The 229,489-nt window shown below is 68.1% G+C and carries 208 protein-coding genes, 7 tRNA genes, 1 other RNA gene and 1 pseudogene (1 of these 217 cut by a window edge); 108 read left to right on the forward strand and 109 right to left on the reverse strand.

Annotation, left to right across the window (positions count from 1 at the left end; translation table 11 throughout):
• Positions 1-170: 170 nt before the first annotated feature.
• Both topA and AC5W7N_RS03000 read right to left on the reverse strand, forming a co-directional pair.
• Positions 171-3,053, reverse strand: a complete 2,883-nt coding sequence (topA, locus tag AC5W7N_RS02995) for a type I DNA topoisomerase (protein WP_195020490.1) — start codon at positions 3,051-3,053, stop codon at positions 171-173.
• Between the two features lie 295 nt (positions 3,054-3,348).
• Entirely contained in the window at positions 3,349-3,555 is a 207-nt protein-coding gene (locus AC5W7N_RS03000) for a cold-shock protein (protein WP_011206895.1), read from the reverse strand.
• A gap of 500 nt (positions 3,556-4,055) precedes the next feature.
• Between AC5W7N_RS03000 and AC5W7N_RS03005 the strand changes: the two genes are divergently transcribed.
• Positions 4,056-6,365, forward strand: a complete 2,310-nt coding sequence (locus tag AC5W7N_RS03005; RefSeq protein WP_195020489.1) for a DEAD/DEAH box helicase — start codon at positions 4,056-4,058, stop codon at positions 6,363-6,365.
• Positions 6,366-6,664: 299 nt separating this feature from the next.
• Here the strand turns inward: AC5W7N_RS03005 and AC5W7N_RS03010 are convergent, their stop codons facing one another.
• The 7 genes from AC5W7N_RS03010 to ssd form a co-directional block, all read right to left on the reverse strand.
• A complete protein-coding gene (locus tag AC5W7N_RS03010; RefSeq protein WP_163813675.1) occupies positions 6,665-7,018 on the reverse strand; it encodes an Rv3654c family TadE-like protein in 354 nt (117 codons plus the stop codon).
• A 293-nt stretch (positions 7,019-7,311) separates the two neighbouring features.
• The gene (locus AC5W7N_RS03015; RefSeq protein WP_163813676.1) at positions 7,312-7,644 is read right to left on the reverse strand and encodes a TadE family type IV pilus minor pilin; all 333 of its coding nucleotides are present in this window, start codon (positions 7,642-7,644) and stop codon (positions 7,312-7,314) included.
• Between the two features lie 35 nt (positions 7,645-7,679).
• Entirely contained in the window at positions 7,680-7,880 is a 201-nt protein-coding gene (locus tag AC5W7N_RS03020; protein WP_195020914.1) for a DUF4244 domain-containing protein, read from the reverse strand.
• Between the two features lie 138 nt (positions 7,881-8,018).
• Positions 8,019-8,630, reverse strand: a complete 612-nt coding sequence (locus tag AC5W7N_RS03025) for a type II secretion system F family protein (protein WP_195020488.1) — start codon at positions 8,628-8,630, stop codon at positions 8,019-8,021.
• 36 nt (positions 8,631-8,666) lie between these two features.
• Entirely contained in the window at positions 8,667-9,458 is a 792-nt protein-coding gene (locus AC5W7N_RS03030; protein ID WP_195020487.1) for a hypothetical protein, read from the reverse strand.
• Positions 9,455-10,642, reverse strand: coding sequence for a TadA family conjugal transfer-associated ATPase (locus AC5W7N_RS03035; RefSeq protein WP_194990792.1), 1,188 nt, complete (start codon positions 10,640-10,642; stop codon positions 9,455-9,457). Before AC5W7N_RS03035 ends, AC5W7N_RS03030 begins: the two co-directional genes overlap by 4 nt.
• Before the next feature lie 85 nt (positions 10,643-10,727).
• Positions 10,728-11,828: a septum site-determining protein Ssd gene (gene ssd, locus AC5W7N_RS03040; protein ID WP_195020486.1), complete on the reverse strand. Its 1,101-nt coding sequence runs from the start codon at positions 11,826-11,828 to the stop codon at positions 10,728-10,730.
• 357 nt (positions 11,829-12,185) lie between these two features.
• Here ssd and AC5W7N_RS03045 point away from each other — a divergent pair, with 357 nt between their 5' ends.
• Complete coding sequence (locus tag AC5W7N_RS03045; RefSeq protein ID WP_138447688.1) at positions 12,186-13,025, forward strand: HAD-IB family hydrolase; 840 nt, start codon at positions 12,186-12,188, stop codon at positions 13,023-13,025.
• Between the two features lie 528 nt (positions 13,026-13,553).
• Here AC5W7N_RS03045 and AC5W7N_RS03050 read toward each other — a convergent pair.
• From AC5W7N_RS03050 to AC5W7N_RS03070, 5 genes are read right to left on the reverse strand one after another with little or no spacing between them, the layout of a single operon-like run.
• Positions 13,554-14,300 (reverse strand): Fic family protein, encoded by a 747-nt coding sequence (locus tag AC5W7N_RS03050; protein ID WP_163813680.1) that lies wholly within the window; start codon positions 14,298-14,300, stop codon positions 13,554-13,556.
• 29 nt (positions 14,301-14,329) lie between these two features.
• On the reverse strand, positions 14,330-16,039 hold the full coding sequence (locus tag AC5W7N_RS03055) for an ABC transporter ATP-binding protein (protein ID WP_194992232.1): 1,710 nt from the start codon (positions 16,037-16,039) through the stop codon (positions 14,330-14,332).
• The gene (locus tag AC5W7N_RS03060) at positions 16,036-16,995 is read right to left on the reverse strand and encodes an ABC transporter permease (protein ID WP_195020485.1); all 960 of its coding nucleotides are present in this window, start codon (positions 16,993-16,995) and stop codon (positions 16,036-16,038) included. The genes AC5W7N_RS03055 and AC5W7N_RS03060 overlap by 4 nt, the downstream gene beginning before the upstream one ends.
• Before the next feature lie 15 nt (positions 16,996-17,010).
• A complete protein-coding gene (locus AC5W7N_RS03065; protein ID WP_163813683.1) occupies positions 17,011-17,937 on the reverse strand; it encodes an ABC transporter permease in 927 nt (308 codons plus the stop codon).
• 24 nt (positions 17,938-17,961) lie between these two features.
• Positions 17,962-19,566 carry a peptide ABC transporter substrate-binding protein gene (locus AC5W7N_RS03070; protein ID WP_195020913.1) on the reverse strand — a complete coding sequence of 535 codons (1,605 nt, stop codon included), beginning with the start codon at positions 19,564-19,566 and terminating at the stop codon, positions 17,962-17,964.
• A gap of 262 nt (positions 19,567-19,828) precedes the next feature.
• On the opposite strand from AC5W7N_RS03070, the gene acs reads away from it, so the two are divergent.
• The 4 genes from acs to AC5W7N_RS03090 all read left to right on the forward strand — a co-directional run bounded on the left by acs (position 19,829) and on the right by AC5W7N_RS03090 (position 24,726).
• Positions 19,829-21,787, forward strand: a complete 1,959-nt coding sequence (gene acs, locus AC5W7N_RS03075; RefSeq protein WP_163813684.1) for an acetate--CoA ligase — start codon at positions 19,829-19,831, stop codon at positions 21,785-21,787.
• A 187-nt stretch (positions 21,788-21,974) separates the two neighbouring features.
• Positions 21,975-23,186 (forward strand): Na+/H+ antiporter NhaA, encoded by a 1,212-nt coding sequence (gene nhaA / locus AC5W7N_RS03080; protein ID WP_163813685.1) that lies wholly within the window; start codon positions 21,975-21,977, stop codon positions 23,184-23,186.
• A 28-nt stretch (positions 23,187-23,214) separates the two neighbouring features.
• Positions 23,215-23,754 carry a phage holin family protein gene (locus AC5W7N_RS03085; RefSeq protein WP_036532255.1) on the forward strand — a complete coding sequence of 180 codons (540 nt, stop codon included), beginning with the start codon at positions 23,215-23,217 and terminating at the stop codon, positions 23,752-23,754.
• A 36-nt stretch (positions 23,755-23,790) separates the two neighbouring features.
• On the forward strand, positions 23,791-24,726 hold the full coding sequence (locus AC5W7N_RS03090; protein WP_195020484.1) for an alpha/beta fold hydrolase: 936 nt from the start codon (positions 23,791-23,793) through the stop codon (positions 24,724-24,726).
• Between the two features lie 46 nt (positions 24,727-24,772).
• Here the strand turns inward: AC5W7N_RS03090 and AC5W7N_RS03095 are convergent, their stop codons facing one another.
• From AC5W7N_RS03095 to nth, 4 genes are read right to left on the reverse strand one after another with little or no spacing between them, the layout of a single operon-like run.
• Positions 24,773-25,966 (reverse strand): MarP family serine protease, encoded by a 1,194-nt coding sequence (locus AC5W7N_RS03095; RefSeq protein ID WP_163813687.1) that lies wholly within the window; start codon positions 25,964-25,966, stop codon positions 24,773-24,775.
• Positions 25,963-26,664: an NUDIX hydrolase gene (locus AC5W7N_RS03100; RefSeq protein ID WP_195020483.1), complete on the reverse strand. Its 702-nt coding sequence runs from the start codon at positions 26,662-26,664 to the stop codon at positions 25,963-25,965. The genes AC5W7N_RS03095 and AC5W7N_RS03100 overlap by 4 nt, the downstream gene beginning before the upstream one ends.
• The gene (locus tag AC5W7N_RS03105; RefSeq protein WP_324197379.1) at positions 26,661-27,323 is read right to left on the reverse strand and encodes a TlpA family protein disulfide reductase; all 663 of its coding nucleotides are present in this window, start codon (positions 27,321-27,323) and stop codon (positions 26,661-26,663) included. The genes AC5W7N_RS03100 and AC5W7N_RS03105 overlap by 4 nt, the downstream gene beginning before the upstream one ends.
• Entirely contained in the window at positions 27,320-28,153 is an 834-nt protein-coding gene (gene nth, locus AC5W7N_RS03110; protein ID WP_194990099.1) for an endonuclease III, read from the reverse strand. The genes AC5W7N_RS03105 and nth overlap by 4 nt, the downstream gene beginning before the upstream one ends.
• 106 nt (positions 28,154-28,259) lie before the next feature.
• Between nth and AC5W7N_RS03115 the strand changes: the two genes are divergently transcribed.
• Positions 28,260-28,487, forward strand: coding sequence for a hypothetical protein (locus AC5W7N_RS03115; protein WP_081597118.1), 228 nt, complete (start codon positions 28,260-28,262; stop codon positions 28,485-28,487).
• Between the two features lie 144 nt (positions 28,488-28,631).
• The gene (locus tag AC5W7N_RS03120) at positions 28,632-29,306 is read left to right on the forward strand and encodes a Crp/Fnr family transcriptional regulator (protein WP_014348619.1); all 675 of its coding nucleotides are present in this window, start codon (positions 28,632-28,634) and stop codon (positions 29,304-29,306) included.
• 82 nt (positions 29,307-29,388) lie between these two features.
• Here the strand turns inward: AC5W7N_RS03120 and AC5W7N_RS03125 are convergent, their stop codons facing one another.
• Genes AC5W7N_RS03125 through sp36 form a run of 3 tightly spaced genes read right to left on the reverse strand, consistent with a single transcriptional unit; the run spans position 29,389 to position 30,859 of the window.
• A complete protein-coding gene (locus AC5W7N_RS03125; protein ID WP_195020482.1) occupies positions 29,389-30,180 on the reverse strand; it encodes an MBL fold metallo-hydrolase in 792 nt (263 codons plus the stop codon).
• 14 nt (positions 30,181-30,194) lie between these two features.
• Positions 30,195-30,683, reverse strand: coding sequence for a RidA family protein (locus AC5W7N_RS03130; RefSeq protein ID WP_138447699.1), 489 nt, complete (start codon positions 30,681-30,683; stop codon positions 30,195-30,197).
• An 11-nt stretch (positions 30,684-30,694) separates the two neighbouring features.
• Positions 30,695-30,859 carry a Sp36 family protein gene (gene sp36 / locus AC5W7N_RS03135; protein ID WP_014348616.1) on the reverse strand — a complete coding sequence of 55 codons (165 nt, stop codon included), beginning with the start codon at positions 30,857-30,859 and terminating at the stop codon, positions 30,695-30,697.
• 170 nt (positions 30,860-31,029) lie between these two features.
• On the opposite strand from sp36, the gene bagA reads away from it, so the two are divergent.
• Entirely contained in the window at positions 31,030-32,049 is a 1,020-nt protein-coding gene (bagA, locus tag AC5W7N_RS03140; protein ID WP_195020911.1) for an ATPase BagA, read from the forward strand.
• A complete protein-coding gene (gene bagB, locus AC5W7N_RS03145; protein WP_163813690.1) occupies positions 32,046-33,194 on the forward strand; it encodes an ATPase BagB in 1,149 nt (382 codons plus the stop codon). Before bagA ends, bagB begins: the two co-directional genes overlap by 4 nt.
• Here the strand turns inward: bagB and AC5W7N_RS03150 are convergent.
• Positions 33,187-33,510: a WhiB family transcriptional regulator gene (locus AC5W7N_RS03150; RefSeq protein ID WP_011206869.1), complete on the reverse strand. Its 324-nt coding sequence runs from the start codon at positions 33,508-33,510 to the stop codon at positions 33,187-33,189. The two genes, bagB and AC5W7N_RS03150, sit on opposite strands and share 8 nt — an antisense overlap.
• Before the next feature lie 439 nt (positions 33,511-33,949).
• On the opposite strand from AC5W7N_RS03150, the gene AC5W7N_RS03155 reads away from it, so the two are divergent.
• Positions 33,950-36,298 carry a penicillin-binding protein gene (locus AC5W7N_RS03155; RefSeq protein ID WP_163813725.1) on the forward strand — a complete coding sequence of 783 codons (2,349 nt, stop codon included), beginning with the start codon at positions 33,950-33,952 and terminating at the stop codon, positions 36,296-36,298.
• Between the two features lie 58 nt (positions 36,299-36,356).
• On the opposite strand, the gene AC5W7N_RS03160 is transcribed toward AC5W7N_RS03155, so the two are convergent.
• Positions 36,357-36,821: a GatB/YqeY domain-containing protein gene (locus AC5W7N_RS03160; protein ID WP_163813691.1), complete on the reverse strand. Its 465-nt coding sequence runs from the start codon at positions 36,819-36,821 to the stop codon at positions 36,357-36,359.
• Positions 36,822-36,936: 115 nt separating this feature from the next.
• On the opposite strand from AC5W7N_RS03160, the gene AC5W7N_RS03165 reads away from it, so the two are divergent.
• The 3 genes from AC5W7N_RS03165 (at position 36,937) to AC5W7N_RS03175 (ending at position 39,595) form a co-directional block, all read left to right on the forward strand.
• The gene (locus AC5W7N_RS03165) at positions 36,937-37,899 is read left to right on the forward strand and encodes a metallophosphoesterase (protein WP_163813692.1); all 963 of its coding nucleotides are present in this window, start codon (positions 36,937-36,939) and stop codon (positions 37,897-37,899) included.
• A gap of 38 nt (positions 37,900-37,937) precedes the next feature.
• Positions 37,938-39,461 carry a DUF8017 domain-containing protein gene (locus AC5W7N_RS03170; protein WP_195020481.1) on the forward strand — a complete coding sequence of 508 codons (1,524 nt, stop codon included), beginning with the start codon at positions 37,938-37,940 and terminating at the stop codon, positions 39,459-39,461.
• 60 nt (positions 39,462-39,521) lie between these two features.
• Positions 39,522-39,595: transfer RNA gene (locus AC5W7N_RS03175), tRNA-Pro, on the forward strand.
• 134 nt (positions 39,596-39,729) lie between these two features.
• Here the strand turns inward: AC5W7N_RS03175 and AC5W7N_RS03180 are convergent.
• The 3 genes from AC5W7N_RS03180 to AC5W7N_RS03190 are packed head-to-tail and all read right to left on the reverse strand — an operon-like array spanning position 39,730 to position 42,826.
• Positions 39,730-40,926 carry a tyrosine-type recombinase/integrase gene (locus AC5W7N_RS03180; protein ID WP_495923207.1) on the reverse strand — a complete coding sequence of 399 codons (1,197 nt, stop codon included), beginning with the start codon at positions 40,924-40,926 and terminating at the stop codon, positions 39,730-39,732.
• 4 nt (positions 40,927-40,930) lie between these two features.
• A complete protein-coding gene (locus tag AC5W7N_RS03185; protein WP_495923209.1) occupies positions 40,931-41,143 on the reverse strand; it encodes a helix-turn-helix domain-containing protein in 213 nt (70 codons plus the stop codon).
• A gap of 15 nt (positions 41,144-41,158) precedes the next feature.
• A complete protein-coding gene (locus AC5W7N_RS03190) occupies positions 41,159-42,826 on the reverse strand; it encodes a replication initiator (RefSeq protein WP_495923210.1) in 1,668 nt (555 codons plus the stop codon).
• 677 nt (positions 42,827-43,503) lie between these two features.
• Between AC5W7N_RS03190 and AC5W7N_RS03195 the strand changes: the two genes are divergently transcribed.
• From AC5W7N_RS03195 to AC5W7N_RS03215, 5 genes are all read left to right on the forward strand, one after another.
• Positions 43,504-44,337, forward strand: coding sequence for a sigma-70 RNA polymerase sigma factor region 4 domain-containing protein (locus tag AC5W7N_RS03195; RefSeq protein WP_495923212.1), 834 nt, complete (start codon positions 43,504-43,506; stop codon positions 44,335-44,337).
• A gap of 57 nt (positions 44,338-44,394) precedes the next feature.
• Entirely contained in the window at positions 44,395-45,132 is a 738-nt protein-coding gene (locus AC5W7N_RS03200; RefSeq protein ID WP_495923214.1) for a hypothetical protein, read from the forward strand.
• A 721-nt stretch (positions 45,133-45,853) separates the two neighbouring features.
• Complete coding sequence (locus AC5W7N_RS03205; RefSeq protein ID WP_495923215.1) at positions 45,854-46,015, forward strand: hypothetical protein; 162 nt, start codon at positions 45,854-45,856, stop codon at positions 46,013-46,015.
• A 345-nt stretch (positions 46,016-46,360) separates the two neighbouring features.
• Positions 46,361-46,528 (forward strand): hypothetical protein, encoded by a 168-nt coding sequence (locus AC5W7N_RS03210; RefSeq protein ID WP_495923217.1) that lies wholly within the window; start codon positions 46,361-46,363, stop codon positions 46,526-46,528.
• Positions 46,529-46,636: 108 nt separating this feature from the next.
• Positions 46,637-46,711: transfer RNA gene (locus AC5W7N_RS03215), tRNA-Leu, on the forward strand.
• A 72-nt stretch (positions 46,712-46,783) separates the two neighbouring features.
• Here AC5W7N_RS03215 and AC5W7N_RS03220 read toward each other — a convergent pair.
• Positions 46,784-47,371 (reverse strand): TetR/AcrR family transcriptional regulator, encoded by a 588-nt coding sequence (locus AC5W7N_RS03220; RefSeq protein WP_495923219.1) that lies wholly within the window; start codon positions 47,369-47,371, stop codon positions 46,784-46,786.
• A gap of 12 nt (positions 47,372-47,383) precedes the next feature.
• Complete coding sequence (locus AC5W7N_RS03225; protein WP_195020479.1) at positions 47,384-48,607, reverse strand: cytochrome P450; 1,224 nt, start codon at positions 48,605-48,607, stop codon at positions 47,384-47,386.
• Between the two features lie 171 nt (positions 48,608-48,778).
• Here AC5W7N_RS03225 and AC5W7N_RS03230 point away from each other — a divergent pair, with 171 nt between their 5' ends.
• The 3 genes from AC5W7N_RS03230 (at position 48,779) to AC5W7N_RS03240 (ending at position 54,573) form a co-directional block, all read left to right on the forward strand.
• Entirely contained in the window at positions 48,779-49,486 is a 708-nt protein-coding gene (locus AC5W7N_RS03230) for a GntR family transcriptional regulator (RefSeq protein WP_194991149.1), read from the forward strand.
• Positions 49,487-49,572: 86 nt separating this feature from the next.
• Positions 49,573-53,115, forward strand: coding sequence for an urea carboxylase (uca, locus tag AC5W7N_RS03235; RefSeq protein ID WP_495924028.1), 3,543 nt, complete (start codon positions 49,573-49,575; stop codon positions 53,113-53,115).
• A complete protein-coding gene (locus AC5W7N_RS03240) occupies positions 53,116-54,573 on the forward strand; it encodes an amidase family protein (protein ID WP_495923221.1) in 1,458 nt (485 codons plus the stop codon). It abuts the gene before it with no gap.
• 79 nt (positions 54,574-54,652) lie between these two features.
• Here the strand turns inward: AC5W7N_RS03240 and AC5W7N_RS03245 are convergent, their stop codons facing one another.
• Positions 54,653-55,231: a TetR/AcrR family transcriptional regulator gene (locus tag AC5W7N_RS03245; RefSeq protein ID WP_495923222.1), complete on the reverse strand. Its 579-nt coding sequence runs from the start codon at positions 55,229-55,231 to the stop codon at positions 54,653-54,655.
• A 101-nt stretch (positions 55,232-55,332) separates the two neighbouring features.
• Here AC5W7N_RS03245 and AC5W7N_RS03250 point away from each other — a divergent pair, with 101 nt between their 5' ends.
• Together AC5W7N_RS03250 and AC5W7N_RS03255 are read left to right on the forward strand one after the other, a co-directional pair.
• Positions 55,333-56,589 (forward strand): FAD-dependent monooxygenase, encoded by a 1,257-nt coding sequence (locus tag AC5W7N_RS03250; protein WP_495923224.1) that lies wholly within the window; start codon positions 55,333-55,335, stop codon positions 56,587-56,589.
• A gap of 102 nt (positions 56,590-56,691) precedes the next feature.
• On the forward strand, positions 56,692-57,711 hold the full coding sequence (locus AC5W7N_RS03255) for a tellurite resistance/C4-dicarboxylate transporter family protein (RefSeq protein ID WP_495924030.1): 1,020 nt from the start codon (positions 56,692-56,694) through the stop codon (positions 57,709-57,711).
• Positions 57,712-58,318: 607 nt separating this feature from the next.
• Here the strand turns inward: AC5W7N_RS03255 and AC5W7N_RS03260 are convergent.
• The 3 genes from AC5W7N_RS03260 to AC5W7N_RS03270 form a co-directional block, all read right to left on the reverse strand.
• A complete protein-coding gene (locus tag AC5W7N_RS03260) occupies positions 58,319-58,813 on the reverse strand; it encodes a hypothetical protein (RefSeq protein WP_495923226.1) in 495 nt (164 codons plus the stop codon).
• Between the two features lie 364 nt (positions 58,814-59,177).
• Positions 59,178-60,647 carry a catalase gene (locus AC5W7N_RS03265; protein WP_104362224.1) on the reverse strand — a complete coding sequence of 490 codons (1,470 nt, stop codon included), beginning with the start codon at positions 60,645-60,647 and terminating at the stop codon, positions 59,178-59,180.
• A 50-nt stretch (positions 60,648-60,697) separates the two neighbouring features.
• A complete protein-coding gene (locus AC5W7N_RS03270) occupies positions 60,698-61,138 on the reverse strand; it encodes a Fur family transcriptional regulator (protein ID WP_036532176.1) in 441 nt (146 codons plus the stop codon).
• 339 nt (positions 61,139-61,477) lie between these two features.
• Here AC5W7N_RS03270 and AC5W7N_RS03275 point away from each other — a divergent pair, with 339 nt between their 5' ends.
• Positions 61,478-62,830: a serine hydrolase domain-containing protein gene (locus tag AC5W7N_RS03275; protein ID WP_163816857.1), complete on the forward strand. Its 1,353-nt coding sequence runs from the start codon at positions 61,478-61,480 to the stop codon at positions 62,828-62,830.
• 61 nt (positions 62,831-62,891) lie between these two features.
• Here AC5W7N_RS03275 and AC5W7N_RS03280 read toward each other — a convergent pair whose 3' ends face one another.
• The 4 genes from AC5W7N_RS03280 to AC5W7N_RS03295 all read right to left on the reverse strand — a co-directional run bounded on the left by AC5W7N_RS03280 (position 62,892) and on the right by AC5W7N_RS03295 (position 66,546).
• Entirely contained in the window at positions 62,892-63,926 is a 1,035-nt protein-coding gene (locus tag AC5W7N_RS03280) for an aspartate-semialdehyde dehydrogenase (RefSeq protein ID WP_495923228.1), read from the reverse strand.
• Positions 63,927-63,929: 3 nt separating this feature from the next.
• The gene (locus tag AC5W7N_RS03285) at positions 63,930-65,195 is read right to left on the reverse strand and encodes an aspartate kinase (RefSeq protein ID WP_163816853.1); all 1,266 of its coding nucleotides are present in this window, start codon (positions 65,193-65,195) and stop codon (positions 63,930-63,932) included.
• Between the two features lie 180 nt (positions 65,196-65,375).
• Positions 65,376-65,951: a dihydrofolate reductase family protein gene (locus AC5W7N_RS03290; RefSeq protein WP_495923230.1), complete on the reverse strand. Its 576-nt coding sequence runs from the start codon at positions 65,949-65,951 to the stop codon at positions 65,376-65,378.
• 31 nt (positions 65,952-65,982) lie between these two features.
• Positions 65,983-66,546, reverse strand: a complete 564-nt coding sequence (locus AC5W7N_RS03295) for a dihydrofolate reductase family protein (RefSeq protein ID WP_495923231.1) — start codon at positions 66,544-66,546, stop codon at positions 65,983-65,985.
• Positions 66,547-66,618: 72 nt separating this feature from the next.
• Between AC5W7N_RS03295 and AC5W7N_RS03300 the strand changes: the two genes are divergently transcribed.
• The 4 genes from AC5W7N_RS03300 (at position 66,619) to AC5W7N_RS03315 (ending at position 69,295) form a co-directional block, all read left to right on the forward strand.
• Positions 66,619-67,200, forward strand: coding sequence for a TetR/AcrR family transcriptional regulator (locus AC5W7N_RS03300; RefSeq protein WP_495923232.1), 582 nt, complete (start codon positions 66,619-66,621; stop codon positions 67,198-67,200).
• A 30-nt stretch (positions 67,201-67,230) separates the two neighbouring features.
• Positions 67,231-67,422 carry a DUF1918 domain-containing protein gene (locus AC5W7N_RS03305; protein ID WP_175586006.1) on the forward strand — a complete coding sequence of 64 codons (192 nt, stop codon included), beginning with the start codon at positions 67,231-67,233 and terminating at the stop codon, positions 67,420-67,422.
• Positions 67,423-67,569: 147 nt separating this feature from the next.
• Positions 67,570-68,028, forward strand: a complete 459-nt coding sequence (locus AC5W7N_RS03310) for an SRPBCC family protein (RefSeq protein WP_163816845.1) — start codon at positions 67,570-67,572, stop codon at positions 68,026-68,028.
• Between the two features lie 58 nt (positions 68,029-68,086).
• Positions 68,087-69,295 carry a low temperature requirement protein A gene (locus AC5W7N_RS03315; protein WP_163816843.1) on the forward strand — a complete coding sequence of 403 codons (1,209 nt, stop codon included), beginning with the start codon at positions 68,087-68,089 and terminating at the stop codon, positions 69,293-69,295.
• 21 nt (positions 69,296-69,316) lie between these two features.
• Here the strand turns inward: AC5W7N_RS03315 and AC5W7N_RS03320 are convergent, their stop codons facing one another.
• The 3 genes from AC5W7N_RS03320 to AC5W7N_RS03330 form a co-directional block, all read right to left on the reverse strand.
• Positions 69,317-70,153 (reverse strand): ion transporter, encoded by an 837-nt coding sequence (locus AC5W7N_RS03320; RefSeq protein WP_163816841.1) that lies wholly within the window; start codon positions 70,151-70,153, stop codon positions 69,317-69,319.
• 88 nt (positions 70,154-70,241) lie between these two features.
• Positions 70,242-71,861, reverse strand: coding sequence for a GMC oxidoreductase (locus AC5W7N_RS03325; RefSeq protein ID WP_195020471.1), 1,620 nt, complete (start codon positions 71,859-71,861; stop codon positions 70,242-70,244).
• 151 nt (positions 71,862-72,012) lie between these two features.
• Positions 72,013-72,774 (reverse strand): sulfite exporter TauE/SafE family protein, encoded by a 762-nt coding sequence (locus AC5W7N_RS03330; RefSeq protein ID WP_163816837.1) that lies wholly within the window; start codon positions 72,772-72,774, stop codon positions 72,013-72,015.
• 241 nt (positions 72,775-73,015) lie between these two features.
• On the opposite strand from AC5W7N_RS03330, the gene leuA reads away from it, so the two are divergent.
• Both leuA and AC5W7N_RS03340 read left to right on the forward strand, forming a co-directional pair.
• Positions 73,016-74,809: a 2-isopropylmalate synthase gene (leuA, locus tag AC5W7N_RS03335; RefSeq protein WP_495923234.1), complete on the forward strand. Its 1,794-nt coding sequence runs from the start codon at positions 73,016-73,018 to the stop codon at positions 74,807-74,809.
• Between the two features lie 167 nt (positions 74,810-74,976).
• Positions 74,977-77,193 carry a nucleotide-binding protein gene (locus AC5W7N_RS03340; RefSeq protein ID WP_495923235.1) on the forward strand — a complete coding sequence of 739 codons (2,217 nt, stop codon included), beginning with the start codon at positions 74,977-74,979 and terminating at the stop codon, positions 77,191-77,193.
• A gap of 226 nt (positions 77,194-77,419) precedes the next feature.
• On the opposite strand, the gene AC5W7N_RS03345 is transcribed toward AC5W7N_RS03340, so the two are convergent.
• Both AC5W7N_RS03345 and AC5W7N_RS03350 read right to left on the reverse strand, forming a co-directional pair.
• Positions 77,420-77,992: an LppA family lipoprotein gene (locus AC5W7N_RS03345; protein WP_194990686.1), complete on the reverse strand. Its 573-nt coding sequence runs from the start codon at positions 77,990-77,992 to the stop codon at positions 77,420-77,422.
• Position 77,993: 1 nt separating this feature from the next.
• On the reverse strand, positions 77,994-79,472 hold the full coding sequence (locus tag AC5W7N_RS03350) for an alpha/beta hydrolase (RefSeq protein ID WP_280498888.1): 1,479 nt from the start codon (positions 79,470-79,472) through the stop codon (positions 77,994-77,996).
• Here AC5W7N_RS03350 and AC5W7N_RS03355 point away from each other — a divergent pair.
• The 6 genes from AC5W7N_RS03355 (at position 79,440) to AC5W7N_RS03380 (ending at position 84,827) form a co-directional block, all read left to right on the forward strand.
• Positions 79,440-79,691 carry a hypothetical protein gene (locus tag AC5W7N_RS03355; protein ID WP_280498886.1) on the forward strand — a complete coding sequence of 84 codons (252 nt, stop codon included), beginning with the start codon at positions 79,440-79,442 and terminating at the stop codon, positions 79,689-79,691. The genes AC5W7N_RS03350 and AC5W7N_RS03355 overlap by 33 nt on opposite strands.
• A gap of 97 nt (positions 79,692-79,788) precedes the next feature.
• The gene (locus AC5W7N_RS03360) at positions 79,789-80,133 is read left to right on the forward strand and encodes a WXG100 family type VII secretion target (protein WP_194990684.1); all 345 of its coding nucleotides are present in this window, start codon (positions 79,789-79,791) and stop codon (positions 80,131-80,133) included.
• 218 nt (positions 80,134-80,351) lie between these two features.
• Positions 80,352-82,115, forward strand: a complete 1,764-nt coding sequence (locus AC5W7N_RS03365; RefSeq protein ID WP_228806466.1) for a hydroxysqualene dehydroxylase — start codon at positions 80,352-80,354, stop codon at positions 82,113-82,115.
• Positions 82,116-82,190: 75 nt separating this feature from the next.
• Positions 82,191-82,835: a pyridoxamine 5'-phosphate oxidase family protein gene (locus AC5W7N_RS03370; protein ID WP_194990683.1), complete on the forward strand. Its 645-nt coding sequence runs from the start codon at positions 82,191-82,193 to the stop codon at positions 82,833-82,835.
• 37 nt (positions 82,836-82,872) lie between these two features.
• Positions 82,873-84,105: a MurT ligase domain-containing protein gene (locus AC5W7N_RS03375; RefSeq protein ID WP_163816826.1), complete on the forward strand. Its 1,233-nt coding sequence runs from the start codon at positions 82,873-82,875 to the stop codon at positions 84,103-84,105.
• Positions 84,106-84,116: 11 nt separating this feature from the next.
• Positions 84,117-84,827, forward strand: coding sequence for a type 1 glutamine amidotransferase (locus tag AC5W7N_RS03380; RefSeq protein ID WP_194990682.1), 711 nt, complete (start codon positions 84,117-84,119; stop codon positions 84,825-84,827).
• A 1-nt stretch (position 84,828) separates the two neighbouring features.
• Here AC5W7N_RS03380 and AC5W7N_RS03385 read toward each other — a convergent pair whose 3' ends face one another.
• The 3 genes from AC5W7N_RS03385 to AC5W7N_RS03395 form a co-directional block, all read right to left on the reverse strand.
• On the reverse strand, positions 84,829-85,203 hold the full coding sequence (locus AC5W7N_RS03385) for a type II toxin-antitoxin system VapC family toxin (RefSeq protein ID WP_194990681.1): 375 nt from the start codon (positions 85,201-85,203) through the stop codon (positions 84,829-84,831).
• Positions 85,200-85,457, reverse strand: a complete 258-nt coding sequence (locus AC5W7N_RS03390) for a type II toxin-antitoxin system Phd/YefM family antitoxin (RefSeq protein ID WP_163816819.1) — start codon at positions 85,455-85,457, stop codon at positions 85,200-85,202. The genes AC5W7N_RS03385 and AC5W7N_RS03390 overlap by 4 nt, the downstream gene beginning before the upstream one ends.
• Before the next feature lie 64 nt (positions 85,458-85,521).
• Positions 85,522-86,466, reverse strand: a complete 945-nt coding sequence (locus AC5W7N_RS03395; RefSeq protein WP_194990680.1) for an EamA family transporter — start codon at positions 86,464-86,466, stop codon at positions 85,522-85,524.
• A gap of 94 nt (positions 86,467-86,560) precedes the next feature.
• On the opposite strand from AC5W7N_RS03395, the gene AC5W7N_RS03400 reads away from it, so the two are divergent.
• The 3 genes from AC5W7N_RS03400 to AC5W7N_RS03410 all read left to right on the forward strand — a co-directional run bounded on the left by AC5W7N_RS03400 (position 86,561) and on the right by AC5W7N_RS03410 (position 88,436).
• Complete coding sequence (locus AC5W7N_RS03400; RefSeq protein WP_280498893.1) at positions 86,561-87,454, forward strand: LysR family transcriptional regulator; 894 nt, start codon at positions 86,561-86,563, stop codon at positions 87,452-87,454.
• 128 nt (positions 87,455-87,582) lie between these two features.
• On the forward strand, positions 87,583-87,798 hold the full coding sequence (locus tag AC5W7N_RS03405) for a hypothetical protein (RefSeq protein WP_194990679.1): 216 nt from the start codon (positions 87,583-87,585) through the stop codon (positions 87,796-87,798).
• Positions 87,795-88,436, forward strand: coding sequence for a hypothetical protein (locus AC5W7N_RS03410; protein WP_194990678.1), 642 nt, complete (start codon positions 87,795-87,797; stop codon positions 88,434-88,436). Before AC5W7N_RS03405 ends, AC5W7N_RS03410 begins: the two co-directional genes overlap by 4 nt.
• Positions 88,437-88,457: 21 nt before the next feature.
• On the opposite strand, the gene recR is transcribed toward AC5W7N_RS03410, so the two are convergent.
• Entirely contained in the window at positions 88,458-89,066 is a 609-nt protein-coding gene (recR, locus tag AC5W7N_RS03415) for a recombination mediator RecR (protein ID WP_014348574.1), read from the reverse strand.
• A gap of 19 nt (positions 89,067-89,085) precedes the next feature.
• A complete protein-coding gene (locus AC5W7N_RS03420; RefSeq protein WP_036532087.1) occupies positions 89,086-89,421 on the reverse strand; it encodes a YbaB/EbfC family nucleoid-associated protein in 336 nt (111 codons plus the stop codon).
• 332 nt (positions 89,422-89,753) lie between these two features.
• Between AC5W7N_RS03420 and AC5W7N_RS03425 the strand changes: the two genes are divergently transcribed.
• From AC5W7N_RS03425 to AC5W7N_RS03435, 3 genes are all read left to right on the forward strand, one after another.
• Positions 89,754-90,353, forward strand: a complete 600-nt coding sequence (locus AC5W7N_RS03425; RefSeq protein ID WP_163816811.1) for a hypothetical protein — start codon at positions 89,754-89,756, stop codon at positions 90,351-90,353.
• A gap of 33 nt (positions 90,354-90,386) precedes the next feature.
• Positions 90,387-91,199, forward strand: a complete 813-nt coding sequence (locus AC5W7N_RS03430) for a MerR family transcriptional regulator (RefSeq protein WP_195006903.1) — start codon at positions 90,387-90,389, stop codon at positions 91,197-91,199.
• A gap of 61 nt (positions 91,200-91,260) precedes the next feature.
• Positions 91,261-91,614, forward strand: a complete 354-nt coding sequence (locus AC5W7N_RS03435) for a VOC family protein (protein WP_163816806.1) — start codon at positions 91,261-91,263, stop codon at positions 91,612-91,614.
• Positions 91,615-91,656: 42 nt separating this feature from the next.
• Here the strand turns inward: AC5W7N_RS03435 and AC5W7N_RS03440 are convergent, their stop codons facing one another.
• The gene (locus AC5W7N_RS03440) at positions 91,657-92,091 is read right to left on the reverse strand and encodes an SRPBCC family protein (RefSeq protein WP_163816804.1); all 435 of its coding nucleotides are present in this window, start codon (positions 92,089-92,091) and stop codon (positions 91,657-91,659) included.
• 216 nt (positions 92,092-92,307) lie between these two features.
• Between AC5W7N_RS03440 and AC5W7N_RS03445 the strand changes: the two genes are divergently transcribed.
• Entirely contained in the window at positions 92,308-93,738 is a 1,431-nt protein-coding gene (locus AC5W7N_RS03445; RefSeq protein ID WP_375139426.1) for an FAD-binding oxidoreductase, read from the forward strand.
• Positions 93,735-95,051, forward strand: coding sequence for a class I SAM-dependent methyltransferase (locus tag AC5W7N_RS03450; RefSeq protein ID WP_194991192.1), 1,317 nt, complete (start codon positions 93,735-93,737; stop codon positions 95,049-95,051). Before AC5W7N_RS03445 ends, AC5W7N_RS03450 begins: the two co-directional genes overlap by 4 nt.
• Before the next feature lie 12 nt (positions 95,052-95,063).
• Here AC5W7N_RS03450 and AC5W7N_RS03455 read toward each other — a convergent pair whose 3' ends face one another.
• The 5 genes from AC5W7N_RS03455 to AC5W7N_RS03475 all read right to left on the reverse strand — a co-directional run bounded on the left by AC5W7N_RS03455 (position 95,064) and on the right by AC5W7N_RS03475 (position 106,187).
• Positions 95,064-98,786: a serine/threonine-protein kinase gene (locus AC5W7N_RS03455; protein ID WP_194991191.1), complete on the reverse strand. Its 3,723-nt coding sequence runs from the start codon at positions 98,784-98,786 to the stop codon at positions 95,064-95,066.
• Positions 98,787-98,990: 204 nt separating this feature from the next.
• Positions 98,991-99,743, reverse strand: coding sequence for a maleylpyruvate isomerase family mycothiol-dependent enzyme (locus tag AC5W7N_RS03460; RefSeq protein ID WP_194991190.1), 753 nt, complete (start codon positions 99,741-99,743; stop codon positions 98,991-98,993).
• Positions 99,744-99,906: 163 nt separating this feature from the next.
• Positions 99,907-102,057 carry a 3-hydroxyacyl-CoA dehydrogenase NAD-binding domain-containing protein gene (locus tag AC5W7N_RS03465; RefSeq protein ID WP_163817893.1) on the reverse strand — a complete coding sequence of 717 codons (2,151 nt, stop codon included), beginning with the start codon at positions 102,055-102,057 and terminating at the stop codon, positions 99,907-99,909.
• Positions 102,058-102,091: 34 nt separating this feature from the next.
• The gene (locus AC5W7N_RS03470) at positions 102,092-103,303 is read right to left on the reverse strand and encodes an acetyl-CoA C-acetyltransferase (protein ID WP_138447751.1); all 1,212 of its coding nucleotides are present in this window, start codon (positions 103,301-103,303) and stop codon (positions 102,092-102,094) included.
• Positions 103,304-103,718: 415 nt separating this feature from the next.
• Complete coding sequence (locus AC5W7N_RS03475) at positions 103,719-106,187, reverse strand: DNA polymerase III subunit gamma and tau (RefSeq protein WP_495923240.1); 2,469 nt, start codon at positions 106,185-106,187, stop codon at positions 103,719-103,721.
• A 276-nt stretch (positions 106,188-106,463) separates the two neighbouring features.
• On the opposite strand from AC5W7N_RS03475, the gene AC5W7N_RS03480 reads away from it, so the two are divergent.
• From AC5W7N_RS03480 to AC5W7N_RS03490, 3 genes are all read left to right on the forward strand, one after another.
• On the forward strand, positions 106,464-107,270 hold the full coding sequence (locus AC5W7N_RS03480; protein ID WP_194990176.1) for a hypothetical protein: 807 nt from the start codon (positions 106,464-106,466) through the stop codon (positions 107,268-107,270).
• A gap of 92 nt (positions 107,271-107,362) precedes the next feature.
• Complete coding sequence (locus tag AC5W7N_RS03485) at positions 107,363-109,615, forward strand: MMPL family transporter (RefSeq protein ID WP_228806294.1); 2,253 nt, start codon at positions 107,363-107,365, stop codon at positions 109,613-109,615.
• Positions 109,612-110,304 (forward strand): TetR/AcrR family transcriptional regulator, encoded by a 693-nt coding sequence (locus AC5W7N_RS03490; protein ID WP_495923241.1) that lies wholly within the window; start codon positions 109,612-109,614, stop codon positions 110,302-110,304. Before AC5W7N_RS03485 ends, AC5W7N_RS03490 begins: the two co-directional genes overlap by 4 nt.
• Positions 110,305-110,334: 30 nt before the next feature.
• Here the strand turns inward: AC5W7N_RS03490 and AC5W7N_RS03495 are convergent, their stop codons facing one another.
• Positions 110,335-111,324 (reverse strand): neutral zinc metallopeptidase, encoded by a 990-nt coding sequence (locus AC5W7N_RS03495; protein WP_228806295.1) that lies wholly within the window; start codon positions 111,322-111,324, stop codon positions 110,335-110,337.
• 508 nt (positions 111,325-111,832) lie between these two features.
• Positions 111,833-112,747 carry a neutral zinc metallopeptidase gene (locus tag AC5W7N_RS03500; RefSeq protein ID WP_163817825.1) on the reverse strand — a complete coding sequence of 305 codons (915 nt, stop codon included), beginning with the start codon at positions 112,745-112,747 and terminating at the stop codon, positions 111,833-111,835.
• Positions 112,748-113,101: 354 nt separating this feature from the next.
• Between AC5W7N_RS03500 and AC5W7N_RS03505 the strand changes: the two genes are divergently transcribed.
• Positions 113,102-114,730: a DUF2207 family protein gene (locus AC5W7N_RS03505; RefSeq protein WP_194990179.1), complete on the forward strand. Its 1,629-nt coding sequence runs from the start codon at positions 113,102-113,104 to the stop codon at positions 114,728-114,730.
• Positions 114,731-114,809: 79 nt separating this feature from the next.
• On the opposite strand, the gene AC5W7N_RS03510 is transcribed toward AC5W7N_RS03505, so the two are convergent.
• The 4 genes from AC5W7N_RS03510 to AC5W7N_RS03525 all read right to left on the reverse strand — a co-directional run bounded on the left by AC5W7N_RS03510 (position 114,810) and on the right by AC5W7N_RS03525 (position 118,238).
• Complete coding sequence (locus AC5W7N_RS03510; RefSeq protein ID WP_163813465.1) at positions 114,810-116,078, reverse strand: ROK family transcriptional regulator; 1,269 nt, start codon at positions 116,076-116,078, stop codon at positions 114,810-114,812.
• Between the two features lie 447 nt (positions 116,079-116,525).
• Positions 116,526-117,239 carry a DUF8020 domain-containing protein gene (locus tag AC5W7N_RS03515; protein ID WP_195006901.1) on the reverse strand — a complete coding sequence of 238 codons (714 nt, stop codon included), beginning with the start codon at positions 117,237-117,239 and terminating at the stop codon, positions 116,526-116,528.
• 171 nt (positions 117,240-117,410) lie between these two features.
• Positions 117,411-117,551, reverse strand: coding sequence for a hypothetical protein (locus AC5W7N_RS03520; RefSeq protein ID WP_194992073.1), 141 nt, complete (start codon positions 117,549-117,551; stop codon positions 117,411-117,413).
• A 114-nt stretch (positions 117,552-117,665) separates the two neighbouring features.
• Positions 117,666-118,238 carry an HhH-GPD-type base excision DNA repair protein gene (locus tag AC5W7N_RS03525; RefSeq protein ID WP_194992072.1) on the reverse strand — a complete coding sequence of 191 codons (573 nt, stop codon included), beginning with the start codon at positions 118,236-118,238 and terminating at the stop codon, positions 117,666-117,668.
• Positions 118,239-118,514: 276 nt separating this feature from the next.
• On the opposite strand from AC5W7N_RS03525, the gene AC5W7N_RS03530 reads away from it, so the two are divergent.
• Complete coding sequence (locus tag AC5W7N_RS03530; protein ID WP_194992071.1) at positions 118,515-119,321, forward strand: methyltransferase domain-containing protein; 807 nt, start codon at positions 118,515-118,517, stop codon at positions 119,319-119,321.
• An 83-nt stretch (positions 119,322-119,404) separates the two neighbouring features.
• Here the strand turns inward: AC5W7N_RS03530 and AC5W7N_RS03535 are convergent, their stop codons facing one another.
• On the reverse strand, positions 119,405-120,694 hold the full coding sequence (locus AC5W7N_RS03535; RefSeq protein WP_163813471.1) for an aspartate aminotransferase type Ic: 1,290 nt from the start codon (positions 120,692-120,694) through the stop codon (positions 119,405-119,407).
• A gap of 106 nt (positions 120,695-120,800) precedes the next feature.
• An RNA gene (ffs, locus tag AC5W7N_RS03540) (signal recognition particle sRNA small type) lies at positions 120,801-120,895 on the reverse strand.
• A 120-nt stretch (positions 120,896-121,015) separates the two neighbouring features.
• On the opposite strand from ffs, the gene AC5W7N_RS03545 reads away from it, so the two are divergent.
• On the forward strand, positions 121,016-121,987 hold the full coding sequence (locus AC5W7N_RS03545) for a hypothetical protein (RefSeq protein WP_163813462.1): 972 nt from the start codon (positions 121,016-121,018) through the stop codon (positions 121,985-121,987).
• A gap of 87 nt (positions 121,988-122,074) precedes the next feature.
• A tRNA-Ser gene (locus tag AC5W7N_RS03550) sits at positions 122,075-122,159 on the forward strand.
• Positions 122,160-122,208: 49 nt separating this feature from the next.
• Here the strand turns inward: AC5W7N_RS03550 and AC5W7N_RS03555 are convergent.
• Positions 122,209-122,616 (reverse strand): winged helix-turn-helix transcriptional regulator, encoded by a 408-nt coding sequence (locus tag AC5W7N_RS03555; protein WP_228815222.1) that lies wholly within the window; start codon positions 122,614-122,616, stop codon positions 122,209-122,211.
• A gap of 22 nt (positions 122,617-122,638) precedes the next feature.
• Positions 122,639-123,073, reverse strand: coding sequence for a carboxymuconolactone decarboxylase family protein (locus AC5W7N_RS03560; RefSeq protein ID WP_280498802.1), 435 nt, complete (start codon positions 123,071-123,073; stop codon positions 122,639-122,641).
• 58 nt (positions 123,074-123,131) lie between these two features.
• Here AC5W7N_RS03560 and AC5W7N_RS03565 point away from each other — a divergent pair.
• Positions 123,132-123,846 (forward strand): annotated as a pseudogene (locus AC5W7N_RS03565) (LysR family transcriptional regulator).
• A gap of 57 nt (positions 123,847-123,903) precedes the next feature.
• Positions 123,904-124,812: a SecDF P1 head subdomain-containing protein gene (locus tag AC5W7N_RS03570; RefSeq protein WP_195020454.1), complete on the forward strand. Its 909-nt coding sequence runs from the start codon at positions 123,904-123,906 to the stop codon at positions 124,810-124,812.
• Here AC5W7N_RS03570 and AC5W7N_RS03575 read toward each other — a convergent pair.
• Positions 124,809-125,591 (reverse strand): Mut7-C RNAse domain-containing protein, encoded by a 783-nt coding sequence (locus AC5W7N_RS03575; RefSeq protein WP_195020453.1) that lies wholly within the window; start codon positions 125,589-125,591, stop codon positions 124,809-124,811. The two genes, AC5W7N_RS03570 and AC5W7N_RS03575, sit on opposite strands and share 4 nt — an antisense overlap.
• 54 nt (positions 125,592-125,645) lie before the next feature.
• Positions 125,646-126,362 (reverse strand): oxygen-binding di-iron domain-containing protein, encoded by a 717-nt coding sequence (locus tag AC5W7N_RS03580; RefSeq protein WP_195020452.1) that lies wholly within the window; start codon positions 126,360-126,362, stop codon positions 125,646-125,648.
• 246 nt (positions 126,363-126,608) lie between these two features.
• On the opposite strand from AC5W7N_RS03580, the gene AC5W7N_RS03585 reads away from it, so the two are divergent.
• On the forward strand, positions 126,609-127,313 hold the full coding sequence (locus tag AC5W7N_RS03585; protein ID WP_195020451.1) for a DUF8020 domain-containing protein: 705 nt from the start codon (positions 126,609-126,611) through the stop codon (positions 127,311-127,313).
• Between the two features lie 9 nt (positions 127,314-127,322).
• Here the strand turns inward: AC5W7N_RS03585 and AC5W7N_RS03590 are convergent, their stop codons facing one another.
• Positions 127,323-128,315 (reverse strand): phosphatase PAP2 family protein, encoded by a 993-nt coding sequence (locus AC5W7N_RS03590; protein WP_195020450.1) that lies wholly within the window; start codon positions 128,313-128,315, stop codon positions 127,323-127,325.
• Between the two features lie 13 nt (positions 128,316-128,328).
• Here AC5W7N_RS03590 and AC5W7N_RS03595 point away from each other — a divergent pair, with 13 nt between their 5' ends.
• Complete coding sequence (locus AC5W7N_RS03595) at positions 128,329-128,850, forward strand: DUF6968 family protein (protein WP_228815219.1); 522 nt, start codon at positions 128,329-128,331, stop codon at positions 128,848-128,850.
• Between the two features lie 7 nt (positions 128,851-128,857).
• Here AC5W7N_RS03595 and AC5W7N_RS03600 read toward each other — a convergent pair whose 3' ends face one another.
• Positions 128,858-129,616, reverse strand: coding sequence for an SDR family oxidoreductase (locus AC5W7N_RS03600; protein WP_490724503.1), 759 nt, complete (start codon positions 129,614-129,616; stop codon positions 128,858-128,860).
• Between the two features lie 185 nt (positions 129,617-129,801).
• On the opposite strand from AC5W7N_RS03600, the gene AC5W7N_RS03605 reads away from it, so the two are divergent.
• A complete protein-coding gene (locus tag AC5W7N_RS03605; RefSeq protein ID WP_195020448.1) occupies positions 129,802-130,095 on the forward strand; it encodes a hypothetical protein in 294 nt (97 codons plus the stop codon).
• Here AC5W7N_RS03605 and AC5W7N_RS03610 read toward each other — a convergent pair whose 3' ends face one another.
• Positions 130,096-132,021 carry a WS/DGAT domain-containing protein gene (locus AC5W7N_RS03610; RefSeq protein ID WP_195020447.1) on the reverse strand — a complete coding sequence of 642 codons (1,926 nt, stop codon included), beginning with the start codon at positions 132,019-132,021 and terminating at the stop codon, positions 130,096-130,098.
• A 127-nt stretch (positions 132,022-132,148) separates the two neighbouring features.
• Here AC5W7N_RS03610 and qcrB point away from each other — a divergent pair, with 127 nt between their 5' ends.
• Positions 132,149-133,765 carry a cytochrome bc1 complex cytochrome b subunit gene (qcrB, locus tag AC5W7N_RS03615; protein WP_163813482.1) on the forward strand — a complete coding sequence of 539 codons (1,617 nt, stop codon included), beginning with the start codon at positions 132,149-132,151 and terminating at the stop codon, positions 133,763-133,765.
• Between the two features lie 69 nt (positions 133,766-133,834).
• Here the strand turns inward: qcrB and AC5W7N_RS03620 are convergent, their stop codons facing one another.
• Positions 133,835-133,981 (reverse strand): DUF397 domain-containing protein, encoded by a 147-nt coding sequence (locus AC5W7N_RS03620; RefSeq protein ID WP_495923247.1) that lies wholly within the window; start codon positions 133,979-133,981, stop codon positions 133,835-133,837.
• A 505-nt stretch (positions 133,982-134,486) separates the two neighbouring features.
• Between AC5W7N_RS03620 and AC5W7N_RS03625 the strand changes: the two genes are divergently transcribed.
• From AC5W7N_RS03625 to AC5W7N_RS03635, 3 genes are read left to right on the forward strand one after another with little or no spacing between them, the layout of a single operon-like run.
• Positions 134,487-135,029 (forward strand): DUF309 domain-containing protein, encoded by a 543-nt coding sequence (locus AC5W7N_RS03625; RefSeq protein WP_163813484.1) that lies wholly within the window; start codon positions 134,487-134,489, stop codon positions 135,027-135,029.
• A 25-nt stretch (positions 135,030-135,054) separates the two neighbouring features.
• Positions 135,055-135,978 (forward strand): tRNA glutamyl-Q(34) synthetase GluQRS, encoded by a 924-nt coding sequence (gluQRS, locus tag AC5W7N_RS03630; RefSeq protein ID WP_195020446.1) that lies wholly within the window; start codon positions 135,055-135,057, stop codon positions 135,976-135,978.
• A gap of 40 nt (positions 135,979-136,018) precedes the next feature.
• Positions 136,019-136,768, forward strand: a complete 750-nt coding sequence (locus AC5W7N_RS03635) for an RDD family protein (protein WP_194990496.1) — start codon at positions 136,019-136,021, stop codon at positions 136,766-136,768.
• A 123-nt stretch (positions 136,769-136,891) separates the two neighbouring features.
• On the opposite strand, the gene AC5W7N_RS03640 is transcribed toward AC5W7N_RS03635, so the two are convergent.
• Positions 136,892-137,482 carry a DUF4190 domain-containing protein gene (locus tag AC5W7N_RS03640; protein WP_163813487.1) on the reverse strand — a complete coding sequence of 197 codons (591 nt, stop codon included), beginning with the start codon at positions 137,480-137,482 and terminating at the stop codon, positions 136,892-136,894.
• 28 nt (positions 137,483-137,510) lie between these two features.
• On the opposite strand from AC5W7N_RS03640, the gene AC5W7N_RS03645 reads away from it, so the two are divergent.
• Positions 137,511-138,293 (forward strand): queuosine precursor transporter, encoded by a 783-nt coding sequence (locus tag AC5W7N_RS03645; protein ID WP_163813488.1) that lies wholly within the window; start codon positions 137,511-137,513, stop codon positions 138,291-138,293.
• A 63-nt stretch (positions 138,294-138,356) separates the two neighbouring features.
• On the forward strand, positions 138,357-138,662 hold the full coding sequence (locus AC5W7N_RS03650) for a chorismate mutase (RefSeq protein ID WP_195020445.1): 306 nt from the start codon (positions 138,357-138,359) through the stop codon (positions 138,660-138,662).
• Here AC5W7N_RS03650 and tgt read toward each other — a convergent pair.
• From tgt to AC5W7N_RS03675, 5 genes are all read right to left on the reverse strand, one after another.
• A complete protein-coding gene (tgt, locus tag AC5W7N_RS03655; protein WP_195020444.1) occupies positions 138,649-139,902 on the reverse strand; it encodes a tRNA guanosine(34) transglycosylase Tgt in 1,254 nt (417 codons plus the stop codon). The genes AC5W7N_RS03650 and tgt overlap by 14 nt on opposite strands.
• Before the next feature lie 67 nt (positions 139,903-139,969).
• On the reverse strand, positions 139,970-141,880 hold the full coding sequence (locus AC5W7N_RS03660) for an ABC transporter ATP-binding protein (protein ID WP_195020443.1): 1,911 nt from the start codon (positions 141,878-141,880) through the stop codon (positions 139,970-139,972).
• On the reverse strand, positions 141,877-143,610 hold the full coding sequence (locus AC5W7N_RS03665; RefSeq protein ID WP_163813492.1) for an ABC transporter ATP-binding protein: 1,734 nt from the start codon (positions 143,608-143,610) through the stop codon (positions 141,877-141,879). The genes AC5W7N_RS03660 and AC5W7N_RS03665 overlap by 4 nt, the downstream gene beginning before the upstream one ends.
• 93 nt (positions 143,611-143,703) lie before the next feature.
• Positions 143,704-144,201 (reverse strand): RrF2 family transcriptional regulator, encoded by a 498-nt coding sequence (locus AC5W7N_RS03670; RefSeq protein WP_195020442.1) that lies wholly within the window; start codon positions 144,199-144,201, stop codon positions 143,704-143,706.
• Between the two features lie 36 nt (positions 144,202-144,237).
• On the reverse strand, positions 144,238-144,831 hold the full coding sequence (locus tag AC5W7N_RS03675; protein WP_163813494.1) for a TetR/AcrR family transcriptional regulator: 594 nt from the start codon (positions 144,829-144,831) through the stop codon (positions 144,238-144,240).
• Between the two features lie 219 nt (positions 144,832-145,050).
• Between AC5W7N_RS03675 and AC5W7N_RS03680 the strand changes: the two genes are divergently transcribed.
• Entirely contained in the window at positions 145,051-147,453 is a 2,403-nt protein-coding gene (locus tag AC5W7N_RS03680; protein ID WP_194990502.1) for an MMPL family transporter, read from the forward strand.
• A 187-nt stretch (positions 147,454-147,640) separates the two neighbouring features.
• Here the strand turns inward: AC5W7N_RS03680 and AC5W7N_RS03685 are convergent, their stop codons facing one another.
• Positions 147,641-147,805: a hypothetical protein gene (locus tag AC5W7N_RS03685; protein WP_306306367.1), complete on the reverse strand. Its 165-nt coding sequence runs from the start codon at positions 147,803-147,805 to the stop codon at positions 147,641-147,643.
• A gap of 401 nt (positions 147,806-148,206) precedes the next feature.
• Between AC5W7N_RS03685 and AC5W7N_RS03690 the strand changes: the two genes are divergently transcribed.
• Entirely contained in the window at positions 148,207-148,581 is a 375-nt protein-coding gene (locus AC5W7N_RS03690) for a VOC family protein (protein WP_195020441.1), read from the forward strand.
• Between the two features lie 58 nt (positions 148,582-148,639).
• On the opposite strand, the gene AC5W7N_RS03695 is transcribed toward AC5W7N_RS03690, so the two are convergent.
• The gene (locus AC5W7N_RS03695; protein WP_195006899.1) at positions 148,640-149,479 is read right to left on the reverse strand and encodes an oxidoreductase; all 840 of its coding nucleotides are present in this window, start codon (positions 149,477-149,479) and stop codon (positions 148,640-148,642) included.
• A 61-nt stretch (positions 149,480-149,540) separates the two neighbouring features.
• On the opposite strand from AC5W7N_RS03695, the gene AC5W7N_RS03700 reads away from it, so the two are divergent.
• Positions 149,541-150,440, forward strand: coding sequence for a LysR family transcriptional regulator (locus AC5W7N_RS03700; protein ID WP_195006898.1), 900 nt, complete (start codon positions 149,541-149,543; stop codon positions 150,438-150,440).
• Between the two features lie 7 nt (positions 150,441-150,447).
• Here AC5W7N_RS03700 and AC5W7N_RS03705 read toward each other — a convergent pair whose 3' ends face one another.
• Entirely contained in the window at positions 150,448-151,038 is a 591-nt protein-coding gene (locus AC5W7N_RS03705; RefSeq protein ID WP_163813499.1) for a TetR/AcrR family transcriptional regulator, read from the reverse strand.
• Between the two features lie 92 nt (positions 151,039-151,130).
• On the opposite strand from AC5W7N_RS03705, the gene AC5W7N_RS03710 reads away from it, so the two are divergent.
• From AC5W7N_RS03710 to AC5W7N_RS03725, 4 genes are all read left to right on the forward strand, one after another.
• On the forward strand, positions 151,131-152,276 hold the full coding sequence (locus AC5W7N_RS03710) for an FAD-dependent monooxygenase (RefSeq protein WP_495923251.1): 1,146 nt from the start codon (positions 151,131-151,133) through the stop codon (positions 152,274-152,276).
• Positions 152,277-152,500: 224 nt separating this feature from the next.
• Positions 152,501-153,031 (forward strand): CAP family protein, encoded by a 531-nt coding sequence (locus AC5W7N_RS03715; protein ID WP_163813501.1) that lies wholly within the window; start codon positions 152,501-152,503, stop codon positions 153,029-153,031.
• Positions 153,032-153,204: 173 nt separating this feature from the next.
• The gene (locus AC5W7N_RS03720; RefSeq protein ID WP_163813502.1) at positions 153,205-154,410 is read left to right on the forward strand and encodes a cytochrome P450 family protein; all 1,206 of its coding nucleotides are present in this window, start codon (positions 153,205-153,207) and stop codon (positions 154,408-154,410) included.
• Between the two features lie 98 nt (positions 154,411-154,508).
• Positions 154,509-155,567 (forward strand): helix-turn-helix transcriptional regulator, encoded by a 1,059-nt coding sequence (locus AC5W7N_RS03725; RefSeq protein ID WP_495923253.1) that lies wholly within the window; start codon positions 154,509-154,511, stop codon positions 155,565-155,567.
• A gap of 52 nt (positions 155,568-155,619) precedes the next feature.
• Here the strand turns inward: AC5W7N_RS03725 and AC5W7N_RS03730 are convergent.
• The 3 genes from AC5W7N_RS03730 to AC5W7N_RS03740 all read right to left on the reverse strand — a co-directional run bounded on the left by AC5W7N_RS03730 (position 155,620) and on the right by AC5W7N_RS03740 (position 156,770).
• Positions 155,620-155,710: transfer RNA gene (locus AC5W7N_RS03730), tRNA-Ser, on the reverse strand.
• Positions 155,711-155,764: 54 nt separating this feature from the next.
• Positions 155,765-156,223 (reverse strand): nucleoside deaminase, encoded by a 459-nt coding sequence (locus tag AC5W7N_RS03735; RefSeq protein WP_228806951.1) that lies wholly within the window; start codon positions 156,221-156,223, stop codon positions 155,765-155,767.
• A gap of 7 nt (positions 156,224-156,230) precedes the next feature.
• Positions 156,231-156,770 carry a tRNA adenosine deaminase-associated protein gene (locus AC5W7N_RS03740; RefSeq protein WP_163813505.1) on the reverse strand — a complete coding sequence of 180 codons (540 nt, stop codon included), beginning with the start codon at positions 156,768-156,770 and terminating at the stop codon, positions 156,231-156,233.
• Between the two features lie 58 nt (positions 156,771-156,828).
• Here AC5W7N_RS03740 and AC5W7N_RS03745 point away from each other — a divergent pair, with 58 nt between their 5' ends.
• The gene (locus tag AC5W7N_RS03745; RefSeq protein WP_280498847.1) at positions 156,829-157,779 is read left to right on the forward strand and encodes a prephenate dehydrogenase; all 951 of its coding nucleotides are present in this window, start codon (positions 156,829-156,831) and stop codon (positions 157,777-157,779) included.
• Positions 157,780-157,824: 45 nt separating this feature from the next.
• On the opposite strand, the gene AC5W7N_RS03750 is transcribed toward AC5W7N_RS03745, so the two are convergent.
• From AC5W7N_RS03750 to AC5W7N_RS03760, 3 genes are all read right to left on the reverse strand, one after another.
• Positions 157,825-158,340, reverse strand: coding sequence for a putative glycolipid-binding domain-containing protein (locus AC5W7N_RS03750; protein ID WP_036531927.1), 516 nt, complete (start codon positions 158,338-158,340; stop codon positions 157,825-157,827).
• Positions 158,341-158,472: 132 nt separating this feature from the next.
• Positions 158,473-160,443, reverse strand: a complete 1,971-nt coding sequence (locus AC5W7N_RS03755) for an ABC transporter ATP-binding protein (protein WP_490724495.1) — start codon at positions 160,441-160,443, stop codon at positions 158,473-158,475.
• A complete protein-coding gene (locus tag AC5W7N_RS03760; protein WP_228815896.1) occupies positions 160,440-162,095 on the reverse strand; it encodes an ABC transporter ATP-binding protein in 1,656 nt (551 codons plus the stop codon). The genes AC5W7N_RS03755 and AC5W7N_RS03760 overlap by 4 nt, the downstream gene beginning before the upstream one ends.
• 342 nt (positions 162,096-162,437) lie before the next feature.
• Between AC5W7N_RS03760 and AC5W7N_RS03765 the strand changes: the two genes are divergently transcribed.
• The 3 genes from AC5W7N_RS03765 (at position 162,438) to AC5W7N_RS03775 (ending at position 164,713) form a co-directional block, all read left to right on the forward strand.
• Positions 162,438-162,716, forward strand: a complete 279-nt coding sequence (locus AC5W7N_RS03765) for a putative quinol monooxygenase (protein WP_163813509.1) — start codon at positions 162,438-162,440, stop codon at positions 162,714-162,716.
• Between the two features lie 289 nt (positions 162,717-163,005).
• On the forward strand, positions 163,006-164,139 hold the full coding sequence (locus AC5W7N_RS03770; protein WP_495923255.1) for a DNA cytosine methyltransferase: 1,134 nt from the start codon (positions 163,006-163,008) through the stop codon (positions 164,137-164,139).
• Between the two features lie 202 nt (positions 164,140-164,341).
• Positions 164,342-164,713, forward strand: coding sequence for a very short patch repair endonuclease (locus tag AC5W7N_RS03775; RefSeq protein ID WP_163813571.1), 372 nt, complete (start codon positions 164,342-164,344; stop codon positions 164,711-164,713).
• 128 nt (positions 164,714-164,841) lie between these two features.
• Here the strand turns inward: AC5W7N_RS03775 and hutC are convergent, their stop codons facing one another.
• Positions 164,842-165,612: a histidine utilization transcriptional repressor HutC gene (hutC, locus tag AC5W7N_RS03780; RefSeq protein ID WP_163813572.1), complete on the reverse strand. Its 771-nt coding sequence runs from the start codon at positions 165,610-165,612 to the stop codon at positions 164,842-164,844.
• A gap of 41 nt (positions 165,613-165,653) precedes the next feature.
• Complete coding sequence (locus AC5W7N_RS03785; RefSeq protein WP_495923257.1) at positions 165,654-169,016, reverse strand: NAD-glutamate dehydrogenase domain-containing protein; 3,363 nt, start codon at positions 169,014-169,016, stop codon at positions 165,654-165,656.
• Positions 169,017-169,187: 171 nt separating this feature from the next.
• Between AC5W7N_RS03785 and hutU the strand changes: the two genes are divergently transcribed.
• The 4 genes from hutU (at position 169,188) to AC5W7N_RS03805 (ending at position 172,277) form a co-directional block, all read left to right on the forward strand.
• Entirely contained in the window at positions 169,188-170,867 is a 1,680-nt protein-coding gene (gene hutU / locus AC5W7N_RS03790; RefSeq protein ID WP_495923258.1) for a urocanate hydratase, read from the forward strand.
• A 195-nt stretch (positions 170,868-171,062) separates the two neighbouring features.
• The gene (locus AC5W7N_RS03795) at positions 171,063-171,305 is read left to right on the forward strand and encodes a type II toxin-antitoxin system Phd/YefM family antitoxin (RefSeq protein ID WP_175585872.1); all 243 of its coding nucleotides are present in this window, start codon (positions 171,063-171,065) and stop codon (positions 171,303-171,305) included.
• Positions 171,306-171,472: 167 nt separating this feature from the next.
• Complete coding sequence (locus AC5W7N_RS03800) at positions 171,473-171,640, forward strand: hypothetical protein (RefSeq protein ID WP_228828634.1); 168 nt, start codon at positions 171,473-171,475, stop codon at positions 171,638-171,640.
• Between the two features lie 109 nt (positions 171,641-171,749).
• Positions 171,750-172,277, forward strand: coding sequence for an NUDIX hydrolase (locus tag AC5W7N_RS03805; RefSeq protein WP_218586406.1), 528 nt, complete (start codon positions 171,750-171,752; stop codon positions 172,275-172,277).
• Here AC5W7N_RS03805 and AC5W7N_RS03810 read toward each other — a convergent pair.
• Positions 172,270-173,622, reverse strand: coding sequence for an NsdA family TPR-like regulatory protein (locus tag AC5W7N_RS03810; RefSeq protein ID WP_495923260.1), 1,353 nt, complete (start codon positions 173,620-173,622; stop codon positions 172,270-172,272). The genes AC5W7N_RS03805 and AC5W7N_RS03810 overlap by 8 nt on opposite strands.
• 204 nt (positions 173,623-173,826) lie before the next feature.
• Between AC5W7N_RS03810 and AC5W7N_RS03815 the strand changes: the two genes are divergently transcribed.
• Positions 173,827-174,099 (forward strand): hypothetical protein, encoded by a 273-nt coding sequence (locus AC5W7N_RS03815; protein WP_163813513.1) that lies wholly within the window; start codon positions 173,827-173,829, stop codon positions 174,097-174,099.
• A gap of 265 nt (positions 174,100-174,364) precedes the next feature.
• On the opposite strand, the gene hutH is transcribed toward AC5W7N_RS03815, so the two are convergent.
• Positions 174,365-175,945, reverse strand: a complete 1,581-nt coding sequence (hutH, locus tag AC5W7N_RS03820; protein WP_195020906.1) for a histidine ammonia-lyase — start codon at positions 175,943-175,945, stop codon at positions 174,365-174,367.
• Between the two features lie 78 nt (positions 175,946-176,023).
• Positions 176,024-177,622 (reverse strand): amino acid permease, encoded by a 1,599-nt coding sequence (locus AC5W7N_RS03825; RefSeq protein ID WP_416383078.1) that lies wholly within the window; start codon positions 177,620-177,622, stop codon positions 176,024-176,026.
• Positions 177,623-177,871: 249 nt separating this feature from the next.
• On the opposite strand from AC5W7N_RS03825, the gene AC5W7N_RS03830 reads away from it, so the two are divergent.
• The 7 genes from AC5W7N_RS03830 to AC5W7N_RS03860 all read left to right on the forward strand — a co-directional run bounded on the left by AC5W7N_RS03830 (position 177,872) and on the right by AC5W7N_RS03860 (position 185,760).
• The gene (locus tag AC5W7N_RS03830; RefSeq protein ID WP_194991317.1) at positions 177,872-179,035 is read left to right on the forward strand and encodes an acyl-CoA dehydrogenase family protein; all 1,164 of its coding nucleotides are present in this window, start codon (positions 177,872-177,874) and stop codon (positions 179,033-179,035) included.
• A 9-nt stretch (positions 179,036-179,044) separates the two neighbouring features.
• Positions 179,045-180,190: a CaiB/BaiF CoA transferase family protein gene (locus AC5W7N_RS03835; RefSeq protein WP_495923263.1), complete on the forward strand. Its 1,146-nt coding sequence runs from the start codon at positions 179,045-179,047 to the stop codon at positions 180,188-180,190.
• A gap of 30 nt (positions 180,191-180,220) precedes the next feature.
• Positions 180,221-180,889 carry an IclR family transcriptional regulator gene (locus AC5W7N_RS03840; RefSeq protein WP_163813516.1) on the forward strand — a complete coding sequence of 223 codons (669 nt, stop codon included), beginning with the start codon at positions 180,221-180,223 and terminating at the stop codon, positions 180,887-180,889.
• Between the two features lie 171 nt (positions 180,890-181,060).
• Positions 181,061-182,497, forward strand: a complete 1,437-nt coding sequence (locus AC5W7N_RS03845; protein ID WP_163813517.1) for a purine-cytosine permease family protein — start codon at positions 181,061-181,063, stop codon at positions 182,495-182,497.
• Between the two features lie 9 nt (positions 182,498-182,506).
• Entirely contained in the window at positions 182,507-183,682 is a 1,176-nt protein-coding gene (gene hutI, locus AC5W7N_RS03850; RefSeq protein WP_495923266.1) for an imidazolonepropionase, read from the forward strand.
• Between the two features lie 9 nt (positions 183,683-183,691).
• A complete protein-coding gene (gene hutG / locus AC5W7N_RS03855; RefSeq protein ID WP_495923267.1) occupies positions 183,692-184,621 on the forward strand; it encodes a formimidoylglutamase in 930 nt (309 codons plus the stop codon).
• Between the two features lie 428 nt (positions 184,622-185,049).
• Positions 185,050-185,760 carry a maleylpyruvate isomerase family mycothiol-dependent enzyme gene (locus AC5W7N_RS03860; protein ID WP_194990209.1) on the forward strand — a complete coding sequence of 237 codons (711 nt, stop codon included), beginning with the start codon at positions 185,050-185,052 and terminating at the stop codon, positions 185,758-185,760.
• Between the two features lie 61 nt (positions 185,761-185,821).
• Here the strand turns inward: AC5W7N_RS03860 and AC5W7N_RS03865 are convergent, their stop codons facing one another.
• From AC5W7N_RS03865 to AC5W7N_RS03880, 4 genes are all read right to left on the reverse strand, one after another.
• Positions 185,822-186,145 carry a hypothetical protein gene (locus tag AC5W7N_RS03865; RefSeq protein WP_495923268.1) on the reverse strand — a complete coding sequence of 108 codons (324 nt, stop codon included), beginning with the start codon at positions 186,143-186,145 and terminating at the stop codon, positions 185,822-185,824.
• Positions 186,146-186,368: 223 nt separating this feature from the next.
• Positions 186,369-186,441: transfer RNA gene (locus tag AC5W7N_RS03870), tRNA-Arg, on the reverse strand.
• 36 nt (positions 186,442-186,477) lie between these two features.
• Positions 186,478-186,567: transfer RNA gene (locus AC5W7N_RS03875), tRNA-Ser, on the reverse strand.
• Between the two features lie 91 nt (positions 186,568-186,658).
• On the reverse strand, positions 186,659-187,396 hold the full coding sequence (locus tag AC5W7N_RS03880; RefSeq protein ID WP_163813522.1) for a dienelactone hydrolase family protein: 738 nt from the start codon (positions 187,394-187,396) through the stop codon (positions 186,659-186,661).
• 96 nt (positions 187,397-187,492) lie between these two features.
• Between AC5W7N_RS03880 and hisC the strand changes: the two genes are divergently transcribed.
• Positions 187,493-188,572, forward strand: coding sequence for a histidinol-phosphate transaminase (gene hisC, locus AC5W7N_RS03885; RefSeq protein WP_194990211.1), 1,080 nt, complete (start codon positions 187,493-187,495; stop codon positions 188,570-188,572).
• A 75-nt stretch (positions 188,573-188,647) separates the two neighbouring features.
• On the opposite strand, the gene AC5W7N_RS03890 is transcribed toward hisC, so the two are convergent.
• The 5 genes from AC5W7N_RS03890 to AC5W7N_RS03910 form a co-directional block, all read right to left on the reverse strand.
• Positions 188,648-189,709 carry an alpha/beta hydrolase gene (locus AC5W7N_RS03890; protein WP_495923269.1) on the reverse strand — a complete coding sequence of 354 codons (1,062 nt, stop codon included), beginning with the start codon at positions 189,707-189,709 and terminating at the stop codon, positions 188,648-188,650.
• Positions 189,710-189,801: 92 nt separating this feature from the next.
• Entirely contained in the window at positions 189,802-190,185 is a 384-nt protein-coding gene (locus tag AC5W7N_RS03895; RefSeq protein WP_228815215.1) for a hypothetical protein, read from the reverse strand.
• A 130-nt stretch (positions 190,186-190,315) separates the two neighbouring features.
• Positions 190,316-190,403: transfer RNA gene (locus tag AC5W7N_RS03900), tRNA-Ser, on the reverse strand.
• Positions 190,404-190,436: 33 nt separating this feature from the next.
• On the reverse strand, positions 190,437-190,847 hold the full coding sequence (locus AC5W7N_RS03905) for a MarR family winged helix-turn-helix transcriptional regulator (protein ID WP_163813576.1): 411 nt from the start codon (positions 190,845-190,847) through the stop codon (positions 190,437-190,439).
• A gap of 138 nt (positions 190,848-190,985) precedes the next feature.
• Complete coding sequence (locus AC5W7N_RS03910) at positions 190,986-192,161, reverse strand: lactate 2-monooxygenase (RefSeq protein WP_495923271.1); 1,176 nt, start codon at positions 192,159-192,161, stop codon at positions 190,986-190,988.
• Positions 192,162-192,572: 411 nt separating this feature from the next.
• Here AC5W7N_RS03910 and AC5W7N_RS03915 point away from each other — a divergent pair, with 411 nt between their 5' ends.
• On the forward strand, positions 192,573-193,574 hold the full coding sequence (locus tag AC5W7N_RS03915) for an NAD(P)H-quinone oxidoreductase (RefSeq protein ID WP_495923273.1): 1,002 nt from the start codon (positions 192,573-192,575) through the stop codon (positions 193,572-193,574).
• 167 nt (positions 193,575-193,741) lie between these two features.
• On the opposite strand, the gene AC5W7N_RS03920 is transcribed toward AC5W7N_RS03915, so the two are convergent.
• Positions 193,742-194,944, reverse strand: a complete 1,203-nt coding sequence (locus AC5W7N_RS03920) for a cysteine desulfurase-like protein (protein ID WP_163813527.1) — start codon at positions 194,942-194,944, stop codon at positions 193,742-193,744.
• Between the two features lie 95 nt (positions 194,945-195,039).
• Here AC5W7N_RS03920 and AC5W7N_RS03925 point away from each other — a divergent pair, with 95 nt between their 5' ends.
• From AC5W7N_RS03925 to AC5W7N_RS03950, 6 genes are all read left to right on the forward strand, one after another.
• Positions 195,040-195,648 carry a bacterial proteasome activator family protein gene (locus AC5W7N_RS03925; protein ID WP_163813528.1) on the forward strand — a complete coding sequence of 203 codons (609 nt, stop codon included), beginning with the start codon at positions 195,040-195,042 and terminating at the stop codon, positions 195,646-195,648.
• A 107-nt stretch (positions 195,649-195,755) separates the two neighbouring features.
• Entirely contained in the window at positions 195,756-196,643 is an 888-nt protein-coding gene (gene wzm, locus AC5W7N_RS03930) for a galactan export ABC transporter permease subunit Wzm/RfbD (RefSeq protein ID WP_375139387.1), read from the forward strand.
• A 14-nt stretch (positions 196,644-196,657) separates the two neighbouring features.
• Positions 196,658-197,500 (forward strand): galactan export ABC transporter ATP-binding subunit Wzt/RfbE, encoded by an 843-nt coding sequence (gene wzt / locus AC5W7N_RS03935; RefSeq protein WP_163813529.1) that lies wholly within the window; start codon positions 196,658-196,660, stop codon positions 197,498-197,500.
• A complete protein-coding gene (gene glfT1 / locus AC5W7N_RS03940; protein ID WP_178127823.1) occupies positions 197,497-198,483 on the forward strand; it encodes a galactofuranosyltransferase GlfT1 in 987 nt (328 codons plus the stop codon). The genes wzt and glfT1 overlap by 4 nt, the downstream gene beginning before the upstream one ends.
• A 452-nt stretch (positions 198,484-198,935) precedes the next feature.
• Positions 198,936-199,982: a ribosome small subunit-dependent GTPase A gene (rsgA, locus tag AC5W7N_RS03945; protein ID WP_495923275.1), complete on the forward strand. Its 1,047-nt coding sequence runs from the start codon at positions 198,936-198,938 to the stop codon at positions 199,980-199,982.
• A gap of 454 nt (positions 199,983-200,436) precedes the next feature.
• Entirely contained in the window at positions 200,437-201,282 is an 846-nt protein-coding gene (locus tag AC5W7N_RS03950; protein WP_163813531.1) for an SDR family oxidoreductase, read from the forward strand.
• A gap of 56 nt (positions 201,283-201,338) precedes the next feature.
• On the opposite strand, the gene AC5W7N_RS03955 is transcribed toward AC5W7N_RS03950, so the two are convergent.
• Entirely contained in the window at positions 201,339-201,482 is a 144-nt protein-coding gene (locus AC5W7N_RS03955; protein WP_490724271.1) for a hypothetical protein, read from the reverse strand.
• A 92-nt stretch (positions 201,483-201,574) separates the two neighbouring features.
• Here AC5W7N_RS03955 and AC5W7N_RS03960 point away from each other — a divergent pair, with 92 nt between their 5' ends.
• Positions 201,575-202,510, forward strand: a complete 936-nt coding sequence (locus tag AC5W7N_RS03960) for a hypothetical protein (RefSeq protein ID WP_495923276.1) — start codon at positions 201,575-201,577, stop codon at positions 202,508-202,510.
• Between the two features lie 309 nt (positions 202,511-202,819).
• Here AC5W7N_RS03960 and AC5W7N_RS03965 read toward each other — a convergent pair whose 3' ends face one another.
• The 3 genes from AC5W7N_RS03965 to AC5W7N_RS03975 all read right to left on the reverse strand — a co-directional run bounded on the left by AC5W7N_RS03965 (position 202,820) and on the right by AC5W7N_RS03975 (position 206,611).
• On the reverse strand, positions 202,820-203,587 hold the full coding sequence (locus AC5W7N_RS03965) for a hypothetical protein (protein WP_495923278.1): 768 nt from the start codon (positions 203,585-203,587) through the stop codon (positions 202,820-202,822).
• Between the two features lie 450 nt (positions 203,588-204,037).
• A complete protein-coding gene (locus AC5W7N_RS03970) occupies positions 204,038-205,948 on the reverse strand; it encodes a glycosyltransferase (RefSeq protein WP_495924032.1) in 1,911 nt (636 codons plus the stop codon).
• A gap of 138 nt (positions 205,949-206,086) precedes the next feature.
• The gene (locus AC5W7N_RS03975; RefSeq protein ID WP_175585873.1) at positions 206,087-206,611 is read right to left on the reverse strand and encodes a GtrA family protein; all 525 of its coding nucleotides are present in this window, start codon (positions 206,609-206,611) and stop codon (positions 206,087-206,089) included.
• 101 nt (positions 206,612-206,712) lie between these two features.
• Here AC5W7N_RS03975 and AC5W7N_RS03980 point away from each other — a divergent pair, with 101 nt between their 5' ends.
• Positions 206,713-207,675: a glycosyltransferase gene (locus AC5W7N_RS03980; protein WP_163813532.1), complete on the forward strand. Its 963-nt coding sequence runs from the start codon at positions 206,713-206,715 to the stop codon at positions 207,673-207,675.
• The gene (locus tag AC5W7N_RS03985) at positions 207,672-209,276 is read left to right on the forward strand and encodes a DUF2142 domain-containing protein (RefSeq protein WP_194990182.1); all 1,605 of its coding nucleotides are present in this window, start codon (positions 207,672-207,674) and stop codon (positions 209,274-209,276) included. Before AC5W7N_RS03980 ends, AC5W7N_RS03985 begins: the two co-directional genes overlap by 4 nt.
• 10 nt (positions 209,277-209,286) lie before the next feature.
• Here the strand turns inward: AC5W7N_RS03985 and rfbB are convergent, their stop codons facing one another.
• Positions 209,287-210,297 (reverse strand): dTDP-glucose 4,6-dehydratase, encoded by a 1,011-nt coding sequence (gene rfbB / locus AC5W7N_RS03990; RefSeq protein WP_195020413.1) that lies wholly within the window; start codon positions 210,295-210,297, stop codon positions 209,287-209,289.
• A 303-nt stretch (positions 210,298-210,600) separates the two neighbouring features.
• Between rfbB and AC5W7N_RS03995 the strand changes: the two genes are divergently transcribed.
• On the forward strand, positions 210,601-211,305 hold the full coding sequence (locus tag AC5W7N_RS03995) for a DUF8020 domain-containing protein (protein ID WP_036531823.1): 705 nt from the start codon (positions 210,601-210,603) through the stop codon (positions 211,303-211,305).
• Between the two features lie 172 nt (positions 211,306-211,477).
• Here the strand turns inward: AC5W7N_RS03995 and AC5W7N_RS04000 are convergent, their stop codons facing one another.
• On the reverse strand, positions 211,478-212,464 hold the full coding sequence (locus AC5W7N_RS04000; RefSeq protein WP_178127826.1) for an alpha/beta hydrolase: 987 nt from the start codon (positions 212,462-212,464) through the stop codon (positions 211,478-211,480).
• Positions 212,465-212,800: 336 nt separating this feature from the next.
• On the opposite strand from AC5W7N_RS04000, the gene rfbA reads away from it, so the two are divergent.
• A complete protein-coding gene (gene rfbA, locus AC5W7N_RS04005) occupies positions 212,801-213,673 on the forward strand; it encodes a glucose-1-phosphate thymidylyltransferase RfbA (RefSeq protein ID WP_194992900.1) in 873 nt (290 codons plus the stop codon).
• A gap of 1 nt (position 213,674) precedes the next feature.
• The gene (locus tag AC5W7N_RS04010) at positions 213,675-214,229 is read left to right on the forward strand and encodes a dTDP-4-dehydrorhamnose 3,5-epimerase family protein (RefSeq protein ID WP_163813536.1); all 555 of its coding nucleotides are present in this window, start codon (positions 213,675-213,677) and stop codon (positions 214,227-214,229) included.
• Positions 214,230-214,250: 21 nt separating this feature from the next.
• Here AC5W7N_RS04010 and AC5W7N_RS04015 read toward each other — a convergent pair whose 3' ends face one another.
• A complete protein-coding gene (locus AC5W7N_RS04015) occupies positions 214,251-215,129 on the reverse strand; it encodes a helix-turn-helix domain-containing protein (RefSeq protein ID WP_280213280.1) in 879 nt (292 codons plus the stop codon).
• A gap of 97 nt (positions 215,130-215,226) precedes the next feature.
• Positions 215,227-215,787: a DUF4282 domain-containing protein gene (locus AC5W7N_RS04020; protein ID WP_163813537.1), complete on the reverse strand. Its 561-nt coding sequence runs from the start codon at positions 215,785-215,787 to the stop codon at positions 215,227-215,229.
• 240 nt (positions 215,788-216,027) lie between these two features.
• Here AC5W7N_RS04020 and AC5W7N_RS04025 point away from each other — a divergent pair, with 240 nt between their 5' ends.
• Positions 216,028-216,510: a hypothetical protein gene (locus AC5W7N_RS04025; protein ID WP_163813538.1), complete on the forward strand. Its 483-nt coding sequence runs from the start codon at positions 216,028-216,030 to the stop codon at positions 216,508-216,510.
• Positions 216,511-216,848: 338 nt separating this feature from the next.
• The gene (locus AC5W7N_RS04030) at positions 216,849-217,454 is read left to right on the forward strand and encodes a pyridoxamine 5'-phosphate oxidase family protein (protein WP_163813539.1); all 606 of its coding nucleotides are present in this window, start codon (positions 216,849-216,851) and stop codon (positions 217,452-217,454) included.
• Between the two features lie 89 nt (positions 217,455-217,543).
• Here AC5W7N_RS04030 and AC5W7N_RS04035 read toward each other — a convergent pair whose 3' ends face one another.
• Positions 217,544-217,978 carry a GtrA family protein gene (locus AC5W7N_RS04035; RefSeq protein WP_416382072.1) on the reverse strand — a complete coding sequence of 145 codons (435 nt, stop codon included), beginning with the start codon at positions 217,976-217,978 and terminating at the stop codon, positions 217,544-217,546.
• Positions 217,979-218,216: 238 nt separating this feature from the next.
• Here AC5W7N_RS04035 and dprE1 point away from each other — a divergent pair, with 238 nt between their 5' ends.
• The 6 genes from dprE1 to AC5W7N_RS04065 all read left to right on the forward strand — a co-directional run bounded on the left by dprE1 (position 218,217) and on the right by AC5W7N_RS04065 (position 228,586).
• A complete protein-coding gene (dprE1, locus tag AC5W7N_RS04040) occupies positions 218,217-219,695 on the forward strand; it encodes a decaprenylphosphoryl-beta-D-ribose oxidase (RefSeq protein ID WP_163813540.1) in 1,479 nt (492 codons plus the stop codon).
• On the forward strand, positions 219,692-220,471 hold the full coding sequence (gene dprE2, locus AC5W7N_RS04045; RefSeq protein WP_163813541.1) for a decaprenylphospho-beta-D-erythro-pentofuranosid-2-ulose 2-reductase: 780 nt from the start codon (positions 219,692-219,694) through the stop codon (positions 220,469-220,471). Before dprE1 ends, dprE2 begins: the two co-directional genes overlap by 4 nt.
• Positions 220,472-220,721: 250 nt before the next feature.
• Positions 220,722-222,770 (forward strand): galactan 5-O-arabinofuranosyltransferase, encoded by a 2,049-nt coding sequence (locus tag AC5W7N_RS04050; protein WP_495923282.1) that lies wholly within the window; start codon positions 220,722-220,724, stop codon positions 222,768-222,770.
• Positions 222,771-222,908: 138 nt separating this feature from the next.
• Entirely contained in the window at positions 222,909-224,723 is a 1,815-nt protein-coding gene (locus AC5W7N_RS04055) for a glycosyl transferase (RefSeq protein ID WP_495923284.1), read from the forward strand.
• A gap of 61 nt (positions 224,724-224,784) precedes the next feature.
• Positions 224,785-228,177, forward strand: coding sequence for an arabinosyltransferase domain-containing protein (locus AC5W7N_RS04060; RefSeq protein WP_495923286.1), 3,393 nt, complete (start codon positions 224,785-224,787; stop codon positions 228,175-228,177).
• Between the two features lie 247 nt (positions 228,178-228,424).
• On the forward strand, positions 228,425-228,586 hold the full coding sequence (locus AC5W7N_RS04065; protein WP_014348450.1) for a hypothetical protein: 162 nt from the start codon (positions 228,425-228,427) through the stop codon (positions 228,584-228,586).
• A gap of 95 nt (positions 228,587-228,681) precedes the next feature.
• Here AC5W7N_RS04065 and AC5W7N_RS04070 read toward each other — a convergent pair whose 3' ends face one another.
• Together AC5W7N_RS04070 and AC5W7N_RS04075 are read right to left on the reverse strand one after the other, a co-directional pair.
• Positions 228,682-229,407 carry a Uma2 family endonuclease gene (locus tag AC5W7N_RS04070; protein WP_495923288.1) on the reverse strand — a complete coding sequence of 242 codons (726 nt, stop codon included), beginning with the start codon at positions 229,405-229,407 and terminating at the stop codon, positions 228,682-228,684.
• A gap of 14 nt (positions 229,408-229,421) precedes the next feature.
• Positions 229,422-229,489, reverse strand: the end of a protein-coding gene (locus AC5W7N_RS04075) for an arabinosyltransferase domain-containing protein (protein ID WP_495923290.1). Its footprint extends 3,220 nt past the window's final position; only the last 68 of its 3,288 coding nucleotides appear in the window; its start codon lies off the right edge, out of view; its stop codon occupies positions 229,422-229,424.

Below are 229,489 nucleotides of genomic sequence, written 5' to 3' on the forward strand. Positions count from 1 at the left end.
ATCACCTGCGACGGTGCGCGATCGGTTTCCGGCTCTGCTCGCCGCGCGAACAGTGTCGTCACGCCGTGCCCACTGGAGCGCCGCAGTGCGAACACTGCCGACGCGCCGCACCGACACCTGGTGCCGGTGCGGGCGCGGCCAGGAGCCCGCGCATCGGCCCGCGCCGACCGCTAGTCCGAGCTCGCCTTGGCCGAGGCCTTCTTCGCCGGTGCCTTCTTGGCGGCCGTCTTCTTGGCGGCGGTAGTCTTCTTCGCGGCCGTGGTCTTCGCCGTCGTCTTCTTGGCCGCGGTCTTCTTGGCGGTCTTCTTCGCCGCCTTCTTCACCGGTCCCCGCGCCCGGCGATCGGCCAGCAGCTCCGCCGCCCGCTCGTCGGTGATCGACTCGACCTCGTCACCCTTGCGCAGGCTGGCATTGGTTTCGCCATCGGTGACGTACGGACCGAAGCGACCGTCCTTGATCACCATCGGCTTACCGCTGGCCGGATCGTTGCCGAGTTCGCGCAGCGGGGCGGCGCTGGCGGCCTGCCTGCCACGACGCTTCGGCTCGGCGTAGATCTTCAACGCCTCATCGAGCGTGATGCTGAAGATCTGATCCTCATCGGCCAGCGAACGGGAGTCGGTGCCCTTCTTCAGGTACGGCCCGTAACGCCCGTTCTGCGCGGTGATCTCCTCGCCGGAGGCCGGATCGGTGCCGACCACACGCGGCAGCGACAGCAGTTTCAGCGCGTCGTCGAGGGTGATCGTGGCCAGATCCATGGATTTGAACAGCGATCCGGTCCGCGGTTTCGGCGCAGCGGCCTTCTTCGCGGTCTTCTTCGCCGGAGCCGCCTCTTCCTCCGGTTCGGGCAGGATCTCGGTGACGTAGGGGCCGAATCGTCCTTCCTTGGCGACGATTTCGTGCCCGGAAGCCGGATCCACGCCCAGCGAACGACCCTCCTGCGGCGTCGCGAACAGCTTCTCGGCGACCTCGGGAGTCAGCTCGTCGGGCGGCAGATCGTCGGGCAGATTCGCCCGCTGCGAGATCGAATCACCTTCCGGATCATCCGGATTGGTGACCATCCGCTCCAGGTACGGCCCGTAGCGGCCGACGCGCACCACCACGTCACGGTTTTCGGCGTCGGTGAAGAGCTTGATCGAGTTGACCTCGCGGGCGTCGATATCGTCGAGCCGCTCGCCGACCATCTTCTTCAGCCCGCCCGACCGCGCGACCGAGCCGTCGGCACCGTGATCGCCGCCGAAATAGAAGCTGGACAACCAGTTTCCGCGCTGCTCACGCCCACCGGCGATGGCGTCGAGATCGTCCTCCATGGCCGCGGTGAAGTCGAAATCGACCAGGCGGCCGAAGTGTTCTTCGAGCAGCCCGACCACCGCGAACGCCACCCACGACGGCACCAGCGCGCTACCGCGCTTGTAGACGTAGCCGCGATCCAGGATCGTTTTGATGATCGACGAATACGTGGAGGGGCGGCCGATGCCGAGCTCTTCGAGCGCCTTGATCAGCGAGGCTTCGGTGTAGCGGGCCGGCGGATTGGTGCTGTGCCCGTCCGGGTTCAGCTCCACCGCGGTGACGCCCTGGCCCTCTTCGAGTGCGGGCAGGCGCGATTCTGCGTCGTCGGATTGGCCGCCGGCCTCCTCGTCGACGCTCTCGACGTAGGCCTTGAGGAAGCCGGGGAAGGTGATGGTGCGCCCGGAGGCGGAGAACACGCATTCCTCACCGGTGCCCGCGACGCCGGTGATCCGCAGGGTGAGCGTGGTGCCCCTGGCGTCGGCCATCTGGGAAGCGACCGTGCGCTGCCAGATCAGCTCGTAGAGCCGGAACTCGTCGTTGTCGAGCCGGGCGTGCAGCTCACCGGGGGTGGCGAAGGTATCGCCCGCCGGGCGGATCGCCTCGTGTGCTTCCTGCGCGTTCTTGACCTTGCGGGTGTACTGCCGGGCCGTCGGATGCACATATTCCGAGCCGTAGAGCTGGGTGGCCTGCGACCGGGCGGCATTGATCGCCGACTGCGACAGCGTGGTCGAGTCGGTACGCATGTAGGTGATGTAGCCGTTTTCGTACAGCCGCTGCGCCACCCGCATGGTGCGCTCGGAGGTGAAGCGCAGCTTGCGGCCCGCCTCCTGCTGCAACGTGGAAGTCATGAACGGCGCGTACGGCTTGCGTGAGTAGGGCTTGGCTTCCGCGGAGGAAACGACCAGGTCGGCGCCGTCGAGCGCCTCGGCGAGGCGGCGCGCGTACGCCTCGTCCAGCACGACGACGCCGGAGTCGGCCTTCAACTGACCGTCGGAACCGAAGTCGCGGCCGGAGGCCACGCGCGCACCGTCGACGTTGACCAGACGCGCACCGAACGTGCGCGGATTGCCACCGGCCTCGCCGGTATCTCCCGCGTCGAGCTTGGCGGCGATATCCCAGAACTCGGCCGAACGGAACGCCATCCGCTCGCGTTCACGGCGAACGATCACCCTGGTCGCGACGGACTGCACGCGGCCGGCCGACAACCGCGGCATGACCTTCTTCCACAGCACCGGGCTGACCTCGTAGCCGTACAGGCGGTCCAGGATGCGGCGGGTCTCCTGCGCGTCTACCAGGTCGCTGTCCAGATCACGGGTATCGGCGGCCGCGGCCTGGATGGCGGGCTCGGTGATCTCGTGGAACACCATTCGCCGGACCGGGATCTTCGGCTTGAGGGTTTCCAGCAGGTGCCAGGCGATGGCCTCGCCCTCGCGGTCGGGGTCGGTGGCCAGGTAGAGCTCGTCGGCGTCCTTGAGCAGGCTCTTGAGCTCGGTGACCTTGCCCTTCTTATCCGGGCTCACCACATAGATCGGCTCGAAATCGTGGTCGACGTCGACACCGAGGCGCGCCCAGGGCTGGCCCTTGTATTTGGCGGGTACATCCGCCGCGCCGCGCGGCAGGTCCCGGATATGACCGACGGAGGCCTCCACCGTGTAATTACGGCCCAGATAGGGCGCGATTTTGCGGGCCTTGGTCGGGGACTCGACGATCACGAGACGACGCAGGGGACGGCCCTGGTCGGCTGCACCGCGGTCTCGTGTTGCCACCGGCGAATACACCTTTCCTTCTCGACCCGCGCGCCGCTGTTCGCGTCCGCACGGCTAGGGCAATAGTGGCGATGTCGTATATCGCTACCAGACACGTTTATACCTTGACGCTGCGCGTGGTCGAGTGGTTGCGATCGGAACCACCGAGCGTACGCGCTATCGCGGATCAGTATGCAGTGCCCCGGTCCGGCCGTCCCGCGCGGCGGGGGTGGAGACGGAGGAACCTACCCCAGATATAGCTCGTCCCTCACCGCCGTTACCGGTGGTGAGGGACGAGCTGTGGATGAATGCGAGCTCAGCTGAGCGCGCGAACTCCGGTGGCCTGCGGGCCCTTGGTGCCCTGGCCGACCTCGAACTCGACCTTCTGGTTCTCCTCGAGGGTACGGAAGCCGGACCCCTGAATCTCGGAGTAGTGGACGAAGACGTCAGCGGAGCCGTCCTCGGGCGCGATGAAGCCGAACCCCTTCTCCGCGTTGAACCACTTCACAGTTCCCTGTGCCATTCTGTTCCTCTTCTTTTCTTACCGGAACGGCGGACAACTGGGTTCGTCCACCGGGCCCGTTCCGACCGCTGTACTGTTGGTTCCCCCTGCAAGGAAAGCACCAAGTACATCGTTCGCAACATCGATCCTGCCGACGGTTTGGACTTTGGATCCGTCCCTCGAACACAGAAGCTTGCGACCAGGAACCAGTGAACCATGTCTTTGCGTAATTCAACAGCGGAGTTACCGACAATTTGCAAAAAACTTGATCTTGCGAATGCGCAGGTGAGGGACACATTGGGGGAATCCAGACTTCCGGTACGTTTGCCCCCCGATAACCGAGCGAGCATCTGGCTACCGGGCTGTGACCCAGGTCGCTATTGGGTATCGAATTGGCAGGTGACGCTCCCTGGACGCACACGTTTCACACTTTCCCGACACGCCGGAGGTCCGAACGAGTGAATCCGGCAGACCGGACCAGCCGGACCGCGACCGCGAACGGCGAAAGCTACGGGCGATCGTTGCTGAATCGTGTCCGAACGCCGGGCTCGGACGGGGACTCCCGGCTCACCCACGTGGCCGAACTTCCGGCTCGGGCGGGACGGGTCGGCGAATGGCCGGTATGGGTGCGTCAGGAAGTCATCACCGCATTCGCCGCAATCGGCATCGACGCACCGTGGTCGCACCAGGTCAGCACCGCCGAGACCGCGGCCAGCGGGCAGCACGTGGTGGTCGCGACCGGCACCGCGTCCGGGAAATCGCTGGGATACCAGCTGCCCGTACTCAGCGGTCTACTCGACGATCCCACCGCCACCGCCCTCTATATCGCCCCGACCAAGGCGCTCGGCGCCGATCAGCTACGCATGATCGGCGAACTCACCCATGAGGGCCCGCTGCGCGATATCCACGCCGCGACCTACGACGGCGATACTCCCGGCGAGATCCGGCAGTGGGTGCGGGCGAACGCGCGATGGATCTTCACCAACCCGGACATGCTGCACATTGGCATGCTGCGCTCGCACAAGCGCTGGGCCAGGGTGCTGCGCAGGCTGCGCTATGTGGTGGTGGACGAATGCCACGCCTACCGCGGCGTCTTCGGCTCGCACGTCGCGCTGGTGCTGCGCCGCCTACGCAGGCTGGCCGCCCACTACGGCGCCGACCCGGTGTTCGTGCTGTGTTCGGCCACCACCGCCGACCCCGCCGAGGCAGCATCGCGGCTGGTGGGAGCGCCGTGTGTGGCCGTCACCGAGGACGGCTCACCGCGTGGGGCGCGCACCGTCGCCTTGTGGGAGCCGCCGCTGTCGACCGCCGTGACCGGCGAAAACGGCGCGCCGGTGCGCCGGTCGGCCAACTCGGAGGCCGCTCGGATCATGGCCGACCTGGTGGTCGAGGGCGCGCGCACCTTGACCTTCGTACGATCGCGGCGCGGCGCGGAAACAGCGGCGATGGAGGCCCGCAGGCTGCTGGCCGAGGTGGATCCGCAGCTGGTCGAACGGGTCGCGGCCTACCGCGGCGGCTACCTGCCCGAGGATCGGCGCGAGCTGGAAGCGGCCATCTCCGACGGGCGGCTACTGGCCGCGGCCACCACCAATGCGCTCGAGCTCGGCGTCGATATCGCCGGCCTGGATGCCGTGGTGATGTCCGGTTTCCCGGGCACCGTCGCCTCGTTCTGGCAGCAGGCCGGACGGGCGGGCAGGCGCACCCAGGGCTCGCTCGTCCTGCTCGTGGCCAGGGACGATCCGCTGGACACTTACCTGGTCCACCACCCGGATGCACTGCTCGGCAGGCCGGTCGAGGCCACCATCACCGACCCGGGCAATCCCTATGTGCTCGGACCGCAGTTGCTGTGCGCGGCGCTGGAACTGCCACTGACCGACCGCGAAGCCGAGGCACTGGGTGCGCGCCCGGTGCTGGCCGATCTCGCTGGTCGAGGACTGATCCGCCGCCGGGAGAACGGCAGTCCGGACACCGCGCGCTGGTACGTCACCGCCGATGCGCAGCCGCATGATGCCGTCGATGTCCGTGGCGGCATCGGGGCGCCGGTCGCGATCGTCGACGGCGAGTCCGGCCGGCTGCTCGGCACCGCCGACGCCGGTCGCGCCCTGTCGACCCTGCACACCGGAGCCGTCCACCTGCACCAGGGCGAGACCTATGTGGTGGATGAACTCGACCTCGACGGTGGGGTCGCGTTCGTCCACGAAGGCGATCCGGGCTGGACCACCAGCTCGCGCCAGACCACCTCCCTCACCGTCGACGCATTCCTCGACCGACGCGTCCACGGCGCGGTCACTGCGGCATCGGCGCAGGTCACCGTCACCAGCCAGGTGGTCGGATACCTGCGCACGCTGCCCACCGGCGAGGTGCTCGACCTGGTGGAACTCGATCTGCCGCCGCAGACCCTGCCCACCAAGGCCGTGCTGTACACCGTGACGCCGGACCTGCTGGCACACGCAGGCATCACGGCAGCCCAGATCCCCGGCGCCCTGCATGCCGCCGAGCACGCCGTCATCGGGCTGCTCCCGCTGGTGGCGACCTGCGACCGCTGGGACATCGGTGGCGTCTCCATTGCCGAGCATCCCGACACCGGGCTGCCGACGGTGTTCGTCTACGACGGTCAGCCCGGTGGCGCGGGTTTCGCCGAACGCGGCTACGCCCAGCTCGAGCGCTGGTTGTCGGCGACGTCGGCGGCCATCGACTCGTGCACGTGCACGGCGGGCTGCCCGTCTTGCGTGCAGTCACCCAAGTGCGGCAACGGCAACAGTCCGCTGGACAAGGCCGGTGCGGCCCGGCTGCTGACCGCGGTGCTGGCTGCGCTGCGAGCCGGCAGGTGACAGCCGTCCGCCCAAACGGTGATCTTGCCGCCGCCGTGGCGTGACCGTCCGGTCATCTGCGGCGGCGATGGCCGGGGTGAAGCCCGGTATGTGCGCCGAGTAACCGGGTTCGCCAGCGCTGTCCGAATAAAGAGGACGGTTCTCATGTTAACTGGTGCATAGCCATGACCTCTCACGTATCCATATGCGGATCTGTTCATCCCTTTTCCTCGAGTGCCCGGAGAATTAACAGCAGCGCCGTATTAATTCATCGATAAGAAATGGGAATACTCGCCGTTAACAAAATGCCGGACGTGCCATCACTGCTGTTCTTCGACCGGTCCGGCGCGTGCCATGGCACGTACTGTTCGGTCGCCTAATAGACCCATTGGTACTTTTCCTTCCACGGTCACTACGACATCCCACTCGGCGACCTCGCATCCGCGAATCGTCATCCGCATCCGACGCGCGATCTCACCTCCCTCGGTGCACGCCTGCGCCGCTCCGTGGGCCAGGGCGCCGGCCGCCGCCAAGGCCGCGAGATCAGCGGCTGCCTGCGCCCGATGGCGCGCCACCACCCCGGCGCCCACCTGACCCACCAGCATCGTCAGCACCAGCAGACCGGCCAGTGCCAGCGCGGCGAATACGGTCGCGACGCCCGCCTCACCCCGCATCCGAGTGGACCTGTTCGTATCGTCACCGGCCGCGCCGAGACACCCAGGCCGAGGCATGAGCGCAATGCCACGCCCCGCGGTCCGGGCCGAGCTCCGTTCCGCACCGCGCGGGCCACGACCAGTGCGCGCTCGGCACCGCGCCGGACCAAGCAGCGGGCGTCGTGATACCGACGCGGGCGGCGAGCGATCAAGCCCGACCGGCCGGTCACCCCGTGGCCGCGGGCCGGGCCGCGAGGTCCGCTGCCGGCACGGGCCGCGGCGTAGCATTCGCCCGGCCCGGGGTTGACGATCGCTCACAGTTCCGCACCCGGTTCGGGCGTTGCGACGGCTTCCGCACGCAGTTCCAGGAGCGGCAGTAGTGGCGTCCCGGCGGTGACTGTGGCCAGAATCCGCGTTCCCTCCCGGCGCACCGAGATCTCTGCGCCGGGTGGGGCAATGGCGCGAGCGGCGGGAACGGCGTTGGCGGCGTCACCGCGGGCGGTGAGGCGGGCGGCCTCGCGGGCGGCGTCGACGCAGCGGACCTGGGTCGAGGCTGCCAGTAGCGCACCGATGCACGCGACGACCGCCACGACTATCGCCGCCACAGCGATCGCCGCCTCGACGGTGACGGCGCCGGTGTCGTCCACGAGAAGCGGTGCGCCCCAACGCCGCCCGCCCCGCGCTAGACGTTCGTGTCGAGCGCGCGGTCGATGATCTTGGTCAGCGCGTCCACGATGCTGTCGCCCGTCACCACCGCGTACAGCACGGCTCCGAAGGCCGCGGCGGCGATCGTGCCGATGGCGTATTCCGCGGTACTCATCCCGCTGTCGTCGGCCATCAGGTGCCACAGCCGGGTCCGCACCGACGCGCTCCATGAGCGCATCCGGTGCGTCCCGGTCGAGCACGCGCCGTGCATACCGTGCCGCGCCGCCCTCTCGATGGGCATCTTGTTCCCCTCTCCTGCGAGCCCACGCGGCGAGTCCGCGTGGGAACGTCTCCGTTGCCGAGCCCGCCGGCGCTGTCACAGCAGGCCGCCACCGAGCACCCGGCCGGCGAGCCCGATGATCACCGGGACGATGCCGAGGCAGATGAATGCGGGCAGGAAGCACAGCCCGAGCGGCCCGCCGATCAGCACACCGGCGCGTTCGGCCCGCGCGGCGGCCGCATCCTGGACCGCGCCGCGGCGCTGCTCGGCCAGTTCCCCCACCGCCACCGCGAGCGAGGAACCGGAACGGGCCGACCGCCGCGCGAGTCGCGCCAGAGCTTCGATCTCCCCTGACCCATCGGTCGCCTCCCGCGCCGCTCGCTCCCAGGCAGCGGCCGCATCGGCTCCGAGTGCCAGCAGATCGGCGGCCCGGCGCAGCGGCCCGGCCAGCGCCGGTGGTGCACCCGGAACCACGGCGTAGACCGCCGAGTCGATGGGCATGCCCGCGCGCAGGCAGGCGGCCAAGAGGTCGAAGACCGAGGCGGCCGCCAAAGGGTCGATTCCTCGCCGTCGCCGCGCGCGCGTGAACCCGCGGCCGGCCGAGGGCTTCTCGGCCGAGTTCAGCCGACGCGTCACTACCAACCGCCCCGGTAAGAGCAGCATCGCGACAGCCAGCAGCATCGCGGCGACCGCGGCCGGCGATCCCATCGGTTTCCTCCTGGTACACAGCATGATCCGGATGGTTCACAGCAGCACCCTTCGTGTGATCTCGTCCGACCACAGCAAGCCGGCGCAGGCCAGGGCGGTGCCGAGCGGGAGCAGAATCGCGCCGGCGGGAGCGCTGAACAGCACCTCCAGTGGCGCGGCGCCCATGAGCTGGCCGAGTCCGATGCCGAGCAGCGGCAGCCCGGCCAGGACCGTCGCCGTCGCCCTGGCACCGGCCAGTGCGGCGGTCGTGCGGCCTCGGAAGCGGATACGGCCGATCAGGTCGATGCGTGCGGCGCCGAGCAGCTCTGCCAGGGCGAGACCGTGGTGTTCGGCGACGCGCCAGGCCTCCGCGACGCGGTCGAGCTCGGCCGCGATCACCGATTCCGGTCGGCACAGCCCGTCCGCGCCGGATCCGCCGAGCCTGCTGCGGGCGGCGCCGACCGCGAACACTTGCGCGGCAATGCCTTTCGCATCACCGGCGGCCGTCTCCGCGGCGACGCTCGGATGCGCACCCACTCGCAGCTCGCCGATCACCGACTCCAGTGCGTCGAGCAGATAGCCGCATTCAGCGGCGTGGCGGCGATCTCGCGCGGTCCGCCGCCCACGGAAGATCAGCGTCGCGGCGAGTAGCACCGCCGCTGTCAGCGGACCGATCCCGAGCAGGAAAGCGCACGCGCAAGCCAACGGTGCCGCGAGCCGGACGACGGCGCCGCGATGCCTTTTCGGGCGCTTCCGTCCCGCGCCGAACAGGTCACGGAACCGCCGCTGCGACATCGCTGGCGGCGCCAGCAGCAGCGCGAACACCAGGCACACCAGCGCACCGATCATCGCCCGAGCCGTTCGTTCAGCAGCTGCCGTAGCTGGCCGGCCGCCGGCGTCGGGGCAGTGTCCGCGCGCCAGGACGCACTGATGCGGACATGGCCGGTGTCGTCGCGGTGGACCAGTCCGATTTCCTGGAGGCCGCGGCTGCCGTCTGCTCTGCGGTGCACGTGCAGGATCACCTGGACCGCGGCGGCGAGCTGACTGTGCAGGGCGGCTCGGTCCATACCGCCGAGCGCCGCCAGCGCTTCCAGCCGCGCGGGCACTTCGCCCGGTGCGTTGGCGTGCACAGTGCCGGCTCCACCGTCGTGTCCGGTATTCAGGGCAGTGAGCAGGTCGACGACCTCGGCGCCGCGCACCTCGCCCACCACGATCCGGTCGGGCCGCATGCGCAGGGCTTGGCGCACGAGTTCGCGCACCGTCACCTGGCCGACGCCCTCGACATTGGCGGTGCGGGCCACCAGCCGCACCACATGCGGATGTGGCGGGGCGAGCTCGGCGGCGTCCTCGACGCAGATGATGCGTTCGGCCCTGTCGACCGTGGCCAGCAGTCCGGACAGCAGCGTGGTCTTACCCGCGCCCGTGCCACCGACCACGAGGAACGCCAGCCGGGCCGCGACGATCCGCTCCAACAGCGTCTTCGCCTCACCGGGGACGGCCCCCATCGCGACCAGCGCGTCCAAGCCCTGTGTCGCCGGGCGCAGGACCCGAAGCGACAGGCAGGTGCCACCGTGCGCCACCGGAGCCAGTACCGCATGCAACCGCACCCCGAACGATTCGCCCAGTACCGCGTCTCGGCCGGGCAGGGTGGCATCCACCCACGGTTGGGCATCATCGAGGCGCCGGCCCGCGGCCGAGGCCAGTCGTTGCGCCAGTCTGCGTACCGCGGCCTCGTCGACGAAGCCGATCGACGTCTTCTCGATCCCGCGGCCCCGGTCGATCCAGACCTCGTCGGGCGCGGTGACCAGCACATCGGCGACGTCGCTGTCGTGCAGCAGCGGCTCGAGCACGCCCGCACCGGTCAGTTCGGTCTGTAGCAGTCGCAGCGCACGCAGCAGATCGGTATCGCCGAGCACCCCACCGGCTTCGACCCGGATCGCGGCAGCGACCTCGGCCGGGTCTGGATCTCCGGCCGCTCCCGCCAAACGCTCGCGCACCCGGTCCAGCAGCTCCGCTGTCACCAGCGCTCCCATCGCTCCCCCTTCGACCATTCGAATCGACACCGCAGCGGCGATCGCCGCACGACCCGCCGAGACAGGGAATCGGCGGCCCCACAATTCATGTCGCCGGCTCCCCTGGTACGCCGAGCACCATGAGCACGGCGTCGGCGGCCTCCCGCAGCGGCCCCCGTCCGACCGAGAGCCCGCCCCGCTCGAGTCGCGCGGGCAGCCCGGGCTGAGCGCGTACCGCCGCCAGCAGCGGCAGGTCGAGCACCTCGGCGATCTCCGGTCCACGCAGGCCGCCGGGCGCGGGCCCGCGAACGATGAGGCCACGGTTCGGATTTCGCCGGCCGATGTGCGCCGATACCGCTTCCGCGGCGGCGACCCCGCGCACACCGGCCGTGACGACGAGGACCACCAGATCGGCCGCGTCGAGGACCTGTTCGGCATGTGAGGATCGCTCGGCGGAGAGATCGCAGACGACGAGATCGCCTGCGGCCCGGCCCGCTTCGATGACGGCGTGCATCGCGGCGCTGCCGATCACCGAGCGGGCGCTGCCGCCGCGGCCACAGGACAGCACCGCCAGGCCGGGGGCCGCCGACGGTAGTGCGCCGTGCAGGGCGGCGGCCGATATCCGGCCGTCTTCGACGATGAGGTCGGGCCAGCGCAGTCCAGGAGCTTTCTCGATGCCGAGCAACATGTCGAGTCCGCCGCCGAGCGGTGCGCCGTCGACCAGCAGGGTGTTGCGGCGAAAGCCGGTGCGCGCCGAGCGCAGCGCCAGCGCCGCCGACAGCACCGAGGCACCCGCTCCGCCGCATGCGCCGGTGACGGCGACCACTACCCCGCCGCCGGCGCGGTGTTCTCCGCGTTCGGCGAACGTCTCGATGAGCCCGACCGCGGCGCCAGGTAGCGCGATGACGCGTTCGGCGCCGATGGCTGCCGCCGCTTGCCAGTCGAGGAGCTGCGGCTCACCGTCGGTGACGGTGACGACGCCGCCACGCCGTAGATAGCCGGCTTCCGCGCATGCCACCGCGGCCGGGGTGTCGAGGATCACCAGCGGTGCGCCGGCCCACGCGTGCCTGCCGACCGGCATAGTGCGTTCTTCGACCTGGCGTTCCGCGGCGGCCGCGACGCGCCTGACCTCTTCGCGTAGTCCTGGGGTGCCGATGATCGCCAGCGCCGGTGCCGCCGGCAGCTGATCGGTCGCTTCGAAGTCCATGCAGGTCAGCGTCGCGGACCGGGACGGCGCAGAACAGGGCCGTTTCCCGGAATGTGGATAACTCGCCTGCTGTGGACAACTTCGGAAATCAACTGGTCAGCGCCGTACCGGGCACCATGAGAAATCGACCTGTCCGGAAATAGAGGACGGCCCCAGCCGGGGGGGGAGGAGGCTGGGGCCGTCGGGTTCAGCCCCGGGGGGTCGGGCTGAACGCGCCTGGAACATGTCCAGGTGCCAGCAATACTACACCCAAGGTCCGGCGCAAGCGCAAGTCCAATGTTGAAGAAGTTTCGCCGGGACCCATCGCCCTCCGGCGGGCGCACCGGACCACCCACGGCAGCGCCTATCCTTGACCCCGTGACGGCCAACGGCGAGCAGACCGGACATCCGCACCACGGCAGCGAGCGGGCCGGTCGGGTGGCGGCATTCTTCGACCTCGACAAGACCGTGATCGCGAAGTCGAGCACCTACGTGTTCAGCAAACCGTTCTTCGCGCAGGGCCTGTTGAATCGGCGGGCGGTACTGGAGAGCAGCTACGCGCATTTCATGTTCCTGCTCTCCGGCGCCGACCACGATCAGATGGAGCGGATGCGCGCCCACCTGACCAGCATGTGCGCCGGGTGGGATGTCGAGCAGGTGAAATCCATTGTGGCCGAGACGTTGCACGAGCTGGTCGACCCGCTGGTCTACGCCGAGGCAGCCGATCTGATCGCCGATCACAAGATCCGCGGCCACGATGTGGTGATCGTGTCCGCCTCCGGCGAGGAGATCGTCGCGCCGATCGCCGAAGCACTCGGCGCCGATCACACGGCCGCCACCAGAATGGTCGTGCAGGACGGTAAGTACACCGGCGAGGTGGAGTTCTACTGCTACGGCGAAGGCAAGGTCACCGCGATCGAAAAGCTCGCCGCCGCCGAGGGTTACGACCTGTCGCGGTGTTATGCGTATTCGGATTCGATCACCGATCTGCCGCTGCTCTCGGCGGTCGGCCACCCGACGGCGGTGAACCCCGATCGCGCCCTGCGGCGCGAGGCGGTGGCGAGGAGCTGGCCGATCCTGACCTTCTCCAACCCGGTGTCGCTGTGGTCGCGGTTCCAGGCACCGTCCTCCACCACGGTGGCGGCAACGGCGGCGGTGGGAGTGAGCGCGGTGCTCGCGGGTGCGATCAGTTACCGGCTGCTGCGCCGGCGCCGCTGACGAACCCCTCCCAACCGGGTACACCCGAGCCCCACGGCCGGCGCCGGGCAGGCCGGTCGGTACGCCCGTACAAGATCGCGAACTGTGCCGCGACCAGGGATTCAACCACGAAACACCGGGAGACACGCCGATAATTCGATGTTTTCCGACCCCTTGCTGTGAGTGCGCTCACAGTGTAAAAATGAAGGCACGGAAGGACGGAAGGCCAGGACGGAGTCGGAAGAGAAGGCTCAGCCCCCCATCCCACCCTTCCCAGCACGGACGCCAGGCACCCACGCGGAGCGCGCCGCGACAAGGGCAAAAGCGTTGTGGGCCTGCGACATTCGAGCTGCCGACGGCGAGCGCCTCGCATAATTGCGGGGATGAGCCGCGGTGGATTCGGATCACTCGCCGAGGCCGAAGAACACAACCCACTCAGCACGCTTGGTAACCGGGTTGTCCGTGCTAGCGGGCGGTGAGGTCGGTGACGACAACGCCGCCCGCTTCGATATGTCCGGACCTATCCCTACAGACCCGATATAGCTCCCCCTAACCAGAGGCGGCGTCGGCGATCGACGTCGCCTCTCGTGCGCCATCCTCCAGCGCACCGCAGCACAGGATCACCCAGCTGCCGACTCCCTCGGGAGTGCCCGTCCCGAACGCCGCGGCCGCATCCAGATAGGCCTGCCGCCTGCGCAGCCAGAACACCTCGGGCACCCCGAGGCTGTGCGGGTCCAGGCCGCTCGATACCGCGACGAGCCGAGACGCCGCCCGCGCGACGATCCCGTCGGCGGTGCCGAACGGCTTCAGGGTCAGCAGCTCGCCGTGCACCACGGCCGCGATCACCGGGGCGGGCGCCGACGATCCGAGCACGGTCTGGGCGAGCAGGTCCAGTCGCTGCGCTACCCCGCCGTCACCGCGCGGCCTGCCGAGTTCGGCCTCATCGGCGACCAGATCGGCGGCGGCGAGCAGATGGAGCCGGGCCAGGGCTTGGAGCGGAGCGCGCTGCCAGGTGCCGACGAGATTGCGCAGCGCGTCCCCGTCCAGGGCCTGCCCGACCCGCAGCGAGCCGGCCAGAATCGGATCGCTGACGTTGCCGTCGGCGGGCAGTTCGACGCTTCCACCGTCGATGGCGGCCGACGAACGCGCGGCACGCACCGCCGCCTCGGCCGCCGTCGTCGGCCAGCCGCGACGGTTGCTCTTGTGCCGGTGGACCTCGGCGAGCGCATCGCGGGCCTTGTCGGCGGCGGCGCGCACACCGGGCAGATCGACGAGGGGCTGCAGCGGATCGGTCACGATTGATGAGGCTACTGGCGTGTACTCGGTCAGCTCACCAGTAGGTCCCGCCCCGGAATGGCGTCGAGCAAGCGGCGGGTGTAGTCCTCGCGCGGGTTGTCGAACACCTCGTCGGTCGGCGCGGCCTCGACCACTCGGCCCGCACGCATCACCAGGACCTCGTCGGCGATCTGCCGGACGACGGCCAGATCATGGGTGATGAACAGATACGACAAGCCGAGTTCGGCTTGCAGGTCGCTGAGCAGCTCCAGGATTTGGGCCTGGACCAGCACGTCGAGCGCGGAGACCGCCTCATCGCAGACCAGGAGTTCGGGCGAGAGGGCAAGGGCGCGGGCGATGGCGACGCGCTGGCGTTGACCGCCGGACAGCTCGTTCGGGTATCGCGACAGCACATCCGCCGGTAGCGCCACTTTGTCGAGCAGGTCGCGCACAGTGGCGTCTCGTTCGGCGCGACGACCGATGCCGTGGGTGCGCAGCGGCTCGGTCAGGGTGCGATGGATCGAGTACATGGGGTCGAGCGAGCCATAGGGATTCTGGAAGATCGGCTGCACCCTGCGCCGGAACGCCAAGGGTGATTTCCGGCTCAGCTCGGCCACGTCGGCACCGTCGAAGGTCACCGTTCCCGACGTCGGCTCCAGCAACCCGAGCACCATCTGGGCGACCGTGGACTTGCCCGACCCGGATTCGCCGACGATGGCCGTAGTGGTTCCGCGCCGCATCCGGAAGCCGACGTCGTCGACGGCGAGCAGTTCGGTCGACTTCCACGGCACCGATCCTCTGATCCGGTACCGCTTCGTGAGTCCGTCGACGACCAGGATGTCCTCGGCGGCAACGGTATCCACGTCGCGGGCACCTTCCTCGGCCACCTCGATCGCCTGACGCCGCACCTGTGCGCGTGCTACCCGCACCGAGCGCCGCCGGGCGGCCAGCGACGGCGCCGAGTCGACCAGGCGACGGGTGTACTCGTGCTGTGGATCGCGCAGGATCTCCAGCGCCGGACCGGATTCCACCACCCGGCCGCGATACATCACCACCAGATGTTCGGCCCGTTCGGCGGCAAGGCCGAGGTCGTGGGTGATCAACAGCATCGCAGTGCCCAACTGCGCGGTGAGTTCGCCGATGTGATCGAGGATCTGCCGCTGCACGGTGACGTCCAGGGCGGAGGTCGGTTCGTCGGCGATCAGCAGATCCGGGCGCCCGGACAGCCCGATCGCGATCAAGGCCCGCTGGCGCAGGCCGCCGGACAGCTCGTGCGGGTACTGGTTCATTCGGTGTTCCGGGTCGGGGATGCCCGCCTCACGCAGTAACTCGGCGGCCTGCACACGCGCCTGTTTGCCACGCGCGATCCCATTGGCGGCCAGGGTTTCACCGATCTGGAAGCCGATCTTCCACACCGGGTTCAGATTCGACATCGGGTCCTGCGGAACGAACCCGATACCGTTGCCGCGCACCCCGATCAACTCCGATTCCGGTGCCGCCGCCAGGTCACGGCCGGCGAAGCGGATCTCACCGGACACCACTCGACCGCCGCTGGGCAGCAGCCCGATCACCGCATGGGCGGTGGTCGACTTGCCGGAGCCGGATTCCCCGACGATCGCCACGGTCTGGCCGGGGTAAACCGTCAGATCGACACCACGGACGGCATCGACCCGATCGTCTCCCGAGCCGAAAGCGACGTGCAGATCGCGGATCTCGAGCAGCGGCGCGGCCGGTTCGCCGGTTGCCTGCGCGGCGTTCATGCTCGCCTCCTGCGGGATTTCGGATCGAGGGCATCGCTGAGCGCGTCGCCGAGCATGATGAAGCTGAGCACGGTCAGCGCGAGTGCCGTCGCGGGATAGAACAGGATCAGCGAACCACCGCGCAACTGCTGCTGCCCGGTCGCGATATCGGCGCCCCAGGACACCTCGGTCGGCGGCAGGCCGACCCCGAGGAACGACAGCGTGGCCTCGGTGACGATGAATACGCCCAGCCAGATGGTGGTCACCACGATGACCGGCCCGAGTGAATTCGGCACCACATGCCGCAGCAGGATCCGGAACCGCGACACCCCCAAGGCCCGCGCCGCCAGCACGTATTCGCTGTTCTTGGCCGCGATCACCGCCCCGCGCGCGATCCGCGCCACCTGCGGCCAGGTGAATCCGGCCAGGATGACGACCACCAGCGCGATCGTCCGGCGCTCCGACAGCTGCATGACGACGATGGCGGCGAGCATCAGTGGAACCGCGTACACGATCTCGGCGACCCTGGAGATGATCGAGTCGAGCAGCCCGCCGTAGAAGCCGGCCAGCGCACCGAGCGTCGCCCCGATCGCGACGAACAGCAGCGCCGCGCCGACCCCGGTCAGCACCGATGCGCGCGCCCCGTAGACGGTGCGGGCGTAGATGTCGCAGCCTTGCAGATCGAACCCGAACCAATGCTGTGAACTGGGCGGGAGCAGACTGTTGTCGACTACGCAGTAGCGCGGGTCCTGGTCGGTGAACAGGCCGGGGAACAGGGCAAGCAGCAGCACCAGCACGATCATCGCGACCGATACCAGGAACAGCGGATTGCGGCGCAGCCCGCGCCAGGCTTCACCCCAGAATCCGCGCGGTGTTCCTGCCACCCGCACCCGGTCGACGGCATCGACCTCGATCTCGTCGGCCGGCGCGACCCAGCGCTGCTGTCCGGGGCGGGCCCGAGCACGCTCGTCGGACATGCTCACACTCCCTTCTCACGCATAGCGGATCCGTGGGTCGAGCGCCGCGTACAGCAGGTCGACGATCAGGTTGGCCAGCAGGAACACCACGATCAGCACGGTCACGAAGGAGACCACCGTCGGCGCCTCGCCGCGCACCACCGCCTGGTAGAGGGTGCCGCCGACGCCGGGGATATTGAAGATGCCCTCGGTGACGATGGCCCCGCCCATCAGCGCACCCAGATCGGCACCGATGAAGGTGACCACCGGGATCAGCGAATTGCGCAGGATGTGCACCACCACGACCCGGCGCCGCGGCAGTCCCTTCGCGGTGGCGGTTCGCACGTAGTCGGCGTCCCGGTTCTCCACCACCGAGCTGCGGGTCAGGCGCAGCACGTAGGCGAACGACAGTGCGCCGAGCACCATCGCGGGCACGATCAGCCGCGCGAAACTCGCGTCGGCGCCGACGGTCACCGGCGCGATACCCCATTCGATGCCGAACAGATATTGGGCGAGGAACGCGAGCACGAACACCGGCACCGCGATCACGATCAGGCTGGCGACCAGCATCGTCGAATCGAACAGCCTGCCCTTGCGCAGTCCGGCGATGACGCCGAAGAACACGCCGAACACCGTCTCGAACAGCACCGCGAGCAGCGCCAGCCGGAAGGTGATCGGGAAGGCGCGCGCGAGTTCTTCGCGCACCGGGCGGCCGGAGAAGGAGGTGCCGAGGTCGAAGGTGAAGATGCCCTTCAGGTAGTACAGATACTGCACGATGAACGGCCGGTCCAGGTGGTAGCGGGCCTGCAGCTGGGCTTCCAGGGCCGGGGTCAGCGTGCGGTCACCGGCAAGGGCGGCCACAGATCCGCCGGAGACCTTGAAGATCAGGAAGTAGATGAGCAGCGTGGCGCCGAAGAACACCGGAATCATCTGCACCAGCCGCCGCACGATGTACCAAGCCATACGCTCTCCTCACTCTCCGGCGGCTCAGCGCAGCTCGATGTTCTCGAAGTCGGCCAGGCCGTTCCAGGCGAAGGCGACATTGCGGACCCGCTCGGAATAGCCCGCGGAGTTGACGTAGTCGAAGACCGGGATGGTCGGCAGGTCACGCAGCAGCACCGTCTGCGCCTCGGCGACCAGTTCCCAGGACCGTTCCTCGGTCGGCGCGGCCTCCGCGGAGGCGATCAACGCGTCGAATTCCGGGTTGTGGTAATCGAAATCGTTGGTGGCCGAGTTGCTCAGGAACCCGGGTTCCAGGAACTGCAACATGGTCGGGTAATCGCCCTGCCAGCCGGACCGGAACGCCTTGCCGACGGTCCGGCTGGTGACCTGATCGCGCAGCTGTTTGAAGGTCGGCAGGGCGGCGCCGACCGCTTCGATGCCGAGGGTGTTCTTGATGCTGTTGGCGACCGCGTCGACCCAGGCCTGATGGCCGCCGTCGGCGTTGTAGGCGATCTCGAAACGTCCACTCCACGGCGAGATCTCGTTCGCTTGCGCCCACAGCTCGCGCGCCCGTTCCGGGTTGTAGTCGAGGACCTCGGAGCCGGGCAGATCCGGGTCGTAGCCCGGCAGCACTCGTGAGGTGTAGTCGCGTGCCGGCGTGCGGGTGCCGCGAAAGATCTTGTCGCCGATGCGTTCCCGCTGGATCGCCATGGAGATGGCGTGCCTGCGCAATCTGCCCTCCTCGCCGTCGAAATGCGGCAGGCCGGGCTGTGTGCCGATCCACTGGTTCTGCGCGGTGGGCGCGGACACGGCGCGCTCGCCCAGATCGTCGTCGGCGACGGTGAGCGCGCTGGGCGGGACGGTGTCGAGCACGTCGAGATTGCCGGCAAGCAGATCCGAATAGGCGGCGTCGAAATTGGAGTAGAACACGAAGGTCAGGCCCTTGTTCTTGGCCGGACGCCCGCCCCGGTAGGTCTCGTTGGGCACCAGGTCCAGCTTCACATCGTGCTGCCAGGCGTCACCGTCGGCGAAGCGATACGGGCCGTTGCCGATCGGGCGCTGACCGAACGCCTCGATATCCTCGAACGCCACCTCGGGCAGCGGATAGAACGGCGCGTACGCCAGGCGGGTACGGAAGTCGATGGTCGGCGCCTTCAGATCGACGGTGAAGGTGAGCTCGTCGAGCACCCGCAACCCCGACATCGTCTGCGCGCGAGGCGGATCGGCCTGCACATCGTCGAAGCCGACGATCGGCTCGTAGGTGTAGCTCTGCAACTGCGCATTGGTGATCAGCGCGCCGAAATTCCACGCGTCGACAAACGAGTGCGCGGTCACCGGCGAGCCGTCGCTGAAGGTCCAGCCTGGTGTCAACCGGATCAGATAGTGCTGCTGGTCGGCGGTCTCGATGGACTGGGCGACCTCGTCGTGCAGGCGGCCGTTCGCGTCGATGCGGCGCAGCCCGGCGAAGAGCCGGTCCACGATCCGGCCGCCGCCGTTCTCGTTGGTATTCGACGGAACCAGCGGATTCTGCGGTTCGCTGCCGTTGACCGCGATGGAATCACCCAGCGCCGGCGTGATGGTGCAGGCGGGCACCGTCGCTGCGCACAGCAGGGCGAGCACCAACGTCGCGAACCAGGCCGGAATCCGCATCTGCACCCCCGGAATCATCGTCGTCTGCCGGCTCGGTCGCGGCCGTTTCGGGCCGACGCGCTCGAACCGGCCCTGCGCGGACCCCGCCCGCCGATCAGAAGCCGACGATAACCACCGCGGCACCGATTTGTCAGGCGACCGGGCCGCACTCGTGCCTGCCGAATCGGTGCCCACCCGATGGACAGGGTGGCAGCGGCGTGGGTCACAGTTGACTACTGTCGAAACCGGCCGCATGCGCAGGTGATGTGAAGGAAGTGACGAGATGACCGAAACCACCGCCGATCACCAGGACTCGTACCCGCCCAGCGCGGCATTCGCCGCCGCCGCGAACGCCGACGCCGAGATCTACCGCCGCGCCGAAGCCGATCGCGAGGGTTTCTGGGCCGAGCAGGCGCAGCGCCTGCACTGGCATGAGCCGTGGAGCCAGGTACTGGACTGGTCGGACGCTCCGGTCGCGAAATGGTTCGCCGACGGCAAGCTCAATGTCGCCTACAACTGCGTCGACCGGCACGTGCGCGACGGCCACGGCGACCAGATCGCCATCCACTGGGAAGGCGAGCCGGGCGATTCCCGCGCCATCACCTACAACGACCTGCTCGCCGAGGTCAGCCGGGCGGCGAACTACCTGACCGAACTGGGTCTGGAGACCGGCGATCGGGTCGCCATCTATATGCCGATGATCCCCGAGGCCATCGTGTCGATGCTGGCCTGCGCGCGGCTCGGGCTCACCCATTCGGTGGTCTTCGCCGGGTTCTCCCCCTCGGCGCTGCGCCAGCGCGTCGACGACGCGCGCGCCCGGCTGATCATCACCACCGACGGCCAGTGGCGGCGCGGCAAGCCCGCGCCGCTGAAGGAGGCGGTGGACGAGGCGCTCTACGCCAAGGGCGATGTCCCGCACAGCGTCGAACATGTGCTCGTGGTGCGGCGCACCAATGTCGAGGTGCCGTGGACCGAGGGCCGCGATCTGTGGTGGCACGAAACCGTCGCGAACGCCTCCCCCGAACACGAAGCCGAGGCCTTCGACGCCGAACACCCGCTGTTCATCCTCTACACCTCCGGCACCACCGGAAAACCCAAGGGCATCCTGCACACCTCCGGCGGCTACCTCACCCAGACCGCCTACACCCACCACTACGTCTTCGACCACAAACCCGGCGCCGACGTCTACTGGTGCACCGCCGACATCGGCTGGGTCACCGGCCACAGCTACATCGTCTACGGCCCCCTCGCCAACCGCGCCACCCAGGTCGTCTACGAAGGCACACCGAACTTCCCCGATGAGCACAGGCACTGGCAGATCATCGAAAAGTACGGCGTCACCATCTATTACACGGCGCCCACGCTCATCCGCACGTTCATGAAGTGGGGTCGCGAGATCCCCGACGCCCACGATCTGTCCTCGATCCGGGTCCTCGGCTCGGTCGGCGAACCGATCAACCCGGAAGCGTGGCGGTGGTACCGCGACGTCATCGGCTCCGGCAGCGCACCCATCGTGGACACCTGGTGGCAGACCGAGACCGGGTCGATCATGATCTCCCCGCTGCCCGGCGTCACCGCCGCCAAACCCGGTGCGGCCATGACCCCGCTGCCCGGCATCTCGGCGAAAGTCGTCGACGAAGAGGGCAATATCGTCCGCCCGGCCGGCGATTCGGCCGTCGTCGGCTACCTCGTGCTCGACCAGCCGTGGCCGTCCATGCTGCGCGGCATCTGGGGCGATATGGAGCGCTACCAGGCCACCTATTGGCAGCGCTACGCCGAGCAGGGCTGGTATTTCGCCGGTGACGGGGCCAAACTCGACGCCGACGGCGACCTGTGGGTGCTCGGCCGCGTCGACGACGTCATGAACGTCTCCGGCCATCGCATCTCCACCGCCGAGGTGGAATCGGCTCTGGTCGGTCACGCCGGCGTGGCCGAAGCCGCCGTGGTCGGCGCCAGCGACGAGACCACCGGGCAGGGCATCGTGGCGTTCGTCATCCTCACCGCCGAAGCCACCGACACCGGCGCCGAACTGGTGAACGAACTCAAGGCAGAGGTGGCACGGGAGATCAGCCCGATCGCACGGCCACGCGAGATCCATGTGGTGCCGGAGCTGCCCAAGACCCGCAGCGGCAAGATCATGCGCCGACTGCTGCGCGACGTCGCCGAGGGCCGCGAACTCGGCGATACCTCGACGCTCGTCGACCCGAACGTCTTCGAAGCGATCCGGGCCTCGCGCGCCTGAGCCGAACCGGCGGATTTCCGGCAGGGGCGGCAGGTTACGCCCGGTGGATTCGATTGTCACCGGGCGTAACCGTTAGAATTGCGTAAGGTGTGCCGGGAAGTCTGGTCGGCGCGTGGTCGTGTACGTCGAATCCCTCGCGGTTCGCCGCGCGTCTGCGGTCCCTGACCGACCCGACGAGAGGTTTCCCGTGATCACAGCGGCGCGCTCGGAGCTGTCCAGGTATCTGCGCACCGAAACCGTCGGCGGCTCATTGCTTCTCATCGCGGCCGCGGTGGCGTTGCTGTGGGTGAACTCGCCGTGGGGCGCCGGCTACGAAACGATGACCGATGCGGTGCTGCCGATTCCACCGCTGCATCTGGAACTCACGCTGGCCGACTGGACCAAGGACGGGCTGCTCGCGGTCTTCTTCTTCGTCGCGGGGCTCGAGCTCAAACGCGAACTCGTGGTCGGCGAGCTGGCCGACCGCAAGCGGGCCGCACTGCCGATCATCGCCGCCGTCGGCGGCGTGATCACACCGGCGATCATCGCCTACGTCATCGGATACGGCGTACCCGGCATGGACCGCGGCTGGGCCATCCCGGTCGCCACCGATATCGCGTTCGCGCTGGCGGTATTGGCCATGACCGGTTCCCGGATCCCCGCCAGCGCGCGGGTCTTCCTGCTGAGCCTGGCCGTGGTCGACGACCTGCTGGCCATCATCCTGATCGCGGTGCTGTTCACCGCGGGTCTTTCGCTGCTGTGGCTGCTCGCCGCGCTCGCCTGCTTCGCGGGCTGGTGGCTGGCCCAGCACCGGCGCATCCGCACTCCGCTGGTGTATCTGCCGCTTGCTCTCGTGGCCTGGTATGCGCTCCACGAGGCGGGCGTGCATCCGACGCTGGCCGGCGTCGGGATGGGACTATTGACGCGAGTCCGCAAAGATCCCGGCGAATCCGAAGCGCCTGCCACCCGATGGGAACACCAGGTCCAGCCGATCTCGGCGGGGCTGTGCGTGCCGCTGTTCGCGCTGTTCGCCTCCGGAGTCCCGTTGAATTCCAGCGTGTTCGGGCAATTGTTCACCGACCGCCTACCGCTGGCCATCATCGCCGGTCTGCTGCTGGGTAAGACCATCGGCATCATGGGCTGGAGCTGGGCGGCCATCCGGCTCGGCGTCGCCAAACGCCCCGCGCACCTCGGTTATCGCGATATGTTCGCCCTGTCGGTGCTCGGCGCGATCGGCTTCACCGTTAGCCTGCTCGTGGCGGAACTCGCGCTGGAGGACGAAACCGCCGTGGAATTGGCCAAGGCAGCGATCTTGGTGACCTCTATGGCAGCCTCACTGGCCGGTTCGGCGCTACTGTTGCGGCGTGGGCGTGTCCACCAGGCGCGGCGGGACGCGCGTGCGCTAGAACGAGAACAATGAAGCCTGGACAGGGAGAAGGGTCGACCAAGTGAGTGTCACACAGGGCGGTAACGGACGCGACGCGCATCGAGACGGCTCTCCGCACGACCCAGGACGCACCGTGACCGCGATCCCCCTGTCCGAGGTCGACCCGACCGCCTCGGCCAGTTTCGGCACCCTGGTGCGCGATGCCACCGAGCAGGTCTCCACGCTGGTGCGCGCCGAGGTCGAACTGGCCAAGGCCGAGGTCACCGGCGAGATCAAGAAGGGCCTGCAGGGCAGCGTCTTCTTCATCGTCGCGCTGACCATCCTGCTGTTCAGCAGCTTCTTCTTCTTTTTCGCGGTCGCGGAAACCCTCGACATCTGGCTGTACCGCTGGGCGGCGTTCTGGATCGTGTTCGCGCTGATGGTGATCGCGACGGCCACCTTCGCCTTCCTCGGCTACCGCAAGGTCAAGAAGCTGCGCGCGCCCGAGAAGACCATCGACTCGCTCAAGCAGACCCGTTCGGTGCTGCCCAGCGGGCTCGGCGCGCACGGCAAGCACGAGCTGACCGCCGACAAGATCGCGATGGACAAGCCCGCCCGCTGAGACACGCCCGGCCCTGGCCTACTACGCTCGGTCGGCGTGGCGTCGAACTTCCTGCCGGACCCGTCCAGCGTCCGTTATGAGGGTCCGTGGACCCATCGCGACGTTCACGCCAATGGCATCCGCTTCCACATCGTGGAGGCCGCGCCGGAACGCACGGACGCGCCGCTGGTGGTGCTGCTGCACGGATTCGCCGACTTCTGGTGGTCGTGGCGGCATCAGCTGACCGGGCTGTCGGAGCTCGGCTACCGCGCCGTCGCGGTGGATCTGCGCGGTTACGGCGACAGCGACAAGCCGCCACGCGGCTACGACGGCTGGACCCTGGCCGGCGACATCGCCGGACTCATCCGCGCGCTCGGCCACACCGAGGCCACCCTGGTCGGACACGCCGACGGTGGCCTGGTGTGCTGGGCGACGGCGGTCATGCATCCGCGCCTGGTGCGGGCGATCGCGGTGATCGGATCCCCGCATCCGGCTGCGCTCAAGAGCGCGATTCTGCGGGATCGGGCCCAGCGCTCGACCTGGCTGCCGAACTTTCTGCGCTATCAGCTACCCAGATACCCCGAACACCTGCTGACCAGGGGTGACGGCGCCGAGATCGAGCGCCTGATGCGCGAGCGGGTGGGTGCGTCCTGGTCCGGGAGCAGCGAATTCACCGACACCGCGCGCCGGATGCGCTCGGCCATCCAGATTCACGGAGCGGCCCACTGCTCGCTGGAGTATCAGCGCTGGGCCTTCCGTAGCCAATGGCGGCCGGATGGCCGCCGGTTCATGGCGATCATGCGCAAACCCATCGACATTCCGGTGTTGTCGATGCGTGGCGAGCAGGACCGCTACGTGCTCACCACGACGATCCATCGCGGCCATCGGCTCTCCCCCCGACGCACCGTCGTCACCATCCCCGGCGCGGGGCATTTCGCGCATCAGGAGAACCCGGAAGCGGTGACCACCGAGTTGGCGAAACTGCTGGGCTGAGGGCGGACGTGCCCGGCAGCACCGTCGCCGCCGGGCACTACGTCGATCAACTCAGCACGCAGGGACCCGTCGCGACCGCCGATTGCGATGCGTCCGCCGCGTCGAGCTGGCGGCGGACCTCCTGCAGGGTGAGCACATAGCCGGTGTCGTCATCGGTGACGGCCGCGCCGAACACCACGCCGAGCACATTGCCCTCGGTATCCACCAGCGGCCCACCGGAATTGCCCGCCCGCACCTGACCGCGCACGGTGTAGACCTCGCGCTCGATGGTGCCGTCGCGGTAGATGGTCGGGCCGGTCAGATCCAGCGTCTCGCGGACGCGGGCCGCGCTCGCGGTGTAGCGCCCGCCGCCCGGATAGCCGAGCACGATCGCGCTGTCGCCCGAGCGGGCCGGAGCCGCGGCCTCCGGGATCTCCGGAGCGGTGAGACCGGGGACCGACAGCACCGCCACGTCGGTGGACGGATCGAACAGCACCACTTCCGCTTCCAGCGGGCCGGTGGCGGTATCCACGGTGACGCTGGTGGTGCCCGCGACGACGTGCGCGTTGGTCATCACCCGCTCCGGCGAGATGACGAAGCCCGAACCCTCCAGCGCCCGCTGGCAACTCGGCGCGACACCGCGGATGCGCAGCACGCTCTGCTGCAGCCTGGCGGCCACCGGGCTGCTCAGCACGCTCGGGTCCGGCGGTTCGACGGCGGCGATCGGCGCGCGGCCGAACGGCCCGATGACGTCCGGCAGGCCCGAGGTGTTCAGCAACTTGGAGAACTCGTTGGGCAGCTTGCGCAGCCAGTTCGGCGCCACATCGTTGACGTCGGCCAGCACCCGCGAGCCATTGATCGCGGTCGCGATGGCCGGCTGCGAGGAGGTGGCCAACGGCAAGGCCAGCAGCCACGCCGTCACCAGCACGGCCACCGCCTGCAGCACCGCCCCCACAACGCTGTCGACGGTGCGGGTGAAGGTATGGCGCATCCCGCCCCGCGCGGCGCGCCCGAGCACCATGCCCGCGACCTCGCCGACGATCACCAGCACCACGATCAGCAGCACGCCGGCCAGCACCCGGCTGCGGCCCTCACCGATGTGGATCAGGATGTGCGGGGCGATCAGGATGCCCGCGACGGCGCCGAGCACCACGCCGAGGAAGGCCAGCGCCGAGGCGACCGCACCCTGACGCCAGCCCGACGAGGCGGCCAGCAGCGCCAGGATGACGACCGCGATATCGAGCCAGGTCGATGCGCTCACAGCGTCATCCCCACCGCGGCCAGTGAGCTCTCCAGATCACGCACGTCGGTGCGGTCCCATTCCCGTTCCCAGCCGAGCGTGCTGAACAGTCCGGCGAGGATTCCTCCGGTGAAGCCCCACACCAGCATCCCGTCCACCTGGAAGGCCGGGCTCTGGTAGCCGAGGCTGCCACGGACCAGGAACCGGTTCGCCGGATCGAGCAGATCGGACAACGACACGCGCACCACCCGTTCGGTTTCACTCTGGTCGACCACGCGCACCTCGCTCGGCGTGCGCCAATACGCCACCACCGGTGTCACATCGAACCGGGACGGCGGCACGAACAATTTCGGCAGCACCGCGACCGGCTCGACGCCTTCGCGGTCCAGTCCGGTTTCCTCCCAGGCCTCACGCAGCGCGGTATCGATCGGACCGGTGTCACCGGGATCGACAGCGCCGCCGGGGAAGGCGACCTGCCCTCGATGCTGGCGCATGGTAGAGGCCCGCTGGGTCAGCAGCACCTCGGCGTCGGCCGGTAGGCCACCGGGTGCGTCCGGGTCAGGCGCCGGGGAACCGCCGAACAGCACCAGCACCGCGGCCTGGCGCGGTTCGGACGTCAGCGTCATCACCCGGCGCAGCGCACGCGCCTTGGACAGGGTGTCGGAGAAGTCGGCGTGGGCCTGGGTGGCGCCGGCGAGCCAGGGCGGAATGTCGGTCATGAGGTAACTCCCAGCGCCCCGGAAACGGTGTCGGCGATGTCGTCGACATCGTGGAACGGGCGGGCGACGTACTCGGCGATCGATCCGTCCGGCCGGATCAGCACGGTGATGGGCAGCGCGTTCGGCGCGCCCGCGGCGGCGCGCACGGCGGCGTCCGGGTCCTCGACGCCCGGCATGGTCAGCGGCGCCCGGCCCGCGCCGCGCTGCTCGTCGTTCAATGCGGCGAGCATGGCAAGGGCCTTGTTCTCGGCGGGATCGCTGTGCACGGTCAGCACCGTCACCGCCGGGCCCACCCGGTTCGCGTACTCCTGCAGGACGGGCAGCTCGGTGCGGCACGGCTCGCACCAGTAGGCCCACAGATTCAGTACCGCGGGCTTGCCGGCGAGGGCGGCGGCGAGGTCGACGGGCTTACCGTCGGCCAGGCAGGTCAGCGAGAGCCCGGCGAGTGGGCCCGAACCCACCGCACCGTCGACCGGACGAGGGCATTCGGTGAGCCCGGCGGCCGCGCGCTGCTGCGGATCGACACGTGCTGCCGCGGTGACCCGCTCCCCGCCGGGGGTGGAATCGTCGTCACCGCGCGGCCACAGCGCGACGGCCAACGCGACCGCGACGATCAGGGCCGACAGCACCCAGCGCCAGACGACGGGAACTCGGCTCACCGGCCCACCAGCTCGAGCAGATGCTCCGCTTCCGGCCCCTTCACCAGCTCGGCGGCGGCATCCGGATCGGTGGGCCCGATCCCGAACGAAGGACAATCCTTGGCCAGCAGGCACACTCCGCACGCGGGTTTGCGCGAATGGCAGACCCGGCGTCCGTGGAAGATCACCCGATGGGACAGCAGTGTCCACTCCTTGCGCTCGATCAGCTCGCCGACGGCCTGTTCGACCTTGACCGGATCCTCTTCGGCCGTCCATCCCCAGCGGCGCACCAGCCGGCCGAAGTGGGTGTCGACGGTGATACCCGGCACCCCGAACGCGTTGCCGAGGATGACGTTGGCAGTCTTGCGCCCGATGCCCGGCAACTTGACGAGTTCGTCCATGGTGTGAGGCAACTCACCATCGAAATTTTCCAGCAGGGCTTGCCCGAGGCCGATGAGCGCGTTCGCCTTGTTCCGGTAGAAGCCGGTGGGGCGGATGTATTCCTCGAGTTCGGCGCGATTGGCCTCGGCGTAGGCGCGCGCGTCAGGGTACTTGGCAAAAAGCGCGGGGGTGGTGAGGTTCACTCGCACGTCGGTGCACTGGGCGGACAAGATCGTCGCGACGGCCAATTCCAGCGGCGTGGTGAAATCCAATTCGCAATGCGCGTCCGGAAAAGCCAGCGCCAGTTTCCGGTTCATCCGGCGCGCGCGGCGGACGAGACCCAGCCGGGTTTCCGCCGGTCGAGTGCGGGTTTTCGACTTCGGCGCGCCGTCTGCCGCCGGGACAGGATCAGCCGCCGCGGCGGTGGCCGAAGGCCCGATCCCGGCCGCGGATGAGGGGGAGACACGCACCCGTCCACCATACGGAACCCACCGACATCGTTGCCGTCCCAGATCCGGTGCCGTGTTCCATCTGAGACCTGGACAGTGTTTACTGCTCGGCATGCAAGGACTCGCTGTGGTGCTCTTCCCAGTGGCGTTGATGCTGTTCGCCCTGGGCATGGAGCGGGTCGAGAACCGGCTCCGCAAACTTCTCGAACCCGACGAAGAAGTTCAGCTGTACTTGGACAAGGCGAGCAACGCCGAGGTGAAAGAGCTGACGAAGCTCGGTCTGCCGGCGGCGGTGGCTCGTATGCGCAGGCGCCGCTCCCGCGCCGAGGAAATGGACATCGCCCGGGCCAGCTGAGCCCGCGCGATGCGGAATTCACGCCACGCAATCCGGCCGTAACGTGGTGTCTGTCACTACGCGCCGTGAATGCCGCGTAGACTGCACTGTCGGCCGACCCACTTCGGTCCAGGACTACAGCCATTTCCCATAAGGAGCACATTCGTGGACGAGGCCCTCGCCAGAGCAGGCATCTTCCAAGGCGTAGAGCCCACCGCGGTGGCGGCGCTCGCCAAACAACTGCAGCCCGTGGATTTCCCGCGCGGCCATGTCATCTTCAACGAGGGTGAGCCCGGCGATCGGCTGTACATCATCACGTCCGGCAAGGTGAAGATCGGTCGCCGTTCCCCGGACGGCCGGGAGAACCTGCTGACCATCATGGGCCCGTCGGACATGTTCGGCGAGCTGTCGATCTTCGACCCCGGTCCGCGCACCTCGACCGCGACCACGGTCACCGAGGTCCGCGCGGTCACCATGGATCGCGAGGCGCTCAAGTCCTGGATCGACCAGCGACCCGAGATCGCCGAGCAGTTGCTGCGCGTGCTGGCCCGCCGCCTGCGCCGCACCAACAACAACCTCGCCGATCTCATCTTCACCGACGTCCCGGGTCGAGTCGCGAAGGCGCTGCTGCAGCTCGCCCAGCGTTTCGGCACCCAGGAGGCCGGTGCGCTCCGGGTCACCCACGACCTCACCCAGGAAGAGATCGCCCAGCTGGTCGGCGCCTCGCGCGAGACCGTGAACAAGGCGCTCGCCGACTTCGCGCATCGCGGCTGGCTGCGGCTAGAGGGCAAGAGCGTGCTGATCTCCGACTCCGAGCGCCTGGCCCGGCGCGCGCGCTGATCTCGCGCACAGCTAGCTGATCGTTCGAGGCCCGGCCGCCACTCGCGGACCGGGCCTCGAACGTTGTGCGCCGCAGCTGTCGTCAGGGCTGCGACCGCAGATACTCCAACTGCGCCTGCACCGAACTCCGCGCCGCGAGCCACAGCTTCTTGTCGACGTCGGCGTACACCTTGCGCACCACCGCCATAGGCCCGGCATCGGGCCCGAGCTCGGCCAGCGCCGCCCGCACCTGCTCCAAGCGTTCCTTCCGATGCGCGATGTAGTACCGCGCGACGGGCTCGAGGTCCGGATGATCCGGGCCGTGCGCGGGCAGCAGTGCCTTACCCGCACCCACCTCGACCAGCCGGTCCAGCGAACGCAGGTAATCGCCGAGCGTGCCGTCGGTCGAATCGAGGACGGTGGTGCCGCGACCGAGGATGGTGTCACCGGTCAGCACGGCGTCATCGAGCACGAAGCTCATCGAATCCCCGGTGTGGCCGGGTGTGTGCAGCACGGTGATCCGCAATCCGGCGGCGACGATCACCTCGCCGTCGGTGAGCGGGGCATCGCTGCCGCGCAGATATTCGCGGTCCATCGCCCGCACCGGCGTGCCGGTCAACTTCACCAGCCGGTCGATGCCGCCGGTGTGATCGGCATGCCGGTGTGTGATCAGGGTGAGCGCGATGTCTCCGCCGGTCGCCGCGACGATCGCCTCGATGTGTGCGCGCTGCTTCGGGCCCGGATCCACCACGACACAGCCGCCGCCGTCCGGGCCCCGCAGGATCCAGGTATTGGTCCCGTCCAGCGTCATCTGGCCCGGATTGTCCGCGAGCAGCACGGCCGCGGTCGGCGTGACCTGCCGCAGCTGCCCGTAGGCGGGATGGGTCAGGGTCATGGCCTACCTCCTGATCAACGCACCTCGGCGATGAGTTCCACCTCGACCGGGGTGTTCTTCGGCAGTTCGGAGACCCCGACCGCCGAGCGTGCGTGCGTGCCCGCGGCGCCGAAGACCTCGCCGAGGAATTCCGATGCGCCGTTGACAACCAGCGGCTGGTCGGTGAAGCCCGGCGCCGACGCGACGAAACCGACCACCTTCACGATCCGCACGACCTCGTCGAGCCCGACCAGATCGTGCACCGCGGCCAGCGCGTTCAGCGCGCACAGCCGTGCCGCCTCGGCGGCCTGCTCCAGCGTCACCTCGGCGCCGACCTTGCCCGTCGCCGACAGCTCGCCGGAGACGAACGGCAACTGCCCCGAGGTGTAGACCAGCGAACCGGTGCGCACCGCGGGCAGATAGGCCGCGACCGGCGCGGCGACCTCGGGCAGGCTCAGGCCGAGCCGGGCGAGATTGCGTTGCCAGGGGGTCGCGGGCTCGGCAGCGGGCGATTCGAGTGCCATGGCCGCCCGCCCTACTGCTTCGGCCGCTTCAGGTAGGCCACGTGCTGCTCACCGGTCGGGCCGGGCAGCACGGTCACCAGCTCCCAGCCGTCGGCGCCCCACTGGTCGAGGATCTGCTTGGTCGCATGGGTGAGCAGCGGAACGGTCGCGTACTCCCACAGGGTCACATCGCTCATGGCTGGAGCCTAATGGGTGGGCTCCGGCACGTTCCGACCGCAGCCGGGCCGGTCACCGGTGATACGAGCCGGACGTCACTGTCTGATACACCACACCGCCGGTATCCGGATCCCTAGGGCGCGATCTCAGAACGGGTTATAGGCTCGCGAACGTGGGAGCACCAACAACAGTGCCGGTTTCGGCCGATCCGGGGCTGACGACCGGCTGGCCGGAACGCGCGGCCAAAGCCCGGCTGCACTACGTGTCGGGTAAGGGCGGCACCGGAAAGTCGACGGTCGCCGCGGCCCTGGCACTGGCGCTGGCCGCGGGCGGGCGCCGGGTTCTGCTGGTCGAGGTGGAAAGCCGACAGTCCATCGCCCAGCTGTTCGACCTGCCGCCACTGCCACCCACCGAGACCAGGATCGCCACCGCGGACGGCGGCGGCGAGGTGGTCGCGCTCGCCCTCGATATCGAGCACGCCTTCCTCGAATACCTGGACATGTTCTACAACCTCGGCTTCGCCGGCCGCGCCATGCGCCGGATGGGGGCCATCGAGTTCGTCACCACCATTGCGCCCGGCCTGCGCGATGTGATCCTGACCGGCAAGATCAAGGAGTGCGCGGTCCGCGTCGACAAGGCCGGCAAGCAGGTCTACGACGAGATCGTGGTGGACTCGCCGCCGACCGGCCGGATCGCCAGTTTCCTCGACGTCACCCAGGCGATGGCCGAGGTGGCCAAGGGCGGACCGATCGCCTCGCAGGCCGAGGGCGTGTCGAAGCTGCTGCATTCGGACCAGACCCTGATCCACCTGGTCACCCTGCTCGAGGCGCTTCCGGTACAGGAAACCGCCGACGCCATCGCCGAACTGACCGAGGCCGACCTGCGGATCGGGACGGTGATCGTCAACCGGGCCAGCCAGGACGAGCTGCCCGCCGAACAACGCAATCGCGCCGCCACGGGTGATCTCGACGTCGAGGCGATCCGGGCCGGGCTCGACAGCGCGGGAATCTCGCTACCCGAGGACGACGTCCAGGGCCTGATCACCGAGACCGTCGAGCATTCGGCCACCCTGCGGGCCCAGGACGAAAGCGCCACCGAACTCGCCAAGATCGATATCTCCCGGATCTCCCTGCCCGCTCTCACCGATGGCATGGATCTGGGCGGGCTCTATGAGCTGGCCGAACACCTCACCGCACAGGGAGTCCGATGAGTACGCCGCAGGCAGGCGCCCCCCAGCTGGACATCTCGACGATCATCGGCGATCCGAACGCGCACATCGTGGTGTGCTGCGGTTCCGGCGGAGTCGGTAAGACCACCACCGCCGCCGCCATCGCGCTACGTGCGGCCGAGGCCGGGCGCAAGGTCGTGGTGCTGACCATCGATCCGGCGCGCAGGCTGGCCCAATCGCTCGGCGTCGCCGATCTCGGCAACTCCCCCCAGCGGGTCGAGCTCGGCCCCGAGGTCAAGGGCGAATTGCACGCGATGATGCTCAATATGCGCCGGACTTTCGACGAGATGGTGCTCGAGCACACCAGTCCGGACAAGGCCGAGCAGATCTTCGCCAACCCCTTCTATCAGACCGTGGCCTCGTCCTTCGGTGGGACGCAGGAGTACATGGCGATGGAAAAGCTCGGGCAGCTGGCGAATCGACGCGAGTGGGATCTGATCGTGGTCGACACTCCCCCGTCCCGTAACGCGCTGGACTTCCTGGACGCGCCCAAACGGCTCGGCAATTTCCTCAACGGCCGGATGATCCGGGTGATCATGGCGCCGGGGCGCGGCGTCGGCCGGTTCGTCACCGGCGCCATGAGCCTGGCGGTGCGCGGGGTGTCGACGATCGTCGGCGGCCAGATGCTCAAGGACGCTTCGCTGTTCCTGCAATCGCTGGAATCGCTGTTCGGCGGATTCCAGGACCGGGCCAACCGCACCTACGCGATGCTGTCCAAGCCGGGAACGCACTTCCTGGTGGTCGCGGCCCCCGAACCCGATGCCCTGCGTGAGGCCTCGTTCTTCGTCGACCGGCTCTCCACCGAGAAGATGCCGCTGGCCGGGCTGGTGCTGAACCGCACCCACCCCGTCCGCAGCGCGCTGTCCGCCGATCACGCGTTGACCGCCGCCGACCAGTTGGCCGAATCGAATCCGCTGACGGCGGCGGTGCTGCGAATCCACGCCCACCGGGTGGCCACCGCGAAACGGGAACGGCATCTGCTGCTGCGCTTCACCGGAGCCCACCCTCGGGTGCCGATCGTGCCGGTGACCGCGCTGCCCTTCGAGGTCTCCGATCTCGAAGCGCTACGCGCGGTCGGCGATCAACTCACCCGGACCCCGGCCGGCTCGGCCGTGCCGGTTACATAGCCACCTGATGCTGGCGCTGGGCCTGGAAGAAATCGGCCCATGACGTCACTTCGGGGTGCTGCTTGAGCAGCGCACGCCGCTGCCGTTCGGTCATACCGCCCCACACACCGAATTCGACCCGGTTGTCGAGTGCGTCCGCTCCGCACTGCATCAAGACCGGGCAATGCCTGCAGATCGTTGCCGCTTTGCGCTGCGCCGCGCCACGTACGAACAGCTGATCGGGGTCTACTTCCTTGCATCGGGCCTGGGATACCCAGGCGATCCTCGCTTCGGCCTGCTCTACGTCCAATCGAGCGATGGGGGTTGTCATGTGCATTTGGTGTGCCCCTTTGCAGTCCGAACACCGGTCAACGGCGCTCCGGAATCGCGTGTCAGCCCCGCAGCTACCCGAACCCCGCTGCGAAGTGCACCACATTCCACTTTGAGTGTTAGCTCTATCACACTGGGTTCTCAATCTAGGTAAAGGTATGCCGGGAGCGCAAGACCGAGCTGTGATTTTTTGGTACGTCCGTGCCGCGACCACGCGACACGCCAGTGACCCAATCGCGACACGCCACAGAATCGACCGTTACCGGGCGTTCGAACGAACGCACCGCTCACCTGGCCGCCGTCAAGGCCGGATTTCGGCCGTCGAACCCACCCCGACCTGCAATCGAGCAATTCGGATCAAACACACCCGCGAGAGCCCGCGAGCCACCCCTTAGTCTGGTCCCGTGCCGATCAGACATACGCTCGCGAAGCTGGCCGTTAGCTGCATGCTGGCCGCCGTGCTCGTCGCCGGGCTGTTGTTCCCGCTCGCAGGCGGTTTCGGATTCGTGTCCAACCGCGCCGCCGATGCCGTCGACAACGTCTCCGCCGAGTTGGTCGAGGGCACGGTGCCCGCGGTGTCGACAATGGTCGACGCGGCCGGCAATCCGATCGCCTGGCTCTACGAACAACGCCGTTTCGAGGTGCCGAGCGAGAAGATCTCCAACGACATGAAGCTGGCGATCGTCTCCATCGAGGACCGCCGCTTCGCCGACCACGACGGCGTCGACTGGCAGGGCACGCTGCGCGCGTTCCTCACCAACACCACCAGCGGCGAGGTACAGCAGGGCGCCTCCACCATCGACCAGCAGTACGTGAAGAACTTCCAGCTGCTGGTGGTGGCCAAGACCGACGCCGAACGCCGCGCCGCGATCGAGACCACCCCGGCCCGCAAGATCCGCGAGATCCGGATGGCGCTGACGCTGGACAAGGAACTCACCAAGGACGAGATCCTCACCCGCTACCTGAACCTGGTGCCGTTCGGTAACTCCTCCTACGGCATCCAGGACGCCGCGCAGACCTACTTCGGCATCGACGCCGCCGAACTGAACGTGCCGCAGTCGGCGATGCTGGCGGGCATGGTGCAGAGCAGCTCGAAGCTCAACCCCTACACCAACCCCGAGGGCGTGCTGGCCCGCCGCAACACCGTGCTGGACACCATGATCCAGAACATCCCGAGCCGCGCCGACGAATTCCGCAAGGCCAAGACCGAGCCGCTCGGCGTGCTGCCCGAGCCCAAGGGCCTGCCCCGCGGCTGCATCGCGGCCGGCGACCGCGGCTTCTTCTGCGATTACGCGCTGCAGTACCTGGCCAACGCCGGTATCAGCCGCGAGCAGATCGAGAAGGGCGGCTACCTGATCCGCACCACCCTCGACCCGGCCGTGCAGGATTCGGTCAAACGCGCGGTCTCCGAGGCGGCGCCGCCGAACCTGGAGAACATCGCCGAGGTCATGTCGGTGGTCGCCCCCGGTCAGGAATCGCACCCCGTGCTCGCCATGGCCAGCAGCCGCACCTACGGCCTCAACCGGGAGGCACACGAGACGCTGCTCGCCCAGCCGTACTCGATGGTCGGCGACGGCGCGGGCTCGGTGTTCAAGCTGTTCACCACGGCCGCGGCGATGGAGAAGGGCATGGGCATCAATGCCCAGCTCGATGTGCCCGGCCGGTTCAATGCCCAGGGCATGGGTAACGGCGGCGCCCCGGGCTGCCCGCCTGCGACCTACTGCGTCGAGAACGCCGGCCGCTACAAGTCGCCGATGTCGGTGACCGAGGCGCTGGCGACCTCGCCCAACACCGCGTTCGTCAAACTCATCCAGGCCGTCGGCGTCACCCCGACCGTCGATATGGCGGTACGCCTCGGCATGCGCTCCTACACCGAGCCGGGCAGCTCGGGGCTGGAGAACAATCAGAGCCTCGCCGACATGATCAAGAGCCAGAACCTCGGCTCCTTCACCCTCGGCCCGGTCCCGATCAACCCGCTCGAGCTGTCCAACGTCGCGGCCACGCTGGCCTCCGGCGGCAAGTGGTGCCCGCCCTCGCCGATCAAGGAGGTGATCGACCGCAACGGCAAGCAGGTCCCGCTGACCCAGCAGGCCTGCGAGCAGGTGGTCGAGCCCGGCCTGGCCAACACCCTGGCCAACGCGATGAGCAAGGACGATCAGCCCGGCGGTACCGCCTTCGCCGCGGCGGCGAACGCGGGCTGGACGCTGCCGATGTCGGGTAAGACCGGAACCACCGAAAGCCACCGCTCGTCGGCGTTCGTCGGCTTCACCAACTCGCTGGCCGCGTCGGTCTACGTCTACGGCGACAGCCCCACGCCCGGCGAGATCTGCTCGTTCCCGCTGCGCAACTGCGGCGCCAGCGACGCCAACGGCCTGTTCGGCGGTAACGAACCCGCGCGCACCTGGTACAACGCGATCAAACCCGTGGTCGGGAACTTCCCGCCGCCGGTGCTGCCACCGCTCGACGATAAATACGTGCGCGGCGCCAACAACGCCCAGGTGCCCGACGTGGTCGGGATGAAGCAGGGTGAGGCGACGGCCGCGCTGATCGCGGCCGGATTCAAGGTCACCCCGGTGGAATCGTCCGGGTCGGCGCCGAAGGGCACCGTGACCGGGTCCTCACCGAACGGGTCGGCCATTCCCGGGTCACTGGTGACGATCTACGTCAGCGACGGCACGGTGCGCACACCGCCACCGCCCGGACCGCAGGGACCGCCGCCGGGCGTGCCGGGTCTCCCGCCACCGCCGCGGCTGCCGCCCATTCCGATCCCGATTCCGCTGCCGTTCCCCCGGTAACGACAACGCCGACCCGGTCTGACCGGGTCGGCGTTTCGTTTATCAACTGGGAGAACGGTTACAGCCGGGCCTTCACCGCCGCGGAGATCCGCGCACCGTCGGCCTTGCCCTCGGCCAGCGCGGTCGCGATCTTCATGACCTGACCCATCTGGCGCATACCCGGCCGCTGTCCGGTCTGCTCGGCGATCTGCGCGATGGCGGTATCGGCGACGTCGGCGACCTCGGCGTCGGTCAGCTGGGTGGGCAGGTATTCGTCGATGATCCTGGCCTCCGCGTGCTCGTTGGCCGCCAGCTCGCCGCGCCCGGCCTGGGCATACACCTCGGCGGCCTCGTTGCGCTTCTTGGATTCCTTGGCCAGCACCGCGACGACCTCGGCGTCGGAGAGCTCACGTGCCTCTGGGCCCGCCACCTCGGCGGACTGGATGGCGGCGAGCAGCATCCGCAACGTGGCAAGACGCAGCGTGTCCTTGGATTTCATCGCGGCGGTCATATCCGCGCGCAGCTGCGATTTGAGTTCCGACATGAGCCTCACGGTAGCCGCTGCACCGCACGTGGCCCACCACATTTACCCGGCCGGTCCGCCGATCTGTGCCTGAACACACGCCGCGTTCGAGACCACCGTCACCTATGCTGGGCAAATGCCCGTGATCTCGACCTCCGCTGTCCGTCGAACCGCGCTGGGCGCCGCCGGAGCCGCGGTGGCCGGAGTCGGCTATGCCTCCCTCATCGAACGCAATGCGTTCGTGCTGCGTGAGGCGACGATGCCGGTGCTGCGGCCGGGTTCGGCGACGCTTCGGGTGCTGCACATCAGCGATCTGCACATGATGCCGGGCCAGAAACTCAAGCAGCAGTGGCTGCGCGAGCTGGACCGGCTGGAACCGGACCTGGTGGTCAACACCGGGGACAACCTGTCGCATCAGAAATCGGTGCCCGCCGTGGTTCAGGCACTGGGCGGTTTGCTTTCGCGCCCAGGGCTTTTCATCTTCGGCAGCAACGACTATTTCGCGCCGGTGCCGAAGAACCCGCTCAAGTACTTCAAGTCCGATCACCGCCGCGTGCACGGCGCGCCGCTGCCGTGGAAGGATCTGCGCGCCGCCTTCACCGAACGCGGCTGGCTGGATCTGACCCATGTGCGCCGGGACCTGGAAGTGGCGGGTATCCGCATCGCCAGCGCTGGCGTCGACGATCCGCACTTGCAGCGCGACCGCTACGACACCATCGCGGGCGCACCCAATCCGCTCGCCGATCTGCGCATCGGTCTCACCCACTCGCCCGAACCGCGGGTGCTGGATCGGTTCGCCGAAGACGGCTATGACCTGGTGCTGGCCGGCCACACCCACGGCGGCCAGCTGTGCCTGCCCGGCTACGGGGCGCTGGTCACCAATTGCGATATCGACCGTTCGCGGGTCAAGGGCCCGTCGAAGTGGGGTGCGCACACCCGGCTGCACGTGTCGGCAGGCCTCGGCACGTCGCCGTGGGCGCCCTACCGCTTCTGCTGCCGCCCGGAAGCGACGCTGCTCACCCTGGTCGCCGCGCCCCCGAAGCGTCCGAACTCCGATACCGCGCAGGGCGTTTCGACCTCGGAGACCGTCGCCCGCTAGGGTCGCTTGCCGAGACTTTTGCCGGCAAGAGGACGAACGTGAATACATTCGACCCCAGCAATGGGGCGTACCCGGCGGGGCAGCCGGTGCCCGGCGCGTTTCCCGATCCCGGCGTGCCGCACGGTCCGCTCGGGGGCCAGGAAGCCGCACCGATTCACAGCGTGCCATGGGCACCCACCCAGACCGGGCAATGGACGCCGGGCTCCGGGCACCTGGTCCCCGGCCCCGGGCCGATGCCCGGCCGGCCAGCCGTCGCACCTGAAGCCGCGTCAACACAAACCGAGCAACCCGCCCCTGGTTACGCACCGGTCGCCCCGCAGCTCGGCCCGCCCATCCTCCCCCATGCCGCACCGACGCCGGGCGGGCCGGGGGCGCCGACGCAGACCGGACAACGGGCGCCGGGCTCCGGACACGCGAGCGCCGGCCCCGGACCGATGTCGAGCCAGCCGGTCACCCCGGAGGCAGCGCTGACCCAGACCGGACGGCCGACCTCCTCGGTGCCGCCCACTCCGGAAACCGGTCTGTCCATGGCTCCCGAAGCAGCGGCCACGCAGTCCGGCCAGTGGGCGGGCAGCCCGCAGAACTGGACGAATCCCGCTGCGCCCTGGCAGAACCAGATGAATACGAACGCGCCGTTCGCCGGCCAACTGCCCTTCGACATGGCCGCGCAGGGCAACCCGGCGACAACTGGCGGCGGATACACCGAGTTCGGTCCGGTCGGGCAGCATCCAGGCACTCAGCCCGTCGGGCCGAGCGCTCAGCCCTTCGGGTCCCCTTCACCCGGCCCCAACGTGCCCGGCGGCCCCGGGAAACTCTTCGCCTTCGGCGCCGCCGCGATGGCGGTGGTCGCCGTCGGTGTCGGCGTGGTCGCGGTCACCGTCAGTGGATCCGATGAAGCCTCGGCGTCCGACGGATCCACGCCATCCATGGTCAGCGCGCTCACCACCGGCGAATCAGCGTCGAAGGCACCGCGTTCCACGACGTCACGCTCGCGTCCGGCCGATCCCACCCCTGATGCCGAACTCGGCCCCATCGTGCCGGGGTTCCAGCCGGTCGCCGTGCCCAACCGCAGCGCCGCCTACGACGTACCCGCCGGATGGCGGGTCGCCCCCGAAGGCAGTGTCGGCGGGTTCGGCGAACCGCCGGACGCGGTGGTCGGCACCGGTCTGGCCACCGACGGCGTCGACTACTGCCCGGGCTCCACCCGCACCGTCGCGTTCCTCACCGGCTCCGACACCGCCGACCCCGCGAAGGCCGCCACCGAGCTCGGCACCAGGTCCGCGACCATCGCCTACGCAGGCAGCCGCGACGTCAGGCCCGGCGCCGCACAGCCGCTCGCCTCGGCGGATGGATCACAGCAGGGCATGCTCGTCGAAACGACGGGCAAGCTCGACGCCGCGAAACCCGGCTGCGCCGAGCAGTTCTCCGTCTTCACCTACGCCGTCCCCGCCCGCACCGGAACCATCGTGCTGGTCCTGGCCGCCGACACCGGCGTCCCCGATGCCGTCGACCCCGAGACCGCCAAGCGCGTCCTCACCAGCATTCGCCCCCTGAAAACCTGATTGACCTGCCGGTTTAACGTCCAGCCCCGACCTGTTGTAAGCTACCTCAGGTCCGCTTCACGGGGTGTGGCGCAGCTTGGTAGCGCGCTTCGTTCGGGACGAAGAGGTCGTGGGTTCAAATCCCGCCACCCCGACTCGTGTGGTTGAGACACGATAAGGGCCCCTGACCAGCTCCTATGGTCAGGGGCCCTTTTTCATGTCCGGGCCCGGATCGGTCGCTGGATGCCCGAGTAGGCAGCGAAAAGGCAGCACCAGCGGTGAGCCGGACTCAATCGTCGTCCCCCAGCGAACGGCGCACGGCATCGTGATCCTCCGACCGGCGCACGTAGTACTGCATGGTTGTGGTCGCGTTCTCGTGCCCGATGACGACCGCGAGCTTGTGCGGCGGGAGCCCGTCGTCGGCCAGCCAGGTCCCGAACATGTCGCGCAGATCGTGGAATCGGACCCCGCCCGATTCGTTGCGGGCGACCATCTTCACCGCCTGCTCGTACTTGCCGAACACCTCCGATTCGACCTCGCCCGCATCGTTCATCCAGACCGCCTCGTACTTGCCGTCCACTTCCGACACCTCACCGAGAAGGCCGGCGCGGACCAGAGCCGGACGCCAGACCCGAGTTCGGAACAGGGTTCGCCGCAGCGGGCCGCCAACCTCGTTGGTGAAGATGAGCCCTTGAGTTCCCTGCGGGTACTCCCGCATGTACTCCCCCAGCTCGTCTACGAGCCAGCGCGGGATAGGCACCGTGCGCCGACCCGCCCGCGATTTAGGGAAGGGCTTGAACTCGACGTTTCCGGCGACCTCCGTCACCGTGCGAATCACCCGGATAACGCCCTGGTCCAGGTCCACGGCATCGGCGCACAGCCCAGCGACCTCGCCCCAACGCAGCCCGGCGAACGCGGCTGTTGCCACGAAGGTCCGATACCGCTCCGGCCGGACGGCAGGTAGCAACTGTTGCCGAACTTCTTCCCGTGTCAGGAGCCGCTCGTCGGTATCGCGCACCCGCCGCCTCGGGAGACGAACGCCGGTCGTGGGGTCGGACCCGATGAGCCGGTTCCGCACGGCCGACAGCATCACACCCGACAGCATCCGCTTGCACTCGGCCACCGTGGCCCGCGACCGGGATTCCGACAGCTCAGCCAACCACGTCTGCACCGACAGGTGATCGATCTTGCCGAGCTGCCATCCCTGCCACTTGGGCAGGACGTGAGTCCGCATGATCGACTCGTCTCGCGCCTTAGTGGTTCGCTCGATATTCCACGACTTCATCCACTCGCGAGCATGGTCGCCGAACAGCGCCCGGCCAGCATGCGGAGAGACATAGACGCCGTTCGACTTGGACAGCTCGACCTGGGCAAGGAACGTCGTCGCCTCCTTCTTCGTCCGGAAAGTCTTCGACCGTTGCGCCCCGGACGGCTCCCGCCAGAACGCCTTCCACTTCCCGCCCGGCGTCTGGTCAATGAACCCCATTGCCTCACACCGCCTTCGGAAGGTTGTCCGAGTCGTTCAGCCACGCGTGAAAGGCCGCGCGGGCAATCACCCACCGCCGACCGATCCGCTTCGCCGGGATCACCCCGTCGTTGACGAAGGTGTACGCCATGCCGCGCGATATACCGAGCAGCGCCGCAACCTGATCGACGGTGTACGTCGCCGGTTCAGCCCGGCGCGATCCCCTCACCATGTCCATTTGTCCTGTCCTTTCCTATGCCGCCGATTGGATTGCGGAACTCTCTTGTGGCCCTGGTGGACCGGCTGCGAGCAGGGCACTGGTGTACTCGGCTCGCCACGTGATGCGCTGGGAGACCGCCGACATGATCAGGTGGTCACGCGGTGGCACGTTCTTGTCGCCGGGCTCGACCGGGGTGATGATCAGCCGGGATCGATCCGGCTTGCTGATCCCGACAGCCGCGAGGGTTTGCCGAACGAAGTCGGCGCGGTCCTGCTTGTGGTCCGGCAGTGTCTTGTTCGACCAGCGCCGCGAGACCAGCACTCGACGACCCGGCAGCCCTAGTGTGTCGCGGCGATGGGCCTTGCCCTTGCACCTGCCGGGCTGGGTCTTGGCGGTGGCGCCCTTGGGGACAATGCCGTAGCGCAGCCAGACCCCGCAGCGCGGCGAGCACGGGGTGTGCTGAAGCTCGGCGTGAAGCCGGTCGTAATGCTCAGCAGCGCGCCGAGTCTGGGGTTCGAGGATTTCTGCGATGCTCTTGGTCAGGTACTTCGTCAGGTACCGGACCTTCTCGTCAGCCTTCGGCGTGCCACCCAGCACCCCGATGGGCTTGACCTGGGCACCGAAGCGCACAACGTGGGCGGGCTCGAGGTCGTCCACGGTGTCCATGACGTCGAGGGCCTCATCCCACCCGGTCAACGGCTGATCGGTATCGGGGTCGGTGAAAGTGCCGGCCGTTTCGTCCCAGACCGGCATCCGGTCGCCGGTGTAGACCTCTCGGTCCTGGTGCGGCCACCAGACTTGGTGGTAGGTCGCCGCGGTGACCTCCCGCAATACCCGGTGCGGGATCGATCCCCGGATCGCGATATGCAGATGCGGTGCACCCCGACGCTGCGGTTCCACCGTGGCGAAGTACTGCACATCCCAGCCGACCGCCCGACGAAGGTTCTGCACCCACCGGTCGAACAACGCCGCGAAATGCACGATATCCCGCGCCGACCGCTGGTAGTCGTAGGTGTCCGGGTCACGCGGTGAGCCGTCCCCGCAGACCTGGCCCCTGGAGTTGACCGCGCCGTCGTTGTGAACATGCCCGTAGGACGGCATCGTGATCGTCAGGAACGTCGAGGGCCGATACTTGCCCGCGTACTCTCGGCCGATGGTGGTCTTGGCGACCTTGAGCCGAGGCAGATCGGGCACGTCTTGACGCCGCGAGGTCGACCGCTTGCGCCGGTCCGCAGACAGCTTGTCGAAGTCCGGCAGCCGACCCCGAAAGCCGGAGTCCCGGAGCTCGGCGTCGAGACTGGCGACGACCTCCCGAATTCCGGCCATCGCCTCTGTGTCGCCATCCGCGCGAGCCTCGCAGTACTGCGCGAACAGATCGGACCGCGCCGCCACCAAGCCCTTCTGCTGCTCGGTCGGGGCGCGCTTCTCGATCACCGGCTCGGCGTCCATGTGCCAGCCCTCGTGGCACTGCGTCATCCGCAGATAGCGCGCCTTCGCCGCACACGCCGGGCACACCGACTCGATAGTCGCCTTGCACGGTGAGCCGACGTAGGTAACTTCCAGCGTCGCCGGGTCCTCAGTCCTCATCGGCACCGGACGACGGCAGACGTGGTTGTCGTCGGCCAACTCCCCCGCCACATGCCGGAAGTCCGGCAAGCTACGACGCTCAGCCGCAGTCTGCCGGACCACCGGTGCCGTCATTAGTCGCACCTCCGCCCCGACGCCGCGCGACGACGTGCCGCCGCGTAGTAGTCGAACGGCGGGAAATCACTCGCCGGACGCGGCACCAGCCCCGCAGCCTCACGCAGCCCCGGCTCCGAGTCCGCCCCCAGCAACCGAGCCCGACGAGCCGCCACCAGCTCCGGCGAATACGTCACCCGATATACCGAATTCACCGCTGTCACCGGCCCATCCACCGCGCCGGAGCACCGCCACCAGCAGGCCAGGATTCATACACCACCGCAGCGGGCGGCAACGGCAGTTCCACCACCTGCGCCAGGCCCGACCTAGCCGCCTCGACCAGCCCGCCGATGCAGTCACAGCGCCCCATAGCCGTCGCCGGGTCCACATGGCCGTTCACATACTCAGTGCCCCCGCACCGCTCACAGATCTCCCACACCGCACGAGCATGGTTATCGATGCACCGAGCCGACGTGCACTCAAGGCCGAGGCAGTGAACACACCGACCCGCTGCATTCAACCGAGCCGGACGAAGATTTGCACTTGCCAGGTTCTGAATCGCCACGATTGCCTCCCACATCTCCGGTTTATAGCCCCTAAACTCTGACCGCCGTGCCATTCCGTGTCTGTTGAGGGGGTCTAAACAGGGAGAGTACGCGCGGGTTCTACAAGTCGTCAAGGGGATCTAAACTCGGGGGGTGTCTATCGCCGACGAGTTCGAGCAGGTCCGGAATGATCCGGACCCTATTCGCCGTGGTCAGCGAGCTACGGACCTCATCACCACCTACCAGCAGCGCGCTACGGAGCTAGCTCGCCTACGTAAGGAAGCTATCGAAGACGCGCACCGAAATGGCTTGAGCTACACCGAGATTGCAGAACTCCTCGGTGTCACCAAAGGTCGAATCAGCCAGATCCGAACCACGGCCCCCAAGCCGCAGCGGGCGTTCTTCGGCGTCGGCCCCGTAGCTATCGGCATACCGCGCAGGTTCGGACTCGAGGAAGGCCGAGAGCGCCCGTTCTTCGACGCTAACGACCAGGCGACACAGGAGGCGTTGGAACGGACGTTGGCCGAGTTTTCCCTGGCAACCTCCCATTTCGCCATCGATCCCGACCGCGAAGAGGTGCCGACGGGCGATTGCATCATCGTGTGCGGCCCCAAGTCGGCACCTATTGCGCGGCGGCTTCTTGCCGACGATGCTGCGCTGTCCTTCGACCGAACCGACGAAGGTTGGTCGATCGTGGACACTCGGACCGGGTGCCGGCACTTCTCGCCCTTCCGGTCCCCCGCTGCCAGCCACACGGATATCGGGTACTTCTCCCGTCGGATCCTGGATGGCAGGGTGATCGTGCATATCGCGGGAATCACCAGCATCGGGTCACTCGGCGTGGCTCACTGGCTGAATGCGAACCTGGCGACCGTGTACGACCCTGCCGCCCAGTTCACCAGCGGCGTGGTCGAATGCGATTTCGACGCCGATTTCAAGGTGACCGACAGCCGGTTGCTGGCTGGCCCCTACACGATTCGCGAGTGACCGGTGATAGTCCATTCGGCCCAGCTCCCGGCGCGATCGGACGAGGATCGCGTTACCATGTCGGACCACGCCGTTATCGTCCTGGACGGCGCCAGTGCCCATGACCCGGCTATGCCGCGAGCGGGTGCCTATGTGGACACGTTGGCCGCACAGCTGCGAGCCCGGGTCACCCCAACTAACGACCTGCGCGTTGCTCTTGCCGAGGCCATCGAATCCACCGCAGCGCTGCTAGAACTCGCTCCAGGCGCATCGCCGTCCAGCACTGTCGCTGTTGTTCGAGTCGGACCGACCGCAGTTGATCTGCTCGTACTCGGTGACGCAGCTGTCGTCGTCCGCACTGTCGATGATGCCGAGCATTTGTACGTCGATGACCGTCTAGAGCATCTCGACCTGCCCGCCGCAGACCGGTACCGCGAGCGGCTCGCTACAGGTGCGGGGTACGACCCGGAGCATCGTCGACTACTCCAGGACCTCCAGCGGGCCGAGGGACAGCACCGAAACCAGCCGGGCGGATTCTGGGTTGCCGAAGCCGAACCAGCCGCAGCCGACCACGCATTGACCGCGAGCTACCCACGGGATCGCGTGATTTGGGTGGTGGCCGCGACAGATGGTGCCTTCGACGTGCTTCCGGCCGTGGGCGTCGACTGGCAGGTCGTTGCCCGCCAGAGCAGTTCGGGACTCCGCGAGCTTCTTCACCGCTGCCGCACTTGGGAAGCCACCGCCGACCCGAACGGGCAGGCCCTCCCCCGCGCGAAATGCCACGACGACAAGACGATTGCCGTCATTCAGCCGTGAGTCGTGCCCTCACGTAGTGCGGTTGTTGCCGAATTTCGCCATATAGAGTCAAGGCGCGGCCAGGCGGCGCTAGCGCGCCGCCGCCGCGCTACGACGCGCAGCGGGTCTCGCTCGTACCTCACAGCCCCGGCGCGTCGGCACGTCGGCGACGTGCTAGCGCTGACAAGGTCAGCTCCATGACATATCTGGCCACCTTGGCATAACCGGGGAAGTGTGGGAACCCTGGCAGCCGTCCCCGACTTGCTCTCCCGCAACTCGAGCACGAAATCGGCCGGCGCCGTTCGTGGGGCCTGGCTGTGGTCCGGTCTTCGGCCGGGCTTGTCGAAGACGCCGCGGTGAGGTGCCGTGGGGCTCGCCCGTTGGTTGCGTTGCGGTACAGACGTGGCCGTGTTCGTCGCCGGGCACATAGCCGGTTGGTCACCAGCGGGGTTGGTGCCACCGGGGGTGGTGCAGACGGCGGCTGGTGGCGTTCACCGTGTTCCTCTCTGTCCGTGCCGGAGGAATCTGCCGATGGCGTACCAGACCGGCCCCACCCTCGCAACGGCCAAGCGGTGTCGACGGCCGGGGGCCACGCGGCACAGTCCCAGCCTCTCGCTGCGGTGACCTTCAAGAGAGACGGGAGCCGCGCGACCCCCGGCCGCCGAGCCATTGCGAGGGCGGGTCCGGCCTGGTCCGGGCGGAGCCCAGATTCCACCGACCCGGACAGAGAGGAACCCTCACCATGAACGCCACCATCCACCCCACCGCCTGCACCACCCCCGGCTGCACCAACCCCGCCACCGGCACCCTCCCCTACTACGTGCCCGGCGACGAACACGACCACGCCTGCACCGCCTGCCACGCCGCCTACCACGAAGCCCTCACCGCCCGCGACACCGACTGACCCGAAAGGGGGCTTCGGCCCCCTCCTCACCCCTGCTCTGGGGTTGCGGAACTACTGCGCGACCTCCGGCCGCGTGGCCCAGGCGGTTGGTGGCCTGCATTGTGTTCCCGCGCCCCTCCAGCCTCAAAGGCGCTCCGCGTCACTACGTGATGGGCAAGCCCACCCTTGACCCCGGAGCCTCTACGCCCGAAAGGCAGGCCCCTAAGGGGCAGGCGGTGAAGCCAGCCCCCGATGTGCGCAGCCCACCACCCACCAGGGCCACGGTGACCTTGGCTCGCAATCTGTCACCGACCCGGCCGATCGAAATGCGGTGCTTCCGTCCGTCGCCGTCCGATCATTGTGGCCATGGCAGCTTTCGAGGGAACCACAGCAGAACTGGCAGAGCAGGTCGGACTGGCACTCGAACATATCGCCGGGATCCTGGCCCAGTTCGAAGCCGATGGATTCGATGCGAAGAACAACGCGCATCGGGTGGGGCAGATCCGAGAAATCGCGGACAGGCTCAAATCCTGATCTGGTGCTGTCCGCGCCCTATCGCGAGGCAGCGGAAAGGCAGCGGGACTCCCGATACGGACCGGAACGGAACGGCATTCAATAGCACGTCTTGCCAGTTCAACGAGACTGGGTGTGGTGCGCTGATACGCGGTTTCAACGTTCGGGACGAAGAGGTCGTGGGTTCAAATCCCGCCACCCCGACTCGTGTGGTTGAGACACGATGGAAACCCTGATCAGCACAGCTGGTCAGGGTTTCCTTCTTTTCCGGGTTGTTCAGGTGATCTCGAGGCGGTTGTCGAGCAGGAACGGCAGCAGGAAGTTGCGGAGCAGGGCGCGTTCCTCGTCCTCGCCTGCGCCGGGCAGCGTCAGCAGCGACACCATGGTGCGTACCGTCCACTTGCCGAGGCGCACCGCGGCCTCCTGGGCGAGATCGGCCCGGAAGTTGTGCACGAACGCGGCGGTGAGGGTGTCGATGACGCCCGGAGACTCCGACAGCTGCGCGACGATGCCCGCGTTCTCCGGCTCGAACCACACCGCCAGATGCGGCGTCTTCCGAACCTCGGCCAGCAGCGCGGTGAGCACATCGAGCAGCTGACCCTCGTGATCGGGTCCGTCGAAGCGGTGGGCCCGCGACACCCGCTCCACCAGCAGCCGCGCCTCGCGTGCCGCGAATGCCACGTACAGCGACTGCCGGTTGGCGAAATAGCGGTACAGCGTCGCCCGTGAGCAACCGGCCGCCTCGGCGACCTCGGCCATACCGAGCCCCGTGACACCCTTGTCCATCGACAGGGCGCGTACCGCATCGAGGATCCGCTCGGCCGCCAGTTCGGCCCGGCCACCCGCCAGCCAGTCAGCACTCATCGGCTGATCTTCTCAGCCCGCGCACCGGAACGGCACGGTGGTCGGCCGACGGACATACGGCCCGGGCGCATACTGCACCGCGTCGATGTCGACGCGGTAATTCGGGAACCGCTCCAGCAGCTCCTCCAACGCCACCCGCGCCTGCATCCGGGCGGCCGCCGCGCCGAGACAGTGGTGCGGCCCGTGCCCGAAGGTCATGATGCGCTGAGGATTCCGGTCGATGTCGAGTTCGGCGGCATCGGCACCGAAGGCCTGCTCGTCCCGGTTCGCGGACCCGTACACCAGCAGCACCTTGCGACCAGCCGGAATCGTGGAGCCGGCCAGCTCCACGTCCCGGGTGGTGGTGCGGGCCAGCCCCTGCACGGGCGAGGTCAGCCGCGCGAACTCCTCGACGGCGAGGGTGATGCGATCGGGATCCGCCGCCAGTGCCGCGCGCTGCTCGGGATGCTGCTGCAACAGCTGCACCGCGCCACCGAGCAGACCGGTGGTGGTGTCGTTGCCGCCGGCGACCATGGTCCAGGTGTAGGCGAGGATCTGCACCAGACCGTTGACGTCGGTGTCGTCGGCGGCCATCCCGGCCTGCACCAGCAGCGAGACGGTGTCGTCGCCGGGATCGGTACGCCTGCGTTTGATCAGTTCGGCGAAGTAGCCGAGCATCTCCATCGAGGCCTGCTGCGCGTCTGCGGTGCGCTCGGTGCTGGCCGCGACCACGGCGTCGGTCCAGCCGTCGAACCGGTCCCGGTCCTGCTCTGGCACCCCCAGGTAGTGGGCCACCACCATGCTCGGCAGCGGTTTGAACAGGTCTTTGACGATATCGCCGCCGCCCTGCTCGCCCAGCCGGTCCACCCGTTCGCGCACGAAGCCGCGCACCACCGGCTCGACGTCGGCGACCTGGCGCGGGGTGAATCCGCGCGCGACGAGCTTGCGGAACTCGGTGTGCTGGGGCGGGTCCTGCATGACCATCGGCGGGTTGGCGGTCAACCCGATCTGCTCGAGCTCGCCGTATTCGACGGTGAGCCCGTCACGGGAGGAGAAGGTGTTGGTGTCGCGGGCCGCGGCGTAGACGTGCTCGTGCCGGGTCAGCACCCAGTAGTCGTGTTCGGGTTGCTCCGCGGGCACCACCCGGTGCACCGGATCGTGCTCGCGCAGCGCCGCATACATCGCCCAGGGTGCGCGCCACGTCGGGCCCGAACGCAGTTCGAACTTCGGATCGACACGAGACTCATTAGCCAACATGTTCCGAAGGTAAGACAGAATCGCCAGTTTGTCTACAGCAGATTCCAACAGCGGACGACCTGGGCAATTCTGGAAACGCGCAACGGCGCGCGCGGTGCCGTGAGCACACGCTTACCTACCGGTTACGCACGGTGATTCCTCGGAAACGCGAGGTCCATAGCGTATACAGGCATGTCGACACGGGTGGCCACACCGGCCGATACCTCGGGAAAACCGTTGCGGGACGTGGTGTACGAAACGCTGCGCGCGGAACTGATGAACGGCGACATCAAGTTCGGCGAACGTCTCACCGAGCCCAAGGTCTCCGCGCGCTTCGGGATATCGCGCACGCCGGTCCGCGAGGCACTCACGGTGCTCTGCTCGGACGGCTTGCTGCAACGCGAGGAGTACGGGTTCTCGCCGGTACGCCCGAGCATTCCGCTGGTTCGTGACCTGTACGAGCTGCGGATCACCCTGGAACTGGGCGGTTTACAGCGCGCGATGCAGAACCCGGACGTCACGCACGACAAGGCACTGCTGACCGCCGAACGCAAGGCCTGGCTGGATTTGCAGGCCGACCCGCCCGAACAGGAGCCGGGTTTCGTGGTCCGCGACGAGGAATTCCACGTCACCTTGCTGACCGCCTCCGGCAACACCGAGATGGTGCGGGCGCTGCGCTCGGTGAACTCCCGCATCCGCCACGTGCGGATGTACGACTTCATGGTCAACAACCGCATCGAGACCACCATCTCCGAGCACCTGGCCATTCTCGATGCCGTTCTCGCCGACGATCTTTCGCTGGCCTACCGGCTGCTGCACACCCATATCGGCGAATCGCTGGACGTCGTGCTCGATCGGGTCACCCGGGCGATCGCGGCCATGTCCTTGGCCACCGACTAGTCCCCAACTGAACACAGGAGCCCGACGTGAGCCTGGATTTCGATACCGTCCTCGTCGCCAATCGGGGCGAGATCGCCTGCCGCATCATGCGCACCGCGCGCATTCTCGGCCTCAAGACCGTCGCGGTCTATTCCGACGCCGACGCCGGCGCGGCCCACGTCGAAATGGCCGATGCGGCAGCCTATCTCGGTCCGAGCGCGGCCGCGGAATCCTACTTGCGCGCCGATCGGGTGATCGAGGCGGCGCTGGCCACCGGCGCCGGCGCGATCCATCCCGGTTACGGGTTCCTTTCTGAGAACGCGGAATTCGCGACCGAAGTGGCAAAGGCCGGCATCGCGTTCGTCGGCCCGACTCCGGAGCAGCTGCGGATCTTCGGCGACAAGCACACCGCCCGTGCCGCCGCCCGCGCGGTCGGCGTGCCGCTGGTCGACGGCTCCGGCCTGCTCGAATCGGCCGATCACGCCGTCGCCGAGGCCGAACGGATCGGCTTCCCGGTCATGCTCAAGGCCGTCGGTGGTGGCGGCGGGATCGGCATGCAGGCCTGCCATGACGCCGATCAGTTGCGCGCCGCCTACCAGCGGGTGCAGCGGCTGGCCGCGACGAATTTCGCTACATCGGGGGTGTTCCTGGAACGTTTCGTGGCGCGGGCCCGCCATGTCGAGGTGCAGGTGTTCGGCGACGGGCGCGGCCGGGTGGTCAGCCTCGGCACCCGTGACTGTTCGCTGCAGCGGCGCAATCAGAAGGTGATCGAGGAAGCGCCGGCCCCGGGGCTCACGGCGGAGTTGTCGCAGCAGCTGCTGGTGGTCTCGCGTGAGCTGGCGCGCTCGGTCGGGTATCGCTCGGCGGGCACTGTGGAGTTCGTCTATGACGCCGATCGCGATGCCGCCTCGTTCCTGGAGATGAATACCCGCCTGCAGGTGGAGCATCCGGTGACCGAGGCGGTGACCGGAGTCGATCTGGTGGAGTGGATGTTGCGGCTGGCGGGCGGCGATACCACCATGCTGGACGAGCTGCCCGAGACGGGTCCGCCGATCGACGGCTGGGCGGTGGAGGCCCGCGTCTACGCCGAGGATCCGGGCCAGGACTACCGCCCAAGCGCGGGCTTGATCACCGAGACCACCCTCCCCGAGCAGGCCAGGGTCGACACCTGGATAAGCACCGGCACCGAGGTCAGCCCGTACTACGATCCGTTGCTGGCCAAGGTGATCACCCGAGGCGGCGACCGCGGCGAAGCGTTCACCGTCCTCACCGAGGCCCTGGCAGGCACCCGTATCCACGGCGTACAGACCAACCTGCCGCAGCTGCTCGCCGCCGCGTCCGACCCGACCGTGCGCCGGGCAGGCCACCTCACCGCCACCCTCGCCGATATCCGGCCCATCGCCGCGCGCATCGACGTGGAACGCCCCGGCACCATGACCACGATCCAGGACCATCCGGGCCGGATCGGCCTGTGGGAGGTGGGCATTCCACCCTCCGGCCCGATGGACGACCTCTCGTTCACTCTCGCCAACACCGCCGTCGGCAACCCGCCGGGCACCCCCGCACTGGAGTGCACGCTGCACGGCCCGCGGCTGCGCTTCTCGGATGCCGCGGTGGTGTGTGTCAGCGGCGCCGACGCGCCGGTCGAGGTGGACGGCGAACCGGTACCGATGTGGGAGCCGATCACGGTGCCCGCGGGCGGTGTGCTCGATGTCGGCGCCCCCGCCGACACCGGCCTGCGCACCTACCTCGCCGTGCGCGGCGGCATCGACGCACCGCTCTATCACGGCAGCGCCGCCACCTTCACCCTCGGCGGCTTCGGCGGTGTCACGGGTAAGGCGCTGGTCAGCGGCGATGTTCTGCATCTGGCCGATGCGGCCGAGGCCGAACCGCGCCCGATCCAGCCGGCGCTTCGGCCGGATTTCGGCCATCACTGGGAGCTCGCCGTCGGCGAGGGCCCGCAGACCGCGCCCGCCTACTTCACCGACGCCGATATGGCGCAGTTCTACACCCACGAGTGGCGCGTCGGCAGCCACGCCAACCGCACCGGCATCCGGCTGGAAGGCCCCAAACCCACCTGGTCGCGCACCGACGGCGGCGAAGCGGGCCTGCACCCGTCGAACCTGCACGACAACCCCTACAGTGTCGGCGCGCTCAATGTCTCCGGCGACACCCCGATCCTGCTCGGCCCGGACGGCCCGAGCCTCGGCGGCTTCGCCTGCCCGCTGACGGTGGTGTCGGCGCACCGCTGGAAACTGGGTCAGCTGCGGCCGGGCGATACGGTCCGCTTCATTCCCGTGGACGACGCCACGGCGAGCGAACTGCGCGCCTCGAACAGCTCGCGGGCTCGCGCGACCGTGCCGAAACCACTCGCCGGACTGAGCGATCGCGGCATCCTTGGCGGCGTCGACGGGTCCAGCGACCGCCCCCCGGTCCGCTATCTGCGCGGCGGCGATGACAATGTGCTGGTCGAATACGGCGAGATGGTGCTCGACCTCGGCCTGCGCATGCGGGTGCACGCACTGTCCACCGCGCTCGCCGGCGCCGGGCTTCCCGGCATCATCGACGTGACACCCGGCGTGCGCTCGCTGCACATCCATTTCGATCCCGACATCCTGGCCCAGCATCGTCTACTCGGGGTACTGGCCGAATTGGAGACCGAACTCCCCGCGACCCAGGACCTGGTGGTCCCCAGCCGCACCATCCGGTTGCCGCTGTCGTTCGACGACCCGTCGATCGCCGAGGCCATCGACCGCTATCGCAGCGGCGTGCGCGACAGCGCCCCGTGGCTGCCGTCCAATACCGAATTCATCCGCCGTATCAACGGTCTGGACAGCGTCGACGACGTCCGCGCCACCGTGTTCGCCGCCGAGTACCTCGTGCTCGGCCTCGGCGATGTGTATCTCGGTGCGCCGCTGGCGGTTCCGCTCGACCCACGGCACCGGCTGGTGACCACCAAGTACAACCCGGCGCGCACCTGGACGCCGTCCGATGCCGTCGGTATCGGCGGCAAGTACCTGTGCGTCTACGGCATGGCTTCCCCCGGCGGCTATCAGCTCATCGGCCGGACCGTGCCGATCTGGTCGAGCTACCGCCAGCGCGCCCCGTTCGAATCCGGAACTCCCTGGCTGTTCCGGTTCTTCGACCGCATCGTCTGGGAGCCGGTGAGCGCCGAACAGCTGCTCGACTACCGCGCCGCCGCCACCGCCGGACGGTTCGACGCCGAGGTCAGCGAGGGCAGCTTCGCCCTGGCCGACCATCTACGGCTGCTGCGCGAGGAGGCCGATGCCATCGCGGAATTCGAGACCAGGCAGGCGGCCGCGTTCGAGGCGGAGAAGCAGGCGTGGCAGGCCGCGGGCGAATTCGATCGCGACACCGCCGAGATCGTCAGCGAAACCGTCGACGATCCACTCGCGGGCATGCCCGGCAATGCCACGGTGGTGACCGCACCGATGATCGGCAATGTCTGGCGGGTGGAAGTCGAAGCAGGACAACGGCTCACCGCGGGCTCGACGGTCGCCGTGCTGGAAGCGATGAAGCTGGAATTGCCGGTGCAGTGCCCCGATGCGGGCACGGTGCTGAAGGTCCTGGCCACCCCGGGTGCCAAGGTGGAACCCGGAACCCCTCTCGCAGTGATCGGAGTCGACTAGATGAGTGCCGGCCTCCTCGGCAACGCCCTACCCGGTTCGCCCACCTCGCGCGTTGCCGCCGCTTACCGCCGGATCGCGGAGGTCGACCGGCCGGAGGTGTGGATCACGCTTCGGCCCGAACCCGACGTCGCGGCCGACGCCGCGGCGGTCGAGCAGCGGCTGTCGGCCGGTGCCGCACTACCGCTCGCGGGTCTGCTGGTCGCGGTGAAGGACAACGTCGACGTCGCGGGGCTGCCGACCACGGCCGCCTGCCCGGCCTTCGCCTACATCCCGGACGTCACCGCCGCCGCCGTCGAGCGGCTGATCGCGGCCGGTGCGATCGTGCTCGGCAAGACGAATCTCGATCAGTTCGCCACCGGCCTGGTCGGTACCCGCAGCCCGTACGGGCCGGTGCGCAATGCCTTCGACCCCGAGCTGGTCTCCGGCGGATCCAGTTCGGGTTCGGCCGTTGCGGTCGCGCTCGGCATCGCCGATATCGGTATCGGCACCGATACCGCCGGATCCGGCCGGGTGCCCGCGGCCTTGCAGGGGATCGTCGGGATCAAGGCGACGCTCGGTGTGGTGCCCGCGCACGGCGTGGTGCCTGCCTGTGCGGACTTCGACGCCGTCACCGTTTTCGCCGCCGATCTCGAGCGGGCCGTGGCCGCCGCCGCGATCATGGCGGGCCCGGACGCGCGTGATCCGCGCAGCCGGAAACGGCCCGCCGACGTCCTGCTGAGCGCACCGCGGCAGCCGAGACTCGCGGTCCCGCGCACCGAAGACCTGACCGCCCTGAGCGCGCCCTATGCCGCGGCGTTCAGCAGAACCGTTGCCGGACTTGCGGATTCCGGGATGTCCGTCACCGAGATCGACATCTCGGCCCTGCTCGACGCGGCCCTGCTGCTCTACGACGGCGCGATCGTCGCCGAGCGGTACGCCGCGGTCGGCGAGTTCCTCTCCGCCGCACCGCCGGACACGCTCGACCCCACGGTCGCGGCCATCATCCGCGCCGCCGAGCACACCACCCAGGTCGCCATCGATATCGCTGCCCGACTGGTCGGCACCGACTCCACCCCCGCGCTGTTCGGGCACGACGCTGAACTCGCCGTCTTCGGCGCACATCTGCGTGGGCAGCCACTGCATTGGCAGCTGGAACAGATCGGCGCCCGCTTCCTCGGCGAGATCCGCACCACCGACGCCTACCGCCTGACCGCGCTGGACACCACGCCACCCAAGCCCGGCCTGGTGCGGCACGGCCAGGGGCAGGGTGCACCGATCGTCGGTGAACTGTTCGGCCTCTCGGCCGCCGGACTCGGCTCCTTCCTCGCCGCGCTGCCTGCTCCGATGGCGCTGGCGAATATCGAGCTCGAAGACGGCCGCACGGTCGTCGGTTTCGCCTGCACCTACGACGCGGCCGTCGCGGCGACCGACATCACCGAATTCGGCGGGTGGAAGAAGTACCTGGAGCAGCTGAGCTGAGCGGTTCCGCCCGCAGAAGCCGGGAGCCGGGAATCCGTTGCCCCGAGCGAACGGCATGCCGGACAAGAGCGTCGCCTGGTCAACTCCGCGGTGCGAGCGCCGCTATCGCCACAGCCAGCTCATCCCCGCTCGGCAGCTCGCCGTCGGGTTCGGTAATCCATTGCAGCGCCATGCCGTTCAGCAAGGCGAAGTACAGCCGTGCGACCGCCCGCGCCTGCTCCTCGGTCAATTCCGGATGCGACTGCGCGACCAGATCCGCCATCTCCGCGACGGCCTCGGCCAGCAGCCCGGACATATGCGCCGCCTCGCTCGGCGTGCGATGAATCCGGATCACGTTCTCCACACTCGCTACCAGCATCTGCCGATTGCGCGCGAAGACCTCGGCGATGTCGTTCCACACCAGCGGAAAGGCCTGCGCCGGTGAGCGGCCGTCCTTGCTCGCGGCCTTGATCCGCTCGTCGAGCGCGTCACCGATCTCGCGCCCGGATTCCGCGGTGAGCGCCTCGGTGAGCAGCCGCTCTTTCGACCCGAAGTGGTAGCCGATCGCGGCCAGGCTCACCCCCGCCGCATTGGCGATGTCGCGTGCCGTCGTTGCGGCGAATCCACGCTCGTACACGCAGGCCCGGGCGGCCGCGAGCAGGTCCTCCTTGTTTCCCATACCCCCACTGTACGTGCGTCTTGAACATTTGTACTAGACAGACGTGCAAGTCATCTGTTAGACATTTGTCTAAGACGTTCGATCAAACGAAGGACGAGACGATGAGCACCCAGCCCGCCACCCACACCCCGAAGTCCACCGACCGCCCGCGCGTTCTCGTATCCGGCGGCGGCATCGGCGGCAATGCCGTTGCGCTGCAACTACTCCGGTACGGGATCCCGGTCACCGTGATCGAGCGCGCCGCCGCTCCCCGCCCCGGTGGCCAGGCGGTGGACCTGCGCGGACCCAGCCGCCAGGTGGCCGAGCGGATGGGCCTGATGCCCGGAATCCGCGCACACCAACTCGATGAGCGCGGCATGCTGCACGTCGACGCCGACGGCAAGGAACTGCTGCGCATGCCCGCCGAGCTGTTCGACGGCAAGGGCGGCGTCGCCGAGATCGAGATCTCCCGCGGCGACCTGAATCAGGTGCTGCTCGACGCCATCGACGCGGCGGGCGGTGTCGACTACCGCTACGGCGAATGGCTCGAAGCGCTCACCCAGGACGACGACGGCGTGCAGGTCACCTTCGCCTCGGGCGGCACCGAACGTTTCGACCTCGTCATCGGCGCCGACGGCCTGCATTCGGCCACCCGGCGCCTGGTCTTCGGCCCGGAGGAACACTTCAGCACCTACCTCGGCGGCTACATGTCCTTCTTCACCATGCCGACCCCCGCGGGCATCGAACCGCACTGGTTCACCATGCATTCGCTGCCGGGCGCGACCGGCCTCGGCATGCGGCCCGACGCCGATCCGGCCACCTCCAAGGCGCTGGTCGTCATCCGCGCCGAGGCCGACCCGGCGCTGCGGCGCAACGTGGCGGCCCAGCAGCGGCTGATCAACGAGCGCCTGGCCGGCGGTGGCTGGACCGCCCCCGCGATCACCGCCGCGATGCCAGAGGCCGACGACTTCTACTTCGACGAGCTGGCCCGCATCGACATGCCGAGCTGGATCCAGGGTCGGGTGGCACTGGTCGGCGATGCCGGCTACTGCGGCTCCCCGCTCACCGGCCAGGGCACCGCGATGGCGCTGGTCGGCGCGTACGTGCTGGCCGGCGAAATCGCCGCGCACCGTGACGACCCGCGCCGCGCGCTGGAGAACTATCAGCGAGTGCTGCGTCCGTTCGTCGCACTCGCGCAGGAATTGCAGCCCGGCGGTCTGCGCGCGATGACCCCGAAGACCCGGTTCGGGATCCGGGCCGGATTGCTGGTCAGCAAATTGATGACGGCGCGGATCATGAAGCCGCTCATGATGAAGATGCTGTCCAAGACCGAAACCTACGACCTGCCCGAATACCCGGCCACCACGCCCGCGCGATAACCGGGAGACGCCGGCCGCCGAGGTGGCCGGCGTCGGCATGTCGCCGCTCGCAGTTGCCGCCGGATGGTTTGCCGCCGTGCCACACTGACGCAGGTGACGGCCATGGTCGAAGTGCGCACGAGCCCGGTCGAGAACCTGAAGCCCGCCTGGTTCGCGTCGGTGATGGCGACCGGCATCGTCTCCCGCGCCATCGGCTCGGCCGGCCTGGACACCCTGTCGGCGATCATGCTCTACCTGGCACTCGCGGCCTTCGCGATCCTGATCGTGGCGACGCTCGTACGGCTGGTGAGATTCCGGGCCGCGGCCGTCGCCGATGCCATGAATCCCGCTACCGGGTTCACCTACCTGACCTTCGTCGCCGCGGCCGCGGTCATGTCGACCGGGCTTTCGCGCCGAGACCACCTGGTCGCGGCGCTGACCTTGCTCGCGGTGGCCGCGCTGGCCTGGCTGGTCCTCGGCTACGGCATCCCGGCAGTGCTGATGGTGCACCACCGCGGACCCGCGGGCCTGAGTGCCGACGGCACCTGGTTCATCTGGGTGGTCGCGACCCAATCGCTCGCGGTCGCGGCCACCGCGCTCCCGCAACCTTGGGCGGGGCGCTTCGCGGTACCGGCACTGCTGTGCTGGTCGGTGGGCACCATGCTGTATCTGCTGGTCGCGACGCTGGTGCTGGCCACATTGTTCACCGACACGCTCACCGCCGCGCGCCTGGTGCCCGCCTACTGGGTGTTCATGGGCGCCACCGCGATCAGCGTGCTGGCCGCGGCGCAGCTGCTACACCTCGACGACATACCTTTGCTGACGTCGATGCGGCCGGTGCTGATCGGGGTGGCGGTCCTACTGTGGGCCTTCGGCAGCTGGCTGATCCCGTTGCTGCTGCTCGCGGGCGTGTGGCGACATTTCGTCCAGCACATCCGCCTGGCCTACGAACCGGGCCTGTGGAGCATCGTGTTCCCGGTCGGCATGTACGGCGTCGGCACCAGGGAACTGGGATCGGCCATCGGCGAGCAGTGGATGGTTACCTTCGGCGGCGGCGAAGCCTGGGTCGCGCTCACCGTATGGATCGTGACCGCAGTAGCTCTGCTGCTCAGCTTCCGGAAGAGCCGTGACGTCTCGCGTTGACCTGCCCGGCCGGACCGATCACCCCGCGAGACCGGTCCGGCCGATACAAAGGCACCCCCTCGGCCCCTCCTGACCGCCCACCCCGAGGCAGTCAGGAGGCACCGACCCCCGCCGGGCTCATCCATCGAGTCCCCGCACTCGATGTCACCCCTCCCGGCGTCCCCCGATCCCCCCATCGAGGCCCCACCCCGGCATCCGTCCCCGTCAGGTCCTCCCCGGCCTGCTCCGCTCGGATACCCTCGGGCCCTCCCCGGCCCGGCCCCGTCCGGCACCGGATCTCCCCGGTCCGGTGCCACTGCGGTGGAGATTCCTCCCCCAGCGACGTCCACCGCGATGATCGGACCCTCCCCGGCCCAACCACGCCCCGGGTGACGGCCCCTCCCGGCCCGGCCCCCGGGTGGTCGCCCCTCCCCAGCGACGCCCACCGCGGATAATCGAGCCCTCCCCAGCCCAACCACGCCCCGGGTGACGGCCCCTCCCGGCCCCGCCCCCGCGGCGGCCGCCCCTCCCCAGCGACGCCCACCGCGATGATCAGGCCCTCCCCGGCCCGACCCCCAGGTGACGGTCCCTCCCCGGCCCGTCACCTCCCCCGTTTCGGACCTCGCGACTACTGGCAGTAGTCGAAGGTGCCGAGCTCGGTGCGACCGTCCTTGATCAGGTAGCTGGTCGCGTACAGGTCGGTCTTGGCCACCGGGTTCTCACCGTCGGGCGCGAGCCATTCGACCTCCTGGACGACCAGGTAGGCGTTGGGGTCGTTGCGCAGGACGTCGACCTTGGTGTCGTCCATATCGGCGGCCTTGGTGTCGGTGGCCTTGCCGGTCTCCCACTCGCCTGCCACGGCGAGGGTGCCCTGGGCGGCGTCGACGATGACCGTGCGGTAGCGGATCTGCTGGTTTTCACCGGGCAGGTAGCCCGGCTGGGCGTAGACGACCGGCGAATCGATCTCGATCCGGATCTTGTCGTTCTTGTGGGTGCAGGTGGCCTGCCCGGTGACGGCAGCGCCGGGGACGCCTTCGGTGGCGGCCGAGGCCGTGCCCGCACCGAGAACGAGGGCGGTGGTCGTGGTGGCGAGAGCGAGGGCGGTGGTCAGCTTGCCGATCATCGTCGTTACGTCCTGTTCGGGGTTTCGGTCTGTGCTTTCCGGTGTGTTCCGGTGTTGATACGAACAATGCCGCCCCCGGCTTGGCACGCCCTTAAGAAGAACTTGCAGCCCGGCAATCCCCGCTCGAGCGGCCCCGATCGGCGAAACTGGACCAGTTTGCGGCGCGGCTGCTCGATTCGCGCCATGATGGAAGTACGGCAAGAAGATTGGGAGAGCGTCGATGGAAACCGTGGTCGTCTGGATGCTGGCCTGCGTGATCTACTGGTTCGGTCTGCTGTAGGACCCTGCGGTACCCGCTGGACAGAAAAATCCGCCCCTGACCGGAATGGTCAGGGGCGGAAAGTTTTTTCGAGACGCCGAGGGGTCAGCCGTTGCCATTGAGGCCGGCCCGCACGCCCTCCTCGACGCGCTTGCCGAGCTCGCTGTCGACGTTCTTCCAGTACTCGAAGACCCGGCTCAGCACCGGCTCCTGCACACCGCCGAGCACATGGCCGACGATATTGCTCACCAGGCGGTCGCGCTGTTCATCGTTGAGCACCTCGCGCACCAGGATGCCGGGCTGGACGAAATCGCCGTCCTCGGCGTGCTGGATGTAGCCGGCGCGCACGGCCTTGCCGTCGAACTCCCAGGCACCGCCGTCACCGGCCAGTTCCGGATCGGCGTGCGGGCCGCCGTAGGAGTTCGGCGCGTACACCGGCACCTCCGGCTCGTTGAAGTGATACCGCATCGCGCCTTCCTTGGAGTAGGTGTTGACCTCCGCGGCGCGCGGCGCGTTCGGCGGCAGCTGCGCGTAGTTGGTGCCGATGCGGTAACGGTGCGCGTCGGCGTAGGCGAAGACGCGGCCGAGCAGCATCTTGTCCGGCGAGAACCCGATGCCGGGCACGATGTTGGACGGCTCGAACGCGGCCTGCTCGATCTCGACGAAGAAGTTGCGCGGGTTACGGTTCAGCGTCCACTTGCCGACCTCGATCAGCGGGTAGTCCTTCTTGGACCAGACCTTGGTGAGGTCGAACGGGTTGAACCGGTAGGTCTCCGCCTCGGCGACCGGCATGATCTGCACGTAGACCGTCCAGCTCGGGAAATCCCCGCGCTCGATGGCGTCCCACAGATCCTTGCGATGCAGGTCGGGGTCGGTGCCCGCGAGCCGGTCGGCCTCGGCCTGGGTGAGGAAGTCCTGGCCCTGATCGGTGCGGAAGTGGTACTTCACCCATACCCGCTCACCTTCGGCGTTGATCCACTGATAGGTGTGCGAGCCGTAGCCGTTCATGTGCCGGTAGCTCTTCGGGATGCCGCGATCGCCCATCAGCCAGGTGACCTGATGCGCCGATTCCGGGCGCAGCGTCCAGAAATCCCACTGCATGTTGTGATCGCGCAGACCCGAACCCGGCAGCCGCTTCTGCGAGCGGATGAAGTCGGGGAACTTGATCGAGTCCTTGATGAAGAAGACCGGGGTGTTGTTGCCGACGAGGTCGTAGTTGCCGTCCTCGGTGTAGAACTTGATCGCGAAACCGCGCGGGTCACGCCAGGTGTCCGGGCTGCCCTGCTCACCGGCGACGGTGGAGAAACGCACTAGCGATTCGGTGCGCGCGCCGGGCTGGAACAGCTTGGCCTTGGTGTACTTCGCGATCTCCGGGTTGGTCACCACCAGTTCGCCGTACGCGCCGGAGCCCTTGGCGTGCACGATGCGTTCCGGCACCCGCTCCCGGTTGAACTGCGCGAGCTTCTCGATCAGGTAGTGGTCGTGCAGCAGAACGGGGCCTTGGGTTCCCGCGGTCAGCGATTCGTTGTCGCTTTCGACGGGAATGCCGGTGTTGGTGGTTGTCGGCTTGGTCATAAAAGCCTCCTCGGCTGTCAACGGACCCGGGATGGGCTGACCCGGGACTGTCAGAGTGTCGGCCGTCGGTCCGGACGGCAGTTCGGGCACAGGCCCCAGAACACGACCTCCGCCTCATCGATGGCGAAACCGTGTTCGTCATCGGGTTGCAGGCAGGGGGCGCTGCCCACGACACAGTCCACGTCCACGACCGTGCCGCAGTTTCTGCACACCAGGTGGTGATGGTTGTCGCCGGTTCTGGCCTCGTAGAGCGCCGCCGACCCGGCCGGCTCGATGCGCCGCAGGATGCCGGCGCGGACGCAGGCATGCAGCACGTCATAGACGGCCTGGGTGGAGACCGAGCCCAGCTGTTGCCGGACGGTGACAGCGACGGTGTCGGCGTCGGAATGCGGACGAGCCGCGACCGCGTCGAGCACCGCTACCCGCGGGGCGGTGACCCGCAGACCGGCCGCGCGCAACTGCTCGCGGGGATCGGTGCTGTCGGTGTGCATACTTCGAGTCTCCACCTTTTCTGGAATTAGTCAAGAAAATAACTGGTGAGTTGCCGAACTGCGGCGTGTGGCCAAAGTGTAGTGCCGCACGTCACATCTTCGGCCCGGAATAGTCCGCCCGTGCGGCTCGTTGAACCCCGCTGTCGGCATCCGAGCAGCCCCGGGCCTCACCCCATCTGTCGCTTCGAGCGACCACTCGCCGAGAGGCGCTTGCCGGGTGTCGATACCAGTGGTGACGTCGGCGTGGGCGTCCCGCGACTCGGCGCCGCCAGGTCCCCCGACCTGGCGGCGTTTCGCATATACCGGCCCCGCCCGGCCTCCGGCGCTAACCTGATCCGCATGGGGCGTTTCGGTGGACTCCTCGTAGGGGTCACAGCGGTTGCGTTGGTTGCGGGGCACGTCTTCGCCGCGTCCGCGGCAGCGGCGCCACCGCCTGCCCCGGCGGAGTGCTCAGTGCACTCGGGACGCCAACTCGAGCGAGCCGAACCCGAAGCGGTAGGGCTGGATTCGCAGCGCCTCGCCGAGGCGCTCCAGTTCGCGAGCACCCGGAATCGATTGAACGTCCAGGTCTTTCGGCACAACTGCCTGATCGGCGAGGGCCCGACGAACGCGCAGACCGGCAACGTGGCCTGGAATGTCTGGAGCGTGACCAAGTCCATCGTGTCCCTGCTCGCCGGAATCGCCTCGGACCAGGGCAAGCTCGATATCTCCTCGCCGATCGGACGGTATCTGCCCGCGGGTCTCGGCGACGAGCAGCGGCGCTCCATCACGGTCGAGGATCTACTGACGGAATCGTCGGGGATGCGCGTCGGCGTGGTCACCGAAGGCATCACCGGAGTGATTCCGCTCGATCCGAACAGCGCGGTGCAGGCCCTCGGAGTGCCGCTGGATCACGAACCGGGCACCGTATTCAGTTACAGCCAGCGCAATGTCGACCTGCTGGCCTATGTGATGGAACTGGCCGTCGGCGAACCGCTGCAGCAGTTCGCCCAGCGCGAGTTGTTCGACCCGCTCGGCATCGCGCGCGGCGACTACTACTGGGCCCGCGACCGAGCAGGCCACACCTACGGCTACGCGCACCTGATGATCCCGCCGAACGATCTGGCCAAGCTCGGGCTGCTCGTCGCCAACGACGGACGCTGGGGCACAACGCAACTGGTCTCACGCGCTTATCTGGACAAGGCCCGCTCCCCGTCGGCGACCAATCACTGCTACGGGTACCTGTTCTGGCTCGGACCCTCCTGCGCGGAGAACGCGAGCTTCCTGCCACCGGACATGTACTCCATGGCGGGTATGGGCATGCAGAACGTCTTCGTCTTCCCCAGCCAGGATCTGACCGTGGTGTGGACCGGGATGTTCGGCAATGTCAGCGCGCACGGCCCATCCGGCGTCATCCAGAACCAGGCCGAACTGCCGCACGAATTCTTCCGCAGGCTGTTCGCCGCCTTCCATGAGCCGCCGGTCGCCGACCCGGGCCCGTACGTCGAACCACCGCTGACCTTGGACCCGAATGCCTTCATCGACAGCGATATCCTGCTGGCCATCGTCGGGGTGGGGCCGTCGGCCTATCCGGGCTGCAACGTCTTCGCCTGCCTGAACCAGCCGCTGCGCCCGCCCTTCAGCGACGCCCCACCCGGCTGCGCCATCCTGGCCTGCCTCGGCCCCGATCCGCGCACACCGGGCATCCGCTGACCAGACGAGCCCGGCCGCCGCTGTGCAGCGACGGCCGGGCTCGGTCGTGAGAGGTAACCGCTCAGAGGTCGGCGAGCAGGACTTCCGCGATCTGAATGGTGTTGAGCGCGGCGCCCTTACGCAGATTGTCACCGGAGATGAACAGCGCGAGGCCGCGGCCGTCGGGCACACCCGGATCCTGCCGGATCCGGCCGACCAGCGACTCGTCGTGCCCGGCCGCCTGCAACGGCGTCGGCACGTCGACCAGCTTCACGCCCGGCGCCTTGGCCAGGATCTCCTTCGCCTGCGCCACCGACAGCGGCTGATCGAACTCGGCGTTCACCGACAGCGAGTGCCCGGTGAACACCGGAACACGCACGCAGGTGCCGCTGACCAGCAGGTCGGGCAGGCCGAGGATCTTGCGGCTCTCGTTGCGCAGCTTCTGATCTTCGTCGGTCTCGCCGGAGCCGTCGTCGACCAGCGAACCGGCCAACGGCAGCACATTGAACGCGATCGGCGCGACGTACTTGTTCGGCGCGGGGAAATCGACCGCGCCACCGTCGTGGGTGAGCTTCTCGGCGTCGTCGATGACCGCGCGCGCCTGCGAGGCCAGCTCTTCCACGCCGGCCAGGCCGCTACCGGACACCGCCTGGTAGCTGGAGACGATGAGCCTGCGTAGCCCGGCGATCTCGTGCAGCGGCTTGAGCACCGGCATCGCGGCCATCGTGGTGCAGTTGGGGTTGGCGATGATGCCCTTGACCAGGTTGCGGGTCTGCTCCGGGTTCACCTCGCTGACCACCAGCGGCACCTCGGGGTCCTTGCGCCATGCCGAGGAGTTGTCGATAACGGTGACGCCGGCAGCGGCGAAACGCGGCGCCTGCACCCGCGACATCGTGGCGCCCGCGGAGAACAGCGCGATATCGAGGCCGGACGGATCGGCGGTCTCGGTGTCTTCCACCACGATCTCACCGCCGCGCCACGGCAGCTTCTTACCCGCGGACCTGGCCGAGGCGAAGAAACGCACCTCGTCGGCCGGGAAGTTGCGCTCCTCGAGCAGCTTGCGCATGACGGCGCCGACCTGACCGGTCGCGCCGACGACTCCAACCCGTACACCCATGATTTATCGCCCCGTTCCGGCGTGGACGACGGCGACCTCGTCACCGCCGAGATCGAAAGCCCGGTGCAGCACCTTGACCGCCTCGTCGAGCTGGGATTCGGCGACCAGCACCGAGATGCGGATCTCCGAGGTCGAGATCAGATCGATGTTGACGCCTGCCTCGGCCAGCGACTCACAGAACGTCGCGGTGACGCCGGGATGGGACTTCATGCCCGCGCCGACGAGAGAGACCTTGCCGATGTTCTCGTCGGAGCGGACCTCCGAGAAACCGATCTCGGCCTTGCGCTCGGTGAGGATCTGCACCGCGCGCACCAGTTCGGTCTTGGGCAGGGTGAAGGTGATGTCGGTCTTGCCGGTCTCCACCTCGGAGACGTTCTGCAACACCATGTCGATATTGATTTCCGCGTCGGCGACCGCCCGGAACACCTTGGCGGCGTAGCCCGGTTCGTCCGGCAGGCCGACGACAGTCACCTTGGCCTCGCTGCGATCGTGCGCAACGCCGGTCAGGATTGCCTGCTCCATCGGGATGTCCTCCATCGATCCGTAAACGGTGGTGCCCACCTTGTCGGTGTACGACGAGCGCACATGCACGGGCACGTTGTAGCGCCGCGCGTATTCGACACAACGCAGCATCAAGACTTTCGAGCCACACGCGGCCATCTCCAGCATCTCCTCATAGGAGACCTGCTCGAGCTTCTGCGCGTCGGACACGATGCGCGGGTCGGCGGTGAAGATGCCGTCGACGTCGGTGTAGATCTCGCAGACATCGGCCTTCAGCGCCGCGGCCAGCGCGACCGCGGTGGTGTCGGAGCCGCCACGTCCGAGGGTGGTGACGTCCTTGCTGTCCTGGCTCACCCCCTGGAAACCGGCGACCAGCACGATCAGGCCGTCGTCGAGGGCTTCGCGGAGCCGGCTCGGGGTGACGTCGATGATCTTGGCCTTGCCGTGCGCGCCCGTGGTGATGACGCCGGCCTGCGAGCCGGTGAACGAGCGCGCCTCCTCGCCGAGGGCGTGGATGGCCATCGCGACCAGGGCGTTGGAGATGCGCTCACCCGAGGTGAGCAGCATGTCCATTTCCCGCGCCGGGGGTTCCGGGGAGACCTGCTGGGCGAGATCGAGCAGCTCGTCGGTGGTATCGCCCATGGCGGAGCAGACCACGACCACCTCGTGCCCCTGCTTCTTCGTTTCGACGATCCGTTCAGCGACGCGCCGGATACGCTCGGCCGACGAGACCGAGGATCCTCCGTACTTCTGAACAACGAGAGCCACGACAGGGTCCTCCCAGATCGACGAAAAGCTTATTCCGGTGATTCAGCGTACCGGCCCGCATCCAGCGATTTCGGGCCTACCTCCGAGCCTGTGGAAAAGGACACAACCGTGCCGGATCTCGTTTGAGATCGATGCCGACGGGCTATTGCCGCCGGTGATCGCCCTCGTCGACGGCGAGCGTCAGGCGCGGGTGAGCCAGGTGACCTGGGTGCCGTTGCCGAACTCGCGCCGCCTGGTCGGGGTGAACCGAGTGGGCCGGAACGGGCCGTCGAACGCGCGGACACCCGCGCCTGCCGATACCGGATAGCTCTTGATGACGAGTTCGTCGATCTCGTCGATCAGCGCACCGGCGAGTGTGCCGCCGCCGGCCAGCCAGATATCAAGGCCGTCCTCCTGCTTCAACCGCCGCACCAGCCCGACCGGATCCGATTCCACCAGCTGCACACCCGGGTCATCGATCGTGCCGAGCGTGCTGGACACGACGTATTGACGTAGCTGCGGATACGGGCTGGTGATGCCGACGGCCAGCCCTGGTTCGTAGGTGCCGCGCCCCATCACCATGGTGTCGAAATTCTTGCTCGGCGTGCCCTCGGCGATACCGAAATGCGGCCAGACATGGGCAGGCAGGGTTTCGGGATAGTCGGCCGCGATCCATTCGGTGAAGTCGGAGGGGAGCGGGAAGAAATCGATGCCGCCGTCGGGTCCGGCGATATAGCCGTCGATGGACATGCCGACGTAGTAGACGAGCTTTCGCATGGGGTCCTGCTTTCTGTGGTGAGTGAGTCGATCAGGCACGCGCATACCAGGTGACCTGGTTGCCGCTGTCGAATTCCTTGCGCCGGACCGGAGTGAACAGCGTCGGATCGAAGGCGTCGGCGAAGGCGGGAATGCCCGCACCAGCGACGACCGGGTAGCTCTTGACGATCAGCTCGTCGATCTCGCCGACCAGCGCGCCCGCGAGCTTGCCGCCGCCGCAGAGCCAGATATCGAGGCCCTCGCCACGCTTCAACCGCTGGACCAGGGCGAGCGGATCGCCGGGCACCACCTCGATGGCCGGATCGGCTTCCGGCGCGAGAGTCGACGAGAAGACGTATTGCTTCAGATGCGCGAAGGGGTTTGCCGGACCGACGGCGTAGGTACCGCGGCCCATCAGCACCGTGTCCCACTCCCGGTTCGGCGAATCCACCGCCATGCCGATATGCGGCCGGGCCGCGGTCGGGATCGAATCCGGGAACTGCGCGCACATCCATTCGGTGTAGGCGTCGCTGCCCGGATAGAAGTCGAACTGGTTGTCGGGGCCCGCGATGTACCCGTCCAGCGAGACGGCGACGTAGTAGACGAGCTTTCGCATTTGAACCACCTGAGATGTTGTACTCTGTTTGTAGTGGTTTCAACGTAGTACTACAACTGGAGTGGTGTCAAGGTGAGAACGAATCCGGAGCGCAGGGCCGCGTTGCTCGACGCGGCCATCGAGGTCCTGGCCCGCGAGGGCGCGCGTGGACTGACATTCCGCGCGGTGGACAAGGAAGCCGGCGTGCCCGCGGGCACGGCCTCGAACTATTTCGCCAACCGCGACGACCTGATGACCCAGACCGGCAGCCGCTTCTACGAACGCCTCGAGCCGAGCGCGGCGATGATGGCCAAGCTCGGCGGACCGAAGACGAAAGAGACGATCACCGAGCTGATGACCGACGTGGTGGACCGGCTGGAAACCTTCCGCACCGGTTACCTCGCCCTACTGGAACTGCGCTTGGAGGCGACCCGACGGCCCGAACTGCGCGAAGTACTCACCGAACGAGTCCGCGCCGATATCGAATTCAACGTCCGCAACCACATCGACTCCGGCATGCCGGGCGACGAGGACACAGTGCTGCTGCTGTATCTGGCGCTGAATTGGCTGATCGTCGACCGGCTCACGCTGCCGGGCATCTTCACCGAAGAACAGAGCAGGCATCTGATCGAAACGGCGGTCGCTCGGGCCATAGCAGAACAGGGCGGGTTGTGATGTGCACCACGCTCCCCGATAATGGGAGCCATGATGGCGAACGTCGGAGATCGGCTCCATGTGCACGGTCACATCGTGGGCGACCATGATCATCTCGGCGAGATCGTCGAGGTGCGCGGACCGAACGGGTCGCCCCCGTATATCGTGCGTTTCGAGGACGGACACGAGTCGCTGATCTACCCGGGCCCCGATGCGACAGTGGAGCCGTCGGGGTCGAACTGAAACATCACATTTCGGTCACTTCGCACGCCCGCAGCAACCGTCGACCAACCGTATAGCTACCTACGGAACCGTAGGCTCAGTGTTGACGATCACTGTGCCGCTGGGCACAATCGGCGCGTTGGTAATGCGGGGGTGCGGAGGTAAGACATGCGTACGAAGACCGATATCCGATTCGTCGTCGACACTGACCCCGCACAGGTCATGGACGCGTTGGCAGCGGTGGAAATGCTCCCGGATTGGTCGTCGGCCTATACCGATGCCCGCGTCGCCACCCGCGACGAAGAAGGCAGGCCGCGCCGGGTTTTCGTCAAAGCGGAAATGCTCGGCAGCTCCGACCTCCAGGTCCTGGAATACGACTGGGAGGGCAACCGCTCGGCCTGGGAGGTCGTCGACAGCACGCGTGGCGTGAAGGGCGGAGGCTTCTTCGAGCTGAGCGAGTCCGATGAGGGCACCCACGTCTGGTACCACAACGAGTTGTACCTGCCCATTCCCGTTCCCGGCTTCCTGCTCAAGCGCTCCGTGCGCCGCGCGAACGAGGCGATGGTGGAGACGTTCATCGAATTCGCCGAACGATTTCCCGAAACGGAGACGTTTCAAACCGCTTGATGACTGAGCCCGCCCGTCGGGCGGGCATCGCAGGCTCCGACCTGCCACGATGTCATCCATGATCGGATCCAAACGAGCCCGGCTGCAGCCGATGGCCGAGGGCTCCTCGGTGACCCAGCTCGAACTCTTCTTCGACCTGGTCCTGGTCTTCGCGTTCACGATGGTCACCGACCTCGCCTCCGAAGAGACCACCGCGAAGAACCTGCTGCGTGCGCTGTTGTGCCTGGCCCTGATGTGGTGGCTGTGGATCTCCTACTCCTGGCTCGGCAATCTCGTCCGCGCCGACGAGGGTATCGCCCGGGTGGGCATGTTCGTGGCCATGGGCGGCGCGTTCATCGCCGCACTCACCATTCCCGAAGCCTTCGACGACCTCGACGGCGGATGGTTCGGGCCGCTGGTGTTCGCCATCGCCTACCTGGTGGTGCGGCTGGTGCATCTGGCCCTGATGTGGCTGGCCGGCGAAGGCGATCCGAAGCTGCGAGCGCAGATCCTGCGCTGGGCACTCGGCTCCATCACCCTCGGCACCACGCTCCTCGTCGTCGCGGCCCTCGTCGACGGCAGACTGCAGATCGCGCTGTGGATCGCCGCGATCGCGGGTGACTGGGTGTGGACCCGGTTCGCTGGCACCGAATGGCGGCTCGCCTCCGCCAGTCATTACGCCGAGCGGTACGGCCTGATCATCATCGTGGCACTCGGCGAATCGATCGTCTCCATCGGCATCGGCGTCGCAGGCCTGCCCATCTCCTGGCCGATCACGCTCGCATCGATGCTCGGCCTGGCCATCTCGGGCCTGCTGTGGTGGGCCTACTTCGACGTCGCCGCGCTGACCGTGGAGCACGCCCTGACCGAGGCCACCGGCGCACGCCAGATCAAGATCGCCCAAATGTGCTACATGTACTGGCATTTCCCGATGATCGCCGGCGTCATCGGGCTGTCGCTGGGGTTGAAGAAGGTCCTGTACTACGTCGGCGACGAATCGGACCACAGCCTCAGCGACGCCCTGTACGGTATCCCGCTCGGCGCGCTCTTCGGCGGCGTCGCCCTGTACCTGGTGGGTCTGGTCGGGTTCAAGCATTACGCCACCGGCAATCTGTCCGTGGCCCGGATCGTCACGGCGATCGTGTTGGTCGCCCTGATCCCGGTGGCCGCCATGCTGCCCGCACTGGTCACCTTGACGATGCTGTTCGTCGCGCTCGGGGCGTTGATCGGCTGGGAAACCATTCGGCACGCCGGAGCGCGCGACCGGATCCGCCACGCCACCGCATGAGCCCGCCCGAAGGGGCGGCGCTCAGCGCGGAAAGTGATGGCGCACGGTGCGTTCCAGCGGAGTGGGACCATAGGCGGACGGTGGCACCTTCACCCCGTTGCTCAGCGCGTCGCGGATCTGGTCGATGTTCTCCCGCAACAGATCCGAGACGAGTTCGTCGGTGCGCGGATCGTCGAGGAACTGGAACAGGATCCGGAAGACGGTATCGGCGACCAGCCGGATGATGTCGTCGTGGAACGGCAGGTAGCGGACCCGGCCGGCCTGCGGATCGTTCTTGATCAACTCGACGATCATCTCGTCGAGTTCCTTGCGGTTCTCCTCCAGCGCCGCGGCGATGTTCTGGGTGTAGTGGCCCGCGCGCAGGGCGTGGGCGACCTCGTCCAGCACGGCCATGGTGACCGGCTTCTTGATCGTCTCGACAATCGTGCCGACCGAGCGGTTGACCACCGCGGCGGTCACCCGGTCGCCGAAGACCCGGTCCGCCACCCTGGCCAGCCGCACCAGGATCACCACGATCCGCAGCAACCGGAATCCACGCAGCCACGGGCTGGTCACCGGGATCATGCCGAGCACTTCGTACCAGTAGACGAACGGGAACGTCCACGGCCAGCCCGCGCGATGCCACCGCCAGAGGAACTCGACGGCGAAGATCGCGCAGATGGTGTAGTCGGCGATCACGATGGTGCGGTAGGTCTGCTCGGAGACCTCGAAGAAGGTGATCCAGCCGACCAGCACCACCGAGGCGATGGCCAGCCCGAGCATCAGGAAATCGGTCCACAGGGTGGGCGGTTTGCGCGGGTATTCGCCGGGTTCGGGCACCTCGTCCAGTTCATAGCCGGTGGGCGACGTTACTGCCACGTGAGGATCCCTTCGCTGCCGAACAACCCAGCCGACGGTAATACCGCGCCGCGGCGGGCACGCTGATTTCGCGCTTCGTCGCGGCGCGTCACCGTCCGGCGCGGATGATGGCCTCGATATTGCGTTCGGCCAGCGCGGTAATGGTCAGCGACGGATTGACCGTCGCGGTGCTGCCGGGGATCGCCGCGCCGTCCATGACGTAGAGCCCGGGATGACCGTGTACCCGGCCGTACCCGTCGGTGGCCCGGCCGAGCACAGCACCGCCCAGTGGATGCGCGGTGAACAGGGCATTCGCGTCGTAGCCGAGAGCGCTGTATTCGACCAGCGCGCCCGCCCGCTCGGCGATCCCGCGGTCGACGGCGCGGGCGGCGGCCACCGTCTCGTCGCGGTTGCGGGTCGACCAGCTCAGCCCGACCGAATCCGTGCCTCTGTCATATCCCATCCGGGTGCGGGTCGGATCGAGCACCATGCCCAGGGAGGCCAGGGCTCCGGTTTCGAACGGGATGCCGGGGATGTACCAGTTCTCCAGGGTGAGTGGTACCGCGGAATCGTCGTAGATCCGGCTGGCGCTCGGTACACCCTGGCCGAAGCCGGCCACCGAGCTGGCGCCACGCGCCAGCACCACATCGCCATTGGTGCCCCAGCCGTCGCCGATGTGCTCGTTGAGGTTGGGCAGCGCGCCGGTGGCCTGGGCGCGGACCAGCAGTTCGGTGCTGCCGATGGAACCGGCGCCGAGGAACAACTGATCGCAGGTCAGGGTGCGGGTGCGCAACACGTCACCGGTCGGGGCCAGTTTCGTCACGGTGACCGAATAGCGTCCGCCGCTCTCCTGCGCGATGGCGTCGACCCGGTGACCGGGGAACACTCCGCAGCGGCCGGTCTGCTCGGCGTAGCGCAGATAGTTCTGGTTCAGATCGAATTTCGCACCGTTGGAATTGCCGAGATTGCTGCGCGCCACCGTCGCCGATGGCCTGCTGCGCCCGGCCAGTTCGTCGCGCAGGATGTTCCAGCTGAAAATCGAATCGTTGGGCACCGGCTGATATCCGGCCTTGCGGACCTGATCGTCCCAGGCACGCGAATGCGTGAACGGCGCCGAGTGGTAGATGTCGGCGGGCATGGCGTCCAGCCGCAGCATCTGCCGCACGCGTGGGTAATAGACGCGCTCGAGTTCGCCGTAATCGACGACGCCGCCGAAGACATGGTCGAACAGGCTGCGCTCGGGCGCGATCATGACACCGCTGAACACGATCGAGCCGCCGCCCACCGCGGCCGCGCGCCACACATCGATTCCCGGGTATTCGGTGACATCGAGGACCCCGCCGAAACTGGCGAACTGCATCGGCACCTTGGTCACCCCGGTGAAGGAGGTGCGGTGCCAGAAGCCGCGGCCGTCGGGCAGGTCGTCGCCGGTGAAGATCTCCCGCCACGGATCATTGGGCCAGCGCGAGCCGCGCTCGAGCACCGTGGTGGCAACGCCGGCCTGCGCCAATCGCAGCGCCGTAGCCGAAGCGCCGAAACCGGAGCCGACGACGATCGCGGGCGAATGGTCGGCCGGATCGGGCAGCGGCGCGAAGATCTCCGGCACCCATTCACGGAACAGTGCATCCCAGATCGGATCGGCATTCGCCGTGACCGCACCGGCCGTCGATCCGAGGACCCCCAGCATTGTCGCCGCACCCACCGCCTCGAGGAAGGCACGCCTATCCACTTCTGCCACCTCCAAATTCACGCGCGCGGCCGGGGGAAGATTACCGGCAATCGCCAATGTTGAACAGCCGCTGTTCACCCGGCCGCACCCGTGATGGAACGATCTTCCTTATAGAGAGATCTGCAGAACAGGCTCTGCCATTACCGATCGGTCATGAAGTGAGCAGCCGGACCACCGCGACGGTGCCGACGACGACGATCACCGCGCGCAGAACCGTGGGTGAGAGCCTGCGTCCGACGCGGGCGCCGAGCTGCCCGCCGATGATGGAACCGGCCGCGATCAGCGCGACGGCTTCCCAGGCGATATCGGCCACCACGATGAAGATGGCCGCCGACACCGCATTCACCAGCAGCGCGAGCGTGTTCTTCACCGCGTTCAGCCGTTGCAGATCGTCGTGCACGAACACACCGAGCAGGCCGATCAGCAGCACGCCCTGGGCCGCGCCGAAATAGCCGCCGTAGATACCGGTGGCGTAGATCGAGCCGAACAGCACCGGACCGCCGTGCTCGGGGGTGTTGTCGGCGTCGCGGCGGCTCTTCACCCAGGCCGCAAGCCGCGGCTGCACCACCACCAGCACCAGGGCCGCGATGATCAGCACCGGGACGATGGCCTTGAACGCCTGTTCCGGCATGGTCAGCAGGGCCACCGCGCCGGTGATCGCCCCCAACAGCGAGGCGACACCAAGCCGCAGCAGCCGGGCGCGCTGACCGGACAGTTCACGCCGGTACCCGATCACCCCGCTGATCGAGCCGGGCACCAGCCCGACGGTGTTCGATACATTCGCTGTCACCGGCGGGTAGCCGATCGCCAGCAGCACCGGAAAGGTGATGAGGGTGCCGGAGCCGACGATGGTGTTGATTCCGCCCGCGGCCACACCGGCCCCGAAGACGGCCAGCTGTTCGAGCCAAGTCATCCATGTTCCTCACGTCCCGTCGGGCCGGGCAGGCCCGTACAAGCGCATCCGGTCACCGACGCTATCGGTACCGCCCTTCCGTCGCCGAATCCGGGCACGGTAAACTGGCCGGCATCATGCAGCGGGCTCTTCTTCTCGGCCGCCGCGACGGGGTCTGATCGGACCGGCCTCCCGTCGCGGGGTTCTGCCGCGCCGGTCGACCCGCCTTTTCGGGACACCACCCACACCCACGGAGAATCGCATGTCACCCGCTGACGCCTTCGTATCCGGCACGCGCACCATCACCGCGCCCACCAAGCCCGCGCCCGCCGATCAGCCGGCCTGGAACAAGCAGAAGAACTCCTCCATGCCGACCTTCCGGTACCGGCCCTTCGCCGAGGAGGTCGAGCCGATCACACTGCCCGACCGCACCTGGCCGGACAAGGTCATCGATCGCGCTCCCGCCTGGTGTGCGGTGGACCTGCGCGACGGCAACCAGGCCCTGATCGACCCGATGAGCCCGGCCCGCAAGCGCCGCATGTTCGACCTGCTGGTGCGGATGGGCTACAAGGAGATCGAGGTCGGCTTCCCGTCGGCCAGCCAGACCGATTTCGACTTCGTCCGCGAGATCATCACCGACGGCGCTATCCCGGACGACGTCACCATCCAGGTGCTGACCCAGTGCCGCCCGGAACTGATCGAACGCACCTTCGAGGCCTGCTCGGGCGCGCCGAACGTCATCGTGCACTTCTACAACTCCACCTCCATCCTGCAGCGCCGGGTGGTGTTCCGCGCCGACCGCGAGGCCGTCAAAAAGATCGCCACCGACGCGGCGAAGCTGTGCCTGGAGACCGAGCAGAAGCACCCCGACACCAACTGGCGCTACGAGTACAGCCCGGAGTCCTACACCGGCACCGAACTGGAATACGCCAAGGAGGTCTGCGACGCGGTCTCCGAGATCATCGCGCCGACCCCCGAGAAGCCGCTGATCATCAACCTGCCCGCGACCGTCGAGATGGCCACGCCGAACGTCTACGCCGATTCCATCGAGTGGATGCACCGCAACCTGGCCCGCCGCGATGCGATCGTGCTGTCGCTGCACCCGCACAATGACCGCGGCACCGCCGTGGCGGCCGCCGAACTGGGCTACCAGGCCGGCGCCGACCGCATCGAGGGCTGCCTGTTCGGCAACGGTGAGCGCACCGGCAACGTCTGCCTGGTCACCCTTGGTATGAACCTGTTCTCCCGTGGCATCGACCCGCAGATCAACTTCTCCGATATCGACGAGATCCGTCGCACGGTCGAATACTGCAACCAGTTGCCCGTGCACGAGCGCCACCCCTACGGCGGCGACCTGGTCTACACCGCGTTCTCCGGCTCCCACCAGGACGCCATCAACAAGGGACTGGACGCGATGAAGGTGACCGCCGATTCGGCGGGCGCCGACGTCGACGACATCACCTGGGAGGTGCCGTACCTGCCGATCGACCCCAAGGACGTGGGCCGCACCTACGAGGCCGTCATCCGGGTCAATTCGCAGTCCGGCAAGGGCGGGGTCGCCTACATCATGAAGACCGATCACGGGCTGGCGCTGCCGCGACGGCTGCAGATCGAGTTCTCTCAGGCGATCCAGCAGATCACCGACGGTGAGGGCGGCGAGGTGACGCCCAAGGAGATGTGGGACGTCTTCGCCACCGAGTACCTGAACCCGGTGCGCCCGCTGGAGCGGATCAAGCAGAAGGTCACCGCCTCGGAGACCGACGGCGGCACCGACACCATCACCGCCACGGTGAAGGTCGACGGTGTCGAGCAGGAGATCACCGGTACCGGCAACGGCCCGCTCGCGGCGTTCGTCGACGCGATCGCGACGGTCGGGTTCGATGTGCAGGTGCTCGACTACTCCGAGCACGCCATGTCCGCCGGTGACGATGCGCAGGCGGCGGCCTACGTCGAATGCGCGATCGGTGACAAGACGGTCTGGGGTGTCGGCATCGCCACCTCCATCACCACCGCCTCGCTGCGCGCGGTGGTTTCCGCGGTCAACCGGGCGAACTGAGCGGCAATCGGCGCGGTCCGGACGGCTCTGTGCCGGTCCGGACCGCGCCGGTGCCGTCTCGGACCTGGTAAGCCACGGCATGCACGGGGCCGAACTCACCTGCTAGCGTTGACCCGCAACTGCGCCACCGAGCTCTCTGCTCGACATCCCGAGCAGATGGGGGAACTGTGACAGACAACGACAACCCGACTTCTCCGCCCTGGCTGCAGAGTCATCCGGCGGATGCCGGAATCGCCACCGAATCCGACACGACGCAGCAGCCGCAGCACGATGACTCCGGTGAAGCCGAGCAGTCCGCGGCTGCCGAATCGAGCCCCGCGGGCGAGGCACCGGAGTCCGAATCGGGCAACGGCGCCGGAGCCGCAGACGCGACGTCGGTGTATTCGGTCGACGAATCCTCGTTCGGCGCCGACCAGTTCGCCGCCCCCGGCGCTTCGGCGCCAGGGCAGTTCGAGCCGCACAGCAGTGGCGAGTTCGCGCAGCCAGGACAGTCCCCTTCGCACAGCAGCGGTCAGTTCGCGCAGCCGAGCCAATTCTCCGAACAGGGGCAGCCCGCACCGCATACCAGCGGTCAGTTCGCCCAGCCGGGCCAGTTCCCCGAACCGGCTCCCGGGCAATTCCCGGAGCAGGGTTCCTTCGCGCCCCCCGGTCAATTCCCGGAGCAGGGCTCCTTCGCACCCCCTGGGCAATTCCCGGAGCAGGGCTCCTTCGCACCTCCGGGGCAATTCCCCGAGCAGGGCACTTTCGCCCCTCCCGGGCAATTCCCGGAACAGGGTTCCTTCGCGCCCCCGGGTCAGTTCCCGGAACAGGGTTCGTTCGCGCCGCCGGGTCAGTTCGCGCCCTCGGGTCCGTTCGATCCTTCAGGGCAGGGCCAGTTCTCGCAGGCAGGTCCCGGATCGTTCCCCGAGCAGCCGAACCAGGGCCAGTTCGAGCCCCCCGCGCCCGGCCAGTTCGATCAGCAACCGAACCAGGGCGGGTTCGAGCCGCAGGCGCAGGGCCAATTCGCGCCGCACAACAGCGGGCAGTTCGAGCAGCAGCCCGCCCCTGGGCAATTCGAGCAACAGGGCGGCCCCGGCCAGTTCTCGCAGCCGCCCGGCCAGCAGTTCGACGCGGGCCAGAGCCAGTTCGCGCCCGGCGGTTTCGCGCCGCAGGGTGAGCAGCAGTTCCAGGCTCCGCCGCCCGCACCCGAACAGAGCAACCACCATCCGATGCCCGAGGGCGGCGATCCGCACGGCGGCGCCATCAACAGCTGGGCCCCGCCGCCGGTCGCGCCGCAGCAGACCTACCAGCCGCCCATGCAGCAGTCCGCGCCGACCGGCATGAGCGGCCCCGCCACCGGCCAGTACCAGACACCGGACTGGCAGGGCGGCCCGCCGCAGACCCAGCAGCCCGGGCAGCCGCAGCAGCAGCCCTTCGTGCCGCAGCACATGCCGCAGCCTGGGCAGCCCGGCCATTCGGTCAACGACCTGAACCTGCTGAAGCGGGCCCGCAAGGCGCCGCGCAGCGGGTGGCGCCGGGCCGTGCACAAGGCCTCCCGCGGCATCATCAACCCCGGTGAATCCGCTGCCGATGTGGTGCACGCCGACCTGGTCGAGCGCGTCAACCAGCCGGTGCGCGGCGACTACCGGATCGCGATCCTTTCGCTGAAGGGCGGTGTCGGCAAGACCACCACCACCGTCGGCATCGGCTCCACCTTCGCCTCGCTGCGCGGTGACCGGGTGATCGCCATCGACGCCAATCCCGACCTCGGCACCCTCGCGCATCGGGTGCCGCGGCAGACCCGCTCCACGGTCCGCAACCTGCTCGAAGACCAGCACATCACCCGGTACTCCGATGTCCGCGCGCACACCTCGCAGGCACCGAGCCGGCTGGAAGTGCTGGCCAGTGAACAGGATCCGGCCGTCTCGGAAGCGTTCAGCGAGGCCGATTACCGCAAGGCCATCGGCATCCTGCAGTCGTTCTACAACATCATCCTGACCGACTGCGGTACCGGCCTGATGCACTCGGCCATGGCAGGCGTGCTCGATATGGCCAGCTCGCTGGTCCTGGTCACCTCCCCCGCCATCGACGGCGCCCGCAGCGCCTCGGCCACCCTCGACTGGCTCGACCACCACGGCTACAGCAAGCTGGTGGAACGAACCGTCGTGGTGGTCAACGCCTCTCGCCGCGGCGCCTCCTCGGTCGATATCGACCAGCTACGCAAGCTGTTCCTCGACCGCACCCGCGCGGTGCAGGTGGTGCCGTTCGACGACCACCTCGCCGAAGGCGCGGAAATCGACTTGGAATTGGTGAGCAAGCCGACCCGGCGTGCGCTGTTGGAGTTGGCGGCCATGGTGGCCGACGACTTCGGGTATGCGGCGGGGCAGCAGCCGTACGGGCGGTGAGCCGAGCGGGTGCGGTCGAGCCGTGCGCTGCGCGGCGCACCGGCTTGATCACCACCGAGCTCCGGCCTTGATCGGCGGCGACGACTTCGGATACGCGGGGCAGCATTACGGGCGCTGAGACCGCGCGGAGCGTCTGCTGCGGGGTCGGCGTGAGCTGTGTCGGCGCGAAGCCCGCTTGCCTGATTCCATCCTGCGCCGGGCACAGCGATCTGGCGGCCGAGCCCGGTCACTTCGCTGGTGGGTTTCGGAGGTCTTCGGCGCGGAATCGGCAGCCGGTCACGCCCGTGATCAAGGCCGCTTTGCGGGTACCGAGCCTGATTTCGTTTCCGTGATCGGGCGAGTGCAGTGTGACATCGTGTCGTCCCGGCTGGTCGGCAATGATCGTCACCGATGTAATGCCCTGCTCTGCGGCAATACTCCGGGCCATACGCAGCACGTTTGGCCATTCGGTGTCGCTGATCGGCACCGAGGAGATGAGACGATCGGTGGTCATCGACACGCCATCAGTCTTCAAGTACGGCCCGGGGCAACCCAACGTGTTCTGCCCCCGGTTGACCTCGGTTTCCCAGGCAAGTCCGGGTGCCACGCTTCGAACAGCCTCAGCGATCTGCCGGATCAGTGCGATGAGCTGAGCTTCGGTGTCCTGAACGGACGGCAGTTTTCGCATCATGTCTTCGGCGTGGGCGATCTGCTCCGGCGAGGGTGTGCGCTCGGAATCGTCCAGGCTACTACTGCACCCGCCGAGCACTGCCATCACCACGACCGACAACAACACGCGCGCAACGTTGTTCATCGCCATGTCAACGCACTTCCAATGGAGGGTCTTCACCGGTGAGACCGGCGAGAACGATGGCCATGTTGTATCCGGAGGTGCGCAGACGACCATTCGCTCCCGATTGGGGGTACTCGCTGTGACCGTTCGAGTCCTCACGGTAGACACCATCTCGGGTGGTGAATTCCCGGGTAGACAGTTGTTCGAGGTTCGTCGTCACCGGATCCGGCCCGAACACACCGTAGTCGTCTGCCCAGCTGATCGGGTCGTCAGGTGCGCGCATGACGAATCCGTGACCCGGTCGGAGATTGAGATCGCTCTCATCGTCGGCGTTGATACCGGGCGAGCCGTAGAAGACCGCGTCGTCGACCGGGCTGTCCGGCCCGAGGGATTGAAGTGCGAGTGCGGTCGTATAGGACCCGTATGAGTGACCGAGTGCGGTGATATGCGGATCGGGCTTGTTCGAAGCGGCATCTAGACCTTCGAAGAAGCTCGCCAGTTTCGGAGCTCCGGCCTCGGCGCGACCTGTCATCGCCGCATCCACTCCGAGCTCAGGCGGCGGTTGGTAACCGAGCCAGGCGATCGTTGATACCGTCTCTCCGCCTCGTTTCGCTTCGTCTAACTGGCTCAAGGCTTCCTGCTGTAGAGCTACCGCCTCGAGAGCCATGCCGTCCAGCGATGGCATCGTTGTCGATACCCCGGGCACAGTTACCGAGACGTGGTCCGCATTGTCGGGGTCCCCGATGGCAATAGCAGCCATGCCCTTATCCCCGGATTGCATATCCAGCAGCAGCAATCGCGCACCGGTATCCGGGTTGTTCGGGTCCAGTGGATGGTCGGCCAGCGTCCGTTCCAGCGAATCGAGATCCGTCAGCTTCGCTTCGACTCGCGCCAGCTCAGCCTTCTTATCCGCGTTCGGTATCGGCGCGTTCGGATTCTTCGGCGGTCCCGGATCGTCTTTGAGCTCCTCTTTCAACCGGTCCCGCTCCTGCGTCAACCGCGCCCGCTCATCATCGATCCGGTTGACATTGGCCTCATGGCGCGCCATCGACGGGATTCCGTCGCGGTTTCCGATCCATTCGGGGTGCTGTTCGATGATTTCGCGGCGTTGGCGGTCATCGAGGGCGTCCCAGTAGGCATTGTTCTCGCGCGCTGTCCCGTTTTCCGGCGGGGCGAGGGCGGTGAGTCCGCCTTGGGTGGCGCCGGTGGTGGAGGCGGCGACGACGTCGGTGGCGCCGTTGTCGGTGATTTCCCCGTTGGCGGCCTTGTTGAGCACAGCGGCGGCGTCGGCGACGATGTCATCGGCCTGGCGCATGACGGCGCGGGCGGCGTCGATCAGTTCGAGCCGGAGCGCTTCCACCGAGGCCGGGTCGGGGGCTCCCGGTTTGTCGGCGATGGTGACGTGGCCGTGGTCCCAGACCTCCAGCCCGGCTTCGGTGGCGCGCTGGTCGATCGTGGCGAGGGTCTGCTTCAGGTGTTTGACGGCCTCGCGGGTCTGGGTGGTCAACGCTCGAACGGCGCCGAGCGCGGCCGCTTCGTCGGTGAGTTGATCAGAGGTGTCGGCGAAGCGTCGACGGGCCGCGTCGGCGGCGTCGCCTTCCCAGCCGGGCAGTCTGCCGATATCGGCGAGCTGTTTGTCGGCGTCTTCGATCGTGGTGATGCGCTGGGAGAGAGACGTTTCCAGCATCTCCAGCGCGAGCTCGTTCCACCAGCGGATATCGGGTAACAACATCGGTCCGGCGCCCCCCAACGGTTACTTGTGCCGTCTGCGTCCGCGGGTATCGTATCGGGGACAGGCGATTTCAGTAGGCCAAGGGGGAAATATGGCTGATCAGGTTTCTGTCGATCCCGAGGTTTTGCGTGCCGCCGCCGGCCGGCTCGACGTGTTGTTCACCGACTCCGGCACGGCATTGCGTGAAACCGATCAGGCGATCGCGGATAGCCACGGGGCGTGGAAGGGGGACGCCGTGGCCGCCTTCGCCCGGTTCACCAGCTACCTCGACGACCGCCGCACCCTGCTGGAGCGGAACCTCGGCGAAATGGCGGAGTCACTGAAAACGGCCGCCGACACTCTCGCCGCCCAAGACCAGGTGACAGCGGACGTGCTGGTCGGACAGTCACCGCAGGTGCCGACGAGCCTGAATCTTCAACCCGACCCCCAGCGGTAGCCGACACTCGGAGCTGGACGCGAGCCGCTCGCCCTGCATTCGAGCCACTGCCTGCCGAGCTTGCGGATCACCCCGGAGATGATGCGGCCCGCGCCACGTCACGGCACCGTTCACCCAGCCCACCGCCACTTTCGGCAACCCGCCCATCCGCCCTGGCGACGTGCGCTTAAAGTGGTCGGAAATCAGTGAGGTCCCGAGGCTAGGCAGCAGAGCGGCGCATGGCGAAACAACAGTGGACCGTATCGCGGAGGGCGGTGCTTCGCGGAGCGGTCGCGGCGGGGGTCGGTGTGGCGTCGGCGGGGGCGCTCGGGGCGAGATCCGCGGCGGCCGGTCCCGGTATCCGGGTCGCGGTCTTCGGCGGCGGGGTCGCGGGGCTGACGGCGGCGCACGAGCTGGCCGAACGCGGCTTCGAGGTCACCGTCTACGAGCGCAGGGCGCTGGGCGGCAAGGCGCGCAGCATCGGGGTACCGGGGACGGGGACCGATGGCCGCCCCGACCTGCCCGGCGAGCACGGTTTCCGCTTCTTCCCCGGCTTTTACCACCACATTCCCGACACCATGCGTCGAATTCCGTTCGGTACCAACCCCGATGGTGTGTGGAACAACCTCGTCGCCGCACCGCAGGCCCGTTTCGCGCGACGCGACGGCGACGACTTCCGGCTCCCGCTCGGCGCCGCGCATCTGGCCACCGCGACCCCGCAGGCGTTCCGGGAAACCATGGGCGCCGCCATCGCGACCACGCTGAAGATGCCCCCGGCCGAGGGCGCCTTCTTCGCCAACCGCCTGCTGGTCTTCTTCAGCAGTTGCGACGCCCGCCGGTTCGGCCAGTGGGAACATATGTCGTGGCGCGATTTCGTCCACGGGCACAAGCGATCTCACGAATTCCGGGCGTTGCTGTCACGGACTCTCACCAGCCTGCTGGTCGCCGCAAAAGAGGATATGGCCAGCGCACGCACCATCGGCAATATGGGCGAGCAGTTCCTCGGCAACCCGCTCGAGATCGGCAACGACGGCGATCTGGATCGCGTGCTGAACGGACCGACCAACCACGTGTGGATCGATCCGTGGGTGGCGCGGCTGCGCGAGCTGGGCGTGCGCTTCGAACTCGGCGCCGAGGTGCGCGGGCTCGACGTGCGGGACCGGCGGATCAGCGGCGCGCGCATCGTCGACGGCGCCGGGGCCGCGCGCACCGTCGAAGCCGACCACTATGTGGTCGCGTTGCCGGCCGAACGCGCCCGTGCCCTCTGGTCGCCGGATATCCGCACCGTCCGCCCGGAACTGGCCGCCATGGACAACCTGCACACCGACTGGATGAACGGCATCCAGTTCTATCTGCGCACCGCACCCGACATCGTCACCGGGCACGCGGCCTATATCGATTCACCGTGGGCGATCACCTCGATCAGCCAGAACCAGCTCTGGACCCGCAAGCTTCCGGAATTCGGTGACGGCGCCGTGGCCGACTGTCTGTCCGTGGACATCTCCAACTGGAACACCCCCGGCATCCTCTACGGGAAACCGGCCAAGGAATGCACCCATGAGGAGATCGCCCGCGAGACGTGGGCGCAGATCACCACCCACCTCAATGACCGCGGCGAGGTGCTGCGCGACGCCGATCTGCACTCCTGGTTCCTCGATCCCGGCATCACCTGGCAGGCCGAACAGCGCCGCAACGCCAATGCCGACCCGCTGCTCATCAATACCGCCGGGTCCTGGAATTCGCGCCCGCAGTCACACGGCGCGTTGGAAAACCTCTTCCTCGCCGGCGACTATGTACGCACCAACATCGACTTGGCCACGATGGAAGGTGCCAGCGAATCGGCTCGCAGCGCCGTCAACGCGCTGCTCGACGTGACCGGTTCGGTGGCGCCGCGTTGCCGCACCTTCACGCTGTACCGCTCGCCGGAACTGGAGCCGTTGCGGCAGGTGGACGCCGATCGCTACGCCCGCGGCGAGCCGAACCTGTTCGACATCGACATCTGAGGGTGAGATTTCCGACTCCGCTACCCGGACAAATCAGGTTCGCCGCACACCACCGCCGATGTTTGAATCATTGCTATGAGCGACAACGTCCCTGAGATCACCGATCCCGCCGAACTCAGGGAGCTGCTCGGCGCGGTCATGCCGCGCGCGGTCAGCAAGGAGCGCGTCGCCCTGCATCCGCGCGACCGGGAGTGGATCGCGCTCACCCCGTTCCTGGTGATGTGCACCAGCGACGCCGACGGCAATTGCGACGCCTCACCGAAGGGCGATCCGGCCGGGTTCGTCAAGGTGCTCGACGACACCACCATCGCCATCCCGGAACGTCCAGGCAACCGGCGCGCCGACGGCTACCTCAATATCCTGTCCAATCCGCACGTCGGACTGATCTTCCTGATCCCGGGCCGCCGCGAGACGCTGCGCATCAACGGGCGGGCGCGGCTGGTTCGCGACGCACCGTACTTCGAGGACATGGTGGTGCGTGGGCACCGTCCGATCCTGGCCGTCGAGGTCGACATCGAGCAGATCTTCTTCCACTGCGCGAAGGCCTTCATGCGCAGCCACCTGTGGGAGCCGGACAACTGGCCCGTCGACACGCTGCCCAGCCCGGCGCGGCTGGTCAAGGAGGTGCAGACCAACGTCACCGAAAGCGTCGACGACCTGGAGGCCTACTATTCGGCGGCCAACTACGAGCGCAAGCTCTACAACGACTCCCCCACCTGACCCGGCCCCGCGCGCGGCGCGAACATAGACTCGCGGCGTGGCAGACATATCGGTGCGCGGGCGGATCGCGCTGCGGGCGGCGGCTGCGGCGTCGTGGGCCTCGCAGAAGGCCGGTCGCGGCAAGGGGTCGATGATCGGCGGGCTGATCGCCCTGAAAATCGATCCGACGATCATGGATCAACTGGGCCGTGGACGGCGAACGGTGCTGGTCACCGGCACCAACGGCAAGTCGACCACCACCAGGATGACGACGGCGGCGCTGAGCACCCTCGGTGACGTCGCCACCCAGGCCGACGGCGCCAATATGGATGCGGGCATCGTCGCCGCGCTCAGCGTCAACCGGACCGCCGGGCTGGCCGCCATCGAGGTCGACGAGCTGCACCTGCCGCACGTCACCGATTCGCTGAATCCGGCCGCGGTGGTGCTGCTGAATCTCAGCCGGGACCAGCTCGACCGGGTCGGCGAGATCAATATGATCGAGCGCAAGCTGCGCGCAGGGCTGGCGCGGCACCCCGACACGGTCGTGATCGCCAACTGCGACGACGTGCTCATCACCTCCATCGCCTACGACCACCCGAACGTGGTGTGGGTGGCCGCGGGCAGCGGCTGGGCGATGGACGCCACCAGCTGCCCACGCAGCGGCGAACCGATCATCTGGGAGGGCGAGCACTGGCGCAGCACCGGCGCCGATTTCCAGCGCCCGCAACCGGATTGGTGGCTGGACGGCGAAAAGCTGCGCGGCCCGGACGAATTCACCGCCGAACTGCGGCTCGCGCTGCCCGGGCGTGCCAATCGCGGTAACGCCGCGCAGGCCGTGGCCGCCGCGGTCGCGCTCGGTGCCGACCCCGCGCAGGCGACCGCCGCCGCGGGCACGGTGCGCGAGATCGCGGGCCGTTACCGGACCGTGCAGGTCGGGGAGCATTCAGCGCGGCTGCTGCTGGCGAAGAATCCGGCCGGCTGGCAGGAAGCGCTGTCGATGATCGATCACGACGCGGCCGGGTTGGTGATCGCGGTGAACGGTCAGGTGCCCGACGGCGAGGATCTGTCCTGGCTGTGGGATGTGCGATTCGAGCATTTCGAGGGCGTGCAGGTGGTGGCCGCCGGTGAGCGCGCCACCGATCTCGCGGTCCGGCTCACCTATGCCGGTGTCGAGCACACCACGATCGCGGATCCGTTGCGCGCCATCGCTTCCTGCCCCGCCGGACGGGTCGAGGTGCTGGCCAACTACACCGCGTTCCGTGATCTGAACCGCGATCTCGACGCTCGCTGAAAGGCAATCCGATGAGTGAATCGACCGTGCGGATCGGACTGGTCCTGCCCGATGTGATGGGCACCTACGGCGACGGTGGCAATGCGCTGGTGCTGCGTCAGCGGTTGCGGATGCGCGGCTACGACGCCGAGATCGTGGAGATCACGCTGTCCGAGCCGGTGCCCGAATCGCTGGACATCTACACCCTCGGCGGCGCCGAGGATTCGGCGCAACGCCTGGCCACCCGCCACCTCCAGCGCTACCCCGGTTTGCAGCAGGCGGCCGCGAAAGGCGCCCCGGTGCTGGCGATCTGCGCGGCCATCCAGGTGCTCGGCCAGTGGTACGAGACGTCATCCGGTGAGCGCGTCGAGGGCGTCGCCCTGCTCGACGCCACCACCTCACCCCAGGACAAGCGTGCCATCGGCGAGGTGACCACCACCCCGCTCATTCCCGGCCTGACCGCGCCGCTCACCGGCTTCGAGAACCACCGCGGCGGAACCGCGCTCGGCCCCGGCGCCACCGGCCTCGCCCGGGTGACCCGCGGCGTCGGCAACGGCGTCGGCGACGGCCTGGAGGGCGTCGTCCAGGGCTCGGTCATCGGCACCTACATGCACGGTCCCGCCCTCGCCCGCAACCCGGAACTCGCCGACCTCATCCTCAGCCGAGCCCTCGGCGTAGATGCCCTCGAGCCGCTGGACCTGCCCGAGGTGGAACAGCTGCGCCGCGAACGCCTGCGCGCCTGAATCAGGCGGGCAGGATATCGACGTCGTATTTGTGGCACCACGGATCACGGGTAACCAGACGGAGCCCCTCGCATTGCGCCTGCGCCACGAGTATCCGATCGAACGGGTCCCGGTGGATCAACGGCAATCGGCCGGCGACGATGCCATGCCGATGATCGATCGGTAGGTGGTCGAACCCGCTGTGCCGAAGCTGCTCGGGCAGATCGGGTGGCCCGTCGAGCTTTCCGAGCGCTTGCTTTATCGCGACCTCCCACACAGTCGCCGCACTGAGGTAGACATCGGGCTCGTGGTTGAGCGCATCGACGAGCTCGTCGGACAGGACCGGGTTCCCCTCCAGCCACCACAACGCCACGTGGGTATCCAGCAGCAGGCTCATGTCGTCATGCCGAAGTCGCGGGCGATCTCGGCATTCGTTTCATCGGAGTCCCACTCCGCCGAAAGCCTCAGTTTGCCCCGCAGCGAGCCATGACCCCGCCGATCGACTCGACGCTTCAGCGGGACCACCTTCGCCACCGGATGCCCGGCCCGGCTGATGACGATCTCTTCCCCGCGCTCGACGCGTTCGATGATGCGCGACAGATTCGTCTTCGCTTCGTGAATATTGAACTGCTCGGCTGAGCTGCTCGACATGACCGGCCTCCTTAGCTAAGAGGTTAGTCCACCGAGTCGCGTTTCGGCAGTACGCCGGGCTGATTCATGCCCGGACCGCGACCTCGGCAGATTCCTGTCCGACCACACCTTGTGTGGATGCGGTCCGGCCCGGGGCCCGCGTCGTGGTCGCCGCGAATGCCCCCGCGATGACGATGACGCCGCCGATCAGGCTCGCGGGGGTGGGGGTCTCGTCGAGGAAGATCCAGGACGCCCCGATGCCCACCACCGGAACCAACAGGGAGAACGGGGCTACGGCGCCCGCGGGGTAGCGGCTCATGAGGTAGGTCCACAGGCCGGAGCCGACGACGGTGGCGAGCAGCGCGATGTAGGCGAGGGCGGCCAGGGCGGGCCAGCCGGTGGCGGAGAAGGTGGCGGCCAGGTCGTGGAAGCCGGTGGTGGGGCCTTCGAGGGCGGCGGACAGGGCGAACAGCGGCAGCACCGGGACGACCGTGATCCACAGGGTCAGGTGCAGCGGGTTGACCCCGGGCGATTCCTGGCCGGCGCGGCGGGCGCCGATATTGCCCAGCGCCCAGCCGAAACCGCCGGCCAGGGTGAGCAGCACGGGGATCAGGCTCGCGTGCGCGAAGCGGTCCCAGCCGATGATCGCCATGCCGGCGACCGCCGTCAGCAGCCCGGCGACCTGAACCGGGCGGATGCGCTCGGACAGCAGGAGCGCACCGAGTGCGACGGTGAACGGCGCCGACGATTGCAGCACCAGCGAGGCCAGCCCGGTGGGCATCCCGACCCGCATGGCGGTGAACAGGAACGCGAACTGCAACATGCCGAACCCGATCCCGTACAACAGGATCCACCGCCACCGAACCTTCGGGCGCGGAATGAACAGTAGGACCGGGACCGCGATCACCGCGAAACGCAGCGCGGCGAAGAAGAACGGCGGAAGGTGGTCGAGCCCGATGCGGATGGCCAGGAAGTTCAGGCCCCAGAGCAGGACGACGGTCAGGCCGAGGGTGCGGTCGCGGGTGGTCACGCGTTCCAGGATGGGGGTGGACGAATGCTCAGAACAATCGAATTGATCTGCACTATTTGTGTAGTATTGCTTAATGGATTCGGCGGGTGCCCCGATGTCGCTCGAGCGATTGCGAGTGCTGCGTGAATTCGCCGACCGCGGCACCGTCGCCGCCACCGCCACTGCCCTGTCCATGACGCCGTCAGCGGTATCGCAGCAGTTGAAGGTGCTCGCCAGGGAGGCGGGCGTGGCGCTGCTCGAGCCGGACGGGCGTCGTATCCGGCTCACCGACGCCGGTCACGCGCTGGTGGTGCGCGCCGACGAGGTGCTCGCCGCGATGGACCGGGCGGTCGCGGAGATGGCGCACTACCGCGGCTCGCCGCGCGGCCGGGTGCGGGTGGCGGTGTTCCCGTCCGGCGGCGCGCTGCTCCTGCCCAGGGTGCTGCCCGCGCTGGCAGACAGCGGAGTCGAGGTCATCGCCCGCGACGAGGACGTGCCACCGTCGGAAACGCACCGCCTGCTGGCCGATTACGACATCGTTCTCACCCACCGCGACGAACGCGCCGCATCCGTGGCAGGCCCGCGCATCGCCGCGCGGGTGCTCATGCGTGAACCCATCGACGTGGTCGTCGCCCCGACCCACCGGCTGGCCGGCCACTCGTCGGTTACCCCGGAAGAACTGGCCGAGGAGAGCTGGCTGAGCGTGCGCGGCGGTTTCCCGGTGGACGACGTGCTGCGCTCCATCGCCACCGTCACCGGCGTCGAGCCACGAATAACGCAGCGCCTCAACGAGTTCCGGATGATCGAAACCCTGGTGGCGACCGGCTACGGCGTAGCCCTCATGCCCCGCTACGCCGTCACCCACCCGGAACTCTCGGTCCTGCGCCTCTCCGGCGTCCGCGCCGCCCGCCTCTACGAACTCGCCACCCGCCCGCGCGCCGACGACCGCCCCGCCATCGCGGCGGTCCTGGACGCGTTCATCACCGCCGCCGCCGAAATCCCCGCCTGACCGCAGGCGCCGCACCAGGACGGCGGCCAGGCGTGCGCCCCATCACGACACGCACCGGAGTAACCTCCCACTGCCCGGCATACGCCGGTGCTATGCACGAGGTACGGACTCAGACGGTTGGAGGCGATATGCGCGCGACGAACTGTCCGTCCTGTGCGGCGGCGCTGGATCACTGCCATGGCACGTTGGTGCTGCATGCCGGGCGTATCGCGGAATGCACCGACGCCGACTGCTTCGATTTCGACCATGCCAGGCACACCTTCATCGTGGAATGCACCGATCTCGCGGGCGGTTGCCGCTGCGGTTCTCCTTCGTCGGTGCGCACCCGTACGCTGGCCGGGTGAGCTACGACCACATTCTGTTGCCCTCCGGCGCGGCCACGACTCCGGCCGAGGTCGACGCGTATCTGACCACCCAGCAGGGGCAACCGGAAGGTGAGATCGTCGCGGCCATCGCGGCCGAGGTGAACCGGCGCAATGACGAGCTGCCCGAGGCGGACACCTTCCTCAGTTCGGCGCCGGTCGGCGGTGCAGATACCGGGACGGTGCTGCAGATCTCCAGCCCGTACGACGCGATCGGGTTCGTGCGCGAGCTGCTGTTCCAGCTCGCGACACCACAGAACTACGCCGTCTACGATCCGCAGCTCACCTGGCTGATCGATCCTGCCGGGCATGTGCCGGTGGAGGTATCGCACGGTGGGGCGGGCGAGTTCCCGTATCTGACGCGGCCGCTGGCACAGCGCTGGGTGGCCGAGCTGGCCGCCCCGAACCCGTATCTGGTGGTGTCGCGGGGCGAGCAGGAGTACATCCAGACCTATCACCAGGAGCCGGAATACATCCTGGAGTACCGCGACGGGTCGCCGAAGAAGCATTTCACCACCACGCTGGACGACGCGGCCACGGTGTCGGAGCTGATCTGGGCCTGGACCATCGGTGATCGCTCCGCGCTCGACGACGTCGCCTGGACCGCGCTGAAGCTCTGAGGTCGACCGCGCTGCCGCGGCTTACAGCGCGCGCCGCCCCGATAGCGCCCGGCCCAATGTCAGCTCGTCGGCGAACTCCAGATCGCCGCCCATCGGCAGCCCGGAGGCCAGCCGGGTGACGCTGAGCCCGGGGAAATCGCGCAGCATCCGCACCAGGTAGGTGGCGGTGGCTTCGCCCTCGGTATTGGGGTCGGTCGCGATGATCACCTCGGTGACGTCGACGCCGTCCTCCTGATTGCCGATGCGGGCCAGCAGCTCCCGGATCCGCAGCTGGTCGGGGCCGACGCCGCTGAGCGGGTCGAGCGCGCCGCCGAGCACGTGGTAGCGGCCACGGAATTCGCGGGTGCGTTCGATGGCCTGGACGTCTTTGGGTTCCTCGACGACGCAGATCATGGTGCGGTCGCGGCGCGGGTCGGCGCAGATGCGGCACAGTTCGCCGTCGGCGACGGTGCCGCACATGGCGCAGAAGCGCACGCCGTCACGCACCTTCTGCAGCACGGCTTGCAGCCGATCGATTTCCGGCGGCTCCACCTGCAACAGATGGAAGGCGATGCGCTGTGCGCTCTTGGGACCGACGCCTGGCAGTTTGCCCAGCTCGTCGATCAGATCCTGGACCGGGCCCTCGTACACCTGTGCTGACTCCGGTCGGTCACATGCCGGGCAGGCCTGGCAGCCCGCCCGCACCGCCGGCCAGCGGGCCGAGCTTCTCCGAGGCCAGCTGCTGGGCGTTGGCCATGGCGTCGTTGATCGCGCCGATCACCAGATCCTGCAGGGTTTCGACGTCGTCCGGGTCGACGGCCTTGGGATCGATGGTCAGCGACTGCACCTCACCGGTGGCCTTGATGGTGACCTTGACCAGGCCATTGCCGGCTTGGCCCTCGACTTCGGCGGCGGCGATCTCGGCCTGCGCCGCGACCATCATCTCCTGCATCTGCTGGGCCTGGGCGAGTATCTGCTGCATATCGAACTGACCACCGGGCTGCACGCCTGTTACCTCTTCTCCAGCCGATCTGCGGAAAGTGTCATCGCCAGCCTAGTGGACTCGGCGCGGCGCGTCGGCCGCACGCCCGGCATTGCCGGAGCGAACTCCCGGGCGGTCGAGGGACGAGAGCCGAGCCGGAATACCCGCGCGGTCGACGCAGGCCGAAACAACGGCGCTGACCTCCACCGATTCCCTCACGAGACACCTACCCACGGGCATAGGATCGGCCACAGGTCTGCCCCTCGGCGGACCCGCCGAGACACCGCGTGGACACGCGACCACGCAGCGATCATCGACGCCGAACCGCAGGGACAACCCACACCGAGGAGGCTCGGATGGCTCGCGAGACCACGATGAACCCGGCCCGACGCGCTCGGTTGCGCACCCGCAGGCTGGTAACACTGCTGTCCGCGGCAGCGGCAGCCGTGCTGATGGTGGCAGCTCCCGCGAGTGCCGCTCCGGCGCCGGTGGCCACCGATTACGGCGGCGGCTGCGTCATCGACCCCGCCAACGGCGCGGCCACCGTCGACGCGCTGCGCTTCCGGTGCAGCCCCGAACAGCAGGACGCCATCTTCAAGGCCTCGCCGCGCGGCGCGGTGCCCAGCGGCGTGAAGAACGGCTGGGTGACGCGACCGCCTGCGATGCAGGCACTCGCGCCGGCCCTGTGGATCGGCAAGACCTTCTACACGGGCCCGGACGGTGGCTGGCTGATGAACCGGGTCACCCCGGCCGGCATCGAAGCCTGGCGCGCCGACGTCTACACCGCGCCTGCCCTGGTCGACGGTGCGCCCACCTGGGCGCTGAACTATGCCCCCTCGCCGACCCCGCAGGTCTACGACGAGATCCGGGAGGTCAGCCCGGGCGTCTGGTTCGGCTACTCCTGGTGGCGCGGCGCCTTCCAGACCACACTGCTGCTCGCGTTCGTGCTGGCTTGACCCTCCGGTAGCCGGAGGGTGTGTGCTCTGGTCATGACAGCGATCGTCCCGATCGGCGAATTCGCCAGGCTGAGCCACCTGAGCGTGAAAGCCCTGCATCACTATCACGAGATCGAGCTGCTGGTGCCCGCGCGGATCGACGCGAGCACCGGCTATCGGCGATATTCGACCGAGCAGGTCGCCGACGCGCAGCTCATCCGGCGGCTGCGCGAGCTGGACATGCCGCTGCCGGAGATCCGTGCGGTGCTCGCCGCCCAGGATGTGGCCGATCGCGATGCGGCGCTGCGCGCGCATCTGCTGCGTATGGAAAGACAGTTGCAGCGCACCCAGGAGGTGGTCGCCTCGCTGCGCGGGCTGCTCACCACCGCGCCGCCACTGCGGGTGGAGTATCGCCGGATTCCGGAATTCACCGCGCTCACCCGCACCGCCGTTGTCGCGCGCGAGCAGATCGACCGGTGGTGCGCCGAGACGTTTCCGATGCTGGACGCCGCGCTCGCGGCGGCCGGGATCGTGCCGGCGGGTGTGGCCGGAGCCGGCTACGCGCCGGAGTTCTTCACCGCCGATGACGGCGAGGTGACCGGATTCGTGCCCGTCACAGCGGATACGACCGGTGAATTCCCGGACGGGCTGACCCTCACGACGCTGCCTGCCCGCGATTTCGCCGTCGCCGTCCACGACGGTCCCTACAGCGAGATCGACCGCGTCTACGGCGCGCTGGGCACCCACGTCGCCGAACACGACGTCGCGCTGCCCGAACCGATCCGCGAGCTCTACCTGATCGGGCCGGACCGTTCACCCGATCCGGCCGGTTACCGCACCGAATTGTGCTGGCCGATCGCCGCGTGAGCCGCACCGCGCCGGATATCCAGCACCCAACAGCCCCACGCACGCCAGAAGGAGAGCCCCGATGACCCTGTCCATCGCCAACGTCACCATCGACTGCCACGACCCCGGCAAGCTGGCCGATTTCTACGCACAGTTGCTCGGCCATCCCGTGGATCCGGACGCGAGCGAGTTCTACTCGACGGTGGGTCGCAGCTCCGGGATGACGACGCCGCTGATGTTCATCCGGGTTCCGGATAAAACGCCAGGAAAGAATGTCGTGCACCTGGATCTGGCGACCAGGCAGTGGCGCGAGGAGATCGAACGCGCGGTCTCCCTCGGTGCCAGGCATATCGCCGACTACGACGAGTACGGGATCAAGTGGGCCACCCTCGCCGACCCGGAGGGCAATCTGTTCGATATCGGCGACCACGACTGACCGGGTGGTACCGGCCGGGCGACGACCCGGCCGGTACCCGGCTCAGCCCAGTTCGTTCTTCAGGTTGGCCAGCACCTCGGCCTGGATCTTCTTCAGCCCCAACGGCGCGAAGATGCCCTCGAAAATGCCCTTGATGCCGCCCGCGCCCTGCCAGGTAGTGGACAGGGTGACCTGGGAACCGGCGGCGTCGGGGGTCACCGTCCAGGTATTGACCATCGACGAATTGGCGTCGCGCTCGACCACCTCGGACTCCGAGACCGACACGCTGGCACGCACATTGCGCTGCCGGCTCTCGGTGGCCTGCAGGGTCCACTGGGCCACCGTTCCGGCGCCCTGGCCGCCCTCGATCACCTGGTAGTCGCGGTAGTGCGAGGTGAGGATGCGCGGGCGCACATCGACGTAGTCCGCGATCGCCGTCAGTGTGCGCTGCGGATCCGCTCCCACCACGATCGAACTGCTGGCACTGACCTGTCCCACGATGAACTCCTTGTCCGGATGCGGTATCTCGCCCCCATCCTGCCCTGCCGCACTCGCGCCGCGCCCGGCGCCCGGTCGGCGGCCGCTTTACCGAATTCCACTCGCCGCCGGTTCGAACACGGTGCAACATATGCGTGACATTTCATCCGAGTCGGGGACCTCACAGTGGCCGACCATGATCGCGAGTATTAGCGTCGAGGAGTGGCAGTGAGTCTGTTGGGGAAGGCCGGCCACGCTCCGGCCGCATATGAATCCGGGTTCGCAGCGCATCGAGAAGGCGTGCAACGCCTCCTCGCGAGCTATCGCGCCATCCCACGCGATGCCGACGTGCGCCTGGCCAAGAAGACCTCCAACCTGTTCCGGGCCAGAGCGAAGAACACCGCTCCCGGCCTGGACGTCTCCGGGTTGACCAAGGTCATCGCGGTCGATCCGGTCGCGAAGACCGCCGATGTCGCGGGCATGACCACCTATGAGGATCTGGTCGCGGCGACGCTGCCCTACGGACTTGCGCCCCTGGTGGTACCGCAGCTGAAGACCATCACCCTCGGCGGCGCCGTCACCGGGCTCGGTATCGAGTCGACCTCGTTCCGCAACGGGCTCCCGCACGAATCGGTGCTGGAAATGGACGTGCTGACCGGAGCGGGCGAGATCATCACCGCCACCCCCGACGGCCCGAACGCCGATCTGTTCCGCGGCTTCCCCAACTCCTACGGCACCCTCGGCTACTCGACGCGCCTGAAAATCGAACTGGAAACCGTGCAGCCCTATGTGGCGCTGCGCCATCTGCGGTTCCACGATGTGCGCGAACTCGAGGCGACGCTGGCCACGATCGTCGATGAACGCAGCTACGACGGCGAACGGGTCGACTACCTCGACGGCGTGGTGTTCACCGCCGAGGAGAGCTACCTGACCCTCGGCAGGCAGACCGACGAACCCGGCCCGGTCAGCGACTACACCGGCATGGACATCTACTACCGGTCCATCCAGCACGATTCCGGCGCACCCAAACGCGACCGGCTCACCATCCACGACTACCTGTGGCGCTGGGACACCGACTGGTTCTGGTGCTCGCGCGCCTTCGGCACCCAGAACCCGAAGATCCGCCGGTTCTGGCCGAAGAAGTACCGGCGCAGCAGCTTCTACTGGAAGCTGGTCGCCCTCGACCGCCGCTATCACATCGGTGACAAGCTCGAGGCGCGCAAGGGCAACCCGCCGCAGGAGCGGGTGGTGCAGGACATCGAGGTGCCGGTGGAGCGCACCGCCGATTTCGTCGACTGGTTCCTGCGCGAGATCCCGATCGAGCCGATCTGGCTGTGCCCGCTGCGATTGCGCGAGCCGAGGGTGCCGGGAACAACCGCGCGCCCGTGGCCGCTGTATCCGCTGGAGCCGGACCGCACCTACGTCAACGTCGGGTTCTGGTCGGCGGTGCCGACCGTGCCCGGGCAGATCGAAGGTGCGGCCAACCGCGCGATCGAGCAGACCGTCACCGAGTTCGACGGGCACAAATCGCTGTACTCGGATTCGTACTACGACAAGGATGAGTTCGCGGCACTCTACGGCGGCGACGGCTACACCGAACTGAAGAAACGCTACGACCCGGACCAGCGCCTGCTGGATTTGTATTCGAAGGCGGTGCAACGCAAATGACGACGTTCAAGGATCGATCCGATGTTTTCGCGGATCTGGGCACCAAGCTCACGATCGCCGAGATCTTCGAGACCCTGGTCGAGGGCGAGGTCCCCATCCGGTTCACCGCCTACGACGGCAGCGCCACCGGACCGGAGGATTCGCCGTACGCGCTCAATATCGAGACCCCGCGCGGCATCAACTATCTGGCCACCGCTCCCGGCGATCTCGGGATGGCGCGCGCCTACATTTCCGGCGATATGACCGTCACCGGCGTCCATCCCGGCGATCCGTACGAGATCTTGAAGGCGATGGACAGCCTGAAGTTCCGCCGTCCGTCGGCGCTGGCGCTGCTGACCATCGCCCGTTCGCTCGGATGGGAGCGCCTGCGCCCGGTGCCACCGCCGCCGCAGGAGACGGTGCCGCGCTGGCGGCGCATCGCCATGGAGGGTCTGCGCCACTCCAAGACCCGCGACGCCGAGGCCATCCACCACCACTACGACGTCTCCAATGCCTTCTACGAGCATGTGCTCGGCCCGTCCATGACCTACACCTGCGCCTGTTACGGCGAGGAGAACTGGACGCTGGAGCAGGCGCAGGAGAACAAGTACCGGCTGGTGTTCGACAAGCTGCGGCTGAAGGAAGGCGACCGGCTGCTCGATATCGGCTGCGGCTGGGGCGGAATGGTGCGCTATGCCGCCAAGCGCGGGGTCAAGGTGATCGGCGCGACGCTGTCGGCCGAGCAGGCCGAATGGGCGCAGAAGAAGATCGCCGAAGAAGGCCTGTCCGAATTGGCCGAAGTGCGCCATTCCGATTACCGCGATATCGCGGAAACGGGATTCGACGCGCTGTCCTCGATCGGGCTCACCGAACACATCGGCGTGCACAACTACCCTTATTACTTCGGCTTCATCAAGAGCAAGCTGCGCGACGGCGGACTGTTCCTCAACCACTGCATCACCCGCCCGGACAACACCCGCACCACCAAGGCCGGCGATTTCATCGACCGCTACGTCTTCCCCGATGGTGAGCTGATCGGTTCGGGCCGGATCATCTCCGAGATCCAGAACATCGGACTGGAAGTGATGCACGAGGAGAACCTGCGTGAGCATTACGCGCTGACGCTGGCCGAATGGTGCAAGAACCTGGTCGAGAACTGGGACGCCTGCGTCGCCGAGGCCGGTGCGGGCACCGCGAAGGTGTGGGGCCTGTACATGGCGGGCAGCCGGTTGGGCTTCCAGCGCAATGTGGTTCAGCTGCATCAAGTACTCGGGGTGAAGCTCGGCCCGGACGGCCGCAATACGCTGCCGCTGCGGCCGTGGTGGCAGCCGTAAATCCCTGACCGATCAGGCGAGCAGCTCGTCGACGAACCGGACGGGCAACTCCGAGGGCAGGTCGTTGCGCAGTACCCGCAGGATCGCGACCACACCCGGCCCCGCGTCGAGCAGGGGCCGGGTCCAGTCGAGCTCGGCGCATGTGGTCACCGCCGGCACCAGCTGCGCCGCGGCCTCACCGACCCAGCCGGCCGCGGCCAGGCATTCGGCCAGCAGCAGCGAGGTGTCGAGCTGGGCGCGCGGGCGGTGCTGCTCATGGGTGCGCCCGTACAGCGCCCTGGCCCGGCGCACCGCACGGTCCTGATCTTCGATGCCGCCGCCGGCCAGCAGCTCCCGGATGGCGGCGGTTTCCTGCGCCTCCAGCGTCAGCGCCGCGGTGCCGGTGAAGCGGTGTCCGGCGCGGCCGGTATCGCGGAACAGGTCACCGTTCCAGCGCGCGGTCGCCGACTGCGGGCCGGAGGGCTCGGCGGCCGGGCCGAGCCGCACCCGTTCGGCGCGGATCTGCGCGGCCAGCCGCGGCAGGTTCTGGTCGACGGCGATGCGTTCACCTTCGGCGAGCCGATTCGCGGCCGTGCTCATATCGCCGCGCACCGCCTTCACCCGTGCCCCGATGACGAAGGTGGAGATCAGGAAGTCGATCGGGCCCACCCGGGCCACCAGTTGATGGCTCTCGTCCAGCAGCCGGTCGGCGGCGTCGAGCTCACCGCGCCGGTAGTGCAACTCGCCGAGCAATGCCGCCGCCACCCGCACCGCATGCGAACGCGGACCCGAGCGTGCCCGCGCGATATCGAAGGCCTGCTGGAAACAGCGGGCCGCGGTGGCGATATCGAGCTGTTCGTAGGCGACCGCGCCGCGACTGCACAACCCGAACACGCTGCCCAGCGGGTCCTTGGAGCGTTCGTGGTATTCGGCGGCCCAATCCTGGATGGCGCGGGCGCCGTCGAAATCGAACTCGCACAGCCGCGCGAACGAGGTCAGGTTCGCCGCGGTCGACACCGTCCAGGCCGGGAGTTCGTCGGGATGTTCCAGGCAGTCGGCGATCTGCTCGATCACGCCCTCGGTGTGATCGCGGGCGACCTGATCGGCGGCGGAGAGCACCGCGGCCTGACAGCGCTGCCGGATGACGTCGGCGTCACCGGACGGGCCGCGCGACAACACATTCGACAGCCGGCCCAGCGCGCTGCGCGCCGCACCGGACTGTTGCAAGTTCACATTGGCCCGCGCCACCGCCATCAGCAGCTTCGACCGTGAGGCCACCTGCTGCACCGGCAGTTTCGATACCGTGCCGAGCAGGGTGGCCAGCCGCGATCCGTCGATCAGATCCATGCCGCCGCTCTCCAGCAGATCCAGCGCCATCTTCAGATCGGTCGCCGCCACCGCGTGATCGACGGACTTGCGTAGCAACTGATGTTCGGCGTACCAGCGGGCCGCCTTGCGATGCAGCGCCTTGACCTGCGCCGGATCGCTGCGTTCGAGCCGGGCCCGCAGATGTTCGGCGAACAGCGGCTGCACCCGGAACCACTCCGGATCGTATTCCACTCGCCGGACGAACAATTCGCGCTGTTCGGCCTGTTCCAGCAGGTGCTCGGCCTCGGGATCGTCCGACAGCGCCGCCGCCAGCGAACCGGACACCTTCTCCGCGATCGAGATGGCGGTGAGGAAATCGACCATGCGCGGTTCCAGCCCGTCGATGACGTTCTCGGCCAGATACTCGCGGATGCCGTGCCCGCCCTCGGCCAGATGCGCGATCAGCGGCGCCGGATCCGGGTTGCCGCGCAGCGCCAGGCTGATCAGCTGCACGGCGGCGGGCCAGCCGTCGGTGGCGCGATGCAGTTCGTCGATCTGGGCGTCGTCGAGGTTGAAGCGGTTGCGCTCCACCAGGATCTGCCTGGTTTCCTCGCGGGTCAGCCGCAGCTGCGCCGACCCGATCTCGACCAGTTCGTCGCGCACCCGCATCCGGCTGATCGGCAGCCCGGACTGGTCCCGGCTGGTCACCACGAAGCGCAGATGATGGCAGCCGTTGTCGAGCAGCGAATCCATCACCCGGCGGGTGCCCTGATCGGTGATGCGGTGCCAGTCATCGATCACCACCACGACCGTGGCGCCGCCGGCGTGCACATCGTCGATGAGGGTGGTGATGGCATAGGCGACGGCGTCGGCGGGCTGTTCTTCGAGCACCTGGTCCAGGCCGGTGCCGATATCGGGGCGCACCCGCCGGATCGCTTCGATCAGGTGGGCCAGGAACCAGATCTCGTTGTCGTCGTCGCTGTCGATGCCGATCCAGGCGACCGCGACGCCGTCGGCGGTCAGTTCGCCACGCCACTGCGCGGCCAGGGTGCTCTTGCCGAAGCCGGCGGGCGCGTGGATCACCGCGAGCCTGCGTCGACCGCCCGTACGCAGGATGTCGAGCAGCCGGGTGCGCGGAATCGGTTCCCGAGCCGGGGTCGGCGGACGGAACTTGGTGGCGGCGGTCGGCGGCAGGGTGGCGGTCGGTGACGGGTCGTAGCCGGGGCGCGGGGTGGGCGGGCTCAGGTTCAGCGGCCAGCTGCGGCGCGCGGTGACCGCGGTGCGGCCGCCCTGCGCGGGCGCGGCATCGGATTCGTCGGTGGTGTCCAGCAGGGCCATCTCGTCGGCCATCTGCCCGTGCGCGCGCTGGATCGCACGCAGTGTCTCGCCGAACTCGTAGGCCGAGGCGGGGCGATCGTCCGGGTTCTGCGCCATCGCGTGTTCGACGGCCGCGGCCACGTCGGAGGGGATGTCTTGTTCGCGCAGGTCGGGGACGGGCTGGGTGGTGATCCGCAGGAACTGCGCCACCACCTTCTCCCCCGCCTGACGTTCGAACGCCGCGTGGCCGGTGAGCAGCGCGAACAATGTCGCGCCGAGCCCGTAGACGTCCGAGCGGACCGTCGGCTCATCACCCTTGAGCACCTCGGGCGCGGTGAACGCGGGCGAACCGGTGATCATGCTGCTCGAGGTGCGGAACCCACCGGGCACCCTGGCGATACCGAAATCGGTGAGTTGCGGTTCGCCGTACGAACTGAGCAGCACATTGGCCGGTTTGACGTCGCGGTGCAGAATGCCCGCCCGGTGCGCGCTCTCGATCGCGCCGGCCAGTTTCACCCCGGCGCGCAGGGTGTCCGACCAGGTGAGCGGGCCGTTGTCGCGGACGACGACCTCCAGCGAACCTCGGGTGGCATACGGCATGACGATGAACGGCCTGCCGGTGGCGGTGACGTCGACCTGGAGGATGTCGACGATGTTCGGGTGCCCGGACAGCCTGCCCATCGCGTGTTCCTCGCGCAGGAAGCGTTCGCGACTCTCGTCGTCGATATCGGAGGACAGCACCTTCACCGCGACGACCCGGTCGAGCGCGCGCTGTACGCACCGGTAGACGACGCCGAAGCCGCCGTGCCCGATCTCGCGCGCGCCCGACAGGCCCATGGCCTCGAGTTCGTCCTCGATGGCGATGGGGTTGTTCTCCTGGGTGTCGCGGTCTTCTGGCCGGGTACCGGTGTCGCCGTTGCCGGAGACGGCAGGCCTGGCGGCGGCGCCGGTTTCGTCGGCAGCACCGGCTACCGGGTCCGCGCCGGCGGCGGCATCGGATTCGGCCGGTTCCGTGTCGGCCTCGGGCTCGGGGCCAGGTGATCGCGTGGCGAGGTCGGGCTGCCAGCGCGCCGTATCGGAGACGACGCTGCCCGACTCGCTCGCGCGGTCCGAACGCGCCCGTGGATCCATCTCACCACCTCGCACTCCCGACGAATCGGCGGCCGACGAGCACATCCTGTTCTCGGGCGGTCGAGCGGATCGCCCGACGGCCGTCGTGCGCTCGGCCTCCGGACCCGGAGTGGCTCCGGTATCCGAATCCTCTGCGCACCTCCAACGTAGCTCGGTGCGCGACGGTGTGGGTGGGTTTCCCGTCCCGCGTGGCGGGCGATCCGATCAGGGTGGGGTGAGGGCGGCGGTCAGTCCCAGATCACCGCGCCGGACGGCCCGGCTCGGGCGCTGCCAGACCGCGCGGTACACCTGGTCGGCGGCGCCGCTCAGCGAGGCGTCCGCGGGGGTCGGCGGGCCGCCGAGGCTGACCCGCAGCGGTTCGCTGTCGGTCGAGAGCCGCACGGTCCAGGCGAGATCGGTATCGACCGCGTGCACGAGGACCCTGCCGCCGCGGGGCGGTGGAATGCGGCGCAACTGGCGCGGGATGGTCACCCGCAGCGCCTCATCGATCCCGTCGGCGGCGAAGCGGGTGTCGAAGAGCTCGCCGACAGCGCCTGGGTCGACCGAACCGATCCTGGCATGCCTGGCATCGAGCCGGTGGATGGCGGTCTCGTGGGCCTGCCTGCGCGCCCAGAAACGGGCGGTCGCGGTGTCGGCGCCGGCGAAGACCCAGGTGGGAGCGTCCGGGCCGAGTTCGGTCAATGCGGTGAGCATTGCCGTCAGCCGGGCGTCCCAGTAGTCGATCAGCTCCGGCCACTCGACCGGAGGCTCCTCCGCGCGCGGCGGTTCCGATGCACCGGGCTCGCTGCGCAAGGCCTGTTCGACCCACTGGTACACCCGCGCGAGATGCCGAACCAGTTGCCGCACAGTCCATCCCGGACAGGTGGGCACCGCAGGATCGGGGCCGCAGGCCACCACGTCCGATCGCAGGGCCGCGGCATGCGCCGTGAGCTGCTCGATATGCTCGCCGAATTCCACCCACCCGACGTTAGCCGCCGCCTCACCGCCGGCCCGCGGCCCGGGTGAGCTCGGGTCCGGCACCGCCGATCCGGCCGGAAACCGGCACCGGACGGCGAAGGCCCGCCACCGCGAAACACGGTGACGGGCCTTGCCTTTCGCGATCAGCGACTGCGATCGATGACTACTTGCGCAGCGAAGCCGGAACCTCGAAACGCGCACCGTAGGTCTTGGCCAGCTCGTCGGCGCGAGCCACGAAGGCCTCCTGGCCGCCCGGGTAGCCGACGATGAACTGGTGCACACCACCGGTCCAGGCCGGGTAGCCGATGCCGAAGATCGAGCCGATGTTGGCGTCGGCGGTCTTCTCCAGCACGCCCTCGTCGAAACACTTCTGGGTCTCGATCGCCTCGATGAACAGCATGCGGTCGATCAGATCCTGGATCGGCACACCGAAGCCGATGTTCGACTTGTAGTGCTCGGCCAGGCCGGACCACAGGCCGATGCGCTTGCCGTTCTCGTCGTAGTCGTAGAAGCCGGCCTTCTCCAGGCGGCCCGGGCGACCCGAGTTCACCATGAACTCGATGACGTCGATGGCCGGGTGACGCTCCTTGCCCATGGTGACCTCACCACGCGCGATGGCCTCTTCGGTCTCCTTGGCGATCTTCAGCATGAGCTTCATGTTCAGCTCATCCGACAGCTGCAGCGGCGCGGCCGGGTAGCCCGCCTGCAGACCCGCCTGCTCGATGGTCGCGGGCGCGATGCCCTCGCCGAGCATGGCGATCGCCTCGTTGACGAAGGTGCCGATGACGCGCGAGGTGAAGAAGCCGCGGCTGTCGTTGACGACGATCGGGGTCTTCTTGATCGCGAGGGTGTAGTCGAACACCCGCGCCAGCGCCTCGGGCGAGGTCTTCTCACCCTTGATGATCTCCACCAGCGGCATCTTGTCGACCGGCGAGAAGAAGTGGATGCCGATGAAGTCCTCCTGGCGCTTCACGCCGGTCGCCAGACCGGTGATCGGCAGGGTGGAGGTGTTGGAGCCGAGCAGGGCGTCCGCGTCGACGATGTCCTCGATCTCCTGGAACACCTTGTGCTTGAGCTCGGTGTTCTCGAAGACGGCCTCGATGACGAAGTCGACACCGGCGAAGTCGGCCGCGTCCGCGGTCGGCTTGATCCGGTCCAGCAGCGCCTTGGACTTCTCCTCGGTGGTCTTACCCCGGGAGAGGGCCTTGGCCTCGATCTTCTCCGAGTAGCCCTTGCCACGCTCGGCGGCCTCGAGGGTGACGTCCTTGAGCACGACCTCGTAGCCGGCCTTGGCCGACACGTAGGCGATACCGGCGCCCATCATGCCCGCGCCGAGCACGCCGACCTTCTTGATCTCACGCTTGGGCACATCGGCCGGACGCGAGCCACCGTTGTTGATCGACTGCAGGTCGAAGAAGAACGCCTGGATCATGTTCTTGGCGACCGGGCCGGTGAGCAGGTGCACGAAGTAGCGCGACTCGATCAGCGAGGCGTTGTCGATGTCGACCTGCGAACCCTCGACCGCGGCGGACATGATCGCGCGCGGAGCGGGCATGTTCGCGCCCTTGATCTGCTTGCGCAGGTTGGCCGGGAAGGCCGGCAGGTTCGCCGCGAACGCGGGCGAGGACGGGGTGCCGCCGGGGATCTTGAAGCCCTTCTTGTCCCACGGCTGGACGCCACCCTCGGGGTTGGCCTTGATCCACGCCTTGGCGGCGGGGACCAGTTCCTCGACCGAGCCGACGACCTCGTTGATCAGGCCGATCTCCTTGGCCTTCGCGGGCCGGTACTTCTGGCCCTGCAGCAGCACCTGCATGAGCGCACCCTGCAGGCCGAGCATGCGCACGGTGCGGATGACGCCGCCGCCGGCGGGCAGCAGGCCGAGGGTGACCTCGGGCAGACCGAGCTGCACACCGGGCACATCCGCCGCGATCCGGTAGTGGGTGGCGAGGGTGATCTCCAGGCCACCACCGAGGGCGGCGCCGTTGATGGCGGAGACGACCGGCTTGCCGAGGGTCTCCAGGCGGCGCAGGGCGCCCTTGATCTGGCCGAGCTCATCCATGAGGGCCTGAGCGTCGTCCTTGCCGACCTTCATCATGTTCTTCAGGTCGCCACCGGCGAAGAAGGTCTTCTTGGCCGAGGTCAGCACCACACCGGTGATGTTGTCCTTCTCGGCCTCTAGCCGCTCGACCGTCGCGGTCATCGACTTCTTGTACAGGTCGTTCATCGTGTTGGCGCTCTGGTTCGGGTCGTCCATCGTCAGCACGACGATGCCGTCCGAATCCTGCTCCCAACCGATCATGTTGGTCTCGCTCACAGTTTCTTTCTCCTTGTGAAGTATCGGTTGGGGGTCAGACGCGCTCGATGATGGTGGCCACGCCCATGCCGCCGCCGATGCACAGGGTGATCAGCGCGTAGCGGCCGTTGCGGCGCTCCAGCTCGTCGACCATGGTGCCGGTGATCATCGCGCCGGTGGCACCCAGCGGGTGGCCCATGGCGATCGCGCCACCGTTGACGTTCAGCTTCTCGTCCGGAACCTTCAGGTCCTTCTGGAACTTCAGCACCACCGAGGCGAAGGCCTCGTTGATCTCGACCAGGTCCATGTCGTCGATGGTCAGGCCGGCCGTGGCCAGGGCCTTCTTCGCGGCCGGGGTCGGGCCGGTCAGCATGATGGTGGCGTCGGCGCCGCTGGTGGCGGTGGCCACGACGCGGGCGCGCGGGGTCAGGCCGGAGGCCTTACCTGCCTCTTCGGTACCGATCAGCAGCAGCGCGGCGCCATCGACGATGCCGGAGCTGTTACCGCCGTGGTGGACGTGGTTGATCTTCTCCACGAAGTGGAACTTCTGCAGCGCCACCGCGTCGAAGCCGCCCATCTCGCCCAGACCGGCGAAGGAGGGGTTCAGCTTGGCGAGGTCTTCCAGGGTGGTGCCGGGGCGCATGTGCTCGTCGTTGTCGAGCACGACCAGGCCGTTCTGATCCTTCACGGGAACGATCGACTTGGCGAAGTAGCCGCCCGAGGTGGCCTTGGCGGCCAGCTCCTGCGAGCGCACGGCGTAGGCGTCGACATCCTCGCGGGAGAAGCCCTCGATGGTGGCGATCAGGTCGGCGGACACACCCTGCGGCACGAAGTAGGTGTCGTAGGCGGTGGCCGGGTCCATGGCCCACGCGCCGCCGTCGGAGCCCATCGGCACGCGCGACATCGACTCGACGCCACCGGCGATCACCAGATCGTCGAAGCCCGAGCGCACCTTCTGCGCGGCCAGGTTCACGGCCTCGAGGCCGGAGGCACAGAAGCGGTTGAGCTGGAAGCCGCCGACGGTGTCGGGCAGGCCCGCGGTGAGCACGGTGGTGCGGGCGATATCGGCGCCCTGGTCACCGACCGGGGAAACGACACCGAGGATCAGATCCGAGATCCGGTCTTCGTCGAGGTTCGGGAAGCGATTGCGCAGCTCCTGAACCAGACCCGTGGTGAGGTCGATCGGCTTGACCGAGTGCAGCGACCCCTTCTTGTTGCGGCCGCGCGGGGTGCGGATGGCCTCGAAAATGTAGGCCTCTGTGGTCATATCGGAGTGTTTCCTTCCTAGGGTTGCGCCCGGACCGCACTAGGCGGCACCGGCGCGGGTAACCTCGCCGACCGGCCATGAGACCGACCGTGTGTATTCAATTCGCGGTACTCCCGGTGCCAGTCGTGCCACCACGCTCACACCGCCCATGTTCAATTTGCGCTGCTCACGCAACCGCGGTGGTTACTAGAGCTGCCGCCTGCCCAGTCTTCGCCACTACCGCCTAACGCTGTACAAACGAGGACATGGGCCTGCCGACGCAAGACAAGGTCGCCCGTACGCCTGGGCATACGATAGAACCTCGCCTCGCATGAGCTCGCGGCCACCCGCACATACTACCGCCGGATGCGAACTCCGGTTAACTTAACGTCGGGCGGGCAGTGGTTGTCAACCCTCTGGCCGGGTGCGATGCGCCTCACTCCAACCGGACGGCACCCAGCTCGGAGGCGAGCAATTGCAGGGCGACCTCATCCGGGTCCTGCCGGTCTCCCGGCGCCACCGGCCGCGCGGATTCGGCCAGCATCTCCTGCTCTTCCTCCGGCGTCGGCGGCGGGATCGGCGCGCCGCTGTACTCGCCAGGGCCCGGATCGTCGGGCAGATCGGGGTAATCGGGGGGCGGAATGTCGTCGTCGGCTATCGGGGCGGCCTTGGCCTGGCTGGGGCGGGAGAAGCGGGGCGGGGCGCTCGCCGCCTTGGTCGTCGTGGCCCGGGCGGATGCCGAGTCGGCGCCCGGCTCGGCAGGAGCCGACGGCGAGCCCGCCGGGGCGGATGCGCTCGGCCGGGAGAAGCTGCGCGGGGCGGGCGGTTCGGACGCTCCCGGCGCCGGCGCGGGATCCTCGGCGGCGCCGTCGCCGGACCGGCGCGATCCGCCGCCACCGGATTCCCGGCCACCACGGCCGCGAGTACCCGCGCCACCGCGCGGTGCGGTCTGCCCGGCGCCTGCCTCGAACCGCACATCGAATTCACGCCCGAGCACCGTCTGCAACGCTGCCCGCAGCGCATCCACACTGCGCTGCTCGGACAGCCGCTGCACGAGTGCGTCATGCGGGTGAACGAAGACGGCGGTGGCGCCGTCGACGCGGGCCGGTGCGGCGGCGGTCAACATCGCGTGCACCGCGACCGCGATCTTGCGCACCTCGGCCTTGATATCGGCCCAGGCGGCTTCGAGTTCGGCCAGCGGATCGCCGGTGGGAGCGGGTGCGGTGACCACTTCCGTCTCGGCACCGGGCGCCCCGACCTCGTGGTCGGCGTCAGGTGCTTGCTCCTGCTCGGCCGCTTCCCCACCCGCGAGGTCATCGACTCGAGGCTCCTCGACGGCCGCGACCACCGGGGTGGCCTCGGCGGCTGGTTCGTCGATCGGCTCGGCGGCGGGCGCAGTGTGGTGATCGCTCCCGGCCGGGGGCTGCTCGGCGGTGGTGGTCGCGTCGCCGGCACTGACGGGGGTTACCTGCGGCTCCGCCGCTGGCGGCTGCTGGGTGTTCGCGGGTATTGCCGCCTCGGGCCGGGCAGCCGCGCCATCCTGCTGGGCCGAGACCTGATCAGTGCTCGGCTGATCGGCGCCGGAGGCCGCCACGGCATCCTGCGGTTCCGACTTCGGCGCGCGCGATTCACGCAGTGCGGCAAGGGCTTCGGCGCCGCGGCGACGATTGGGGTCGGCGGGGGCCGGAGGCGGCGGAGCCGCCGCGGGAACGGCCGCTGGAGCCCCGGCCGCCGCGGAAGGCACGGCACCGGAAGCGAACTGGCGTTCCAGGTGCTCGAGGCGTTGCAACGCCGCCGCGTCCGAGTCGGTGGCGGCGGGCAGCAGCATGCGGGCGCAGATGACCTCGAGCAGCAGGCGCGGGGCGGTGGCGCCGCGCATTTCGCCGAGCCCGGCGTGCAGGAGTTCGGCGTAGCGGGTGAGTGCGGCGGGGCCGATGCTCTCGGCCTGGGCTTGCATGCGTTCGAGCTGATCGCCGGGGGCGGCGACCAGGCCACGTTCGGCGGCGTCGGGCACCGCGCGCAGCAGGATCAGATCGCGCAGGCGTTCGAGCAGGTCGACGGAGAAGCGGCGCGGATCGTGCCCGGCCTCCATCACCCGGTCGATGGTGCCGAACAGGGCCGCGCCGTCGGAGGTGGCCAGCGCACCGACGGCGTCGTCGATCAACGCCACATCGGTGACGCCGAGCAGCGACACCGCCCGCGTATAGGTGACGCCCTCGGGCCCGGCGCCCGCCAGCAACTGGTCCAGCACGCTGAGACTGTCGCGCGGCGAACCGCCGCCCGCCCGGATCACCAGCGGATACACCGCCTCCTCGACGGGCACGTTCTCCTGTTCACAGATGCGGCCGAGCAGGCCGCGCATGGTGGCGGGCGGAAGCAACCGGAACGGGTAGTGGTGGGTGCGCGATCGGATGGTCGGCAGCACCTTGTCCGGCTCGGTGGTGGCGAAGATGAAGATCAGATGGGCCGGCGGTTCCTCGACGATCTTGAGCAGCGCGTTGAAACCGGCCGTGGTGACCATGTGCGCCTCGTCGACGATGAACACCCGGTAGCGCGATTCGGCGGGCGCGTAGAAGGCACGGTCGCGCAGCTCACGGGTGTCGTCGACACCGCCGTGGCTGGCGGCGTCGAGCTCGATGACGTCCAGGTTGCCCGGGCCGCCGGGCGCCAACGCCACACACGACGGGCAGACCCCGCAGGGGCGCGAGGTCGGGCCTTCCACACAGTTCAGCGACCGCGCCAGGATCCGCGCGGAGGAGGTCTTACCGCAACCGCGTGGCCCGGAGAACAGGTAGGCATGACTGATCCGCCCGGTGTCGAGCGCGGTGCTCAGCGGGTCGGTGACGTGCTCCTGACCCACTACCTCAGCGAACGAAGCCGGTCGGTACTTCCGGTACAGAGCCACGGCCAGAGGTTACCGGCGGGCACCGACAGGTGAACACCCGCGCTGGTCGCGCCCGCGCCACCAGAATGCCGGGCCACCGCCACCGGAATGTCGGCAGCGACCCAGCGAATAACGAAACCGTCACCTCGCGCATGCCGGCGCAACCAGCTGGCTAACCTGTTGTCGGCAACTTCGGTAGCCAATCTTCATCAGGTTGGTGACCCCGGTCGGATCCACCCCGGCCGGGGCACAACCGAGCTCGACGAATCCACGCCCCCGCACCCGGAGGAACTCGCCGTGTCGTCGTGTGAAGACATTGCCGCCGCCTGGCTTTCCGGCACCGAATTCGCCGGGAACCGCGCCGCCGTGCAGCTGCTCAGCCGCGCGATCAGCCCGGGCGATTTCGCGGTAGAGCGCGAATCGCTACCGGTCAGCGCCGTCGCCGATCCCGTCACCTCGGCCACCATCCTGGAATTGCTCGAGCGCGGCCAGGTACCGACCATGGCCGCCATTCGCACGCTCACCGCGCAGAACGAGATGCGCCGCGAAGCCGAGCGGGTGGCCGATCTCGGCAGGCGCGCACAACGCTGGATCGACGATTTCGGCCGCCTGCTCGCCACCGTCGCCGAGGCGCATTGGCTGGCCAACGGCGTCGGGCCGACCCGCCGCGACGCGCTGGCCTCCGAGCCGGTCGCCCTGCTGATTCAGAGCCGGGTGGGCGAGATCGCGCCGAATGCGCTCAAGCATCTGTGGCTGATCGAGCGCGCGCAGCGGGCGGGCTGGATCGCCTATGACGACGAGCCGGGATCGCTGTGCGCGGCCCGGCGTTTCCACTCCGAGCAGTACGGCGACCAGGTCTCGGCGCAGCCGATCCATCTGATCGGCGCGGCGGTGGCCCGGCACGTCGACCGGGCCTGCGGCCACACCTGGCGGGAACTCGCCGTCCATATGCGGGATCGCTCGGGTGTGCCGATCTTCTTCGACGGCGCCGACGCCCTCGCTCAGCAGCGCTGGCTGACGATCGCGGGCTGGATAACGGTGCACGAGGAGCGGCCGTCCCTCGGTCCGCGCGGCCGACGCGCGCTGGCGCGCGGGCGCCGATAGCGAATCTGCCCCTTCCGCCACCAGGTTAACCGCGTTACGCTAACGCCACTAACTTACTGGAGGGGGCTCCTGTGCTGATCCGAATAGCGCGCTTGACCACACGCTTCCCGCGCATCGTGCTCGCGGTGGCGTTCGCACTCGCCGTGCTCTTCGGCATCGTCGGGGCCACCGCGTCGGCGCATATGAAATCCGGTGGATTCACCACCGACGACGCCGAATCCACCCGCGCCGCCGAATTGCTGGCGGAGAATTTCCCCGGCGCCTCCCCGAATTTCGTGCTGCTGGTCAGCTCCGAGGCCGGGCTGCGCGATCCGGCCACCAGCGCCCGCGCCACCGAACTCGTCGACGCCCTGCGCGCCCGCGACGACATCAGCGGAATCCAGTCCTTCTGGACCAGCCCGCCGGCCATGGCCGCGGCGCTGGGCAGCACCGACGGCGACAGCGGCCTGATCATCGCCGAGATCGAGGGCGACGAGAACCGGATCCAGCAGGTCGCCGGCGAGCTCACCGAGCAACTCACCGGCACCAGCGGCGGCGTGACCGTGCGCCAGGGCGGCGTCGCGGCGGTGTATCACGACGTCACCGAGCAGATCACCCATGATCTGGCGGTGGCCGAAGCGGTCGCGGTGCCGTTGTCGCTGATCGTGCTGATCCTGGTGTTCGGCAGCCTGATCGCCGCCTCGCTGCCGGTGATGGTCGGGCTGTTCGCGATCGCCGCGACGCTGGCCATCCTGCGGGTGGTCACGCTGTTCACCGACGTGTCGATCTACGCGCTGAACATGACCACGGCCATGGGCCTGGCGCTGGCCATCGACTACAGCCTGTTCATCGTCAGCCGGTACCGCGAGGAACTGGCGGCGGGCCTGGAGCCGGTAGCGGCCACCACCCGCGCCGTGCAGACGGCCGGACGCACCGTGCTCTACTCCGCGGTGACGGTCGCGCTCTCGCTGGCGGTGCTGAGCGTGTTCGACCTGTACTTCCTCAAATCGTTCGCCTACGCCGGCGTGGCTGTGGTGATCGCCGCCGCCGCGGCCGCGCTGTTCGTGCTGCCCGCCGCGCTGGTGCTGATCGGGCATCGGGTCAACGCCCTCGATCTCCGCGCTCCGCTGCGGCGGCTGTTCGGCCGCGATCCGCATCCGAGCGGACCGATGATTCCCGAGCACACCCTCTGGTACCGCACCACCAAACAGGTCATGCGGTTCGCGGTGCCGGTCGCGGTGGTGATCATCGCGCTGCTGCTGGCGCTCGGCTCGCCGTTCCTCGGCGTGAAATTCGGCTACCCGGACGATCGGGTGATGCCCGACAGCGCCAACAGCCGTCAGGTGGGCGACGCATTGCGCGAGGAGTTCCCGCGCGCCGATTCCGGGGCCAGCGGCACCATCGTGCTCGACGACTTCCACGATCAGAACGCCGTCGCCGACTACGCCGCCCGCCTGTCCAGGGTCGACGACGTTCCGGCCGTGCTGTCCAGCGCCGGAGTGTATGTCTCGGGGCGGCGGATGGCGCCGGGGCAACCCGAGATGGCCAACGAGACCGGCACCTACCTCACCGTGGCGACCGACCTGGATCCGTTCTCCCCCGAGGGCTCCGAGCAGCTCGAACAGCTGCGCGCGGTGGCCGCCCCCGCGCCCACGCTGTTCACCGGCGCGGCCGCGGTCAACGCCGATTCCCTGGACGCGCTCGGCTCCAAGCTCCTGCTGGCCGGGCTACTCATCGCGCTGGCGACGTTCGTGGTGTTGTTCCTGTTCACCGGCAGTGTGGTGCTGCCATTGAAGGCGATCCTGCTGAACACGCTCTCGCTGACGGCGGCCTTCGGCGCAATGGTGTGGATCTTCCAGGAAGGCCACTTCTCCGGCCTGATCGGTTTCACGCCCGTGGGCTATCTGGTGCCGACCATGCCGATCCTGATGTTCTGCGTCGCGTTCGGGCTGTCCATGGACTATGAGGTGTTCCTGCTGTCGCGGATCCGTGAGGAATGGGTCGCCAGGCGGGCCGAGCGCACCGGCGACGAACTCGCGGCCGAGGACAACACCGAGGCCGTCGCGATCGGTGTGGCCCGCACCGGCCGGATCTTCACCGCCGCAGCGGTATTGATGGCCATCGTGATCGGCGCGATGGTCACCTCGAAGGTCTCGTTCATCCAGCTCATGGGCCTGGGCCTGACGTTGACCGTGCTCGCCGACGCCACCATCATCCGTGCGCTGCTCGCCCCCGCGCTGATGCGGCTGCTCGGCCCGGCGAACTGGTGGGCGCCGAAACCGCTGGCCCGGCTGCACGCCAAGATCGGGCTCAGCGAGGAACCCGAACCCGTCGCCCGTGTTCCCGAACCGGCAGGGCATCGATGATCGCTGCCCGCAGACCACGCTCACCGCGCGGCACCGGTTCCCAGCTGCGCAGTGAGATCCTCGCCGCCGCCGCCGATCTGCTCAACCGCACCGGTAATGCCGAGGCCGTCTCGATCCGCGCGGTCGGCAAGCTGGTCGGGGTGAGCGCACCGTCGATCTACCGGCATTTCGCCGATAAGGACGAGCTCATCGACGCGGTGGTGGCGCAGGTGTTCGAGGATCTGGACACGGCCATGCGCGCCGCCGTCGACGCCGACCCCGCCGCGAATCCCATCGTCCGCCTGCACCATCTCGGCATGGCGTACGTCCGCTTCGCACTCGACCACCCCGAGCAGTACCGGCTGGCCACCGCCCCCGCCGAAACCCGCGGCGCCGTCGACCAGGTCCTCACCAGCAGCGCATTCCAATACATGGCCGACACCGTCAAGGCCGCGATGGACGACGGCCTGATCGACCCCGGCGACCCCACCCCCATCGTGCTGGAACTGTGGTCGGCCGCGCACGGCATCGCCTCCCTGCTGCTGGCGAAACCCTATCTGCCCTGGGGCGATCCGATGGCCGCCGCCGAACGCGTGCTCGCGGCAGCCTGCGCCGGGCACATCGTCATGAACCTCCTCGGCGAGCAGGCGACGCCAGAGGAAGCGGCGGGGTGGTTCGCGCGGTTACGGGAGGAGAAGCGGGGAGCGTAGTCCGCCATGCCCGGCGGGCGCGCCGATCCCTCAGGACACCGAATCCGACGACGCAGCCCAGGTATTGCACATTTGGACCCGGTTGTTGCGATACCCGTGCTCGTACCAGCCACCGTAATTCTGCGGGGATCCGTGGTCACGCATATCGCCCGGGAAATCACCGCGGTTGTAGTTGTCGCGCACGGTCTCCATCGCGTCATCGGCGGTAATCGTGCCGACGAAGGTCGATGAGCCGATGAACATGCCACCGAAGCACTGGGCGGCCAGTTCCAGCCGCCGCGAGTGCTCCAGGCCGAGCGCGGTGGTGGGGCCCGCATCGTAGGACTCCTGATGCGACTGTTTCAGAATGCCGGTCAGGTTTTCCACATGATGTCCGTATTCGTGCGCGAAGACCGCCATGAAGACCACGGTGTCGTAGGGGTCCTCGTTCTTCATGAAACTGTCCAGCGGCATGTAGATCGTCTTGTTCGCACCGCAATAGAACGCGGCGAAATTGCTGCTCCCCCCGGTGCACGGCGAAGTCGCTTCTGCGGCAGTCGCGGTCACGCTCAAGCCGGGTGGCGAGAACGGCAGGTTCTCGTATTCGAGCAGCGCACTCCACATCTGGCCGAGGCAAGCCGATTGCGCCTCGAAGAACGCACGCGCCCCCGACACCGTCGGCGACCAGGCCGGATACGAGCAATTGATGTTGTTGAGTCCGGTATCCGCGTGGGTGAACAGCGGGTTGGTGGCCAGCGCGGCAACGGGTTTCGGTCCCGCGGAGGTACTGCTGGTTGTGGTGGTTCGGCGGCTGGTGGTGGAGCTCGACCGCGTGGTGGTCGGACTGGCCGAATACGTCGTCGTCGGTGCGGGCGACGAGCTGTATGTGTAGCTCGGGGTGCTCGTCGGGGTGTAGGCGGTTGTCGAACCATCCGACGAGCTTGCCGCGAATCCCGCCGCGACCAGCAGGCCGACGACGATGAAGACGCCGAGGATCGTGAAGACGGCCGCTACTCCACCGCCGGAACGCGGTGGAGGCATCGGGCGGCCGTACGGCATGGGTGGGCCGTACGGCCGCATCCCCGGAGGTGGGCCGTACGGCATCGGCGGAGGTAGGGGCGCGCCATACGGCGGAGGCGCACCGTACGGAGGCGGCGGTGGGTACGGTGCGCCGTAGGCGGGAGGCGCGCCGTACGGCGGCGGTGCGGCATACGGTGGACGAGGACCAGGTGGTGGAGGCGGGACGCTTCTCGGCGGGCGGCCATGCGGCGGCGGGCCGTAACCCGGTGGTGGGCCGTAAGGCGGCTGGGTCATGCTGTTGTTCCTCCCCGATCACACTCTGCCGTCCGGCATCCACGGCCGTGACCCGCAGCGAATGACGACCGTATGGCTTCGGCAGGCCCGCGTCCAGTCCAGTCACCGGCAGACCGGCCACGGCCGACCGGCCCGCACCGCCACTGACCGTAGGCATTCGGAACCGTCCGCGCGCCTCCACCACACATCGAAGCGGCGCCCGTATCTGGCGGCGCGCATCGGTCGGACCGTGGCATCAACTCACCGCGGACGCCGGCGCGGCGAACGTATTGCATTGGCTGGTGCGGTTGTCGTCGACGCCGGTGTTGAACCAGCGGCTGCCGTTGGCGGTGCTGCCGTGGTCGCGCATGTCGCCGGGCTGGTCGCCGCGGTGCTCGGCGTCTTCGCGGGCCATGCTCATCTGCGCGGACGTCAGCGAGCCGCCCTGCGCGGACGACGACAGGTACATGCCGTCGAAGCAGTTGGCCTGCAACTCGACTCGGCGGGAGAGCTCCAATCCGCGGGTGCTGCGCACACCGGAATCGACGCGTTCGCTGTTGGCGGCGCGGAGAATGCCGGACATGTTCTGGATGTGGTGGCCGTATTCATGCGCGAACACCGACAGGTACACCACCCAGTTGTCGCCGAACAGATCGGTCTGCAACTGGCTGATCGGCATGTAGATGGATTTGTTGGCCGGGCAGTAGAAGGCGGCGAAGTTGCTGGTGGTGCCCGTGCATGGGGTCGTGATGCCCTCGGTGGTGGCGGAGACGTTCACCGTGGGCGCCTGGAACGGCAGTCCGGCCTTCTCCAGCACGGGCTTCCACGCGGCCTCCAGGCAGTTCTCGGCGCTGTCGAAGAAGGCACGCGCGGTTTCGACTCCGGTACCCCACGGCGCGTAATCGCAGTTCGCCGGGATCAATGTCGCGGTGGGGTCGGTGACCAGCGGGTTGTCGGCGGTCTTGGCGGGGCCGGTTTCGCCGTTGTCGTAGGTCATTCCGGGGCGCGGACCGGAGGCGTCCTCACGAATACCGGTCTTCACCCCGGCACGCACCAGACCGCCGACAACCACCAGCACCAGCACAACGAGCACCGCGACCACTTTGCCGCCACCGCCGGAACGGCGCGGCGGCGGACCGGGTGGACGGCCGTAGGGAACCGGCGGCGGCATCGGCCGGGCGTAGCCGGGCGGCGGAAACGGTGGGCGCTGAGCGTATCCCGGCGGCGGGCCGTACCCGGGCGGAGCGTAGCCGGGCGGGACGTAGCCGGGCGAAGGCGGGGGCCGGTGACCAGGAGGTGCGGCGTAACCGGGCGGCGGTCCCGGCGGAGGCCGGTGACCAGGCGGCGGATGGTATCCCGGCGGCGGGCCGTAGGGGGGCGGGCGATGTCCGGGCGGGATCGGGTGTCCACCGGGCGGGACCGGCCCATAGCCGTACGGTGGTTGACTCACTCCCCCGTACCCCCTCGTCTCATGTTCACCGACAGCCGCTGACGCAGAATAGCAAGCTGTTTAGAGTAGGCACTCATGCTGACTCTTCGGGGGGGCGCCGTCGGCGCGCTGCTTATCACCATCGTCGGATTGCTCGCGATGGGAACGCCCGCGACCGCACCGGTAGCCCATGCGCAGGAAGCTGTCGCCGACGGCATCACCATCGTCGCCGATCTCAAACTCAGCCGGGAGGGCGTGCTCGAGGTCAAAGAGCAGATCACCGTCCCCGAGGGTGACAAGTTCACCATGACGGTGCCGCTGCGGGTGCCCGCGGGCGAGGGCGCCGAACGGGTCTTCGAGGTCACCGACATCACCGCGGAGGGCGCGGGCACGGCGAAGGTCGAAGGCGATCTGTTCACCGTGCGCGCCGATCCCGGCCAATCGAGTTTCAGCTACTCGGTGAACAACACCGTCAGCGAGCAGGAGGGCACCCAGCTCTTCCATTGGGTGGGCGTGATGAACGCCGATATCGCCTCCATCACCGCCTCGCTGATCAGCCCGAGCTTCGAAATGGGCATCGTGGACTGCACACTCGGTCCGCCGAACGCGAGCAAGCCGTGCGCGGACGTGCACATCGAGGCCGACGGCGTGCTCTACCTTGAGCAGACCGACCTCAACAAGGGCGACGCCATCGACCTGACCTTGCAGATCCCGCCGGGCACCGTGCCCGCCAACGCCGAGATCCGCGAAACCGGTTCGACCGCCTTCGATATCACCGCGCCGGTGCTCGCCGCGTTCGGTGCGCTGCTACTGGCCCTTGCGGCCGCGGCGGCGTATGTGTTCCGCGCGCGACGTCAGCAGGCCGATGCGGGAACCGGCACCATCGACCCGGTGCTGCGCGAGAACGGCAAGGCGCAGTTCACCTCCCCCGACGGCATCCTGCCCGGCGAGGCCGGTGTGCTGCTCGACGAGAACGCCGACCCGACCGATATCGCGGCCACCGTCGTCGATCTCGCGGTACGGCGCTATCTGTGGATCGCGCCGATCAGCGATTCGGATTGGCGGATCACCCGGGTGAACCCCGCCGACGATCAGCTGCGGCCGTACGAGCGGGCCGTGTACGAGGCGCTGCTGCCCGGCGGCGCGGAGGCCGTCACCGTGAGCGAATTGCGTGCGCCCGGGCGGGTGCAGGCCGGCCCGGTGCGCGAAGCGATGCTGGCGGATGCGGTCGAGCGCGGCGCGCTCATCGACCAGACCCGGCGCAAGCTGCCGATCTGGTTGGGCATCGGCCTGCTCGTGGTCGGTGTCGGCGCGACCATCGGCCTGGCCCTCACCTCCGGCCACGCCCTCGTCGGCGTCGCCATCGCGCTCGCCGGTGTGGCCGCGCTGCTGCTGCCGCGTTTCCTGCCCACCCGCACCGCCCACGGCCGCACCCTCACCGGCCAGGTCCGCGCCCTGCAACGCGGCCTCGACGCCCTGCGCCGCGATTCCATTCCCCCCGCCGACCAGGAGCTGGTTTTCTCCCGCGCTCTCCCGTTCACCGTCATCACCGGTCGCGCCGACAACTGGATCCGCACCTTCCGCGACCTCAATCCCAGCGCCGACCGCCAACCCGGCCTCTACTGGTTCGGCGGCTTCGACCGCGACCCCAACCTCCACCGCTTCGCCGGGCATTTCCCGTATTTCATCACCGCGGTGGAAGGCCTGTTCCCCGCGGGGAACTGACTCCCCCATTGCGAGCCGGTGAGTGGTACATGACGCAGGCGACACGCCGCGAGTGCCTACGTCATGTACCGCTCGGCGGCTAGGTGAGGGTTGCGCGGCGAAGGGCGGAGAGGGGGTCGGTGTAGAGGGGGGTCAGGGAGGTTACTACGGCGGCGAACTCTTGGACTTTGGGGGCGAAGCCGGTGATGCGGATGTCGGTGGGAGGGAGGGCTGTCGACTGGTTGAAGGCTCGGGAAACGTGGGACAGGGCGGGGCGGTAGGCCGTGAAGGCTTGGCCGCCCAGGACTACTCGGTCGGGGTTGAGGAGGTCGCGGATGAGGGCGACGGTCTGGCCCAGCGTTGTCGCGCGTTCGGCCAGGAGGTCGCGGGCTGGCTGGGAGCCCTCGGCGGCGGCGCGGTAGAGGTCGGCGATGGTGGTGCCCGCGGTGCCGTTGTGGGCGGGGATGATGCCGCGGCCGACGGCGCGGGCGTGCAGGGCACGGTCGCCGACGGTCACCTCGAAGCAACCCGTACGGCCGCAGGTGCATTCGACGTCCGAGCCGGTGGGAAGGTGCGCGATGGAGCCGGGGCCGTTGCTGGGGGTGTGCACGCGGCCGTCCAAAGTGACGGCCACACCGGCGGTTTCGCGAACATAGAAGTAGAGGCTGCTGCCCTTGGCGAGCCCGGTGACGTCACGATCACCGGTGGGCAGCAGCAGTTCCGATGCGGCCATGGCCTCGACGTGCGGCGCCACCGACACCGGAAGTTCGAGTACCTCGGCGAGCACCGCGCCCAGCGGTGCCGCGCGCCAGCCGAGCTTGGGATGGTCGACCACACCGGTCTGTGTGTCGACACGGCCGCCGATGGCGACCCCGGCCCACAACGGTTTACGCCGATGCCAGCGCTGCAGGAACGCGCGGGCGCTGCGGGCAACGGTGGTGACGGCGAATTCCTGGCCGGTCTGCGGCGTGGCGATGGCCAGCCCGCCGAGGATGCGTCCACGCAGGTCGGCGGCGACGATCTTGGTGGCGGCGGCACCGATGTGCACGCTGATCGTCAGATACGAGTCGTGGTCGATCTCGAAGGGCACGCGGGGCCTGCCGACGGCACCGGAGGCGGTGAGGTCGGGGCGTTCGCGCAGCAGCCCGGCGGTCAGCAGTGCCGAGACCTGACGGTTCACCGTCGCGATACTCAAACCTGTTGCGCGAGCGGCATTGTCGCGCGAGACGGGTCCGCCGGTGGCGGCTCGCAGCACCGCGGCCGCCGGATTGTCGGAGATCCGCAGTTCCGGCGCGACGACGACCGGGCGAGTGTTGCGGACACGGGCAGTGGACCGAGAAACGCTACGTTCCAGGGTAGGAAGGGACATCTGTGGATTCCTTGCTGAAGTCCCGTCAACGGGACGTGCCTACACGTGTGGCGTGGCGGCGACGCGCGAGCGGAAGAACTCGCTCAGCCGCGACAGCAGGGACAACACAGTTCCCGCGTGAGCGGGAGCCGCAGACCGAGACCAGCGGTCACATAGGTGACGCGCTGAGCGGTGATACGGCCGGTGAACATGCGATCGAAGGTAACACCGATTCGGGCGACGCACCAAGCCCCGGCACGCCGATGTGCGCCCGGACACAACTGTTTCCGCAGGTGAAGCCGTTGCCTGACGAATCATGAACAATCGACGGCCGAACCGGACGGCGCGGCGGTGCACACGCGGAAACCCCGCCGAGCATTGCTCGGCGGGGTTTCCGCGCAGACCGCACCGCGGCCTACCGTTTACCCGCGGATCGGACCAGATGGGCGGACAACCATCGGTCCGCAGCTACTTCGCCGGTGCCGGCGCCGGGAACGGCTGATTGATCGTCGAGAAGTACTGGATCGCGGCCCCGATCGCGACGGGCGCGGTCACCAGCAACTGCCCGGCCACCGTGCCGAGCGCACCGACGGCGAGGACACCACCGATGCAGCCGATGGCGGCGGCGGGGATGAACGGACCGAACAGGCCGATGATGGTGGCCGAGGCGACGGTGGCGCCCGCGATGCCGCCGAGCACGCAGCCCACGGCCGCGCCGCCGAGCCCGCCGACGAGTGTGCCGATCGTCGCCCCCATCGCGATGGTGCTCGTCAGCCTGGTCCAGGCATCCTTTTCCCGATCGTATTCAGACTTGAACGGCGCCTTGTCCTCGAAGGGCAGCGCGACCGGCTTGTAGACCGCATGCGCGAGATCGAATTGCGGCGTCAACGTCGCGGTGCGATCCGAAATCTGCGCGGCGATCGGGAATTCGAATTCATCCACCCGGAAACGCAACGGTGTTCCGGCGAGCACCGTTCCGTCCGCGGCCTTGACCTTGAATGTGTCGTCCTCTACCACCAGCGATCCGGCATCGGTGGTGATGATCGACTGTGTTTCCGTCGCGTGCGCGGTGAAACCGACGGCTCCGGTGTCCTTTTCCGGCGCCGCACCCGATGTTCCGGCAGCTACGCCGGTCGCGACGGTCACCAATACCGCGATAACGGCCAGCTTCCTCATCCTCATGAAACGCAATCCCTCATCTCAATGAAACTTCCGGGGAACAGCATCGACGGAATTGCGACCGCTGCCGAGATTAAAATGCGGCCAGATTTCAATGAGTCGTGCGCGGGCGCGTCACTGCCCGCGAGCCGCCGTTACCCCGGCGGCTCGCGGTGGGGACCAGCCACGCGTTCCTTACACCGGCGCGTAGGACGCGTAGATCACTTCATTGCGAAAAGTCTTGGCGTCCAGCAATTTCAGATCGGGAATCTGGTGGCCCCTGCCTGCGATGGCACCGTCCACCGTGATGTTCTCTGTGATCACCAACGAACGCACGATCAACCTCCTCGGTGTCGTCCTCCACCAATGGAGACGAGCCGGGATCCGGCGATTCATCGCCGTGGCCACGGGGGTGCGTCGTCCGCTCGCTCACCGGTGAGCCCGGCGCGCTCAGCTCTTCTTGGCGGCGGCCTTCATCTGCTTCTTGAAGGCGCGGACCTCCAGCAGGGATTCCGCGTCGACGATATCGGCGGCCGAGCGGCGCGAACCGGGTTCGGCGTAGGCGCCGGCCGCGTCCTCCCAGCCCTTGGGCCGGATGCCGAGTTGTTTGCCGAGCAGGGCGAGGAAGATGCGGGCCTTCTGGTCGCCGTAGCCGGGCAGGTCCTTGAGGCGGCGCAGCACCTCTTTGCCGTCCGGATCGCCCTGGGTCCAGATGGCCTCGACGTCACCGTTGTAGTGCTCGATGATGTAGCGCGCGAGGTCCTGGGTGCGCCGGGCCATCGAGCGCCCGTAGCGGTGGATGGCGGGCGGGGTCGCGCACAATTCCTCGAACTCGGCGGTGTCGGCCTCGGCGATCCGGTAAATATCGAGCCCGCCCATCCGGTCGGCGATCTTCTTCGGCCCACGGAAGGCGTGCTCCAGCGGATACTGCTGGTCCAGCAACATGCCGATGACCAGGGCAAGCGAGCTCTCCGACAGCAGCTCGTCGGCCTCCGGTTCCTGCGCGAGAGTCAACTTGGCCATGCTGCGCTCCTCCTAGCGGTCCGGATGTCCCCCGATCATCCCACCCCGCCCAGGTCCCGTGCACGAGCCCGTCGCGGCCGACGCGCGGAAAGGAGCGGAACCGAACGCGGTGTTTCGTAACGTCTGCCGGACCTGCGCGAACTCCACCGCGAGGTTACCCAGCGGTAGTGATACCTGTCACAGACCTGCGTCGCGAGCACTGATCCGCCCACGTAGGCTCGGCGCATGCCACAAACGGCGATACCCACATCCGCAACACCCACGATGGATGCACCAATGAACAGCTTCGGGTTACGTCCCGACCGCTTCGACTCGGCGGGCCAGGAACAACTGATCGATGTGCGCGACCTGGAGGCCGCGCTGCCCGGATTGTCGCGGTTGCGCGATTGGGCCCATCAGGCGCTCGCACTGGGGCCCGGTGAAACCGCCGTCGACATCGGCTCGGGCACCGGCTCGGAGGTCATCACCTTCGCCGAGGCCGTCGGCCCCGCCGGCACTGCCATCGGCGTCGAACCCGACCCGCATCTGCTGGCCGCGGCCGAACGCAACGCCGCCCAGCTCGGCTCCCGGGCGAAATTCCATTCCGGCGACGCCTACGGCATCCCGTTCGGCGCCGACACCTTCGACGCGGTGCTGTGTGAGCGCGTCTTCCAGCACCTCACCGCCCCCGATCGCGCCGCCCGTGAAATCGCGCGGGTGGTGAAACCCGGCGGACGGGTCGTGGTGGTGGACGCCGATTGGGGCACCGCGATCGTGCACCCCGGCGACCACCGGGTGGTCCGCGGCGTCGTCGACACCCTCATCTCGGCGACCACCAATCCGTTCTCCGGCCGTCGCCTGCCCGGCCAGCTCACCAAGGCCGGGCTGGTCGTCGACGATATCGGCTCGCACGCCCTGGTCCAGCAGCGTTCGGCCGGTGCGGGCGCGCTGGTCTCGCGGATCTCGGCGATGGCGGTGGCGCGCGGTTCGATCACCGAAGCCGAGCGCGACCAGCTGCTGGCCGATCTGGCCGCGGGCGCGGCGAGCGGCGACATCCACCTGTCGGTGACGATGTTCGCGGTGCTCGCCCACAAACCCGCCTGAAACCGGCCGATCGAGACGACGAACCCGCGGCGCGAGGTACCCGCCGCGGGTTCGCTACCGGGGCATCCCCGGCCTTCAAGCCCTTATTTATCGAGCATCTTCTCGGTGGCCGCCAGCAGCACGCAGGTGGCAAGGCCGTCCATCGCCTTGGCCAGTTCGTCCAGCGACGGGAAGCTGGGCGCGATGCGAATGTTCTTGTCTTCCGGATCCTTCCGGTACGGGAAGGCCGAACCGGCGGCGGTCAGCGCGATTCCGGCGTCCTTGGCCAGGCTGATCACCCGGGCGGCCGTGCCCTCCATGACGTCGAGGCTGATGAAATAGCCGCCCTTGGGTTCGGTCCAGGACGCCACCTTCGACGGTCCGAGCCGATCCTCGAGGATCTTCAACACCAGCGCGAACTTCGGCTCGAGCAGCGCGCGATGCTTCTGCATATGCGCGCGCACCCCAGCCGCGTCGGTGAAGAACCGCAGATGGCGCAGCTGGTTGATCTTGTCCGGGCCGATGCTCTTCTTGCCCGCGTGGCTCAGATACCAGTCCAGGTTGGCGGTGGAGGCGCCGATGAAGCTCACACCCGCGCCGGCGAAGGTGATCTTGGAGGTCGAGGCGAACACCAAGGGGCGGTTCGGGTTTCCCGCCGACTCGGCCATGCCGAGCACATCGAGCACCGGGGCGGCGGTGTCGGTGAGCGGGTGCACCGCGTAGGCGTTATCCCAGAACAGGCGGTAGTCGGGGGCGGCGGCGGGCATCGAAACCAGTTCGCGCACCACATCTTCGGAGAAGACCACGCCGGTGGGATTGGAGTAGTTCGGCACCGCCCACAGACCCTTGATCTGCGGATCCTCGGCCAGCAGCGCGGCGATGGCCTGGGTGTCGGGGCCATTGTGACGCATCGGGATCGGGATCATCTCGAAGCCGAGCGCCTCGGTGATCGCGAAGTGCCGGTCGTAGCCGGGGCTCGGGCACAGGAACTTCACCGTCGGCTCGTCGGCCCAGCGGCGCGGCGAATCGGGGGTGCCGTAGAGGGTGGCGAAGGTGATGACGTCGTGCATCAGCTCGAGGCTGGCGTTGTTGCCCGCGAGCAGGTTCGAGACCGGGATGCCGAGCAGCTCGCCGAAGATGGCACGCAGTTCGGGCAGGCCGTGCAGGCCGCCGTAGTTGCGGCAGTCGGTGCCGGTGCCGTCACGGAAATCACCGTCGCCGGGCAGTGCGAGCAGGGCGGCGGACAGATCGAGTTGTTCCGGTGAGGGTTTACCCCTGGTGAGATCCAGCGTGAGCTTCTCGGTCTTGAGCGTCGCGTAATTCGCGGTCTGGGTCTCGTGTTCGGACACGAGCTCCGCATGGCTCATCAAACCGATCTGCGTTTGCCGGGGCATCCTTGGCAGCCTTTCCAAGCAGCGTGGGGTAAGGGGAACGGGGGCCGATCACTCGGCACACCCCGGTCAACGTTACCCGGCGATTGCTGCGAATTGGGGGCAATAAAAAAGGGGACCCCGCGCACCCGGCAGAGCCCGTTGACCCTTGCTGCCTTCCGGCCCTGGGGGAGTTCACAGGATGCGCGCCGCGCGGGATCCGTCGGCCAGTGTAGCGGTCCCTCGCGAGCCGTGCAGACAGGGGGCGCGCGCGACAAGATCGCTGGCTACGATCCTTGGGAACAACGGGAGGGGCTTTGCCCTCACGCACGAGGGGATCGACAGATGACCAACCAGAATCCGCCCGGCAGCGGCGGCCCGGAACCGCAGTGGTGGGAGACACCGAACACCGGGCAGGGGGCCGACCCGTCCAGGGCGGATCCGACGATCCTGCGATCCGACCTGAACCAGCCGGTGGCCGATCCGACCATCCTGCGCTCGGACCTGAATCCGCCCGGCGATCCGTACTCGAGCGGCGCGAACCCCTACGCCAGCGGCGCCGCACCGTATCCGGGGGCCAACCCCTACCCGAGCGGAGCCACCCCGTACCCGCCCGGTGGACAGCAGCAGTGGGCACCGGGCCAGCCGGTGCCGCCCGCCGGCTTCATGCCTCCGCCACCGCGGCCGAGCAACAAGACGCCCTGGATCATCGGCGGTTCGATCGCCGCGGTGGTGCTGCTCGTGGTCATCGTCGGTGTGATCGCCATCGCCTCGAGCGTGTCCGATTCCAGCGACAAGCCCTGGGACGGTGAGTACGCCTTCAAGGAGGGCAACGCCTGCGAGCTGGTCGACCTCAGCGTCCTCGACCAGTGGGCGGTCAACCGCGAGGAGACCACCCACAAAGAGGACGGCCCGATGGACAGCATCGGCGGCGGCGACCTCAGCTGCCGGGCCAAGAACACCAACCCCGGCGAGGACGGCGGCGATGCGTCGCTGTCGCTCGAGGTCGCCTTCGACACCAAGTACCAGGACGAACCCCGGTTCGACATGTGGAAGCAGTTCGACACCGGAACCACCGGCACCGGCTACGACCACGGCAACGTGAGCGATATCGGCGAGCGCGGCTACTACGCCACCCAGGAACACACCTACAACTACATCCCCAGCACGCTCGACCACATCGTCGCCGTGAACGACAGCAATATCTCGGTCAAGGTCGAGATCAGCGTCTCGTCCATGAGCAGCTTCGACCGCGACGGCATCGACGCCGCGGCCCGCGCGCAGGTCAAGAAGGTGCTCGACGCCCTGCGCAAATAGCCGGCGCGACGCCGCGCACCAGCGCGGAGGAGCGCCGCGACCGGCCCGTTTGGCATCGGCCGGGGTCCAGCCGGTATGCTGCACCACGGAGGATTCGCCTAGTGGCCTATGGCGCTCGCCTGGAACGCGGGTTGGGTTAACGCCCTCAGGGGTTCAAATCCCCTATCCTCCGCAGAGAACAACAGGCCGGGACACTTCTCAGTGTCCCGGCCTGTTGTGCGTCACGCCACCGAACCCGCTGCATCGAGGATCGCCGCATCCCAGCGGCTGCGCGAGGCGAGCACCTCGCTTCGGTATCGGGCAGACCAGGCCGCGACCGCCTCCAATACCGAGAGCAGGCTGCGGCCCATCGGCGTCAACGCGTATTCGACTTGGACCGGAACCGTCGGATACACCGTTCGCGCGATCAGGCCGTCGCGTTCGAGCTTGCGCAGTGTCACCGTCAGCATGCGCTGTGAGATTCCCGGCACCCGCCGATGCAGTTGCAGGAACCGGCGGGTGTCGACGGTGAGCTCGGCGATCACCAGCACGGTCCATTTGTCGCCGATGCCGCTGAGGACATCACGAACGTCGCAGGCCACTTGGTATCGGGTCACCATCCGCGGCGCATCGGGTGCTTGTCGGAGCATCGTTTCCATTCCTGTCGAGCAGTCACATTCGCCGGTCCGCCCCGCACGGCGGTGCAGTCCTGGTGGCGAGGCACATCCGATCCCGCGCGTTCGCGAGGGCGATGATCATGATCAGATTGCCGAGGTTGTACGGCCCGAGCAGGCGTTCGGCCGCACCGAAGGTGTCATCGGGCACTTCGAATCCGGGCAGCACGGTCAGCGTTTCCGCGAGCGCGAGCGCGGCACGTTCGGTGTCGGAGTACAGCTGTGCATCGCGCCAGCCCGCCAGTTGGTTGAGCCGCTGCTGGGTTTCCCCGCCGGCCAGCGCAGCACGGGTGTGCACATCGAGGTGATAGGCGCAGGCGTTGAGCTGTGAAATCCGGATCCGGACCAGTTCCTCGAGCCGAGCGTCCGCCCAGCCCTCGCATTGCAGCACGAGTTCGAGCTCGGCGATCAGCTCGAAGGCGCGCGGTGACACGGCTGTCAGATCGCTGTCGGATGAACTCCATTTCGGTCGGACCGCCGAGCGGCTGTTCGTGTCGAGGGCTCGGATAAGCCAACTGATCAAAGCCTTGGAACGGCGGGTGGGCGCGCCGCTGTTCGAGCGGACCAGTCGCAGCGTGGTGCTCACCCCGATCGGTCACCAGCTGCGCGAGGATCTCACCCCGCACTTCGCCGGCGTCCAACGATCCATCGACCGGGCCGCCGATGCCGCTCGCGGCGGCATACTGCGCCTCGGATTCTCCAGCCCGAGGGCCAGCGAGCTGGTCGCGAAAATCATGGCCGAGTTCCGGACTCGGCATACCGACTGTGCTGTCGAGATCCGTGAAGTGCACCTATCCGATCGCTTCGGGTCGCTGCGCCGCGGCGAACTCGACGTGCAGCTCATCGAATTCCCCGTCGACGAACCCGATCTCGTGTCCGGGCCGGTCCTGTTCAGTGACGAACGGGTGGTGGCCGTGTCCGATTCGCAGCGGCCGGCCGATCCACCGCAGGCCGGCCACGGCCTACTGGCAGGAGCTGCTCACGCTGGTGGCCGCGGGCCACGGCGTCACCATATGCGCGGCACAGGGTGCGCGTTACTACGCGCGCCCCGACCTGGTGTACCGCCCGCTGGCCGATGCCGCGCCGCTGGAATACGGATTGGTGTGGTCGGCCGTGGGAATCGGGCCGATGGGCCGGGAATTCGCACGGCTGGGGATCGAGAAGTTCGCGGCACCGGCGACCGGCACGCCGAGGCCGACGCGCTGACGCGTGCGGGCGCGGTCGATTAGGCTCACCGGCACATGGCGAGATCGGGGGGTTCCGATGAAGAGCAAGTACACCAGCTCCTGGCGAGTACGCGGTGCGGTGATCGCGCTCGCCGCGGGTTCTGCGCTGCTCACCGGATGCGATGTTTCCGGGCAGGCGGTACCGGAGTCGACCTCGACGGCGCCGCCGTCGACGACGCAAGCGCCGCCCGGCATACCGGTGGTCCTGACCGCACAGACCGCCGACGGCACACCGCCGACACCGGAAACCATGAGTGCCGCCAGGCAGATCATTCTGTGGCGCGCCGAGGGCATGCGGCTGCCGGGCACGACCGTCACGATCAAAGATGACACCCTGGTGGTCACCGTCCCCGACGACGACGGCGCGGCAGCGCGCAGGCTCGCACACACCGGCAAGCTGACGGTGCGGCCGGTCCTCACCGCGGTGCCGACGGCCGGCTCCGGCAGCGCCCCGGCCCCACCGGCAACCGACCCGATCACCGCCAAGATCACCAGGCAGAGCAGTGATCCCGCGATTCAGCAGCAGGCGATCGCCGCGCTCGACTGCGGCGCGGCCGATCCGCTGCGCAGCGCGGACGACCCGGCGCTACCACTGGTGACCTGTGCCGCCGACGGCACCGAAGTGCTGCTGCTCGGCCCCTCGGTGCTCGACAATCGCGGCATCTCGGATGCGAAGACCCGCCCCGAACCCGGATCGGACCGGCACTCGATCGAGGTGACGTTCACCAGGGATGCCACCGAGGTGTTCGCGGATTTCACCACCGAAAACATCAACAGGCGAGCGGCTTTCGTCGTCGACACCGAGGTCATCAGCGCCCCGATGATCATGTCGCCCTCGCCCGGCGGATCCACGCTGATCTCCGGGAACTTCACCGCCGAATCGGCCGAGGAGCTGGCCAACTCGCTGCGCTTCGGTGACCTCCCGGTGCCCTTCACCGAACGCTAGGTCTGTTCACCGGTCCCGGCCCGCCCGCGCTCCGCGATGCCCGCACGAATCCGCGCGATGAGGTCGTCGAGGCGATCCTGATGGGCGCCGGCCCAGTAGACGCGCCCGCAGCCGCGGCACTGCCGGAAGGTGTCGTAGTAGCGCAGGGTGAGCGGGGGCAGCCGATCGGCGACGTCGCGTTTGTCGACATCGTCGAGCAGGTCGCCGCAGCGCACACACCGGGTGAGCGGAGCGAGGCGGTCGGCGAGATCGAGCCGGGTGATCACTTCGAGGATCTGGTCCACCGGCCGGTCCGCGCGCACGAACACCCCATGGGTGACGATGCGCCGCGCGAGCAGTCCCCTGTCGCGGGTGAGCAGGATGCGGTGCTCGGCGGCCGAGATCTGGGCCAGCTCGGCATCGTCGGCGTCGAATTCGCAGCGGATGTCGAGCCCCATCAACCGCATCAGCCGGGCCAGGCCGCCGAGGTTGACGTCGACGAGGAAGCGCGGTTCACGCAGCGGTCGGGGCCGCACCCGGGTCAGCGATCCGATATCGAGGGTCTCGAACATCGGATACACCGCCAGCCGGTCACCCGGACGCGGGCGATGCCCGAAATCGACCGATTCGCCGTTGACCAGCAGCAGATCGATCTCGGTATGCGGCACACCCGCCGCTTCCACCACATCCTTGACCGTCTGATGCGGGCGCACCGGCCGCCACAGCATCCGGTGCCGCGCCGGTGCCGGCAGGAAGTCGTTCAGCTCGGCGTATACGCGCAGTTCGACACCTGCGGTCATGGATCCGAGGTCACCGTCCGGAGCACGAGGATGCTTCCGGCGTGGGTTCCCGGTTCAGGCGGCCAGCCGCTGCTCATATTCATCCGCGAGCGCGAGCAGAGCGGTCGCCCCGTCGCCGACGAAGCTCGATCCGTGCATGATCGCCAACGTGGTCGGCCGCAGTTGCGCGAGTTTACGGAGCGCGGCGGGCACGGCCGGGCCCAGCGAGGTGGCATGGAAGACGTCTTCGGCGACGGCAGCGGGCTCGACCAGATCCGCGGCCGTCAGGGCCGGACCGTTGCCCAATTGACTCATCAGATCGCCGCAGAAAAGCACTCCGGTGTCCTGCTCGTAGAGGACTCGGGCTTCCCAATTGTGGGGAGCATGAGGGGTGTCGAAGTGCTGAATGTGGCGGCCGCCGATGTCGAGGACTTCGCCGTCGACCATCGGGCGCGGCGGCCGGTCGGCCATGTCCTCGATAGACACCGAACAGCCCAGCGCACCGTGCGCGACCTGGGCATTCGGTGCGGCGGCGAGAAACAGGTTCATGGCGCCGCACTCGTCGGCCTCGACGTGACCGAAGGTGATCCAGCGCAGCTGTTCGACCGGCCTTATTCGCTCGATCTGCGCCGTGACCAGGGGAAACAGGCCACGCATTCCGGTGTGGAACAGCAACGGTTCCTCGGCATCGACGAAGAATTGGTTGAAGGTGAACCCGGCCGGGCCGAGCTCCGGGATGAAAGTCGAGATGCGATAGATGCCGTCCGCGATCTCGTCGGTATGGGTATCCATTGCGAATCCCCTGGTAGTACGGCCCCCCACGACAAAACATGCGCGTCGAACACCGGTCTTGAAGTCTACTCGCGAACGCCGGACGCCGGAATCGCACGGGAGCAAACACCCGGCTTTCGCGTTCTCCCCGAGGGGGCGGCGAGAGACGCTGAAGACGGGTTCAGGCTTCTTCAGCCAGGCTTCAGCTGCATCTGCGACTGTTATCGTCGCTTCGAATCAGCCGTCCCCACTGGAGGTTTCGCCCCGATGTTCCTGCGCAAGATCGCTGCCGTATCCACTCTGGCCGTCGCAGCAACCGTCCTAACCATCGGGCCTGCCGGTGCGGACCCGCACACCGCGGACGCGGTGAACTACACCGCCACCACCACCCCGACCAACACCGTCGTCACCATCGATTCCGGCTCGTTCACCACCGAGGGCGGAATCTTCGCCATCAAGGCCGAGGACGGCACCGTGCTGGCGGGTACACCACTGCAGTTCCGAGTCGACGATTTCCTCTTCCCGATCGCCGCCGAAATCAACGACAAGACCGCGACCCTCACCCCGCGCTTCGACCTCGAGCACGCGGTCTACCAGCCGGTGGCGCTGCCGTTCGAAGATCAGGCGAACTGGAAGACCCCCTACGACCGCGAGGTGGCGGCCTTCACCCGGCTGAAGGACACGATCGCCACCGGCGCCTCGATCGGCACCATGGTCGGCGGCATCGGTGGTGGCGTCGTCGGCTGCATCCTCGGCGGTATCGCGGGGGCGACGGTAGCGGCGGCGACGATCGTCGGCATGTTCGGCCCGTTCATCCCGGCCGCCGCCGTCGGCTGCCTCGGCGGCATCATCGCGATCGGCGCGCTGGGCACCCTCGCGGGCCAGCTGCTGGTGACCGCGCCGGTGGCCATCGCGGCGCTGGCCCAGTACTTCACCACGATCAACCAGCCGTTCACCCCGCGCACGAAGTAGACGACCGGTTCAGGGCTCGCGAACGCCGTCGGTTGCCGACTCCACATCGGCCGCCGGCGGCTCACGCGGTTCATCCGGGGGCGGCGGCCGGTGCCGTTCCCATGCCCGCGCGAGCAGGATCGTCACCCCGACATACGCCCAGCCGAGCAGCACGTCGATGGTGTAGTGCTCGCCGCCGTAGATCAGCGTGAACGCCATCGCAGGCGGGTACAGCGCCAGGATCACCCGGAACCATCTCGGGGCGTACGGCCACAGCGCCACCGTCACCATCAGCGAGAACGCGGCATGCAGCGAAGGCAGCGCGGCGACCAGATTGCCCTGCGCTTCCAGCCAATCGGCGCTCGTATCGAACGAGACCATGCCGAAGCCGAAGCCGCTGACCCGGCCGACCTCCTCGTCGATCACGCCCTCGCGCGAGGCGTACCAGGGCGGCGCGGCGGGCACCAGGATGTAGGTGAGCAGGCCGAGATACGACAGCAGCACGATGCGGCGCATGTACTTCGACCAGCGCCCGCGCGACTGCACATAGAAGATGGCGGCCACCAGCCACGGGACGATGAAATGGCTGGTGTAGACGATGCCGGTGAGAATCGACCACCACGGCCGCTGGTCGCCGGTCATCAGCTGCTGCTGCAGCCAGACCGTCGGTATCGTGCCGCCGAACAGCCAGCTCTCGGCCGAGACCAGCTCCTCGACCCGCACCGGCATGCCGAGTTTGTCGGCGATGCCGCGGGTGTGGTCGTACACCACGAGCGCCGCGATCAACGGTACCCAGTCGATCAGGATCCGCAGATGCTCGCGCCACGGCCGATAGGGGTTGAAGGCCGCGATGCCGACCATGATCCACGCGGCCTGATAGATGCGATCGGTGGGTATGCCGAAGACGATGCTGACGACGGCCAAGGCCGCCAGGTACCCGCACCAGACCCCACTACGAAACAGTCGCCGCGCCGGTCGCTGCTGTTGTTGCGAGACCGGAGCGTCCGCCGTTGGCACGCCCATCTATCCAGTTTCCATGCACGACGCGGTTACCCGGACGAGATCCGGCACGAGTCCGGCAGATGACACCCGAGTTAACTCGTTTGCTGAAGTGTTGCTGATTTCTTCGCCAGCCGATACGGTCATGCCCGACGGGAGCAGCACGACTCCCATACCGTTCGCCTGGGACCGGGAGATTTCGATGGGAAACACCGCCAATAGCTGCCACCGTGCCCGTGCCGGACGTGGCGGCATGATCGCGGCCGACACCTCAGCGGTCGATTTGCTGGCCACCAAGCAGTTCACCGTCGACGGCGCGGCGGTGCGCGTGATGATCGGACGTCCCGAGCCGTACGCCACCGGCCGCGGCTGGCGCTGCCGCATCCGCGTCGAACGCGGCACCTCCCGACTGGAACAGTCCCAAGTGGTGGCGCCCGATGAGATGTCGGTGGTGCGGCTGGCTTTGGAACTGGTCACCTCACGCCTCGGCATGAGCGAAACCCAGTTCTTCGAAGGCGCCACCGTCGGCCCCGGCGCGGTCGAGGCCACCGCCCGCTGATCGCGCCTCATCCGGCGTGCTCGGCCAGGAAGTCGGCCCAGGTGCGCTTGCCCACGTCACAGCCGAAGACGAGATTGTCACCTGCCCGGTAGGCGCGCCCCATCGCGCCCGGCAGTCGAACCGGCAGCAGCAGCCGCCGTTTTCCGGTGACGCGCAGATACGCACGGGTGAGTTCGGACAGTTCGAGTACCTCGGGCCCGACCAGATCGCGCACCAGCCCCGCCGGCTCACCGAGAGTGAGTTCGACCAGCCGTTGCGCGACCTCGGCCGTCTCCACCGGCTGTGCCCGCAGCCCGCCGGGCGCGGGAATCACCGGTGATTTCGCCATCGCACGGACCACACCGAACAGCAGGTCGTGGAATTGCGCCGCCCGCAATGTCGTCCACGGGACACCCGAGCGCACCACGATCTGCTCGGCCGCCGCCTTCTGCCGGTAGTACCGCACCGGCAGCGAATCCGGCGCGGTGACCGAGATGTAGACGACGTGCCGCACGCCGGCACCGGCCGCCGCGGTCATCAGGTTACGGGTGCTGTCGGCATCGGTCTTGGCGTCACCGGCCAGATGCAGGATGGTGTCGGCGCCGGACACCGCGGCATCGACACCCACGTTCTTCAGCAGATCGCCGGTGACGTATTCGATGCCGTCGCGGATGCCGGGAGCGCGCCTGCTCAGCACCCGAAAGGGCACGCCTGCCTGACGCAGCAGCGGCGTCACCTGACGTCCGAGGGTGCCGGTACCGCCGGTGAGCAAAATGTTCGAGGGCATCGCCGTACTCCGTTCCGTCGCGTCACCGGGCGAATGCCTACGGTGATCGGCAGTTCTTCGGTCTCTGTCTGGAGACGAGGGCGGGCGGCCGAATGTGACGGCCCGGCCGAACAGTGACCACCATCTCACCGAGGGTGCGAAAATCTCGGTAGGAAGTTCGCGCCCTATCGAGGGAGGTGGCGGCCATGCGCTTCGACCCGGGTCGCGAAGTCGCGTCCACCGCAGCCACCGGCCCGAGCCACATGGAGGTCGCCTACCGCACCGAACCCGAGTCGGGCGGCCTCGCCGTCGGCAGCTATCACACGGTGGTCGCCCGACCCGCCCGCGACGGCGGTAGCGCCCTGCACGGCATCTGGGACAACACCGCGATCAGCGGCTCGGCGCGGTTCGGGTTGCTGATGATGCGGGCGGTGGGCCGCCCGTTCTTCACCAGGTACTACCGGCAGGTCTTCGATCAGCTCGCGGCGGGGAAGCTCTGATCAGTCGGCAGCCGGGCGGATACCGCCCACCTCGGCGAGGGCCGAGCGGAGCACATCGGTGTAGAGGTCGAGGTCGGGCATCGTTTCCGGGTCGGCGTGGAGGGAGATGGTGACAGTGTCGCCGAGGCCGTGGACGCCGTGGGTCAGGTGCATGACCGAGCCGAGCGCGGGAAAGCCAGCGGTGAACAGGACGGGAGCCGCGCCGAAGGTGAGATCTGCCGGGCCGCGGTGGACGCTGGAGACGACGGTATGGCCGGCAATCGATTCCGGCACGATGTCGATCGGATAGCGGTCGACGTCGCGGCGCAGGATCGGGGCGGGCAGCGCGGCGGTGACCCGGTCCTGGGCAGCCAGCAGCGGATGCGACGCGCGGGTGCGGCGGGCGGCGAGATCGGCGGCGATCAGTTCGGCCCGGCGGCGCGGATCGGACTCACCGGAAAATAGTTCGACGCCGAGGCTGCGGTAATTGTTGCGCGGCGCCGCTCCCGCGACCCGGTCACGGACCAGAGCGGCCGCGCTTCGCAGCCGACCGGCATCGCGTGAGACCACCTGATCCGGTGCGGGCAAGGCCATCGGCACCTGCGCACCCAGCCGGTCCACCGGCTCGCCGCGCTGGTCCAGATACCGCTCCAGCGCGATCGACACCGCCGTCAGCGCAAGCACCGTCACGCTGAAACCCGGTGCCCGCAGCCACGCCACCGGACACACGATCATCCGCACCGCATGGCCTCCGACCTCGCCGGGGCCATTCAGAACGCTCGCCGCGAACCCACCGCCCGCCTCGGGCAACTCCCCTGCCGCTGTCGCCTCCGCCAGCTCCCGCTGGGCACGAAACGCGCCGATGCCGCCGACCACGGTGCGTGCCATGCGGACCGGGATGCCGGCGACAGCCGCACCGAGCCGGACGGCTTCGACAGCCGCACCGAACCGGATCGCTTTGGCGGCCGCACCGACCCGAATCGTTTTGACCGCCGCACCGAACCGGATCGCTGCTGCGGCGGCGGTGCGGACGATCTCACGTCCGGTGGCGGCGGCGCGTCCCGCCCGGTGGCGCGCAGCGCCGGACGGAGTGCCGATGTCGGGTACGCGCTCCCGCGAGTCCGCTCGGTCACGCCGTGACCGCGCGGCCGAGACCTGCGGCGACGAATCGGCAGGTTCCGCCGCGAGCAATTCGTTTTCCCGCTGATCACGCGATGCCGCTGGAGATCGTCGCGAGCCGCGGACCGGCGGGGCGAACAGGGCGCGCGCCAGCTCGGCCGCACGTCTTCCATCGGCGAGCGCATGCGACATCTGCAACACCGCGACGGTGACCCGGGGCGCCGCCCTGGATCCGGACGGATCGGCGGTGACGTCCACCGCGCGCCGGAGCTCGGTCAGTCCAGTCGTTCCGGAGGCGCGGCCCGGGCCGGTCGGAGGCCCGCTCACATCGACCTCGCCCGGTGCGGCGCCCGTGGCCCGGTGGGCCGCGACGGATCCGGACGGGCCTGCGAGGGCCTCGGCGGCAGCCGGGATCGAGCCGGATTCGACCTCACCGAGGGCGCTCTCCCCCCGCGACGGCAGCGGCGCCCCGGTGATTCCCCGGAACACATGTAGCCGCCAAGGATGCACGGCTGCGTCGACGCCCGTTGCGAGTACCTCGCCGAGTGCCTGCTCCAGGTGCGCCCAATCAGCTTGCGGCAGCCGATATTCGACGAACTGCCCGGTGTCGAACGCGCACGGCACCCAGGTCGGGTACGCGAGATCGCGGGGCGCCGGACGCAGGCGCACGCAGAGGTCGGGGATGCGCGCGCTGCGGCGGGCGATGATCGCGCGCAGCTGGTCGGTGCTCAGCTCGGATTCGGCGAAACAGTAGAGCAGGAACAGGTCGTTGCGGGTGCGGCCGGACAGCCAGTACATCGTCGCGTCCTGCGGCTGCACCGTACTCATGCGGCGACGATAACGACCCGGTGGCGAGACCGCTGAGGTGGGCAGAAAACCATCGACTGGACACCGCGCGCGGTGCTACCGTCTGTAGTAGAACCCAATTCACTCTCCTCAGGGTCGGGTGTCGACTATGGCTGCACTGGAACGCACACTGAGTTCGCAGGCCAACGCGGTGGACGATCGATATCGCGCCGCGGCATTCGTGAAGCGCTCGATCAACAAGGTCTTCCCGACGCACTGGTCGTTCCTGCTGGGTGAGATCGCGTTGTACTCGTTCATCATCCTGCTGCTGTCGGGTGTGTACCTGACGCTGTACTTCGACCCGTCGATGGCCCACGTCGTCTACGACGGCGCCTACCAGCCGCTGCGTGGTGTGGGCATGTCGCGGGCGTACGAGACGGCGCTGAACATCTCCTTCGAGGTGCGCGGTGGCCTGTTCGTGCGCCAGGTGCATCACTGGGCGGCGCTGCTGTTCGCGGCCTCGATCATCGTGCACCTGCTGCGCATCTTCTTCACCGGCGCGTTCCGCAAGCCGCGTGAGGCGAACTGGGTGATCGGTTCGCTGCTGCTGATCATGGCGATGTTCGAAGGCTTCTTCGGCTACTCGCTGCCCGACGACCTGCTCTCCGGCACCGGACTGCGGGCGGCGTTCTCCGGCATCACCATCGGGCTGCCCGTCGTCGGCACCTGGCTGCACTGGCTGATGTTCGGCGGCGACTTCCCCGGCGACATCATCATCCCGCGCCTCTACATCGCCCATGTGCTGCTGTTCCCCGGCATCATGCTGGCCCTGATCGCGGCCCATATCGCGATCGTCTGGTATCAGAAGCACACCCAGTTCCCGGGTCCGGGCCGCAGCGAGCGGAACGTGGTGGGCGCCCGCATCGTGCCGGTGTTCGCCGCCGATCAGGGCGCGTTCTTCGCGTTCACCCTCGGTGTGGTCGGACTGATGGGCGGGCTCCTGCAGATCAACCCGATCTGGAACCTGGGACCGTACAACCCCTCCCAGGTCTCGGCCGGCTCCCAGCCCGACTTCTACATGATGTGGACCGACGGCCTCGCCCGGTTGATGCCACCATGGGAGCTCTACCTGGGCCGCTACACCGTGCCTGCGGTGACCTGGGTGGCACTGACCATGGGCCTGGTGTTCGTGCTGCTGATCGCCTACCCGTGGATCGAGAAACGTCTCACCGGCGACAGAGCCCACCACAACCTGCTGCAACGTCCGCGCGACGTCCCGGTACGCACGGCCATCGGCGCCATGGCCATCACCTTCTACGTGGTGCTGACGCTGGCCTGCGTCAACGACATCATCGCCTACAAGTTCAACATCTCGTTGAACGCCACCACCTGGGCCGGACGCATCGGCCTGCTGCTCGGCCCGCCGTTCGCCTACTTCCTGGCCTACCGGTTCTGCCTCGGCTTGCAGCGCAGCGACCGCGCGGTGCTCGAGCACGGCATCGAGACCGGTGTGATCAAGCGGCTGCCGCATGGTGAGTACATCGAGGTGCACCAGCCGCTGGGCCCGGTGGACGAGCACGGCCATCCGCTCCCGCTGGAATACCAGGGCGCCCCGGTGCCCAAGAAGATGAACAAGCTGGGCCTGGCCGGCAAACCCGGCACCGGCAGTTTGCTGCGCGCCGATCCGCGCGAGGAATCCGCACGCAATCTGGCGATCGAAGAGGAAGAGGAACACCGGCAGCTCGCGGTGCTGCGCAACCAGCAGGACCTGGAATCCGGGCACTGACCACTGCGAAGGCCCCGAGTCCGAATCGACCCGGGGCCCGTGATGCTGTGTTGCGGCTGCGGCCCGACGCTACTGTCGGCGCCCGAACTGGCCACTGGCCAGGCCGGATAGGAATGCGTCCCACTCGCCGGGGGCGAAGGCCAGCACCGGTCCGTTCCCGCTGTCCTTGGTGTCCCGGACCGCCACGTTGCCGTCGACGAGATGCGCGACTTCCACGCAGTTCCCGTCCGGGCCACTGTGCCGGCTCTTCCGCCACACAGCGCCCGTCAAATCAACCTCCACGGCACCGACTCCTTTGCTGCGTCACGATATTTTGTTCTGACTTCTGACTTGCTCCGATCAACCGGCATCCGACACCGAACGACGAACGCCGTGGTGCGCCTGGTGATAGCGCGCAACTTCCCCTGTACGCCTGTCTGCACTCGCATTTCCGAGAACGCACGGGCGGCGAGGCGAAAACACCCACGTGGGCGGGCCTCGCGCAGTGAACCCTAGCAGGTTCATCCATAGTTTGCCGGTCTCTTGCCCACTACCACAACACTTTTGCCAAGCTTGCGAAGTTTTGTCGTTGCGGAAACATTGCCAGCATCCGGCTTTCTTTCTGGGACGGTTTCGGTAGTTGAAGTATTCATCGGATGTGATTGGACTGTGATCGGTCATAAATGCCCGATCCGATACTCCGCGCGAGCACAACGCCGGACCGGCGTGGATCATGGAGAACATGGTCGAACGCGATCGCGACGCCACAGGTCGCGCCCTCAACGCCCGTCCCCGAGACCGGCTCGGGCGCCCGCTGCCACCGGGTAGCCAGGGTGTTCCCCGAATTCCGGATGACTTGAATCTGCCACCCCAGCAAACTCTCACCTACGCTCAGCAACTACTCGACGACGGCTTGGCATTCAACGCACACGAGGTTTTGGAGGCGGCCTGGAAGAACGGCCCGTTCGCCGAACGGATGCTGTGGCAGGGGCTGGCGCAGTATGCCGTGGGGCTCACCCACATTCAGCGCGGCAACACGAAGGGCGCGCATACCCTACTGGCCCGAGCGATAAACCGGCTTTCGACGTTCGAGGCCGATTTCGAGAGTGATTCCGATTACACCGAAGCCGGTGCGGAAAGTCCCCGATCCTTTCCCTACGGCATCGACGGCGCCGGTTTGATCGCCCACGCACAGAGCCTGCTCGCCGACCTGGAGTCCGGCATGCCGATACCCCAGGACAGGCTGGAGCCGCGCCTGTGCGTCGCGACCTCCCGGCCCGGCTGACCCTGCCGCATCTACCATGACCGGAATGCCGACCGACCTCGCTCCCGCGGGCCGATACGCACCGAGCCCGTCCGGTGACCTGCACCTCGGTAATCTGCGCACGGCCCTGCTGGCCTGGCTCTTCGCCCGCAGCACCGGGCGCAGATTCGTGCTGCGCATCGACGATCTGGATCGGGTGCGCGCGGGCGCCGAAGCCAGGCAACTGGCCGACCTCGCCGCGATCGGCCTGGACTGGGACCCGCCGGTGGTCCGCCAATCCGACCGGCTGCCGCACTACACCGCGGCCATCGACCACCTCACCGCCGCCGGCCTGACATATGAATGCTTCTGTACCAGAAGGGAAATCCAGCAGGCGGCGACCGCACCGCACGGACCGATGGGCGCCTATCCCGGCACCTGCCGCGACCTGACTGAGGCCGAACGCGCGGCCAAACGCGCCGAGGGCAGGCCCGCCGCACTGCGCCTGCGGGCCGCGGTGACCGAGTTCGAGGTGATCGATCAACTGCACGGCCGTTATCGCGGGCCGGTCGACGATGTCGTGCTGCGGCGCGGCGACGGCGTCCCTGCCTACAACCTCGCGGTCGTGGTCGACGATGCCGAACAGGGCGTCGACCAAGTGGTGCGCGGTGACGACCTGCTGCCGTCCACGCCACGCCAGGCCTATCTGGCCACGCTGCTCGACCTGCCGGTGCCGCAGTACGCACATGTTCCGTTGGTACTCAACGACTCCGGGCAGCGATTGGCCAAACGCGACGGCGCGGTGACCCTGGCCGACCGGCACGCCCTCGGCGAGAGCACCGGACAGGTGGTCGCCGCGCTGGCCCGTTCCCTCGGCTTCACCGCGGGCACCGCAGCGGAATTGCTGACCGAATTCGACCCGCTCGAGCTGCCCTCGAAGCCCTGGACGCTCGACCCGGACGGGTTGTTGCCACCCGATCGATGTCCGTAACGTACCCACCGACCGATCTGTCGACGGACGAGGATTACTTATGACAAGCGGTGGGTACGACCCCAACCAGTATCCGCAGGGCGGGCAGCCGTACGGGCAGCAGCAATTCGGGCAGCAGCCACAGTACGGCGAGCAGCCGAAGTACGACCAGCAGCCGCCGCAGCAGCCGTACGGCCAGCCGCAGTTCGGTCAGCAGCAGCCGTACGGCCAGCAGCCGCAGGACCCCTACGCCCAGCAGGGGCAGTACGGGCAGCAGCCGCAGTACGGGCAGCAGCCGTACGGCCAGCAGGATCCGTACCCGCAGCAGCAGTACGGGCAGCAGGGCTACGGACAGTACGGCCAGCAGCCGGGATTCGGTGGGCAGCCGGGTGATCTGCTGACTCGGTTCGGTGCGCGATTCATCGACGCGTTGATCACGATCATCCCGGCATGGTTCGTGAACTTCGTCGTCACACTCGTGATGACGAACTGGTTCGGGATCATTCTCGGTTATCTGCTGTTCGTAGGAATTCCGTCGGCCTACTTCGTACTGTGTGAGATGAACATGGGCACGACGCTGGGCAAGAAGATCCTCGGCCTGCGCGTCATCGCCCCCGGCGGTGCGCCCAAGATCAGCCCCGAGGTGTCGATCAAGCGCAACATCTACCTGATCGTCAACATCATCCCGTGCCTGGGCCAGCTGGCCAGCCTGGGCCTGGCCATCTACATGGCGATCACCATCGAGCAGGACCCGAACAAGCAGGGTTGGCACGACAAGTTCGCCGGCGGGACGCAGGTCGTCAAGGGCTGAGCTGCGGCTACCGGGGCGACTCCCGGTGCCGGACGCAGATGAAGGGGCGCACCGAAACCGGTGCGCCCCTTCATTGTTGCTGTGGTCGGGCGGGCCCGAGTTGTCCGCGGGCCACCGCCGCGACTACGGACCCGCGACGATTCCGATGATATTGAGGATCCACACGATCACACCGAGACCGATGCTCACCGCGCCGACCCAGATCGCGGCCTGGGCGAACCCACGACCCTCCTGGCCGGTCTGGTCGATCTGCTTCTGCGCAACCACACCCAGAATCAGTCCGACCGTCGAGACCACGAACAAACCGCAGCACAGCAGGCCGATGCACGAGGTGATCAGCGCGCCGATCGCCATACCGTTGGTGCCCTGCGGCGGCATGCCGTAGCCGGGGTACCCGGCCTGATACGGGGCTCCGTAGCCCGGCTGCGGATACGGCTGCTGCGCATACGGATCCGGCGCGGGCTGCTGATACGCCGGGTATTGCGGGGCGGCCGGGTATTGGGGCTGCGAACCCGAGGGATACTGCGGCGGCGCGCCCGCGGCCGGCTGGGAGGGATACTGCGGCGCGGCCGGATACTGCTGCTGCCCCGACGGATATCCGGGCTGCTCGGCTGCGGGGTACTGCGGGACCGAACCGGCACCACCTGACTCCGACGACACGCCTTGGCCGCCGTACTGCTTCCACCACTCGTCGGAATCGCCGGGATTGGTCATGGCTACACCATATGGCAAACCTGGTTGGATGAGTCGGGTGAGTGATTCGAACAAACCCGCCGATCACGAGGGGTCTGGGCGCCCCGCGTCGAACCATGCGGCATTCGCCCAGGTCGCGCGGGGCTACTACACCCCCATCGTGGCGCTGTTCACGGCCACGCTGATCATTTCCAACGTCTGCGCGACCAAGGGCGTGCAGTTCTTCTCCGACAAGTCGGTGACGCTCGGGCCGCTCGAGGTGCTGCCCATCTCCACCGACGGCGCGTTCTTCCTCTTCCCGCTGGCCTACATCCTCGGCGACGTACTGAGCGAGGTCTACGGTTTCCGCGCCACCCGCCGCGCCATCTACTACGGCTTCGCCGCGCTCCTGCTGATGGTGGTGTGCTTCGCGATCGCGATCCAACTGCCGCCCGCGGTCTTCTACGAGAACCAGGAGGCGTTCCGCACCGTCCTCGGCACCACGCCGCAGCTGGTGGCCGCCGGGCTGGCCGGGTATTTCGTGGGCCAGCTGCTGAACTCGGCGACGCTGGTGCTGATCAAGGAGCGGACCAAGGAAAAGCACCTGTGGGCCCGGCTGATCGGCTCGACCGTGGTCGGCGAGTTCGCCGATACCCTGATCTTCTGCTCGATCGCCGCCACCGCCATCGGCATCGACAGCTGGCAGCAGTTCATCAACTACCTGATCGTCGGATTCCTCTGGAAGACGCTGATCGAGGTGCTGCTCCTGCCGATCACCTACCGCATCATCGCGGTGCTCAAGAAGCACGAACCCAGCTACGCCCCTGCGGGATCCGACCCGCTGCACGGCTGACGCACCCGGCCCGCGCCCTCGCCCGAGAGCGGGGGCGCGCCGGCGCCGGTAGGGTCGCCGATCATGTCCGATCCTCATACGCTCGACGAAATCCGCACTCGTATCGACGCCATCGATGGCGAGCTGGTCCGACTACTCGCCGACCGGCAGGCGCTGGTCCGCGTCGCCGCCACCTTCAAGTCCGATCATCGGGCGGTACGCGCGCCGGAGCGGGTGGAACGCGTGGTGGCACTGGCTGGTGAGCGCGCCGCGGCGGCCGGACTCGCGCCCGAGGTGGCCGAAGCGGTGTGGCGAGCGATGATCGGGGCGTTCATCGAGCTAGAACTGACCGAGCACGCCGAACTGCACCCGACTACTACGGCGCCTTGATCCGGCCCTGCCAGGTACCCAGGGTCTCGGCCTGGAACTCCTCGAAATACCCGCCCTCGATGCTCTCGCGGATCCGGTCGACCAACCGGATCGTGAAGCGCTCGTTGTGAATCGTGCAGAGGGTGGCGGCCAGCATCTCCTTGGCCTTGAACAGGTGATGCAGGTAGGCGCGGGTGTAGTTGGCGCAGGTGTAGCAGTCGCAGTTCTCGTCGATCGGGGTGAAGTCGCGACGGAACCGGCTGGTGTTGATGTTGAACCGGCCCGCGTCGACGTAGATCGCGGCATTGCGCGCCACCCGCGACGGATTCACGCAGTCGAAGGTGTCGGCGCCGTTGGCGACCGCGGTGAACACGTCCTCCGGTTCGCTGATGCCGAGCATGTGGCGCGGCTTGTGCTCGGGAAGTTCCGCGCTGCACCAGCCGACGATGGTGCCGAGATTGTGCTTCTCCAGTGCGCCGCCGATGCCGTAGCCGTCGAACTCGGTGCCGTCCTGGCCGCGGATGGCTTCGAGTTCGCGGCAGGCCTTGCGGCGCAGATCCTCGTATTGCGCGCCCTGGATCACCGCGAACAGCGCCTGGTACGGGCGGTGGGCGCGGGCGTGCGTGAGCCGTTCGTGCTCGTCGATGCAGCGCTGCGCCCACTCGTGCGTGCGTTGCAGGGATTTCTCCTGGTAGGCCCTGGTATTGAGCAGGGTGGTCAGCTCGTCGAAGGCAAACATGATGTCGGCGCCGAGCTGATGCTGGATGCCCATCGACACCTCGGGGGTGAAGCGGTGCTTCGAGCCGTCCAGGTGCGAGCGGAAGGTGACGCCGTCGTCGTCGACGGTGGCCAGGCGCTCCTTGCCCTTGGCGATGACGTCGTCGCTTCGCACGTCCACCGCCTCCATGGCCAGCACCTTCTTGAAGCCGACGCCGAGCGACATCACCTGGAAGCCGCCGCTGTCGGTGAAGGTCGGGCCCGGCCAGTTCATGAACCGGCCGAGCCCGCCGGCCTCGTCGACGATGTCGGCGCCGGGCTGCAGGTACAGGTGGTAGGCGTTGGCCAGCAGCGCCTGCGCGCCGATCTCACGCATCGTCTCCGGTAGCACGGCCTTGACCGTGGCCTTGGTGCCCACCGGGATGAACGCGGGGGTGGCGATATCGCCGTGCGGTGTGCTGATCACCCCGGTCCGCCCGTACTGCCCGTCGAGACGGGTACCGACGGTGAACGAGAAAGCTGCGCGATCGGACACGCAGCCCATCTTCGCAGCAGGCGCCGCCCATCCCGGCAGGTGGGCGGTGTACTCGGCCCGACCCGATCGCGAATCGCTACGCGTCTGCCGCCGCGGCAGCGAACTGCGCGTTGTACAGCCGGAAGTACGCCCCGCGGTTCTCCAGCAGCCGTTCATGATTGCCGAGCTCCACGATCTGTCCCTTCTCCATCACCACGATGACGTCGGCGTCGCGGATGGTGGAGAGGCGATGCGCGATGACGAAGCTGGTGCGGTCGCGGCGCAGTGCGGCCGTCGCGTGCTGCACCAGCAGTTCGGTGCGGGTGTCGACAGAGCTGGTGGCCTCGTCCAGGATCAGGATCGACGGCTTGGCCAGGAATGCCCTGGCGATGGTGATGAGCTGCTTCTCACCGGCGCTGACCCCGGTGCCCTCCTCGTCGATGACGGTGTCGTAGCCCTCGGGCAGCGCGTGCACGAACCGGTCCACATAGGCGGCGCGGGCAGCGGCGATGATGTCGTATTCGCTGGCATTCGGATTGCCGTAGGCGATGTTCTCCCGGATCGTGCCCTTGAACAGCCAGGTGTCCTGCAACACCATGCCGATCCGCGAGCGCAGATGATCGCGGGTGATATCGGTGATGTCGACGCCGTCGATGGTGATGGTGCCGGCGTCGAGTTCATAGAAGCGCATGAGCAGATTCACCAGCGTGGTCTTGCCCGCGCCGGTCGGGCCGACGATGGCGACCACATGGCCTGGTTCGGCGACCAGCGACAGTCGTTCGATCACCGGCTTGCCCGGCTCGTACCCGAACGACACCGCCTCGAACTCGACCCGCCCGCGATCGACCGGGCGCACGTCCTCCATCACCGGGTCCGGGCTCTGTTCCTCGGCGTCGAGGATCTCGAAGATGCGTTCGGCCGAGGCCACGCCCGACTGCAGCAGGTTCGCCATCGCGCCGATCTGGGTCAGCGGCTGACTGAACTGCCTCGAGTACTGGATGAACGCCTGCACCTCGCCGAGGGAGAGCTGGCCTGTCGCCACCCGCAGCCCGCCGACCAGCGCCACCAGCACGTAGTTCACGTTTCCGAGGAACATGATCGCGGGCATGATCAGGCCGGAGATGAACTGCGCCTTGAAGCTGGACTGGTAGAGCTGCTCGTTGCGCTTGTCGAACTCCTCGGCGACCTCACGGTTGCGGCCGAACGCGGTGACGATCTCGTGACCGGTGTATGCCTCCTCGACCTGCGCGTTCACCAGGCCGGTGTACTTCCACTGGTCGACGAAATGCGGTTTCGAGCGTTTGGCGATCTGGGTGGTGACGACGATCGCGGCGGGCACCGTCAGCAGGGCGATCAGCGCGAGCAGCGGCGAGATCCAGAACATCATCACCAGGATGCCGAGCACCGAGAACACCGAGTTCAGCAGCTGACTCATGGTCTGCTGCAAGCTCTGCGAGACATTGTCGACGTCATTGGTGACCCGGCTGAGCACATCGCCGCGCGGGGCGGAATCGAAGTAGCGCAGCGGCAGCCGGTGGATCTTGTCCTCGACATCGCTGCGCAAGCGCTTGACCGTGCGGTTGATGACGTTGTTGAGCAGGTAGCCCTGCAACCAGCTGAACAGCGACGCACCGATATAGAGCACCAGCACCAGCATCAGCACCCGGCCGACCGCGTCGAAATCGACACCGACACCGGGCACCACATCCATGCCGGCGAGCATGTCGGCGAGGGTGTTGTCGCCCTGGGCGCGCAGGCCCTCGATGGCCTGCTCTTTGCTGATGCCCTCGGGCAACTGCTTGCCGACGACGCCGTCGAAGACCAGGTTGGTGGCCTGGCCGAGGATGTAGGGGCCGAGGGTGTTGAGCACCACCGACACGATCACCAGCGTCACGATCGCGATGACGTTGGCCCGCTCCGGAGCGAGCCTGCGCAGCAGCCGCTTCAGTGACGGCCCGAAGGATTTCGGCCTGCTGTCCGGCGCGCCCGGAACCGCCCCCGGCCTCATCGGGCCTCCTCCACGCTCAGCTGCGATTCGACGATTTCCTGGTATTCCGAGCAGTCGCGCAGCAATTGCTCATGCGTGCCGATGCCCGCCATGGCGCCGTCTTCGAGGACGACGATCTGGTCGGCATCGCGGATGGTGGCGATGCGCTGGGCCACGATGATCACCGAGGCGTCGCGGGTCTCCGGGCGCAGCGCTTCCCGCAGCCTGGCGTCGGTGGCGACGTCGAGCGCGGAGAACGAATCGTCGAACAGGTAGATGCGCGGCTTGCGGACCAGGGCGCGGGCGATGGCCAGGCGCTGGCGTTGCCCACCGGAGACGGTGGTTCCGCCCTGCGCGACCGGGGTTTCCAGGCCCTGGGGCATCTCCCGGACGAAGTCGGCGGCCTGGGCGATCTCCAGACAGCGCCACAGCTCGTCGTCGGAGGCGTCGGGATTGCCGTAGCGCAGATTGCTGGCGATGGTGCCGGAGAACAGGTACGCCTTCTGCGGCACCAGGCCGATCTGGCCGCGCAGTTGTTCCAGATCGAGATGGCGCACATCGGTGCCGCCGACGTACACCGCGCCATCGGTGACGTCGATCAGGCGCGGGATCAGGTTGATCAGGGTGGTCTTGCCCGCACCGGTGGAGCCGACGATGGCGGTGGTCTGGCCCGGGCCCACCCGGAAGCGGATTCCGTGCAGCACCGGTTTCTCCGCGCCGGGATAGCTGAACTCGGCGAATTGGACGTCGACCTCGGCCGGATCACCGCGGAACGGTTGCGGGTTCGCCGGTGGGTGCACCGAGGAGCGGGTCTGCAGGACCTCGCCGATGCGGTCGGCGGAGACGGCGGCACGCGGGGCCATCATGGCCAGGAACGAGGCCATCATCACCGCCATCAGGATCTGCATGATGTAGGCGAGCAACGCGGTGAGCGAGCCGATCTGCATTTCGCCCGAATCGACCAGGTGCCCGCCGAACCAGATGACGGCGACGGCGGTGAGGTTGCTGATCAGCATGACCGTCGGGAACATCAGCGCCATCAGCCGGCCCACCCGCAGCGAGGTGTCGGTGAGTTCGGTGTTGGCCACCCCGAAACGCCAGGTCTCCTGCCGTTCCCGGACGAAGGCGCGCACCACCCGGATGCCGGTGATCTGCTCGCGCAGCACCCGGTTCACCCCGTCGATCCTGGCCTGCATCTCCCGGAAGCCGGGCACCATCCTGGCGATGATCAGCGCCATGCTCAGCCCGAGCGCCGGCACCGCGATCAGCAGCACCCAGGACAGTTTCAGGTCTTCGCGCAGCGCCATGATGATGCCGCCGATACACATGATCGGGGCCATGACCAGGATCGTCGCCGCCATCACGATCAGCAGCTGCACCTGCTGGACGTCGTTGGTGTTGCGGGTGATCAGCGACGGTGCGCCGAAGCCGCCGACCTCGCGCGCGGAAAAGGTGCCGACCCGATGCAGCAGCGCACCGCGCAGGTCGCGTCCGCCGCCCATCGCGGCCTGTGCGGCCAGATAGACCGAGGAGGCCGAGGCCACGATCTGCACGCCGGTGACCACGAGCATCCACAGTCCGGTGCGCCAGATGAAGCCGATATCGCCCTTGGTGACGCCCTCATCGATGATGTCGGCGTTCAGGCTCGGCAGGTAGAGCATCGCGATGACCGAGATCAACTGCAACGCGACCACTCCGGCGAGCTGCGCTCGATAAGGAGCCAGGTAGGTGCGAAGCAGTGAGATCAACATGATGAATGGAGGCTACCGGCATTTCCGCGGGCGTGACGAGCACATTTGTTTCGGACTGGTCGAGTGTCCGAACTGTCCGGAAACGGCGCGGGATCAGGCGCGGCCGAGCAGTTCCTGATCGTCACGGGGCTCGCGGCGAACCCAGGCGCCGGGGTCGGCGGTGAGCGCGTCGATGAATCCGGGCAGCCGGTTCTCGGCGATATCGGCGATCGAGACGTCCTCGAGGACGGCGCGGATATTGACCCGCAGCGCGATCCACACCCGCTGCAGGGGTTCGGCCGCGCCCGGATAACGCACGTCCTCTGGCCGCTCACCGCGTACCGACGCCAGCGGGCCTTCGATGCCGCGGATGACATCGGCGATGGAGATCGCGGCGGCCGGGCGCGCCAGCCGGTAGCCGCCGTCCGGGCCGCGCCTGCTGGTCACCAGGCCCGCCCGGCGCAACTCGGCCAGCACCCCTTCGAGCACCTTCGGGGCGATGCGCTGCGCCGAGGCGATGGCCTCGGCCTTCACCGCCGCGCCGGTGCCCGCCGCGTCGGCGATCTCGAGCAGCGTTCGCACCGCGTGATCGACCTTCGCGGTGATGTGCACTCCTGCTCCTGACGTATCCGATTGACGGCGTCGAATCTACGCGGTCCGGTGCGCGATCAGGACGCAGGTGGCGGCATCCAGGAGTGTCTTTTCCACCAGCTCGTCCGGCGCGTCCGGCACCACCTCGGTGGACAGCAGCGCCACGCCGAGGATCTCCAGCGCGGCGCTGGCCCGCAGCAGCGCCTCGTCGGTGGGATCGGGCCCGGCCAGCCAGTGCCGCAGCTGCCTGGTGCTCTCGGCGACGTCGGGGTAGCGGTCGGCCATCGCGTTCACGATCGCGACGGTGTCCCGCATGCACATGGCGCCGGCGTCACGGTGGCGGACCATGCCGCGGACGTAGGTGCGCAGCACGGCGCGGATGCCTTCGGGGTTGTAGGGGACGGCGTCGATGTCTTCGACCACCGACCGCATGTGGTCGATCACCGGATCGATGATCGCCAGCAGCAGATCGAGCTTGGAAGCGTAGTGATAGTAGAGCGAGGCCTTTGTGATTCCCACCGCATCCGCGACTTCGCGCAGGCTCGTCTGCTCGAAACCTTTATGGGTGAACAGTTCGACGGCGGCGTCTCGGATGGCCTGTTTAGTGCCTCCACCTGCGACAACGGCGTCCGTCGACTCACGGATGGTCATGGGATGATCCTCTCATCACTGTTCTGCCCGGCTCCGGGTGCCCGAGATATTGAGGTTGTGCCTCCGGTTAGTTCCTACGGTAGTCTACCTACCGCACGGTAGGCAGAGCGCGTCAATTGGAGGCGGGGACGGCAAGCACCCGCGGCAGAGGTGCTGTCTACACGCTCCAGCAATTGAATCGATCCCAAGCAAGCCCAGCGATAGCTAGGAGAGACCCCCGTGTCCGTTTATCTATACCGATGGGGAAAGTTCGCTTTCCGCCGGAAATGGATAGTGCTGCCCGTCTGGCTGCTCCTGTTGGTGCTGCTCGGCGGGGCCGCGGCCAGCCTGGCGAAGCCGTTCCAGGACAAGTTCGACATGCCCGGTCTGCCGTCCGAGCGCGCCACCGAGATCCTCGAAGAGCACATGCCGCAATACGCGGAGGGCTTCAGCATCGACGCGATCACCGCGACCTACGTGATCGCCGCCAAGGACGGCAAGCTCTCCGATCCCAACAACATGGCCGCCCTCGACGCGATGGTGCAGAAGTTCAACGCGCCGAAGCTTGGTGACCAGGAGATCGTCGATCACAGCCAGCCGATCGTGAACCCGGTCACGGCCACGCAGATGATGCCTGCCAGCCCGGAGGCCGCCAAGCAGCAGGCCGAGGCCATGGCCGCGCTGGAACCCGGCCAGACCCCGCCGATCCCCTCGCCCAACTGCCTCGACAATCCGGAGGCGCCCGATTTCCAGGGCATGTGCTCCGGTGCGCCGCTGAATGTGCTCAACGAGCAGAAGCCGGGCACCGTCGCCGTCATCACCGTGCCGTTCACGATGGCGGAGTTCTCCGACGTCAAGCCCGAGCACCGCGAGGCCGCCGAGGCCGTGGCCGAGCAGGCCCGTGAGGCCGGCCTGACCGTCGAGATGACCGGTGTGCTCGCCCAGGAACAGCCCGAGCAGGGCACCGCCGAGATGATCGGCATCGGCGTCGCGCTGATCGTGATGATCATCGCCTTCGGCGCGCTGATCGCGGCATTCGTCCCGATCATCACCGGCATCGTCGGCGTCGGCGCGGCCGGCCTGGTGATCGTGATGGGCACCTCGCTCACCGCGGTCCCGACCTTCACGCCGATCCTGGCGTCCATGATCGGTCTGGCGTTGTCGATCGACTACGCGCTGTTCATCGTCTCCCGGTACAAGCACGAACTCGTCGTGCAGGATTCGCCGGAGGAGGCCGCCGGTGTCGCGGTCGGCACCGCGGGTTCGGCGGTCGTGTTCGCCGGCCTGACCGTGCTCATCGCCCTGCTCGGCCTGAGCATCGTCGGCGTCAGCTTCCTGACCGCCATGGGTATCGGTGGCGCGATCGCCGCCGCGTTCGCCGTCGTCACCGCGATCACCCTGCTGCCGGCGCTGATGGGCGCGTTCGGCCGGTTCCTGTTCAAGCCGAAGGTTCCGTTCGTCGCCAAGCACGATCCCGAGGACGACACCTCGGTCACCAACGGCATGCGCTTCGCCAAGCTCATCGCCAAGGCTCCGGCCGTCACGCTGGCCTTGTGCGTGGTGGTGCTCGGTGCGCTCGCCGCGCCGGCGCTGAACCTGAACCTCGGCCTGCCCGGCGGTGACAGCGCGCCGAAGGATTCGTCGATGCGCAAGGCCTACGAGCTGCAGACCGAAGGCTTCGGCGAAGGCAAGAACGGCATGCTCGTGGTGGCCGTCGACCTGTCCGAGGTGCCGCAGGAGCAGCGCGACCCCGCGCTGACCGAGCTGCGCGACCGGCTCGCCGGTTACGAGGACATGGACTACCTGACCAATGCTCAGCCGAGCGAGGACGGGCAGGCGGCGCTGTTCATGGCGGTGCCGAAGTCCGGTCCCAACAGTGCGGCCACCCAGGATCTGGTCGCCCAGGTGCGCGATGCCGAGGGTGAGTTCACCTCGAAGTACGGCATGGAATACGGCATCACCGGCGAAACCGCGATCTACGCCGACGTCAACCACGTGCTGCTCGCCAGCATCGTGCCCTACCTGGCGATCGTGGCCGGCGCGGCGTTCCTGCTGCTGGTGCTGGTGTTCCGCTCGATCCTGGTGCCGCTGACCGCCGCGCTCGGGTTCCTGTTGTCGATGGCGGCCACCTTCGGTGTCACCGTGCTGTTCTTCCAGGAGGGCGCGCTCGGGCTCATCGAGGACACCCATCCGATCATCAGCTTCCTGCCCATCATGTTGATCGGCATCGTGTTCGGTCTCGCGATGGACTACCAGGTGTTCCTGGTGACGCGCATGCGTGAGGAATTCGTGCGCGGCAAGTCGCCGAAGGACGCGATGATCGACGGCTACCACCACGGTGCGCGCGTGGTCACCTCGGCCGCGGTCATCATGATCTCGGTGTTCGCCGGGTTCATGCTGTCGCCGGACATCACCTCGAAGTCCATGGGCTTCGCGATGGCGGCGGGCGTGTTCTTCGACGCCTTCCTGGTCCGGATGGTGCTGATCCCGTCGCTGCTGGTGCTGATGGGCAAGTGGGCCTGGTGGCTGCCCGCCTGGCTGGAGCGCATCCTGCCCGACATCGACGTGGAGGGCACCAAGCTGCGCGAACTGCAGCAGCGCGATGCCGACGCGGCGAAGAAGCCGGTGCAAGCCGGAGTCTGATCACGCGGCACAACACATCACGACGAACCCCGTCCGGCACACCAGCCGGGCGGGGTTCGCCCGTCTTTGCTCTGACGTCGACGCGACCGACGGCACCTCGCGCGGGACGGCGAAGAAGCCGGAGACGCCCGGTCTCCGTCGACTCATGCCCGCGGACCGGAGGGACGCGGCCGGACGGCCGGCCGAGCTACTGGCTCGGTTCGGGCAATGTGCAGTGCTCGACCCTCGGATTGAGACCCGCGTAGTTGAGCGGACCCGAGACGACGGTCAGCGCGATGGTGGCGAAATCGCGGCATTGGGCCGGGGCGGCGGTGAAATAGTCGCGCTGAAATGCGGCGACGAATCCGATCACCAACCACAGCGTAAACAACAAACTCAGCAAACTCGCACCGAAACCACGAGACGATCGGGCGCGAATGGAGGGCTCGCGCATGGCAATCGTTCCTTCCATCTCCGAGTACCCAGGGAGTACCCGGTGCGGTGCCCGGCTATCACCGTGCTGCCGGACGGGCGGTTGTCACCACTGCGGCCGAACGCACTACCGCGATTTCCTGGCGGCCGGATCGTCCCGGCCGATCGACTGTTCGGCAGCGTGCTCGCGCCCCTGTTCAGCGAAGGCGCTGCCTCCAGTATTCAGCCCGAGGGGGCTGCGGCCAAGGTCTCGAACCCGCCGACGGCCGCGGCGGCAGCGGTTACCGGTGGTCCGAACGGGTAGCCCTTCGGTGATCACCCGCCTCGGAGAAGGAGACGAGCATGGCAGCGACGGGCGTCGTCGGCTTACGCACGGTGGTGCTGGATTGCCCCGAACCACGTGAACTGGCCGAGTTCTATTTGCGCCTACTCGGTGGGGAAATCATCGAACCGGAAAGCGACGACACCTGGGTGGCGATGGTCGAACCGCAGGGCTGCCGCCTGGCCTTCCAGCTCGCGCCCGAATATGAGCCGCCACATTTCCCCGACCCGAAGGCCTCCCAACAGATCCACCTCGACATCCTGGTCACCGATATCGATGTCGCCGAGCCGGCCGTGCTGGCCGCGGGCGCGAAATTCGTGCAGGCGGCCGAGAATTTCCGGGTGTACACCGACCCGGTGGGACATACGTTCTGCCTGGTGTGGTTGCCGGGATGATTCCGGGACCGCAGGCTCGGGCTGATCTCGAGTCGGCGATCCCGGCGCATGCCATCCGCTACTCGTCGAACGCGGTATCGCGGGCGAGCTTTTCCCACTGGTCCAGTTCGGCGCGTACACCGTCGAGGTGGCCGACGATGGCGTCGACGGCGTCGCTGCCCAGCGGCAGGCGCAGCGGGGTCTGTTCGGAGTTCAGCGCGGTGATGATCGCAGCGGCCGCCTTCGCTGGATCCCCGGCCTGCGCACCGTCGCCGCTGTGCACGAATTCCTTTGTCGCGCCGACAGTATCGGCGTAGGCCGGGTGGTCGGCGCTGAAGTAGGCGGCGTTCTTACCGAACAGGTTGGTGCGGAACGAGCCCGGCTCCACGACGAGCACCTTGATGCCGAAGCCCTTCACTTCGTCGGCGAGCGCTTCCGAGAGCCCTTCCAGCGCGAATTTCGTTGCGCTGTAGGCACCGAACCCGGCGAACGACATCTGCCCGCCCATGCTGCTCAGATTCACGATGGCGCCGCTGCGACGTTCCCGCATGGACGGCAGCACCGCGCGGGTGAGCGCGGCCGGGCCGAAGAAGTGCACGTCGAACAGGTCGCGTAATTCGGCGTCGGTGGTCGCCTCGACGGCGCCGACCTGCGTGCGGCCGGCATTGTTGACCAGCACGTCGATGCGGCCGTGCCGGGCCAGGACGTCGGCGATCACGTCCTGCGCGCGAGCGGCATCGGTGACGTCGAGCCGGACCGGATCGACCTGATCGGGGTGCGCGGCCACCAGCGCGTCGAGAGCTTCGGGGCGGCGCACGGCCGCGACGACGGTATCGCCCGCCGCGATCGCCGCTTCGGTGAGCGCGCGGCCGAATCCGCTTGTCGCGCCGGTGATCAGCCAAACCTTGGGTTCGTTCATGGATCCATCCTGGCCCGCTGCCGCACCACCCGTCCAAGACCCGTTGTGATAACCATTGGTTATGGACGTCCACGGCCGGGACCTCGGCTACTTCGTCGCGGTCGCCGAGGAACTGCACTTCGGCCGCGCCGCCGAACGGCTGTTCATCTCTCAGCCAGCACTGAGTAAGCAGATCCGCGCCCTCGAACGTCAGCTGGGCGCCCCGCTGTTCGATCGCGACCGGCGAACCGTCACGCTGACACCGGTCGGCCTGGCTCTACTCCCCCATGCCCGCACCATCCTCGCCGAATGGACCACCGCCCGCGCCGCCGTCGACGCCGCGAAAACCACCCAGGCGGCGACGCTTGTCATCGGCATGAGCACCAGCCCAGGCCGCGGCCTGCTGCCCGCCATCCGCTCCCGCGTGACCGAGCGCTTCCCGCAGATCAGCATCACCTTGCGGCAGATCGCATGGGGCGATCCCACCGCCGGGCTCGGCGACGGCAGCACGGACGTGGCGTTCGTCTGGTTGCCGCTGCCGGAGCAGCACCGCTTCGACACCGTGGTCGTGGCCCGCGAGCCGCGCACTATCGCACTGCCCGCCTCGCATCGGCTGGCCGAGCGGGAGTTCATCGACTTCGCCGACGTCATCGACGAACCCTTCCTCGCGCTGCCACCGGAAGCGGGCGCGCTGCGCGACTACTGGCTGGCCATGGATTCCCGTGCCGGGCGCCCGCCCACGATCGGCGCGGAGATCACGAGTGCCGAGGAAACCTACGAGGCGGTCGCGGCGGGACTCGGCCTGGTGCTGCTCGCCGCAGGCAATGCCCCGTTGATCGCCCGCGACGACGTGGTGGTGCGCCCCATCCACGGCGTGACGCCTGCCGAACTCGCCGTCGCGCATCGCCGGGACGACCACCGTCCGCTGGTACTCGGGTACATGGCGGCGGCGCGCCGGGCCACCGAGGGCCGAGCGTCGTAGCCGGTCACTATTCGCCGGCGGCGAGCCGCTCGATGTCGGCGTCGAGATCAGGTGTTCCGGTGAGATAGCGCTGAAGCGTGGGCCCGATCCACGCGATGATCTCCTGCCTGGTCATCGCCGCCAACGGCGGGAACGCCAGCACGAAACGTCCGAGTGCCATCCCGAGGATCTGCGAGGCCGCCAGCCCGGCGCGCAGCGGCACCTGCCGCGGGTCGTCGACGGCGCGGGCGATCACGGGGGCCAGCTGGGCGGCGAAGATCGAGCGCATCCGCTCGGCCGCGGATTCGTTGGTCACCCCGGCGCGCAGCAGGATCAGCAGGGCTTCATCGCGCTCCCAGCGTTCCAGGAAATGCGCGACGACGGTGGCGCCGAGCCGTTCCCGCGGCACCGCCGACAGGTCGGGTAGTTCGAGATCGAATTCCACGGCTGCCGCGAACAGCCGTTCCTTGTTGCCGTAGTAGCGCATGACCATCGCCGGATCGATGCCCGCGTCGGCGGCGATGGCGCGGATGGTCGCGCGGTCGTATCCGTCGGCGGCGAACCGTTCCCTGGCCACCGCGAGGATGACGGCCTTCGTTTCCTCCGCTGATCGTCTCATGTCAACGAGTGTAGGCCAACAACTGTTGACATAGCGAATTCATGCCTCTACCTTGAATGCCAACAGTTGTTGACTTTCTCAGGAGGACCGCAATGACGAACTCCAACACCGACGTACTGATCGTCGGAGCCGGACCGGCAGGGCTCACCGCGGCAGTCGTTCTCGAACAGCTCGGCCACCATGTGGTGATCGTCGACAGCCAGAGCGAAGGCGCGAACACCTCGCGCGCCGCCGTCGTACACCCGCGCACGCTCGAACTGCTCGAGCCCTACGGCGTGACATCCGCCCTCGTCGCCCGCGGCCTGCACACCCCGACCTTCACCATCCGCGACCGCGATCAGCTGCTGATCGCCGTCCCGTTCAGCGACCTCCCCACCGCCTACCCGTACACCCTGATGATTTCCCAGGCCGATACCGAAAAGTTCCTGCTGAAGCGGCTTTCCGAACTCGGCGGCACGGTGCTTCGGCCCGCCACCGTCACCGATATCACCCAGGATGCCGACGGCGTCACCGCGATCCTGGACGACGGCAAGCAGATCCGCGCCCGCTACCTGATCGGCGCCGACGGCATGCACAGCCTGGTGCGCGAACAGGCGGGCATCGGTTTCGACGGCGGCACCTACGCCGAATCGTTCACCCTCGCCGACGTCCGCCTGTCCGGCGGCGTCCCGCGCGACGAGGTGATCCTGTACTTCTCCCCCGCCGGACTGGTCGTCGTCGCACCGCTGCCCGACAACATGTTCCGCATCGTCGCCACCGTCGACGAAGCACCCCACGACCCCGATATCGCCTTCGTGCAGCGCCTGCTGGACGAACGCGGCCCGCGAGCCCACCGCGCAGTGGTCGAGGAAGTGCTCTGGGGCTCCCGTTTCCGGGTCCACCACCGCATCGCCGATACCTTCCGGCACGGACGAATCCTGCTGGCGGGCGACGCGGGGCATGTGCACTCACCGGCCGGCGGACAAGGCATGAACCTCGGTATCGAGGACGCGATCACCTCCGCCGAGGCGCTGTCGCAGGTGCTGGGCGGCGCCCCCGACGCCATCCTCGACGAACTCGCGACCGGCCGCCGAAGCACGGCCGAAGCAGTGGTTTCCATCGCGAGCCGTCTCACCGACGTCGCCACCGTTTCCGCGAAGCTGCGCCCCTTCCGCAACGCGGCGATGCGCCTCGCGGGCAAACTCCCCGCCGTCCGCCACCGCCTGGCCTGGCAGCTGTCCGGCCTGAACCGCCGCTGACGACGTCACCGGAACCCGAGGGCGTCCGTCCCGGTCACGCTCCTGGCTGTCGGCGCATCGAGACGGGCGCACGAGTCATCGAGACAGGCTCAGGAGGCAGATTCCGGTCTGCGCGGCACGGGACAACGGTATGCTCAGCTCGGACCGAATCGCTTCGGGCCGTTCATGTTCCAGTGTTCTCTGGTCGTTTCTCATCGAGCTCTGCTCTACACCGGGAGGTTGTCGTGCGTGCTGGACGGTTGTGGTCGGCTGTCGCCGCTGGTGTGCTCACCGTGCTGGTCACCGGCACGGGACCGGCTGTCGGACAAGAGCAGTACGCACAGGCGGGCCTCGATGCGCACAACAGATACCGGGCCAGGCACGGCTCGCCGCCCATGACGCTGGTCCAGGATCTGGTCGGCAAGGCGGGGCAGTGCGCCGTGTACTACGTCGACAAGGGCCAGATAGACCACTCGTGTCCGTACAAGAGCGGTGCCGGGGAGAACCTCTACATGGCCTACGGTGGCACGGCGGACGGGGTTCAGCACGTCCGGACCGCTGTCCAGATGTGGTACGACGAGGTCAAGGACTATGACTACGCGAAGCCGGGTTTCGCCATGAACACCGGCCATTTCACGCAGGTCGTGTGGAAGGCGAGCACCCGCCTCGGCATCGGGTTCGCCACCAAGAACAACAAGCACATCGTCGTCGCCCTCTACCTCGAGCCCGGCAACGTCTCCGGACAGTTCGAGCAGAACGTGCCGCGCCCGCGCTGAGAGCTGCCGAGGCTGGCCGGGCTACGGCGCCGGATTTTCGATTCGCGACAGCGGATTTCGCTGCGGGGCAGAGAATCCCGATCGAGTGGTTGCGCGGCCTGGTCGCGGCCCACACTCGTCGAGCGCCCATCGACGCGCGCAGTCAGAGGCCGATCACAGCACCGGAGAACCGCATGACCGAGTCCCTCATCCAACTGCCCACCGCGGGCGAACCAGTAATCGACACCTTCGACCGGATGATCCGAACGGGGCCGATCGTGCCCTACGAACTGCCGGGCGGCGTTCGGGCGTGGATGGCGGTCAGCCATCAGGCGGTGACCGAGGTCCTGGCCGGTGACGGCACGGTGTTCAGCAAGAGCACGAAGAACTGCCCCGCGATGCACGACGGTACGGTTCCCGCCGACTGGCCGCTGCGGGTACTGACCGACGCCGACCACCTGCTCAACAAGGACGGCGCCGACCATCTGCGGATGCGCCGGGCCATCGCCCGCGCCTTCACCCCGGCCCGGGTCGCTCAGCTCGAACCCCGAATCCGGCAGCTCACCAACGACCTGATCGACAACTTCGCCGACCAGCCGGAGGTCGACCTCGTCGACAGCTTCACGATGCCGTTGCCGGTCGGGGTGATCTGCGAACTGTTCGGCGTCCCCGCCGGCGATCGGCCGAAGTTCCGCGGCTGGACCGCCACCCTCATCTCGCACACCAGCACCGGCGAGCAGACCCAGGCGGCCATGCAGGAAATGGTGGGATACCTGACCGGGTTGATCGCGGACAAGCACAACGACCCGGGTGACGATCTCACCTCGGATCTGGTGCGGGCCCAACCCGAACACGGACTCGCCGACGCCGAGCTGGTGGAGATGCTGTGGATCATCATCGTCGCCGGACACGAGACCACGATGCATCTGCTCGGCAACGCGGTGGTGGCGCTGCACACCTTCCCCGAACAGCTCGCGGCGGCCCGCGCCGGTGATCGGTGGGCCGATGTGGTCGAGGAGACCCTGCGCTACCGGAACGCGGCGTGCGCCATGTTCAATCGCTATGCCCTGCACGATGTTCGGATCGCCGGGGTCGACATCCCCGCCGGTGCGATCGTCGGCTGGTACGCCGGTGTGGGCCGCGATCGGCAGAAGTACCCGGACGCCGACGTCTTCGACATCGATCGCGACCACTCGGATCAGCTCGGCTTCGGGCGCGGCCCGCACTTCTGCCTCGGCGCCCACCTGGCCAGGCTGGAGTCGCGCATCGCGCTGGCCACGTTGTTCGACCGGTTCCCGCAGCTGCGCCTGGCCTGCGCGCCGGCCGAGATCCCGTATGCGCCGCAGTTCATGACCAATGGTCCGCTCTGCGTTCCGGTTCAGCTCCGATCCGTTGACTGAGCGGGCGACGTCCCGCGGGCGGGGAGATGCGAGAATTTTGTCCGACCACCGCTGAGCGGACACGTGGAGATCATCATCAGAGCGACCGAGTTTCCGGCATGCGGTATTCCGAGCTGACCGTGGCGAGCACGGCGGTGTGGACCGAGGTCACCGACCATTTCCTCACCGCCGAGCACCGGTACCGCGACCCGGCCAACTGGTGGGCGCGGATCACGGTGCAAGAAACCTCGGGCTACACCCTGCTGCGCGCACAACAGCGCGGCGACCATCTGATGAACCGCAGCCGCTCCCATATCCGGCGCGGCCCGGCCGATCACTGCTGGATCGTGTTCCCGGAGCAGGGTGAATACGTCATCCAGCAGCCCGAGCGGCTGGTCCGGGTGCCGCCGCGGCACGGCTTCGTCCTCGAGCTGGACCTGGCCTGCCGCGTCCTGTTACCCGTCTCGACGGCGTACGCGCTGCTGCTGCCACGCGCGCAACTCCAACAGCGGTTGTCCGCCTGCGGTGCCTCCGGCACGGTGCTCGATATGTCGACCGCGCTCGGCCAGGTGGTGCTGAGCATGCTCAGCAGCACCCTCGCCGGTCGATCGAACCTGACGGCATTGGAATTCGACGCCGTTTGCGATCGGGCCACCGAGCTGCTCGGCCTGATGCTCGTCGGCGACGTCGGGCCGCAGCAGGCCAACGCGGCCGAAATGATCGATGCCATCCGCGCTTTCGTGCGAAAGAACCTCGGTTCCGGTGACGTCCGGCTGCCCGCTGTCGCCCATGCGCTCGGCTGGTCGCCGAGGCAACTGCGGTCGGTGCTGCATCACACCGGTATCACCTACCGGGATCTGCGGCGCACCGAAGCCCTGCGCGCGGCCCGTGATCTGCTGGCGCGGCCCGGGCCGCTGTCCATCGGCGAGGTCGCCGCGCGCTGCGGGTTCACCAGCGCCGGTTTCTCGACGGCGTTCAAATCCGAATACGGCGAAACGCCACGGAACTTTCGCCGGCGGCGGTTGTCCGAGCAACTCGCGATGAGTTGGCTGGCGAAGGGCATCGCTCAGGCCGAGGCGGGACAGGCCACCGGGCGGGAACTCATCGACGCCGACGATCCCGCAACGTCCGAGGGTGACAATGACATTGTCGTTGCCTGCCGCGGTCACTACGACTAGTCGATCCACCTCGGACCAGAAAAGCCCCTCACCGAACAGGTGAGGGGCTTTATGGCGGTGGCGGAGGGATTTGAACCCTCGGAGGGGGGTTACCCCTCACACGCTTTCGAGGCGTGCTCCTTAGGCCGCTCGGACACGCCACCGCCGACTAGGCTACCGGATGCCTCGCGGATCGCTAAATCGGCAGGTCAGCAAGGTCAGCGTTGGGCGTGGAAGAACTCGTCGAGGAGGGCGGCGCATTCGGGTTCCAGGATGCCGCCACGAACTTCGGGGCGGTGGTTGAGGCGGCGGTCGCGGACCACGTCCCAGAGGGAGCCGACGGCGCCGGTTTTGGGTTCCCAGGCGCCGAAGACGAGGCGGCCGACACGGGCCAGCACCAGGGCACCCGCACACATGGTGCACGGTTCGAGGGTGACGGCGAGGGTGGCGCCTTCCAGCCGCCAGCCGTCACCGTGCACGGCGGCGGCCCGGCGTAGGGCCAGAATCTCGGCGTGCGCGGTGGGGTCGCCGAGGGCTTCCCTGGCGTTGGCGGCGCGGGCCAGCTCGCGGCCGTCGGCGTCGAAGACGACCGCGCCGACCGGGACGTCTCGTGGGTCGGCGGCGCGGGCGGCCTCGATCGCGGCGCGGATCATGTCGGCCTCGGCGGGCCGGGCCATGCTCATCTCAGCGCGGCAGTTTGTCCAGCACCGCCGACAGTTCGTTGGCGAAGCCGAGGCGCTGGGCGATCATGCCGAGCTGCTCGTCGGGGTAGAGGTCGGTTTCGGCGAGGATGACGCTGAGCACCGGTTCGGGCAGGCCGAGGTCGGCCAGCACACCGAGATCGCCCTCCTCCCACGGTTCGACATCGTCCAATTCGTCCGGATCGATATCGGGGATCTCGACGTTCAGCGATTCGAGGACATCGGCGGCGATGTCGTAGTCGATCGCGGCGGTGGCGTCCGAGACCAGCAGGCGGGTTCCGCTGGGCGCGGGGCGCACCACCACGAAGAATTCGTCGTCGACGTCGAGCAATCCGAACACCGCGCCCGAGCTGCGCAGTGCCTTGAGTTCGTCTTCGGCTGCGGCCAGGCTGGTGAGCGCGGCCGAGCTCAGCGGACTACACCGCCAGGTGCCGTCTTCACGGACAACGGCTACCGCGAAACCTTCCACGTCGTCGAAATCGTCCGACGCCGCCCTGTTCCCGCCCGAGCGCTGTGCTGCCATGGGCGCAACGGTAGTCGGCTCGAGGTCAAATGTTGAAGTCGTATGCGAATCTGTTCCGGTGACTGGTGATCAGCAAGCCCCCGTCTGCGTTCTCGGGACCGGATTGATCGGCGGATCGCTGCTGCGCGCGGCGGTCGGCGCCGGATTCCGGGCGTGGGGATACAACCGGTCGGCGGCGGGCGCCGAGGCGGCGCGCGCGGACGGCTTCGACGTCACCGGCGACCTGCCCGCCGTACTGCGCCGGGCAGCCGAGACCGATGCGCTGATCGTGGTCGCGGTGCCGATGCCAGCGGTCGACCAGATTCTGTCCGCTGTCTCCACCTTCGCCCCGGACTGTGCGGTGACCGATGTGGTGAGCGTGAAAGCGCCGGTCGCGGCGGCCGCGCGGCGACATGGGCTCGGCGCGCGGTTCGTCGGCGGGCATCCGATGGCGGGAACCTCGCAGTCCGGCTGGGCGGCAACCGATCCGACCCTTTTCCGAGGCGCTGCCTGGGCGGTCGGGGTCGACCCCGGCACCCATCCACAGCCCTGGACGCGGGTGGTGCGGCTGGCGCTCGCCTGCGGGTCGGTGGTTGTCCCGGTCGTCGCCGAGGAGCACGACCGGGCGGTGGCCCGCATCTCGCATCTGCCGCATGTCCTGGCCGAGGCCCTGGCGGTCGCGGGCGCGGGTGGCGGTGAGCTGGCACTCGGACTGGCCGCGGGCTCGTTCCGGGATGGCACCCGCGTCGCGGCCACCGCCCCCGACCTGGTGCGCGCGATCTGCGAGCCGAATGCGGCGGCCCTGCTCGAGGTGCTCGACGAAACCCTGACGGTGCTGAACGCGGCCCGCGACCTGCTCGAAGAGGACGGTTCACTCGCCGATCTCACCGAGGCAGGGCACGACGCGCGGCAACGGTACGAAACGACCGAACGCTGGGAGATCACCGATATCAGGCCCGGCGATCAGGACTGGCTGGAGCGTCTGCGGGAGGCCGGGCAACGCGGGGGCGTCATCACCCGCCTCGACTGATCGGCGAGCCCGACCCACCCGTCCGGCAGGCGCTCAGCCGGCTGTTCAGATGCGTTCGGCCAGGCCCGGGTAGTCGAGGAGGAAGCCGTCCTGGTCGACGGTGACGGTCGCGCTCGACACCGGGGAGAGCACGCTGATGCCGTCGCTGGCGCTGCTGTAGACGAGGCTGGCTTCCTGGACGGTGAGCTCGGGCAGGCGCACATAGACGACCGGGACCTGCACATCCTCGACCGCGTGCTGGAGGCTGAAGCGGCGGATGGGCAGGGTGTTGAAGAACGGGCTGAGCACCACGTCCACATCGAGGGCGCCGCCGAAGGTGGAGCGGATGTGGGTGCCGGTGGCGTCGATCAGCCAGTAGTTCTCCTCATCGCGGGAGATGGAGGCGTGCCGCTCCCCCGCGGCCGTGGTGCTGCGCAGCGAGAGGCGTTTGGTGGCGCCGTTCTCGTCGGTGACCAGATCGTAGGAGGCGCTGAACGCCGGATGCTCGGCGCCTGCGCCGCCGATGATGCGGCCGGTGGCCCGGATGCGGTTGCCATTGACGGTCACGCGGACCGATTCCATCCGCGTCGCGTCGTGTGCGCGCCAGGTGAGGACCGCGGGCCACCGTGAGGGCGACGGGCTCTCGTTGCCTGATGCTGCGTCGGTCGCGTGCGTCACGTATCTACCGTAAGCGACAACGGCGTCATGGCCGCATCACACCAGCGACTCGCGCCACGCCGCGTGCAAACCCGCGAAACGGCCGTTGCCCGCGATCAGCTCCTGCGGTGTGCCGTCTTCCACGATGCGGCCCGCTTCCAGCACCAGCACCCGATCCGCGATGGCCACGGTGGACAGCCGGTGCGCGATGATGACCGCGGTCCGATCCCGCAGCACCGTCTCCAGGGCGTCCTGCACCAGGCGTTCGCTGGGAATGTCGAGGCTCGAGGTGGCCTCATCCAGCACGATCACCGCCGGGTCGGCGAGGAACACCCGGGCGAAGGCCACCAGCTGCCGTTGCCCGGCGGAGAGCCTGCCGCCGCGTTTGCGCACATCGGTGTCGAAACCCTCGGGCAGGGCCTGCACGAAGTCGTACAAACCGACCGCCCGCGCGGCCTCGTGCACCTCTGCGTCGGTGGCGTCGGGCCGTCCGAGCCGGATGTTGTCGGCGACCGAACCGGAGAACAGGTACGCCTCCTGGGTGACCATGCAGACGTGCCGGCGCAGATCCGCGTCGCTGATCCGGCGCAGGTCGATACCGTCCAGGGTGACGACGCCGCCGGACGGATCGTAGAAGCGGGTCAGCAGCTTGGCCAGGGTGGATTTGCCCGCACCGGTGGGCCCGACGAGCGCCACCACCTGGCCGGCCGGGATATCGAGGGTCATCTCGGGTAAAACCGGGCCGCGCGGTTCCTGAGCTCCGGCCGCAGTGGCGGGGGTGCCCGGTTCGGCGGTGCTCGTTCCCGCGGCGGCGGCATCGGCCCCGGCGCGGACGCGGGCGGCGTAGTCGAACCACACGCGGTCCAATCGCATCCCACCGGCGACCTTGCCGAGCGGAACCGGATCACTGGGCTCGGCTACCGCCGGGCGCTCCTCCAGTACACCCGAGATCTTCTCCAGCGCGGCCGCGGCCGATTGGTAGGAGTTGAACACCTGCGCCAGCTCGTCGAGCGGGCCATAGAAGTTCTTCAGGTACAGCAGGTAGGCCGCCAGCACGCCGACGGCGAGGTGGCCGTCGATCACCTGCCAGGCGCCGACGATGATCACGACGACGGTGGTGAGGTTGCCGAGCAGCCGGGTGAGTCCCGCGTATTCGCCCATGCCGCGCACCGCGGTGACGTTGGCTTCGCGATACGCGCCGTCTTCGACGGCGAGCACCGATTCGTTGCGCTCTTCCCTGCGGAAGGCCTGCACCGCGCGCATCCCGCCCATCGACTCCACGAACTGCACCACGACCTTGGCGATGGCCCCGCGGGTGCGGCGGTATCCGGCGCGCTGCCTGCGCTGGGCCCAGCGGGTGACCAGGAACAGCGGCACGAAACCGGCGAAGACGACCGCGGCCAGCGTCAGGTCGAGGTAGACCAGCAGCACCGCGATGGTGAGGACCGACAGGATCGCGCTCAACGCTTCGTTCAGCGCGCCTTCCAGTAGTTCCTGGAGGGTTTCGATATCGCCGGTGAGGCGGGCGACGACCTTGCCGGAGGTGTATTTCTCGTGGAACTCGACGTCGAGTTGCTGCACATGGGCGAACGCGCGCACCCGCAGGTCGAACAGCACGTTCTGGCTGAGCCTGCCGGCGACGCGCACGAAGCAGAACGTGGTGAGCCCACCGATCAGGGCCGCGCCCAGGTAGCCGCCTGTGGCCCACAGCAGCGGCGTCCAATCGCCTGCTCGGCCCGCGCTGATGCCGCGGTCGAGCCCGTAGGCGACGAACAGTGGGCCGACCACCGTCGCGGCGTTGTCGACCACGATGATGGCGAGCGCCAGCGCGGCCAGCTTGCGGTACGGGCGTACCAGCTCGGCCAGCAGCCGCCGTGAGCGCGCCGCGAGCACGAGGTTTCCGGTCTCGGTGACCTCCTTGTCCTCGCTGGCGATACCCCGCCAATCGGCGATCTCTTCCGCGCGTTCGAGCACGGCGGCGCCGGAGCCGGATTCCCGCGTCGTCGCGGATCCGTCGGTGCTGCTCATCGTTCACCTCCCATCAGTTCGCGGTAGCGGCTGCTGGTGCGCAGCAGGTGGTCGTGAGTGCCTTCGGCGACGATGCGGCCGTCGGCCAGCAGGGCGACCCGATCGGCGAGGGCGGCGGTGGAGGGCCGATGCGCGACCAGCAGCGTGGTGGCGCCGGCCAGTGCGGTGCGCAGACGTTCCTGCACCTTCTCCTCGGTCTGCACATCGAGAGCCGACAGCGGGTCGTCCAGCACGACGATGCGCGCGCGACGTTCCTGACCGGCCCGGGTGAGCACCGCCCGGGCCAGCGCCAGCCGCTGCCGCTGCCCACCGGACAGGCTCAACCCCTGCTCGCCGATCCTGGTGTCCAGCCCCCATGGCAGATTCGACACGAAGTCGATGGCCTGCGCGATCTCCAGGGCGCGCCGCACATCGTCGTCGGAGGCGTCTGGATCGCCGAGCGCGACGTTCTCGCGCACGCTCGCCGAGAACAGCACCGGATCCTCGAACGCCACCGACACCAGCGAACGCAGATCACGCACCCGCAGGGTGGAGATATCGATGCCGTCGATGGTGATGACGCCACCGGTGACGTCGTAGAGCCGGGGAATCAGGTTGAGCAGGGCCGTCTTTCCGCTGCCCGTCGCACCCACCAGCGCCACCGTCTCACCAGGACGGACCACCAGCGAAATATCGCGCAACACCTCGCTTTCGGCCTCGGGGAAGCCGAAACGCACACCGTCCAGCCGGAGTTCACCGACGATCCGTTCCGGCAGATCCACCGGGGCCTCGGGATCGGTGATCTCGACCGGGGTGTCGATGATCTCCCAGTACCGGTCGGCCGCGGTGCCCGCATCGTTCAGTTCGGCGAGCAGGAAGCCCGTCCAGATGATCGGCCATTGCAAGAAGGTGGCCAGGGTGATGGCGCCGACCGCGGCACCGAGCGACATCGTGCCACCGACCACCGCGTACGCGCCGAATCCGAGCGCGAACACCAGGATCGCTTCCGAGAGCACCACCAGCGACGCCCAGAGCGTGGCGTCCAGGCGCACCTTGTACATCTCGGTGCGCTGGAGTTCGCGGGCCTGCGCGGTGAAATGGGCGCCGAAGAAGGTGCCGCGACCGAAGGCCTTGAGCACCCGGATGCCCTGCGCGGATTCCTCCGCGGTGGTGGCCAGATCACCGGATTGATCCTGGGAGCGGCGCGACGCACCGGCATAGCGGCGTTCGAATCGGAGGCAGATGATCGTGATCGGCACCGCGGCGACGGCGAAGATCACGCCGATCTGCCAGCTCATCGCCACCAGCACGGCCAGGCCGACCGGGATGACGACGGCGTGGATCACCAGCACCGGGCCGGCGAATCCGATGAACCGGCGCAAGGTGGCCAGATCGTCGACCGCGCGCGAGAGCAGCTGGCCGGACTCCCAGGAATCGTGCCTGCCGATGGACAGTGCCTGGAGTTCTCGAAAGATCTTGGCCCGCATGGTGATCTCGAACTGGGTGGCCGGCTCGGCGAGCAGCCAGCGGCGGCCCCACACGCCGATCGCTTCGATCACTCCGAGCACCAGCACCAGCAGCACCGGCGCGATGACGCCGCCGAAATCGCCACGTGCGATCGGGCCGTCCACGATCCGCGCGATCACCAGCGGGGTGAGCACCGCCGTCAACATGGCGACTGCCGAGAGCACAGTGGCGGCGATCAGCTGGTTTCGATACGGCCGCAGATACGGCCAGAACCTGAGCAGCGAGGCGCGCCGCCCCGTGGCGCGCGCGGGCAGCGGCTGTCTATCGGCCTCCGTGTCAGTGGAAGGCGCGTCCAGCGTGACGGACAAATCTCCCCCTTCGGTTCATCGATGTCTCCGGCGATCCGCACCCCGACACCGGCGACGCCCTCGATCATCGCAGTGGGGGTATGACAACAAACGGGCCCATCCAGACTGGCACCGCGATTACGAACAGCCAACCGATTTTCTTCCCGCCCATCCGGGCAGGTCCGGACTTACACTCCGGGTGTGCTGATCGTCGCCGGATACCTGAGAGTCACCGATCGGGACCGCTACCTCGAGGCCTGCCGCGAGGTGGTCGAGCAGGCGCGGGAAGCGCCGGGCTGTCTGGATTTCACCCTCGGTGCGGATCTGGTGGAGCCCGACCGCGTCAACGTCTACGAGCGCTGGACCAACCGCGCGGCGGTCGAGGTGTTCCGCGGTGAGGGCACCTCGGGCGAGCTCGACGTCCAGATCACCGCCGCCGACGTGCGCGAGTTCGACTGCACCAACGAAGTGGCGTTGTGAGCGTTTCCACACCCCGCACACCGGAGGCATCGCGGGCGCACTCGACGCCCGGATCACCGATATGCGCGCATTGAACCGCACCGGCGAAGTGGCGCTCTGAGCGTTCGACACCCCCGAATACAATGGCCGGTCACACCCGTTTTCGAGCGAAACGAGACCGAGCATGAAAGTTCGCGGCGCGTCTCGTGTCTCCGCTGCCGCGACGCAAACCGAAGGCGAGCAGCGGAGTCACGAGACACCACGGGGCCGCGAACACGCGACGCCGCAGGCGCCGAAAAAACACAGCACGATGGTCGGGCTGTTCGCGGGGATCGGCGGGCTCGAGCTCGGGCTGGCCGAGAACGGCTGGCAGACCGAGCTGCTGTGCGAGATCGATCCGGGCGCGCAAGGGGTGCTGGCAGCGCGTTTCCCGGATGTGCCGCTGCACGCCGACATCACCCGGCTGCGCGCGATCCCGGGCGGGACGGAATTGGTCGCGGCCGGTTTTCCCTGCCAGGACCTCTCGCAGGCGGGCCGGACCGCGGGCATCACCGGCGACCGTTCGGGCCTGGTGGATGAGGTTTTCCGGCTGGTCCGGCGCAAACGCGGGCCGCGCTGGCTGTTGATCGAGAACGTGCCGTTCATGCTGCAACTCGGGCGCGGCGCGGCCATGCGCCACATCACCGCCGCGTTGGAGGAACTGGGGTACACCTGGGCGTATCGGGTGGTGGACGCGCGTGCCTTCGGCCTGCCGCAGCGCCGCAACCGGGTACTCATGCTGGCCTCGCGCACCGAAGATCCGCGCGGGGTGCTCTTCGGCGAGGACGCCGGCCCGCGCACGGTGGGCGATGCCGACAGCGATCCGTGCGGCTTCTATTGGACCGAGGGCGTGCGCGGGCTCGGCTGGGCGGTCAACGCGGTGCCGACACTCAAGGGTGGTTCCGGTCTTGGTATCGCCAGCCCGCCCGCCGTACGGTTACCGTCCGGGGAGATCGTGACGCCGGGAATCGTCGACGGGGAGATGCTGCAGGGCTTCGACCCCGACTGGACCGCGCCCGCCACCGAAGTGCCGGGTATCCGGCAAGGCCATCGCTGGAAGCTGGTCGGCAATGCGGTGAGTGTGCGGATGGCGTCGTGGGTGGGCGCCCGGCTGGCGGCGCCACTGGACCCGCTGCCCGGTGATCGCCCGCTGCCGCCGGGCAAACCGTGGCCGGTTGCCGCGTGGGGCCGCAATGGCAGCGCGTTCGAGGTGCCGGTGTCCACCTGGCCGGTGCACGAGCCGTATGAGGATCTGAAGAACTTCCTGACCGACTCCCGCCTGCTCTCGGCGCGCGCCACCGCCGGTTTCCTGCGCCGCACCGCGATGGGCAGCCTGCGGTTCCCGCCGGGGTTCCTGGACGATGTGGAAGCCCATCTCGACCGCATGGGCGGCTGGGCGGCATGAACCCGGACCGGTGGATGCGCGGGCTGCCCAGCACGGCGCCGGCCCCTGTCACCGCGCCGAGACGCGTCGAGCGGCACGACACTTCGGCCGCGCACGCGCACTCGCCGGCGGTGTCCGCGGCGTGGACGGATCTCCGACAGGGCTCGCGGACCGAACCGTGACCGCTCGACGTCGGCCCACCGATCCCGCGACCAGTGCCCGCATGTCCCGGCAGCGCCGCGCGGGCACCGAGCCCGAACTCGCCCTGCGCCGTGAATTGCATCGGCGCGGCCTGCGCTACTTCGTCGACCGGGCACCGGTGCGCGGCCAGCGCCGCCGCGCCGACGTGGTCTTTCCGCGGCTCAAGGTGGCCGTCTACGTCGACGGTTGCTTCTGGCACAGCTGCCCGCAGCACGCCACCTACCCGAAGAACAACGCCGAGTGGTGGGCCGAGAAGCTGGCCGCCAACGTGGCCCGCGATCGTGCCACCGATGCCGCCCTCGCCGCGGCGGGCTGGCACGTCATCCGGATCTGGGAGCACGAAGATCCCGTCGCCGCCGCGGACCGGATAGCCGACGCGCTGCGCCGCGACTGACCTCTGGCGCGGGCCACAGCCGAGCACCACGATCAGGTCGTCACCGCGCCGGGCGGGCAACGCCTGCCATCCAAGGTTCGATGCTTTCGAGTCTCGTGCACTTGGGGAGACGTTCCGCGAGATTCGGCTCAGCCCTGTCCGCTGCCGAACGCCCCTTCCAACCGGCTGCGCGACCCGGGATGGATCAACCGCGCCGCGCTCACCAGACCGCTGCGCGACCAGGTGCGGCGGCGGATCAGCAGGCACGGCTCCGAGCGCGCGATACCGAGCAGCCGGCATTCCTCGGCACTGGCCAGCACCGCCTCGACGACGTGTTCGCCGCGTTCGAGCGGGGCCACCTCACTGAGATAGGTGTTCGGGGTCTGCGCGGTGAAATCCTGTTCGAGATACCGCGGTGCCTCCGCCGGATTCACGTAGCGGTCCTCCAGCTGGATCGGCACATCGTCTTCGAAATGCACGATCAGCGAATGAAAGACCTTCCCGCTCAGATCGTTACCGAGCAGCGGATGGCCCGCATCGGCGTCTTCGGCGCGGACGAACACGATCTCGGTGCGATGCCGGTGCCCGCGTTCGGAGATCTCGTCGGCGATGTTCTTGACCTCGAACAACGGTGAGGCGGCCTTGGTCGGCGCGACGAAGGTGCCAACGCCCATCACCCGGTTGAGCACGCCCTCGGCGGTGAGATCGCGCAGCGCGCGGTTGATCGTCATCCTGGACAGGCCCAGCGCATTGACCAGCTGGTTCTCCGACGGGATCTGATCGCCCTCGCGCCACCTGCCGACTTTGATCTGCGACACGATCAGCTGCTTGACGCGCTCGTAGGCGGCGAACTCGGTCCCGAGCCCGCCGTAGAGCTCCGCGAGCTCCGCATCGACTACTTCGATCGCCACCACCGACATCCGTTCCCTTGCCTCACGGGTTTTCGTACCGGCCCGCGTGCTCATCGCGCCAGCGCCCGTAGCTGCCTGGTCGCGACCGACAGCGCCGCCAGATCCTGTTCGCCCGATTCCGAGATTGCCCCGAGGATACGTTGCGTGCGGTCGAGCCGGGCCGCGCTGCGCTGCTCCCATCCACCGATGACGTCTTCGGCGGGCTCGCCCGGGTCGCCGTCGGCCAGGACGTCCTGGCAGAGTGCGCGGATCGTGGCGTACAACTCGTCGCGCAACGCCACGCGCGCAAGTGCGTTCCATTTCGTGCCGCGTTCCAGCCGGGATACCGCCACCAGTTGCGGCACCACGCCGAGCCGTTGTCCGAGTAGGTAATAGACCTCGGCCACCGCGGCGGGCGGGCGGCCGGAGATCTCGGCGATCTCGATGATGTCGAGCAGCGCGAACTGATCCAGCAGCAGCGACACGCGCGCGGCCAGATCCTCCGGTACGCCCCGATCGACCAGCGCGGCGGTGCGGTTGCCCAGATCGGCCGCGTCGCTGCCGGACAACCAGCCCGCCACCCCCGGTGTCAGTTCGGCGATGCGATCGCGGAAGCGCCGGATCTCGGCGCCGACGGCCAGCGGTTGCGGGCGCTGGGTGAGCATCCAGCGCGAGGCCCGGTCGAGCAGTCTGCGGCTGAGCACGATCAACTCGTCGGTGAGCTCGGCACTCAACCCGCTGCCACGAATGTCACGCCACAGGGCCGGCAGGTCGAAGACGGCCGCGACCACGGCGAACGCGCGCACCGCGTCGGCATTGCTGGCACCGGATTCCTCCGAGAGCCGATAGGCGTAGGTGATGCCGCCGTTGTCGACGACGGTGTTGGTCAGCACCGTCGCCACGATCTCGCGGCGCAGCGGATGCTCGGCGATCACGTCGGCGTACCGCTCGCGCAGTGGGCGCGGGAAGTAGCGGGCGAGATCGTCGGCGAAGGCCGGGCTGTCGGGCAGATCGCCGGCCAGCAGGTCGGCCTGCAGCCCGAGCTTGACGTGCGCGAGCAGGGTGGCGAGCTCGGGTGAGGTGAGCCCCTGTCCCGCCCGCTGCCGCGCGGCGATCTCCTTCTTGCTCGGCAGCACGTCCAGTTCGCGATCCAGGCCGGTGGTGGCCTCGAGATGGTCGATGAGCCTGCCGTGCACCGCGATCGAGGCCGCTGCCCTGGCCCGGCTGGTGCCCATGAGCTGGTTCTGCGAGGCATTGTCGGCCAGCACCAGCCGCGATACCTCGGAGGCCATCTCACCCAGTAGCGCGTTGCGTTCGCCGGTGGTGAGCCTGCCCGCTCCGACCAGGCCGTCGAGCAGAATCTTGATATTCACCTCGTGGTCGGAGCAGTCGACGCCCGCCGAATTGTCCAGGGCGTCGGTATTGATCCGCCCGCCCGCGCGGGCGTATTCGATGCGGCCGCGCTGGGTGCAGCCGAGATTGCCGCCCTCGCCGACGATCCTGGCACGGACCTCGGCGCCGTCGATGCGGACGGCGTCGTTGTTCTTGTCTCCGACGTCCAGATGGGTCTCGGTGCTCGCCTTGACATAGGTGCCGATGCCGCCGTTCCAGAGCAGATCCACCGGTGCGCGCAGGATCGCGCGCACGAGTTCGGGCGGGGTCATCGCGGTGACATCGTCGACCAGGCCGAGCGCGGCGCGCGCCTGGGCGCTGATCGGCACGGATTTGCTCGTGCGTTCCCACACTCCGCCGCCCGCGCTGATCAGTTCGGGCGCGTAATCGGCCCAGGATGAGCGTGGTTTCGCGAACAGCCGGGAGCGTTCGGCGTAGGACGTCGCCGCGTCGGGATCGGGATCGAGGAAGATGTGGCGGTGGTCGAACGCCGCGACCAGCCGGATATGCCTGGACGCGAGCATGCCGTTGCCGAAGACGTCGCCGCTCATATCGCCGATGCCGACCGCGGTGAAATCCTGCGACCGCGGATCCACGCCGAGTTCGCGGAAATGCCGCTTCACGCTCTCCCACGCCCCGCGGGCGGTGATACCGAGCGCCTTGTGGTCGTAGCCGACCGAGCCGCCGGAGGCGAAGGCGTCGCCGAGCCAGTAGCCGTGGTTCGCGGCCACCTCGTTGGCGATATCGGAGAAGGTGGCGGTGCCCTTGTCGGCGGCGACCACGAGGTAGGTGTCGTCGCCGTCGCGGCGGCGCACGCCGGGCGGGGCGATCACGGCGCCGGTGGTGAGGTCGAGATTGTCGGTGAGGTCGAGCAGCCCGCCGATGAATGTGCGGTAGCAGCGAATTCCCTCGGACCGCAGCGCTTCCCGGTCAGCGGCGGGATCGCCGGTGGGTGCGGGCGGACGCTTGACCACGAAGCCGCCCTTGGCGCCCGCGGGCACGATGACGGCATTCTTCACCGCTTGCGCCTTGGCCAGCCCGAGCACCTCGGTGCGGAAATCCTCCTTGCGATCCGACCAGCGCAGCCCACCGCGCGCCACCATCCCGAACCGCATGTGCACGCCCTCCACGCGCGGGGAATAGACGTAGATCTCGAAATGCGGCCGCGGCGAAGGGAGTTCGGCAATCCGGCGGGGATCGAGTTTGACGGCCAGGCAGGTGTCGGCGCCGGGTTCGCCGTGGACGTAGTGGTTGGTGCGCAGAGTCGCGTCGATAACGCTGAGGTAGGCGCGCAGAATACGGTCGGCATCCAAGCCGGGGACGGCGGCAATGCCTTCCTCGAGCGTCTCCAGCAGTGATTCGGTATCGGACTCCGGTGCGGCCGGATCGAATCGGGCCTCGAACAGACTCACCAGGCCGCGCGTGATCCCGGGATGCTCACCCAGGACGTTCGCGATATGGGCTCGGCTGTACGGGAATTCGCCTTGGCGCAGATAGTTCGCGTAGGCGCGCAGCACGATGACCTGGCGGTGGTCCAGTCCCGCGCGCGGTACCAGTTCATTGAAACGATCCGCCTCCGCCCGGCCGTGCCAGATGGCGGCGCAGGTGGCGGTGAAACGGCGGGCGAAATCGGCGTCGTCCAGATGCGGTGGTAGCAGGCGTTCGGGATAGCGCAGCGAGAAGCGGTAGATGCGGCAGGCGAGGCCGCCGGTGTTCGCGATGACGTACGGCCGCTCGTCGAGCACCTCCACGCCGAGGCTCTGCACGATCGGCAATACCTCGCTCAACGATGCCGGCCGTCCACCGAGGTAGAGGGTGAGCACCCAATCCTCGCTCGATTCCGGGATCCGGTGCAGCGCCAGCTCGACGTCGCCGGGGCCGAGGTGTTCCAGGTGGGCGAGGTCGTTCGGGGCGCTACCCGGATCGACGTCCTGCTTATAGCCTTCTGATATAGCCGATACGTAGTGGTCGGCGAGGTGGGGCGCGATCGGAGTGGCCCGCAAGCGCTCATCCCAGCCGCCTCCGGGTCGCTCGTATCGCACATCCGTATTCGAATCTCGCACCGGAGCCGTCGACGTTGCCTTCATGTCACTACCTTCCGAACGGAAGTCTCACCGCTTCCGCTGAGGACGCTTGACAGGTGGTTGTATATACAGGACTATACACCTAACCAGTGATTCGGCACACATTCGTTTTTCTGAGGAGAGAACCCCATGACCGACGCTTCCACCCGGCCGCAGTCCGGCCCGCGTCCCGTCCGCGCCGACCGTGGCAGCGAGCTGAGCACCCTCGGCTGGCAGCAAGAAGGCGCGCTGCGGATGCTGATGAACAACCTCGACCCCGAGGTCGCCGAACGCCCCGACGATCTCGTCGTCTACGGCGGCACCGGCCGCGCCGCCCGCAGCTGGGAGGCCTTCGACGCCATCGTGCGCACGCTGAAGACGCTGAAATCCGATGAAACGCTGCTGGTGCAGTCCGGCAAGCCGGTCGGCGTGTTCCGCACCAACGAGTGGGCGCCGCGCGTGCTGCTGGCCAACTCCAACCTGGTCGGCGACTGGGCCAACTGGGAAGAATTCCGCAAGCTCGAACAGCTCGGCCTGATCATGTACGGGCAGATGACCGCCGGCTCCTGGATCTACATCGGCAGCCAGGGCATCTTGCAGGGCACCTACGAAACCTTCGGCGCCGTCGCGCGCAAGCGCTTCGGCGGCACCCTCGCGGGCACCATCACCCTCACCGCCGGTATGGGCGGTATGGGCGGTGCGCAGCCGCTGGCCGTCACCATGAACGAGGGCGTCGCGATCTGCGTCGACTGCGACCCGGCCCGCATCGACCGCCGCATCGCCCACGGCTACCTCGACACCAAGGTCGACACCGTGCAGGACGCGCTCGACCTGGCCATCAAGATGCGCGACGAACGCAAGCCGCTGTCCATCGGCCTGGTCGGCAATGCCGCCGAGGTGTTCCCGCAGCTGCTGGAGATGGACGCGCCCATCGACATCGTCACCGACCAGACCTCGGCCCACGACCCGCTGTCCTACCTGCCGATCGGCGTGGCTCTGGAGGACTGGCACAAGCTCGCCGACAAGGATCCGGGCTGGTTCACCACCGAAGCGCAGGCTTCGATGGCCAAGCACGTCGAAGCCATGGTCGGGTTCATGGACAAGGGCGCCGAGGTGTTCGACTACGGCAACTCCATCCGCGACGAAGCCCGCAAGGGCGGATACAGCCGCGCCTTCGAATTCCCCGGATTCGTCCCCGCCTACATCCGTCCGCTCTTCGAAGAGGGCCTCGGCCCCTTCCGCTGGGCCGCGCTCTCCGGTGACCCCAAGGACATCGCCGCCACCGACAAGGCGATCCTCGAACTGTTCCCGGAGAACGAGCACCTCAAGCGCTGGATCACCATGGCAGGCGAAAAGGTGCACTTCGAAGGCCTGCCCGCGCGCATCTGCTGGCTCGGCTACGGCGAACGGCACCGCGCGGGCCTGAAATTCAACGAAATGGTCGCCTCCGGCGAACTCTCCGCCCCCGTAGCCATCGGCCGTGACCACCTCGACTCGGGCTCGGTGGCCTCCCCCTACCGCGAAACCGAAGCCATGGCAGACGGTTCCGACGCCATCGCCGACTGGCCGCTGCTCAACGCCCTGCTGAACACGGCGTCGGGCGCCTCGTGGGTGTCCATCCACCACGGTGGTGGGGTCGGCATGGGCCGCTCCATCCACGCCGGCCAGGTCTGCATCGCCGACGGCACCGAGCTCGCCGCTCAGAAGCTGGAGCGGGTGCTGACCAATGATCCCGGTATGGGTGTGATCCGGCATGTGGATGCGGGTTACGAGCACGCGGCAGAGGTTGCACGGGAGCGTGGGGTTCGGATTCCCATGCAGGAGGGGTGATCTGAACGGTGCGGCGGCGGACTGCCGGCGCACCGACGATGGCGACGACCTCGGAGCTGCGTGAGGGGCAGCTCCGAGGTCGTCGTGTGTTCAGGCGCCCCTGACAATTGGCTTTACCCGCAGCGACTTCTCGGGGAACCTCACAGAGTGAAAGCGATCGACTAGCTCGACTTCTGCGAACACACGGATCGAGTCTTGGTGGCGGTCGAGGCCGGAGCGAGCATCACCATCACCCGCGACGGCCGACCGATCGCGATACTCGCGCCGGTGCGGCGACGCACCTTCGTGCCGATCTCCGAACTCGCACAGACCAGTACGCACCTACCGCGCATCGATTACGCCGAGTGGCGGGCCGACCTCGATGCCCTGATCGACCCTTGGATCTCGAAAAGGGAGGACCCGACTCATACCGGCGGATCGAACTCAGCTCCCGAGTGACTTCGGGGCGGTTCAGGGGCAGCTTCTCACGTTCGACCTTGGCTACCACCTGCCGGATCACGAGAAGGCCCCGCAGTTCTTTCCGTGTCGAAGCGGGCCTCCCTTCTGTCGGCATCGTGGCTGTACAGACCCATAATGCGTGCGAGACCACCACTGGAACTGGAAAGGTGAACCTCACCCTGACGATGAGCGCGTTGACGCAGGAACCGCTGCACGCTGCCGAGGCGAAGCTGTCCCCGAAGCAGGTCGAGGCGCGCCGCCACCAGGCCGAGAAACTCCTCGGAAAGAAGCTTCCACCCCCGCCACGCACCAACTGTCGCGCGAGTGGCACATGAGGAGGGCTCTGCCCGGCGTTTCCCCCCCCCCTTTTCCCCCCCCGCCACCCCCCACGGCACCACGCAGCAGAATATGGCGTCGGGCGAGATCCACCGATACCGTCGACGGGTGACCCAGTGGAAGATTCTCGGTGAGCGCCGCGTGGATGAGAACCGGCACATCCAGCTGTCCACCGTCGATATCGAACTACCGGACGGGGTGCGGTTCACGCAGTATGTCGCGCGGATGCCGCGGTGCGCAATGACCTTGGTGATCAACGATGACCGGGAAGTGCTGTTGATGTACCGGCACCGGTTCATCATCGATCGCTGGGTGTGGGAGCTCCCTGGTGGGTACGTCGATCACGCCGAAGACGTTGCCGTGGCGGCTGCGAGGGAGGTCGAGGAAGAGACCGGGTGGCGGCCCCGGTCGATGGAACATCTGGTCACCTACCAGCCTGCGATCGGCACGTTGGACCAGCCACAAGAGGTGTACCTGGCACGAGGCGCCGACCTCACCACAACCGAGCCCGACATCAACGAGGCGGAGAAGGTGGCGTGGATCCCTCTGTCCGAAGCAGTCGACATGATCGCCCGGGGCGAGATCGTGGGCGCGGCGACCGTCGTCGGTGTCTACCGGGCGTTGTCACTCAGTTGACCCGCTCGAGTATCACCCTGTCACGGAATGCTGCGACGTCGGGCAACCCGGCGTAGCGAGTCAGCCGCGCCCGCAGACCACGCAGGTAGGCGTGGGTGCGGCGCGATTCCAGTGCACCGGCCATGTCCAACGCCTCGGTGCCGATACGCACCGCTTCGTGGGGATCCTGCTCGACAATCGCGGAGGCCAGCAAGCAAAGGTTGAACATCTTGCCGCGCAGGTATCCACCGGCCATGTCCAGGGATTGGATGGCCAGGCCGGCGGCGCGTTTGTGGTCACCGAGATCGCGGAAACAATGGGCAGCTTTCGCCGACATGTAGGCGGCGTCGAAATAGTCGAGCCACAGGGGGACGGCCCCCGCTCGCGAGTAAGTTCTCTCAGCGGCATTGAGTGAGGCTGCACATGAAGTTCCGTCGGACCGAGCAGCGTGGCCATGCGCCTCTACCAGATGGCATTCGGATTCCAAGGACGGCAGCCCTGCTGTCCGCGCCGCGATTCGGGCAGCGCGGGCAAGATCTACCGCGTCGCCGGGGCGCCCGACGTAAGTCGCCTGATGCGACATGGCAGCCAGTATCTCGGCGCTGAGCGCGGCATCACCGGCGGCACGCGCCATCCGAAGCGCCTGTATGAGATATCGCTGCGCAAGCCCATGCTCTTCCATGTCATAGGCCGCCCATCCCGCCAGCTTCGTCAACTCGGCCGTGGACGCGAACAATTTGCGGCCAACAGTTTCCGCGTAGCTCCCGCGTAATAGCGGCGCGACTGAACTGTGCAGGTAGTGCACGATTGTCGAGCGCACCTTGCCGCCACCGACCTGGTTGTCCAGGTCCCGGAAGGCGCCGACCATAGTCCGGACCGCGTCTACGTCGGCCAGACCAACGCGGCGCGTACCCGCCGACGTCGGATGATCAGGGCCGGAAAGAGTCAGCCACCGTATCGAGGCCGCGGGGTAAGCGGCGACCGCGTATACCGTTCCGACGAGGAACCTGCGCTGTTCGACATCGCTTCGCCATAGAGCAGTCGCCTCGGCAGTAGCCTCGGAGAGGCTGAGGGGAAATTCCAGCCCGAGGCCTGGCGAATCCTGAATGCTCGCCATCCCAGAGCTTTCTGGCGTGATTCGACGCCCCGTCAACTCGGTGAGCACTTCTGCTATCAGCATCGGCCCAGGCGGATTGGGTTGCTCGCCGGCGAGCCAACGACCGACGGACGTGTGGTCGTAATGCAGCTCCACGCCGACAGTTCGACCGCGCTCGACTATGCGACGGGCGAAACCTTTTCTACTGGTGCGAACTTCGTCGAGAAGGTCCTGAAGTTGGTGATTCGGCTGCTTCGGCAGGCGTCCCATCTCTGAAGTCTGGCATCTCATCCCGGGCGCACACCATGATCACCGACCTGTGCACACCCCCTGTGCACACACCTGCCCATGGCACGCGCCTTATCCGCCACCTCGTTGTGGCGCAAGATTCGGTTCAGCCCCCGGCGCCGGGTGCGTGCCCCTCATTCCCCGGCGCCGGGTGGTCCCCAAAAACCAACAATCGCAGGGGGTTCAATGGCGGATTACATCGCCGCGTTCGCCGTGGCCGGTTCGATCGCCGTATTACTGCTGGGCCTGATCTACGTACTGCCCTACACCTTCGGTGAGGATGACCCGCCGATCACGGAACGCGCTCCTCGGATGTCGGCGCGTACGGCCCATGACCTCATGCAGGCGCACCGCAGGTGCAGTATCGAAAGCTGCCCCCATAAGCGGGATGCGTATCGGACTCTTGTTGCGGTGGGGGCGATTACGCCGGATCAGCGGGCCGAGCGGTACATGCGGTGACGGATCCAGCGGATGAGCGGCGGGGGTGGGTGCAGTGGGATGACGGGACCTGGTCGGAGCTGGACGGGTATGGGATGGCGAGTGAGCGGCGGACGCTCGAGGAGATGTTGGAGGCGCTGGGGCGGGCGGAGGATGAGTGACGGGGCACGGCCGGCCACACCGATCGGCGTAGATCAGGTGGCGGTCGCCGGCTTCGCGGGGTCCCGGCACACCGCTGCCCCTGTCGTCAGCGACAGGGGCAGCGGAAACCATCCGTGCGTGAGGCTCAGTCCAGCGGACCGATCACCGACTCCGCTCCGGCGACGAGCGCACCGGAAGCCGCGAGTTCCACCGCCTTCTCGATCTCGGGTGAGAGGTGACGGTCGGTGCCGGGGCCTTCGATGTGCTCGCGGAGCACGGCGCGCACGGCGGACGTCGCGGGGGACGGCTCGAGCGGGGCGCGCAGGTCGAGGGCGCGGGCGGCGGTCAATGCCTCGATGGCGAGGACGCGGGTCAGGCCGTCGAGTGCCCGGCGCAGCTTGCGGGCGGCGGACCAACCCATGGACACGTGGTCTTCCTGCATGGCCGAGGACGGGATCGAGTCGACGCTGGCGGGAGCCGCCAGGCGCTTGAGCTCGGAAACTATTGCCGCCTGGGTGTATTGGGCGATCATGTGTCCGCTGTCCACGCCCGGATCGTCGGCCAGGAACGGGGGCAGCCCGTGGTTGCGGGCTTTGTCGAGGAAGCGGTCGGTGCGGCGTTCGCTGATGCTGGCCACGTCGGCGACGACGATGGCGAGGAAGTCGAGCACGTAGGCGACGGGCGCGCCGTGGAAGTTGCCGTTGGATTCGACGCGGCCGTCGAGGGTGACGACCGGGTTGTCGACGGCGCTGGCCAGCTCGCAGGCCGCTACCCGCTCGGCGTGGGCGAGGGTGTCGCGGGCGCCGCCGGCCACCTGGGGGGCGCACCGTAGGGAGTAGGCGTCCTGGACGACGGTGCAGTCGGGGTTGGCGTGGCTGGCGACGATGGGCGAATCCTTCAGCAGCCGAGTCATATTCGCCGCCGCGACGGCCTGGCCGGGCTGGGGGCGCAGGGCTTGTAGATCGGCGGCGAAGACCTTGTCGGTGCCGAGCAGTCCCTCCACGCTCATCGACGCCGTCACGTCGGCGAGTTGGAGCAGCTTACGCAGATCATGGCAGGCCAGCACCAGCATGCCGAGCATGCCGTCGGTGCCGTTGATCAGGGCCAGGCCTTCCTTCTCCTCGAGTTCGACCGGCTCGATACCGGCGGCGGCGAGGGCCTGGCCGGCGGGCATCAGCTCGCCGGCGGCATCGCGCACGGTGCCCTCACCGAGCACGGCCAGCGCCACGTGCGCGAGCGGTGCGAGGTCGCCCGAGCAGCCGAGGCTGCCGTACTCGTGCACGACCGGCGTGATGCCTGCCGACAGCAGCGCGGCATAAACCTGCGCGACCTGCGGACGGACCCCGGTACGGCCGGTGGCCAGCGTGGACAGCCGCAGCAGCATCAGCGCGCGCACCACCTCACGCTCCACCTCGGGCCCGGAGCCCGCGGCATGGGAGCGCACCAGGCTGCGCTGCAATTGTTTGCGCAGCTCCAGCGGGATATGCCGGACCGCGAGGGCGCCGAACCCGGTGGACACGCCGTAGACGGGCTTGGGGTCGGCGGCCAGCGCCTCGATCCGCTTGCGGCTTTCCGCCAGCGCGGCCAGCGCATCGTCCGACAGCTGGACCGGGGCGTCGTACCTGGCCACGCGCACGACGTCTTCAGGCGCCACGGGACCGGTCCCGACGATCACCGGATCGGTATTGCCCGCCACTGCTCGCTCCGCGCGCGGCAAGGTCTCCATACTCACGATTGTTCTCCGTTTCGAAATAGGTAGTAGGACGAAACTCCGGGGTTCCGGAGGGTGCGGAGACGCCATCGGTCACCGCAGCGACGACGGTCCCCCTGGCGCCCGAGTCGAAGCCGACGCGGCATCGGTCACCTGTGCCGTATCGCCGGTAGCACCGACCGCCGCACCATCGGCCGCCCGAGCCGCACCCGCGGGTTCGGCCACACGAGCTGCGACGGGCCCAGTACCTGCCGCGACGGCCACACCGCGCTTCTGAACCTCCGCTGCCGCACCCGCGGGCATCGGCCCCGCCACCGGTGCGGCTCCCGGTTCAGCAGACTCCGGCCGCACCCACCGCCGATAGGCGAGGAACAGCAGCGCCAGCCACACCACGCCGACCACCAGCGCGACCCGGCTGTCGTCGTCGAAGGCGATCACGCCGATTACGAACACCAGGAACCCGATGGTGATCAGCTGCCCGTACGGCCAGAACGGCACCGGGAACTTCAACGCGGCCGCCTCCTGGGCGCTCATCCGGCGACGCGAGCGGTAGTGCGCGAGCAGGATCATCAACCAGACGAAGATGGTCGCGAAGGTGGCGATCGAGGCGATCACCAGGAACACCTTGTCCGGGATGAGGTAGTTGAGCAGCACGCCGACCAGCAGCGTGATCGTCATGATGACCACCGTCATCCAGGGCACGCCGTTGCGGGAGACCTGCTTCATCACCGCGGGCGCCTGGCCGCGCTGGGCCATCCCGTACATCATCCGGCCCGCGCCGAAGATATCGCTGTTGATGGCCGACAGCGCCGCGGTGATCACCACGATGTTGAGCACCGTCGCCGCGGGGCCGATGCCGAGGCCGGAGAAGATCTGCACGAACGGGCTGCCCTCGGAACCGATGGTCTGCCACGGGTTGATCGCCATGATGACGGCCAGCGTCAGCACGTAGAACAGCATGATCCGCACCGGGACGGTATTGATCGCACGCGGGATCGTGCGCTCCGGATTCTCGGCTTCACCGGCGGTGATGCCGATGATCTCGGTGCCACCGAAGGCGAACATCACGATCGCGAAGCAGGCGACGAATCCGCCGAACCCTTCGGGGAAGAATCCGCCGTCGGCCCACAGGTGGCTCACGCCGCTGCTGGTGTCGTGCACGCCGAATCCGAAGATGAGGATGGCGATGCCGCCGGCGATCATCGCAAGGATCGCGACGATCTTGACCAGGCTGAACCAGAACTCGACCTCGCCGAACACCTTCACGTGCAGCAGGTTGATCGCGCCGATGAAGAAGATGATCGCCAGCACCCAGATCCAGCGCGGGACATCGGGGAACCAGAAGCCCATGTACACGCCGAACGCGGTGACGTCGGCGAGGCAGACGATGATCATCTCGAAGGTGTAGGTCCAGCCGGTCATGAACCCGGCCAGCGGTCCGAGGTGTTTGCTGGCGTACTCGCCGAACGACCCCGAGACCGGGTTGCTCACCGCCATCTCCCCCAGCGCGCGCAGCACGATGTAGATCGCGGCGCCGCCGATCAGGTACGCCAGCAGCACCGAGGGCCCGGCGCGTTTGATGGCCTCGGCCGACCCGTAGAACAGGCCGGTCCCGATCGCCGATCCGAGCGCGATGAATCGGATGTGGCGGGCGGTGAGGCCGCGCGTCAGCGCTTCGGCGGTTGTGTTCACACCAAACTCCCGGGTTCGAAATGGGGCAGCAGTCGAGCAATGCGGTTCGAGCATCGATGTGCGTGGAGTCACATCGGCCCTACATGTATAAGCCTGTCTATACAGGAATGTCAACGTCCCCCGGCTCGCCACTCTCGCGGCTCGATTCGCTCTGGACAAATTCTGCGATCCAGGTCATAGTCGATTCATGCCGCCTAGTGGCATTCGACTTTCATCAGATGAAATTTCTAGCCCGTCGAGGAGACCCTCGTGACCGTTGACCTACTCGATCGTTCGCTCGATACGACCGACCTACGCCGCACCGTGCGCGCCTTCGCGAATGCCGAGATCCTGCCGGGCGCCGCCGCCCGCGACGAGTCCAGGCAATTCCCTGCCGAACTGATCCGCCGGCTCGCCGAACAGGACCTCATGGGCATTTCGGTGCCCGAGGAGCTGGGCGGGCTCGGCCTCTCGACGCGCGCCCAGCTCGTCGCCATCGAAGAGGTGGCCCGCGCCGACGCCGCGCTCGCCTCGATCTACACCGCCCACTACCTCGGTCTCGAGCCGATCCTGGTCGGCGGAACCCTCGAACAGCAGCGACGCTGGCTGCCCGCGCTCGCCTCGGGTCAGCAGCTGGCCGGATTCGCCCTCACCGAACCCGATGCGGGCTCGGACATCGCCTCCATGCGCACGGTGGCGCGCCGCGATGACGACGGCTGGCACCTCAACGGGGCCAAGACCTTCATCTCCAATGCCCGCGAGGCCGACCTGCTCGTGCTCTTCGCCAAGACCGACCCGAATGCCGGATTCCGCGGCATCACCGCGTTCGCGGTACCGAAGGGCACGCCCGGCATCTCGTTCTCGGAGCCGCAGGACAAGCTGGGCATCCGCTCGGCGCCCACCTACACCGTGTACCTCGACGACGTCGTCCTGCCGCACGATGCGGTGATCGGCACCGAGGGCCGCGGCGGCAATATCGCGCTCACCGCGCTCAACCGCGCCCGCATCGACGTCGCCGCGATGGCCGATGGAATCGCCCTGCGCGCATGGGAACTCGGCCGCGAGTACGCCACCGAACGCAAGCAGTTCGGCCATCCGATCGCCGAATTCCAGGCCATCCAACTGCTTCTCGGCGCTTGCGATGCCGAGCTGGTGGCGGCCAGGGTGACCGCGGATTGGGCCGCCGATGTGAAAGACGCCGGTCAGGATCTGCGTCGGGCCGCCTCGATCGCGAAGTACACCGCGACCGAAGCCTGCTTCCGGATCGTCGACCGGGTGGTGCAGATCCACGGCGGCGCGGGCTTCATGCGCGAATCCGAAATCGAGCGGCTCTACCGCGACTGCCGCATCCTGCGCATCTTCGAGGGCACCTCGCAGATCCAGCTGCTGACCATCGCGGGCAACGCGCCCTCGACCCGAACCCTCGACTACTGAGAGGCCAACATGAACGCACTACCCCCGCTCGACGGCGTCCGCGTCATCGATCTGTCCCGGGTGCTGGCCGGGCCGTACTGCACCGCACTGCTCGCCGACGCCGGCGCCGACGTGGTGAAGGTGGAGGCCCGAACCGGAGAGGACGCCCGCCACCTCGGCCCGTTCCGCGACGGCGAGAGCATCTACTTCACGCTGCTCAACCGCGGCAAACGCTCGATCGCACTCGACCTGAAGTCCCCGGAAGGTCGCGATGCGGTGCTGCGGCTGATCGAGGACGCCGACGTGGTGGTCGAGAACTTCCGCCCCGGTGTCACCACCCGCCTCGGCATCGACTACGCGGCGGCTCGTGCGCGCAATCCGCGCATCGTCTACGCCTCCATCTCCGGCTTCGGCCAGCACGGCCCGATGTCCGGGGCCGCCGCCTACGACCTGGTCGTACAGGCTCTGTCCGGCATCATGAGCATCACCGGTTCGCCCGAATCCGGCCCGACCCGGCTCGGCGAATCCTTCGGCGACCTGATCGCGGGCCTGTTCGCGGCGTGGGGCATCAGCACCGCACTGCTCGCCGCCAGGGCCACCGGCGCCGGCCAGCACCTCGACATCGCGATGTTCGACAGCATGCTCGCCATGCTCCCGACGGCACACAGCCAACTCCAGGCCACCGGAACCGCTCCGGAGCGAGTGGGCAACCGGCATCCCATCTCGACTCCATTCGACACCTACCGGGCCGATGACGGCCTGTTCGTCCTCGCCGTCGCCAGCCAGTCCGGTTTCGAGAAGCTGACCAGAACGATGCAACGCGAAGACCTGATCGCCGATCCTCGCTTCGCCGACGACACCGCGCGCACCCGCAACGAGCCCGCGCTGCGCAAGGAGATCGAGAACTGGGCCGCCGGACGCACCGTCGCCGAGATCGTGGACATCCTCGGCACCGCCGGACTGGCGAGCTCGCCGGTGTGGGACGTAGCGCAAGCGCTCGGTTCCGAGCTGGCACGCAGCCGCGGTGTGGTCGAGTCCTTCGAGCATCCGGCGGCGGGCACCGTAAGCTACGTGCGGCAACCCGTCGTCTTCGGCGGCAGCGCACGGCCGCCGGTACGGCGAAGCCCGCTGCTGGACGAGCATCACGACGAAGTGCTCGCAGAGCCGCGGCGATAGCCCGGCACCCGGCGCATGGAGGAAACGCGAATGGCTCCCGGCGAGGTCACCCGCAGCGTGAGCCGGACCTTCGAGTTGCTCGGCGCCATCATCGAGCACGGCGGCCTGAGCCTCGCCGACGCCGCCAAGGCCACCGACCTGGCCACCAGTACAGCGCTGCGGCTGATCCGCAGCCTGGAGCAGACCGAGTTCGTGCTGCGCGGCGAGGACAACGTCTACCGGGTGGGCCCGCGCCTATTGCAGATCGGGGCGCGCGCCATCGCCGACAACCAGTTGGTGTTGCGGGCCCGGCCGGCGATGATCGAGATCGCCGAGACCACCAGGGAATCGACGTACCTGTCCGCGCCGGGACCGCACGGCACCGCGCTCTACATCGCGCAGATCGAGGGCACCTACGCCATCCGGCATATGGGCTGGGTCGGGCAGACGGTGCCGCTGATCGGCACCGCGGTGGGCGCGGCCTTGCGTGGTGAGGTCGGCGCCGAGGGCTACGCCATCGCCCACGACACTCTCGAGGAACATTCGACCGGCGTCGCAGCGCCGATCCACGACGCGACCGGACGGATCGCCGGGGCGCTGAGCATCATCGGCCCCACCTTCCGCCTCGACGATCAGACCTGCGCCGAACACGGCCGGGTACTGGTCGACCACTGCGCCCGGCTCTCGGCCGAGCTCGGTCGCAGCACCACCTCGCACTGATCCATCGCCGATCACACACCACGTCGGATTCCAGCCTCTTGACAGCCTGTCTATACAGGCATATACATATCCGGTGTGGCGTGATCCAACACACAGCATCGAACCGTTGTGAAGGGCGCCGCAAGCCGAGTCGCCCCGCAGTGATTTCGCCGCAGAAAGTCAGGCACCGCCATGAAGAACGACGGCACCCAAGAGGACCTGCTCACCCTCGAACGTCGCACCATCGACGTCGTCCCCGACAACGAGCGCCACGGCACCCCGCGCAGTCAGTTCACGCTCTGGTTCGGGGCGAATATGCAGATCACCGCCATAGTCGACGGCGCGTTGGCCGTCGTCTTCGGCGCCGACGCCATCTGGGCCATCATCGGTCTGCTCATCGGCAACGTCTTCGGCGGGGCGGTGATGGCACTGCATTCGGCGCAGGGCCCGCGCATGGGGCTACCGCAGATGATCTCCAGCCGCGCCCAGTTCGGCGTCAAGGGTGCGGTGGTGCCTCTGGTGCTGGTGATCCTGATGTACTTGGGCTTCGCCGCGACCGGCACCGTGCTCGCCGGGCAAGCCGTGAACAAGGTGCTCGGCATCGACAACCCGACGATCGGCATCCTGATCTTCGGCGGGCTCACCGCGTTCGTCGCGATCACCGGATATCGGCTGATCCACATGGTCGGGCGGGTCGCCACCGTCATCGGCATCATCGGGTTCAGCTACCTGGCGGTCCGGTTGTTCACCGAATACAACGTCGGCGATTACCTCGGCATCGTCGGATTCGATGCGGTGACCTTCCTGCTCGCCATCTCCCTCGGCGCGGGCTGGCAGCTCACCTTCGGCCCCTACGTCGCCGACTACTCCCGCTACCTGCCGCGCAGCACCAGCGAACGCACCACGTTCTGGTCCACCTTCCTGGGCAGCGTCATCGGTTCGCAGTGGTCGATGACCTTCGGCGCGCTGGTCGCGGCCGTCGCCGGGGATGCCTTCCTCGGCAATCAGGTCGGCTTCATGGGTGAGCTGGCCGGCCCGGCCGCCATCGCGTTCCTGATCTACCTGGTGATCGTGGTCGGCAAGCTGACGGTCAATGTGCTCAACGCCTACGGCGGGTTCATGTCGATCCTCACCACCGTCACCGCGTTCAACGGCCGCTCGCACATCTCCACTACCGCCCGCACCCTCTACATCCTCGGATTCGTCGGGGTGTCGATGCTGATCGCGATCGCCGCGAGCGCGGACTTCCTGGAGAACTTCAAGAATTTCGTGCTCGTGCTGCTGATGGTGTTCACCCCGTGGAGCGCGATCAACCTGATCGACTACTACCTGATCTCCAAGGAACGCATCGATCTGCCCGCGCTCTACGACCCCAAGGGCCGCTACGGGTCATGGAATGTGCCTGCGCTGATCTGCTACGCGCTGGGTGTCGTCGCCCAGATCCCGTTCCTGGCGCAGAAGATGTACACCGGGCCCGTCACCGAGATGCTCGGCGGCGCCGATATCTCGTGGATCGTCGGCATCGTGTTCACCGGCGCCATCTACTACCCGGTCGCCAAACGCACCAACAACCCGCCCGCGCAGATGATCTACCCCTCGCACACCGCGATGGTCGACACCCGGATCTAGGAGTCATCCATGGCAACAACGGCACTGACCGGCATCGGACTGCTCGTCACCAACGATCCCGCGCTCGGCGACGGACCGCTGGGCCTGCGGCGCGACGCCGCGATCGTCTTCGACGACGGCGTGGTGGCGTGGGTCGGTGATTCCGCCGCCGCACCCGCCGCGGATACCGGCCATGTGCTGGACGGGCGCGCGGTCCTGCCCGGTTTCGTCGAATCGCATTCCCACCTGGTGTTCGCCGGTGACCGGGCCGAGGAGTTCGCGGCCAGGATGTCGGGCCAGAAGTACGCGGCAGGCGGCATCCGCACCACCATCGAGGCCACCCGCGCGGCCACCGACGAGCAGCTCGGCGCGAATGTGCGGCGGTTGATGGACGAATCGCTGCGTGCCGGAAGCACCACCGTGGAATGCAAATCCGGGTACGGGCAGTCGGTGGCCGATGAGCTGCGCAGCGTGCAGGTCGCCGGCCGCTACACCGACGAGGTGACGTTGCTGGCCGCGCATGTGGCGCCGCCGGAGTATGCCGGGCGGATCGACGAATACGTCGCGATGGCCGTCGCGGAGATGATCCCGAAGTGCGCGCCGCACGCGAAATGGATCGACGTGTTCTGTGAGCACGGCGCCTTCGACCGCGATCAAGCGCATGCCGTGCTGAGCGCGGGTATCGCGCACGGTCTGATCCCGCGCGTACACGGCAACCAGCTGCGCCAGGGGCCGGGAGTGCAGCTCGCGGTGGAGTTGGGCGCGGCCTCGGTCGACCACGTGACGCATGTGAACGCCGCCGATATCGACGCCCTCGCGCACAGCGACACCGTGGCCACCCTGCTTCCCGGCGCCGACTTCTGCACGCGCAGTAGCTATCCCGACGCGCGGGCATTGCTCGACGCCGGAGTGACGGTCGCGCTGGGGGCCGACTGCAATCCGGGCACGAGCTACACCACCAGCCTCCCGTTCTGCATCGCGATCGCGGTCCGCGATATGCATATGACGCCCGACGAGGCGGTCTGGGCGGCAACCGCCGGGGGCGCCCGCGCGCTGCGCCGCACCGACGTCGGCACGCTCACCCCCGGCACCCGCGCCGACGCGATCGCCCTCGACGCGCCCACCCATCTGCACCTGGCCTACCGACCCGGTGTGCCGCTGATCAGCCGAGTGTGGCGCGACGGCACGCTCGCCTACTCGAACTGAGGAGATTCGATGCAACCCCGCTGGACCGGACGCACCGACGGCACCACGCCCGAGCATCTGCGCTGGCATCAGGTCGTCGAACCGTATGGCGCCGGCGTCGAGCCCGACGCGTGCGTCTTCGTCGGATTCGCCAGCGACGAGGGCGTGCGACGGAACAAGGGCCGCGTTGGCGCGGCGGCGGGGCCGGATGCGTTGCGCCAGGCGCTGTCCCCGATGGCCTTGGCGACCCCGCACCGGGCCTACGACGCGGGAACGGTGACGGTGTCGGACGCACGACTGGAGGAGGGGCAGCGCGCGCTCGGCGCCGAAGTGAGCACACTGCTCGACGCCGGCCACTTCCCCATCGTGCTCGGTGGCGGGCACGAGATCGCCTACGGTACCTACCTCGGCGTCGCGGGTTCCGCGCTCGGCCGAGCCGCCGGGCGGATCGGAATCCTCAATCTCGACGCCCATTTCGATCTGCGCGCCGACCCCGTCCCCAGCTCCGGCACCCCGTTCCGGCAGATCCTCGAGGCCGACGCCGGCGTGCGCTACGCCGTACTCGGCATCAGCCAGCCGAGCAATACCGCCGCGCTGTTCGACACCGCGGCGAAGTACGACGTGCGCTATCTGCTCGACGACGATTGCGATCAGGAGTCCGCGCTGGGTTTCGTCGACGCCTTCATGGCCGACATCGACCTGCTCTACTTGACCATCGACCTCGACGTTCTACCCGCGGCGGTCGCACCGGGTGTCAGCGCCCCGGCGGCCTTCGGCATTCCGCTCGCGACGATTCAGGCCGTCTGCGATCGCGTCACCGCAAGCGGGAAGCTCGCAGTCGTGGATGTGGCGGAGCTGAATCCCGGTCTGGATATCGACAACCGGACCGCGCGGACAGCGGCGCGCTTGATCCACCGGATCGCCACCCGGCACGTGCCCTATCGCGCGAACCCGAGCTGACCGGGCGACCGGTGTGACGGCTCCCCGGGCGAGCGGGCGACCGGCGTGACGGCTCCCCGGGCGAGCGGGCGACCGGCGTGACGGCTCCCCGGGCGAGCGGGCGACCGGCGTGACGGCTCCCCGGGCGAGCGGGCGACCGGCGTGACGGCTCCCCGGGCGAGCGGGCGACCAGTGTGACGGCTCCCCGGGCGAGCGGGCGACCAGTGTGACGGCTCCCCGGGCGAGCGGGCGACCAGTGTGAGGGCTCCCTGTGCGAGCGGATGACCGGGTGAGTGCTCGCCCGGGCGAGCGGGGCGAGCCGCCGGCCGCGCCGACCGCCCGTCCGCCGGCTGTGGCACCGATCGCATACCGGTGGCTTGTCGGCCGCTCCCATGCCGGGGCAGTCGAGCCAGGCGGCTCCCCGATCACCGCCCGTTAATCTCGAACGCGTGACCAGCGAATCTCACGAGGCAGCCCTGGAGCTGCTCGACACCGTCACCGAATCGACCCGGCGCCTGCTCGCCACCATCGACTCCCTGGACGACGCCGCCCTGAGGGAGCCGTCGCTGCTGCCCGGGTGGACCCGCGGCCACGTGCTCGCCCATCTGTGCCGCAACGCCGACAGCCTGGTCAACCTGTTCCTCTGGGCCCGCACCGGAATCGAAACCCCGCAGTACGCAAGCACTTTCCTGCGTGATCACGATATCGAGGAAGGCGCGCCGCGACCGCTCGCCGAGCAGCGCACCGATTTCGTGGAGTCGGCCGCCCGGTTCGAAGGCATGGCCCGGATCCTCACGCCCGAACAGTGGCAGGCCGAGGTCCGCACCCGCCAGGGCCGCCCCATTCCGGCCACCGAGGTGGTGTGGATGCGCTGGCAGGAGGTCGAGGTCCATCACGTGGACCTGGCATCCGGCTACACCCACGCCGACTGGCCTGCCGAGTTCGTCGACCGGCTGCTGCCCGAGGCGGCGACAGCCCTGAGCACATCGGCCACTGAGCCGTTCGAGATCGTCACGCCCGGATACAGCGCCACGATCGGCGCGGGGACCCCCACGGCAACGGTCACCGCGCCCGCCGCCGACGTCCTCGTCTGGCTGCTGGGCCGCACCACGCCCGATTCGCTCACTGAGCCGCTCCCCCCTGTGCCCGACTGGAAGTAGAACGGGCGGTACCCGGCCGCGCCAAGTGTGCGCAGCCGGGTACCACTTCGCGGGTCGGTCGTCAGGCGGCCTTGCCGGACCAGCCGTGATGGGTGAGGCGGCTGTGCGGAGCGACGGTCGCGACGGGGGCGCCAGTGCAGTTGTCGGAGGCGAAGAGCAGGAAGGGACGGTCGCTGCGGTTGTCGACGTCGATCTCCCGCGGGAACCCGCTGGCCCAGCACTGGTCGAGGTTGCTCAGCTCCATCGTGCCGTCGATGAGCACCACTTGCCTGCCATCTCCGCCGCCGCCGAACGAACCGGTCGGGAAGGCCGAGGCGGCCGGCGCCACCACAGCCGCCGCGGCGACGGTGAGAGCGCCCATGCACGAAAGCAATCCAAGTTTCACGACGGCGAGCCTACGGGCCGGGCAAGGGTGTTCCCCACCGTTGGCGAGCCGCGCAGGCCCGCTCGAGGGGTCAGGCGCGACGCCGATCCCTGCACATTTGCCGATCCCCGCACATTGCCGAGTGCGGCGCGGGGCGGGCGCCGATCGGGCGCGAAAATGGTACGAAAGTATCCCCCCGAGACCAAGGAAGGCCCCTCCCGAGCTGGGGAGGGGCCTTCTGAAGTGCGCCCGAAGGGATTCGAACCCCTAACCTTCTGATCCGTAGTCAGATGCTCTATCCGTTGAGCTACGGGCGCATGCGGTGTTCAGTTGTACACCCGGTTTCCCGGGCTTGGCGGAGGCGAGAGGATTTGAACCTCCGGTCCCCGTGAAGGGACAACTCATTAGCAGTGAGTCCCATTCGGCCGCTCTGGCACGCCTCCTGGAGCCTTCTCTTCGAGGGCACCGGTCCTTTCGAACCGCCGAGCAGCAAGGTTACAGTAGCCGATCCACAGAGTGCAAAACGGCTGGTAGTTAGCGTAAATTGCTGTCGAACCAGTCGAAGATCCTGGTTTGCGCGTCGATGAGATCGTCGCGCTCCTCCTCGTCGTCGCCGGGTTTGTCGGCGCGGTGCAGCAGACCCGGATAACTGATCACCAGACTCGCCACCTCGGCGCGGGCGGCGGCGTCGCGTAACTGCTCGACCTCCTCGGCCGGGGTGTTCGGATCGGTCTCGCCGAACAGGCCCAGCCACGGTGCCTGTAAGCGGGGAGCGGCCTCGACCAGCGCTTCGGCCTTGTCGGTGAGCGGGCTCACGATGCCGGGAGCCGCGACGCTGACCGCGGCGCCGATGGGGCGGTTGGTGGCCACCAGGCAGGCGGCGGTGCCCGCGGTATCGAAGCCGAGCGCGCCGATGCAGTCCGGGAACACCCCGCGCCGGGTGAGCCAGTCGAAGCAGGCGTCGAAATCCTCGAACAGTTCGTCGCCGAACACACCGGTCGACGGCGGATCGGTGGCGCGGTGGAACAGATTGGGCGCGACGACCGTCCAGCCCTCGGTGGCCAGCGCCTGCATGAGCTCCAGCAACGGCCCGGTGAACTCACCGGATTCGTGCAGCAGCACGATGCCGCCACGGGCGTTGCCCTCGGGTTCGACCACGGTGATGGGCACCTGCGGGTGCGCGGCCGGGCGCCGGTCCGGCTCGGACTCACCTTCGGTTGCCATGTCGTCCCCGACGCGCAGCGGCGCTAGATCGTCATAAGTGCCCGACATGAATCCAGCGTAGGGCCGAATTCTGATCTTGGGGAGAAATTGCACGTGAGAGGCCCTCGCGCACGGAAATTCCGGCACCGGGCATATGGTTGGGGGGTGACCGCGCAGATTCGGCCGGACCTCGATTCCATTCCGGCGTACGTCCCCGGCCGCAACCATCCCGGTGCGGTCAAACTGGCCAGCAACGAGACCACCTTCGGTCCGCTGCCCGCCGCGCTCAAGGCCATCACCGAGGCGGCCGAGCTGGCGAGCCGCTACCCGGACAATCAGGTCACCGAGCTGCGGGCCGCGCTCGCGGAGTTCCTCGGCGTCTCTCCGGCGAACGTCGCGGTGGGCTGCGGCAGCGTCGCGCTGTGCCAGGAACTGGTGCAGATCACCTGCTCCTCCCCCGACGACGAGGTGCTGTTCGCGTGGCGCTCGTTCGAGGCGTACCCGATCGTCACCCAGGTGGGCAATGCCAAGGCCGTGCCGGTGCCGCTGGACCCGGAGCTGGTGCACGATCTGGACGCGATCGCCGCCGCGGTCACCGAGCGCACCAAGATGATCTTCATCTGCAACCCGAACAACCCGACCGGCACCGCGGTCGGCCGCGAGGCGCTCACCCGCTTCCTCGACTCGGTGCCGGACAACGTGCTCGTGGTGCTGGACGAGGCCTACTACGAGTACATGCGACTCACCCCGCAGGACCGCCCCGATGGCGTCGAGCTCGGCCGCACCAGGCCCAATGTCGTTGTGCTCCGCACCTTCTCGAAGGCCTACGGGCTGGCCGGGCTGCGTGCCGGCTACGCGGTGGGCGCGCCCGAGGTGATCACCGCGCTGCTGAAGGTGCACATTCCGTTCAGCGTCAACCGGGTGGTGCAGGCCGCCGCGATCGCCTCGCTGGAGGCACGCCACGAACTACTCGATCGCACCGAACCGCTGATCGCCGAGCGTGACCGGGTGCGCGACGCGCTGCTGGCGGCGGGCTATCGGGTGCCGCCGAGCGAGGCGAACTTCGTCTGGCTGGCGCTGGGCGAGCACAGCGCGCCGTTCGCCGAGGCCAGCGCCGAGGCCGGCGTGCTGGTGCGGCCGTTCGCCGGCGACGGCGTGCGCGTCACCACCGGCGATCCGCACGAGAACGATCTGTTCCTGAGTTTCGCCACCGATCCGGCGGTGGCCGCCAGGTTCACCGGCTGAGCAGCAGGTCCACCGCTGAGCGGCTGATCCACCGCCGAAGCCAGGCGACCGGCCGGACTCTGAGCTCCGCCGGGCTCAGGCCACGCCGAGCCCGCGCGCGATAGTCGGCCAGGAGCTGACCAGCTCGTCGGCCCAGTAGGGCCAGGAATGGGTGCCGGTGGGCCGCAGGTTCGCGGTGTGCGCGATACCGAGGGCGTTGAGCCGGTCGATGAGGCGGCGGGTGCAGGTGTTGGTGCCGGCTTCGAGCGGGCTGCCGAATCCGATGGCGGTGAGCAGCTCCGGGTTGCTCGGGACCTCGTACTTGCCGGGGACGCCGCTGCCGGAGGACAGGTAGATCGCCTTGCCGCGCAACGCTTCCGCGTTCCTGGTGACGTCGTGGGCCAGCCAGGCCGGATCCTCTGGCTCGCCGAACATGTTGTCCGGATCGCCCTTGTAGGTGGCGATCACGGCACGCACCTGCGCCTGCCCGAGATCGGATCCGCTGGTATAGCAGCCGCTGTGCGCGGCGACGGCGGCGTAGAGCTGCGGTTCGCGCACCGCGAGCATCATCGCTCCCTCGGCGCCCATCGACACGCCCATCAGGGCATTGCGACCGTTGCCGTTGAAGCGGGCATCGAGCAGCGGGGGCAGTTCCTTGGTCAGGAACGTCTCCCACATATTGGTGCCGAGCACCGGGTCGGGCCGCTGCCAGTCGGTGTAGTAGCTGGCGGGCCCGCCGACGGTGAGCACCACGTTGACGTTCTTGTCCTCGTAGAACTGCAGCGCGCCGCCGCGTTCGATCCAGTTGTTGCTGTCCTCGACGGCGCTGCGGCCATCGAGCATGTAGACCGTGGGCCGAGGGGCGCTGCGATCCCGCGGCAAGAGCACCTGCACCTCGACGGTGCGGCTCATCGCGGGCGAATCGACGTAGACGCGCAGCCTGCGGTCGGTGATCTCGCTGACGCCGCTGATCTTCGGGCGGGCGGGCATCGGCCTGGTCTGCTCGGCCATGCCCGGCCCGTCGGAGGATCCGGTGCCCTGTTCCTCCGCGGGCGCCGCCGTCGTCAAGGGCGCGCCGATCGTCGCCGCACCGATCATGAGTGCGGCGCTCACCAGCGCGCCGGACAGCCGGCGCCGCGGTCCACGCCGTGACAGCATGTGGCCATACTGCCAGAAACGGCCTGCGGGCCGCGGCGACGAGGAGCGGGCCGGGCCCGAATTCACCCGGCTACCAGCACGAATGGCCGAGATCAGGGCTCGTAGACGCCGTAGGCGCGGTTCGCGATGCACATCGGCACCACGTGCTGATCCCGGCGCCATTCGAATCGCGCGGCGGCCTCGACGGTTTCACGTTCCACCAGGCAGACGGTGGTGGTGCCGGGCCGGGTGATGTTCGCCAATGGCGAGACGGCCAGCGGGATCCCGATGTAGACCTTGTTGTTCATGCACACCGGCACCACCGGCACGCCACGGATGGCGCTGTGGCGGTCGGCCACGCCCTGCGCGTGCGGCACGCCCGAACAGTCCAGTGGGTTGGCGTCGCTCGCCTGGGCGGGGGCCGCGGCGAGGGTGAGACCGGCCGCGGTACCCACGGCCAGCAAGCTCAGGGATCTAGCGATGGTGGTCCACGTCATAGCCGCATTGAAACACTCGCGGTGCAGGACACACTCGATAATCGCGGCGTGTCCGCACGCTGGGACGCGATCGGTATCGGGGCGTTGCCGCCGCCGAGGCCGGGAAGGTCCGGCCGTCGGCGCGGGTTGATGGCGGAGACGGAGGGATTTGAACCCCCGGTCGCTCTCACGACGCTCGCTTTCAAGGCGAGTGCATTCGGCCGCTCTGCCACGTCTCCAGGTCCACGATCGTAACCGATCGTGCGGGCCGGTCAGTGGCCGTCCGAGAGCGCTTCGAGGTCGATGCGGCCGAAGACGTCGGCGACGAGGTCGAGTTGCTCGGGAGTGAGCAGGTCGATGAATCCCTTGCGCACGGCCTCGACGTGACCGGGCGCGGCCTCCGACAGCCTGCGCATTCCGGTGTCGGTGAGCTCGGCGAGGACCCCGCGCCCGTCTTCGACGCAGGTGTTGCGGCGTACCAGGCCCTGGGCTTCCATCCGGCGGATCTGGTGGGTGAGGCGGCTGCGCGAGGACAGCACGCCGTCGGCCAATTCGCTCATCCGCAGGGCCCGGCCGGGCGCTTCGGACAGCAGCACCAGGATGCGGTATTCGGCCAGGCTCAGATCGTTGTCGCGTTGCAGCTGCCGGTTCAACGCGGTCATCAAGCGGAGGTGGCCGTCCATGAACGCCCGCCACGCGTTCTGCTGAGCCGGGGTCAGCCACTCCGGCTCAGCGGAAACGCGACCGCTTGGTTTGGTAGGCACGTCGGTATTCTATGTCGTCCGACCAGCGAAGTTACCGGCCGGTTACCCATTCCGGGCTCAGCGCGGGGTCACCAGCAGGTCGCGGGAAAGATCGCTGACCTTCGCGTGCCCGGACAGGCCCATCGCCGAATCGAAGTCGGCCAGCAGCAGACGCAGGGCATGACGAACGCCGTCGTGGCCCGCGATGCCGAGGCCGTAGGCCCACGGGCGTCCGTAGAACACCGCCTTGGCGCCGAGCGCCAGCGCGATGAGCATGTCCGAGCCGGTGCGGATACCGGAGTCGAAGAGCACATCGGCCCGGTCGCCGACACCAGCGACGACGGCGGGCAGCGCGTCCAGCGCCGCGATCGAACCGTCGACCTGGCGGCCGCCGTGGTTGCTCACCACCACCGCGTCGGCACCGGCGTCGACCACCTGCCTGGCGTCGTCGGGGTGCAGGATGCCCTTGACCGCGATCGGCAGATCGGTCCATTCGCGCAGGTGCGCGATATCGGCGGGGCGCAGCGTGTGATTGCCGAAGAGGCCGGCCCAGGTGAGGATCGCGGTGCGCATGGCGTCCTCGCTGTCCTCCGGCGCGGCGGGCAGTTTGGCCCGGAACACCGGATCGGACAGGTAGTTCGCGATGCCCTTGCCCTTCAGGAAGGGCAGATGCGCCAGCTCGAGATCGCGCGGACGCCAGCCGAGCGACGGCGTGTCGACGGTGACGACGATGGCCTTGGCACCCGCCTTCTCCGCGCGCTGAACGAACGAGCGCGCCAAATCGTTGTCGGCGGGCCAGTACAGCTGGTACCACCATTCCCCCGACACCGCGCCGACCTCTTCGATGGTCGACGACGCCGCCGTCGACAACACCATGCCGACGCCCAGCTCCTTGGTGACCTCGCCGACCACCGTCTCGCCCCGGTCCTGGAGCAGCTCGAGCACCCCGACCGGCGCCGTGAGCACCGGCGCGGCCAGTTTGGTGCCGAGCACCTCGACCGACAGATCGCGGGTGCCGTGGCCGGTGGTGCCGCGCAGCATGCGCGGGACGATCCGGTAGCGGTCGAAGGCGGCGCGATTGGCCTGCGCGGTCCGCTCATCCGAGGCGCTCCCCGCGACGTAGGCGAAGGCCTCGGCGCCGAGCAACTCCCGGGCGCGTTCTTCGAGACCATCGGCCGTCATCGGCAGTTCCGGAACCTCACCGCCGAGCCCGCGGAAGTAGATCTCATTCTGAAAGTCGATGAAGCTGCTCACGCTCGAAGACGCTAGCGCCTACCTTCGGTGACCGCGCCCACACCCGGCGAATCCGCAGGGCCCCCGGCATTCCCGCGCATCCTTCCGCCCCGGGCCACCCCGACGAGCGCTACTCCGCGTGCGCTCCACGCGGGCAGCGCCCCGCCGGCCGCGGATGCGGGTGCGCATCACCGCGCCGGGCTCGGTCGCGGGGCGACATCCACCGCACGACCAAGGGCCAGGTAGCGCTCGAGGGCTCCCACAATGGCCGGGTAGCGGAGCGCCCCGGTCCCAGCACGGCCGCCACCCGCCACGTAGCACTGGCTCTCATGGTGTCCGGGTGCGGAGCGGACCGGTACAGCACGGCAGCCACCCGGCCACGTAGCGCGGGCTCCCGATGGCCGGGCGACGGCGGTCCGGCAGTATGGGCGCGTGCGCGCGATCACGTTGAACGGATTCGGTGGGCCGGAGGTCATGGAGTGGGCGCAGACGCCCGAACCCGAGGCCGGTCCCGGCGAAGTGCTCATCGACGTGGCGGCGGCCGGGGTGAACCGGGCCGACATCATGCAACGCAAGGGCCACTATCCGCCGCCGCCGGGTGCCAGCGAGATCCCCGGACTCGAGTGCTCGGGGGTTATCACGGCGGTCGGCGAGGGCGTGCGCGACTGGTCGGTGGGTGATCGGGTGTGCGCGCTGCTGTCCGGCGGCGGCTATGCCGAGCGAGCCGTCGCACCGGCCGGGCAGCTGCTGCCGATCCCGGACGAGCTGGACCTGGGCGCGGCGGCCGGACTGCCGGAGGTGGCGGCCACCGTGTGGTCGAACCTGGTGATGACCGCGGGGCTGCACGCCGGGCAACTGGTGCTGATCCACGGCGGCGGGAGCGGCATCGGCACCCACGCGATCCAGGTGGCCAAGCGGCTGGGGGCGCGCGTCGCGGTGACGGCCGGGTCGGCGAACAAGCTGGAACAGTGCGCCGAGCTGGGCGCCGACCTCCTGATCAACTATCGCGAACAGGACTTCGTCGAGGTCATCCGCGCCGAACAGGGCAGCGGCGGGCCTGGCGCCGACATCATTCTCGACAATATGGGCGCGTCCTACCTGGCCCGCAATGTGGAGGCGCTGGCCACCTACGGGCAGCTGGTCGTCATCGGATTGCAGGGTGGAGCGAAGGCCGAACTGAACCTCGCGACCCTGCTCGGCAAGCGTGCGGCAGTCCGAGCCACCAACCTGCGCGGCCGCCCGGCGACCGGGCCCGGCAGCAAGGCCGAGATCATCGCCGAGGTGCGCAAGCATGTATGGCCGCTGGTGGCCGAGGGCGCGGTGGTCCCGGTGATCGCGGCCGAACTGCCGATCAGCGAGGTCGGTACGGCCCACACGCTGCTGGACTCGCCCGACACCGTGGGCAAGGTCGTGTTGCAGATCGGCGACTACTGACCGAACCGGTTGCGACGGCCACTATGCGCGGAGGGCCGGGCCGGGTCCGCGGTCCAGGACGGCCGGCGGATGCCTCGGTCCAGCACGGCCGACGCACGAGGTGGCTCGGTCCAGCACGGCCCGCGCCCCGGGTGCCTCGGTCCAGCACCGCCGCCGCCCCGGGCACCTCAGTCCAACGCCGCCAGCGCTCGGCCGAGCTGATCGATCTCGAACTTCGTCGTATACGGCGCCAGACCGACCGTCACCGCACCACCCTCGTCGTTGACGCCGAGCGCGTCCAGCAACCGGCTGCCGCCGTGGGTGCCGCTGAGCACGCCGATGCGGTTGTCGGCCAGTTTGGCGGCGATCTTCTCCGCCTGCAGGCCGACCATGGTGAAGCTGACGGTCGGGATGCGGGTGGAGGCGCGGCCGATGACGGTGAGGTTCTCGATCTTGTCGAGGGTGTCCATCAGATGCTCGAACAGCTGGTCGTGGTAGTCCTGCAGCGAGGTGATGGACACTTCCAGCCGCTCACGTCGGGTGCCGGTGGCGCGTTCGTCGAGCCCGGCGAGATAGTCGATCGAGGTGGTGAGCCCGGCCAGCAGCGAGTACTGATGCCCGCCGACCTCGAGCCGTTCAGCACCCTTGGCATACGGGTTGAGCGACATCGACGGAATGCGGTCCAGAAACGCCGGATCGCGGAAGACCAGCGCACCGATCTGCGGACCACCCCACGACGGTGCGCTCAGCGCGACCACGTCGGCGTTGAGTTCTTCGATGTCGATCAGCGCGTACGGCGCGGCGCCGAACGCATCCGCCACCAGCAGTCCGCCCACCTCGTGTACCCGGTCGGCGGCCACCCGGACGGCGGGCGCCGAGCCGACGATCGGCGAGGCGGCGGTGAGCGCCACCAGGCGCGCGGTGGGCCCGATCAGCTCCTCGAACTGCCAGGCAGGCATCTCGCAGGTCTCGATCTCCACCTCGGCCCAGCGCACATGCGCGCCGTAGCGGTTGGCGATGCGGAGCCAGGGGGCCACATTGGCCTCGTCATCCAGGCGCGACAGCACGATCCCGGTACCGAGCCCAAGGCGCGAGCTCAGCGATTCGGCCAGCCAGGCCAGCAGTACCGCACGATCCGGTCCGAGCACGACGCCGGCGGGATCACCGCCGACCAGGTCCGCGACGGCCTCACGCGCCGCATCCAGAATGGCGGCGCTGCGCTTGGCTGCGTGATGACGGCCTACGTGGGAAAACGACGACGTACGGAAACCTGTTGACACGGCCCGGGATACCGAATCCGGAACCAGCATGCCCGCTTGCGGGTCGAGATGGATCCAGCCGTCGCCCAGGGACGGTATCAGGCCCCGAACCCGTGCGACGTCGTAAGTCATGCTGGCCACTCTAAGGGCAGCGGGTGAGGCCGCGTAACCCTCCCCACAGGCACCGTCTTTAGCACGTCGGCGCCCGACGCGACATGATAGAGACCATGACGCACTCGGATGACGCATCGGATCCCGTCGTCGTTATCGGACCCGAGGGACGCCCCCTGCTGCTACCCAGCGGCAAGGAATCGGGCGTGCCCTACACCGCGCAGGTGGTCTCCGACGGCGACGAGAAGAGCAAGGACTCCGACGAGCGCGATGACTCCGGCGAATCGCTGGCCGACATGGTCGAGCAGCCCGCGAAGGTCATGCGTATCGGCACCATGATCAAGCAGCTGCTGGAGGAGGTCAGGGCGGCACCGCTGGACGACGCCAGCCGGGCCAGGCTGCGCGAGATCCACAAGTCCTCGATCCGCGAGCTGGAGCAGGGCCTGGCCCCGGAGCTGCGCGAGGAGCTGGAACGGCTGACGCTGCCGTTCACCGACGAGTCGGTGCCGTCGGACGCCGAACTGCGCATCGCCCAGGCCCAGCTGGTCGGCTGGCTGGAGGGCCTGTTCCACGGCATCCAGACCGCGCTGTTCGCCCAGCAGATGGCGGCTCGTGCCCAGCTCGAGCAGATGCGCCAAGGTGCGTTGCCGCCGGGCGTGCACGCGGGCGACCAGCGGTCGGCCCAGCACGGCCACACCATGGGCGGCACCGGCCAGTACCTGTAACCCAAGCAGAGCGTGGACGGTAGTGCTGGCGGGGCCCGGTACGCCTCGGCCGAGTAGTGTCGAGCACCGTGCCCGCCGCTGCCGCTCGCCCCGACTCGGTTTCCGATGTGACTAACGAACAGACCTCAGAACCCACCGTCACCGCGCCCGCCGAGCCTGCCGAACCGCTGGTCTCGGACTCGCAATCGTTCGCCCGCGCGTTCAAGGACATGCGCGACGGCTTCGGTCAGCGCGAGCTGTGGCTATCGCTTGGCTGGCAGGACATCAAGCAGCGCTACCGGCGCTCGGTGCTCGGCCCGTTCTGGATCACCATCGCCACCGGCGTGCAGGCCACCGCCATCGGCATCCTGTACGCGGCGCTGCTCGGGCAGCCGCTGCGCGAATACCTGCCGTACGTGGCGGTCGGGTTGATCGTGTGGAACGTCATCCAGGCCAGCATTCTCGAGGGTTCGGATGTGTTCATCGCCAACGAGGGCCTGATCAAGCAGTTGCCCTCGGCGTTGAGCGTGCACGTCTACCGGCTGGTGTGGCGGCAGTTCTTGTTCTTCGCGCACAATTTCGCGATCTATTTCGTGGTGCTGATCGCCTTCGGGGTGTGGCAGAACCTGCATTGGACGGTCGTCTTCGCGATACCTGCGTTGCTGCTGATCTTCGCCAATTCCATGTGGGTGTCGATCCTGTTCGGCATCTTCAGCACCCGCTACCGCGATATCGCGCCGATCCTCGGCAGCATGACGCTGATGTTGTTCGTGCTGACGCCGGTCATGTGGAACACCAAGAGCCTGCAAGAGCAGGGCGGCGACGTGGCCGATCGGGCCAAGCTGGCCGAAATCGTGCCGACCTTCCACTACCTGGAAATCGTGCGCGCGCCGCTGCTCGGCGATGATCAGCGGCTCTATCACTGGGGCATCGTCGGCGCGATCACCGTCGTCGGCTGGATCGCGGCCGTGTTCGCCCTGAAGAAATTCCGTTCGCGCGTGCCGTACTGGGTATAGGAGCCGATGCAACGATGACCGATCATGTGAGCATCGAAACCCGCAACGCGTGGGTGGAGTTCCCCATCTTCGACGCGAAATCGCGGTCGTTGAAGAAGGCGTTCCTCGGTAAGGCCGGCGGCGCCATCGGGCGCAATCAATCCGACGTCGTGGTAGTCGAGGCGCTGCGCGACATCACCCTCTCGCTCAAGGAGGGCGATCGGATCGGCCTGGTCGGGCACAACGGCGCAGGCAAATCCACGCTGCTGCGGCTGCTGTCGGGAATCTATGAACCCTCCCGCGGCAGCGCCCGTATTCGCGGCCGGGTCGCGCCCGTGTTCGACCTCGGCGTCGGCATGGACCCGGAGATCTCCGGATACGAGAACATCATAATTCGCGGCCTGTTCCTCGGCCAGACGCGCAAGCAGATGATGGCCAAGATCGATGAGATCGCCGATTTCACCGAACTCGGCGAATACCTGTCGATGCCTCTGCGCACCTACTCCACCGGTATGCGGGTGCGGCTGGCGATGGGGGTCGTCACCTCGATCGACCCGGAAATCCTGCTACTGGACGAAGGCATCGGCGCGGTCGATGCGGAATTCATGAAAAAAGCCCGGCTGCGCCTCCAGAAATTGGTGGCCCGATCCGGCATCCTGGTCTTCGCCAGCCATTCCAACGAATTCCTCGCCCAGCTCTGCGATTCGGCCCTGTGGATCGATCACGGCCAGGTCCGGCTGCACGGCGGTATCGAAGAAGTGGTGCGGGCCTACGAAGGCCCGGAGGCGGGTAATCACGTCGCGACCGTCCTTGCCGAATTGGAAGCCGAGCAGGCCGCCGATGACGCCGAACGAGAACTGGAGCCGAACCAGACATGAGTGAGCCGACCGGGAAGAACACCCCGATCGCTGCCGGGGCGTCCCCGGTCGAGTCCGCGACCTCCGCCGAACACCCGGCAGTCGATACCGGCGCGACCGCTCGCATCGTCGCCGTCGTCGTCACCCACAAGCGGCGCGAACTGCTGGCCGAATCGCTGAAGGTGCTGGCCACCCAGTCGCGGCCGGTCGACCATCTCATCGTCGTCGACAACGGCAACGAACCGGAGGTCGCCGAGCTGGTGCGGGATCAGCCGGTGGAAACCACCTACCTGGGCTCGGCCCACAATCTCGGCGGCGCGGGCGGATTCGCGCTCGGCATCCTGCACGCGCTCAGCCTCGGCGCCGATTGGGTGTGGCTGGCCGACGACGACGGCAGGCCAGAAGGCCCCGAGGTGCTGGCGACGCTGCTGGACTGCGCGGGCAGGCACGGGCTGGTCGAGGTCTCGCCCGTGGTCTGCGATATCGACGAACCCGATCGGCTGGCTTTCCCGCTGCGCCGTGGCGTGGTGTGGCGGCGGCTGCGTTCGGAGCTGGGCGAGGAGGATTTCCTGCCGGGTATCGCGTCGCTGTTCAACGGGGCGCTGATCTCGGCGCAGGCGATCGACGTCATCGGGGTGCCCGATCTGCGGCTGTTCGTGCGTGGTGACGAGGTCGAGGTGCATCGGCGCCTGGTGCGCTCCGGGCTGCCTTTCGGCACCTGCCTGCAAACGGCCTACCTGCATCCCAATGGCGCCGCCGAGTTCAAGCCGATCCTCGGCGGCCGGATGCACACCCAGTACCCGGACGATCCGGTGAAGCGCTACTTCACCTACCGCAACCGCGGCTACCTCATGTCGCAGCCGGGGATGCGGAAGCTGCTGCCGCAGGAATGGATTCGTTTCTCCTGGTTTTTCCTGGTGACCAGGCGCGACCCGGCAGGTCTGCGGGAATGGTTCCACCTGCGCAGTCTGGGGCGGCACGAACAGTTCGGGAAGCCGGACTGAGTTCGGATCGCGCCCGGCGGCGTCGTGATCCTCGTCCGGCGCGGCGCGGACGGTACCGGTCCGTCCTCGGCGACTGCTCATGAGGCGGGCGCCATCGGCCGGTGGTTCGGGTCACCGGAAGCTCCCGGCCGTGCGGGAGTCGAGGTCGCCCGGATCCGGCGCAGCACCTGGCGACCCGGGTGCTCATGCGAGGCGTCGGGGGCGGAGCTCGTGACGGCGCCGGCTCAGTGGTGCGGACGCCCGGGAAATTCGGTTGCGCGGGCAGCGGTCGGCGTGTGAGAGTAGGCGCCGAGCTTCGAGGAGAACGAGGAGGTGGAGTTCGTGGTGATTGTCGCGCGGTTTGTCGTGTCCGCGTCGGCTGTGCGGGTGCACACCGGCGGACCGAACTCCATCTCGTACTCAACTCGCTGAGCCCCTCGTCGTGGGCTCGGCCCCACGGAGGTTCTCTCACCATGGTCGATTACGACCTGCTCATTCCCTACGGCTGGACCGACAGCGTCCGGCTCGACTACACCGCACATCTGGAGCCCGGCCATGTACCCGCCAGGGTGATCCGGATGGACCGCGGCGAATGCGATGTCGCCACACCCAGCGGCCTCGGCCGCGCGATCTGCCCACGCTCGGATTCCGAGATCAGCGGACTGTGCACGGGTGACTGGGTGCTCGTCGACGCGACGATGACCGTGCGGCGGCTGCTGCCGCGACGCTCGGCGATCGTACGCACCACCGCGTCACGGGATTCGCGCGCCCAGGTACTCGCCGCCAATGTCGACACGGTACTGATCTGCGCCCCCGCCGACGGTGACGTCGACCTGGGCCGGATCGAGCGGATGCTCGCCCTGGCCTGGGAATCGCACGCGCAACCCGTCGTCGTGCTCACCAAAGCCGATGCGGCCGAGTATCTTCCGCTCGACGAGGTGCGGGCCGTCGCGCCCGGTGCCGCCGTCGTCGCGGTCAGCGCCACCAGCGAGTACGGGCTCGATGTGCTCACCGCGCTGCTCGACGGCACCGTCGCCCTCATCGGCGCGTCCGGTGCGGGTAAGTCGACGCTGGCCAATGCGTTGCTCGGCGCGGATGTGTTCGCCACGAACGACGTTCGCGCGGTCGACAAGAAGGGCAAGCACACCACCGTGCACCGCGAGCTGCGTCCACTCCCCGGCGGCGGCACGCTGATCGATACGCCCGGTCTCCGTGGCGTCGGTCTCTGGGACGCGGCCGAGGGTCTCGAACGCACCTTCAGCGATATCGAAACCCTGGCCGCCGACTGCCGCTTCACCGACTGCGCGCACGACGCCGAACCCGGCTGCGCGGTGCGCGCCGCCATCGACAGCGGTGAACTCACCGAGCGACGGCTGGACAGCTACCGCAAGCTCGCCCGCGAGAACGAGTGGATGGCGGCGCGCAGCGATAAGCGGTTGCGGGCCGAGCGCGAGAAGGCGTGGCGGGATATCAGCAAACAGCACCGCCGGATGTTCCGGGAGAAGAACTCGCGGCGCTGAACCGCGCAACGGGGTCACCGGTAGTGGGTGGCCCCGGTTGCCCGCGGTCGTTCGCCTCGGCCGGATTCACCGGGGCGCGGGCGTCCGCGGCGATCGTTCGGCGGGCAGCCGAGGTGGCCGACCCGGTCCTCCTCCGGCAGCCCCGGGGCGCGGGCGTCCGCGGCAATCGTTCGGCGGGCCGCCGAGGTGGCGGGCACCGTCCATCGTCCGGCAGCACCGGGGCGCGGGCGATCGCGCTCTGTGCGTCCGAACCTCGACTGATCGGCCCGGTTCAGCGTTGCGCTCTCTAGCCCGACCAGCGGAAACAGCTGATCCCGGATAGCTGGAGCGAGTGTGAGGCACAACACTGGCAGGCCCTATGCAACTGGTTGCATAGGGTCTGGGTTTACGCTTAATGTCGAGAAGCGGATGGCCGCGGTACTCGCAACCGCGGCGGACACGACAGGAGCAGTCAATGACCGAATCGAAGCCGCTCGCGGGTAAGACGCTGATCATGTCCGGCGGCAGCCGAGGCATCGGGCTGGAGATCGCCAAGCGAGCCGCGGCCGACGGCGCGAACATCACCCTGATCGCCAAGACCGACAAGCCGCATCCCAAACTGCCAGGCACCATCCACACCGCCGCCGCCGAACTCGAAGCCGCCGGCGGCAAGGTGCTGCCCTTCGTCGGCGACGTGCGCATCGACGAATCGGTCGCCGAAGCCGTGCGCCAGACGATCGAGCAGTTCGGCGGCATCGACATCGTGGTCAACAACGCCTCGGCCATCGACCTCTCGCCCACCGACGCGCTGCCGATGAAGAAATACGACCTCATGCAGGACATCAACTGCCGCGGCAGTTTCCTGCTGTCGAAGCTGTGCATCCCCGCGCTGCGCGAATCCGCCGCGGCCGGGCGCAACCCGCACATCCTCACCCTCTCGCCGCCGCTGAACCTCGACCCGAAGTGGGCGGGCTCCTCGCTCGGCTACACCATCGCCAAGTACGGCATGTCGCTGACCACCCTCGGCCTGGCCGAAGAGCTGAAGTCCGACGGCATCGGCGTCAACTCGCTGTGGCCGCGCACCACCATCGCCACCGCCGCGGTGAAGAACCTGCTCGGCGGCGAGGAAATGGTCGCCACCTCCCGCACCCCCGATATCTACGCCGACGCCGCCTACCTGGTGCTGACCTCCCCCTCGACCGAAACCACCGGCAACTTCTTCATCGACGACGACGTCCTCGCCGCCCACGGCATCACCGACCTGGACAAGTACCGCGTCACCCCGGGCGATGGCCCCCTGACCACCGACCTGTTCCTCTGATCGGTTCCGGCCCACAACGCCACGGCCCCGCACAGGCGGACCGTGGCGTTCTGCTGTCACCGTCCAGGGGCCTTGTCACGCGTCAGCCGAATCTGCCGGTCGACCTCATGCGCCAATTCGCAGGCGCGGTAGGCGGACTTGTACTCGAGGGTCTTTCGAGCGGCACGGAGCTGCGCGTCGAATTCTTCCTGTGTGCTCATTGCGAATCTTCCATGTAGTCGAAGAGCGCGCACCGGCCAGCGGAGCTGCGCAGCCGGCGGCGCGTAGCGGGATCCTGGGGCAGTATTCCTTTATGGGGAGGATCAAGTGTGCGGTCTGGGTTTTCGTTCTGGTGGCGGTCGTGGTTGCCGCCGTCGGGTGCACCGGGTTGCCCGGGCGGCCGACGCAGGTGAAACAGTTGCAGGCCGAGATCGCGGTGATGCCCGGCGTGGAGAGCTTCTCGGCCAGTTACTCCAATAACATCACCCATGGTGCGGTGCTGGATCTGTGGGTGCGGATGCCCGGGGCGAGCGAAGATCAGATCGCGGCGGTGGCCCGGCGGATCAATGAGATCAAGGCGGATTACTTCGAAGGATACGACCAGACAACGGAGTTCATCGTCGGGGAGCGGCTGAAGGTTCGGCGCGGGGAACGTCTCGATCCGGATCAGGTTGCCGCCGATGCCCGCGGAGTCCGGCAGATCGGAGGCGCACTGCCCGGCACCGAGGTCTCCTGGTTCCGCGGGAAGGTGGCCACCATTACCTTGAATCACTCGCCCGCGGCGGCCGAATCGCTAGCCGCTGTGCGTCCGGTGATCGGCACCGACGCACTCGGGGTCGACATCCTCCCGGCCGGAGACGCGCCGATGTGGTGGGTAGGGTTTCCGCTCACGGCGGAGCGTGAACAGCAGTTGCTGACCCTCGTCAATGGGCTGCCAGTGCAGGCCCTCGCCGTCCGGATCGAAGACGGGCACATGTCGAACATGAGTGTCGGTGTCCGGGATCCGGCCTCGGCGTACGCGGATCTGACGGCGACGATCACCGCCCTACAGCCGACAACCCGCCACCCGATGCTACTGCGGTGGAGCGGTACCCGTGGGCCGGACGGCAAGTCGTTCAGCGGCTCCGTCCACGTGGGCGGGTGTTCGTACGGCACCACGGCCGGAGAACAGGATCCCGAGAGCTACTACCCGCCGGAGGCGATCGACGTACAACGCCGTCTCCGTGAACAGTTCGACACCTGCCAGTAGGTGGGGCGAGAAACAGCCCGGCGTTGCCGGTCGGCGAGGTTGTTACCGCGCCGTCGTAAGGCGACTGCCCTCCTGTATACTTGAATCCCGTAGCGGCCGATGGGTTTTCGGGAGGACGCAAGCCGATTCGCACAACGCTGGTCACGCCCCCGCCCTCGCCTCGGTGTTCCGTCCCAGCGGGCGGTGAGAGCGAGCAGCGGCGGCGTCTACCGGCAGGATCCGGCCCGATTGCAGGTCGACGCTGCCCCCGGCGGGACAGGTCCGCCACTGACGGAGCCGGGCCGCGTGCGATCCGGCTCCGGACAACGTCTAGATCAGCAGCAGCGGCAGGATCGAGAGCAGGATCAGCAAGGCGGCGCAGGCCCAGGAAATGTAGACGAAGACCATGCCCGGGGTCTTCTGGGGGCCCGGGCCGATGGCGCCGTTGAGGAAGATCAGGGCGGGGGCGCGGTAGTAGAGGCGCGCGGCCTGGCCTTCGGCGACGGGGACGGCGGTGGTGGCGGGGCCCATGTCGAACAGCCAGGGAGTGCTGACCTTGACGTGGTGTTGGCCGGGGCCGACCGGGATGTGGTTGGCGCCCCAGCGGGTGTTGGGCACCTGCTGGCCGTTGACGATGATCTTCGGTTTGGTGATGGCGAGCAGGAAGGCCAGCGGAGTGTAGGAGGCGTCGACGGTGAGGCCGGGCGGGTCGCCGGGCAGGCCCTGGCCGGCCGCGGGAGCCTGCGCGCCCGGGCCGCCGTACGGCATGGGCGGCTGAGCGCCTGGCATCGGCGGACGACCCTGTGGCGGCATGCCCTGCGGCGGTTGACCATACGGCCCGCCCTGCGGGAACTGCGGTGCCCCATTCAACATCGGCGGACGGCCTGGCATCGGCTGACCAGGCGCCTGCTGGCCCGGCATCGGATGGCCCATCGGCGGTTGACCCGGCATCGGATGACCGGGCGACTGGCCCGGCATCGGCTGACCCATCGGCGGCTGACCGTACGGCGGAGCACCCGGCGGCGCGTACTGCGGCGCACCCCCGAACTGCGGCTGACCTGGCACCGGCTGCGCCTGCGGCGGCCCCGGGTAACTCATCGATTCCTCCCAAGATCGGTAACGTGCACGCGCACCCTACCGAGGTTTCGCCGGTGGCTCATGTCGAGAGCGGCGGGCCGGCTTCGTCTGATCACTGCCGCAGCCGCCGTCGAGGCGGCTCGAGCTCACTAGTACCTACCCATCTCAGGCGAGCTCGAACCACAAGACGACTGCGTCGGCTGCGTCCGATTCATGCCGCGGCCGCCGTGAAGCAGCCCGGGCACACCGGTATCTACCCGTCCGGGGCAGGCTCGAACCACGAGAGGGCCGCGCATCGCGCCAGAGCACGCCGGCACTGTCTACGGCGAATCACACTCGGATACCGACACGGAGACACCGAGTCCGACCATGGCAATCACGGCGATCCACGAACCATCCCGAACTGTCGCGGCACGCCGAAACTCCATCGGCGACAACCGTTGTCATCCGGCGTCACCGATGGTTCCGCGCTCAGCGCGCCTCGCGACCTCCGTCGATCCCGTACAACCGCTCCCAATTCTCACGGCTGGTGAGCTCCGGCATCGCCGCCCGGTACTGCTGTTGCAGCGCGGGCAGTTCGCGGCGCAGGCGGCGCAGCACCCGGATGGTGCGCAGCAGCAGTTTGCGCGCGGTCGCCTTGTCGCGGCGGCGAACTCGCACACCGGACTGGGAGGCATCGGTGACGACGACGTGGTCGAACAGCGACACGTGCCACCAGTGCGCGTCCTCGCGGGTGACGCCGACGATGCCTTGCTGGGTGCGCCCGGTCCACTGCGTGATCGCGCGCTTGACCAGCACCGCGAGCAGCCGGCTCGGCTCACCACCAGCGCGCCGGACCTGGATCTCGGCGGAGGACACCGGCGGCGTGGCGGCCGGATGCTTGATGGTCTCGGCGAATTCGGCGCGGCTGGTGCGGGCCGCCGCCAGCGCCTCGATGCCGCCGTCGCGCAGCACCTGCGGGCCACGCAGGAAGTCCTCGATACCCTGCAACGTGGTGTGCGCGAGGCCGTACTGCATGGCCACCAAATGCTCGGCCAGGTTGCGGAACAGCTGCCGGGTGATCGCCTTGCCGTCGAGATCGGTGTGCATGGCGCACACGATCAGCGAGTTGCGGGTGCTGAAGTAGCGGGCCCAGTCGTCGAAGTCTTTCCAGTAGAAATCGGCGTGCCAGACCGCGGCATTGGGCAGCGTCACCGTGACGAAGCCGTGCTCGCGGGCGCGAACGCCGTATTCGACGTCGTCCCACTGGAAGAAGATCGGGATCGGCAGCCCGATCTTCTTGACCACCTCGGCCGGGATCAGGCAGGTCCACCAGGCGTTGTAGCCGGCGTCGACGCGGCGTTCCTGGTTCTTCTTCAGCATGCTGGTGTTGCGCAGGGCCTTCGGCACCTTCTGCCCGTGCATCAGCTTGTCCAGATGCACTTCCTCGGCGCCGACGTTGAGGTAGTCCGGGTTGAGCAGGAACAGCATCTGTGCGCCGACCAGCGTCGGTTCCACGGTCAGATTGGCGAAAGCGTTGAGCCGCAACACCGTTTCCGGCTCGCACAGGATGTCGTCGTCCATCAGGATGACGTCGGCGTGCTCATTGGCGCCGGACACCTCGTAGAGCCCGCGGGTGAACCCGCCGGCCCCGCCGAGGTTGGGCTGACGGATGTAGCGCAGCTTGTCACCGAAGACGGGCAGCGTCTGCTGGAACAGCGGCCGGTCCTGTACCAGGTCGGTGCCCTGATCGACCACGTAGACCGCATCGATGGCGGCGAGCACGACCGGATCGGAGGCGAGCGCGGCGACGGTGTGCGCGCAATCCTCGGCCCGGTTGAAGGTGCAGATCGCGATGGCGACCGGACGCACCCGCTCCGGTGCGGCGGTGGTCCAGGTGAGTTCGGAGATGCCGAGCTCGGCGCCGACCGCGTCGAACTCCAGCCACAGCGCGCCACCGTCGACGTACTGGTCCAGCGGCGCGGACAGGGTCAGCGGACCGCTGGCATCGACGTCGGCGCTGGCGATGATGCGCCGGTGCCCGGCGATATCGGAGGCGACCAGCCGCACCCGCGCCTTGTTCGCCACCTCGAGCATCATCGTCGCCTCGACCGCGGTGACGGTGGTCCAGCGCTGCCAGTAGCTGGCCGCGAACCGCCCGAAATAGGTGTTGGTGTGCGCGAGGGCGCCCTTCTCCAGCCGCAACGCCTGCCGTTCCCGCGTCGAGCGGCCCTTGACCACGGCGTACAGCTCATCGCTTACCTTCGGCGACGGGCCGGTGAAGATCCCTCGCTGCAGCACCAGTCGATCGGGCGCCGGGTGGGAGGCGACACGCAACGCGTCCGGCGCTACGTCCGCGCGATCGTTCGTTTCGGTAACGGCCTGGGTAGCCGACTGGTCCATGAAGTCCTCGAAATTCCTCATTGTGCCGACGGGACAGACATGTCCCTGCATACGGTTCGCGGCGGGAGCGAGGATATCAATCGCACACGCCGTAAGCCCGCCGAGTAGCTACCCGGCCGGCCGGTCGGATAACCCTGCTCATTCGGCGCCGACCCGTTCCGGAGCGGGGGCGCTCTTGCCCACGAAGACGAACTTGTCGTAGGCCCAGTAGCGGAACACCACGGCGACGATCTGGCCGATCAGGGTGCCGGAGATGTTGTCCGAGAGCGCGCTGGAAAGATCCAGCACATAACGGGAAAAGCCCAGGCAGCCCAGCTGCAAGCCGATGGCGATGACGTTGAACACCGCGTACAGCAGGTACTCGCGCCCTGGGTTGTCGGTCTTCTTGTGCGAGAAGGTCCACCACTTGTTGCCGAAGTAGGTGACCACCGTCGCGACCGCGATCGCGATGATCTTCGCGGGCAGCGGTGCGTGATAGAGCACACCCTCCCCACCCCAGAACACCAGCAGGTTGTAGGTGCCCGCGTCGACCAGGAAACCGATGGCACCGACCACCAGGAACGCACTGCCCTGACGCAGCGCGGTGAACACTTTGCCGGTCAACGACGCGGGCGCCGCAGGCGCTGACTGCGGTGCGGGACTCGTCGGCTCACTGGGTGACACTCGGGCGACGGTACCGCAGGCACCTCGCTGGGGCGTTTGCCCGCGCGCACCTGTAATCTCCCGGTGTTCCCATTCACAGCCGACCTCGAGGATTGACCCGGGTGGATCCCACCGAGCTTCGCATTGCCGCCGTGGTCCCTTGCCACAACGAAGAGGCTTCGGTCGCCAAGGTCGTCACCGACCTGCAGGCCGCCGTGCCGGGCATCGTCGTCTACGTCTACGACAACCTGAGCACCGACGCCACGGCAGAACGCGCCCGCGAAGCCGGTGCGATCGTGCGGGCCGAGCACACCAAGGGCAAGGGCAATGTGGTTCGCCGCGCCTTTGCCGACATCGAGGCCGATGTGTACCTGATGATCGACGGCGACGACACCTATGAGGCGTCGGCCGCACCGCTGATGATCAAAACCCTGCTCGACGGCCCCTACGACCATGTGCTCGGCGTGCGCAAGCAGGACGAGGGCGCCTCGGCGTACCGTGCGGGCCACGAGACCGGCAACAAGGTGCTCAACGGCGTGGTCGGCAAGGTGTTCGGCGAGAACGTCGAGGACATGCTGAGCGGGTTCAGGGTGTTCTCCCGCCGCTTCGTCAAGAGCTTCCCCGCCGTCTCCCGCGAGTTCGAGATCGAGACCGAGCTGACGGTGCATTCGCTGCATCTGCGGGTGCCGCAGACCGCGGTCCCGGTGGGTTTCCGTGACCGCCCGGCCGGCAGCGAGAGCAAGCTGCGCACCTACCACGACGGTTTCAAGATCCTGGCGCTCATCATCGGGCTGGCGCGGCATGAGCGGCCGGTCGCCTTCTACGGCCTGTTCGGCACGTTGAGCTGGCTGGTGTCGGTGATCCTGACGATTCCGATCGTCATCGAGTTCTACGATTCGCACACCGTGCCGCGTTTTCCCACGCTGTTCCTGGCCTTCACCCTGCTGCTGCTCGGCAGCCTGGCCTGGACCGCGGGCATGATCCTCGACGGCATCCGCCGGTCGCGGCATGAAACGGCGCGACTGGTCTACCTGCGCTATTCGGCTCCCGGGGAGGACCCGCGTCCCGGCGAGGCCGGGCGTTGACGACCTCGGCCGACCGGAAATCCGCAGCGTCCGAGGATCCGGCCGACCCCGAGACCCCCACCGCTGACACCGGCGGCGCGGCGAAGTCCGAAGCCGCGAGCCCGGCCGCGTCGTCGCGCCCCGAGAAGTCCTCGCGGACCGCGAATCCCCTGCGCCGCACCGCCGACACCCTGATCGCCAGGTTCGGCGCCGCGACCCTCGCCTTCACCATCCTGGCGGCCCTGTTCGGCGCCGTATTCGCGGTGATCACCCCGCCGTTCTGGGGTCACGACGAGATCACCCAGTTCGGGCGCGCCTATCAGGTCGCGCACGGCGGCTTCCTGCCGCAGGAAATCGATGACGATCGCGGCGTCGCCTACGGCGGCCAAGCGCCCGCGGCCATCGACGCGCTGATGGGCTACGCCTTCCGCGACTACAACGACAACCCGGAAGAGCCGGGCGCGATGGTCGGCGACCCGGGCGGCTACGACCGCGTCGGCGGCGCCGAGGTGACCGCCGAGCACAAGACGATCTGGTTCACCAACACCGCCGCCTACTCGCCGGTTCCTTATGTTCCGGCCGCGATCGGTATCCGGCTGGCCGGGGTGCTCGATCTGGACGCGGGCGGCATGGTGCTGCTGACCCGGCTCGCCGGTCTGCTCGCCTATCTCGTGGTGGTCGGATTCGCGCTGTGGGCGTTGCGCGGCTATCGCGTGCAGTGGCTGGCCTTCAGTGTGGCGTTGCTGCCCATCGCGGTGTTCCAGGCGGGCACCGTCACCGCGGACACGATGACCAACGCGCTGGCCATCATGGTCTCGGCGCTGCTGGTCAAGGCACTGTTCCTCGGTCGGGGGCTGGGCCGGGTGGAGACGACGGCGCTACTCGCCGCGACGGTGCTGCTGCCGTTGAGCAAGCCCACCTACGTGCTGCTGGCCATGCTGGTGGTCCTGGTTCCGGCGAAGCGCTTCGGTTTCTCGGGCCTGCTGCGCCGGCTGCCGTGGCTGTGCGCGGCCATCGGCGCGGCCGGGTTCGCGGTGTGGATGAAGATCGCCGCGCCGACCGGTGACGGCATGAGCCTGATGCGTCCGCGGCACCAGTGGTACACGGTGAATCCGGGCGAACAGCTCAGCGGCATCCTGCGTGACCCGTTCGGTTTCCTCGGCGTCTTCGGCGAGAGCATCGCCCGCCGCGATCAGGAGTGGTTCACCGAGTTCTTCGGCGAGCTCGGCTTCGGGTACGTGGATGTGCCCGCGATGTCGATCGTGACCTGCCTGCTGGCGTTCGCGGTCGGTCTCGGGATCGCCGAGCGGATGACGACCCCGGATTTCCGGCGCACCCTGATCGTGGCGCTGACGCTGGCGGCCAGCGTCGCGATGATCTACGTGACGCTCTACATGTCGTTCACGCCGGTCGATTTCTACATCATCGACGGCGTGCAGGGCCGCTACTTCGTACCGCTGGCCATCCTCACCTTCGCGGTGCTGCTGCGCTGGATGCCGTTGCGGCTCACCGGCCCCGGCGGTAAGGCGCCGGGCCGCGCGGCGCCGATCACCATCGTGGCGGCCACCACCATCGCGCTGGCCGCGGCGGCCATCAAGTACTACGTGGTGGTCTGGGGCTGAGCGCGGCAGCTCAGTTCGGGCTGATCGTCGTCTCGCCGGCCGCCGCGTACGCGCGTTCGGTGCTCTCCTTGTGCGGACGCCACCAGTCCTCGTTCGCGCGGTACCAGGCGATGGTGTCGGCCAGGCCGGCCCGGAAATCGGCGTAGCGGGGCCGCCAGCCGAGCTCCTCGCGCAGCAGGCTCGCGTCGATGGCGTAGCGCTGATCGTGCCCGGGCCGGTCGGTGACGTGGTCGAAATCGTCCGGGTCGCGGCCGAACACCTCGAGGATCAGCCGCACCACGGTCTTGTTGTCGAGTTCGCCGTCGGCGCCGATGAGGTAGGTCTGCCCGATGCGGCCGCGTTCGAGCACATCCCAGACCGCGCGGTTGTGGTCGTCGACGTGGATCCAATCCCGGATCTGATGGCCCGCGCCGTACAGCCGCGGCCGCACCCCGTCGATGAGATTGGTGATCTGGCGCGGAATGAACTTCTCCACGTGCTGGTACGGGCCGTAGTTGTTGGAGCAGTTGGACAGGGTGGCGCGGATCCCGAACGAGCGAGTCCAGGCCCGCACCAGCAGATCGCTGGCGGCCTTGGTCGCCGAATAGGGGCTGGACGGGTTATAGGCGGTCTGCTCGGTGAAGGCCGGATCCGCGGCCTCCAGGTCGCCGTACACCTCGTCGGTGGAGACGTGGTGATAGCGCACGTCGTGCCTGCGCACCGCCTGCAGCAGCGAGTACGTGCCGATGATGTTGGTCTGGACGAACGGCCAGGGCTCGGTGAGCGAATTGTCGTTATGCGATTCGGCGGCGAAGTGGACCACCGCGTCGACACCGCTGACCAGTTCGTCGACCAGATCGAGGTCGGCGATGTCGCCGTGCACGAAGTCGATGCCCTCGGCCACGGGCGCGAGCGAGGCTCTGTTCCCAGCGTAGGTGAGCGCGTCGAGCACGGTTACCGTGACGTCGGGCCGCTCGGTCACGGTCTGCTGGACGAAATTCGCCCCGATGAACCCGGCACCGCCGGTTACCAGCAATCGCACCCCACTTACCTTACGTCGCCGCGAGCGGGCTCCGGGTACCGCGGGCATGGGCGAATTGCGAAGATAGCCGAGACGGATGGATGTGTCCTTGCTCGCTTTGAATTCCGATTCAGCGAAACACCGCCTCCGCGAATCCCCTGGAAACGCCGCCCAGAAGTACACATTTCCAGAACCGCACCGCGCTAAACGCGCCCCCGGTGAACAGAATTTGAACGAACGGACACAGCCGGTTCACCCATCGTTAGCTGAATTCTATTTCGATCATTTCGTCCCCTCCGAACGCTTTACATCGAGGTTCCAGAAATGCTGATGAGGAAATTCGCCGCGACTTCGGCGCTCGTGATCGCCGCGCTCGGCGTCACGGCCGGCACCGTCAACGCCGCGCCCGCCCCCGAGACCGCCGTCAACTTCACCGCCGAGAGCACCGAGTCGTCGACGATCATCACCACCGATGCCGGCTCGCTGGTCGTCGAGGACAACACCTTCAAGGTGAAGGCGAGCAACGGCACCGTGCTGGCCGGAACCCCGCTGTCGTTCCGCGTCGACGATTTCGAGTTCCCGATCGCCGCCGACATCTCCGGCCGCACCGCCACCCTGACCCCGCAGCTGGACATGGCCAAGGCCGTCTACAAGCCGGTCGCCCTGCCGTTCGAGGACCAGGCCAACTGGAAGTCCCCCTATGACCGGGAGAAGGACGCCTTCAACCGGATGAAGGACACCATCAGCACCGGCGCCACCATCGCCACCCTGGTCGGCGGCATCGGCGGCGCGGCCGTCGGCTGCGTGCTCGGGGGCATCGCGGGCGCCACCGTCGCCTCGGCCACCATCATCGGCCTGTTCGGCCCGTTCATCCCGGCCGCCGCGGTCGGCTGCATCGGCGGCATCCTCGCCGTCGGCGCGCTCGGCACCCTGGCCGGCCAGATCCTGATCACCGCGCCCGTCGCGATCGGCGCCGCGATCCAGTACTTCACCACCATCAACCAGCCGTTCAACCCGCCGGCCAAGTAATTCTCCGACGGTTCCCTACAGCAGGTGACCCCGTCCGGTTCCGACCGGGCGGGGTTTCTGCGGTGATGGCCGAATATTTGCCCGCGAAATTACGGAACGTATTTCGGATCACATTGTTGCGGTATTCCTATCGGGCGGATTCGGCACGTGTGCGGGATTGTTCACCCACGGTTCACGCGGTACGCACGTGCTCGGCCTGTTCGATTCTTGCTCGAATGAATCGTGAGGCGCGCGCCAGGGCCGCCCGGCCCTCGGGCAGATTCGGCGCGATGCTCATGAAATCGTGCACCGTGCCACGCCAGAGCTCGAGCGAGTTCGGCACGCCCGCCGCGGTGAGCCGCCGGGCCATGAGCTCGCTGTCGAAGCGCAGCAGCTCCTGTTCGGCCGCGATCAGCAGGACTGGGGGCAGTCCGGTCAGTGTCGCGTTGACCGGGGACAGCTTCGGATCGAGTACGCCGGCGACCTCACCGCCGAGCCGCACCACCGCCGTCAGCGCCGCCAGCGGGATGTAGGCGTCGCGCGCGGTCTTCTCGTACTCGCTCTTCGCGGCGTAATCGAGATCGAGCAGCGGGCTGAGCCCGAGGATCCCGGCCGGCGCGGGCAGACCCACCTGTAGTGCGGCGAGCACGGTGGAGAAGGCCAGCAGACCGCCCGCCGAATCGCCTGCGATGACGATGCGCGCGGGATCGACGCGGTGGCGCAGCAGCCAGCGGTAGGCCTCCAAGCAGTCGGCCAGCGATTCGGTGATCCGGGTCCCGGGCAGCTGCCGGTACTCGACGTTGACCACCGGCAGCCCGGTCCGGCGCGCCAAGCCGGCCACGACGGGCCGGTGGGTGCGCAGCCCACAGATGGCGAAGCCGCCACCGTGGAAATACAGCACCGCACCGTGGCGCAGCGCCCGCGATGCTCCGGCCGGACGCACGATCTCCATCCGGAAACCCTTCATCCTGACCTGTTCGCGGTCGATGCCCGCGGGCTCCGGGCGCAACATCGACAGGCCGTCGATCAGGGCCGCGCCGACGGGCAGCGTCATCCGGTTGATCGGGAAGCTGCGCAGCACCGGTCGCACCACACCTCGGAAGGCTGCCTCGAAGACGCGTCCCGGCGCACTCGGACCGCCGGGATTCACCACGATGCCCGGTTCTTTTGTCGCACCCATGGCGCACCTGCCTCCGCTGGGGCGTCGAACCCCGGCCGGACGGCAGCCCGGATGAGCGTCGACGCTGACGTTCACACCGATCACCCGGCGCCAGTTCAGAAGCAAGTATGTTTCACAACTCGCCGCCCCGGCACACCGCGTGACCGCTATCTGTGCAACAACAGTGCCCGAATCCGCTGTTCCCCATACCTGGTACCCGCACTCCGTAACCGTTTCGAACAGCACTCGGAATCTGCTCGATGCCTGGGCCGGCCGTCGGCCGCACCCGAACGTCGCGGCCGCAGGCGGTCGAACCGGTCGCCCTCATCCCCCGATGCCCTGGCAGACTGTGCAGACATGCGCGGAATCATCTTGGCCGGCGGCACCGGGACCCGGTTGCACCCGATCACGCGCGGTGTCAGCAAGCAGCTGGTCCCGGTCTACGACAAGCCGATGGTCTACTACCCGCTCTCCACGCTGATGCTGGCCGGGATCCGCGAGATCCTGGTGATCACCACCCCGGAGGACGCGGAATCGTTCCGCCGCCTGCTCGGCGACGGCACCCAGTTCGGCATCACCATCGACTACGTCGTCCAGCCCGAACCCGACGGCCTGGCCAGGGCCTTCGTCCTCGGCGCCGACCATATCGGCACCGACTGCGCGGCGCTGGTGCTCGGCGACAACATCTTCCACGGGCCGGGCCTCGGCACCAGCCTGAGCCGGTTCGCCGGACTGGACGGCGGCGCGGTCTTCGCCTACCGCGTATCGGACCCCTCGGCCTACGGCGTCGTCGAATTCACCGACGGCCGAGCGGTATCCATCGAGGAGAAGCCGAAGGTCCCGCGCTCGAATTTCGCGATCCCCGGCCTGTACTTCTACGACAACGATGTCGTCGAGATCGCCCGCGGCCTGCGGCCATCGGCACGCGGCGAATACGAGATCACCGATATCAACCGGGCCTATCTGGAAGCGGGCAAGCTGCACGTCGATGTGCTCGCCCGCGGCACCGCGTGGCTGGACACCGGAACCTTCGACTCGCTGCTCGATGCCGCCAACTACGTGCGCACCATCGAGGAACGCCAAGGCCTCAAGATCGGCGTGCCGGAGGAGGTCGCCTGGCGGATGGGCTATATCGACGACGAACAGCTGTGCGCGCTGGCCGATCCGCTGGTCCGCTCCGGGTACGGCAGCTATCTGCTCGATCTGCTCGAGCACGGACAAGGTTGGTGACATGCAGATCACGGAGATGTCGATCCCGGGCGCCTGGGTGTTCACCCCGCGGCTGCACAGCGACGAGCGCGGGACGTTCGCCGAGACGTTCAAGGCCTCCGAGTTCGAGAAGGCCACCGGCCGGCGCTTCGATCTGCTCCAGGTCAACACCTCGGTGTCGGCCGCCGGGGTACTGCGCGGCATCCACTACACCGAAAACCCACCCGGTCAGGCCAAATACGTGAGCTGCGTGCGCGGCGCCTTCCTCGATGTAGTGGTGGATCTGCGCGAGGGCTCGCCGACGTTCGGGCGCTGGGACAGCGTCGTACTCGACGATGTGCACCGCCGTTCGGTGTTCCTATCCGAGGGCCTCGGCCACGCGATCCTGTCACTGGCCGACGATTCCACCGTCACCTATCTGTGCTCGCTGGAATACTCCCCCGAATTCGACCATGATCTGGACGCTTTCGATCCGCAGCTGGCCATCGACTGGCCGCGCACCGATCGCGACGGCCGTCCGCTGACCTACCTGCGCTCGCCGAAGGACGCCGCCGCGCCCCGCCTGGCCGATCGCTGAGCCCGCCTCGCCCGGCAGGCCTCAGCGGACGTTGGCGCGTGCGTCATCGATCGCGGTGCGCGCGTCCACCGCCACCGCCCGGATACTGTCGAAAGCCGCCCGGTAACGGTCGATTTCGTGCGATTTGTCCAGGTAGACCGGCCCGGTGAAGGCCTCGACGTACACCACCGGCGGTTCCGGCGCACCCGCCCCCGGATCGAGCGCGGGGAATTCCAGCAGCACGAACGGCCCGGACTCGATGCCGCGGTGGTACTCGGCATCCGAGGGCACCACCTGGATGCGCACATTCGGCAGCTCGCACATCAGCCGGAGATGGTCGAGCTGGCCCGCGGTCACCGAACGATCGCCCAGCGGCCGCCACAGCGCGGCCTCGCCGATCAGCACATCCAGCCGCAACGGCGCTTCGTCCCTGGTGAGCAGGGGCTGGCGGGCCATCCGCAACCGCACCCGGCGCTCGATATCGGAATCGGACAGCTCCGGGCGCGCGGCCCGCAGCAGCGCGCGAGCATAGGCCTCGGTTTGCAGCAGGCCGGGAATCAGCTGGTCCTCGTAGGCGTACAGCCGCGCGGCGGCCTCCTCCAACCCGATGTAGACGTCGAATCCCTCACCGATGACGTCGCTGTAACCGGTCCACCATCCGCGCGCCTTGGTCTCCTTGGCCAGCGCGGTGAGCGGTGCGACGGCCTCCGGCGGCGCCCCGTACACCTTGCACATGGCCTCTACATCCAGGCCGCGCAGTGAGGTCTGCCCGGTTTCGATGCGCCAGATCTTGGCTTCCGACCATTCCAATTGCTGCGCCGCGGCGCGCGTGGTCATCCTCGCCCGGTTGCGCAGATCGCGCAGCTGCCTGCCGAGGCGCCGCCTCGGCATGGTCGAGCCGGTGGTCCCCTGTGCTGCCACTGTTCCCCCTTGTTAGACGAACGGCATTGTTCCACAAGGAAACCGGACGGCAATACCAGGGATGTCACAGATAGGACAGGTGTCGCTTGCAGGACAATCACTTACGGGAGCCGCCGCGGCGGAACCGCCAGAACTGCACCGCGCGAACGTCTTCGGAGAGCTGGTTGACCGGCTCGGCCACGTCGGACAACGCCTGGAACAGGTCGTCGGCCAGATCGCTGATGTGCTCGACGCGAGTGGCCAGCCGGGAGGCGTTCACCAGGAACTCCAGCACCAGGCGCACCGAGGCGGCGATGCTCAACCCCAGCGGCACCGCGATCAAGGCGGCGAAGATGCCGAGCAACGCCGAGGCCTGCCACATCAGCACCGTCAGCGCGATCGGGATGCCGAAGGCGAACAGCAGCCCGAGCAGATAGGCCAGCGGCAGCAGCGTGCGGGTGACGGGCCTGCGGAACTGCACATCGAGCAGGCCGCGCACGGCGTCGGCGCACCACTGCCGGAACGCGCGCCTGCTGACGAACGGCTCCGGCTGGGTCTCCTCGTCGGCGGCCGCGCCGGAGAACCGGCGGGCCGCGGTCGAGCGCCAGGTGATCCAGCGCGACTCGGCCTCCAGGTCGTCCGGTTGCGGCGACTCGGTGCGGCCGGACTCATCACTCATGCCGGGAATCCTTCCCGCTCCCGGCCGCGGAAACCAGCCCCGACCTCGTCACATCTGCCCCGGTCATAGCCATGCCACCGGCCGATGGGCGCCCTAGCACCGATCGCTATTACTCGCCGGTAAATGAGACGAATCCGACAGTTGTGAAAAATTCTCGGAATCTCGTAACGCTTCGGGCACCTGCCCTCGATACGAACCATGAATGCAGGACCTGATCTGTAACGGGGAATGGAGAAGACAGTGCGCACGACGTTTCCGACTTCCGTCTCGGCGGACGCCATGTCCGCAGCCGCGCAGGACTACACCCAGCGCGGTTGGACGGTCGCCGAAACGGCCAACGGTCTGTGCCTGATCACCGATGACGACCTGTCCGCCATCGAGGTCAGTGGGGAGCTGGCCGCGGAGGTCCGTCGCTTCCTGCGTGCCAACAACCTGTCCGGACCGGTGATCGAGATCCCCGGTACCGAGCGTCGCGAGATCCACCTCGTCACCGGTGCCCGTAAGGCCGCCATGGCGATCGAGGCCATGCGCGCGGCCGGGGTCACCGTCCACACCGACGGTGCGAGCATCCCGCTGCCGCCGACCCAGCTCTCGGCCGGATCGGCCTGCTGGGGCATCGCCCCGGGCGAGGCCCGCTGGCTGCCGCCGGTGGTCGCGATCAGCGCCGCCGTCCGGGCCGCTGCGGCCCGCAAGCGTGGACAGCTCACCAGCGTCGCCTGCTGAGCCGGCACCGCAGACACGGACCAGACCGTCCGATCGACAACTGCACACGGCAGACACCGACCCCGTCGTTCCCCGACGGGGTCTTTGCCGTGCCGCGAAAACCCTTGTGCGCGGGCAGGTTCGCCGCGCGGTAACCCGATGCCGATAATCGAACGAACCAGTCTGTTTTGTCAGTGCCCGGAAAACCTTGGGCGAGCTCGGGATTCGTCGGCCCGGCTGGACGCATTCCGCTCCGCAACCGAGTGTTTGCCGGATAAAATTGATCAGCTTTCGTTTTAAGTCGCTGGTTCGACGACGAGCCTCGACGGTCTCGAATCCGGCTATCTCAGGGGGCGCGCATGCGCGGCAGCGACGGCGAGCACGAACTACAGGAACGTCACGGCACCCAGGACCGGGCCCGGCGCTTCTATGACGACCAGGTCCGCGATCGGCTCAACGAGCAGATGATCGAATTCGTCGGCCGGATGGATATGGCGTTCATCGCCACCGCCGACGCCCGCGGCGAATGCGATGCCAGCTTCCGGGCGGGCGAACCGGGCTTCCTGCACGTCATCGACGCGCAGACGATCGCCTACCCGGAATATCGGGGCAACGGTGTACTGGCCAGCCTCGGCAATATCCACACCAACCCGCACATCGGAATCCTGCTGATCGATTTCCTGCGCGATCTGATCGGCCTGCACATCAACGGCTCGGCCCGCATCGTCGACGATGTCGCGCTGCGCACCTGGGTGCCCGGCCTGCCGCCGAGCCGGCGCGGGCGCGAGGCCCAGCTGTGGGTGGTGGTCGATGTGGAAGAGGCCTACATCCACTGCCGCAAACACATCCCGCATCTGGTGCCCGCCAGCCGTGAACAGCGCGAATGGGGTACCGACAGTGTGCGCGCCAAGGGCGGCGACTATTTCGGAGTCAAGGCGGAGACGGGCGCGCTGGTCGAGAGCTGAGCGGAGTGGGCGGCGCGCGCGGCCCGGCGGCAGCCTGCCCGCGCCGGCGGACGCCGTCAGTTCGCCGGGCCGTGCCGAGCCGGTCCGCCCTAGTCGATCTTGAAGATGACCATCCGCTGCACCACGAAATTGATCACCGTGGCGGTGCCCTGCGCGACCACGAACGCCAGCGGCAACCGCCACCAGGTGTCGTCCAGTGCCTGGTACATCACCCAGTTGAGACCGACCTGCACCGCGAAGGTCAGCGCGTAGAGCGCCACCACCGCGAGGAAACGGACGCGGCTCGGCGGTGCTTGGAAGGTCCAGCGGCGATTGATCAGGTAAGCGGTCGTGGTGCCCGCGATGAAGCCGATGGCCTTGGCGAGATTGACCTGGAGTCCCAGCGCGTACAGCAGGGAGTACAGGCCGAAATCGACGATCGCCGACAACCCGCCGGTCAGACCGAACCGGATCACCTGCGTCTTCAGGTCGACGTCCGTGCTCTGCTCGATTCGGCGCTCCCGGGTCGCTTCGTGGTTACGCAAGCTGCCTCCTTCGCTCCCATCGGTCACGCCGGCCGGCTCGTCGACCAGCGGAAGTTCGACCGGAAGCGGCAGATGGGGTTCGGCACTCACGCGCACGAGAGTAATGGACACCGCCGCGGCCCACCGCGCATCCACCGGCCCGGACCGCGTCCACCGCGCCGGGGCCGCGCGCGTGGCCGACGCCATACCGGCGGGTACGGCGACCCCGGCCGCCCGCTCGGCGATACCTGTAGCCTCTATGCCGATGTCCACGAAAGCTACGACCCCCACCACGACGACCGGTGATGACAGCGTTCCCGCCGCCACCAACGGCGCGGGCCGCGCGTTCGATCTACCGACGCGCACCCGGACGCTCACCGGGTGGGGTCGCACCGCACCTACATCCGCCGAAGTGCTCTCGACCAGCGATCCGGAGCTGATCGCCAAGGCCGTGGCCATGGTCGCCGAGGACAACGACGGCAAGCCCGCCCACCTGCGCCGCGGCATCATCGCGCGCGGGCTCGGCCGCTCCTACGGCGATCACGCGCAGAACGGCGGCGGCCTCGTCGTCGACATGACCGCGCTCAACCGCATCCACCGCATCGACGGCGACACCCACCTGGTCGACGTCGACGGTGGCGTGAGCCTGGACCAGCTGATGAAGGCGGCGCTGCCGTTCGGCCTGTGGGTTCCGGTGCTGCCCGGCACCAGGCAGGTCACCATCGGCGGCGCCATCGCCTCCGATATCCACGGGAAGAACCATCACTCCGAAGGCAGCTTCGGCAACCACGTCCGCTCCATCGACCTGCTCACCGCCGACGGCCAGGTGCAGACCATCTCGCCGAAGAAGAACGCGAAACTGTTCTGGGCGACGGTCGGCGGCAACGGGCTGACCGGCATCATCCTGCGCGCGACGATCGAGATGATCCCGACCGAGACCGCGTACTTCCTCAACGACGGCGTCAAGACCAGGACGCTGGACGAGACCATCGCGGTGCACAGCGATGGGAGCGAGGCGAACTACACGTACTCGAGTGCGTGGTTCGACGTGATGAACCCGCTGCCGAAGCTCGGCCGAGCCTGCCTGACCCGCGGCCGCCTGGCGACGGTGGACGAACTGCCCAAGAAACTGCGCAAGAACCCGCTGAAGTTCGACGCACCGCAGCTGCTCACCGTGCCCAACATCTTCCCGAGCTGGACGGCCAACAAGCTGACCCTCGGCGCTGTCGGCGAGGCGTACTACGCCATGGGCGGCACCTACACCGGCAAGGTGCAGAACCTGACCCAGTTCTATCACCCGCTCGACATGGTGGCGGAGTGGAATCGGGCCTACGGTCCGGCGGGCTTCCTCCAGTACCAGTTCGTGGTGCCGACCGAAGCGGTCGAGGAGTTCAAGCGGATCATCATCGATATCCAGGCGTCCGGGCACATCTCGGCGCTGAACGTCTTCAAGCTGTTCGGCCCCGGCAACCAGGCTCCGCTGAGCTTCCCGATGCCCGGCTGGAACATCTGCGTCGACTTCCCGATCCGGCCCGGCTTGAACGAGCTGGTCACCGAACTCGACAAGCGCGTCCTGGAATTCGGCGGCCGGCTCTACACAGCGAAGGATTCGCGCACCACCGCCGAAACCTTCCACCGGATGTACCCGCGCATCGACGAGTGGATCGCGATCCGCCGAAGTGTCGACCCCACAGGCGTTTTCATGTCCGATATGGCCAGGAGGCTGGAGCTCCAGTGATCAACGCAGTAGGTAACCCGCAGACCATCCTGCTGCTCGGCGGAACGTCGGAGATCGGGCTGGCGATCTGTGCCGAGTATCTGAAGAAGGGCGCCGCCCGGATCATCCTGGCCACGTTGCCGAATGATCCGCTGCGCGATACCGCGGTGGCGCAGATGAAGGCGTCCGGGGCCGAGCAGGTCGACGTCGTCGATTTCGACGCGCTCGACACCGACAGCCACCCCAAGGTGATCGATCAGGCCTGGGACGGCGGCGATGTGGATGTCGCCATCGTCGCCTTCGGTGTTCTCGGCGATGCCGAGGAGCTGTGGCAGAACCAGCGCAAGGCGGTGCAGACCGTCGGCATCAACTACACCGCTGCGGTGTCGGTCGGCGTGCTGGTGGGCGAGAAGATGAAGGCGCAGGGCTACGGCCGCATCATCGCCATGTCCTCGGTCGCCGGTGAGCGGGTGCGCCGCTCCAACTTCGTCTACGGCTCCACCAAGGCCGGCCTCGACGGCTTCTACCTCGGCCTCGGTGAGGCGCTGCGGCCCTACGGCCCGCGTGTGCTCGTCATCCGGCCTGGCCAGGTGCGCACCACCACCACGCTGGAGCATTGGAAGGCGACCGGGGCCAAGGAAGCACCGTTCACCGTCGACAAGGAAGAGGTGGCCGCGCTCGCGGTCGAGGCCTCGCAGAAGGGCAAGGAGCTGATCTGGGCTCCCGGACAGGTGCGCTACCTGATGTCGGTGCTGCGCCACATTCCGCGCCCGATCTTCCGCAAACTCCCGATGTGAGCAGGTGATCGACGGCGGTCGCGGTGCCCTGCGGGGTACGACCAGCGGCGTACCCGCGCGGCCGCCGTCGACTGAACTTCGAGCCGGCCGGGCTGGGACGTCGAGGGCGCGGAGGCAGCCCACCGGACTCCGGCAGTCGAATGCGCGTGATGGCCCACTGGACCTCGGCACGAAGGCGCGCGGATGAGGCTCCACTAGGCTGACCGCGACGTGCAGTCGGTACGACAGGAGCCGGAGGTTGGGCGCGCCGATGACAACGAACGACGATGTGCGGTCGGGGCAGTTGGTGCGCCGGGTCGGGGGCGCGCTGGGGCAGGCGGTGCTGGCGACGGTTGTCGCGGCCGTGGTCGCGGCGGTCGGCCTGTACGCGTTTTCGCTGGTGCAGTGGCCAGCGTTCAACTCCTCCAATGTGACTCGCGCCCTCACCACAGTCGGGCAGGTGGCCTCGGCCCTGCTGCTGGTCGCGTCGATCGTGCTGATCCGGCGCAAGACCAAGCTCTGGTTGGCGAAACTGCTGTCGTGGGCCGGGATTTCGGCGTTCGTCACGGTGACGCTCGGGATGCCGCTGGCCGCGACCAAGCTGTACCTGTTCGGTGTCTCCGTCGATCAGGAGTTCCGCACCGAGTACCTGACCAGGCTCACCGACAGCGCAGCGCTGCGCGATATGACCTACGCGGATCTGCCGCCGTTCTATCCGGCCGGATGGTTCTGGATCGGCGGCCGGGTGGCGAATGTGCTCGGCATGGACGGGTGGGAGGTCTTCAAGCCGTACGCCATCGGCTCGATCGCGGTGGCCGCGGTGCTCGCGCTGGTGCTTTGGTCGGAGCTGATCCGCGCGGACTGGGCGGTCGCGGTGGCGGCGGCGGTGACGGCGGTCGGGGTCGCGTATGCCGCGCCGGAGGCCTATGGCGCCGTCATCGCGATTCTGCTGCCGCCGGTGCTGGTGCTGGCCTGGGGTGCACTGCATCGGCCGGGCGCACAGCGGGGAACCGCAGGTGGCTGGGGTGCGGTGCTCGGCACCGGGATATTCCTGGGGGTGGCCGCCACTTTCTACACGCTGTACCTCGCGTTCGCGGCCTTCGCGGTGACATTGATGGCGCTGGTCGCGGCGGGGTACGCCGCCGTCACCCACCCCACCACCGCCCAGCGGGACACGACCGCCACGCAGCCCGCCAATGCCACCCAGGGCGCCAATGCCACCCAGGCCACCGGCACCACCCAGATCACCGCTTCCGCGCAGCGCTCCGGTGTGAGCGACGGCGGCGCGTGGCGGGCCGCACTTCCTCCGCTGGTGCGGCTCGTCGTCATCGGCGCGATCGCCGGACTCATCGCGCTCACCGTCTATCTGCCGTTCCTGCTGGAACTGCTCGGCGGCAGCTGGCCCAGCGGCGGCACGGCATTCCACTATCTGCCCGAGGCCGGCGCGGAGCTGCCGTTCCCGATGGTGGAATTCTCGCTGCTCGGCGGGTTCTGCCTGATCGGCACGATCTGGCTGGTGCTGCGGGCGGGATCGTCGCGGCGGGCGCAGGCGCTCGGGATCGGCGTGCTGGCGGTGTATCTGTGGTCGCTGCTGTCGATGCTGGCGACCGTGGCGGGGACGACGCTGCTGTCGTTCCGCCTGGAACCGATTCTGCTGGTGCTGCTGGCGGCGGCAGGCGCGTTCGGTTTCGTGGAGGGCGCACGGGCGGCGTATCAGGCGTTCAACGAACCGGAGCGGTTCCGGATCGTGGTGGTCGTGGTGGCGCTGGTCGGTGCGCTGGCCTTCACCCAGGACATTCCGCGGGTGCTGGCGCCGGAGATCACCACCGCCTACACCGACACCGACGGCGACGGCGTGCGCGCCGATCAGCGCGACCCGTCGGCGGTGGCCTACTACCGCGAGATCGACGCCGCGCTCACCGCCCGAACCGGACGCCCCCGCTCGGAGACGGTGCTGCTCACCGCCGACACCACCTTCCTCGCCTACTACCCCTACTTCGGTTTCCAGGGCCTGACCTCGCACTACGCCAACCCCCTCGCCGAATTCGCCGAACGGGCGGCGGCGATCGAAGCGTGGAGCACGCTGGAATCCCCGCAGGAACTACTCGACGCGATGGACGCGGCGCCGTGGCGGGCTCCGGATGCGTTCCTGTTCCGGCGCAGCGGCGAGGACTACACGCTGAGGCTCGCAAAGGACGTCTATCCCAACGATCCGAATGTGAGCCGGTACACCGTCGCCTTCCCCCGCGCGCTGTTCGACGATCCGCGCTTCACCAGCACCGATATCGGTCCGTTCACGCTGATCACGCTCGCGCGCTGAGGGCGGCGGGCAGGCCGCGGGTTGTCAGCTCGCACTCAGGGTGGTTGGGTACGGTGGGCTGCTGATTCGGCCGGGCACGAGGAGTTGTATTACGTTTTGAGTGGGGAACCTGACGTCGAGCGGGGTGGATCGACGGCGGTGGAGGTCGCGACGGAAGGGCCGTCGACGGCTCCGCGGCTCGCCACCGGCCACACACCCGAACGGACCCGTCCGCGGCTGCGGATACCGCGCGCCGACCTGCTGGTCGGCACCGGCTACCTGGTGCTCGCGACCGTCATCCTGTCCGGGCAGTGGCGCGATACCAGCGGCTCCTACCTGATCAAGAGCGGCCAGGACCAGACCATGTGGGAGTGGTTCTTCGCGGTCACCGCCCATTCGGTCGCGAATCTGGAGAACCCGCTCGGGACGAATCTGCAAAACTTCCCGGCCGGGGTGAACATGATGGCCAATACGGCCATGTTCGGAGTCGGGGTCCCGTTGACGCCGGTCACCCTGTTGTTCGGGCCGACGGTCACCTTCGTGTTCGTCCTCACCCTCGGCCTGAGCGCGACCGCGTTCGCCTGGTACTGGCTGTTCTCCCGGGAACTGGTGAGTTCGCGGACCGCGGCCGTCATCGGCGGTCTGTTCTGCGGCTTCGCGCCGGCGATGATCTCGCACGCCAATGCCCACCCGAACTTCGTGGTGCTGGTTCTGCTGCCGCTGATCGCCGGGCAGCTGATCCGGCTGGTGCGCCGGGCGAGCGTGACCGAGCGGCCGGGCCGCCGGGTTCGCGATGCGCTGATCCTCGGCTTACTGGTGGCGATGCAGATCGCGCTCGGCGAGGAACCTCTGCTGATCTTCGCGCTCGCCATCGCGGTCTTCGCCATCGGCTACTACCTGCGCGAACCACGGGCCGGGCTGCTCGTGCTGCGCCGCGCCACCCCGACGGTGGCGCTGGCCGCGGCGATCACGCTCGCGCTCACCGCGATCCCGCTGTGGTGGCAGTTCTTCGGGCCGCAGAGCTATCGATCCATCGACCACGGTCCGATGGGCAACGATCTCAAGGCCATCGCCCAGTTCCCCTCGGAATCGCTCGGCGGCATGTTCTCCCCCGGCCAGAGCGTGGCGATCAATCCGACCGAACAGAACGCCTATTTCGGCTGGCCGCTGCTGTTGCTGCTGGTGGCGACCGTCGCGCTGCTGTGGCGTGAGCGCATGGTGCGGGCCGCGACGGGCGTCATCGTGGTGTTCGGGGTGCTGTCACTGGGTTCGGAGGCGGAGTTCGGCAAAGAACCCACCGGCATCGCGCTGCCATGGCGGCTGCTCGAATCGGTGCCGCTGGTCAACTCCATGCTGGAATCCCGGCTGACCATGGCCGCGATTCCGGCCATCGCGGTGATCCTGGCGCTGGCCACCGAACGGGCCGTCGCCCTGTGGAAGGAGTCCGCGGTCGACCCCAAGCCGCTCGGCTGGTTCGCCGCGCTCGCCTTCGCTTTGCTGCCGCTGGTGCCGACGATCCTGCCGGTGGCCGAGCGCCAGGAGACGCCGCAGTTCTTCGCCGACGGCACCGTCGACCGGTACGTCGACCACGGCTCGGTGGTGGTGGTGCCGCCGCCGCGCCCACCCGACGCGCGGGCGCTGCGCTGGCAAGCCGACGCGGGCTTCACCTTCCCGCTCGCCGGCGGCTACTTCGTCGGGCCCACCGGCGCGGACAAGAAGGGCATCTACGGTCCCGCCGCGCGGGCCACCGCGTCGCTGCTGGTGAAGGCGCAGGACACCGGAAAGGTTCCGGCGATCGACGCCGACGACCGCGCGGCGGCACTGGCCGATCTGCGGTACTGGCAGGCCGACGTGGTGGTACTGCCACGCACCACCAACGCCGATACCCTGCGCCAGACCATGACCGAACTGCTCGGCACCGGACCGACCAGGGTCGAGGACGTCTGGGTGTGGGACGTGCGGATGCTGCGTTAGCTTCGGCGCCCACGGGCAGGCAGCGGGCTCCGTCCGGCAGCGCCGGTTAGAGTCGAGTCCCGTGCGACCGGACCGATCTCCCAGAGCGTTCAACCGTCTCCGCCTGATCGCCCTCGTCTCCGGATTTCTCGGATTCGTGCTGGCGTTGCTGACCCCGCTGCTGCCGGTGCGTCAGGAGCAGGCGGTGCTCGACTGGCCGCAGGCCGGGCAGACGAGCGTCGAAGCGCCACTGGTGAGTTACGAACCGCTGCGCCTCGAGCTCACGGTGCCGTGCCCGGTGCTGCGGGACGCTACGGGCACGCTGGTCTCCACCATCCCGATGGAGTCGGATCAGGCCTCGGCCAAGGGGCTGATCGTGGCGGTGCGCGACGGTTCGCTGTCGGTGCTGTTGCGTGATGTGCCGTTGCTGTCGGCGCCGGTGGCCGAGATCGGCGATTGTGAAGTCGTGCGGGTCACCTCGGAAGCCGCGGCCACCAGCGCCGAGATCTCCGGGGCGAATCGCGCGGATGGAACGCCGTTCCGCGCCACCGTCACTCGCGATATCCGGCCGCAGATGGTCGGCGTGTTCACCGAATTGGAGCAGGCGCGGCTCGACGGCATCCGGTTGCACGCCGATATCGATTCGCGTTTCAGCTCCTCGCCCAGCGTGTTGAAGCTCGCCGCGATGATCATCGCGGTGCTGAGCACCATCGTCGCGCTGATCGCGCTGCATCTGCTCGACACCTCCGACGGGCGACGTGCGCGCCGCTTCCTGCCCGCGCACTGGTGGCGGTTCACCCTCGCCGACGGCGCGGTGCTCGGCACGCTCGCGCTCTGGCACGTCATCGGCGCCAACACCTCCGACGACGGCTACATCCTGAACATGGCGCGTGCCTCCGAGCACGCCGGCTACATGGCCAACTACTACCGCTGGTTCGGGGTGCCCGAGGCGCCGTTCGGGTGGTCGTACGAGGTGCTGTCATGGATGACGCGGGTCTCCGACGCCAGCCCGTGGATGCGGCTGCCCGCGCTGCTGGCCGGCGTGGTGTGCTGGCTGGTGATCAGCCGCGAGGTGCTGCCCCGGCTCGGTGCGCGAGTGCGCCGCAACAAGGTGGCATTGTGGACGGCCGGACTGGTGTTCCTGGCCTTCTGGCTGCCCTACGACAACGGCCTGCGGCCCGAACCGCTGATCGCTGCCGGTGCGCTGCTCACCTGGTGCTCGATCGAACGCGCCATCGCCACCTCACGGTTGCTGCCCGCGGCGATCGGCATTCTCATCGCGGCCTTCTCGCTGGCCGCCGGGCCGACCGGGCTGATCTGTATCGCGGCACTGATCGCTGGGTCGCGGCCGGTGTTGCAGGTGATCGTGAAGCGGGCGCGGGGTGAGGTTGCGACGCAATCGGTGCTCGCCGAGGCTCGGGCGCGAGTGCGGGGCGCGGGCGGCGAAGCTCGGCCGGACGGCGTCCCCCAGCGACCTGACAGCCGGGTTCGGGAAGCCGATGCGAAACCCGCTCAGCGCCCGCGCGGTTCGCTCGCCAGCGGAATCTTCCGCTACGCGGCGCTGCTCGCACCGGGCATCGCCGCCGGAACCCTGGTGCTGGTGGTCATTTTCGCCGACCAGACCCTGGCCACCGTCATGGAAGCCACCCGGGTGCGCACCATCGTCGGGCCCAACGTCGCATGGTTCGACGAGCGCACCCGCTGGGACTCGCTGCTCATGCTGGCACCGGACGGTTCGCTGTCGCGGCGTTTCGGTGTGCTGCTGATGCTGCTGTGCCTGCTGGTCTGTGTACTGCAAGTGTTGCGCAAGGGCCGGATTCCCGGCACCTCGCGTGGGCCGTCGGTGCGCATTCTCGGCATCGTGTTCGCCTCGCTGCTGCTGATGATGTGGACGCCGACCAAATGGACCCATCACTTCGGCGTGTACGCCGGGCTGGCCGGTTCGCTCGCCGCTTTGGCGGCGGTCGCGGTGGGCGTCAACGGGATTCGCTCGGCGCGTAACCGGGCGCTGTTCGCCGCGGCCGTGCTTTTCCTGCTCGCCATCACGTTCACCGGGTCCAACGGCTGGTGGTATGTGTCCAGTTACGGTGTGCCCTGGTGGGACAAGGCGCCGCTGGTGGCGGGCAAGGGCATATCGACGCTGTTCCTCGGGCTCAGCGTGCTGGCGCTGCTGGTCGCGCTGTGGCTGCATTACCGGCAGCCGTATCAGCGTTCCGGCGGTTCGCGATGGGGCCGGTACGCCTCGGCCCCGTTGACGATCGCGGCCGCGCTGATGGTGATCTTCGAGGTGGCCTCGCTGGCCAAAGCCGCCGTTTCCCAATACCCCGCGTACTCGGTCGCGAAATCCAATGTGCGCTCCCTGGCCGGTGAGCCCTGCGCGCTCGCGGATTCGGTACTGGTGGAAACCAATACCGCCGATTCACTGCTGACTCCGTACGACGGCGACCCCGCCGACGGTCTCGTCTCCAGCGAACCCGGCGTACAGACGGTCGGATTCACCCCCGACGGCGTGGCCGACGATCTCACCGCCGACGCCGAGGAAATCGCCGGCGGCGGCGCCAATACCGTCGAAACCGATAACGACAACAAGACCAGCGACACCACCGGCGCGGGCACCGGCGGCGGCACCACCGCGCAGGCGGGCATCAACGGGTCGACTGTCGCGCTCCCGTTCGGCCTCGACCCCGCCCGCACCCCGGTGCTCGGCAGCTACCAGGACGACGACCAGAAGCAGGCGAAGCTCACCACCCAGTGGTATCGCCTCGACCTGTCCGGCTCCCTGCGCGAGGACCCCGCCTACCAGGTGCTCGCCATCACCGCGGCCGGTCGTATCCGCTCCGTCGACGCCGACGGCGTGCTCACCTACGGCCAGGACCTGGTGCTGGAGTACGGAACCCGCGCCGCCGACGGCACCATGACCGTCCTCGGCGCGATCGCGCCGACCGATATCGGACCGGCGCCGTCCTGGCGCAACCTGCGGGTGCCGCTGGACCAGCTGCCCGCCGAGGTGAACGCGGTGCGCCTGGTCGCCACCGACAATGACATCACCCAGCGGCAATGGCTGGCCATCACCCCGCCCCGCCTGCCGCGCCTGGCCACCCTCGATTCGGTCGTCGGCCACACCGACCCGGTCCTGCTGGACTGGCACGTCGGCCTGGCCTTCCCCTGCCAGCGTCCCTTCGACCACCGCTACGGCGTGGCCGAGGTCCCGCGCTGGCGCATCCTGCCCGACCGCGTCGGCTCCGACGCCTCCAACGCCTGGCAGGACGACATCGGCGGCGGCCCCCTCGGCTGGACCGAACTACTACTGCAAGCCGAGACCGTGCCCACGTACCTGAACGACGATTGGGGCCGCGACTGGGGTTCGCTGGAACAGTTCACCCCGTACGACCCGGATGCGATGCCGGCCGAACTCGACATCACGACCGTGACCCGCTCGGGTCTGGCCGACGACTCCCCGATCCGGATCAGATGACCCGAGCGAGTTCCTCGGGCGACAGGGCACTGTCGACGTAGTGCCAACGTCACCGCACCGCCGCGACGGATGTACCGCCTGCCTTCCCTCTGGTGGGTATATCCGCCCGCGGACGGGGTAGATTTTCCGGCCGCCGGCGATACCGCGCAGTAACTCACCGGTCACTCAGTGTCGGCCCGGGAAACGTTGCGCTACTGCTTGTTTCGATCTCAGGATTTACCCAGCGTCGAGTCGTACAGTTGAACCTATGACTCCGGCCTTCGAAGATATGCCCCTGCGCGATCTCGTCGGACTGCTCACCGACGAGGAGCAACGAGAACTGCGCCCGTCGGTGCTACGGGTGCTCAATCGGTTACCCGATCAGGAGGTGTTACGGCGCGAACTCGGCCGGCGCCTCACCAACGTGTAGTCAGCGAACTTCCCTCGTCCACCCGAAGGGCGGTGCTCGTCATATCGACGAACACCGCCCTTCCTCAGTTTCCTAGGCGCGCGACCAGAAGCCGATCACCCAGAGATCAATTCGGCGAAGGAGACGTCGACCGGCACCGGATCTTCCATCGTCAGGCGGCGCGTGTGCAGGTAGACGAGGTGGTAGCGGCCGTCCGACAGCCGGAATTCCTCGATCTGGGAGATTCCGTCGCCGGATTCGTTGGGGTACACGATCAGGTAAGCGGGGATGCCGGCCGCCGCGTACACAGCCTTTTTCTCGACGGTGTCGGTCCGGAAGGAGCTGTCGGGCGAAACGATCTCCACGACCAGTACGGCGTCGCCGGCGTAGAGCCGTTCGTCATCCTCCAGGCAGTGATACACCGTGACGTCCGGGCGGCGCAGGCTCAACGGAACGTCGCTGAGCCGGACGTCGACGTCCGTTTCGACCATCAGGCATGGCTCGGGCTTACGGCCGCTCTCCAGTGAGGCAGCCAACCTGCGCGCCACCCGGTTGTGCAACCGCGACGGACTCTCGCACTTCACGATGTGACCGTCGACCACCTCGATGGTGCGGCTGAAATCCGCAGGCAGATCCTCGTATTCCGCCGCAGTAATCTGCGCGGGGATCCACCGGTACCAGTCGCTCGGGGCGCCGCTCGTCATGCCGACGAGCGTACCGCCAGACTTATAACAGTCCAGACTGCTCAGAAGTCCCGCACCTTCCCCCGCATCCGCAGCCCGGAGCCGGCTTCCGCAGAAAGGGCGGTGCTCGTCGATATGACGAGCACCGCCCTTCGTCACGTTCTGGGACCGGCTCAGAACACCCGGAGCTTGCCCGGCTGCCACAAACCGGAGCGGGTTTCGGTGCCCGTCTGCAGTTCGG

The sequence above is a fragment of the Nocardia sp. CDC519 genome, assembly GCF_059509835.1.

Bases quoted from the DNA above. Each gene is read 5' to 3' on its own strand.
- tgt (WP_195020444.1), bottom strand. From the start codon at position 139,902: ATGGGCTGCGTGTCCGATCGCGCAGCTTTCTCGTTCACCGTCGGTACC.
- AC5W7N_RS03405 (WP_194990679.1), top strand. From the start codon at position 87,583: ATGCGCGCGACGAACTGTCCGTCCTGTGCGGCGGCGCTGGATCACTGC.
- AC5W7N_RS03815 (WP_163813513.1), top strand. From the start codon at position 173,827: ATGGCGGATTACATCGCCGCGTTCGCCGTGGCCGGTTCGATCGCCGTA.
- AC5W7N_RS03755 (WP_490724495.1), bottom strand. From the start codon at position 160,443: ATGAGCAGCACCGACGGATCCGCGACGACGCGGGAATCCGGCTCCGGC.
- AC5W7N_RS03845 (WP_163813517.1), top strand. From the start codon at position 181,061: ATGAAGAACGACGGCACCCAAGAGGACCTGCTCACCCTCGAACGTCGC.
- AC5W7N_RS03695 (WP_195006899.1), bottom strand. From the start codon at position 149,479: ATGAACGAACCCAAGGTTTGGCTGATCACCGGCGCGACAAGCGGATTC.
- hutG (WP_495923267.1), top strand. From the start codon at position 183,692: ATGCAACCCCGCTGGACCGGACGCACCGACGGCACCACGCCCGAGCAT.
- AC5W7N_RS03605 (WP_195020448.1), top strand. From the start codon at position 129,802: ATGCGCTTCGACCCGGGTCGCGAAGTCGCGTCCACCGCAGCCACCGGC.
- wzt (WP_163813529.1), top strand. From the start codon at position 196,658: ATGACCGATCATGTGAGCATCGAAACCCGCAACGCGTGGGTGGAGTTC.
- AC5W7N_RS03610 (WP_195020447.1), bottom strand. From the start codon at position 132,021: ATGAGTACGGTGCAGCCGCAGGACGCGACGATGTACTGGCTGTCCGGC.
- AC5W7N_RS03570 (WP_195020454.1), top strand. From the start codon at position 123,904: ATGAAGAGCAAGTACACCAGCTCCTGGCGAGTACGCGGTGCGGTGATC.
- AC5W7N_RS03675 (WP_163813494.1), bottom strand. From the start codon at position 144,831: ATGACCATCCGTGAGTCGACGGACGCCGTTGTCGCAGGTGGAGGCACT.
- AC5W7N_RS03230 (WP_194991149.1), top strand. From the start codon at position 48,779: ATGTCGACACGGGTGGCCACACCGGCCGATACCTCGGGAAAACCGTTG.
- AC5W7N_RS03330 (WP_163816837.1), bottom strand. From the start codon at position 72,774: ATGACTTGGCTCGAACAGCTGGCCGTCTTCGGGGCCGGTGTGGCCGCG.
- AC5W7N_RS04050 (WP_495923282.1), top strand. From the start codon at position 220,722: ATGACAACGAACGACGATGTGCGGTCGGGGCAGTTGGTGCGCCGGGTC.
- AC5W7N_RS03690 (WP_195020441.1), top strand. From the start codon at position 148,207: ATGGCAGCGACGGGCGTCGTCGGCTTACGCACGGTGGTGCTGGATTGC.
- AC5W7N_RS03190 (WP_495923210.1), bottom strand. From the start codon at position 42,826: ATGACGGCACCGGTGGTCCGGCAGACTGCGGCTGAGCGTCGTAGCTTG.
- AC5W7N_RS03720 (WP_163813502.1), top strand. From the start codon at position 153,205: ATGACCGAGTCCCTCATCCAACTGCCCACCGCGGGCGAACCAGTAATC.
- acs (WP_163813684.1), top strand. From the start codon at position 19,829: ATGACCGAAACCACCGCCGATCACCAGGACTCGTACCCGCCCAGCGCG.
- sp36 (WP_014348616.1), bottom strand. From the start codon at position 30,859: ATGAGCGATGTGACCCTGTGGGAGTACGCGACCGTTCCGCTGCTCACC.
- glfT1 (WP_178127823.1), top strand. From the start codon at position 197,497: ATGAGTGAGCCGACCGGGAAGAACACCCCGATCGCTGCCGGGGCGTCC.
- AC5W7N_RS03740 (WP_163813505.1), bottom strand. From the start codon at position 156,770: ATGGCAGCACAGCGCTCGGGCGGGAACAGGGCGGCGTCGGACGATTTC.
- AC5W7N_RS03250 (WP_495923224.1), top strand. From the start codon at position 55,333: ATGAGCACCCAGCCCGCCACCCACACCCCGAAGTCCACCGACCGCCCG.
- AC5W7N_RS03735 (WP_228806951.1), bottom strand. From the start codon at position 156,223: ATGGCCCGGCCCGCCGAGGCCGACATGATCCGCGCCGCGATCGAGGCC.
- AC5W7N_RS03280 (WP_495923228.1), bottom strand. From the start codon at position 63,926: ATGGGTGTACGGGTTGGAGTCGTCGGCGCGACCGGTCAGGTCGGCGCC.
- AC5W7N_RS03000 (WP_011206895.1), bottom strand. From the start codon at position 3,555: ATGGCACAGGGAACTGTGAAGTGGTTCAACGCGGAGAAGGGGTTCGGC.
- AC5W7N_RS03055 (WP_194992232.1), bottom strand. From the start codon at position 16,039: ATGAACGCCGCGCAGGCAACCGGCGAACCGGCCGCGCCGCTGCTCGAG.
- AC5W7N_RS03575 (WP_195020453.1), bottom strand. From the start codon at position 125,591: ATGACCGCAGGTGTCGAACTGCGCGTATACGCCGAGCTGAACGACTTC.
- AC5W7N_RS03545 (WP_163813462.1), top strand. From the start codon at position 121,016: ATGACCAACCAGAATCCGCCCGGCAGCGGCGGCCCGGAACCGCAGTGG.
- AC5W7N_RS03600 (WP_490724503.1), bottom strand. From the start codon at position 129,616: ATGCCCTCGAACATTTTGCTCACCGGCGGTACCGGCACCCTCGGACGT.
- AC5W7N_RS03155 (WP_163813725.1), top strand. From the start codon at position 33,950: ATGCTGGCCGCCGTGCTCGTCGCCGGGCTGTTGTTCCCGCTCGCAGGC.
- AC5W7N_RS03955 (WP_490724271.1), bottom strand. From the start codon at position 201,482: ATGAGCACACAGGAAGAATTCGACGCGCAGCTCCGTGCCGCTCGAAAG.
- AC5W7N_RS03150 (WP_011206869.1), bottom strand. From the start codon at position 33,510: ATGCACATGACAACCCCCATCGCTCGATTGGACGTAGAGCAGGCCGAA.
- AC5W7N_RS03700 (WP_195006898.1), top strand. From the start codon at position 149,541: ATGGACGTCCACGGCCGGGACCTCGGCTACTTCGTCGCGGTCGCCGAG.
- AC5W7N_RS03365 (WP_228806466.1), top strand. From the start codon at position 80,352: ATGGCGAAACAACAGTGGACCGTATCGCGGAGGGCGGTGCTTCGCGGA.
- AC5W7N_RS03880 (WP_163813522.1), bottom strand. From the start codon at position 187,396: ATGTCGGGCACTTATGACGATCTAGCGCCGCTGCGCGTCGGGGACGAC.
- AC5W7N_RS03275 (WP_163816857.1), top strand. From the start codon at position 61,478: ATGGGGCGTTTCGGTGGACTCCTCGTAGGGGTCACAGCGGTTGCGTTG.
- AC5W7N_RS03640 (WP_163813487.1), bottom strand. From the start codon at position 137,482: ATGACCAATCCCGGCGATTCCGACGAGTGGTGGAAGCAGTACGGCGGC.
- gluQRS (WP_195020446.1), top strand. From the start codon at position 135,055: ATGCCGACCGACCTCGCTCCCGCGGGCCGATACGCACCGAGCCCGTCC.
- AC5W7N_RS03810 (WP_495923260.1), bottom strand. From the start codon at position 173,622: ATGGGACGCCTGCCGAAGCAGCCGAATCACCAACTTCAGGACCTTCTC.
- AC5W7N_RS03260 (WP_495923226.1), bottom strand. From the start codon at position 58,813: ATGATCGGCAAGCTGACCACCGCCCTCGCTCTCGCCACCACGACCACC.
- AC5W7N_RS03100 (WP_195020483.1), bottom strand. From the start codon at position 26,664: ATGACCGACATTCCGCCCTGGCTCGCCGGCGCCACCCAGGCCCACGCC.
- AC5W7N_RS03960 (WP_495923276.1), top strand. From the start codon at position 201,575: ATGGGGAGGATCAAGTGTGCGGTCTGGGTTTTCGTTCTGGTGGCGGTC.
- AC5W7N_RS03895 (WP_228815215.1), bottom strand. From the start codon at position 190,185: ATGACGTGGACCACCATCGCTAGATCCCTGAGCTTGCTGGCCGTGGGT.
- AC5W7N_RS03435 (WP_163816806.1), top strand. From the start codon at position 91,261: ATGACCCTGTCCATCGCCAACGTCACCATCGACTGCCACGACCCCGGC.
- AC5W7N_RS03595 (WP_228815219.1), top strand. From the start codon at position 128,329: ATGCACGACGCGGTTACCCGGACGAGATCCGGCACGAGTCCGGCAGAT.
- AC5W7N_RS03995 (WP_036531823.1), top strand. From the start codon at position 210,601: ATGCTGATGAGGAAATTCGCCGCGACTTCGGCGCTCGTGATCGCCGCG.
- AC5W7N_RS03295 (WP_495923231.1), bottom strand. From the start codon at position 66,546: ATGCGAAAGCTCGTCTACTACGTCGCCGTCTCGCTGGACGGGTACATC.
- AC5W7N_RS03890 (WP_495923269.1), bottom strand. From the start codon at position 189,709: ATGCTGTCACGGCGTGGACCGCGGCGCCGGCTGTCCGGCGCGCTGGTG.
- AC5W7N_RS03535 (WP_163813471.1), bottom strand. From the start codon at position 120,694: ATGCCCCGGCAAACGCAGATCGGTTTGATGAGCCATGCGGAGCTCGTG.
- AC5W7N_RS03185 (WP_495923209.1), bottom strand. From the start codon at position 41,143: ATGGACATGGTGAGGGGATCGCGCCGGGCTGAACCGGCGACGTACACC.
- rfbA (WP_194992900.1), top strand. From the start codon at position 212,801: ATGCGCGGAATCATCTTGGCCGGCGGCACCGGGACCCGGTTGCACCCG.
- AC5W7N_RS03315 (WP_163816843.1), top strand. From the start codon at position 68,087: ATGATCGGATCCAAACGAGCCCGGCTGCAGCCGATGGCCGAGGGCTCC.
- AC5W7N_RS03950 (WP_163813531.1), top strand. From the start codon at position 200,437: ATGACCGAATCGAAGCCGCTCGCGGGTAAGACGCTGATCATGTCCGGC.
- AC5W7N_RS03920 (WP_163813527.1), bottom strand. From the start codon at position 194,944: ATGACTTACGACGTCGCACGGGTTCGGGGCCTGATACCGTCCCTGGGC.
- AC5W7N_RS03645 (WP_163813488.1), top strand. From the start codon at position 137,511: ATGAGTCGGGTGAGTGATTCGAACAAACCCGCCGATCACGAGGGGTCT.
- AC5W7N_RS03390 (WP_163816819.1), bottom strand. From the start codon at position 85,457: ATGTCGAGCAGCTCAGCCGAGCAGTTCAATATTCACGAAGCGAAGACG.
- AC5W7N_RS03585 (WP_195020451.1), top strand. From the start codon at position 126,609: ATGTTCCTGCGCAAGATCGCTGCCGTATCCACTCTGGCCGTCGCAGCA.
- AC5W7N_RS03660 (WP_195020443.1), bottom strand. From the start codon at position 141,880: ATGAGGCCGGGGGCGGTTCCGGGCGCGCCGGACAGCAGGCCGAAATCC.
- AC5W7N_RS03840 (WP_163813516.1), top strand. From the start codon at position 180,221: ATGGCTCCCGGCGAGGTCACCCGCAGCGTGAGCCGGACCTTCGAGTTG.
- hutU (WP_495923258.1), top strand. From the start codon at position 169,188: ATGACCGACGCTTCCACCCGGCCGCAGTCCGGCCCGCGTCCCGTCCGC.
- AC5W7N_RS03400 (WP_280498893.1), top strand. From the start codon at position 86,561: ATGTCGCTCGAGCGATTGCGAGTGCTGCGTGAATTCGCCGACCGCGGC.
- bagB (WP_163813690.1), top strand. From the start codon at position 32,046: ATGAGTACGCCGCAGGCAGGCGCCCCCCAGCTGGACATCTCGACGATC.
- AC5W7N_RS03030 (WP_195020487.1), bottom strand. From the start codon at position 9,458: ATGATCGGTGCGCTGGTGTGCCTGGTGTTCGCGCTGCTGCTGGCGCCG.
- AC5W7N_RS03555 (WP_228815222.1), bottom strand. From the start codon at position 122,616: ATGCTCCGACAAGCACCCGATGCGCCGCGGATGGTGACCCGATACCAA.
- hutH (WP_195020906.1), bottom strand. From the start codon at position 175,945: ATGGAGACCTTGCCGCGCGCGGAGCGAGCAGTGGCGGGCAATACCGAT.
- AC5W7N_RS03505 (WP_194990179.1), top strand. From the start codon at position 113,102: ATGCTGACTCTTCGGGGGGGCGCCGTCGGCGCGCTGCTTATCACCATC.
- AC5W7N_RS03495 (WP_228806295.1), bottom strand. From the start codon at position 111,324: ATGCCTCCACCGCGTTCCGGCGGTGGAGTAGCGGCCGTCTTCACGATC.
- AC5W7N_RS03220 (WP_495923219.1), bottom strand. From the start codon at position 47,371: ATGAGTGCTGACTGGCTGGCGGGTGGCCGGGCCGAACTGGCGGCCGAG.
- AC5W7N_RS03970 (WP_495924032.1), bottom strand. From the start codon at position 205,948: ATGGACCAGTCGGCTACCCAGGCCGTTACCGAAACGAACGATCGCGCG.
- AC5W7N_RS03500 (WP_163817825.1), bottom strand. From the start codon at position 112,747: ATGCCGCCGCCGGTTCCCTACGGCCGTCCACCCGGTCCGCCGCCGCGC.
- AC5W7N_RS03380 (WP_194990682.1), top strand. From the start codon at position 84,117: ATGAGTGAATCGACCGTGCGGATCGGACTGGTCCTGCCCGATGTGATG.
- AC5W7N_RS03530 (WP_194992071.1), top strand. From the start codon at position 118,515: ATGAACAGCTTCGGGTTACGTCCCGACCGCTTCGACTCGGCGGGCCAG.
- AC5W7N_RS03965 (WP_495923278.1), bottom strand. From the start codon at position 203,587: ATGAGTTACCCGGGGCCGCCGCAGGCGCAGCCGGTGCCAGGTCAGCCG.
- qcrB (WP_163813482.1), top strand. From the start codon at position 132,149: ATGGCTGCACTGGAACGCACACTGAGTTCGCAGGCCAACGCGGTGGAC.
- rsgA (WP_495923275.1), top strand. From the start codon at position 198,936: ATGGTCGATTACGACCTGCTCATTCCCTACGGCTGGACCGACAGCGTC.
- AC5W7N_RS03710 (WP_495923251.1), top strand. From the start codon at position 151,131: ATGACGAACTCCAACACCGACGTACTGATCGTCGGAGCCGGACCGGCA.
- AC5W7N_RS03210 (WP_495923217.1), top strand. From the start codon at position 46,361: ATGGCAGCTTTCGAGGGAACCACAGCAGAACTGGCAGAGCAGGTCGGA.
- AC5W7N_RS03270 (WP_036532176.1), bottom strand. From the start codon at position 61,138: ATGCACACCGACAGCACCGATCCCCGCGAGCAGTTGCGCGCGGCCGGT.
- AC5W7N_RS03245 (WP_495923222.1), bottom strand. From the start codon at position 55,231: ATGGGAAACAAGGAGGACCTGCTCGCGGCCGCCCGGGCCTGCGTGTAC.
- AC5W7N_RS04000 (WP_178127826.1), bottom strand. From the start codon at position 212,464: ATGGGTGCGACAAAAGAACCGGGCATCGTGGTGAATCCCGGCGGTCCG.
- AC5W7N_RS03775 (WP_163813571.1), top strand. From the start codon at position 164,342: ATGTCCCGGCAGCGCCGCGCGGGCACCGAGCCCGAACTCGCCCTGCGC.
- leuA (WP_495923234.1), top strand. From the start codon at position 73,016: ATGTCACCCGCTGACGCCTTCGTATCCGGCACGCGCACCATCACCGCG.
- AC5W7N_RS03370 (WP_194990683.1), top strand. From the start codon at position 82,191: ATGAGCGACAACGTCCCTGAGATCACCGATCCCGCCGAACTCAGGGAG.
- AC5W7N_RS03450 (WP_194991192.1), top strand. From the start codon at position 93,735: ATGACGACGTTCAAGGATCGATCCGATGTTTTCGCGGATCTGGGCACC.
- AC5W7N_RS03265 (WP_104362224.1), bottom strand. From the start codon at position 60,647: ATGACCAAGCCGACAACCACCAACACCGGCATTCCCGTCGAAAGCGAC.
- AC5W7N_RS03510 (WP_163813465.1), bottom strand. From the start codon at position 116,078: ATGTCCCTTCCTACCCTGGAACGTAGCGTTTCTCGGTCCACTGCCCGT.
- AC5W7N_RS03200 (WP_495923214.1), top strand. From the start codon at position 44,395: ATGTCGGACCACGCCGTTATCGTCCTGGACGGCGCCAGTGCCCATGAC.
- AC5W7N_RS03705 (WP_163813499.1), bottom strand. From the start codon at position 151,038: ATGAGACGATCAGCGGAGGAAACGAAGGCCGTCATCCTCGCGGTGGCC.
- AC5W7N_RS04065 (WP_014348450.1), top strand. From the start codon at position 228,425: ATGACTCCGGCCTTCGAAGATATGCCCCTGCGCGATCTCGTCGGACTG.
- AC5W7N_RS03130 (WP_138447699.1), bottom strand. From the start codon at position 30,683: ATGGCACTCGAATCGCCCGCTGCCGAGCCCGCGACCCCCTGGCAACGC.
- AC5W7N_RS03165 (WP_163813692.1), top strand. From the start codon at position 36,937: ATGCCCGTGATCTCGACCTCCGCTGTCCGTCGAACCGCGCTGGGCGCC.
- AC5W7N_RS03665 (WP_163813492.1), bottom strand. From the start codon at position 143,610: ATGTTGATCTCACTGCTTCGCACCTACCTGGCTCCTTATCGAGCGCAG.
- AC5W7N_RS03205 (WP_495923215.1), top strand. From the start codon at position 45,854: ATGAACGCCACCATCCACCCCACCGCCTGCACCACCCCCGGCTGCACC.
- AC5W7N_RS03760 (WP_228815896.1), bottom strand. From the start codon at position 162,095: ATGTTGACGGCGGTGCTCACCCCGCTGGTGATCGCGCGGATCGTGGAC.
- AC5W7N_RS03070 (WP_195020913.1), bottom strand. From the start codon at position 19,566: ATGCGGATTCCGGCCTGGTTCGCGACGTTGGTGCTCGCCCTGCTGTGC.
- AC5W7N_RS03025 (WP_195020488.1), bottom strand. From the start codon at position 8,630: ATGGGATCGCCGGCCGCGGTCGCCGCGATGCTGCTGGCTGTCGCGATG.
- AC5W7N_RS03425 (WP_163816811.1), top strand. From the start codon at position 89,754: ATGGCTCGCGAGACCACGATGAACCCGGCCCGACGCGCTCGGTTGCGC.
- AC5W7N_RS03060 (WP_195020485.1), bottom strand. From the start codon at position 16,995: ATGTCCGACGAGCGTGCTCGGGCCCGCCCCGGACAGCAGCGCTGGGTC.
- AC5W7N_RS03065 (WP_163813683.1), bottom strand. From the start codon at position 17,937: ATGGCTTGGTACATCGTGCGGCGGCTGGTGCAGATGATTCCGGTGTTC.
- AC5W7N_RS03240 (WP_495923221.1), top strand. From the start codon at position 53,116: ATGAGTGCCGGCCTCCTCGGCAACGCCCTACCCGGTTCGCCCACCTCG.
- AC5W7N_RS03905 (WP_163813576.1), bottom strand. From the start codon at position 190,847: ATGGACGGCCACCTCCGCTTGATGACCGCGTTGAACCGGCAGCTGCAA.
- AC5W7N_RS04030 (WP_163813539.1), top strand. From the start codon at position 216,849: ATGCGCGGCAGCGACGGCGAGCACGAACTACAGGAACGTCACGGCACC.
- AC5W7N_RS03305 (WP_175586006.1), top strand. From the start codon at position 67,231: ATGATGGCGAACGTCGGAGATCGGCTCCATGTGCACGGTCACATCGTG.
- hutC (WP_163813572.1), bottom strand. From the start codon at position 165,612: ATGTCGGTGGTGGCGATCGAAGTAGTCGATGCGGAGCTCGCGGAGCTC.
- AC5W7N_RS03290 (WP_495923230.1), bottom strand. From the start codon at position 65,951: ATGCGAAAGCTCGTCTACTACGTCGGCATGTCCATCGACGGCTATATC.
- AC5W7N_RS03770 (WP_495923255.1), top strand. From the start codon at position 163,006: ATGGTCGGGCTGTTCGCGGGGATCGGCGGGCTCGAGCTCGGGCTGGCC.
- AC5W7N_RS03525 (WP_194992072.1), bottom strand. From the start codon at position 118,238: ATGGCCAAGTTGACTCTCGCGCAGGAACCGGAGGCCGACGAGCTGCTG.
- AC5W7N_RS03125 (WP_195020482.1), bottom strand. From the start codon at position 30,180: ATGACCCTGACCCATCCCGCCTACGGGCAGCTGCGGCAGGTCACGCCG.
- AC5W7N_RS03225 (WP_195020479.1), bottom strand. From the start codon at position 48,607: ATGTTGGCTAATGAGTCTCGTGTCGATCCGAAGTTCGAACTGCGTTCG.
- dprE1 (WP_163813540.1), top strand. From the start codon at position 218,217: ATGCCGATGTCCACGAAAGCTACGACCCCCACCACGACGACCGGTGAT.
- AC5W7N_RS03010 (WP_163813675.1), bottom strand. From the start codon at position 7,018: ATGCGGGGTGAGGCGGGCGTCGCGACCGTATTCGCCGCGCTGGCACTG.
- AC5W7N_RS03650 (WP_195020445.1), top strand. From the start codon at position 138,357: ATGTCCGATCCTCATACGCTCGACGAAATCCGCACTCGTATCGACGCC.
- AC5W7N_RS03750 (WP_036531927.1), bottom strand. From the start codon at position 158,340: ATGGAATCGGTCCGCGTGACCGTCAATGGCAACCGCATCCGGGCCACC.
- uca (WP_495924028.1), top strand. From the start codon at position 49,573: ATGCGCACCGCGCGCATTCTCGGCCTCAAGACCGTCGCGGTCTATTCC.
- AC5W7N_RS03515 (WP_195006901.1), bottom strand. From the start codon at position 117,239: ATGAGGATGAGGAAGCTGGCCGTTATCGCGGTATTGGTGACCGTCGCG.
- AC5W7N_RS03635 (WP_194990496.1), top strand. From the start codon at position 136,019: ATGACAAGCGGTGGGTACGACCCCAACCAGTATCCGCAGGGCGGGCAG.
- AC5W7N_RS03925 (WP_163813528.1), top strand. From the start codon at position 195,040: ATGACGCACTCGGATGACGCATCGGATCCCGTCGTCGTTATCGGACCC.
- AC5W7N_RS03020 (WP_195020914.1), bottom strand. From the start codon at position 7,880: ATGCGCTCATGGAGCGCGTCGGTGCGGACCCGGCTGTGGCACCTGATG.
- AC5W7N_RS04020 (WP_163813537.1), bottom strand. From the start codon at position 215,787: ATGAGTGATGAGTCCGGCCGCACCGAGTCGCCGCAACCGGACGACCTG.
- AC5W7N_RS03160 (WP_163813691.1), bottom strand. From the start codon at position 36,821: ATGTCGGAACTCAAATCGCAGCTGCGCGCGGATATGACCGCCGCGATG.
- AC5W7N_RS03255 (WP_495924030.1), top strand. From the start codon at position 56,692: ATGGTCGAAGTGCGCACGAGCCCGGTCGAGAACCTGAAGCCCGCCTGG.
- AC5W7N_RS03725 (WP_495923253.1), top strand. From the start codon at position 154,509: ATGCGGTATTCCGAGCTGACCGTGGCGAGCACGGCGGTGTGGACCGAG.
- ssd (WP_195020486.1), bottom strand. From the start codon at position 11,828: ATGGACTTCGAAGCGACCGATCAGCTGCCGGCGGCACCGGCGCTGGCG.
- AC5W7N_RS03035 (WP_194990792.1), bottom strand. From the start codon at position 10,642: ATGGGAGCGCTGGTGACAGCGGAGCTGCTGGACCGGGTGCGCGAGCGT.
- AC5W7N_RS04010 (WP_163813536.1), top strand. From the start codon at position 213,675: ATGCAGATCACGGAGATGTCGATCCCGGGCGCCTGGGTGTTCACCCCG.
- AC5W7N_RS03310 (WP_163816845.1), top strand. From the start codon at position 67,570: ATGCGTACGAAGACCGATATCCGATTCGTCGTCGACACTGACCCCGCA.
- AC5W7N_RS03180 (WP_495923207.1), bottom strand. From the start codon at position 40,926: ATGGGGTTCATTGACCAGACGCCGGGCGGGAAGTGGAAGGCGTTCTGG.
- AC5W7N_RS03625 (WP_163813484.1), top strand. From the start codon at position 134,487: ATGGTCGAACGCGATCGCGACGCCACAGGTCGCGCCCTCAACGCCCGT.
- AC5W7N_RS03360 (WP_194990684.1), top strand. From the start codon at position 79,789: ATGGCTGATCAGGTTTCTGTCGATCCCGAGGTTTTGCGTGCCGCCGCC.
- AC5W7N_RS03385 (WP_194990681.1), bottom strand. From the start codon at position 85,203: ATGAGCCTGCTGCTGGATACCCACGTGGCGTTGTGGTGGCTGGAGGGG.
- AC5W7N_RS03430 (WP_195006903.1), top strand. From the start codon at position 90,387: ATGACAGCGATCGTCCCGATCGGCGAATTCGCCAGGCTGAGCCACCTG.
- AC5W7N_RS03590 (WP_195020450.1), bottom strand. From the start codon at position 128,315: ATGGGCGTGCCAACGGCGGACGCTCCGGTCTCGCAACAACAGCAGCGA.
- AC5W7N_RS03580 (WP_195020452.1), bottom strand. From the start codon at position 126,362: ATGGATACCCATACCGACGAGATCGCGGACGGCATCTATCGCATCTCG.
- AC5W7N_RS03455 (WP_194991191.1), bottom strand. From the start codon at position 98,786: ATGGATCCACGGGCGCGTTCGGACCGCGCGAGCGAGTCGGGCAGCGTC.
- AC5W7N_RS03490 (WP_495923241.1), top strand. From the start codon at position 109,612: ATGATCGCTGCCCGCAGACCACGCTCACCGCGCGGCACCGGTTCCCAG.
- AC5W7N_RS03345 (WP_194990686.1), bottom strand. From the start codon at position 77,992: ATGGCGATGAACAACGTTGCGCGCGTGTTGTTGTCGGTCGTGGTGATG.
- AC5W7N_RS03835 (WP_495923263.1), top strand. From the start codon at position 179,045: ATGAACGCACTACCCCCGCTCGACGGCGTCCGCGTCATCGATCTGTCC.
- AC5W7N_RS03470 (WP_138447751.1), bottom strand. From the start codon at position 103,303: ATGACCACAGAGGCCTACATTTTCGAGGCCATCCGCACCCCGCGCGGC.
- hutI (WP_495923266.1), top strand. From the start codon at position 182,507: ATGGCAACAACGGCACTGACCGGCATCGGACTGCTCGTCACCAACGAT.